Below are 230,686 nucleotides of genomic sequence, written 5' to 3'. Positions count from 1 at the left end.
TGAATTGATGGCCTGGCCCAGATCGCGCGACACCCTCGCTTACGTCCGCATAAAGCCCAGCCTGGCATCGCCGCGCGGCACCAAATTGAAGTGGCACGCCTGAACCCGGCGACTATATCGGAAATAAATCGAAGCCGTTGGCAGGGACGCACGGGCTATAGCGTCTGGCGCGAAAGCGGCCAAAAACCGCTGCCTTCTGATGTCTCAAAACAGAAAACGTGGGCACCCCTGCTGGGTGCCATCACGGGCAGAACCCATGCCACTGCTCTCAATGGCAAGCCCCGCAAGCATCTTAAGTAAAATTTTGGATTCGATAATTTTGCTTCATGAATTTTCATCAAATACCTGGCGGTCTGGATAATGGCGGCTTTTGCGGGTGCGTAAGGTATGCCCCGGGTGGGCACCAGCGCACTCCTCACCCTCTTTTCCTTTTGCTGATTCGCCTTCACAGAGACTGACCGCCATGCTGCTCTACACCCTCTATCTGATCGCCATTACCGCCGAGGCGATGTCGGGGGCCTTGGTCGGCATGCGCCGGGGTATGGACCGCTTCGGGCTATGCCTGGTTGGCACGGCCACCGCGCTGGGCGGCGGCACGGTGCGGGATGTGCTGCTGGGCAACTATCCGCTGACGTGGATCTCGCATTCGAATTACGTCTTTATTACAATTGGCGCCGCGTTGCTCGCGGCCACGCTTGCGCCGTGGCTGCGGCATTTACAGGGACTATTTGTCGCAGTCGATGCGCTTGGACTGATCGCTTTCACCATCATCGGCTGCAATGTCGGGCTCAAGCTGGGCGTCAGCACCCCGATTGTGGTGCTGGCTGGGGCGATTACCGGTGTCTGTGGTGGCATGCTGCGTGATCTGCTGTGCAATGAAATTCCGCTGGTATTGCGTCAGGATCTGTACGCCAGCATCGCGCTAGCCGCAGGCGGGCTGTATCTGCTGTTGCTGCATTGGGGCGTCACGGCCGACACCGCGTCAGTGGCCGTGCTGGTCAGCGGATTTGCGACGCGTATGCTGGCGGTGCGTTTTCACTGGCAGCTCAAGGTTTATTCCTCGGCCGATGCCGGTGGCGCGCATTGATTGAGATTGATTAGTCAGTTAGTCAAACAGCCGCAGCCTCGAAGTCAGGCTGGCCTCGCACACGCTACGCGGTACGCTGTGTGCCAGCCGCCACCTGGCGTTTTACCCATGCAGGACCCGTATTTCATTCCATGATCCAGAAAAAAAAGTCGCGTCAAGATGCTTACGCCCCTGTCGCCAGGAATCCAGTACTGGTCACCCGCTTGCCACTGTGGCGCTCCAAGCTGGTGATCTTTCTGATGTTTGCCGCGTTCGCTGCGCTGGTAGGCCGGGCCTTCTGGGTGCAGGTGGTCAATCAGGATTTCTACGTCACGCAAGGGCAAAAGCGTTACCAGCGCACGCTCGAGCTCGATTCCACCCGCGGCCGTATCGTCGACCGCCACGGGGCGCTGCTGGCGGTCAGTCTCGTCACCTATGAAATCTGGGCTACGCCCAAGTTGCTCGATCCGGCCACCTATCCGGCGCTCGCCAAACTGCTCAAGTTGCCGCTCGCTGAGCTGAAAAAACGCCTGGACGGCGATCGTTCGTTCGTGCTGCTCAAGCGCCAGGTGGATGCCGCGACGGCCGTTGAGATCGACAAGCTCGACCGGGCGGGCATCACCCGCATCGCCGATTCAAAACGGTTTTATCCCGAAGGCGAATCCGCCGCGCACGTGGTGGGCTTCACCGATATCGAGGACAAAGGCCAGGAAGGCGTTGAACTGGCCGCAAACCAGCAACTGAGCGGCACCGATGGGCAACGTGAGGTGATCCGTGACCGGCTTGGCCGAGTGGTGCTGGAAACCCGCCCGCTCGTGCCTGCGCTGAATGGCGAGACGGTGCATCTGAGCATCGACCGCCGGGTTCAGCAACTGGCGTATTCGCAGCTGAAAGCGGCAATCGCTAAGCACAGCGCGGAAGCGGGCAGCGTCGTCGTGCTGGACGCGCGCAATGGCGAAGTGCTCGCGCTCGCCAACTATCCGAGCTTTGATCCCAACGATCGCGGCCGCCTGACCGGCCGCCAGTTGCGCAACCGCGCGGTGGTCGACACCTTCGAGCCCGGTTCAACGATCAAGCCAGTGGTGATCGGCCTGGCGCTGGATACCGGCAAAGTCCGGCCGCAAAGCCTGATCGACACCGCCCCCGGCACCTACAAAATTGGGCCCGCCGTGATTCACGACACCTCCAACCACGGCCGCATCACGGTGGCCGAAGCGTTGCAAAAATCGAGCAATATCGCGCTCGCCAAGCTGGCGCTGAACCTGCCCGCCCAAACCATCTGGGACAAATATCAGGATTACGGCCTTGGCCGCGCGCCAGAACTGACCTTCCCGGGCGTGGCGTCAGGCCGCGTGCGGCCATGGAAAAGCTGGCGTCCGATCGAGCAGGCCACGATGTCCTACGGCTATGGCCTCTCGACTTCGCTGCTGCAAATCGCTCAGGCCTATACCGCCTACGCCGGTGACGGCACGATGCACCCCGCACGGCTGCTGCTCGACAGCGAGGCCGCCCCCACAGCGCTCCCTCCCGGGCCACGCGTGACCACGCCCGCCACGGCAGCCTCGCTGCGCGCGATGCTGGAATCCGCAGTCGGCCCCGGAGGCACGGGCCGCGCAGCGACGGTTGAAGGCTATCGGGTTGGAGGTAAAACCGGCACTGCCCGCAAGCAAATCGGCTCGACCTACGCCAAGAACCGTTACCGCGCGCTGTTTGTCGGCATGGCACCAATGAGCCAGCCGCAAATCGTGGTCGCCGTGATGATCGACGATCCGGCTGGCCGCGCGTTCTATGGCGGCACCGTCGCGGGCCCGGTATTTAGCGCGGTGACCGGCGGCACGCTGCAACTGCTCGGCGTGCCACCGGATGCCCGGCGTCCAGCGTCAGCCCCCGCCGCCGCCCCCGCCAGCCGTTGAACCACACGATTCATCTTGCATGATCGTGCGTCGATCTCCGGCGATTCACACACGATTACTGCGCAACAAACCGACTACCTGCAGCAAGCCTTGTTAGACTACCCCGCGCTTGAGCCTGAACCAGGCGAGCCAAACTAAGCCAAACGAGCCAGACGAACCCAGCCAGCAACATGCCGGGTTCGCCTGCCGCAATGATTTACTCCCCACCAAAAAAGGACAGCGATGACAAAACGCACCCTGACAACCGCTGCCGGCGCGCCGGTCGGTGACAACCAGAACAGCGAAACGGCCGGCCCGCGCGGCCCGGTCACCTTGCAAGACTTCTGGCTGATCGAAAAACTCGCCCACTTCGACCGCGAAGTCATCCCTGAGCGGCGCGTGCACGCCAAAGGCTCAGGTGCCTTTGGCACCTTGACCATCACGCACGATATTTCCCGCTATAGCCGGGCCAAACTCTTTGAAGTGGGCAAAGTCACGCCTGCTTTCGTGCGCTTTTCAACGGTCGCAGGTGAACGCGGTGCCGCAGACGCTGAGCGCGACGTACGCGGCTTTGCGATCAAGTTTTATACCGAGGAAGGCAACTGGGATCTGGTGGGCAACAACACACCGGTCTTCTTTATCCGTGACCCGCTGAAATTCCCTGATTTCATTCACACGCAAAAGCGCAATCCACAAACCAATCTGCGTGATGCCACAGCGGTTTGGGATTTCTGGTCACGTCATCCGGAATCGCTGCACCAGGTCACGATCCTGATGAGCGACCGGGGGTTGCCGAAAAATTATCGCCAGATGCACGGTTTTGGCTCGCATACGTATTCGTTTCTCAATGCGCAAAACGAACGGTGTTACGTCAAATTCCACTTCAAGTCGAAACAAGGCATTGAAAACTATACGAATGACGAAGCCAATGCCTTGATTGGCCAGGACCGCGAAAGCGCGCAACGCGACCTGTTCGAACAGATCGAAAAGAAAAACTTTCCGCAATGGCGTTTTTGCGTGCAGATCATGTCCGAAGCCGAGGCCAATTCACGCAAGGAAAATCCGTTCGACGTCACGAAAGTGTGGTCGCATAAAGATTTCCCGCTGATTGAAGTGGGCGTGCTGGAGCTGAACAAGAATCCGGAAAACTACTTTGCCGACGTCGAGCAGGCCGCTTTCACGCCAGCCAACATCGTCCCCGGCATTGGCTTCTCGCCAGACCGGATGCTGCAAGGGCGGCTGTTCTCGTATGGCGACACGCAGCGTTACCGGCTGGGCGTGAATCATCATCAGATTCCGGTGAATGCACCGCGTTGCCCGATGCAGAACTCGTTCCACCGGGACGGCATGACGCGTAGTGATGGCAATCAGGGCAGCACGGTGAATTACGAGCCGAACCGCGATGGTGCGTTCCCGCAAGACCCATCCGTAAACGAGCCGCCGCTGGCGACCAACGGCCCAGTCGAGCGCTACGATCACCGGGAAGACGGCGATTATTTCAGCCATCCGCGAGCGCTTTATGCGCTATTCGATACGGCTCAGCGCGAGCGCTTCTATAACAACATCGCCGCAGCGATGCGCGGCGTGCCGCAAGACGTTATCGAGCGGCAACTGGCGCTGTTCGACCAGGTTGATCCGAGCTATGGCAAAGGCGTGCGGCAAGCGCTGGGGCAGAAGTAAAGAGCCAGCCTGATGGAGAGCGAAGTGGCGCGGTTGGCCGCTTCGCTGTTTCGCCGTTTCCACGAACCTGTTGGTGCAGTTCACCGCATAAAGCTTGAGAGTGGCGCACAGGAGATTTGACGCGAACTGCCCGGGCACGAGCGCTACTTGATTACGCTGCGATCAAGTGCCGAGGGAACCTAATGACATGGCTGGTTACTTAGCAAAGACCCCCAATTGTTAAGGAATTAAGCTAATGAGTCTCACCGTCTCCCCAAACCTGTCACGCACCAATTCAAGCAGTAGCATTGCCCCTCCTGTTGCAAATACTAATTCCAGCACTGAAAAAACTATTTCAAGCTATTTAACTGATCTCGTTGGCGAGGCGGCGGAAAATAATAATATTTTAATCACCCGAGTCATCCGCGACAAAATTTTCGGCACCAATCCGGGTGAAGACTATGATAGAAATTTACTGGTAAAAAACGAAGGCGGCAGTCTGTATCATTTAACCGAAAAAGGAACCCAGGTATTTTTCGCTCTGGCGTTGCTTCATCACGATGGCTGCATTAATCCAGAAAATGGCGAAGTTGATATTAAATTCACAACCTCTATTATTCGCCATTTTTTAGCGCAAGATATTGTCTCAATCAACCAGAACGCCGCAAAAAACATCAAATACAACATTAACAATGATGGGAAAATTTATTTTAATGGCGTAACAGGCGACTCTTTTGATGTATCTGCAATCCGCCCGAATATCCAGCGCGCACGAGAAATTGCGAAGCTAGAAAAACCTGTTGAATTCGAAATCGACCTTGATACGCCAGATATTGCGTCATCAGAAAAGCTTGCTGACTGCCGTCAAATTGTAATAGGCGATGGACACGGTAATGCCTTGTTAATGGCAAAAAAAATTGGCGCAGCAGGCTATCTTGGCTCAGCAGCGGAAAGCATTGAGCAATTTAATCAAAGCATTAAAATTATTCATGATAAATTTGAAAAAATTAGCTATCGTGAAATCAACAATGTAAATCAAAAATTAAATACTGTTTCGGAGAAAATTATCGAAAAAAAAGATTTATTGAAAAAAGAAAGCGATTTGCCTTTCTACAAACGAAAATTTGGAAAAATAGACAGCTTAACTGCAGAAATGCAAACACTGGAACAAGAAAAAAAAGATTTTCTCGACGACAAGAAAACTACTCTCGACCAGATCATCACCGATTTAACTCAATATGACATCCATTTATCCCTCGCCTTCAGAAAAAACCTGGATCAAGCTACAAATGCCTCTCCAGCCAATCCAGACGCAAATATCGATGTAATATTTCTGGGCGACACGACCAACGATTGCGGCCCGAATGATCTAGCTACCATTTCTTTTTTCAAATTACTGAAAAATAACAACATCAATTATAAAATTATTTTCTCCAATCACGATCTTAATTTTCTCCGGTTTTTTCTGAAAATTGAACATATTCCAGATAACGAAAGCTACGCTGCCATCTTCAATAATCCGAATATGCTCGACATGCAGGGAAAATCTTTACAAATAGCAGCCGAAATTCTTGACCACGACGTCTCACTAAGACGTGATTTTAAAAATAAAGTCCGGCAATTTTACATGCCACATCTGCTGATGATGGCAATCAGTGAAAATGATGCAAAATTATTAACCCATGCCCCTGTTAATGAGTTAATTTTTACTCGCATTCTGGACGATGTAGCAGCGCGTTATTTCAACACCTCAGCACAAAAAACAGAGTTCAACACTTTGTCCTGGGAAGAAAAAATTCGCTATATCAATAAATTTTTACTTGAGGTGATTTTAGTCTCTTTCGAGTCACTAGGAACATATTTCCCAACCATAAATCGAGTTAATTCCAAATTACACTCAATGGGTGTAGATCAGAGCGAACCTATCAAAAATAATGAAGCGGATAACCTTCCGTCGTTTCACTGGCTCGCTGCGGTATGTGGCCAAGGATTTTCCACTCCCGGCGATATGAATTTTATCCATGAATTTACGGGAAATGCAGTACTGCCTTCCCCGAATCACGGGAATGTCCACGGACACACTGTGAAAGCGATGGATAACTGGCAAGTTCAGGATCATTTTAAAAAAGCATTTACCGATCTGGATGAAACCATGAAAAAATCAGATTTCTCTAGCCTGGCTGATTTTTCAAATTGTTCAATGAAAAAAAGTACGTGGAATTTAAGCGCACAATCGCTCCCGTATTTCCTGTTTTCCGCGACAAGACATCTGCCTGGGTTTGCTGCTTATTTAAGTAAAAATGAGAATTCGAGCTTAAAAATCGGCGCGGCATTTATTAATTTTGCCAAAGAAAAAGCCCCGGAAATTTCAGGAAAATTTGACGACTATTTTGTGGAAGATATTCAAACAATTGACCATGTTGCACCAAGCCAGATTGAGGCGAATTCGTTATATAACGCCGTATTAGATTCGCTCGACGCCGAGGCTAACAACAGAGCTCTCATTCCCGGCCATGAAAACGTTGCGTGCATTCATTCAATCGATAGCCCTCTGGGTAAAGGCAATGAAAATCGGAAGCAAAACGTCCTGGTTTATGCACCGGGGACTGGTTCCGCTGTGCATTAAACCGGTTTATCGAGGGAGCGTTCCGGTTTGAGATGCAATGCCGGTATGCCTCTCTGATGAACTCACTGCCAGTCAGCTTCGGCACGACAAAAAAACGCCCGATGAATTTCATCGGGCGTTTTGTTTGGCATTGCCGGATAACTCAGCGGATTACCTCCGGCATAAACGACAACCTGTGTCGCAAGACGAGCGGCTGAATCCTTGAAGAGCCACCCGCCAGCTTTAAACATCGTGCCGTTCGTTTGCCGTTACTTATGCCTCAGCGGCTGGCTTAGGCATCGCCTTGCGTGCCCCAGCCTTTTTTGCAGCGGCTTTTTTGGTGGGTGCTTTTTTAGCCACTGTTTTTTTAACGGTTGCTTTCTTCGCTGGCATCTTTTTAGCGGCGGCTTTTTTCACCGCAACAGCCTTTTTCACGCCTGCTTTCTTTGCCGCCATTTTCTTACCTGGCGCGACGGCAGAAACACGCTCCTCAGTTGCGCCATCAAGCAAAAAGACCGAGCGATCTTTCACATGCTTGATCCATTCTGGCGCACGGGCGTGACCGCTCCAGGTCGCGCCGGTTTTTGGATCACGATACTTCGGCGGCAGCTTGCCTTTGGCCTGGCCTGCTTTAACGCCCTTGGCCGCCCGGCCCACTTTCCCAGCCGCAGCCTTGCCAGGCTTGCGTTTGCCATGCGGGCCATGCCCATCGATATCCGCAGTCGTCAAACCATAACGATCCATCAACACGCGGATATCGCTAAGCACACTAGAGGCCTGTTTCGCAATCATGGCCTCTGCTTTTTGCTGCAGCTTCTTGATACGAATCTGAATTTTGTCGAGGGCACTCACCAGATACCTCCTAAAAAAATAAAAGAATTTTGACACTATGCCATGAATAACAATCATATAAATAGCTTTTATATGAAATCGGGTAATGAAAAATCCGTTCATTGACCACGAATTATTTCAGGGTAACCTGGGTGAGCGCGTAAAAGAGCGGCCGATGAAAAGAAACCTGCAGCTAATAACGGGTTGCTACGGCTAGTTGCCATAACCCGCTTCGCGGTAATGATTCAGCGCAAGCCGCTTATTTGTGCCAGCACACCCGGTGCAGCGCCACGCCCGCACGGGCTATGCCGTATTCAGGCTTTATCACACACTCAACCGATACCGAAACACCCTCATTTCAACCGCACGGTTTCAGAAAAATTTCAGGGAAAAGCAAAACAGGAAAGCCCAAAAACAAAACCCCGCAACATGTGCGGGGCAGCAAACAAACTGAACATCCTGACTGACTCTCTGGCTATCGGGCTTTACGCTTCGCATTCACCTGGCAACTCGTGCGCGATTTACCGCGCACGCGGCATCCTCAAACGTGATGACGCACCAGCCCAGCCTCAACCTCACGCCGGGAACCCAGCGCGAAATACAGCGTTACGCCGCCCAGCACCAAAAGCAATGCGAGTAAATGCAGACCGTTATCTATCCGCCCTGTGACCATCTTGACCCAGCCAATCAACGTTGGGCTAAAAAAACTGCCGAGCTGCCCGAGGCTGCTGATCAGTGCGATGCCGCCAGCCGCGCCGGTCCCTGACAAATAATCCTGGGGAATCGACCAAAACACCGGCAAGGCCGCGAACGTGAATACCACGGCCATGCTGAGCAGCACGAGCATCAACGGCAAGCTGGCTGGCAAAAAGCCCAGCGCCGACAATGTCACGCCACCCAGAATCGCGCACACCGCGTAGTGGCCGCGCCGCTCACGGTGGCGATCCGAATGACGCGAGACCAGCACGATCCCCAGTGCGCCAAAACCATATGGAATCGCGCTATACAGCCCAACTTGCAGCACACCGTTCACACCCGCGCTTTTAATCATCGCGGGCAGCCAGAAACTGATGGCCATCGTGCCGCAAGTCAGCGTGAAATACACCGCTGCCAGCAGATAGACCCGTGGGTTGCGCAGTGCGTCCGCAAACGAATGCGATGCCACGTGGCTGCGCGCGGCCTGATCTGCATCCAGATGAGCCTGAAGACGCGCTTTTTCGGCGGCCGATAACCAGCGCGCGCTAGACGGATGATCCTGCAGCAGCCACCAGGCCATCACCCCTAGCACCGCCGCAGGCAGGCCTTCGATGATGAACATCCATTGCCAGCCAGACAAACCCAGCATGCCGCCGGTGTACTCCATGATCGCGCCCGAGACGATGCCGCCCAGCACGCCCGCGATGGCCACCGCGACAAACAGCCAGGAAGTGACCGCTGCGCGCCGTGATGCTGGAAACCAGTAAGTTAGATACAAAATGATTCCCGGGAAAAATCCGGCTTCGAAAACGCCCAGCAAAAAGCGCATCAAATACAGCATCAACGGCGTGGTGACGAAGGCCATCCCTGCTGAGATCAGCCCCCAGCACACCATGATCCGGATAAAAGTGCGGCGCGCGCCAATCCGTTGCAATAACAAGTTGCTTGGCACCTCAAACAGAAAATAACCAAGAAAAAAGACCCCGGCACCCAGGCCATAAACCGCATCGCTAAAGCCCAGATCCCCCTTCATCTGAAGCTGGGCGAAACCGATATTGATGCGGTCGAGAAACGCGACGATGTACGAGATAAACAGAAATGGCACGATCCGCAGCGCGACTTTGCGGTACAGCGCACGGTCTTGCTGCTGGGCCGCTGGCTCGATGGCGGGCGGCTGGGACAACGCTGTCATGGGGAGTTCTCCTGATCCTGAGGCAAATAAACACCGGGCTTCTGCGAGCCCGTGATGATTCGATGGTTAATGACGGGACAAGCTAGGCACAGGAACGGCATCGCGGGCCGCGCTCAATGCCGCTTCGCAACGCGCGGCATCGCCAAGCGCTTCAAACAGCAACAGCACCAGCCGGGCCAGCAGCAGGCTTTCGCGCTCGCGCCCAACTTCGCTGATCGCCATACAGCAGGCGCTATACAGCGCGTCACGTTCTTCATCTTTAAGCATGGGCATGGTGGGCCTCCGAATGAGTCTGGGCTGAAAGGGCTCGCGTGCCCGCATGGCCGCAAGCGTGTTGCAGCGCCGCGCTGATCTCCGCGTCAGTGGGTTCATGCCAGCGGGCGCAGAGATGACCGTCCGGACGCACCAGCCAGACCTCGCCGTCACGTGTCCCATATGTGGCCGACAAGCCGGGATGAATCTCCGTGACCACGCGAGCCGCCCCGGCTCCGTTCTGCTGCGCAGCCTGATTGAGATTCGGCTGAGCCTCCGCTGCCAGATACACCTGCACTCGCTGCAACGGCGGCCAGCCCGGTGCACTCGCCACACGCGGGAACAAATGCGCGGCTTGCGCGCCGAAGCACATCAGCGTGAAATGCGGCCCGAGCATGTCAGACAAAAACGCTGTGCCATGGCTATTTGTGACAGGCACGTCCGGCATCACCTGACCAGGTGCCAGCCGCTGCCCACCCGGTGCAGCAGCTTTATCCTGCAGCGCTGACCAGTTCGACAGCGGCGAGCCGAGGTATTCGATCGCACTGGTCTGGCGCGGATTCACCAGCTTCGCAATCTCGCGGTGCTGCAGCGCCAGCGACAACGCTGCCTCGCGCATCAGCGCATAACCCCGTGATGGCGGTGCCATGAACTCAGTGCTGCGCATCGCGCTCGCCGCATTCACATGAAACGCCTGCACCCGTTCACTCGAATAGCTCTCCAGCAAGCTGTCAGCGCCCCAGCCCTGCACCACCCCAGCGAGCTTCCACGCCAGGTTGTCTGCATCGTCAAAGCCGGAATTCAGCCCGCGCACACCAAAGATCGGCAACGCGTGAGCCGCATTGCCCGCGAACAGGATGCGGCCATGGCGGTAACGCTCCAGCGTCATCGCCCCCGCCCGGTAAGCGCTGCTCCAGACCAGCTTCCAGGGACGGTGCGCGTGGCCAGTCAACGCAAGCTGACGTTCAACGTAAGGCGTCACCGCCGCTGGTGTTAATGCAGCTTCAAGGTCGGTGTCGTCTGGCACCTGGTAGTCGATGCGCCACAGGTTGTCTGGCTGGCAGTGCATCAGCATGGTCCAGCCGGGGTTGGAGGGCGGATCGAACCACGCACGGCGCTCCACTGGATCGGGCAGATCGGCTTCGATATCGACGATCACATATTTGCCTTCATAGCCCGTGCCGCTGAGCGTTAGCCCAAGCTGCCGGCGCACAAAGCTTTGACCGCCATCGCAGGCCACCACCCAGGCGGCGTCCAGCGTGTAGCAACTCGTCTCGTGCCCTGCTATATGCGACACCTGCAGCGTGGTGTGCTCGGGCAGGCGCGTCAGCCCGCTCACCGTGCTGCCCCAGCGGATCTCAACCAGGTCCGCATAACGCGCGCGGATTTCATCGACTAAAAACTGTTCGATGTAGTACTGCTGCAAATTGATCATCGGCGGCAGCTTCTGGCTGGCGTCGTGCGGCATGTCGAAGCGGAACACTTCGGTTTGCTGATAAAAACTGCGCCCGGAAGTCCATGCCAGCCCCTTGGCCAGCACCGTCTCCAGCACGCCAAGCCGCTCAAGAATTTGCAGGCTGCGGCGCGAAATACAGGCGGCCCGGCTGCCCATGCAAACCGTGTCGTCGGCTTCGAGCACCACCGAGGCCACCCCATGACGCGCCAGCCCAAGCGCCAGCGCCAGGCCAACCGGCCCGCCGCCCACGATGACCACCTGATGGCGCTGGCGCTCATGCCCAGCCTCAAGCGCAGGCAGCGGCGAAACATACCGTTCGTAGCGAAACGGCCCAATGGATTCGATCACAAGCGTCTCCTCGTCGCGTCAGGCTAGATGCCTGCCAAGCCAGTCGTGGAAAGCATCGGCGCTCAGGCGCACCAGCTCCGGCTGGCCGGATAAATAGTGATTGCCGCCTTTGACTTCGACTTCGCTCAGCCGTCCGGGCGCGGCCTCACGCCAGGCCTGGGCGGTGCTAGGGAAGGTCGAGCCATCGGCGGTATGGGTCATCAGCAGCACCGGGACGCTGGTCCGTGCGAGGTTCTTCGGGCCATCGGCTAGCGAACGCGAGGACCACTGCGACAGCCACGAGCGCAGCGTGTTGAAGCGCCCCATCGCATTCGCCGCGTAGTTCACCGTGCGCGGGTCGCCCCAGATCGAGCCTGGGGCGCGGTCGTTGGCATCGAGCGAAAGATCAAGAAAACGCGGGTCAGCATGCGTGCGATAGACCAAAAACGTTTGGTCTTGCGGCCCATCGGGCAACGCCCGCAACAGCCGCAGCCGTTGCAGCACCCATTGCTCGATGCGCTCACGGCGCGCCCGTTGCGCTGCGCGGAAGCTGTCGACAAACGTGGCAGAGAACGGCGTGGGCAGGCCACAGTACAGATCCCATTGCGGATCAGTCGCCAGCGGATCGTCTTCTTCGATAACCGAAGGATCAAGCCACTGTTCGATCAAACGCGCCCGGCCAGCATGCGCGGCGGAGAGAATCAGCGCGTCGGCCGGTGGCAGATCCTGCGGCACCAGATGCGTCGGCAAGCCATCGGCGTAATGCGTCGCGCTGAGGTGCTCCGCTTCGGCCTGATAAAAACTGCACAGCGCCGCGCCACCTGAATTGCCGATCAGCACCACTTTGCGGTAACCCTGCGCGCGCAGCCATTTAACCCCTGCGCCCAGATCCTGGATGACCTGCTCCATCAACAGCATCGCGTCATTGCCCGCATAGCGCGAGTTCAGCCCAAGGCAGGCGATGCCCCGTTCTGCTAGCGGCTGCAGCAGGTAGTGGCCCATGAAATTGCTGGTGGGATGCATCACGATGGCGGCGACTGCGTGGTTATCAGCGGCTGGGGTAGCGAGTGCACCGTAGATCCGGGGCCGCAGGTTCTGCAAGCCGGACTGGCTTTCCATCGTCGCGCCGGGGCGCACGTCAATCGCCACCAGTTGCAGCGCGGGTGCTGCTGACATCGAAGCGCTCATGCCACCTCCGCGCGCGCCGCCCGCTTTTCTGCGCTCCATGCGCGCAACTGGCTATGCGCTTCGTCGGCGTGCTGCTGCATGACGGCTGCGCTGACAGTGGGCGTGGTCAATTCCAGCCGGATGCCATTCGGGTCGAAAAAGTAGATGGATTCGATGATGTGGTGGTCGGTCACGCCCAACACTTCAATGCCGTTGATCTGCAAATGCGTTTTCATCTGCCGCAGTTGCTCGGAAGATTCGACCCGGAGCGCGAGGTGATTCACCCAGGCGGGGGTATTCGGTGATGGCTCAGCGGCGGTGTCGTCGCCCAGATCGAAGAAGGCGATATAGCCGCCATTAGCCATTTCGAAAAAAATGTGTACGTAAGGGCAGTACTCGCCGGTACTGGGCACATGATCGTTGCGGATCAGATGCACCAGCGGCAAGCCAAGGATGTCTTCATAGAAATGCCGGGTTTGTTCGGCATCGCGGCAGCGCCACGCGAAATGATGCAGACCCTGAACCACGCCTGAGAGAGAAACGGGAATCGACATGAACGTCTCCATAAACGCCGCGTCTGTGATGAATAAAACGCGGCTAGATGGAGAGCTAGTCTAGAAATGCCCGGTAAGACTGTCTGTCCCCACAGATGAGGACATTGGTCTGATTCGACCTCGGGACTTACCCTGGCGCAGCCGCGCCAAGCAGGGCCACGAGGGCGGCCAGTTCGCCTTGCCGCGTAATGCCCAGCTTGGCGAAGGCGCGTTTTTTATAGGTGATAACGCTGGAAGGTGCGAGTGCGAGCGCCGCTGCTGCGGCCTTGGCAGTCGCGCCACGCCCGAGCGCACAGGCAACGGCTTTTTCCCGCGCCGACAGCAGCGTTTGCCAGCGCCGCAGCAACTCTGGCTCAATCTCGGCCATGGCGGGAATCGTGGGAATCGTAGGGATCGCAGCGAGACGGCTGTGCAGCTGGGTCAAGGTGCCGAGAAAATCGCCCAGTGCGGCAATCGCCGCTTTCTCCCGAGGCTGGAACTGGCCCATCTCGGTCGATTTATAAAAATTTAGAAACAGCACGGCATCGGGGCTGGGCACGATCACGGAGAGCTTGTCGGCAATCGCCGGCTGCGTAAAAAACAGCTCTAGATAATCGCTATTGGCGAGGCTGCTGAGGGTGGTTGAGCGCACCGTGACACGGCTGCGCTGCGCATGAGGCAGCGCGCTATGTTCGCGCACCAGCGGGTCTTGCAGAAAATAGCCGCCGACGTAGGCCCGCGTCAGCCGCAATGCATCGGGCCGGGCGTCGCGGCTCGCCGCTGCCGCCATGCTCGCGTGCCGCCCTGCGACCTGCACCAGCGTGCAATGCGCCAGCTCACTAACGGGGCTCAACGCGGCTAGCAGGGAAGCGCAAAACATCTCGCTGCCTGCGGCCTGCAAACTGCCGGTAAAAAGTGCCGCGCTGGTGCCAGACAGCGGCGCGGCGGGAGAAACGGACAACGGAATCGGCATGGGTGGGGCCTGTACATCAAAGCATCAAAGCAGCGGATGGCGGCTATTGAAGCACACCCACGGGCTGGAACGGCACCAGGCAAAACCGCATGTAGCAGGTGTTTCTGGTGCGCTCAGCGCTTCCTGGGTGGCTGGCGTGAGCCCGGGCTACGGGCCCTTAAGCGTCGTGGCCAGTCAGTCGAGCCCCACGGCTGCGGCGCTGTCACAGCGCGCTCACTGCACGGCCGCCCTACCGGTGCAAAACAGCACAAATCCACTCATACCCGCTCACACACGCTCAAGCGCCAGCGCAATCCCCTGCCCTACGCCGATGCACATCGTGCACAGCGCGAAGCGGCCCTGGGTGCGCTGCAGTTGATACATCGCGGTGCCTACCAGACGCGCACCGCTCATCCCAAGCGGATGGCCCAGCGCGATGGCACCGCCATGAGGATTGACACGGGCATCGTCGTCAGCGACGCCTAACGCGCGCAATACTGCCAGGCCCTGAGCCGCGAAGGCCTCGTTCAGTTCGATCACGTCGAATTGATCCAGCGACATCCCGAGCCGGGCTAACAGCTTTTGCGTCGCGGGCGCGGGGCCCATGCCCATCACCCGTGGCGCAACCCCGGCGCTGGCCATCCCCAGCACTCGCGCCCGGGGCGTCAAGCCATGGCGCTGCGCGGCCGCAGCGCTCGCCAGCAATAACGCCGCCGCGCCATCGTTGACGCCCGACGCATTGCCCGCCGTCACGCTGCCTTCCGCGCGCACCACACCTTTGAGTTTGGCCAGCGCCTCCAGCGTGGTCGCACGCAAATGCTCATCGTGCTCTACCACCAGCGGCTCGCCCTTTTTCTGCGCCAGCGTGACCGGCACGATCTCTTGCGCAAAAATGCCGTCGCGCTGCGCCTGGGCCGCTTTTTGCTGACTACGCAGCGCAAACGCGTCCTGATCGGCCCGGCTGATGCCGTAATCGTCCGCGACGTTTTCAGCGGTTTCCGGCATCGAGTCCACGCCGTACATCTGCCGCATCAGCGGATTAACAAAGCGCCAGCCGATCGTCGTATCAAACAGCTCGGCCTGGCGCGCAAACGCGCTAGCCGCCTTGCCCATCACGAACGGCGCGCGGCTCATGCTCTCGACCCCGCCCGCCAGCATCAGGTCCGCCTCGCCCGAGCGGATCGCCCGCGCGGCGAGCGCTACCGCGTCCATGCCAGAGCCGCACAGGCGGTTCACCGTAGTGCCCGGCACGCTCAGCGGCAAGCCTGCCAGCAACGCCGCCATGCGCGCGACGTTGCGGTTATCCTCGCCTGCCTGGTTGGCGCAGCCGTAGATCACGTCGTCGATGGCGCTCCAGTCGAGGTTCGGGTGGCGCACCATCAAAGCTTTGAGCGGCAACGCGCCGAGATCGTCAGCGCGTAAGCCAGACAACGCGCCCGCGTAACGGCCAATCGGCGTGCGGATTGCATCGCACAGGAAAGCATCAGTCATCAAGGGTCTCCGGTTAAACAACGACGCCGCGAGGCTGGATGCCACCAGCCTGGGCGCGGCGCGTTCGAGGTAAAGGAAAAAGAATTTCTGGCGCAGGGGCTGCGCGCAAGACCCAGAAGATACCGGAATGTGCCAGCGGGTTCTTTAGCGTAACGAAGCGTCCGCTTCGTTCACCCTCGGAGGAGTTGCCAGAAAAAGGGCCATGCGTGTCAGCGCGTTGAAGCGATGACGCAAAGCGGGATGTGAGTACGGCAGGCCTTGAAATAGCGCCATCCGTATCCGGTATCCGATGCAGGGATAGCCCCCGGGATAGTCCCGGCAAGGTGGCATGCATGGCGTACGTGGCGTACGTGGCGTACGTGGCGTGGAGGAGATTCATGCCAGAAGCACCTGCGCTGCCGTGGAGCACCAACAGCAAAAATGGCGTGGCTCTTGCCAGGACGGCCCGATGCCACGCCATTCAATTCAAATCAACGCAATCCAGCTCAGCGCACGCTGATCCGCTCGTCTTCAAGATAGCTGCGAATCACGTCAGCGAAAGAAGCATCGCCCGTCAGCCCAAGCTGGCGCGCGCGCGTGGTGTCCCACTGCCCAGGCCAACTGCCAACGATCTTCTCCACCCGTGGGTCGGCTTGCCATTCGACGCGCGCCACCACCGCCTCGCCCGCCACTTCGCGCAGCGCGTCGAGCATTTCATCGACGCTCACCGACAGCCCAGGCAGATTCACCACGCGCTGCAACCCCAGCGCTGCCGCATCCAGCTCGCATCCAGCGATCAGGCATTCAATCGCCTTGCGCGGCGACAGCAGCCATAAGCGCGTGCTGCCTGCCACGGGGCAGACCGAAGTCTCGCCGTTCAGCGGCTCGCGGATAATGCCGCTGGCAAATGAGGACGCCGCCGCGTTGGGCTTGCCTGGGCGCACGCTGATCGTCGGCAGCCGCAACACCCGGCCATCGACAAAACCACGCCGGGCGTAATCATTCAGCAGCAGTTCAGCGACAGCCTTTTGCATCCCGTAGGACGATTGCGGATTGAGCGCCGTATCGTTTTGCACCACAGCGGGCAACGCGCCGCCATACACCGCCACCGAACTCGTGAACACCACGCGCGGCTTGTGCCCCAGCAAGCGGCAGGTTTCCAGCAGCTCGCGTGACGCGTCCAGGTTGATCCGCATCCCCAGTTCGAAATCCGCTTCGGCCTGACCGCTCACTACTGCGGCCAGATGGAAGATCGTCTGGGTCTGAGTGTCGATCACGCGCTCCAGCACGGCGCGATCTGCGATATCGCCAACTTCGGCCCGCACGCGCGCATCGCCGTCAAAACCCGTGGCACGCACCACGTCGAGCAGCACCAGCTCAGTGATGGTTTCAGGCTGGCCGTTCGGCCCTTTGATCTGGCCTCGGGCCAGCAGTTCTCGTGCAAGACGCTGGCCAAGAAAACCTGCGCCGCCGGTAATCAGTACTTTCATCGTGTGTGGTTCCTGCAAAAAATTAAATGTGCGTTGTCGAATCTGAGCCGGGGTTTAAACCGCGCTGGCCAGCCATGGCTTGAGCCATCCCAGTCCAGCCGAGGTCGCCCCGCGCGGGCGATATTCGCAACCGATCCAGCCGCTATACCCTAGCTCGTCAATCAGTTCGAACAACCAGGGATAGTTCAGCTCGCCGGTGTCCGGCTCATGCCGTTGCGGCACGCCCGCAATCTGGATATGGCCAATGCCCGCCATATCGCGCTTGAGCTTCACTGCAAGGTCGCCTTCGACGATCTGGCAGTGGTAGCAGTCGAACTGCACTTTCAGATTGGGGGCCGCCACTTCGGCGCAGATCGCCTGGGCATCATCCTGGCGGTTCAGAAAGAAGCCTGGAATATCGCGGGTATTGATCGGTTCGATCACAATCGTGACCCCTTCGCTCTGCGCCGCCTGGGCGGCATGCGCGAGATTGCCCAGATACACCTCGCGCTGCAGTTCACGCGACAAATCAGGCACGCTCAGGCCCGCCATCACATGCAAAGTGCGATTGCCCAGCACACGGGTGTAGGCCAGCGCGGTGTCGATGCTGCGTTTGAATTCGTCTTCGCGGCCAGGCAGCGAGGCGATGCCGCGTTCGCCCGCAGCCCAGTCGCCAGGGGGCGCGTTGAACAAAGCCTGCGTCAGCCCGTTTGCGTCAAGCTGGGCTTTGAGTTCAGCGGCTGGAAAATCGTAGGGAAACAGGAATTCAACCGCCTTGAAACCGTCAGCCGCCGCAGCGGCGAAGCGTTCGATAAACGCGTGTTCGGTGTACATCATGGTCAGGTTCGCGGCAAAGCGAGGCATGACAGAAACTCCTTTGATGGTTCATTCAGCATGAGGCCCAGCCTCGGCCGCCGTGGCGGCTTGCAGCTAAGCCACGATGGTTGCTCAGGGCACACGATGCAAAGTTTTGCCCCTGGTGGCAGTCCGTTGCCAATGCAGCGACAGCACGAGCGTGACTGCCACCAAGGGCGAATGCAGCGGCTAGCCACACCCGCCACCAAAGCCCTATGCAGAAAAAGACCGGGCTTGGGCACGGCATGCCATGACGTGGCGTGGCGTGGCGTGGCGTACCCCGGCTAGCGGTTCACCAGTTTCGCCGGGGTTAGCCAGACCGCCAGCGCGCCAATCACCAGCATTCCCGACAGCACATACATGCCTGATGCCGTGCTGTGCGTGAGGTCTTTCAGGTAGCCAATCATGTAAGGGCTGGCGAAGCCCGCCAGGTTGCCAATCGAATTGATGATCGCAATCCCGGCAGCAGCAGTTGCGCCTGACATGAACGCCGTCGGCAACGACCAGAACAGCGGCGCGCAAGTCAGCACGCCCGCTGCGGCCAGTGACAGAAACACGATCGACACCACGGTGTTATCCGCAAACGAAGCCGCCGCCGAAAAACCAATCGCGCCTAACAGCGATGGCACGATCAGATGCCAGCGCCGTTCACGCCGCTTGTCTGAGCTGTGGCCCATGAAGTTCATCACGATGATTGCGCAGATGAACGGAATCGCACTCAACAAGCCGATTTCGAACGCGCCGCTGACGCCAGTCGATTTCACCAGGGTCGGCATCCAGAAGGTCAGGCCGTACTGTCCGGTGACAAACGCGAAGTAGATCAGCGACATCCACCAGGTGCGCGGATCACGGAACACCGCCGCCACCGAATGGTTTTTGTTTTTCTCCAGCTTCTGCGCGTCGATCTCATCGGTCAGCAGCTTTTTCTCGCGCTCATTGAGCCACTTCGCGCTAGCGATGTTGTTGTCGAGATAAAGAATCGTCGCCACCCCGATCAGCACGGCTGGCACCGCTTCAATCACGAACATCCATTGCCAGCCCGCAAAGCCGTGGTCGCCATGGAACACTTCCATGATCCAGCCCGACAGCGGATTGCCAAAGATGCCGGACACCGGAATCGCTGACATGAACACCGCGATAATCTTCGCGCGCCGGTGCGATGGAAACCAATACGTCAAATACAAAATCACGCCGGGATAGAAACCCGCTTCGGCAACCCCGAGCAAAAAGCGCAGCGTATAAAACTGCATCGGCGTTTTCACGAAAACAAACATCGCCGACAAAATGCCCCACGTAATCATGATTCGCGCGATCCAGATCCGCGCGCCGATCTTGTGCATCAGGATGTTGCTAGGCAATTCGAATAAAAAATAGCCAATAAAAAACACGCCAGCGCCAAGACCAAACACCGTCTCGCTAAAGGCGAGGTCTTGCGACATCTGCAGCTTGGCAAAGCCGACGTTCACGCGGTCGAGGTAGGCGACCACGTAACACAGCATCAGGAATGGCACGATGCGCCAGAACACCTTGCGGTATGTGCTTTCGACCTCAGCGCTGCCGGGCTGGCCACCAGCGCTGGTCGTAGGACGGCGGGCTGCCGTCGGGTTGGAACTCATGGGGGTTTCTCCTTCACTTCACTTAAGGGATGCTGTCCAGCTTTCGGGCAAAGCGCCCTGAACCAGTCCAGTCTTGCCAGTGCCAGGCGGCGACACAGCGGCTGCCACCGGCAAATTTCTGCCGCACCAGGGCGGCGGGATGGGCACGCTTACCAGCGCGCGCCAAATACGTGACGTAATTCGTCGAGCGCGGCGGCATCCAGCGGCGCGGGACGCGGGTTCGACAGCAGCCACAAGCGCGCGGTCTCTTCCAGCTCTTCCAGCGCATACGCAGCATGTGACACCGAACGCTCCCAGAGCACCGGCCCGAGCCGCTCCAGCAGCACGCCACGCACCGTCTCAGCGAGCTCCGCGATCTGCTGTGCCACTTCAGGGTCGCCTGGGCGGCGGTAACGCAGCAGCGGAATGTGGCCGACCTTCATGACGTAGTACGGCGTAATGGGCGGCAGCACATCGGCCTCACTCCATACGCCTGCCAGCGTCAGTGCCACCAGGTGCGTCGAGTGGGTATGCACGATGCCTTGCACCGTGGCGTTGCGCGCGTAGACGCCGCGATGCAGCGCCAGGGTTTTCGACGGCTTGCCGCCTGACACCGTATTGCCCGCGAGATCGACTCGGGCAATGTCGGCTGGGTCCAGACGGCCCAAGCAGGCATCGGTTGGCGTAATCAACCAGCCATCTGCCAGCCGCGCGCTGATGTTGCCCGCGCTACCCACGGTGTAGCCACGCTGATAGAGGCTGGCACCCGTCACGCAGATTTCTTCGCGCAGCTTCGCTTCGTCACGGTTGAAAGTCATGTTCAAGCCACTCCATCAAGCTGGCGCAACGCCTTGGCAAAGAAATCCGTCGTGCCGAAGTTGCCGGATTTAAGTGCCAGCGCGAGCTGCTGTGTGCCGATGGTGGCAGTCGCGGGCACGCCCGGATCAATCTGCGTGCCGATCCGCAGCGTGTGAATCTCTAGTGCCTGCACTACCGCACCGGAGGTCTCGCCCCCCGCCACGACAAACTTGCGCACGCCCATGTCGCGCAAGCCACGGGCGATGGCTGCAAGCGTGGTTTCAACCAGGTGCCCAGCCGCGCTCACGCCCAGCTCACGCTGCACCGCCTTGACCTCATCAGGTGTGGCTGTGGCGTAAATCAACACGGGTTGTGGCGGCGTGGCATTCAGGTGCTCACGCGCGAAAGCCAGTGCCTGTTCGACCAGTGGCTCGCCGCGTGCCGCAGCCAGCGGATCAAGCCGGAAGGCAGGACGCGTGGCGCGCCATTGCGCCACTTGCGCCTGAGTGGCCTTTGACGCGCTGCCCGCCAGCACCGCTGAAGCGCCGGCGATATGCGGCAAGTCCGCCGCATCGGCACGGGCTGCGAGCAAACCAGCGCGCCGGAAATTTTCGGGCAGCCCAAGCGCCACGCCGGAGCCACCGGTTATCAGCGGCAGGCCCGCACAGGCTTCGCCAAGGGTGTACAGATCAGCATCGGACAGCGCATCGGCAATCGCCATGCGCACACCATCGCGGCGCAGCTCGGCGTAGCGCTCACGCACCGCAGACGCGCCACGCGCCACCACGTCATAGCGCACCAGGCCAACCTGCGAAGCCGTCTGCCGTTGCAGCACACGCACCAGGCTGGCATCGGTCATCGGCGTGAGCGGATGGTTTTCCATGCCGGATTCGTTGAGCAACGCATCGCCCACGAACAAATGGCCGCGATACAAAGTCCGGCCGTTTTCCGGGAAAGCCGGGCAGGCAATCGTGAAGTCGTTATCTAGTGCGTTTGCGTTTGCGTTTGCGTTTGAACCTGCGCCGGGTAGCGGTTCGCGCGCCAGCGCATCAAGTAACGCATCAGTGACCGGGCCGATGTTGCCCGCGTCGGTGGAGTCAAACGTCGAACAGTATTTGAAGAAGATCTGCTGGCAGCCTTGCGCGCGCAGCCATTCGAGGGCCGCAAGCGATTGCGCCACGGCTTCGGCAGCGGGCAGCGTGCGCGACTTCAGCGCGACCACCAGCGCATCGGCGTCAAGAGTGGCATCGGAGTCAGGCACGCCAATGGTTTGCACTGTGCGCATGCCGCCGCGCACCAGCATGTTGGCGAGATCAGTCGCGCCAGTGAAATCGTCTGCGATACAGCCGAGCAGCGGGCCTGGGAGCGTCCGGGTGATGGCATTAGTCATAAATTCGGGTTCCTGCAAATTAGTGCGTCACCGGCAAATCAACGCCGGGGAAAATTTTGATGACGGCCGAGTCATCCTCGCCGCCGTGCCCAGCGCTTGAAGCCATCATGAACATCTGATGTGCCGCCGCTGAAAGCGGCAGCGGAAACTTCGATGCGCGAGCGGTATCGAGCACCAGGCCGAGATCCTTGACGAAAATATCGACCGCCGACAGCGGCGTGTAATCACCCTTCAGAATGTGCGGCACGCGGTTTTCGAACATCCACGAATTGCCCGCGCTGTGGGTAATCACCTCATACAGCGCATCGGGGTCCACCCCTTCGCGCAGACCCAGCGCCATCGCTTCGGCTGCCGCTGCGATATGCACGCCCGCCAGCAACTGGTTGACGATCTTGACCTTCGAGCCGATCCCGTGCGCGGCACCAAGGCGGTAGACCTTGCCCGCCATTGCGGCCAGCACATCCTCGCAAGCGGCGTAAGCGGCAGCAGGGCCCGAGGTCATCATCGTCATCTCACCGCTCGCGGCCCGTGCCGCGCCACCGGATACCGGCGCATCAAGCATCTGCAAGCCCATGGCTTCAAGCCGGGCCCCCAGGCCCTGAGCGAATTCCGGCGAAACCGTGGCGCAGGCCAGCACCACGCCACCGCGCGGCATCGCAGTTGCCGCGCCTTGCGGGCCGAACAGCACGGTTTCGGTTTGCGCCGCGTTGACCACCAGCGTGATCACTACCTCGCACTGCGCGCCTAGCTCAGCAGGGCTGTCGCAGCCAATCCCGCCTTCGGCAACAAAACCTTGCAGCACCGCTTCACGCACATCGCAGGCATGCACCTGGAAGCCCGCGCGCAACAGCGAACGCGCCACACCCAAGCCCATTGCACCCAGGCCAATTACGCCAATTTTTCTTGCCATGCCTAACCTCTTCAATCCAGTTATCAATCCAGTAAGCGCGACGCCCGAACCAGGCAATCAAGCGACAAGACAATCAGCCAAGGCCCACATCCGCCAGGCGGCGTGCCGCGTTGTACAGATGCGTGCAGGCAGCATTGCGCGCCGCCATCGGGTCGCCCGCGCGAATCGCCGCGACGATCACCGCGTGCTCATCGCACACCTGACGCGACAGCTCCTCATGCTGTGCCTCATGACGCCGCGTGACCGTCATGCCTGCCTCCAGATACTGGTGCAGGAACGTGAGCGTTTTAAGGAAATACGGGTTGCCTGTGGCCGCAGCAATCGCGCGATGGAACGCGACGTCTTCAGCAACACCATCACGTCCTTGCCGCACTGCCTTGTCGATCGCGGCAAGGGCCGTTTCAATCTTTTTCAGGCCGGCACGGGTGCAGCGCAGCGCGGCTTCCGAAGCGGCTTCAGCTTCAATCGCCCGCCGCAACGCCAGCAAATGCAGCACGGAGCCCGCTTCTGCCGCTTCCGCTGAATCAATCCGCAACGGCCGCACCGAGCCTTGCGCCAGGACAAACACCCCACTGCCCTGACGCGGCTCAACCACGCCTTCGTTTTTCAGCCGGGAAATAGCTTCGCGGATCACCGTGCGGCTGACGCCAAACTGCTGCGCCAGCATCGCCTCGGTCGGCAATTTGCCGCCACTGGCAAACGTGCCTTTGTCGATTTGCTCAAGCAATTGCTGAGCGACGGTATCGCTCAATGCCCGGGCAGGAATTTTCTCGAACATGTGGCCTTGATTAGTCATGTGATCGGGTCATCATACAAATTACGCTTCAACGGCGGATATCAGGGCTAACCCTGGGATTTTGAGTCACGCTAAAAAGAATTTGTCAATGGCTTGTGCCCTGCCACGCGTGGCATGGGTTAGCTGCTTTTAACGAGAGAAAGGAGGGAAATAACGAGATTTTCGCCACGCAAAACATCGTGCAACAACGCGACGGTTTAGGCAGAAACAATCCGGCACAACCGGGTCAGCGGCAAGCTGGGCCGCGTGGGGTTCAGCAATGTGCAAGCACGCCTCACCCGCCAGGTCCTGACCTGGCCCTCATAGGCGCGCGATCCTAGCATGCATCGGGCCTGCCTGAACGGCCCTGAGGCCCACCAGGACTAGAGCCCATCCTCTTTTCAGATTTATCTCATTATTTCCATCACAGGTTTTTGAACTGGTAACCTTGGCCTCGCTGCCAGTCGAGGGAGACCATCACCACCACTCGCTGACAGCGTTTAAAACACACCCGCCCAGTCATTCTTCGCGCCGGGCAACGTTGACCACAACGACATCGCATGCGTGACGAAACACACCCCTCCAGGAGTAAAAACAGTGAAAAAACTGCTAGCAGCTTTGACGGTTGCCCTGCTCGCCACCGTCTCGATCGGCGCACATGCAAAAGACTGGTCCACCATTCGCTTTGGTGTGGATGCGAGCTATCCGCCGTTTGAATCGAAGGGCCCGGACGGCAAACTGGTCGGCTTCGACATTGATCTCGGCAACGAAATCTGCGCGCGGCTGAAAGCTAAATGCGTGTGGGTCGAGAACGATTTCGACGGCATGATCCCGGCGCTGAAGGCGAAGAAATTCGATGGCGTGCTGTCGTCGCTGACCATCACTCCTCAGCGAGCAGAGCAGATCGGCTTCTCGGCCAAGCTGTTCGACACACCAACCCGTCTCGTAGCGAAGAAGGGCTCGACTCTGCAGCCAACGCCTGAATCCATGGCTGGCAAATCAGTTGGCGTGGAGCAAGGCACGATCCAGGAAACCTACGCCAAGACCAACTGGCAGCCTAAGGGCGCGAAGGTCGTGCCGTATCAGAACCAGGACCAGGTGTATGCCGATCTGGTGTCGGGCCGTCTGGATGCCGCACTGCAAGACGAAGTGCAAGCTGACCTTGGCTTTCTGAAAACCTCACGTGGCACGGGCTTCCAGTTCGTCGGCAACGCGATCCCGAGCGGCGCTGCGGCAATCGGCCTGCGCAAGGAAGACACCGACCTGAAAGCGAAGATCGACGGCGCAATTGCGTCGATGCTCAAGGACGGTACCTACAAGAAGATCGAGAAGAAGTACTTCGACTTCGATGTTTATGGCGAGTAAGCGCCACTAAACGCAACAACCTGGCGTGGCACTTCACGCCAGGCTCTGCCGCACCGCAACGGGCTCCACTCAATTCATGAGGCGGAGCCCGTTGCGTTTGTGGGTGCGTTTGTGGGTGCGTTTGTGGGTGCGTTTGTGGGTGCGTTTGTAGTCGCACTTGTGGCCCGCTTGTAGCCGCATTTGTAGCCGCATTTGTGGCCGCATTTGTGGCCGCGTTTGTAGCCCCGTTTGTAGCCCCGTTTGTAGCCCTCAAGCCCGGGATGTCATAGCGCACACCTCGCACCACCCGCCGCTGGGCAGATCAGCTAAGATCCGGCGAGTCACACGTATGCGCACCTGTGACTTGTGCTTACCGCGCCATCTGGCGCCCAGGTGCCTCTTCCCGGACTGAACGCTCATCTTTCTAGCGCGGCGCCACCCAACCGTGCCGCCGCGCGCCCCAAAGCCCATGCAAACCCAGACCCATCCCCTCCTCTGCGCCACGCTCGGCACCGAGCGCCATCTGAGCAGTTTTCATTACGGCCCCCAAGGTGGGCAAAAAGTCTATATCCAAGCCTCACTGCATGCCGACGAACTGCCTGGCATGCTGGTCGCGTGGGCCTTGCGCCGCAAGCTCGCCGCGCTCGAAGCCGCAGGCCGGCTGCAAGGCGAGATCGTGCTGGTGCCGGTGGCCAACCCGGTTGGCCTGAACCAGCAGGTGCTCGGCCAGTTGCTGGGGCGCTTCGAAACCAATAGCGGCCAAAACTTCAATCGCAACTTTCATGATCTGGCGGCGCTCATTGAGCCAGGCATCGAAGCGCAACTCAACAGCGATCCTGCGCACAACCGCGAGGTGGTCCGCAACGCACTCGCCACCGCGCTAGCCGCCCAGATGCCGCAGACCGAACTGGCCTCGATGCGCCTCGCGCTGCAACGTCTCTCATACGACGCCGATATCGTGCTGGACCTGCATTGCGACTGGGACGCCGCGATGCATCTGTATACCAACCCCGGCCTGTGGCCTGCGGTTGAACCTCTCGCCCGCTACCTGGGCGCGAAAGCCTCATTGCTGGCGCTCAATTCAGTCGGCAATCCCTTCGACGAAATTCACAGCTTTTGCTGGTCCGATTTGCGCCAACGGTTCGGCAGCCGTTTTCCAGTGCCTGATGGCTCGATCTCCGTCACCATCGAGTTGCGCAGCCAGCGTGATGTGTCACATGAATTCGCCGAACACGACGCCCAGGCCATCATCGAGTACCTGACGCAACGCGAGGTCATCAGCGGCACGGCTGCGCCATTACCTGAGCTTGAATTTGCCGCGACGCCGCTCGCCGGGGTCGAACCGCTGATTGCACCGTGCAGCGGTGTGCTGGTGTTTCGCGCGCCGCTCGGCGTATGGCTCGAAGCCGGTGAGCCGATTGCCGATATCGTCGATCCACTGAGCGATCAAGTCGTGACGCTCAAGTCGAGTGTGGCCGGGGTGATGTATGCCCGGCATATCGCACGGCTGGCAACCACCGGCATGGAAGTAGCCCGGATCGCAGGCACCCAGGCGTTTCGCACAGGCTCGCTGCTGTCGGCTTGAGTGGGAAGGCCGGGGTGGAAAGCCCGAATGGGAAACCCAAGCGGAAAACAGCCAGCGCTCAACCACCAACGCACCGACGTTTCGCATAGGCTTCCTGCTGTCGGCTTGGGTGGAAAGTCTGGGTGAAAAGCCCAAGCGGGAAACCCAAGCGGAAAACAGCCAGCGCTCAACCACCAACGCCCCCCAAACATCAAACGACAAACAGCCCGGGCGCACAGCCGCGCCGGGCACTTGCTGAACTGTCATATCAGTTTCATTTCTCCTCGTTACATTAGCCATCGTCGTCGCTCAAGGCCGGGCACCTGCTGCGCCGCACGCGACGATCCCACTGCTTTTCAACGGAGAAATGTCTTGAAACAGAAAGTCCTGACCATGGCGCTGCTCGCAGGCGTCGCCAGCAGCGCGCACGCGCAAAGCAGTGTCACGCTGTATGGCCTGATCGATGCCGGTATCAGCTACGTCAATCACAGCAAATCGCCGGGTGGCAGCGACTCGCTCATCAAATACGACGATGGCGTCGCCCAGGGCAGCCGCTGGGGACTGCGCGGCACGGAAGACTTGGGCGGGGGCCTGAAAGCGCTCTTCGTGCTCGAAAACGGCTTTAACACGGGCAACGGCACGATGGGCCAGAACAACTCGCTGTTTGGCCGCCAGGCGTATGCCGGGCTGTCTAAAAACGGTCTCGGCTCATTAACCTTCGGCCGTCAGTACGCCTTCACCACCGATTACCTCGGCGCGAATTATTCAACTGGTGGTCAGACCGTCGCGGGCAATTACGCGTATCACGTCAACGATATCGACCAGCTCACTTCCAGCCGGATCAATAACGCGGTGAAGTTCAGCAGCGCGAATCTTGCGGGCTTCACCTTCGGCGCGATGTACGGCTTTTCGAATCAGGCGGGTGCATTCGCAGGCGCGCCCTCCACCGGCAGCGGCGCGAGCGCGGCGGCGGGTTCTTCGCGGGCCTATAGCTTTGGGGCAAATTACGCAGCGGGGCCTTTTAGCGTCGGCGCGGCCTTTACCGATATCCACTATCCCGGGCAAGCCACCCAGCCATTTACCACCTCGCTCTTCGGCGTAGCCACCGGCTCCAGTGGCAGCCAGATCCGCGACCTGCGGGCCTATGGTGTGGGCGGCCGCTACACGCTCGGGCAAGCAACGCTGTGGGCGCTGTGGACCAACACCCGTCTGGATCCAACAGCAGGCACGGCCACCACCTACAACGCGTATGAAATCGGCGGCAAATATGCGCTGACTTCCGCGCTGACTGGCGGCCTTGGCTACACCTACTCGCGCGCCACAGATTCATTCAACGCGCACTGGAACCAGATCGACGCCAGCGTCGATTACGCACTGAGCAAGCGCACCGATATCTATCTGTTAGGGATTTATCAAAAGGCTTCCGGGACGGTGAATGGCGTCGCGGTGCCCGCGCAGATCGGCTCAAGCACGAGCTACTTCAATACCTCGGGTACCTCAAGCAACCAGCTCGCGTTTCGCGCGGGCTTGCGGCACCGGTTCTAGGTTTGTAGGTTAAATGGCTTGAATATGCTGAGTCAGTTGTGATGGCTGCCGGGGCGTAGTGTGGCATGTGACATGTTGTGCTGGAACCTGCCAGGCTGGGCCCCGGATCTGCTAGCAGCATGCTCATGCGCCGTTATTGGGGTATTTGGGTTGATGCGGCTGGTTGGGTTTTATTCAGGCTGATTTGCCTCAATTTGCCCTGAGTTGTCCTGCCTGGCACTGGATTGGCACTGCCTGGACGGTTCAGCCGCACAGCCCGTCTCAGGTCACCTGATTTTTCCGTTTTCCCGTTCGTCGTTGCGCTAACCCTCACAGCTCTCTGCTGCTCCATAGCGTTCCATGGCGTTCCATGGCGTTCCATAGCGCTCCATAGCGCTCCATAGCGCGCCCTGAGCCCCGGCACGCAAGGCTTCTGGTACGCTGCGCGTTTTCTTCCGCTTGAGCTTCCAGACGATGGATATCCCCTTCAACGAACGCGGTGTCTCGATCACGCGCAATGCGCTGTCGGCGGCAGGTCAGGTGTTTCCGTTGCGTGACATTCAGCAAGTCCGGGTCGTTACCGTACCCAGACAAAAATTTCTCCCGCTCCTGCTCACCCTGGTGGGGATCGCCAGCGCGCTCGCTGGCGCGTTCTGGAGCTCACCCGCCGGGCTGGTATGCGGTGTGATGCTGGCAGTAGTCGGCTGGCTCGCATGGCGCACCCAGGATGTGATGCACTGCCTGCGGATCAAAACTCAGGGTGCCGAACGCGAGGCGCTTGCAAGCGTCGATCTGGACTTCGTCGAGCGTGTCGCGCACACCGTGCGGCATGCGCTCAGCACGCCTAGCAATACGCCTCCTGGCACCTGACGGCCACGACTGCCGCAGGAGCCTGTTAAAACCAGAGAAAGCCTCAGCACTCCCGCAACAACGCTTGCGCAACATTTGAGCATCTCCAAATGTTGACAAATATTTACAATCCCGCTCAATCGGGCGAGTAGAGTGCGCTGTTTTGTGACCCCGCGCTTCCTCACGCGGGCTTCGCCAAGCCCCCCGGTTTCACTGCCACATGTCTGCTGCCTGCCTGTCAGGTGACGCTGTGCTTGTCTGCCGAGTGGCTCACGAAGCCCCACCGTTTCAGGGAAGTGCTCTTCCGTGAAGCCCAGCCATGTTTCTTTCTTCCCTGCGCGGCCGCCTGGCCGCTGCTTCTGCCCCCGCCCTTGTCTGCGCCCTGCTGCTCGGCGGCTGTGCCATCAAGATTCAAACGCCGGTGGCACCGCCCACCAAAGCGACACTCATCAATGACGGTAAAGATGGCCTGCTGATTCCGCTGCATGTCGAACGCGCGGATCAAGACCATGCGCGTCTTGGCCTGCCCGTCCAGCTCGATGGCAAGCCGGTGTATCTGGCGCTTGATACCGGCACGCAAGGGGTGCGGGTACTGTCCTCGGCCCTGCCCAAAAGCAGCTATCCGGGCACCGGCCCCACCACCACGCTGAATATCGCCAATGGCGCGATGGTCTCGGGGCCCACCGCCACACTGCCGTTCAGCCTGTTTGACAATCAGCCAATCAATATCACCGCGCAAACCGTGAACCAGGTCCGCTGCCAGCCGACGGCCAAACGTTGCTTTGCCCAGGATGGCTTCACCGGCGAATTCGGCTGGGCGTTCTCAGGCTTGCTCGGCGTGGGTGCACAAGCGAGCGACGATGCCTGCTGCAGCGCTCCGCTGCCATCCTTGCCCGCGCAACTGGGCCAGCGCTATCTGGTGCATCCAAACTTCAGCCAGCCCTATCTGCTGTTGAGCCCATCAACTGAACTCAGCAACCGCTTCACCATGACGCCCTTTGTCCGCGCCACAAGCGGCGCAGCGCAATGGCCTGGAGGCTGTGTCCAGATCAGCGACAAGATGAATTTTTGCGCTCCCGTGGTCTTTGCCACTGGCGGCACCGAGATGATCCGCATCGAGACGGATATCACGCCCAACTGGGTCGATGACGATGAGGTAGGCAAGACGCTGACTCAGGGCAACTACGACGTCGCGCTTGGCGTCGGCACCTGGCGGCATCGCTTTAACGGCGCGCAGGTCACCGTGGTGAAGGTGCCCAAGGGTGGCAACCGGATCGTGATCGGGCTCGCCGCGCTGCAAAACATTGATCTGCTGTTCGACTTCAAAAACAATCAGCTCGGCCTGTGGGCAAAGAAAGATGTCGAAGACTTTGGTTTGTGATTTGGCCTGTGATTTTTATCTGTCACCTTGGCCCGTGATCAAGCTTTGATGGAACACAAGCGCTGGCAAACCCAGCGCTTGTTTTTTGCCCGGCTCACTCAGCGTGAAAAGTACGCTTTAACCGCGTCAACCACCGTGTCGATATCGGCCCGCGACACATCCCGATGCGTGACAAAACGCGACGCGTACAGCACTTGCGTCAGAATCCCGCGCGCCTTAAGCCAGGCTTCGAGCGCAGCGCAATCGGCGGCGGGAAACTGCGCGAACACCATGTTGGTCGCCTGCGACTGCAGCGTCACCTGGTCGATCTGTGCCAGCCCGCGCGCCAGATGAGCGGCGTTGTCGTGATCCTCGGCCAGCCGCGCGAAATTGTGCTCCAGCGCATACAGGCACGCCGCCGCCAGCACGCCTGACTGGCGCATACCGCCGCCCAGCACCTTGCGCCAGCGATGCGCCTGCTCCAGCAGCGCCTTGCTGCCCACCAGCACCGAACCCACCGGCGCACCCAGCCCCTTCGAAAAACAGATCGACACCGAATCAAACGGTGCACACAACGTGGCCAGCGCTTGCCCGGAAGCGACTGCGGCATTGCACACGCGTGCGCCATCGAGATGCGTGGCCAGCCCGCGCTGACGCGCCAGATCCAGCGCCTCGTTGACATAAGCAGCGGGCAGCACCTTGCCGCCGATGGTGTTTTCCAGTGCCAGCAAACGGGTACGGGCGAAGTGGTCATCAAGCGGTTTGATCGCTACGGTGATCTTGTCTAGCGGGATAGAACCGTCCGCCGCGTTTTCCAGCGGCTGCGGCTGAATGCTGCCTAGCACCGCTGCGCCACCGCCTTCGTATTTGTAGGTATGAGCGGCCTGGCCGACGAGATATTCATCACCCCGGCCGCAATGCGCCATCAGCGCGGCCAGATTGCTTTGCGTGCCGCTCGGGAAAAACAGGCCCGCTTCGTGGCCTGCGCGCTCGGCAACCACCGCCTGCAAACGGGTGACGCTTGGGTCGTCACCCCAGACATCGTCGCCCACCTCAGCGGTGACCATGGCGGCAAGCATCGCCGGAGAGGGGCGGGTAACGGTGTCGCTACGCAAATCAATCATCGCGGGGTTCCTGTGTTGTGGAGACGGAAAAGCCGCCAGTGTAGGCAATAGCGGCGACGGAAAAAAATTACCGGATTGCCTGGCGGAGTGCCTGGCGGAGTGCTGCGTCATGCCGCGCTACTTATCGTTGCGCACCATGTACGCACCATATAAAAACGCTGATCCCTGTTAAAGGATCAGCGTTTGCCTTACACATCAGCTCAGCTAGCAACTCAGCTAGCCGCTCAACCCGCGCGCCACCACGAGTTGCTACACCACACGCCGTCGCTCAAAGCCATTGCTTAATCGGCTTAATTGCCGAAGTAGGTCGTCGATGTGGGCGTCGCCCGCATTGGCGTAACCACACCCGCTTGCGAATGGCTACCCGTTGGTGCGCCATAACCACTGCTATCTGCCGCTGCGCCTTGTTCTGCGCTGACCCGGCGTTCGGCTGCCTGAATATTCACGGGATAGTCAAGGCGGTCTTCATTGGGCTTATAACCAGCCTGTTCGAGCTGGATCAGCTCACCGCGCACTTCTGCACGGGTCAACGGCTGGCTGTTTTGCGCAAAAGAAACCATCGGCACAGCGGCGAGCGTAGTAGCCAGTGCCAGAGCAGAAATAAGCGACTTCATGATGAATTACCTCCAGATAATGTTTTTTATCGCGGCCGAACCAAAAGGCCCGCAACAGTTACTCAAGTCTAGGCAACCCGAGCCCCCGCATAAACCGCGATATCAAAGACAATCCATATCTAAAAACGAAACAATCCTGATAAATACAGACAAATCGTTATTCATTGTTACGAAAAATATTTTCATCCATGGCTCCGCGTAGGTCTCGAGCTGCGCCATGCACCTATTGCTTCACTTCTCTCCCCTTTCGCCAGAGATCCCATGCAACAGCCGTCCACCCCGTTGCTTAAAACCATCGTCGCCATTGCCATCGGCAATGCGCTTGAATGGTTCGACAGCTCGATTTATGCGTTCTTCGCGGTCTATATCGCCGGCAATTTCTTCCCCAGCGCCAACGAAACCACCTCGCTCATCCTGACTTTCGGTGCGTTTTCCGCGTCGTTCGTGGTGCGCCCGTTGGGCGGCCTGGTCTTGGGCAGCTATGCCGACCGCCATGGCCGCCGCGCCGCACTGCTCGTGGCGGTCGCACTGATGACCGCGGGCACGGCAATCATCACCGTGCTGCCGAACTACCAAAGCATCGGCCTGGCCGCACCGGTAGGCCTGTTTCTGGCGCGGCTGATCCAGGGGTTCTCAGCGGGTGGCGAATTCGGCTCGTCCACCTCACTGTTATTCGAACACGCGACGCGCCATCGCGGCCTGCACGCCAGTTGGCAATTTTCGACGCAAGCCGCTGGATCGCTGTGCGCCGCGTTGTTTGGCTTTGCGCTGACCCGCTGGCTCTCGCCTGGCGCGCTCATGGCCTGGGGCTGGCGTCTGCCGTTTGCCTTTGGCTTGCTGCTCGGACCAGTTGGCTGGTATTTGCGTCATACCGTGCGCGATGCGCCGGATTATCTGCAAGCACGCCACACGGCAACCCCGGTACGTGAAGTGCTCAGCACGCACAAGCGCTTGCTGGTCATCGTAGCGGGCTTGCTGTGTGCCTCTAGCAGCGTCGCTTATCTATTGCAGTACATGCCCACATTTGCCCAGCGCACGCTTCATCTGCACGCGACAACCGGCTTCGCCGCGGCGATTCTCTCTGGTGCGATTGGGGTGTTTGTGACGCCGCTTGGCGGCTATCTGTCCGACCGTTTTGGCGTCGTGCGGCAAATGAGTGTGGTTGCAAGCCTTTGGCTGCTGAGCGCGTGGCCGCTGTTCGCCTATGTCACCGCACATCCCGGCACCACCACGCTGTTCGTGCTGGTGGGCTGGCTCGGGCTGCTCAAGGCGTTGTACTCAGGGGGCTCGCCACGGCTGATGTCGGAGATTTTTCCGGTGTCCGTGCGGGCCAGTGGTATTTCGCTGGGCTACAACCTCGGCGTCATGCTGTTTGGTGCTTCAGCCCCCGCGCTCGTGGTGTGGCTGGCGAGCGCCACCGGCCTGCCCAGCGCACCGGGACTGTATCTGATGCTCACCGCCACGCTCAGCCTGGGCGCGCTCGCCGGGCTGACCGTGATGCGCCGTCGTTCAGGCACCGGCACGCGTCCGCCTCAAAGCCTGCCGGTGACATGACACGCCCACACGCATCCACGCCCGCAAACTCATCAGGCGTGGGCGTGGATGCGGTGGGGCTTCAGGACCAGTTCGCGTGAAAGCTGCCGGGCTTGTCGCTGCGCTCGAAGGTATGCGCACCAAAAAAGTCCCGCTGCGCCTGGATCAGATTGGCGGGCACATGCGCCGAGCGATAGCCATCGAAATACGCCACCGCCGAGGCAAACGCGGGCACCGGCACACCTGCCCGCACCGCCGCAATCACCACCTCGCGCAATGACGTCTGATAGTTCGCCGCGATTTCGCTGAAATACGGATCGAGCAGCAGATTCGCCAGCGCCGGATCTTTGCTATACGCCTCGGTGATCTTCTGCAGAAAGCGCGCGCGGATAATGCATCCAGCGCGGAAGATTTTCGCTATCGTGCCGAACGCCAGATTCCAGCCGTATTCCTCAGAGGCTGCCCCCAGTTGCGCGAATCCCTGGGCATACGAAATAACCTTGCTGAAATACAGCGCGCGCCGCACCGCTTCAATCAGTGCCGCGCGATCTTTCGGCGCAGGGGCAGCGGGTGGTCCGCTCAAGACCTTGCTCGCTGCCACCCGCTGAGTTTTGAGCGAGGACAGCACGCGGGCAAAAACCGATTCGGTAATCAGTGGCAGCGGCACCCCCAGATCCAGCGCATTCTGGCTGGTCCATTTGCCGGTGCCTTTTTGCGCCGCGCGATCCAGAATCACATCGACCAGTGCCTTGCCGGTTTCGTCATCGCGTTTAGCGAAGATTTTCGCGGTGATCTCGATCAGATAGCTATCCAGCTCACCGGTGTTCCACTCGGTGTAGACCTCAGCCAGCTCCGTGTTCGACAAACCGGCCACCTGTTGCAGCACGGCGTAGCTTTCGGCGATCAGTTGCATGTCGCCGTATTCAATGCCGTTATGCACCATCTTCACGTAATGGCCTGCGCCATCCGGGCCCATGTAAGCCACGCACGGTTCGCCATCGGGAGCCTTTGCGGCAATTTCGGTGAGGATTGGCGCAACCAGGTCATACGCATCACGCTGGCCGCCAGGCATGATCGAGGGGCCATGCAGCGCGCCTTCCTCGCCACCTGACACCCCCGTGCCGATGAAATGCAGCCCTGCCTGCGCCAGTTCCTTGTTGCGCCGGATGGTGTCGGTGAAGTGGGTATTGCCGCCGTCAATCAGGATGTCGCCGGGGGCCAGCAGCGGCCGAAGCGCGGCAATCGTGGCATCGGTCGGTTCACCCGCCTTGACCATCAGCAAGATACGGCGTGGGCTTTCAAGCGAAGCGACGAAGTCTTCCAGGGTGTAAGCCGGCACGAGCTTGCGCTCGGGAAACTCCGCGACCAGTTCTTCGGTTTTCTCACGGCTGCGGTTGTACACGGATACCGCATAACCCCGGCTTTCAATGTTGAGCGCCAGATTGCGGCCCATCACCGCCAGCCCTACTACGCCGATTGCCTGCTTGCCCATGTGAATTCTCCAGTTGAAGGAAAACGTCAGGTGATGCCGCGTCTGCTAGCGGGCGCGGCGTGAGGCTGCAAGGATAAAAGAAATGGCGCGGATTAGCCGGTTGCCCGGCCGGGCGCGGTTTTTTTGAACTGACTTATAAGCATGTGTCACACCGTGATCATTGCGCAGGCATTTTTATCTCTCACCTGACATGAGTTCACTGCGGTTATAGACATGGTCAATCTGCGTCGATCGCTTCAGCCGCACTTTCCAGTCTTCTTTGCACCAGCCATTCAAGACGCTTGGCCTGAGTGTGCAGAACCCTTCTTAAACCCTTTTGAACCTTTCTTTCACTGATGACTTGAGCCAAGCGTGAAATGGTTTGAGTTCTTCTGGCGGTTGCAACAATCCCGCCACCTGCATTTATTAAGCATCAGGCGCATCCCACCCATTCCAGCGCTACGCCCCCTCCAGCACCAGCAGTTGCGCCCCTTCGCTCACCTGATCGCCCACCGCAAACCGCACTTCAACCACCGTGCCCGCCGTTGGTGCGGCAATCGTGTGTTCCATCTTCATCGCTTCCATCACCAGCAGCGGCGCGCCTTTCTCGACCACTGCGCCTGCGGCGACCAGCACCGCAACCACCTTGCCCGGCATCGGTGCTGTGAGCCGCCCTTCACCTGGCTCGTCATCACTGGCATGCGCCAGCAGGTTTTGCCATTCGAGCAAACAGGCGTTGCCGTCGTAGAACACATGGAATGCCTCGCCCTCATCCACCACCCGGCCCGTGATGCGCCGTTGGCCCAGCGTGACGCTGAACTGATGCGCTTGCGGGCCGCGCTGCCAGGCGCAGGCGTGCGTCTGCCCCGCGTAGTCCAGCGTTTGCACGGCACCGTCATGCGTCAGATCAACCTCATACACGTGAGCGCTGCCATGGTCATGCTCGCTGTCAGCAGCGCAGGCTCGCCATGCCAGCGTCTGAGTGAATGGGCCATTGAGACGCCAATGTGTCAGCGCTGCCCACGGCGATGCTAAAGCGCCAGCCGCTTCACGCTGACGCACAAGCAATGCCGCACATGCCAGCGCCAGCACCGCTAACGAAGGCTCGGCAGCCGGGGCAAACAGCGCCGCCTGATGACGCTCGATCAAACCGGTATCGAGATCAGCCGAAGCAAACGCTGTGCTAGCGACGATCCGTTGCAGGAACGCGAGATTGGTGTGCAAACCAACCACTTCGCACGCGCGCAACGCCTGTGTCATTCGGGCCAACGCCTCGGCGCGGGTTGCGCCATGCACGATCAGCTTGGCGATCATCGGGTCATAAAACGGCGTGATCGGATCACCTTCGCGCACGCCGCTATCCACTCGCACCGGAGCGCGTGTGCCATCGCTGGCGGCAACGGTGAACTCAACGTGCCCAGGCCAGCGCAAATGACGCAGCGTGCCCGTGGAGGGCAAAAAGCCACGTGCCGGGTTTTCTGCATAAAGCCGCGCCTCAAGCGCGTGGCCGCTTAGCGTGAGTTGCGCCTGGGTCAGCGGCAGCGGCTCGCCAGACGCTACGCGCAACTGCCACTCGACCAGATCAAGCCCGGTCACCATTTCGCTCACCGGATGCTCGACTTGCAGGCGGGTATTCATCTCCATGAAATAGAACGCGCCATCGCTGGTCATGATGAATTCCACCGTGCCCGCGCCGACGTAGTTCACGGCCCGCGCGGCACTCACTGCGGCTTCGCCCATCGCGCGGCGCAATGCACTCGACAACCCGGGTGCAGGGGCTTCTTCCAGCACTTTCTGATGGCGGCGCTGCACCGAGCAGTCGCGGTCGAACAGATACACCACGCCACCGTGCTGGTCGGCAAACACTTGCACTTCGACGTGCCGTGGACGTGTCAGATATTTTTCGATTAGCACCCGGTCGTTGCCAAAGCTGCTGGCTGCCTCGCGCTGGCATGAGCTAAGCGCCTGGGCAAACCCGGCGCTGTCCTCGACCACCCGCATGCCTTTGCCGCCACCGCCTGCACTGGCTTTCAGCAACACGGGGTAGCCCATCGCATCGGCTTCGCGCTGCAATCGTGCGGGATCCTGAGCATCACCGTGATAGCCCGGCACTAACGGCACCGCAGCGGCCCCCATCAATGCCTTGGCGGCGGCTTTCGAGCCCATCGCGGCAATCGCGGCCACCGGCGGGCCAATAAACACGAGGCCCGCCGCTGCGCAAGCGCGGGCGAAATCTTCGTTTTCGGAGAGAAAACCGTAGCCGGGATGCACCGCTTGCGCCCCGGTCGCCAGCGCGGCTTCGATAATCCGCTCGCCGCACAAATAGCTTTGGGTGGCGGCCGCTGCGCCGAGATGCACCGCTTCATCGCAAGCGCCCACATGCTTCGCCTCAGCATCTGCATCCGAATACACCGCAACGCTCTGGAGGCCCAGCCGTTTGCAGGTGGCGGCAATCCGGCAGGCAATCTCGCCCCGGTTCGCAATCAGGATCTTGTTGAACATTGGCTTTCTCGTGAGGAAGCGATTGAAAGAGGAACTTAAGCAGGCACGTGAAGCAGCGCTTGAGCACAGATCAAACGCGCCAGCGCGGCACGCGTTTGCCGAGAAAGGACGCCACGCCCTCACGCCCTTCAGCACTTGAGCGCACCTGCGCAATGCGCTCGACGGTGTCGGCCATCAGCGCGTCATCTAGCGGCTGGCCTGCGATGTCTTGCACCAGTTGCTTGCAGGCCCTCACCGCAGCGGGGCCGTTGGCACTGAGCGTGTCGCTGAGTTGCTGGACACAGGCATCGAGCTGCGTCACATCGGCCGCGATTTCGCTGACGAGGCCCAGACGCCAGGCCGTCGCGCAATCAAAGACTTCGGCGCTCAGAAAGTAACGGCGCGAAGCCTGCTCACCCAGCGCGCGAATCACATAGGGCGCAATGGTCGCGGGGATCAGCCCGAGACGCGCTTCCGACAGGCAAAAGCGCGCGTTATCAAGCGCGACGACGATATCGCAGGCCGCCACCAGGCCAACGCCACCGGCATACACATCGCCGCTTACGCGAGCAATGACTGGCTTGCGGCAGCGATAAATCGTGCTCAGCATCGCGGCCAGGCATGCGGCATCGGCACGATTTTCGGCGGCGGAAAATCCGGCCATGCGCTGCATCCAGTTCAGGTCTGCCCCCGCGCAAAACGCTTTGCCTTCAGCGGCTAGCACCACCACGCGCACCGTCTCGTGCTCACTCAGCGCGGCAAACACCGTGGTGAGTTCGGCGAGCATGATTTCGTTAAAGGCATTGCGCACCTCGGGACGCTTCAGCGTCACCGTCGCCTGGGTTCCCGCCATGCTCAGGTTGAGCGTCTCGTATGACATCGCTTTGGGATCCTTGAGAAATTCAGCCTCGCGGCTCACATTCTGAATACGCCGAAACGCGTGTCTTCCACCGGCGCATGCAACGCGGCCGACAAGCCAAGCCCCAGCACATCGCGGGTTTGCGCCGGATCAATCACGCCGTCGTCCCACAGCCGTGCACTGGCGTAATACGGGTGCCCCTGGTGCTCGTATTGCTCCAGCACCGGCTGTTTGAACGCTGCTTCCTGCTCCGCGCTCCACGTGCCGCCTTTCGCTTCGACGCCATCGCGTTTGACCGTCGCCAGCACCGATGCGGCCTGTTCACCGCCCATCACCGAGATCCGCGCGTTGGGCCACATCCACAGAAAACGCGGCGAGTACGCCCGGCCGCACATGCCGTAGTTCCCCGCGCCAAACGAGCCGCCGATGATGACCGTGAACTTCGGCACTTTCGCCGTGGCCACGGCCGTCACCATCTTCGCGCCGTTGCGCGCGATGCCCTCGTTTTCGTACTTGCGCCCGACCATGAAGCCGGTGATGTTCTGCAGAAAAATCAGCGGAATCTTGCGCTGGCAGCACAGTTCGATAAAGTGCGTGCCCTTCAGCGCGGACTCGGAAAAAAGAATGCCGTTATTGGCCACGATGCCCACCGGATGACCCCACACATGCGCAAAACCCGTGACGAGCGTCGTGCCGTAACGCGCCTTGAATTCATCAAAGGCGGAGTCATCGACGATCCGGGCAATCACTTCACGGATATCGAACGGCTTGCGGGTATCAGCCGGAATCACGCCGTACAGGGTTTCCGGCGCGTAACGCGGCGGCTTCGGCGGCTGCCGCTGCCAGGCATCGGCCAGCGGGCGATTGAGGCGAGCCACGATATCGCGTGCCAGCACCAGCGCATGCGCATCGTTTTGCGCCAGATGATCGACCACACCGGACAGACGCGTATGCACATCGCCACCGCCGAGGTCTTCCGCGCTGACCTCTTCGCCAGTGGCGGCTTTAACCAGTGGCGGGCCACCGAGAAAAATCGTGCCCTGATCGCGCACGATGATGGATTCATCGCTCATCGCCGGAACGTACGCGCCACCGGCAGTGCAAGAGCCCATCACCACTGCAATCTGCGCAATCCCCGCAGCGGACAGATTGGCCTGGTTATAGAAAATCCGGCCGAAGTGATCGCGGTCGGGAAACACTTCGTCCTGGTTCGGCAGGTTGGCACCGCCTGAATCCACCAGATAGATGCAGGGCAAACGATTTTCGGCGGCGATCTCCTGGGCGCGCACGTGTTTTTTCACGCTTAGCGGATAGTAGGTGCCGCCTTTGACGGTCGCGTCATTGCACACCACCACACAGGTTTGGCCCGCGATGCGGCCGATGCCGCAGATCAGCCCCGCACCAGGCGCTTCGTCGTTGTACATGCCGTAAGCCGCGAGTGGTGACAGCTCCAGAAATGGCGTGCCGGGATCGAGCAGTTGCGCGACCCGTTCACGCGGCAGCAGCTTGCCACGCGCGACGTGTTTGTCACGTGCCGCCTGCGAGCCGCCAATAGCGAGCCGCGCGGTTTTCTCGCGTAAGTCAGCGACCAGCGCTTCGAGCGCAGCGGCGTTGGCGCGGAATTCATCTGCACGCGAGTTCAGTTTGCTTTCGATCACCGGCATCGTGTGACGCTCCTGAAAATTTCTGAAAAGATTGGACGGGGTAGATAGAACGGCAAATCGGACTCAATGCATTCACATGCTCGCGTCCCCACGTCCTATCGTCCTCGCATCAGCAGGTTTCAGAAAAGAGTTCGCGGCCAATCAGCATGCGGCGAATCTCGCTCGTGCCCGCGCCAATCTCGTAGAGCTTGGCATCACGCCATAAACGCCCCACGGGATAGTCATTGATGTAGCCATTGCCGCCCAGAATCTGGATCGCTTCGCCGGCCATCCACGTGGCTTTTTCGGCGGTGTAGAGAATCACGCCCGCGCAGTCTTTACGCATGTGCCGCACATGCTCCGCGCCCAAGGTGTCGAGTTGCCGCCCTACTGCGTACAGGTACGCGCGGCTTGCCTGCAACGTGGTGTACAGATCGGCCACCTTGCCCTGGATCAGTTGAAACTCACCAATCGCCTGGCCAAACTGCTGGCGTTCATGAATGTAGGGCACCACGGCATCCATCACGGCCACCATGATCCCCGCTGGACCACCGGCGAGCACCGCGCGCTCGTAGTCCAGACCACTCATCAGCACCTTGACGCCACCGTTGAGTTCACCAAGCAGATTCTCAACCGGCACTTCGACGTTCTCGAACACCAGCTCGCCGGTATGTGAGCCTCGCATACCGAGCTTGTCGAGCTTTTGCGCCACCGAAAAACCCTTCATGCCTTTTTCGACGATGAACGCGCTCATGCCTCGCGCACCTGCCGCCACATCGGTTTTGGCGTAGACCACCAGGGTGTCGCAATCAGGACCGTTAGTGATCCACATTTTGGTGCCGTTCAGCATGTAGTGATCGCCCTTGCGCTCCGCGCGCAGCTTCATGCCGACCACATCCGACCCGGCGTTCGGCTCGCTCATCGCCAGCGCGCCGATATGCTCGCCGGACACTAGCTTGGGGAGATAGCGCTGCTTTTGCGCAGCGCTGCCATTACGCTGGATCTGGTTCACGCACAGGTTGGAATGCGCGCCATACGACAAGCCAACTGATGCCGAAGCGCGAGAGATCTCTTCCATCGCCACCATGTGCGCGGTGTAACCCATGTTGGCTCCGCCGTACTCTTCACCCACCGTCATACCGAGCACACCAAGTTCGCCGAACTTGCGCCATAGGTCCATCGGAAACTGGTCGGTGCGGTCGATCTCGCTGGCCCGTGGGGCGATTTCTTTAGCGGCAAAGCTGGCGACGCTATCGCGCAGCATCTCGATCTCTTCACCGAGCGGGAATTGCAAGCCGGGCAGACGGGTCATGAAGATCTCCTGAATTCGCTGACAGCAACGGGCCGTGCATACAGCCGAGGCTGCCGGTTGGGATGCCTGGGGCGACGCGCCAAGGCCGGTGCGTGACACCTCACGAAGCGCGAATTTCACGCTAGATTGCCGTATACGTCAATAGGTATTTTGAGTCATACTCAGATCTGATGAAATGGGTATTAAGCGTTTTTATAGCTCATAAAATCATTACCATGCTCATTGACCGTATTAAATCAATATGAAATCTGAATAGGACTCAGGTCATGGAAGAAACCCGGCCCGCCCCCTCCCAGGCTCGCTGGCAACCCGTTGGCCGCAAATCGCAGCAGCGCGTCCAGGAGATTCTTCAAGCCGGACGCGAGGTATTCAGCGAGAAAGGTTACGAGCGCGCCACCACGGCAGAAATCGCACAGCGCGTCGGCATTGCAGAAGCCACGGTGTTCAGCTACTTTCGCGGCAAGCGCGAGTTATGCGCGCGCGTGATTCACGACTGGTACGACGAGATCATCGCGGCAATTGAGGCAGGCCTGCCATCTGATGGCAGCGTGCGGCAGCAGTTCGCTTTCATCGTGCAAACGCATTTGCGGCTGATGCTGGTGCATGGCGCAGGTTTGTGCGCACTGGTGCTATCCGAGGGACGTGCGCAACATCACGCACTGAGTGAAACCCTGACCGAGCTGCAGCGACGCTATACCGCGCCCTTGATGGCGGTGCTGGCGCGCGGTCAGGACAACGGCCAGATCCGGCGCGATATCCCATTACGGCTGCTGCGTTCAATGGTGTTCGGGCCGATGGAGCATGTGCTGTGGGATGCGACGTTGACGCAGCGGCGTACCGGGATGGATCTTGAAGCGACCGCGGCGCAGTTGACCGAAGTGCTCTGGCAAGCGCTGCAACCGCCCGATGCACGGGTTGCAGCGCTGCAGCAGTTGCATCATGACGTGGCGGATGCGTTGCGGCGGGCTGAGGCGGGCTCGACGGCTCCGGTTAAGAGTAGCTGATGCGCTTTTGATATTTAGCAGGTTTGAACGATATCCGGGTTAGACGTGATGGAGCGGCTAGCCAATGGCAGGAATGGGTTAGCACCGGGAATGTGGTGAGCAGATCGCATTGCGTGCTAGAGGTTTTCAAAGATCGTCAAAGGTCTTCAGGCAGCGGCACCACCGCATGGCGGGCCGCTTCCAGTGCGGCTTGTGGCAACGGTGGCAACGGTGGCCGCGTATTACTGCGAGCGGTTTGCCGCGTGCCCGCCGGAGCCTTCCCGCCCGGTTCTATAAAAATCCGCTGCGGCAGCACGAAGCCCCTTAGCGCCAGCAGTTCAAGCGGGCCCTGACCTGCCTCAGTACGCATCTGGTAACGGACCGGATACGTCAGCACTTCCGGTGCAGCCGCGCGCGGGCCATGCGCGGTCAGGCTCTGTGGATCAGGTTCATTCGCCTGCTCCGCCTGCTCCGCCTGCTGTTGCGTTGCGCTGGTTTCAACACCAGACGATGCCAATTTGGTATCCCAGGTATCAGGCCGAGCCTGCCAGGTCAGTTGCGTGAGCGCGCCGTCGAGCGGCTCCACCTCCGCCTGCTCCAGCATCCTTATCAACCCCCAGCGTCCGCTGAACTCGAAGTGTTTGTTCGTGCCCGCCTGCGCTGTCTGCCATTGCAGCCGGGTGCCGGTAGCCTGCGGGTCGTTTGACGGCCACGCCATCGTCTGCCAGGTCTCGCGCTGGTTGTAGTAATGCAGCTTCTGGCCATCAAGCGTCAGCACGGTATCGGTAATGCCCGGCGTCGGCACCGGCTTGAGTTCGAAACGGTAATGCGCCTCGCCACTGGCCAGCAGCGGGCCCGCGAGGCGTTGCAGCGTGTTCACTGCGCGCAGGAACGCCGGGTCGAACGCCAGCGCCTGGCTGTCGCGCGCGACTGGCATCCAGCGGTCGCCCTGTAGTTCCAGCACACCTGCGAGCTGCGTGCCGAGGAACGCTGGAATCAGCCCGCCATCACGCCGCAGAAAGCGCGTGAGTTCGGCCACTGACGCATCATTCGGGGTGCCAGCGAATGGATAGCGCCCGGCGAACGCGCGCTGCCACGTGATGCCGATGGTTTGTTGCCACGCATCGTTCAGGCTGGCCTGCGCTGGTTGCAGCACGGTGCGCGTAGCCTGGGAAACCGGCCGCACGAACAGCGTGTCGCCCAGGCCCGCCCACTGCGCGCCGAGGCTCGCGGCCACGAGTTGCGCGTAGGCCTGGGTGTCGGCCAGCGTCGAGCCCTTGCCCTGAAACAGCGCCTGCGCCATCTGCCGGGCCTGGGTATCGGCGTCGGGGCTGTCGCTGATTTGCTGCAGTTTCAGGCGCAGCGTGGTCACGCGTTCCATGAAGCGCTGCAGGCTCAGGTCGCTTTGCATCGTTGTCGCGGGATCCGCGGCCACCAGTTGCCGCACCGGGCCAAAGGAGGCCGCGAGCGGGCCTGCCGCCATCGGCTTGAACGTATCCGGGGCGGCCGTTTTTTTAGCGAAGACGGTTTGCGCCTTGCTCACCAGTGTGTCGGAGAGCGAATCCTGCAATATCCCCGCCCGGCCCTGCCAGTCGAGCGATTTCATCAACGCGAGCACCGGCGACTGGCGGGCGTCGGCCATTTGCGTGAGCTGCTCGATGGCACTGGGCAGGGTCGGCGCGGGCGCCCATTGCAGCGTGTTCATGAAGCGCTGCCAGTGGCTGGCGTAGTCGCTGAAATAGCGCTGTGTCAGCGCGGTTTTAAGAGCATCGGCAGTGGGTGCGGAGGGTGCGTGGGTCTGCGGCGTAGTGCCCGTTAGCACCCAGTCGTGGGCGATGTCGTTGCGTTGCGCGGCTTCGTCAATGGCTGAGGATAACGATCCTTCGTAAGCCTGACGCGTGAACGCACCCGGCACACTCGCCGTGCTGCGCAGCAATCCACGGGTATCGGTGCCTGCGCTCAGCGAGGCCAGCGTCTGGTCCGGGTACTTGTTGCCGAGGCTCTGCAGCAAGCGCTGGTAGATCGTGTCTTCGCTGTTCTTCACACCAGTGACCGCGAGCAACGTTTGCCGCGCTGCGTTGACGATCTCGGGGCGCGGAGTAATGCGCCACGGTTCATGCGCAGGCAGACGTTGTGCGTAAAAGCGCAACAGGCGCTCGGACAGGTCGAATTTTTCGCCGGAGCTCAGGCTGGCCGAAGTGCTCCAGTGCTGAACCAGTTGCGGGGTGAGGAAGGCGGCGTCAGCACGTTGTGGTTCGGCCAGCATCAGGTAGGTTTTAAGCGTGGCGTGGCCGTTGAGGGCGAGGCGGTTCGCCGGCTCATCGACTTGCGTGTCGACTTGCGTGGCCGGCATCTGGCCGAGATCGGCCAGCGTGGCTTCAAGGTTCTGCTGCACTGGCTGCACGAGCAGACGCTGGCTGGCCTGCTGGTAACGCGGCCATAGCGCGGCGAGAATCTCGCGGTCGCGGTTCAGGCCGAAGCGACGCAACGGGGGCGTGTGCTGCTGCGTGCGGGCTTCGAGATCGCTGATCTGCTGTTGCAAGGTGAGCAACGCGCGAAGTTGTGCGGCGGTATCGGGGGCAGTGGCTAGCGTTTGCGCGGCCTGACTAGCCTGATGCAGCTCGCGCGCGTTCGACAGGCCGGAGACCAGCATGCCGGTGGTCCACAGGCTGATGACGCTGCATGCGGTGATGGCGCACACCGTCACCGGATGCCAGCCGGTGCGCTGGCCACGTGTACGGCGCGCGATATCGGCCAGGTGGGACCAGAGTGGGAGGTCGAGGCTGGTGGTTTCTGCCCCTGCTGTGGGGTACGGCGCGAAGAATGCACCGCCCGGGCGGGTGGTGCGGCGCTGATGCAGCGTGAGCGAGGTGAGCCATTGCGCCAGCGGGTGACTGCGGCTGTCGAGCTGCTTCGACAGCGTGGCTTGATAAAGGTCGCTGCGGTTAAGGCCGATCTGTTTGACGCTGCGGCTGCCGAGGCGGGTGCGCAGGTCGAGTAGTTGCGCTTCAATCGTGGCGGCATTGGCGTGGCGCGGGAAGGTGCAGCCAATCACCGGGGTGTGGCCATGGGCCGGTGCGTCGGTGTGCGCGACGTCGAGCAGGTAGACCGGGGCGGACCAGCGTAGCGTTTGCGCGATGCGGGCGAGGGTTAGGTGGTGTGGGTTTGGGTTGTATCTGTTGTGTGAGGTGGTGGGTAGTTCGGCTTCTCCGTTAATAGTTAGGATGACTGCGTCTATTGGGCGACGGCGGCGTAGCTTGTAGAGCTGCCTGAGCCAGGCTTCGTCGGGCTGACCGTTGGCGTGGCTGGGATGCCAGAGCAACACGGCGTCAGCGGTGATGAGCCAGTTTTGTGCGGCGAGATCGGGGAGCAGGCGGGTGATGGCTGTAACGTCGCCAGTGAGCAAAAGCCAGGGGCGACGGTAGCGCCAGAAGAAGCCGTGCTGGGTGTGCAAGGCGAGGCGGAGCGGCTCGAAGATTGGTGAAGTGGATTTCTCCTGATCCACTTTGGCCAGCAGGTTGGCCTGCGTCGTACCCGCCATTGCTGGCCGGCGCAACTGCAACCATTTACCTAACCGATGCACCGCATCTGACCAGCGGACCATGCGGTCAAACGAAACAATAAGCGCTAATACCAAGGCGCAAACGGCCACTAGCGATAGCCAGAAACTGCGTGCTTCAGGTGTCTTTATCCCGAGGTACTCACCCCAGATCAGAATGGCGCCCATCATGAGCAGTGCAAGTACCAGAATGGAAACAAGGTCTAGCTGAAGCTTCTTCATAGTTTGGAAAATTCCTTTCTTTGAGTACCTGGATATGCATAGAGGTACTCATACTGTTGCGTCGAAAGCGAAAAATCGTATTCCAGTTTTTCAAGCGGACACGCACGATGCGTGCTGAACTGGCGTCAGTGGCTGGCTCGAATAAGGCTGGCGAATGCACTGGACATCGTTCGACAGCTATCGAGTATTTAATGCTTGCGGGGTGATGGCTTCATGATCCGTGTGTTTCCAGACCGCACGGTAGAAGTGTTATTGCTTGCCGGAAAAAACGAATCCGCTATAACGCTTCGCCAGTCGCGCGATAAGGTTGCAGCACTTGAGCGGCAGCCTTATATCCGAAACCAGCGGGTGCAATATTCGCTGCTTGGCGCACTGAAAATGCAACAAGCAGAGAGGGAAATAAGCATGCTCAAAACGAATAGGGCTTTCATGAAATTTTTCATTTTTTTGTCTCCTGAAAAGTGACGGTTGATTAATCCTGTCTGGTGCATGGATGCGGCATGTGCGATGGAGGAGCCATCGGTATCGAAGCAGTTGGTGAATCGGACAACATCATCACGATCGCTTTTCGTACCCATTGGCGGCCATCACAACGCCCCCGGTCTCACGCGCAGGCTGTTAAGCAGCGTGTCCCATACCTCGAGGGCACCGGCTTCATCGACGGGGGAAGACACTTCATCGGGCTTTACACCACTGCTCTTGTCGGCATCCGTTAATGCATCTCCCAGCATCAACTGGATTTCAGTGTGTGGCTGTAGTGTTGAGTGATAGACACCCGGCATCAGCAGATAGAAGCGAAACAGTTGGATCGCTCCTTCCTTGATGGAAAACAAAACTTCTTCCACCTCCATGCCTGCAACCTGGCGCTTGCCTTCGCGCAAAATCTGCACGCTGCCATAACCTTGCTCACGCAAGGTTCGGCGCAATTCCGGCAAGCTCTTGAGCAGTGAGGCTTGCTGATCGATATCTAGTGCACTGCGTGTTTTGATCACGAAGGCAGAGGGTCGCCCCGGTTGCAGCACGATGGTTTGTTCGGCGAGTTCGCTGTTGCGCGAAGGGCCACCGATCAGGGCTCCGTCGATGCAGAAACCGCGTTCGGTCGGGATGCTCCAGTTGTCGCGGTGGGTGATGTACGGGTAGACATCCGTACTGAGCTGGATAGACCGCTGAATGTCGCTATGCCTGAGAAGATGCGTCATGACCAGCATGGTGCTGCCAGCCAGGACATAAACTTCCTGGGTGAGGAGGGCATCGGGCCTTCCACTATCCTCTTTAAAAATCAACAGGCGGGAAGTTTTTGTTGGTGACACGGCCTGTTCAAGCCAGGGTGTGTCCGTCTCGAAGATCATGGACTTTAGTCCCCTGGCCAGCATTGCCTTGTATGAGATAGAACCCGTCCTTTTTTTAGTGCGCAGCTCGTTCTCACGGGTGCTGACCATATGCTGAAAAGTTCCGACACTGACACCGTGGGTAATCTCGATCTTGTCACCCCAGTATTCGTACTTTTCATAGCTCAATTCGCCATGCACAGTCCGGTCGATCACAAGACGGCCAATGCACCATGGACGCGGGTCAGCAAGCAGCGGGTTATTTGTCATCACAGGCTCCAGAGGGCCTGCCCACACGCAGGCGGACAGGCTGCACATTAGAAAAAAAAGCGATGCACGCAGCACGCGCGAGGGGTTTGGATAGCGGCTCATGTTGTTTTCTTCCCGATGCTGTGCGCAATCTGGGCCATGCTGTACAGCGTCGCCCAGCGGGTCCATGGATGATCGAAGCAGTTGAGTCTGGTGTGTGGTCACTCATCGAACAGCTCGTAAGTTATCCATAATCAATGGGATTAGAGACGGCGTATGCGAAAACCCAGAATCGTTTCTCATGCCGCTTTCTTCCCGCTGCGGTAAATCATGGCGCGCCATCACAACGCCCCCGGTCTCACGCGCAGGCTGTTAAGCAGCGTGTCCCATACCTCAAGGGCACCGGCTTCATCGACGGAGGAAGATTTCTCTTCCGGCTTTACACCCCGACTCTTGTCGGCATCATTCAGCGTATTGCCCAGCCTTAATTCGATTTCGGTGTGTGGCTGTAGTGTTGAGTGATAGACACCCGGCATCAGCAGATAGAAGCGAAACAGTTGGATCGCTCCTTCCTTGATGGAAAACAAAACTTCTTCCACCTCCATGCCTGCAACCTGGCGCTTGCCTTCGCGCAAAATCTGCACGCTGCCATAACCTTGCTCACGCAAGGTTCGGCGCAATTCCGGCAAGCTCTTGAGCAGTGAGGCTTGCTGATCGATATCTAGTGCACTGCGTGTTTTGATCACGAAGGCAGAGGGTCGCCCCGGTTGCAGCACGATGGTTTGTTCGGCGAGTTCGCTGTTGCGCGAAGGGCCACCGATCAAGGCTCCGTCGATGCAGAAACCGCGTTCGGTCGGGATGCTCCAGTTGTCGCGGTGGGTGATGTACGGGTAGACATCCGTACTGAGCTGGATAGACCGCTGAATGTCGCTATGCCTGAGAAGATGCGTCATGACCAGCATGGTGCTGCCAGCCAGGACATAAACTTCCTGGGTGAGGAGGGCATCGGGCCTTCCACCATCCTCTTTAAAAATCAACAGGCGGGAAGTTTTTGTTGGTGACACGGCCTGTTCAAGCCAGGGTGTGTCCGTCTCGAAGATCATGGACTTTAGTCCCCTGGCCAGCATTGCCTTGTATGAGATAGAACCCGTCCTATTTTTAGTGCGCAGCTCGTTCTCACGGGTGCTGACCATATGCTGAAAAGTTCCGACACTGACACCGTGGGTAATCTCGATCTTGTCACCCCAGTATTCGTACTTCTCGGAATGCAGTTTGCTATGCGTGGGACGGTCGATCACAAGACGGCCAATGCACCATGGACGCGGGGCAGCAAGCAGCGGGTTATTTGTCATTACAGGCTCCAGAGGGCCTGCCCACACGCAGGCGGACAGGCTGCACATTAGAAAAAAAAGCGATGCACGCAGCACGCGCGAGGGGTTGGGATAGCGGCTCATGTTGTTTTCTTCCCGATGCTGTGCGCAATCTGGGCCATGCTGTACAGCGTCGCCCAGCGGGTCCATGGATGATCGAAGCAGAACTGGTGTTTGTAGCCTCCCTGCACGAACACCATCTGCACGCCGTTACCACGGCTTTGCGCTTCGGCTGACCAGGTGGGCACGGTGTTATCACCACCAATAATGTCTTCGCCGTCAGGCTCTTTGCCTATCTGCTTAACGCGAAGCTTGACTGTCTGGCCCCTTACCCTGAGCGTCAATGTTCCATGATGATCGTCATGAATTAATTGAGCGGCTTTCAACTCCGCTTCATCCGCTTTTTTATCTCCAAGCGAAGCTGGAAGGTCGCCTTGCCACACCACCCGTCCCCAGGTTAGCAAGTCCCTTTCCGGCAGGCTGACTTCTTGCCGGGGCTGGACCTGTGCATCACCGGAGGATTCAGATGCTTCGAGTGCACCGTCTCCATACAGTGCATAGGTGTTGGGGTGGTAGTTATTGAGCAGCATCCTGTGTCGCTTCACAACGAGCTCCATCCTCTGCTTAAAGTATTCATGCACGCTGAGAGGACTTTGCTGTTCTTCCAGCCTTTTCTTCACAATCCCCGCCGGATCCAGTAAAGAACTATCCGGCAGCAGGCCGTACCACGCATCCTTCGTATAAATCTCGTCTAGCGCACTTTCCTGCGGCAAACACAATCGCTCATTACCATCGTTATCCTTAACGATCCACCACGACTTGCCATCGTAGTAATCCGGCATCGGGGCCAGCTCCATTGGGCCTTCCGCGTTGCTGGCAATCGCCACAAACTCCGCGTCGTTCCGCCCAACCAGGCTCCCGGCAATGAAGTCTTCGCCACCCGTGCGAAACCTCCTGGCAAACAGCGGTGCGCCAGTTGCAGGCTGCGCACCGTGGATCACGCCGTGAATGTCACAAGCGCCGCCGCAAAACTGCGACGCCATCCGTGCGACCAAACCACCCATCGAGTGCGTAATGAGAATGGCCTTGCTGGTGTCATTCTCCCGGCAGATTTCCCGAATGCCCATGATGCGTGTGATCTGTTCGGTGTCAACATCTCTGAAATCCACCCCATCCAGCACCTGCTGTCCCGACACTTCATTCGATTGCAGAAAGTTGTAGCCGATGGCGTAGACCGGATAGCGATAACGCATCAGGGCTTTGAACACTTCCGAATCTTCGGTGATGGGTTCACCCGGGCCCTGACCGCCATAGCCAGATGGAGCGGTGCCCAGCACGGCCTTGAGGGCGGCCTCTTTCCCTTTGTTATCGCCATGCGCCCATTCGCCGTGCGGCTCGCCATTAAGCATGGGGTGGTTGAGCGTGTATTCCAGCCATGCCAGTGCCGGCTGGTAGCTCCAGCGGTGGACCGTGCTCCAGCCACGCCTCCGCGCTTCTTCTTCGCTTAAGCCGCTGTCTCCAGCATCAACCGGACCCCGGGGATCAACCACGGCAGGTATCGGATCAAAGCGTGTCGCGCGTTTAACCGCGCTGGCAAACCAGTCCGCGATGACAGAAAGCACTCCGGGGATGATTGACGTTATCCGGTCAATATTCGGCGGATGCCACACGGCTTCGCCGGTGTCCCTGTTCGCCAGCAGTGAACCCATCACGCCCGGCAAAAAAATAACCGGAATGGCGTAACGGTTATCCACCAGAATTTCCTTGCAACGCTGGTCACTGTCGTGTGTCAGCGTGGCGTGTGCGATCGGGGTGCCATCGGTATCGAGCCGGCTGGAAAGCCGGACAACTTCATCATGACCACGTTCCGTACCCATTGGCGCGGCATCTTCTTTGCCTGAGGTGACTAAATTTGAGTCTGGTGTGTGGTCACTCATCGAACAGCTCGTAAGTTATCCATAATCAATGGGATTAGAGACGGCGTATGCGAAAACCCAGAATCGTTTCTCATGCCGCTTTCTTCCCGCTGCGGTAAATCATGGCGCGCCATCACAACGCCCCCGGTCTCACGCGCAGGCTGTTAAGCAACGTGTCCCATACCTCGAGGGCACCGGCTTCATCGACGGGGGAAGACACTTCATCGGGCTTTACACCACTGCTCTTGTCGGCATCCGTTAATGCATCTCCCAGCATCAACTGGATTTCAGTGTGTGGCTGTAGTGTTGAGTGATAGACACCCGGCATCAGCAGATAGAAGCGAAACAGTTGGATCGCTCCTTCCTTGATGGAAAACAAAACTTCTTCCACCTCCATGCCTGCAACCTGGCGCTTGCCTTCGCGCAAAATCTGCACGCTGCCATAGCCTTGCTCACGCAAGGTTCGGCGCAATTCCGGCAAGCTCTTGAGCAGTGAGGCTTGCTGATCGATATCTAGTGCACTGCGTGTTTTGATCACGAAGGCAGAGGGTCGCCCCGGTTGCAGCACGATGGTTTGTTCGGCGAGTTCGCTGTTGCGCGAAGGGCCACCGATCAGGGCTCCGTCGATGCAGAAACCGCGTTCGGTCGGGATGCTCCAGTTGTCGCGGTGGGTGATGTACGGGTAGACATCCGTACTGAGCTGGATAGACCGCTGAATGTCGCTATGCCTGAGAAGATGCGTCATGACCAGCATGGTGCTGCCAGCCAGGACATAAACTTCCTGGGTGAGGAGAGCATCGGGCCTTCCACTATCCTCTTTAAAAATCAACAGGCGGGAATTGTGCGTTGGGGAAGTTGATTGTTCTAACCAGGGGACATCGGTTTCTACAATGCCATTGGGCAGACCTCGTTTTACCGACTCCTTGTATGAAATAAGGATGGTGCGTTTTTTAGTGCGCAGCTCGTTCTCACGCATGCTGACCTTGTGCTGGAAAGCTCCGGCACTAACACCGTGGGTAATCTCGATCTTGTCACCCCAGTATTCGTACTTTTCATAGCTCAATTCGCCATGCACAGTCCGGTCGATCACAAGACGGCCAATGCACCATGGACGCGGGTCAGCAAGCAGCGGGTTATTTGTCATCACAGGCTCCAGAGGGCCTGCCCACACGCAGGCGGACAGGCTGCACATTAGAAAAAAAAGCGATGCACGCAGCACGCGCGAGGGGTTTGGATAGCGGCTCATGTTGTTTTCTTCCCGATGCTGTGCGCGATCTGGGCCATGCTGTACAGCGTCGCCCAGCGGGTCCATGGATGATCGAAGCAGAACTGGTGTTTGTAGCCTCCCTGCACGAACACCATCTGTACGCCGTTACCGCGGCTTTGCGCTTCGGCTGACCAGGTGGGCACGGTGTTATCACCACCAATAATGTCTTCACCGTCGGGCTCTTTGCCTATTTTCTTGACACGTAGTTTGACCGTCTGGCCCCGTACCCTGAGCGTCAATGTTCCATGGTGATCGTCATGAATTAATTGAGCGGCTTTCAGCTCCGCTTCGTCCGCTTTTTTATCCCCGAGTGAGGCGGGAAGATCGCCTTGCCACACCACCCGTCCCCAGGTTAGCAAGTCTCTTTCCGGCAGGCTGACTTCTTGCCGGGGCTGGATTTGTGCATCACCGGAGGATTCAGATGCTTCGAGTGCACCGTCTCCATACAGTGCATAGGTGTTGGGGTGGTAGTTATTGAGCAGCATCCTGTGTCGCTTCACAACGAGGTCCATCCTCTGCTTAAAGTATTCATGCACGCTGAGAGGACTTTGCTGTTCTTCCAGCCTTTTCTTCACAATCCCCGCCGGATCCAGTAAAGAACTATCCGGCAGCAGGCCGTACCACGCATCCTTCGTATAAATCTCGTCTAGCGCACTTTCCTGCGGCAAACACAATCGCTCATTACCATCGTTATCCTTAACGATCCACCACGACTTGCCATCGTAGTAATCCGGCATCGGGGCCAGCTCCATTGGGCCTTCCGCGTTGCTGGCAATCGCCACAAACTCCGCGTCGTTCCGCCCAACCAGGCTCCCGGCAATGAAGTCTTCGCCACCCGTGCGAAACCTCCTGGCAAACAGCGGTGCGCCAGTTGCAGGCTGCGCACCGTGGATCACGCCGTGAATGTCACAAGCGCCGCCGCAAAACTGCGATGCCATCCGTGCGACCAAACCACCCATCGAGTGCGTAATGAGAATGGCCTTGCTGGTGTCATTCTCCCGGCAGATTTCCCGAATGCCCATGATGCGCATCGTCTTCCTGGTCTTGGGATGCCTAAAATCCACCCCATCCAGCACCTGCTGTCCCGACACTTCATTCGATTGCAGAAAGTTGTAGCCGATGGCGTAGACCGGATAGCGATAACGCGCCAGGGCTTTGAACACTTCCGAATCTTCGGTGATGGGTTCACCTGGACCCTGACCGCCATAGCCAGATGGAGCGGTGCCCAGCACGGCCTTGAGGGCGGCCTCTTTCCCTTTGTTATCGCCATGCGCCCATTCGCCATGCGGCTCGCCATTAAGCATGGGGTGGTTGAGCGTGTATTCCAGCCATGCCAGTGCCGGCTGGTAGCTCCAGCGGTGGACCGTGCTCCAGCCACGCCTCCGCGCTTCTTCTTCGCTTAAGCCGCTGTCTCCAGCATCAACCGGACCCCGGGGATCAACCACGGCAGGTATCGGATCAAAGCGTGTCGCGCGTTTAACCGCGCTGGCAAACCAGTCCGCGATGACAGAAAGCACTCCGGGGATGATTGACGTTATCCGGTCAATATTCGGCGGATGCCACACGGCTTCGCCGGTGTCCCTGTTCGCCAGCAGTGAACCCATCACGCCCGGCAAAAAAATAACCGGAATGGCGTGACGGTTATCCACCAGAATTTCCTTGCAACGCTGGTCACTGTCGTGTGTCAGCGTGGCGTGTGCGACCGGGGTGCCATCGGTATCGAACCGGCTGGAAAGCTGCACCTTGTCACTCCCGTTTTCTGTTTCGACGGCGGTGGCATGGGGCTCATCCTGCGTATGCGGTGTGTTGTCAGGTGTATAGCTGCTCATCAGTCTGCTCACAGATTAGAAGGCTTGATCGGGCCTGGGGACGTAGCGCTAGAACAAGCCGGGCGCAAACCGTCAGGCAGGCCGTCGGCGATGAGTGCCTCCGGCGCATGTTTTACGACTGCGCAATCGACGTGACTATGCTGGCCAGCCAGAATGATTTGGGCGGCGCTATCGGCATGCCGCGACGCGGCGGCACAAGCCACGGCCAGCCAGGGTGCAGCGATACCGGCATACCCCACCGTCTGGTCAAGAGCGGTGAGGTCTAAACCCTGCCCCAACTTTCCGGATGGCTCGTACAACGAAATGGTTTTGTTTGCTTTGAGGCTGGTTTGCCAGCCAGTGGCGATATGCCTAGCCGTTACGTCAGCCCATTGCAGCGCATGCGCCAGCGCTTCGCCCGGCTGGGCGAGTGAGCCACGTACCGGGCGATGCAGGGTGGTCCTATGAGGAATGCGGTGCTGACGGACCAGGATGTCTGGCACCAGCAGCAACGCCACGCCGGCTTCCGAGTGACCCGAAGGCGGTGTGCCTGCCAGCAGGGGATGCAGCTGGACGGCAATCATCAGCGTGGCATGGACGTTGACCTGCCCGGGGATCTGGTCCATCCATCGGTCGAGTGTGATGAGGTCTGCGGGTGGTTCTGCCATCGGGGCGAGCGTCATTTTCCGCAGCGACCGTGCATGCCAGCATGCCTGCCATAACGCTTCATTCTCCTGATGGGTCAAGCCGTTTGCGATGCACAGCTGGACGCTCAGATCCAGCCTGGCAGGCAGTGTCCGGATGGGCAGCAGAAGTTCATCAAGCAATTCATCGAACAGCCAGGTCGTGACGTGACGGCGACGGTGGCGCTCATCCTCATTGCTGCCAGATGTGGTGCGCATGCCTGGAACAATCAACCAGCGGGCTTTCACCGGTTCGCCGTTGGAGGCGATCGGGTCTTGTGTCTTTAGTACGACCTTGCCGGTTCTGATGCTCCCGGGTGTATTGATTGTGCGATCGGCAGAAAACCGGTGAGCGCTGCCCAGCAGCGCCAGCGGAATACTTGCTGCCTCGAACACGCGCGCGTTGTATCTCTGCGCGGCTTCATCATCCAGGATGGCATTTAGTTTGCGGCCCTCGTAAGCGCTGTAACGGCGCAGCACTAGCCACCCGGGGATGCCTGCCGGGAACAGAACTAAGCTGGTCCAGAATTGCCATGTATGGGTAGGCATGCCTTTCGGCCAGAAAAAAAGTACGCCAAGCACGCCAGCCAGGTACATCACGACAAATGTCACGCTCCAGACGATGCGTGAGGGCGCTGTGTCCTGGCGCGGCTCGACGGTCGGCAGCAATGAAAAATCAACGGCCATGATTCGCTTGCTTCAGGGCATTGCAGGTGTCGCTGCGATATGGCGTGCGATGCCTGGTTTGATCTGGCGGGTGAAGGGGCAGGCTGCTGTGTCTCATAGCGCATCCCTCTGATTTTTTAGTATGCGAATAACGATGTTTTCGATGTCGTGACTTTTCTGCACGCTGGTTCGGCCCATGTCATCGGTTATTCCTTTGATTCGCGTGCCGTCCTGACGCACGATTTCGTATGACTGGTGTTGCAGCGCTTCGCCGGTGATTTTGTTGCGGATGACATACGGATCGTTGAAGGCCGTTTTGGGCAGGCTATTCAGATGCTGGGCAAGCGAGGCCGGCCCCTGTTTTTCAAACGAAGCTGATTTGATCGCCCTGTCGCCACGCGTTCCATCTTCGATCCCTGTTGATGACATGCGTAGATAAGAGCCACCGCATTTGAGCAGCAGCTCTTCTTTGGCTTCGATAATGACGCGCCCCCTGGTGCTGGTGATCGTCATGTTTTGCTCTGCCATCAGGCGCATTTCATCGCTCTGCGCTTGAATCTCCACCTTGCCTTTCGCCGCAAACAGTTTCATCCCCAGCCGGTGCGCGAACAGCGACACGGCTTCGCCCGCCGCGACCGTAAAGCGTTTCACCACGCTGATATCCGCACTACTGCCAGCGGTGGCGATCAGGTTTTCTGCTGCGCTCAGTTGCAGGTGCTGGCCCGAGGTCAGCGCAATGCCCGCTGGGGCGCTGGCCAGTATTCCGGCTTGTTTGAGTGCGGTGAGCGTGTCATCAAACAACGCTTTTTGTTTGCCGTAATCGGCTGCAATCGCCTGCGCGGCTTGAGCGGCTTTGGCTAATGCTTCACTCTGCTGCAAGGCTTGCTGGAGCAGGCTGTGCGCTTCCTGCATATCCAGTTGCGGCCCCTGCGCCCTCACCTGCTCATCGGCTGAAATAAACAACCCTTTCCCCGCCCGAATCGCGCCATGCGCATCGGTACGCAGTTCAAACCCCTCACCGCGTTTCTCGCACCGTCCTTCTACCCGCTTGCCACTGACGATATGTCCGAGCGTGAGTTGACTCTTGCCCGAATGCTCCGTCGACAGCTTGACGTGCTCCTCGTCCTTCCAGTCTTCGAGCTGGATTTTGTTATCGCTGCGCGTGCGGATCACGTTGCGTGAGAACCAGCGCTCCTGGCTGGTCACCAAATCACCCTGAATACTGTTGTGATGAAACTGCGCGATGTACGGCTTGTTTGGATCACCGTCACGAAATGCCAGCACGGCTTCCGTGCCATCAATTACCGGGAAATGCATACCCGTCTGCAACGCACCTGCAAACGGTTTGGCCAGCCGCAGCGGCACGCTTTCGCCACCTGGGTTCCATGCATCGAAGTCGCAATCGAAGCGCACCACATAGCGCCCCTGCTGTGTCAGGTGCGCGTATTTGTATTCGTTGGGTGAGGTCACACGGCCGCTGAGCGTGCCGCTGATTTTTGGCCAGACGTCGTCCCTGATCTGCAGACGGAAACGCCGGTTAGAAGGAATCGCACGCCAGGTGTTGCGATAAGCGCGGTCGCGCGCGCCGCTATGCGTGACTTCGATGATGAGTTGTCCAGGCGGCGCAGGCCGCACCGGTTCTGGCTTGTTGCCATACACGTCAAACGGAGCTTCTGGCGTCTCGTCACGCAGCCACATCACCCGTCCAGGCCGCAGATCCAGCACGTTGCCTGCGCCCTCATAAAGCACCTGCCACGCTACCGCCGCTTCATGCCGCAGTTGCGCCTGCCACTTCGCACCAGGCTCGTCCAGGTGATGCGTGCCGTAGATATAGGGCTGGCCGTAAGTGGTGCTGTCGTCACGAGTCACGCTGGCTTCAGCGCTGAAACGTTCCCACGCGTTGTCAGGGTTGTAGTCCGCGACGCGAAACGATGACGGAACGGTTTGCGTGTGCGTCTGCAACGCATGCACCGCTTCGATGCCAGCTTCGAGCCCGGCTGTTTCGCGGTATGGCACTTCCAGCCGGGGCTGATACACGTAGTGGTCGATGTCATCGCCAAACACCACGACATCGCCAAACTCGCCAGGCAGGATGTAGCAATAGATGCCCTCCTGCTCCATCAGCAAATGGATATACGCCCAGTCAGCGGTTTGATACTGAAAGCGGAACAGATGCTGCGGATACTTGCGCCGCAGCCGGAACTGAAACTGATGTCCTTTAAAACCATGCCTGCGCAGGATCGCTTCGATGATCTGTGGCGCGCTTTGATGCTGATAGATGCGGCTAGTGCGGGTCAGCCGAAGCCGCGCGATATGTGCTTCGACGACGATGCGGTAGGTGTGAATATCAGCGCTGCTGCTGAGCGCGGAGAAGCGGGTAATGCAGCCGGAGAACACGCGCGGTGAGCTGCCATCCTGCGGCGTGATGGAGAAAATGGCATCACGTCCAAGGTAATCGCTAACCGTCAGTGCATCGGGATGCGTGACGTTAATGTCAATGCGATAAGGGTCACCGATACGCTCTATGGCGTCGAATGACACGATGGAAAGGCCAGTGCCATTTCGAGTATTGGCCGGCCCCTTCACCTCCAGAAAATACCGTTGCTGCCCCGTGCGCACACTGGCCAGTGGCACATCGCGGCTTTGCTGCCATCGTTCCATCGGGCATCTCCTCCCTGTCATACATGCAATATGCATGCATGACCGTCTCTGTCATAACATTCGGACAGCGAAGATAACCGATGAACATCAAAAAACGAAAGATTTTTTATTTAATCGTTAGCAAAACATAATTAAAACGAAAAATCCGATTTTTCTCATAGATTCTTATCTATACATGATGGTATTCAGCATAGCTAGGCAGATAAAAATTAACCGCTAAGAAAGCAATCGGCAGAAGACCATTCAACCCAGAAACTACAGGCACGGCCTAAACCCCGTCTGCAAACACCATCAACCCCCGTTAAAACCCCCAGCAAACCTGATCGCCAGGAGGACGCCCCAGGCATCTCCATCGAAACATCGTTTCGCCCCGAGCGTCCCACGCCCTATCGCAACCGCACCAGTGTCGATTTCAACTCCGTGTATTTCTCCAGCGCATGCAAGGACTTGTCGCGTCCATTGCCAGACTGGCGGTAGCCGCCAAACGGGAAGTTCATGTCGCCGCCTTCGTCGTAGCAGTTCACCCAAACCGTCCCCGCTCTCAAACGACGCGCCATCTCGTGCGCCTGGGTCAGGTCAGCGGTCCAGACCGCTGCGGCCAGACCATAGTCGCTATCGTTGGCCAGATGAATTGCCTCTTCAGCCGTATCGAACGTGAGCACCGACAGTACCGGTCCGAAAATTTCTTCGCGGGCAATCTTCGCGTTTGCGTGCGGCACATCAAAAACCGTCGGTTCGATATAAAAGCCACCACTGTCCTGCTGCACCGCCTCACCGCCTAACAGCAACTGGGCTTCGCTGCGCCCGGTTTCGATATATCCAAGCACGCGCTCGAACTGCACCTGGTCGATGATCGCGCCCATCGAGGTGGCCGGGTCAAGCGGATTGCCTGGCTTGTACCGCCGGGCCGCTGCGACCAGCTTGTCGAGCAACGCGGCCTTGATGTCGCGTTGAACCAGCAAGCGTGAGCCTGCGGTGCACATCTCGCCCATGTTGTAGAAAATCGCTCCGGCTGCAGCCTGTGCGGCGCGCCCGATATCAGCGCAATCTGCCAGCACGATGTTTGGCGACTTGCCGCCCAGTTCAAGCCAGATCCGTTTCAGATTGGATTGCCCTGCGTACTGCATGATCTGTTTTCCTACTGCTGTCGAGCCAGTAAATGCCAGGCAATCCACATCACTATGCAAGGCCAGCAGCTTGCCCACTTCGCCGCCCCCGGGCAACACACTGAACACCCCTGCCGGTATCCCCGCTTCATGAGCAAGCTGAGCTACGCGCAATACGCTCAGCGGTGATTTTTCCGAAGGCTTCAGCACCACACTATTGCCTGCCGCCAGCGCTGGCGCAAATTTCCATGCCGCCATCAGCAGCGGGAAATTCCATGGCACCACCGCCGCAACCACGCCAATCGGTTCACGCGTCACCAGCCCGAGCAAATGGTGGTCGCTGGGCACGACTTCGCCGCCGATCTTGTCGATGGCTTCGGCATACCACTCGATGCTATAAGCCGCGCCGGGCACATCAACCGTGGTCGTATCGCAGATCGGCTTGCCTGCATCAAGCGTTTCAAGCAGCGCCAGTTCCTCCTCATGCTGACGAATCAGTGCAGCCCAGCGCAACAGCACTGCTTTGCGCTCACGTGGATTCTGTCCAGCCCATACACCTGCGGCGAAACTGCGGCGTGCCGCCGCCACGGCCGTATTCACGTCGGCTGCGGCGCAATCGGCCACGGTGGTCAGCACCCGGCCATCAATTGGACTAATGCACTCAAAAGTGCGGCCGCTTTGCGCTGCGCGGAATTCGCCGTCGATCAGCGCGCGTCCTTCAAACGTCAGCGCGTCAGCCTTGCCTTGCCAGTACGCGAATGTCTTTTGTTCCATCTGAATGCCTCGTTGCAAACGGTAAAGAGTGGTGGGTAATCGAACGAAGTGCGAAGTGAGGTGAAGTGCGCAAGCAGAAACCAGGCGGCAAATTTTCCGCCTGAATCTGCCAGCCTGATGCGCGCCCGGAGCATCAAAGCGGTGTTACGGGCAGCCGTCAAGGATGAAAGATCCTAATTATTTCAAACGCCGTTACTTTAGGTGTAACGCCTGAATTTATCCAGAGTGGCATAACTTTTAGACGAAAATTTATTGCATAAAACGAAAACATCTGGAAAGCATAATGTTTTATCCCTGACCCGGGTAAATCCTAAGGCTAAATCAGGAAAAAGAAATTGACCTGATGCCCGACTGGTATATCCTGAGGACCGGAATCAAGTGAAATACAGAAACCCCGCTTTTATTTCTGCATTACTTCATTCCAGCATATTTTTCAAATATTTTTTATTCACTGAAACGCAATAATCCGTCACCTTTTGGTATGATTTTTACCTTAAATCGTATTGCGTTCCAGATGAAGCCGGATTCAATGCTTTTAACCCTCGCAATTTGAGTGCCATCGTGAAAGTCAAAGGCCCTTTGGTGAGATCGAACCGCCGTCAGCCCATGACCAGCCGCCGCACGGGTTCGCTCCTCACAGTTCTCTCGCGCCGCTCCGTGCGGCGTCATAACGCGGTATGCGCGCGCGCATTCATCGCCGTACGGACCGACGAAGTCGCGTCCCTCCTGCCCTAGCGCCTCTCTCCTGAGCACCCGGTTGCCACTCGTTGCATGTCCGCGTGAATTCGCGTGGCGTGTGCAGTTTCATCCGTGATTGCGTTATCACGCAGCACCAGGCTGCCGTACCGTATGCCGTTCTCACACACGCCTTGCGGCACAGCAGGCACGCGTGATGCTGCATGCGGCGAGAGCTTCACGCGATCACGGCCACCAACGTTCTTCCGCTAAAGCAGCTAAAGCGGCGAATGCGCTTTGCCATGAACCAGCCACTGCCTTCGTACCTGAACTGCTTGAACCATGACAGCCAAACCGCTCGTCGGTGTTAGTGCCGACCGAATCATCACCGGACTTCACCCAACGCACGCCGCCGGTGAAAAGTACCTCACCGCTGTGGTCGATGGCGCGCAAGCGCTGGCCCTGGTCGTACCGGCACTGGGCGAGCGTCAAGCGGCCACAGCGCTGCTCGCGGCACTCGATGGCTTGCTGTTTACCGGCAGCTATTCGAACGTCGAGCCGCAGCGTTATGGCGGCCACGCCAGCGCACCCGGCACGCTGCACGACGCCGCACGCGATGCCACCACGCTGCCGCTCATGCAGGCGGCGCTTCACGCTGGTGTGCCGGTGCTAGCCATCTGCCGCGGCTTTCAGGAAATGAATGTGGTGTTCGGCGGCACCTTGCATCAGCAGGTTCACGACGTGCCCGGGCTCGCCGATCACCGCGAGAACAAGAACGACTCGCTCGATCTGCAATACGGCCCAGCGCACGACCTTCGTCTGACGCCAGGCGGGCTGCTGGCCAGCCTCGCGGGCAGCACCAGGGCACGGGTGAATTCGCTGCACGGCCAAGGCATTGCTCAGCTTGGTGCGGGCCTCGTGGCCGAAGCACTCGCCCCAGACGGACTCATCGAAGCCATTAGCGTTGCCGCGCCGAACGCTTTCGCGCTAGGGGTGCAATGGCATCCCGAATGGCAGCACGGCAGCGACCCACTTTCCACCGCGATCTTCCGCGCGTTCGGTGCAGCATGCCGCGAGCGGATGCGCCTCAGGGCCAGCCGGGACGCGGCATCCGCCGCCCAGCCCGCGTAAGCCAGCCCCTTGCCTAACCAGGAAGACTCTCATGCACGACATCGACGAATTTCTGAAGAAACACCGCATCACCGAAATCGAAGCCATCATCCCCGACATGGCCGGTATTGCGCGCGGCAAGATCATTCCGCGCAACAAGTTCGAATCAGGGGAGTCGATGCGGCTGCCGCAGGCGGTGATGATCCAGACCGTCACCGGCGAATACCCGGAAGACGGCACTCTGACCGGTGTGACCGACCCCGATATGGTCTGCGTCCCTGACCCTTCGACCATTCGCCTGATCCCGTGGGCAGTCGATCCGACCGCCCAGGTGATCCACGACTGCGTGCACTTCGATGGCTCACCGGTGGCAATCTCGCCGCGCCGGGTATTGCGCCGGGTGCTGGAGCTGTACAAGGCTAAAGACTGGAAGCCGGTGATCGCGCCTGAGCTGGAGTTTTATCTGGTCGATATGAACAAGGATCCAGACTTGCCGCTGCAGCCGCCCATCGGCCGCACAGGCCGCCCGGAGACGGGCCGCCAGGCTTACTCGATTGAAGCCGTCAACGAGTTCGATCCTTTGTTCGAAGACATCTACGAGTACTGCGACATTCAGGAACTCGAAGTAGATACGCTGATTCATGAAGTAGGCGCAGCACAGATGGAAATTAACTTCATGCACGGCGACCCGCTGAATCTGGCAGACCGGGTGTTCCTGTTCAAACGCACGGTGCGCGAAGCGGCCTTGCGCCACCGTATGTACGCGACCTTCATGGCCAAGCCGATGGAAAACGAGCCAGGTTCGGCGATGCATATTCACCAGAGCCTCGTCGACGAAGAAACCGGGCTCAACCTGTTTACCGGCAGCGACGGCCAGCCAACCGATCTGTTCCATAGCTATATCGCCGGGCTGCAAAAATACACCCCCGCGCTGATGCCAATTTTCGCGCCCTATATCAATTCGTATCGCCGTCTGTCGCGCTTCATGGCCGCTCCGATCAACGTGCAATGGGGTTATGACAACCGCACGGTTGGCTTTCGCATCCCGCACTCGGGCCCTGCCGCACGACGCGTCGAAAACCGCATTCCAGGGGTGGACTGCAACCCATACCTGGCGATTGCGGGCACGCTCGCTGCGGGCTACCTCGGGATGACGCAACAACTCAGCGCCACCGAGCCGCTCACCACCGATGGCTATCAATTGCCTTATCAGTTGCCACGCAACCTGGAAGAAGGCCTGACGCTGATGGGCGCGTGCGAACCAATGGCGGGCATTCTGGGCGAATCGTTCGTCAAGGCTTACCTCGCGCTGAAAGAAACCGAATACGAAGCGTTTTTCCGCGTCATCAGTTCGTGGGAACGCAAGCATCTGTTGTTGCATGTCTAAGTCCGAATTCAAGGAGGCGATTACATGACCCGTTTTGAACCAGCCAGCGCCTATGTGCTTCCCGCACAAAGCGCGACCAGCGCCGCGCCGCAGCGCAGCACCGACGAATACCGCGCGCTCGATGCCGCGCATCACCTTCATCCGTTCTCCGATATGGGCGCGCTCAATCGCGCGGGCAGCCGTGTCATCGTCAAGGCCAAAGGTGTGTACCTCTGGGACTCCGATGGCACGAAGATGATTGATGGCATGGCCGGCCTGTGGTGCGTCAATGTCGGTTATGGCCGCAAGGAACTCGCTGAAGCGGCATACCGGCAAATGCAGGAACTGCCGTTCTACAACACCTTTTTCAAAACCACGCATCCGCCGGTGATCGAACTTTCAGCGCTGCTGGCTGAACTGACACCCGCGCCGTTCAAGCATTTTTTCTATTGCAACAGCGGCTCCGAAGGCAACGACACGGTGTTGCGCATCGTTCACCACTACTGGGCCACACAAGGCCAGCGCAAGAAAAAATACGTGATCTCGCGCAAGAACGGCTATCACGGGTCCACGATCGCAGGCGGCACGCTCGGCGGCATGGGTTACATGCACGAGCAAATGCTCTCGCAAGTGGAGCACATCGAGCACATCGACCAGCCGTATTACTTCGGTGAAGCCCAGCCTGACGAAACCCCAGAAGCCTTTGGTCTGGCCCGCGCCAGACAACTGGAAAACAAAATCCTGGAGCTGGGCGCGGAAAACGTCGCGGCCTTTATCGGTGAGCCGTTCCAGGGTGCAGGCGGCGTGATTTTCCCGCCCGCTACGTACTGGCCGGAAATCCAGCGTATCTGCCGCAAGTACGACATCTTGCTGGTCGCAGACGAAGTGATCGGTGGTTTTGGCCGCACGGGCGAATGGTTCGCACACCAGCACTTCGGTTTCGAGCCCGATCTCATCACCATGGCCAAAGGCCTGACCAGCGGTTATGTGCCGATGGGTGCAGTAGGGCTGCATGAGCGCATCGCTCACGCCATCATCGACAACGGCGAGTTCAACCACGGTCTGACTTACTCCGGGCATCCGGTAGCAGCAGCGGTGGCAGTGGCCAACCTCAAGCTGTTGCGTGACGAAAAAATCGTCGAGCGCGTCAAGCACGACACCGGTCCGTACTTCCAGCAGCAGTTGCGTGAAACCTTCGCGCAGCACCCGCTGGTAGGCGAAATTGCCGGTACGGGGCTAGTCGCAGGCCTGCAACTCGCCGAAGTGCCGCGCACGCGCAAACGCTTCGCCAATGGTGGTGAAGTTGGCACCGTCTGCCGTGACTTCTGCTTTAACAGCGGCCTCGTAATGCGCGCCACCGGTGATCGAATGCTGCTATCGCCACCGCTGGTAATTACCCGCAGCGAGATTGACGAGATCATTGCCAAAGCCAAAGGCGCACTAGACGCAACGGCTGAACAATTCGGCCTGGCTGCCCGGGCATAACAACCATCTGATGGCGGGCTCAGGCACCAGGCCTGAAGCCCGGCCTTCAAGGATAAAAATCATGAGAGTGCGTCACATACGGTTAGCGCTGGCGGGGGCCGCGCTAACTGCTGCCAGCTTCGTGGCATGGCTGGGCCATCCTGCCGCCATGGCCGCCGAAGCGCAACTGAACGTGTACAACTGGTCGGACTACATCGCGCACGACACGGTGTCGAATTTCGAACAGCAAACCGGCCTCACGGTGAAGTACGACAGCTACGACAGCGACGACACGTTGCAGGCCAAGCTGCTTTCAGGCAGCTCCGGCTACGACATCGTGGTGCCTACCTCCAGCTATATGGCACGGCAAATTCAGGCAGGGGTTTATCAAAAGATCGACCGGGCGCAGCTCCCCAACCTCGCGCATTTATCGCCCGTGTTGATGAAGCGGCTGGAAGAAGCCGACCCGGGCAACCAGTACGGCGTGCCCTGGGCTTACGGCACCGATGGCATCGGCTACAACGTCGAAGCGGTGCGCAAGGCACTCGGCAAAAGCGCGCCAGTCGATAGCTGGGCACTGGTGTTTGATCCAGCCAATATGGCGCGCCTCAAAAGCTGCGGGGTGTCTTTTCTCGACCAGCCCAGCGATGTTTTCGCCGCCGCGCTGCAGTACCTGCACAAAGACCCAAACAGCGCCAACCCGGCTGACTATCACGCAGCGTTCGACATGCTGCGCAAGGTTCGCCCGTACATCACGCAGTTCAATTCATCGGGCTATATCAACGATCTGGTGAATCACGATGTCTGCGTCAGCCTGGCGTGGTCGGGTGATGTCGGGATTGCACGGCGCAGGGCACAGGAAGCGCATCTGCCGTACGAGATCCGCTTTGCCAATGTGCGCGAAGGTGGGCTTCTGTGGTTCGACATGATGGTCATACCCAAAGATGCCCCACACCCCCAGGCTGCGATGAAGTGGATCAACTACATCCTGCAGCCGAAGGTCAGCGCCTCAATCACCAACGCGGTGTTCTATCCCGGTGCCAACCATGGCGCACGCGCGCTGATCGCACCCGCACTCGCGCAAGACCCCAGTCTCTATCCGGCAGATGAGGTGCTGTCCCGCATGAGCCTGATGCGTCCCGTGCCGCCCGAGGTCCATCGCCTGATGAACCGTTTATGGGCGCAACTCAAGACCGGGCACTAAACCCCGTCACCACTGAGCCATTCCCGCTTCAGCCGCAATCGCAGTCTGTCTCTCTCGTTCGCAGTGCCGCAACCTGGCGCGCCGTTTAGCGCCCTGGCCGGCGTGCGCCCTGCAGTCTGTCGCAAGGAGAACCGCTAGATCATGCAACCGATGTCGTCCTCTCTCCCCAGCGCCGTGCCCCGGCTACAGCCCTCAGCGCTTGCTCCAGCCGCCGCGCCCGCGTTCGTACGGCTCGAAAACGTGGTGAAACGCTTTGGCAGCAGCATCGCCGTCGATCACGTCAATCTGGATCTCGCCCGCAATGAACTGTTCGCTTTGCTAGGCAGTTCCGGTTGTGGCAAATCGACCCTGCTGCGCATGCTCGCCGGTCTCGAAAGCATCACCTCGGGGCGCATCCTGATTGATGGCGAAGACCTCGCCGCACTGCCGCCGTATCGCCGCCCGGTCAACATGATGTTTCAGTCGTATGCGTTATTCCCGCACATGACCGTGGCGGGCAATGTCGCGTTTGGCTTGCGCCAGGAAGGCACACCACGGCGTGAAATCAGCGAACGGGTTGAGCAAGCCTTGCAGCTCGTGCAGATGAACCGCTACGCGCAACGCAAACCTCATCAGCTTTCTGGTGGCCAGCAACAACGCGTGGCGCTGGCACGTGCATTGGTCAAGCGGCCCAAGCTGTTGTTGCTGGACGAACCGATGTCCGCGCTCGACAAGCAAATCCGGCAGAAAACCCAGCTCGAACTGGTCAGCATCATCGAGCAAGTGGATGTGACTTGCGTGATGGTCACGCACGATCAGGAAGAAGCCATGACGATGGCCAGCCGCCTGGCGGTGATGAGCGAAGGCCGCATCATTCAGACCGGCTCGCCACTAGAGGTTTACGAATATCCGAATAGCCGCTTTTCAGCGAACTTCATCGGCTCGACCAACCTGTTCGAAGGCGTCGTGGTGGAAGACGAACCGGATCATATTTTTGTTGCAAGCCCTGAGCTTGAAACCCGCCTGCACATTAATCACGGCATCACCGGGCCATTGGGCATGGCCGTCGGCATTTCCGTGCGGCCCGAACGCGTGAGCGTTTCGCGCGAGCGTCCTGCATCACCGCATAACTGCGCACGCGGTGTGGTGAGCAACGTCGCTTACATGGGTGGCTATTCGCTGTATCACGTGCGCCTCGAAAGTGGCAAAACCATCGTGGCAAATCTGTCCAGCACCTTGCTAATGAACGACGGGGCCCCGGTCTGGAACGACGAAGTGTTTGTCTTCTGGTCACCCCAAAGCGCTGTGGTGCTCACCCAATGAAACACACCACCTCCTCCCCTTCGCTGCCACTCAGCCCAGCCGCTGCCAGCCCCCGCGTCACGCCATCCTGGTTCAGGCAGCGTCTCGCGCGCCTACGGCCCTCGGGACGCAGTCTGGTCATTGGCCCGCCGTTTGTCTGGCTGACGGTGTTTTTTGCGCTGCCGTTCGTGCTGGTGCTGAAAATCAGCTTCGCTGAAATGCACTTGGGCATTCCTCCATACACCGGGCTAGCGACGCTGCGCGATGGTGCGCTGCATTTGTCGTTGCAGTTCAGCCACTACGCGTTCTTGCTGGAAGACAGCCTGTATGTGGCAACCTGGCTCAGCTCGGTGAAGATGGCCGGGGTGTCCACGGTGTGCTGCCTGCTGCTCGGTTTTCCCATGGCGTACTACATCGCACGCAGCGCGCCAGGCACACGCCATCTGCTGATGATGGCGGTCATGCTGCCGTTCTGGACTTCGTTCCTGATCCGCGTCTATGCATGGATCGGCATCCTTAAGGATGAAGGCCTGCTAAATCATCTGCTGCTCGCGCTCGGCCTGATTCATAGCCCGCTGCATCTGTACCGCACCGAGGCTGGGGTGTATCTCGGCATGGTGTATTCGTATTTGCCGTTCATGGTGATGCCGCTCTACGCGCATCTGGTGAAGATGGATCTGCGTTTGCTCGAAGCGGCCTACGATCTCGGGGCCAAACCCTGGACGGCCTTCACTCGCATCACCTTGCCGCTGTCGAAAAACGGCATCATCGCGGGCAGCTTGCTGGTGTTTATTCCAGCAGTCGGCGAATACGTGATTCCAGAGCTGCTGGGTGGGGCCGACACGCTGATGATCGGGCGCGTGATGTGGGATGAATTTTTCAACAACATGGACTGGCCGATGGCAGCCGCTGTCACGGTCACCATGGTGCTGCTGTTGCTAGTGCCGATGGCGCTGTTCCAGTACTACCAGGTAAAAGAATTCGAGGAGGCCCCATGACCCACCCTAACCGCTTGCTGTCATGCACAGCGCTCACGCTCGGTTTTTCGTTTCTCTATCTGCCGATCCTCAGCCTCGTCGTGTTTTCGTTTAACGAATCCAGGCTCGTCACCGTCTGGTCCGGCTTCTCGCTGAAGTGGTATGCCGCGCTGCTGGATGACCGGGAACTGCTGGCGGCGGCCTGGCTATCGCTGAAAATCGGCCTGATGACCGCCTGCGCCTCGGTCGTGATCGGCACGTGGGCGGGCTTCGTGCTGGCACGCTTTGGCCGTTTTCGCGGCTTCACCCTGTTCGCTGGAATGGTGAATGCGCCGCTGGTAATTCCCGAGGTAATCCAGGGCATTTCGCTGCTGTTGCTATTCGTCGCGCTCGAACAAATGCTGGGCTGGCCGCACGGCCGTGGCATCGCCACCATCTGGATCGGCCACGTGATGCTGTGCCTGTCGTATGTCGCCATCGTCGTGCAGTCACGCGTGAAAGAGCTCGACCGCTCACTCGAAGAAGCCGCGCTGAACCTGGGCGCGACGCCGTTCAAAGTGTTCTTTCTGATTACGCTACCGCTCATTGCGCAAGCGCTGGTATCGGGCTGGCTGCTATCGTTCACGCTTTCGATTGATGATCTGGTGCTCTCGGCCTTTCTCTCCGGCCCCGGCTCAACCACCCTGCCACTAATCGTGTTTTCGCGCGTGCGGCTGGGCTTGAATCCAGAGATGAATGCACTTGCCACGCTGTTTATCAGCAGCGTGACCATCGGCGTCATCGGCATCAACCACGGGCTGCTGAAACGCGAACGGCGCCGCACGCGTGACATGCAGCTAGCGTGCACCGCAAGCGCGGCAGATACCCAGACCGATGCCCCGCGTTATCCGGATGTGCCAGCCGCCACCCGAACCTAGGCGATGAACCCCAACCCATCGCCCACGGCCCACGGTCTCTTCAATGCTCTTACTGCGTGATTAACCCGACCCATGCTCCCCTTCTCGAACCAGCCGCATGCCGCGTCGTACTACGCGGCCACGGCCAACGACAGCACGCGGCATGCCCCGCTCGATACGGCGCTCAACGTTGATGTGTGTGTGATCGGCGCGGGCCTGACTGGCATCTCGACCGCACTCAATCTGGTGGAACGCGGACATTCAGTCGCGGTGCTCGAAGCGGCGAAAGTCGGCTGGGCCGCGAGCGGGCGCAATGGCGGGCAGATGATCGGCGGCTACGCCTGTGACATCGACACCTTCAGCCCATATCTATCCGCCGATGAACTCCGGCAAGTCTGGAGCATGGGGCAAGAAACGCTGGCGCAAATCCGCGCGCGCATCGAACGCCATCAGATCGACTGCGACCTGACACCCGGCTATCTGACCGTAGCGAACAAAACGCGCGATACCGTCGCGCTACGCCAGGCGCAAGACGCTGCGCAGCGCCGCTTCGGCCACGACCGCCTGCGCTATATCGAACGTGGCGAACTGGGGCGCTACGTGCAGTCGTCGCGTTATCTCGGCGGACTGTTTGATCCCGATAGCGGCCATCTGCATCCGCTCAACTACACCCTGGGTCTCGCACGGGCCGCAACGGCCGCTGGCGCGCGCATTTTCGAAGACAGCCGCGCGACGGCAATACGGCGTGAAGCAAGCGGCCATCATCGCATCGACACCGCGCGCGGCAGCGTGCGAGCGCAATTTGTCGTGCTGGCATGTAACGCGTATCTCGGCGCACTGGCACCGGACGTCGCGCGCAAGATCATGCCGGTCGGCACCTATGTGGTCACCACTGAAGCACTCGATCCCGCCCGCGCCAGCGCGCTGATGCCCGCTCATGCCGCGGTATGCGACAGCCGCTTCGTGCTCGACTATTTCCGCCCGCTGCCCGACCGGCGTTTGTTATGGGGCGGCAAGGTCAGCTATTCGACGCGCGAACCGCGACAGCTTGCTGAAGCGATGCGGCGCGACCTGCTGAAAACGTTTCCGCAGCTCGCTGACGTCAAGCTCGATTACACGTGGGGCGGCTTCGTTGATATCACGCGCAACCGCGCCCCACACTTTGGCCGCCTCTCCCCAAGCGTGTATTTCGCTCAGGGGTTTTCGGGCCATGGGGTGAACACCACCGGCCTCGCGGGCGAACTAATCGCCGCGGCCATTCATGGCCAGGCCGAGCGTTTCGACCTGTTCGCCCGAGTCCAACACCGGGATTTCCCCGGCGGGCCGTGGCTCAGAATGCCCGCACTAGTGCTAGCCATGGCGTGGTACCGGATGCGGGACTGGCTCTAACGTGATAAGCCGTGGATTTGTCATCAATCTCCGCTTCGGTTTTAGTTGAATCTGGCCGGATAACACCCACCGGAACATAATCCGACGGCACTTCAAAGCAAGTACCGGAGTTAAATTTCAGTACCCCGGAAAAAGAAAACAGCCATTCGTCATCGCTGATTTTCCGGGTTACTTGCAGGACTTCGGTGCCATTTTCCAGTTGACCGATCGCCAGATCACTAGATCGCCAGATGGCATCAATTTTCGTTTACCGATATTTTCCGTAGCAATACATAAATCCAATTCCCTAGCGCTTCACTGCAGCAGCTACTTCACATTGCAATTGAGCCGCCGCTTTTTTTATAAATTTCTCGGGGTGGCTATAGATAATCAGATTATTAAATGGCCCGCTCTTTATATATTTAAGATAAATATATGCAGCGGCGGCGCTCATGGACTGGGCTATCTGCATGATTTTCCGGTCAAAAATTGAATTAAGCGCATCGCACTCTGCGAACTGGGTATTAATCGCTTTTTTTAGTTCATCGGTAGAAAAATGAGGAATTATCATGTTATCGATAATTTTCTCAATTTCCTGACGAAGATCATTCATCTTGCCTAGCGTGTCATAGCCGTTTCCGCCATTTTTCCCATCCATAAATTGCCGCAATAGCTTTACGAAAACAGGATAACCAGCATAGGCAGCATTGCCACTGGCAAACAAACTTTTAAATGAAGCAGTAAGCGCCGGCCCAGGTATTTTCACTCTCCAATGGGAAATCGCACGATCCTCCTCCTGGCATGAGCCTCTGGTTTTTTTAATAATATCTTTAATATACGCCAATAGATCATGAAAATTTTCAAGATCAGGGGGTACGTTTTTCAGAAATGGAATGGCGTTCATTTTATCTTTAACAATTTTCCCCTGACGATCTGCATCGTTGACAAAATGGATAATGAATGCAAGAAACTCAGCCGTTTTCAAAACCAGCTGTCCATTTTTTCCGGCAGAATGAAAATTCTGCGCCATGCCATATATCTGCAGGCGAGGAATTTCTTCTTCATTAAAGAATTCGTAACAGAACGACTCACAAAATACACGCGCGAATTTTTCAAACCATGAATCAATATGAACATCCCAAGTGCCTGGCTTGCCTGTGTTTGCCAGTTCAATTTTTTCGACTATTCCGGCAATCGCCTGATTTGTAAGCGCCGGAAAATTTTCAATATATCTAGCAAAATCTATGGCGCATTCAGTGCCGTGACAGAAATCATCTTTCCGGGGCGGACTACCGCCAATTAACGGCCGTCCCTTTACTAGCTCAAACTGACTCAAGGGTGTATAACTTCTATTTAATGATTTTTCACCACAAAATATCTGAAAATAATCTCCTGCCTTACTGCTACTGGAGGCGTCAGAATTTAAGTCAATCGAATATCCACTATTATTTGATCTAACCTGATTTTTATTCGGACTCGAAACACCACCTGAAAAAATAATTTTTCCAGAAACTCCAGAAACATTACTCGCTTTCATTCAAACCCCCAAGCAATCAGCTAATTTTCTTGTTTACTGTTAAAACACAACAACTCTCTTTAACACTCTCATTCAGCGGCGCTACAAATAGCCCTGCCCTCAGCTTTACCGCCACACGCTTAATACTTTTCGTTAAGTAACCAGACTCCGGCAAACGTTCCACGCTCAAACTAAATAGCGCCAGCACATTCCATCGTCCTTATCGCTTGCATAGCTTCCCGCCGCTATATCCCGAAATTACCCTGTGATAAATTCGCGCCGCCACGCCGGGCCGCCACCGCGTGGCCAACAAGATTGCGCCGCCGCTCGCGCAGACGCGCGCAGAAACAGAACCGGAAATACAGGAGAGACGCCATGCTGGTGTTGATTGGGGTGCCGATTGTCGTGATCGGCTTTGCGCTGCGCTTTAACGCGCTGCTGGTGGTCACGGTGGCGGGCATCGCCACCGGGCTGGCGGGCGGGCTAGACCCGGTGGCAATCGTCAGCGCCTTTGGCCGCGCCTTCGCCGAAAACCGCTACATGGGATTGATCTGGCTCACGTTGCCCGTGATTGCGCTACTTGAGCGCAACGGCCTGAAAGAACAAGCGCGCCATCTGATCTCGCGGGTGCAGGCCGCCACGGCTGGCCGGGTGCTGATGCTCTATTTCGTGATTCGCCAGGCCACCGCCGCGCTGGGCCTGACTTCGCTAGGCGGGCATGCGCAAATGGTGCGTCCGTTGATTGCACCGATGGCCGAAGCCGCCGCCGTGAACCAGCATGGCGAATTGCCCGATGCAGTGCGCCAGCAAATCCGCGCGAACGCCGCCGCTGCCGACAACATCGGCGTGTTTTTTGGCGAAGACATCTTTATTGCCATCCAGTCGATCCTGCTTATCAAAGGCTTTCTTGAACAAAACGGCATCGTGGTCGAGCCACTGCATCTGTCGGTCTGGGCAATCCCGACGGCCATCGCGGCGCTCATCATTCACTGCGTGCGGCTGATGTTGTTCGATCGCAGCCTCTCATCCCAGTTGAGCCTTGCCGCCCGGAGTGCTGCACGATGATTACGCTCGAATGGCTTTATCTAATCGCGGGCCTGATGTTTGCCGCGTTCGCGTTGTTTAACCTGGCCGACCGTAGCCGCTCGCGGCGCGGTGCCAGCTTTCTGTTTTGGGGCATTTACGCGGCGACGTTTTTGTTCGGCGGGGTGTTGCCGCATTTCGTCACTGGCTGCATGGCGCTTGCGCTCGCGCTGATCGCGGGCTCGGGCCAGCTTAGCCGCAAGGCCCTGGCAAGCAACGCCGCGCCAGAGAGCGGCGAGCAGCAAGCCTGCGCGAACGCACGTCTGACACATCGTGAAAACCAGGCGCGCCGTTTCGGCAGCCGTCTGTTTATTCCAGCACTGCTGATTCCGCTGGTGACGCTGGCAGGCACCTTCACGCTGAAATACCTGCCGTTTATCCAGACTAAAAACGTCACGCTGATTTCACTGGTGCTTGGCACGCTGGTGGCTTTTGCTGTCGCGCTGGTCATGTTGCGCGACTCGCCCATTCAGGCGCTCAAGGAAGCTCGCCAGACCATGGATTCCGTTGGCTGGGCCGCGATCCTGCCGCAAATGCTGGCAGCGCTCGGCGCACTGTTCGCGGTGGCCGGAGTGGGTGGCGTGGTGTCGGATCTGGTGCAGGCATGGGTGCCGCTTAGTTCATCTTTTGCCGTGATCGCGGCTTATGGGCTGGGCATGGCGCTCTTCACCATGGTGATGGGCAACGCCTTCGCCGCATTCCCGGTGATGACCGCTGGCATTGGCTTGCCCCTAATCGTGCAGCAGTTCGGCGGCAATCCGGCCATCATGGGCGCGATTGGCATGCTGTGCGGTTTCTGCGGCACGTTGATGACGCCCATGGCAGCCAACTTCAACATCGTCCCGGCAGCGCTGCTGGAGTTGCGCGACAAGAACGGCGTAATCAAGGCGCAAGTGCCCACCGCGTTGCTGCTGCTGGCGGTCAATGTGCTGCTGATGTATTTCCTGGTATTCCGTTTCTAACGAGGCCCTGATGACCACTCAACTCACGGCGGACCTCGCCGCAAAATTCGCCACGCTGGCGCTCGCTCATCTGCCACGCGAGTATCCAAACAAACTCACGCACACCCTGGCTGGGCCGGAGGATGTCCAAGGCCCGCGCGCACTGCATCCGGTGTTTTACGGCAGCTACGACTGGCACTCCAGCGTGCATGGCTACTGGCTAGTGCTGCATTTGCTCGGACGTTTTCCTGATTTGCCGCAGGCCGCGCAGATCGTGACGCTCACCGGGCAGCATTTCACCGCCGCCAACTTCGCGCAGGAGCAGGCCTATCTGGATCTGCCGCACAACCAGGGGTTTGAGCGTCCTTACGGCTGGGCCTGGCTGCTGGCGCTGGCCGCCGAGCTCGACACGCTGGCGCTTGCGTTGCCGCAGGCGCGTGGTTGGGCCACAGCGCTCGCGCCGCTCACCAAGACCTTCGTTGCACGTTTCATGGAATTTTTGCCGAAGGCGACGTATCCGTTACGGGTCGGCACGCATTTCAACACCGCGTTCGCGCTGGCTTTAGCGCTGGATTTCGCCACTCGCACCGGGCATTCCGCGTTGACGCAGCTCATCACTGCAACCGCCCAGCGCTGGTATGGCAACGACGTCGCCTGCCAGGCGTGGGAGCCCTCGGGTGACGAGTTTTTATCGCCCGCGCTGATGGAGGCCGAATTGATGCGCAGGGTGCTTGCGCCAGAGGCGTTCATCACATGGTTGGGCCGCTTCCTGCCGGATCTGGCGGCGCGGCAGCCCGCCACGCTATTCACGCCAGCCACAGTCACAGATCGCAGCGATGGCAAGATTGCCCATCTCGATGGCCTGAACCTAAGCCGCGCGTGGTGTCAGCGGGCGCTGGCACGGGCTCTGCCTCCAGGTGATGCCCGCTCAGACGTGCTGCATGAAGCCGCCGAGCGGCATCTGGCCAGCGCGCTGCCGCACGTCGCGGGGGATTACATGGGTGAGCACTGGCTGGCAACCTTCGCCACGCTCGCGCTGGAAGCCTGAAGCAACAACCCGGCGGAACCGGCTCCGCCGTATGGCAAACACCGTTCTCGGCCAGCAATAAGAAGATGTCGCCGAGCAAGCGCCGCGTATAGTCCGGCGCACCTTTATCCGAACCCATCCCACACGCGATGAAACTCTTCTCCAGCACGCTTGCGCTCAGCGCTGCGCTACTTTCTGGCGGCGTCGCCGCGCAAAGCATCGAACAAGCGGCGACGTTTTACAACGCCTGCAGCCAACCCGCCAACCTCGACCTGTGCGCGATATTTCTCGCGGGCTACACCGGCGGCGTGAACGTGCAAAGCGTCGTGAGCCGCCAGCCTGCGCTGTACTGCATGCCACCCGGCACGACCCACAAGAAAAAACTTGAGACCGTGCTGAGCTATCTCAGCACGGTCCCGGCAGAGCAAACACAACCTACCGCCACGCTGGTCTACAAAGCCTTCGCCAAGGCATGGCCGTGCCGCTAAAGCACCAGAGCACTAAAACGCTAGAAGCGGTAACTCAGCGACACCCTAAGCGCCTGGCCTGACACATTGCCGGTATGCAGCAGCGTGTCGTAGCTCGCGCTCAAATCGAGAGCCTTGCGCAGTGGCAGCTTGACGCCGACTCCGGCACTCAGCATCCCTCGTGACGCCGTGGTGCCCGGCACCACAAAACCCGTCCCATCTGCCGCCGTCACCGCCACAGCGCGTGACGGATCAAGCGTTTCGTAGGCGTAACCGAGGCGCACTTCCACCAGGCCCGGCCGCTGGCCCATTGCGAGGAATGGGTAAGCGGCTGTTACGCCGAAATACGGCTGCAGGCTCTGCAGGTTTTGCCCCTCTACTGCCAGGTTCTGGTTCGTCGGGCCTGACTCGTCAAACGCGCTGCCATGAAAGTACTGATAGCGCACGCCCGCACGCGGTGTCACGACGAAGCGTCCGAGGTTCAGCGGCAAGCTGACCTGGGCTCCCAGATGCAGTTCGTCCCCCTGACTATTGCCATCCGCATTGCCGAAGCTGCCGAAATTGCGGCTTGAGGCCAGGAAGTCGTGCGCATAACCAAACGTCCCTGCAAGATTCACCGGCCCCAGCGCGCGGCCGCCGTAGCCCGCGATACGCAACGTATCAATCGTGCCGCTGCTGCCGGTCTGGTCTTCGGTGACATCGGCATGGCTATAGCCTCCGGCCACCCCTGCGGTCCATGCGTTGAATTGCCGCTCAACCCCCGCCAGAAAGCCATACCGGCGATCCGTGTAGCCCGGCGCGCCATGATTGCCGCCAACGCGCGCCACATCGCCCGTCGCCTGGACCCAGGCATAACGGCCCCGCGGCTGGCAGTTCACAGCGTCTGAGCTGGCTCCGCTCGGGCAAGCGCCCGCTAACCGGCTCAGACGCTCCAGCAGCACGTCATTCACCCGCTGGCCTTCACGCATCGCCGCTGAACCCAGCGCGCCAAACAGCGTCGCATTGGTCGGCGCAAGCACCACCGGGCCACCGGGGTTACCAGGAGTGCCGGGAGTGCCAGGATCAACCGGCGTGCTGGGGTTAGAAGGATCAACCGGCCCCACCGGATTGCTCAACGACAGCACCACGCCCGTCTGGCTGGTTAGCACCGACTGGATCAGGTTGTTCGGCTGGTTCGCATTGGTGCTCACCGTGCTGAAGCTGCCACTTAGGCCATTCGAGCTGACGATCTGATAGGTGGTCGCGCGATAGGTGCCTGGTGCGTACAGCAGCGACAGCGTGCCATTCAGACTGACTGCGCCGCCCACCTTGAGCAGCGATGCCTGGTTCGGATTCACGTCGATCTGCAAGGTGCCGCTAGCACTCTGGGTGTAGTTGCCTTGCAGCGACAACTGGCCCATCGTGCTGCCGCCAGGCCAGACCGTGCCCTGATTCAGCACGCTGCCACCGATGGTGCCGAAACCACGTAACAAGCCGGGCGTCGCCACCTGAACATCACCCGCCGTCGTCGCGCCTGAATTAAACGCGTCGCCAATCGTGAGCTGTCCCTGGTTGACCGAGGTGCCACCGGAATAGGAATTCATCCCGTTCAGCGTCAGGTTGCCCGTGCCGGACTTGTACAGCGCAGCGCTGCCACCGCCCGCGCCATTGCTCGCGTCATCGGTGATGGCACCGCTAATCGTGTCGTCCCGGTTTAACCCGCCGAGGGTGACGCTAGCGTGGCCCAGCTTGACCTGGCCAGCACCCGACAGCGAGCCGATGGCCATGCTGGCGCTGCTCAGCGCACCCAGATCAACCGTGCCGCCGAGGTTATTCAGCACCTTCGCGCCTGCGGCGTTCGACGCCCCAGCAAACGCGAGCGTGCCATTAGCCCCGGTGGAGATCGACAGATCGTCTGCGCGGCTATTGCCAATGAAGCGCAGCGTGGCATCCGGCGCGCCGCCTGCCGCTGCGACCGTCACGTTGCCGGTGCCAAGGCCGTGACCGCTGCTATTGACTTCGAGCGTGCCCGCGCCAACGGTAGTGCCACCGGTATAGAGATTCGCGCCCGTGATCTGCAAAGTGCCAGCGCCGGTTTTGGTGAGCCCGCCTGGGCCCGCAATCTGCCCGGCAAAAACCAGCGTGCCGCTATCGGCCTGCAACGTGCCACCGCCTGCGCTCACACCGGGCACGCCGCCCTGCAAGATCGTGGCGCGGTTGAGCGTCATCCCCTGCGTAGCTTCCAGCGTGCCGCCGCTGAACACTAGCGAGCCAGCAGCATCGCCCAGGTTAGCGTCCGCGCTAATCGCCACTGTGCCTTCGTGGAATTCCGAGCTGCCGGTGTAGTCATTAAGCCCTTCCAGGGTCAGCGTGCCCGCACCCAGCTTGCGTATTCCGCCGATGCCGGAAATCGTGTTCGTCAAGGTCAGGTTTTGCGTGTCAGGAACGGAGAAGCTGCCACCGCCCAGCGCGAGGTTGATCGAGCGGTCCGTGATAAAGCTCGAGCTCGTCGCCAGCGTGCCGCCATCGAAGAACAGGCGGGCACCGCTCTCACCCAGATTTTTATCCTGCGAGACAAGGACCGTGCCGCCCTTCAACACCGTGCCATTGCGATACGAATTGTCGCCATCGAGTACGAGCGTGCCGTCACCGGTCTTGGTCAGTCTGCCTTCGCCCTCAATGGTGTTGAGGACCGTCAGCGTCGTATTGGCATTGGTGTCAATCGTGCCACCAAGATCCGATAGGTTGAACGAGCGCTGCATCTCGAAGCTGGCGCTGGTATTGAGCGTGCCGCCATTGAAGCGCAGCGCCTGGCTGACGTCGCCGAGGCTGCCCTCCTCAGCGATCGACAAAGTGCCTTGTTTCAGCCGCCATGGCGTTAGCCCGGCATTGCTGCCGGTAAGGGTCCAGGTCCCGCTGCCGTTTTTTTGATACGACTGGAAGCCGACATAGTCGGTGCCAATCGCCCCGGCATTGAAGCTGGCCGTGCCCTCGCCACCCAGTACCAGCGTGCTGCTAATGCCCGCCGTGGCATCCACCTTGCCCAGCACGACGCCACCGGGATCCAGCTCGAACACGTTAGTGCCACCCGTAAACACCACCGCCGCGGCATAACTGCCATCCACCTCCCGGCCACCCGAGATCGTGCCCGCGTTGAGCACACGCAGATTGGCCCCGGTGATGCCCACGCCAGCGCTGCCGTTGGCACCGATACTCGGGTCAACCGGGTCAATGCCCGGGTTACCCCCCTGGCCCGCAGCACCACCCGTAATCGTCGCGCCCGCCGCATTCCAGAGGTTGACGTTCTCGCTGTTGCCGCTGATCTCGACTCCCGCGCCGCCATTGCCTCCCACGCCAAAACCTGACGTCACGCTCGCGCCAGCGCCACCGCTGATAGATCCACCGCTCTGGTTAGCCAGCACCCCGTCACTCATCGTGACGCCGTTCCCGCCCGAACCGCCGCTGCCATTGTCATCGCTGTTGAAAGCCATGCCATTGATGCCGCCCGCGCCACCGGTAATCGTGCCGGTGTTGGTCAGCGTAACCTCGCCACCGATGACATTCACCCCATCACCACCGCCACCGCCGCTACCTGCAATCGTCGTATTCGAGCCGCCTGCGCCACCTGCGCCACCCTTGATCGTGCCGGAATTATCAAGCGTCCCACTGTCCAGCGTGATGCCGCTGCCACCGCCACCACCACCGCCGGCAGGCGCAAAGAGAGCGCCACTACCACCCATGCCGCCTGCCCCGCCCTGAATGGTGAAACCCACTGCGTTCGTCACCGAATCATTGACCACAGAAGACCAGGCACCAGCGCCACCGCCGCCTCCACCCCCGCCGCTGCCGCTGGCGCCCAAGGCTGCCCCTCCCCATCCGCCTGCCTCGCCTGTCACCGAGCCCGCCGGACTCCCGCCGGTATCCATGCCCACCGCACCACCCTTGCCTCCATCCGACGGAATAAGCTCAACACCGCCATCGCCGCCCTCACCGCCAACACCGCCAACACCTACCGTACCTGGCATGGTTCTCGGCATGCCCCCCGTTCCGCCATGGCCGTTGCCCGCGCCACCCGGGGCAACACCCTCACTCATCGGATCGCCACCGCCCGGGCTATCCGCCTGAGCCGACTGCAACGGTGCCGCTAGTCCCAGCAGCAGCGTGCTGACCACGACGCCTGAGCGGCACGCAAAGACGGAGCACCGCTGTGTGAGCGCGAAGCTAGCGCCAGGAACCAGCGTGCCTTTCAACGCACTGGCCGGAGTCTGTGCCGGTTGCGGCACGAGGAGCGCGGCAGCCGCCACTTGAGCCCCGCGCACCCGCTTGGCTCCAGACGTGCCGCTACGCGAGCGAACCTGCTCGGAAGCGACCTGAAGCAAGCGCAAGGTGGAATTCCAGACGACGCTGTAAATATGGTTCATATAAAACCTCGACAGACGGCCGGACCTAATCTGAGCCACTGAGTGGCTCGCTCGGCCTCGTCACGCGTATGTGGCGTGACCGCTCTGCCCGCCGTGCTCATGCGGCACGGGCCCGGTGGGTTTGTGCTGAGAAGGATCTGGAGCGCACTTCCCGCTGGCTAGCAATGGCGGCAACGAGCTGCAGCCACGCTCACCGGCCAACCTGCTCAACGGGGCAGTTGGCCTGCATCCAGACGCAATCTGGCTTGCGCTTTAAGTAACCAGCACGCTGCACTTCGTTCCATTGGGGCGGAATCCTTTCGATGCGACATGCATGCGAGAAGCGAGCACCCGCGCGGAATTCACGCGCAAGCTCATCAAACACATGAGCATTCATCGAGGCTCGGTACCTCACCTCAACTGCGGGCAAAAAAAAGAAAAATATCGTCGCCGATCCATTTCTGACAAAAACCCAACAATCACTTCCGAAATTCGGGTTTTTCCTGGGAAATTTCGCGGCATTAAGCGGGAACTTTATGATGCAAGGTGCATTACTTTCAATTGACAATGATTCTCATTCCCCATAAAGTGGCGCGTCCGTCCGTACAACCCAGTTACTGACCGGCTCACCGCGCAAGTTCCGCGAATTCCTAGCCAGGTGCCGTTTTTCACCCAGCCAATAGTCATTGACAGATCTCTGAGATCGGGAGAATTAACGTGCATCACATCCATCTGGCGCGGCGTCCGCTGTCCATCATGCTGTTTGGCGCGCTTGGCATCTGGTCGTCCCAGGCCCATGCAGCAGGCGACAGCACCGCACCGGCCCAGCAGATCGCTGGCACCAGCGAAGTTCAGCAAGTCGCCGCGCGCAGCACCGCCAGTCAAGCCGCGCTACTGGAACCTGTCACCGTGACAGCCACCCGCACAGCCAGCGCCGTCAGCCGCACAGCGGCCAGCATCTCTGTGATTACCGAGCAGGACCTGGAAGAAACCCAGGCTGACACCGTGAAAGAAGCGTTGCGCTACGAGCCTGGTGTCACCGTGCGGCGCACGGCCTATCGCCCGACATCGGCCGCCCAGGGCGGTGGACGCGACGGCGATTCGAGCATCAATATTCGCGGGCTGGAAGGCAACCGCATCCTGATGATGGAAGACGGCATCCGCATGCCCAGTTCGTTTTCGTTTGGCCCGCTCGAAGCAGGCCGTGGCGATTACGCTGATCTCAGCACCTTGCAGCGCATCGAAATCCTGCGCGGCCCGGCTTCGGCGCTGTATGGCAGCGACGGCCTGACTGGCGCGGTCAACTTCATTACGAAAAACCCGCGCGATCTGCTCGAAATCTATGGCAAGCCCACGTATTTCTCCGCGCGGGCGGGCTACGACTCATCAGACCGCAGCGTGGGCGGCACGCTGACCGCCGCTGGCGGCAACGATCTGGTGCAAGGCATGTTGATCGTCGACGGACGCCTTGGCCACGAAACCGATAACAACGGTTCAAACAACAGCGCAGGCCCGCTGCGCACCACCGCCAATCCACAAAACACCTACTCCGAATCGCTGCTGGGCAAGATCGTCGTCACGCCAACGCCTTACGACACCTTCAAGTTCACCGTCGAAACCGTGCGCCAGCGCGTCGATACCAATGTGCTGTCAGCGATCAAGCCACCCACCACGCTCGCGCTTGAAGCGCACGACCGGATGGAGCGCAACCGCTACAGCGTTGATTACGACTTCAAGAACGAAGCCGCGCGTTACTTCCAGACCGCGCACGTGCAGTTCTTTTACCAGGACGCATCGCAAGACCAAAGCTCATTCGAAGTCCGCGGCAATGCGCCATCACGCAGCCGTCTTGGCACCTACAGCGAGCGCATGATCGGCGGCTCGGCCTTTGCTGAAAGCGGCTTTACCTCCGGCATCCTGAAACACAAGCTGCTGTACGGCGCGGATGGCAGCGTCGATCACATCTCGGCGTTGCGCAATGGCGCGGTGCCAGGCGTCGGTGAGCAGCCGTTCCCGAACAAGCCGTTCCCGGACACCGATTACACGCTGATGGGCGCCTTCGTCCAGGACCAGATCAGCTATGGCGCGCTGAGCGTCACCCCGGGCCTGCGCTTCGATACCTACAAGCTGAGCGCGAAGAGCGGCGACCTGCAATATGCGGGCACACCGGTTTCATCGAGCGACAACGCGCTGTCGCCACGCATCGCTGTGCTCTACGAGGTGTCATCCGCGCTGATTCCCTACGCGCAATACGCCCACGGCTTTCGCGCCCCCTCGCCCGACCAGGTGAATAACGCGTTCGCCAATCCGGTCTATGGCTACACCTCGATCGGCAATCCCAACCTCAAGCCGGAAACCAGCGACACCATCGAAATCGGTCTGCGCGGCAAGCTGGGCACTGGCTTCGGTCCGCTGCGCTACAGCGCGGCAGCCTTCACCGGGCGCTACAACGACTTCATCGCGCAGCAAACCATCGGTGGCACCGGCACCGCAACCGACCCGCTGGTGTTCCAGTACGTGAACTTCTCCAAGGCGTATATCCATGGCCTCGAAGGCCGCGCCGAATGGTTTCTGCCGCACGGCTTCTCGGTAAAAACCGCGATGGCCTTCACCAAGGGCAGCGTCGACAGCTCCAACGTCGCCAGCCAGCCGCTCGATTCGATCAACCCGTTTTCGGCCGTGTTCGGCATTCGCTACGAACCGAGCGAGCGCTGGTTTGCCCAAGCCGACTTGCTATATCAAGCTTCGAAAAAATCCAGCGACATCGGCACCAAGTCATGCACGCCTGGGCCCTGCTTCGCGCCCCCGTCGTCATTCGTCGTCGATCTGCGCGCGGGATACCGCTTCAACAAGCACGTGATCGCTTATTTCGGCGTGCTCAACCTGTTCGACCGCCAGTACTGGAACTGGTCTGACGTGCGCGGCATCGCTGAGACATCACCAATCAAGGATGCCTACACCGCGCCGGGCCGTAGCTTCTCCGTCAGCATGAAAATCGACTTCTGATGCTGACTGTTTTATCTGCTTGCCCACTTACTTTTATCTAGTCCCAAGGAACCTGACATGCTGACTTCCACCCTTACCGAGGCACCAGCCCTGCAGCAATTGCAGCAAGAATTCCTGAAGCTGAAAGAAACCCAAAAGCTGCGCAACCGTGAAGCCGCGCATGCGATGGGTATCAGCGAAGGCGAAGCGCTGGCCGCGTTTGTTGGCCATGAAGTCGTGCGGCTGAAGCCGAGCTTCATCGAAATCATGGAAGAGGTGCCACAACTGGGCCGTGTGATGGCGCTCACGCGCAACGAAGCGGCAGTGCACGAGAAAGACGGCCCCTACGAAAAGATGAGCCATGACGGCACCGTCGGGCTGGCACTGGGTGAACTGATTGATCTGCGAATTTTCTATCACAGCTGGGCCTCGGGTTTTGCCGTGGTCGAAGACACCCCGCGCGGCCCACAAAAAAGCCTGCAGTTTTTCGACGCGCAAGGCCATGCCGTGCACAAGATCTATCTGCGCGAGCATAGCGACCACGCAGCATTCGATGCGCTGGTCGAGCGCTGGAGCATGGATGAGCAAGTTGGCGGCCTGAACGTTGCGCCCGCCCCGGCTGCTCCTGCGGTCAAACCTGATAGCGAAATCGATGTCGCGGGCTTTCACGCCGCCTGGGACGCGATGACGGACACGCACCAGTTCTTCGGCATGCTGCGCAAGTTTGGTCTGGCACGCACTCAGGCCCTGCGCCTGGCCCCGCGCAGCTATGCCCAGCCGGTTGCCAACGATGAACTGCAAGGCGTCCTCGAAAGCGCTGCGCAAATCGACTTGCCGATCATGGTGTTCGTCGGCAATCGCGGCATGATCCAGATCCACAGCGGCCCGGTGAAAGACATCCGCGTGATGGGACCGTGGCTCAACGTGCTGGACCCAGGTTTCAACCTGCATCTGCGCGCCGATCTGATCGCCAGCGCCTGGGTGGTGCGCAAGCCCACGAGCGATGGCATCGTCACCTCGCTTGAGCTGTTCGACGCCAACGGTGAAAACATCGCCATGCTGTTCGGCGCGCGCAAGCCTGGCACACCGGAGCTCGAAGGCTGGCGTGACCTGATTGCGGGTCTGGCACCACTGCGCGACAAGGCGCTCGCATGAGCACGGCCGGCCTCAATCGCCACCGCCGCCTGCTGATGCTCGGCGGCGGGGCGTTATTGCTGGGGACGCTGGGCCGCCAGGCCCAGGCGGCACCGGCCCAGCCGCGCGTGATCGTGCTGGGCGGTGCGCTGGCTGAAGTGGTGTATGCGCTCGGCGCACAAGGCGGAGCGCACGGCACGCTGGTCGGTGCCGATACCACCTGCACCTATCCAGCCGCGGCCAATGCCCTGCCCAAGGTCGGCTATCAACGCGCCCTGTCTGCCGAAGGGCTGCTGTCGCTGCGGCCAGATCTGATCCTGGCGTCCGCCGAAGCCGGGCCGCCGAACGTGCTGGCACAGGTCAAGCAGGCAGGCGTCAAGGTGATTGCCTTTCCTGAGCATCACAACATCGAATCTGTGCTGGAAAAAATCACCGGCATCGCGCAAGCGCTTGACGTCAACGCAGCAGGTAAGACCCTGCGCGCCAAGGTCGAAAGTGACTGGAAACAATCACTGGCTGAGGTCGCCGCATCCCCGCTGACACACCGGAACAAACCGCTGAACGTGCTGTTCGTGCTGAATCAAAGCGGCAACCAGCCGATGGTCGCGGGGCAGCGCACCGCCGCCGATGCGATGCTGAGCTACGCAGGCGTACGCAACGCGATGCAGGGTTTCAATGGCTACCGGCCGCTGTCGGCTGAAGCGCTGGTCAGCGCTGCACCCGATGTCGTGCTGACCACCGACGAAGGCCTAAAAGCCTCGGGCGGCATAGACAAGCTGCTAGCCAGCCCTGGTTTTAGCGCCACGCCCGCAGGCCGCGACAAGCGGGTGGTGGCACTCGACACGCTGTTTCTGCTGGGCTTCGGGCCGCGTCTGCCGCAGGCGCTCAGCACCCTGAACCAGCGTTTGCAGCAAACCCGGGCCTAATGGCACTTCCTGCGCACTTCCCGCCGCCATTGCCACCTCACCGCCGCAGCGGCACGCTTTGCCGCTGCGGCGGTGAGGTGTGACCGTGGCAGCCGTGGCAGCCGTGGCAATGGCCGTCGCAAATGCACGGGTGCACACTGCACCCGTCACTACCCGGCAATGCCTTTTCCTTACCCCGTCCCGGACTTTGCCCCGGACCCTGTCCTTAAGCCGCCCTCCCCGATGAGCTCCGACACCGTTTCTTCCGCACAACCGCCCGCGCCGCGTCCGGCCCTCGCGGCGGTTGCTGCCAGCGCTGGCAACCTCGCCGAACGACGACGCCGCGCCGCGCTCCTGCTGTTTGCTGGCCTTGGCACCGCGCTGGTGCTCACCACGCTGGCAGCAATCTGCATCGGCGCGTACCCGTTGAGCCCAGCCCAGGTCTGGGCCGCGCTCTTCGCCAGCCAGGCCGATGGGCTCGCTAACCCAGCGCTGCAACAAGCCCAGGCCGTACTGTTCAATATCCGTTTGCCGCGCGTCGTACTGGCGCTGCTGGTCGGAGCCGGCTTTGGCGCGGCAGGCAGCGCGTTGCAGGCGCTATTTCGCAATCCGCTGGCCGACCCTGGGCTGATTGGCATTTCGAGTGGCGCAGCGCTGGGAGCCTCCACCCTGATCGTGCTCGGGCCGCTGCTTGGTGCCGCCGCGCTCGGGCTGCTGCCGCTCGCGGCATTCGCGGGTGCGTTGCTGGTGTCCGCGCTGGTGTACCGGCTCGCAGCAGCACGTGGCCGCCTTGCGCTGCCGCTATTGCTGCTGGCGGGGATCGCCATCAATGCGCTGGTGGGGGCCGCGATTGGCTTGCTGACGTATATCGCCGACGACGCACAACTCCGCTCGTTGACGTTCTGGAGCCTCGGCAGCCTGGGCGGCGCGGCGTGGCCGATGATCGTCACGATCCTGCCGTTCGTGCTGCTTGGTGTGGCGCTAATCGCGCGTCACAGCTATGCGCTAAATGCGATGCAGTTAGGTGAAACCGAAGCACAGCACCTCGGTGTGCCGACGCAAAAGGTCAAGCGCACGGTGCTGGTGGCCTCGGCGCTCAGCGTTGGCGCGCTGGTGTCATGCACCGGCATCATCGGCTTTATCGGTCTCGTCGCCCCGCATTGTGTGCGGCTGGCCTGCGGCCCCGACCAGCGAGTCGTCATGCCTGGCGCGATGCTGCTCGGCGCGACCCTGACCGTGCTGGCCGACCTCGCCGCGCGCACCATTGCCACACCAGCAGAAGTCCCGCTGGGCATTCTGACCGCACTGCTTGGCGCTCCGTTCTTCCTCGTGTTGCTGTGGCGCAGCCGCAGTCAGCTTGGCCTGTAACTACGCTGCACTCCGCCCTCTGAACTCTGATGCTGAAAACCCTGAACCTGAACGTCACACGCGGCACCAAGCCCGTGCTGCGCGATCTTTCCCTCGACATCAAACCCGGCGAGCTCACCGCGCTGCTGGGGCGCAATGGCGTGGGTAAAAGCACATTGCTGAAAGTCCTGGCAGGCGAGCTGAATCCCTCCCCGGCAAGCGGCAAAGCCGCGCGCACAGGAAAAGCCGCAGCGGGGCTCTCAGGAGCCACCACGCTCAACGGCGAGACCTTGAGCACGATTGCGCCCCAGCGCCTGGCACGCCTGCGCGCGGTATTACCGCAAGCCTCGCAGCCGGTGTTTCCATTTAGTGTTGAAGAGATCGTGTTGCTCGGCCGCTATCCGCATATGACAGGCGGCACGCCTGCCCGGCGCGACAGGGAAATCGTCGGCGCAGCACTTGAACTAGCCGGGGCTGAAACGCTGGCTGGACGCGAGATCACCACGCTGTCAGGCGGCGAACTCGCGCGGGTCCAGTTCGCCCGGGTGCTCGCGCAGCTCTGGCCGGACACCAGCATCACGCCTGCCACAGCGTCCGCCACGCCGCGCTACCTGCTACTCGATGAGCCAACCGCCGCGCTCGATCTGGCGCACCAGCACCGCTTGCTCGCCACCGTGCGCACGCTCACCCGCGACTGGGGGATTGGCGCGCTCACCATCGTGCATGACCCCAATCTGGCCGCACGCCACGCCGACAGGCTCGCATTGCTCGCGGACGGCACGATCCTCGCCAGCGGCACACCACGCGAGATGATGCAGCCCGAACTGGTCAGCCAGTGCTTTGGTTTTGCCGTGCGGATGATTGATACCGGGCACGCCAGCGCACCCGTCGCGGTGCCTGCCTGAGATGAAGAGAACCAGCGGCGGCGACGGCAGCCGCATGCTGAATCAAACCCAAACCGTTCCGCAGCTCATTTCGCTCTCCGCTCTCACAGGTTGCAAACCCGGGCGAAATGAGTAGCCAGGCGTAGAGCCGTAGCTCTGATAACAGCGGGTCAAGATCAAACAACGGCCGCCTCGCTCACCGCCAGCGCGTCCTGTTCACTGTTCACTGTTCACTGTTCACTGTTCACCGCCGTCCCGGCACAGCACGGCTACAAACCAGCAGCACGCTTCATCCCCTGCGGCGTCATCCCCTGCGTCAACACGAAAAATGGCCGCTTGATCGCGGATGCCCGCGCAAGTACCATCCCGCACCAACCCGGCGCAACCTCCTCCCTCTGCAGTATTTGACCGCGCTCCGCCGTCTATGCGTCCGTACTTCGTTCGCACGGCGTTCTGCGTTCTGCGTTCTGTTTTCCGCGTTCTGTTATGGAGTTTGGCTCATGCAATCCGACCTGCGCGCGACCAGCACAACCGGCACCCCCGAGCTTTCACGCTGGACCATCGCGCTATGGCTAGCCGCCGCCATCGCGGCACTGGCGTATGGCAGCACGCTGGGCCTTGCACTCTGGCCCGCTCAAGCAACCACTCAAGCAGCCGCCAAAGCGGCGCTATGCACGCTGCTAATCGCTGCGACGCTAAGCGCCACACACCGGCCACGCCGCGAGCGAATCTGGCTCGGCGCTGCGTTGTTCACGGCATTAGTAGGGGATGTGTTGCTGGCACTACCGCAACTCGGATGGTCATTCATCGGTGGGCTGGGTGCTTTTTTGCTCACGCATCTGGCGTACTGCGTGACACTAGCCCCTTGGCGCGCCCGGCCTGGCCGCTGGCAAGTCGCCGTGCTGGTGCTGATATGGCTCAGCGCACCCGCGCTATACAGCGTGTTCTGGCCACAACTGCATGAGCTCGCGCTGCCTGTCGCGCTGTATATGCTGGCACTGTGCGTGATGGCCAGCTTCGCGCTATGCGCGCGCCACGCTCGCGTCTGGCTTGGCGTAGGCGGGCTGCTGTTCGTCGCGTCAGACGCGATGATCGGAATCGAGCGCTTTGTCACGCCATTTAAGGGCAGCGCGCCAGCAATCTGGTTGACCTACGCTATCGCCCAGTTATGCCTTACCGCTGCGCTCCTCGGGAAGCGCTTTTAGCGGCACGCTCAGGCCCAGGCTCATTTACAAAAACAAAAAATCTGCATACCGAACCAGGTAAGCAGCAGCACCCAACGCAGTAACCCGGCCAGATTCCAGATTCAGCGTGAGACGTTAACGCGTCTCATCACGCGCCCTCAGTCGTGCGTATCAACCGTACCCAGCCGCTCCAGCGCTTCCCGTTTGCCATAACGCGCCCACACTTTTTCAAGGATGGCCGCACCATCCGCCTGAGCGGCCATCGTCACGATCTCCGCGCGCTCATGGCCATGCGCGCTCAGCCCGGAATGCAATAGCTTCACTTTGCCCAGCGCCACCGCCCCGCCCTGCGCCGCCATCGTCACGATCTCCGCGCGGGTATAGCCCAACGCGCTCAAACCGGCATGCAGCACCCAGACGCGCTCCAGCGCCAGTGCTCCTGCCAGGGCGATCCGCAGCACCCCGGCTCGGGTATAGCCCAGCGCCACCAGCGCGTCGTGCATCGTCACCAGTTGCTCCAGCACGGCCGCCGCGCCTGCACATCGGGCGACCCTGACCATATCGGCCAGCGAATATCCCAGCAGCACCAGCCTGGCGTGCAAGATCCAGACCTTCTCCAGCGCCGCCGCACCGCCCACATTGCCCGCCACGCTCACGATCTGCACCCGGCTGTAACCCAGTGCCATCAGCCCAGCATGCAAGGTCCGCACTTTGCCCAAGGCCAGCGCCCCGCCTGCATTACCGGCGAGCTTCACGATCTGGGTATTGCTATAGCCTTGCTGCCGCAACCCGGCATGCGCTGTCCGGACCTTCTCCAGCGCCAGCACGCCGCCATCGTTACCCGCGATACGCAAAAGCTGCGCTTTCGTCAAACCGTAGGGCGCATGGGTCAGCGCCTGGCCATGCCGGCTCAGCCAGTTCAACGCCATGCGGCCGCCAAAAATTGCATGAATCGGTTCGCGCTCAGCCAGGCTCAAGGTGAAGCCCGGTGCTGCATGCGCCGCGTTGACCGTTGCCGCCTGCACCGCTTGCACCTCTGGTAAGCCACTGGTTAGGGCTGCGGCATCGGCCAGCGCGCTCAGCCCCAATTCCCCCCCGGGCGAGCGCATGCCAACCCCCACCTTGCGCAACGTCCGGCGCGCTTTGCCCGCCTGCACCTGGGCTGGGCTGTGCAATTGCGCCGCGCTCACTGGCCGCGGGCTAGCCGTCAGCGGGCTGCGTGGCGCAGACGGCACCGCGACGGACTCACCCCACTGCTCAGCGCAAGCGGGACAAAACGAGGAATAGGCGTGAGGCAGGACACTGCTGCCGTGAAGATCGGCATTGTTTTGCTGGGACATGCAAGGACTTCGCTATAAAACACAAGTTGGCATGCGCTGCGCTGGCCCCCGGCTTCGGCCCGATCCGGCCCACGGCAGCGCCGCGCAGAATCTGACGCTGAAACAAGGCCCTTCAACGCAGTACAAGGGAGTCTGGATAAACCGGTATGCGCCATTCATCCATGAAAGCCGTAAAGCATCGCGCGCGACCTCAGCGGATGTTTTCGGTACTGCTAGGTAACAAAACAGGCGGGAAGGGTTCCATCAATCGGCCAGCAAAGCGCATTTGATTGCACCGGCCCGCTGCTTTCGCGTGTTTCCGTTTTGGTTACCACGCGGACGTAACCGCCATAACCCCGAGCCAGCACCCAGGGCGAAACCCCAGGCCCTCAGCCTGGAACCTTCACGCTCAATCCGTTACCTAGCTTGTGACTTGAAGCAAACCGGATGGTGTGCCCTGGCTGTGCGCCCTGGCTGTGCGCCCTGGCTGTGCGCCCTGGCTGTGCGCCCTGGCTGTGTGCCCTGGCTGTGTGCCCTGGCTGTGTGCCCTGGCTTGATGCATTGCCAGCCACCAGCCATACGAGGGCAAACACCAGCGCGTTACCACGCCCGTCCTTGCACAAAAGTTCATCACCCGATCAAGAATCTAGCGCGACGACACAAGCAACACCCGCAGCACAAATCTGAGCTACCCGGCACGGTGTCACCTCAGCCTGGTGAGCTCACTACTGCCAGCGCTCCAGAAGCCCAGCGCCTCGCCACTAGCACGGCGGCGCTGGATCAGCCCCCCGGCCATGATTCTTACCGGCACCGCCAGGCCCTATTCATGAACAGGCTCCTTGGTCCCCCGCCCTGCGCACGCATCTCATGTGTGATCTGCGCCTTTAACGAAGAGGCTGGCATTGGTGCAGTGCTGGAGATCGTGTCGCGCCACCCACTGCTCAACGAAGTCATCGTGGTCGACGATGGCTCAAGCGACGACACCGCCGAAATCGTGCGGCGCTATCCGTCCGTGCAACTGCTGTCGCAACCGCTCAACCAGGGCAAAAGCGCCGCCATGGCCACCGGCATCGCCGCGTCTCGCGCCGAATGGCTGATGCTGCTCGATGCCAACCTGACAGGCCTCACCGCAGCGCACATCACCGCGCTGACGGAACCTGTGCGCTCGGGACGCGCTGAAATCAGCCTGAGCCTGCGGCAAAACAGCTTGCGGCTCTACCGCGCACTTGGTATCGACTTCGTCTCAGGCGAGCGCGTGCTGCGGCGCGCGCTAGTCGAGCCCGAACTCACAGCCCTTTACGGCTTGCCACGCTTTGGCGTCGAAGTCTTCATCAATGACCAGATCGTTGCCGCTCACCTGAAGATCGCCGTGATCGACTGGCACGGCGTCGAGCAAACCCGCAAGAAAAGCTATTGGAAAAATATGCAGACCACGTGGCGCATGCTTACTGAGCTGCTAGAAGTTGTCGCGCCACTAACACTGCTCTGCCAAATCTGGCACATGCGTTCACTGCGAGTGCGAAGCGAGTGACGACTGTTGTTCTGCACTCGCTCTGCGCTCGTTCTGTACGCACCGCGCTGATCGTGTGAGAAAAAGCGCTACTGCAACGCATACGGATATGCGGCAACGCTTTACGCCATCTGTGTCAGTTAACGCCGCCGGCCGTGTAGTGCCGCATCGCCCCCGCTGCGCCCCACCACACCACGAAAAACGCTTAACCCACACACATCTCAAGGCCCACTGAAGCGCAGCGCGTCCGGGCCCCATACCCCCTCAATCAACCAGCCGCACACTGCACACCGCACGCACACGCGCACAAACAGCGCAACCACCTCACAAAGAAAACCGCCTCGCCTTGCGCGTGCTTGCTGGCGTAGTGGCACCCCGCAGAGCGGTCCAGTACACCAGCTTGAGTTCGCCATCTAAAGTTTCCACCAACGCCGACAGGCTCTCGACCCAGTCACCATCGTTGCAATACAGCACGCCGTCGATATCGCGGATCTCCGGCTGATGAATATGGCCGCACACGATGCCATCGCAGCCACGCTGACGCGTGCCATCAGCCACCGCTTGCTCGAATGAGGTGCTGAAGTGGGTAACGTTCTTGACTTGGCGCTTCAGGTATTGCGACAGCGGCCAGTACGGCAAACCTAGCCAGCGGCGGCCAAGATTGCAGCAGCGCTCCAGCATCAAGCTGGCGGAATAAAGCCGCGCGCCCAGACAAGCGAGCCAGCGGGCATGCTGCATCACGCTATCGAACAGATCGCCATGCACGATCCACAGACGCTTGCCCGCCAGCGTCAGATGAAACGCCTCCTCAAGCACCTGTACCTCACCGAACACATAGCCACAAAACGGCCGGATGGATTCATCGCGGTTGCCAGGGATATATGCGACCGCCGTTCCCGTCCGGGCTTTATGCAAAACCGCCTGCACCACATCGCCATGCGAACGCGGCCAGTAGAGATCTTTTTTCAAGCGCCAGCCGTCGATGATGTCGCCAACCAGATACAGGTATTGCGATTCGGTGTGCTGTAAAAAGTCGAGCAGATAGTTCACCTGACAGCCACTACTACCGAGATGCATATCGGACAACCAGATCGTGCGATAGCGTTCAATCTGCGGCACAGGCCAGCGCGCGCTGACGGCATCCGCCGCACCGCCTGCCAGGCCATGCGCCATGCCGCTGGAATCGGCTGTTTGCCACATGCTCATTTCCTGCAATGAAAAAACGCGAGATTCAACCGGATAGTCAGCGACCAGACGCCGCCATCATGGCGGCGCGTGCAAGGCAGAGGTACGGTGTGCGCGGTACGTTCGCAGGCACGCTGGCGAACGCAGGCTGGCACGGCAAATCAGACATTGATTGAGTGGACCGGTGGTCCGATGGACCCGGTATCGCGGCATTAGTAACCGGTCCGATAAACCCGTTCCATCGCCGTCCTGTTTTTGCAGCAGCGCTAACGGTGTTGTCGCAGCAAAGAGAATGAAGCGCGCCTCATCACGGCCTGAACGTTCCGGGAATGCGGGCATGACACCTCACCGCAAACCCTGAATAGCCGCCGATATAATGCGGCCTCGTTTCTGCATAGCACGCCGAACTGGCTAGCCTACTAACTCATCTGGAGAAGATATGAATCGACTTGCTGTCACGCTTGTGACGCTTTGCCTGCCACTGCTCCTGAATGGCTGCGCGTGGCTTCAGAAAAACCCCGATTCAGGCGAGCCAATGGCCGACATCACTACTCAACGAGCGGTAGACGAAGTGCTTGCCTGTCTGACAGAAGAAGCCGGAAAACATCACGCGAGCTTCAAGACCACCGCGATTCCACAGGGCTCGATGCTTGATTTCGGTGATTCGAATGTGGTGAAAGTGCGCCGCGACAACGACGTGACGACGTATCGTTTTTACGCAGGCAAGCGCCATGTCGGTAATTTATGGCTGGAAAATGCCAGCAAAACCTGCGCACCGGCATCGACTTGATGCGTGCTGGGTAACGTAAACGCCCGTAACTCATTGAGGGCCCCGGTAGTAACGGGGCCGGAAGAAGGCGCGCGTATGATGCCCAAATTGCCGCCTGGGCCACACGGCCAGCACCTCTGCATTCAGGCCGCAAACCGCGTGATTTATTTCGCCCTGATTCCGCCTTGACCGACCAGAGGCCTGCACGATGAAAACGTCAAACCGCTTGCCTCCCGCTTTACCCCCTGCCCCCTCTCCATCCAGCAAAAACCAGCGGCCTACGATCTTGCGCCGTCTGCTCAGCCATCACGAACTGGCCACGCTTTTGCTACTGCTGCATGCGCCGATCGACGCGAGTGCCAAGCCTGAAATTCCGCTATTGCAGGAAGCCGGCCTGGTTGAAGCCGCCGATGGCGAAGCGGGTCAAGCAAGAATCCGTCTGACGTCTGAAGGAAATGCCGTATTACGCGGCCTGGGCGCATTACCTGCTACCCCTTCGGGCAGCAAGCCCGGTAACGAAAACCCGGGCTAGGGCAGCCCGGTGGTGCGGGATCGGTATGGAATCAAGCGGCTACAAGCTCATCGTCCATCTCCTCGATATCCTGACCGAGGTCACTCAAACGCAGCATGCGATAACCGCTCTTGTATACCGACTGCAGACGAAAGCCGTTTTTCGGTTCGATCTCGAGCACCAGACGCAAGCGCGACACATGGCTGTCGATCGTCCGGGTCGCTTCACGAAACTCGCGGCCCCACACCATGGCAAAAATATGATCGCGCGACAGAATCCGGCCGAGATTCGAGAAGAACAGCGAGGCCAGCCTGTATTGAGTGCCTGACAGCGGCAATAGCTCACCATGCAGCCTGATCCGCTGACGCACCGCATCAAACTGATACGGGCCCACGATAAAACCAGCTGCATCGCAGCGCTCAGGATAGGAGCGCCGCAATAACGCGCTGACACGTTCACGGAATTCAGCGGGACGTATCACCGGCAAGGTGACGTAGTCATCCGCGCCAAGCGACAGCGCCTGCACCATGCTCTCTTCCGACGCGTCGCCCGACGCGAAGATCACCGGAAGCCGGTCGCCACCCACTGCGCGAACCGTTTTAAGCACTTCGATGCCGGACATACGCACACCCTTCCAGTCGAGTACCAGTAAATCGACCGTCGAACGGGCACGTGCCTTGGATAACGTCAGACCATCATCAAAGACCACACAGCTGTGGCCTGCATTGACCAGAATTTTTTTAATAGCCGCGCTCTGGCTGGCGTCGTTTTGAAGAATAGCAATACGCATGCGGTAACCCCCGACCCATAACTTGTGATTTCTCCGGCGATTCTCAAAGGGGGACCAGTCAAGGCACATAGGAACAGTCTGAAATTATTCGCAGGTTCGCCTAATCAACCCATGCTCTGAATTTTCTCCTACGATAAAACCTCTTTTTTCCTACACAAATTGATGCATTTAGCATCGCACTCAGATATTTCCGACGATGCTTCAAGCCATCGCATCGAACCTCCACGCACCCCCTGATTCAGCCCGCCACCGAGCATACGGCGCGGCTCCTGTAAAATCGCGCGCTGGCTTTTCGTCAGCGCGCAGTGTTCTCTGAAGATCTTTTCGGGATTGCGCGGGATGGCGTTTTACGTCGCACTCGTCTGGTTTGATGCAACGTCGTGGACGACAACCCACGCCCTTCGCCCGGACAATTTGCCGCACCCGGTGACACAAGCCATGACGGCCCTATCCCACGCCATCAGCGTGACTCTCGTGATTTCCTGATAACGGCATTGCAATGCAAGCAACTGAACTGCGTGACTCCTCCGCCACGCTCCCCGCCGCGCCCCGCGCCCTCGGCCGCCGCGATTACAAAACCCTTGGTCTGGCCGCACTCGGTGGCGCGCTGGAGTTTTACGACTTCATCATCTTCGTGTTCTTCGCCACGACGATTGGGCAATTGTTCTTCCCGCCCACCATTCCAGACTGGCTACGCCAGTTGCAAACCTTCGGCATCTTCGCTGCGGGCTATCTGGCGCGGCCGCTCGGCGGCATCATCATGGCGCACTTCGGCGACCTGCTCGGGCGCAAGCGGATGTTCACGCTGAGCGTGCTGCTGATGTCCGTGCCGACGTTATTGATGGGCCTGCTGCCCACCTACGCCAGCATCGGCATCCTGGCACCCGTGCTGCTGCTGGTGTTTCGCGTGATGCAAGGCGCGGCCGTGGGCGGTGAAGTGCCTGGCGCGTGGGTTTTCGTCTCCGAGCATGTGCCACCACGTCATATCGGTTATGCCTGCGGCACGCTCACTGCGGGTCTGACGGCGGGTATTCTGCTGGGCTCGCTGGTGGCTTCGGCCGTCAACCGCCATTTCACGCCGGAACAAATCCTCGATTACGGCTGGCGTGTGCCCTTTCTGCTAGGCGGTGTCTTTGGACTTTTTTCCGTGTATTTGCGCCGCTGGCTGCATGAAACACCGGTATTCGCTGAAATGCAGCAGCGCAAATCGCTGGCCGCTGAAATTCCACTGAAAGCCGTGCTACGCGACCATGGACGCGCCGTGATCGTGTCGATGCTACTGACCTGGATGTTGTCGGCCGCCATCGTGGTCGTGATCCTGATGACCCCCACGCTGTTGCAAAAACAGTTTCATGTCGCACCTGCAACCGCGTTGCTGGCAAATACGCTTGCCACACTCAGCCTGACCTTCGGCTGCATTGCCGCGGGTACGATTGCGGGGCGCTTCGGGGCGCGCAGGACAGTCTTCATCGGTGCGCTGTTGCTGGCGTCGTCGTACTACCTGATGTTTCAGCAAGTAATGGCCGATGCCTCGATGCTGCTGCCGCTCTACTCGCTTACAGGCTTTCTGGTGGGCGTGATTGGCGCACTGCCGTTTGTGATGGTTAAAGCCTTTCCAGCTGTGGTGCGGTTTTCAGGGATTTCGTTTTCATACAACATCGCATACGCGGTATTTGGCGGATTGACGCCTGTCGTCGTTTCGCTGCTCATGAAATCAAACCCGATGGCACCACCGCTGTATGTCGGTGTGGTGTGTGTGATTGGCGCGCTGACAACGTTCTTTTTCCGTGATGCGGCGGCCGATCCGGCCCATCACTGACACTACTGGCACTCGTATCGCTGGTATTTGCCTGGTATTTGCCTGGTAAGCGCCAGGTACGACTCGCCAAGCAAGCAGTAGCGCTGACACCGCCCCCTCGCTGATACGCTGACAAATAGCGAAGGGGCGATATCAGCCCCTTGCGCTACAGCGCCGCTTCCTGAATCACACCGGTATCCAGCGCGCGCTCGATCAAACCTTCCGCCTGCACCTTGCGAATCGCATCCGCGATCAGTTTCGCCGGTTCTTCGAACTCCACCTTGAGCGCACCCAGCAAGCCGGACGCATCGAGTATCACCAGGGTCTGCGCTGAGCCCGCCTCGCTCACCAGCACGCGATGGGGAGTTGCACCTTCTCCAAGACTGGCGCAGAACTGCATCTGCTTGCCACCAATGGTCTGCTCAAAACCTTGAATCATCATCTGCTCCTTACTGGCGGCTTCATCCGTCGATAAAGGTCACATGGCGTTGTCCCGCATGCGCTGGATCAACCGGATGAAGCCTGGTGAATGAAACTCAAACATCTTGCATCCCGCATCAGGAATCACGTCATGCAGCCGTGGCCTCGTGGGCTTATGGGGCTTCTGCGTACCCGGCGGCAACCCGCAGCATACCGCCCAGCGTCCGCCGCCATAAGCTGTGCGCCTCCGCGCGCAGAAACTCTGCCCAAGCGGCGCAACGTGCTTACGCCGCCTTTTTCTACATGGTTCGCCTGCCACGTAGATGTAAACGCTGTGGCTTCTGGCGTTTCGGGTTTCGGGTTTCGGGTTTCGGGTTTCGGGTTTCGGGTTTCGGGTTTCGGGTTTCGGGTTTCGGGTTTCGGGTTTCGGCACTTCGGCACTTCGGCACTTCGGCACTTCGGCACTTCGGCACTTCGGCACTTCGGCTCTTCGGCACTTCGGCACTTCGGCTCTTCGGCTCTTCGGCTCTTCGGCTCTTCAGCTCTTCGGCTCTTCGGGCTCTTCGGCTCTTCGGGCTCTTCGGCTCTTCGGCTCTTCGGCTCTTCGGGCTCTTCAAGAGCCTCGGCGGCCTTCCAAGCCTCAATACTTCAAACAGGCCCATCAGGGGCCAGCAGCACCCCCTTGCGAAACACAAAGCAGCCATAGCCGCGCAGCTCACCCGTCACGATCAGCGCATACGCACGGCCGGCCCGCTCGTAAAAAGCGAAACGCTCCAGCCCGGCAAACTGTAATGCGCGCCCTTCCGCGGCCTGCAGTTCCGCTTGCGCCTCACGCTGCACGTGCGGCAGCGTCTGTGGCTCGCCCACCACTTCCATCCGCCACGCAGGATGCTCCACAAATGTATCCAGCGGCAGCACGGACAAGACCGCTCGCACCGCCTCGGCGGTACCCGCGCCATCCAGCCGCAGCGGCCGCCCCAGCACCGTCGAGCGCGCCACCGAAGCAGCTGGGAAATTGGCGTCGCACAGCACCAGATCGTCACCGTGTCCCATCGCCCGCAGGGCGTGCAGCACATCAGCATGCAGCAGCGGATTCAGATTTTTCAGCATAGGTAATCTCAAAAAAAACGGCGTGAACCAATGGGCATAGAACCCGGCACAGCAAAAATGATGCGAATCGGGGGAAGCCGTCCCAAGCATCGCCAGCATGCAGTTGTAACAGGACAACAACATTTATTACAACCGCTGACTCAGGCAGCCCATCCCCAGAAAATTGAAATTTTTACCTGCTTATTCGGATGGCATTTCCATTCCTGGCTCGCCCACCGTACAAATCCTGTTCCAGTCTGGCCCACCAGGGTTCACCCTTATTTCTGCGAAACGCAATCAGGCTCAAGGTCACCGGCTATTTTTAAGATAATTCTGAACGTCGGCTAGGTATTTTCAGAGGCCCATAGAGTACGCTGAAATAATTACCTTAATTTGACAGCGATTTTCTTAATTTTTTTGAGAAAACAATTGATTTCCCATAAATCGCTTCATACAATCGGCCAGCGTTGTTACTAAATGTAACGCACCCTTACAGTGTCCTTTTCTGCCGAAAGGGAGATCCGCCTGGGTAGCAGCACCGCCCGGCGAAGCAAAAAGCATGACGGCAGATCATGCTAGCCAGATGTTCAGGTTTCGGAAGCTGAAAAAAATGGACCGTAGCAGCGAAACACTCGATTCAATCCGCGAAATCAACCTGTCTTATGTGATGCTCGCGCAACGCATGTTGCGGGAAGACAAGGCGGTAGGGATGTTCCGCCTGGGGCTGTCGGGCGAACTGGCCGACCTGCTCGCAGGGCTGACACTCGCACAGTGCGTGAAGCTGGCCTCATCCGGCCAGCTTCTGTGCTTTTTCCGCTTTACCGACCACACCATGCTCGCAGCGCTCACGCAAGCAACCCGGCATGCCGAAGTGACGCCAACACATGCGGCGATTTTGCTGGCTGGCCAGCATGCTGAGCAGTTCGCGTAATGAAGGGGTCTGGAATGTCCAAGCGAAGCCTGGCTGAAGATGCTCAGGAAGTTTTCCGCGCCATCGCGCTGATTGAACTGGGCGCGCGCATGCAGGTGCTGGAAAGCGAGCTGACGCTTTCGCGTGACCGGATGATCCGTCTTTACCGTGAGGTCAAAGGTGTGTCGCCACCCAAAGGGATGCTGCCGTTTTCCGCTGACTGGTACATGACGTGGCTGGCCAACATCCATGCTTCGCTGTTTTACAACATCTACCTTTTTCTGAAAAACGAAGCGCAGTGCTCGCATCTCGATGCGCTAACCAAGAGCTACCGGCTCTATCTTGAGCATTGCCGCAATAGCGCCACCGATGCTGTGCTTGATCTGACTCGCGCCTGGACCCTGGTCCGGTTTTTCGATGCCGACATCCTGCAACTGACGCCCTGCTGCCGCTGCACCGGCAAATTCATCGCGCACCGTCATGATTTGCAGCACAACGTGGTCTGTGGCGCATGCCAGCCGCCTTCGCGCGCGGGCAAAACGAAAAAAGCCGCCGCCGCGGCAAAGCAACAGGAGCTCAACGCCAGCGTGAATCGGGCTAAGGCTGAAACAGAAGCCGCACTGGCCTTGCCGTCCTGAACCTCCTCACTGCAGCACCGCACAGACACCCGGGCCCGGTGAAGATGACGAGATCGTTTGTCATCTTCACCGGGCCCGGGTGTTTTGTTTTACGCCCCACGCTTAAAAAGCTGTTGCGAGATTAGTTAAACCAATGACCTCCCCCCGAAAAACCGTAGCGGCGAGAAGTAGAGATTTCTGGCAAATTTGAAGCCCTGACGGGCGGGAGGTTTGCATGAAGAAATCCAGGTACACGGAAGAACAGATCGCGTTCGCGCTGAAGCAGGCCGAACTGGGTACCCCGGTGGCAGAAGTGTGTCGGAAGATGGGTATTTCCGAAGCCACGTTCTACAACTGGAAGAAGAAGTACGGCGGCCTCGGCGTTTCGGAGTTGCGGCGCCTAAAGCAACTCGAAGAGGAGAACGCCCGACTCAAGCGCATGGTGGCCGACCTAAGCCTCGACAAGCAAATGCTTCAGGAGGTGGTGCAAAAAAAGCTGTGAAGCCAGCCCGTAAGCGCGAGCTGGCTGATTTTTTGATTCAAGCGTATCGGGTGAGCATCCGGCGTGCGACAGCACTATTGCAGCTACGCCAGGCCACGTACTTCTATGTGCCGAGCCCACGTGATGACCGTGCCGAGCGCCGGCGCATCCGGGAGATTGCCGAAACTCGGATACGTTACGGCGTAGAGCGCATTCACGTTCTGCTGCGCCGCGAAGGCTGGTTGATCAATCACAAGAAAACCTACCGAATCTACTGTGAAGAGGGGCTGAACCTGAGGCGTAAGCGGCCTCGCCGTCGTGTCGCTGCCGCACACCGTATGGAGCGCCCCGAAATCTCTACGGTGAATGCGTGCTGGAGCATGGATTTCGTGGCCGATCAGTTGTTCAACGGGCAGAAAATCCGGGCCTTAACTGTGGTCGATAACTTTAGCCGGGAGAGCTTGGCGATTACCGTCGATTACGCCTTGAAGGCTGCCGATGTGGTGGCAACGATGGGACATCTAAAAGCGCTGCGAGGTGCCCCGAAACGGATACAGGTCGATAACGGGAGCGAATTTATTTCTCATGCGCTGGATCACTGGGCGTATGAAAATGGCGTAACGTTGGACTTCTCCCGTCCTGGCAAACCCACGGACAATCCGTTCATCGAGTCATTTAACGGCAGTTTTCGGGATGAATGCCTGAACGTGCATTGGTTTCTGTCACTGGACGATGCCCGAGAAAAGATCGAAGGCTGGCGACAGGATTACAACGACTTCAGACCGCATAGTTCGCTAGGCGATTTGACTCCGGGTGAGTTCCGACTTGCCCACCTTGAAGCCGGAACTCTCTAGGCCAAAGTGCTCGGTTATCCGGGGGGAGGTCACGGGCGTTCTATTCGTGACAAAGACCGGAACCATCACTGGGGGAAAGCAAATTGGTGTGCCATTAGGAAACGCAACTGGGTTGAATCAATCGATTGATCCGTTATTCGATCCGTCTGTAAATCCTTGGTGGGGAATTGAAAATGCCGCCAATCAATACAAAGGTGCAAAAAAATGAAGATGGAGATTGGTGTAATAGCGATAGCCATTATCGTTTTGCTGGTTACTTTTTTTGTCTTTGGGCGAAATGTGAAGAATACGTTTGAGGCAGAATTTTTTTACTGGTTAAAATCAACCTTGGTGATGGCACCGCTTTTATTTGGATGGATTGTTTATAACGAGCCTGCCATTCTTAACTTAACCGGAATATTGATTAGCGTTGGACTTGCAGCTGCTTTCACTTTGGGACGCTCATACCTTATTGCGATGTTATAAAAAGATTGGACCGGTTTAACCGGCAACTTCATGAAGACAGGAAGGCGAAAGAGCAGACGCTGGCAAGAAAGCTGGCGGAAGGGAGCGGAGGTAAATACAGCGCGCAGGACATCGAAAACCAGATGGCGCGGATGAACCTGACGGTGGATGGTCAGACTGAAGCGGGAGGTGTTCGGGTGGCGACGGAAGTGCAGCCGCAGGATGGAACCGAGTGGCAGTCTTATGGGGTGAACAAGGCTGGTCAGCCGGTCTGGGCGCAGAATCTGGGGCCGGGCGATCCGGATTTGCAGGGGTATATCGCTAAAGGCGCACAGGGTAGCGGGCTGTCGTACCAGGCGACGACGACAGGTTCTAACCCGGGGCTGGTGAGGGCACCGGACTTTGTGAACTTCCAGATTGATTACTTTGTGGGGAGCGCGTGGGGGACGTTCACGCGTGATGGGAATGCGTTCTTTGGTGGAGGTCTGAACCTTAACGTTCCCAATGCTGTTAATGCGAGCATAGGAATATCGGCTGGCTGGCTTAATAGCTCAGGGGTAAGGCCGGGGCAGGTTAATAATTTTGCTGGTGAATATGCCGGTGGAATGAGTGGTGCATATGATTTTGTTGGTGGCGGGTTAATGTATTCACCGGGTAATGGTTCAGCAACCGTATTGGGTGTTGGTGCTGGCCTGAACTTGGGGAATACCAGAAACATTGGAGCCGTTAGCGGTGGTTTCTCCGTAGATCAGGGTAAAACCGGTATTAAATGGTGATGACATGTCTAGCTTCCATTTCTCTTCGTCCACGAAAACTCGACTCAGCCGCATTGTGGCCATCATCATCTTCACAGCCATCATGAGTTTTATCGTGTATGTGGTTATAAAGAACGTTTTTTTTAGTTAAAGCGAGCAACCCAGCGGAGGCTGGGTTTCTCGTTTATGGACTATTCATTTGCGTTTAGAGCGTCTCTCAAGCATGGCGGTGATTTCAGGTTCGGTGATGTAGCAGCCCGCGATGCGGTAGTTGTAATCGGACCTGGTGGTGATGGCAGGCCATGACCTTGCGGTTCACGGTGCGAGCATCGCTGCAGGCGGCAATGCGCAGATCACAGCGGGCCACGACATCACGGTGGATACCGTGCAGTCGGACACATCACAGTCGGTGACAAAGAATGCCGACCATCACTGGGAAGCCTCCAGCACGATGCACCAGACCAGCGCCCTCACTTCAGGCGGCAACCTCGCATTACAGAGCGGCAACGGCACGACACTCAGCGGCGCGACGCTCAACGCAGGTGGCGATATCGCGGTAGCCGCAGGCGGCAACCTGACAGCGGCCAGCGTCCTCAACACCACGACCTATAGCAACATCGCCACCGACGACAAAACCCGTCAGCAAACCGACCGCCGCTACGACGAACAGACCATCGGGACGAACATCCGCGCAGGCGGCAACGCAACACTCGCGGCCCTGGGCACCGCCCCCGGCAAAGGCAACATCACGCTCACCGGTTCTTCACTGGCAGCCGGCAGCGGCGCAGCAACCCTCGCCGCCACGGGCGACGTCCACATCAGCGAAAGCCGCGAGGAACACGATGCGTACTCCGCGAGCGAATCAAAGCGCGGCAGTTTCGTGCACGGCTCGACCACCCAAACGATGCAGGACACGCAGGCGAACCTCGGCGTGGGCAGGTCACAGCCAGTTCGATCTAACCTGGCCACCAGACGTTAACGCTGCGCTACGGCCGGCGCTTGCGGCAACACGGGCAGCGCCGTAGTGGCCACAAACTCAGCCTCTGCCACAGACTGCGCCTCCCAACCGCCGCCCAGCGCACGAATCAGGTTGACTGTCGCCACCGCCTGAGTGCCCGTCAGATGGCTCGTCTGAAGCTGCGACAGCAGCACCTGACGCTCGCTGTCGATCACATCCAGATAGCTCACCTGCCCCTCCTGGTATTGCGTGCGAGACAGGTGCGCAGCACGCTGCGATGCGCTGAGCGCGAAGTTTTGCTCACGCATCTGCTGCTCCAGCAAGCGCAGATCGGCCAGGTTGTCTTCGACTTCGCGGAATGCCACCAGCACTTGCTGACGGTACTGCGCCACGTCTTCGTCGTATTTCGCCCGCGCCTGGTCGAGTCCGGCCTGGCGCCGGCCACCATCAAAGATCGGCAAGGTCAGCGCGCTGCCAACCAGCGGCCCAAGCAGAAAAGCGCGGCTCGACCACATGAACAAGTCACCGAGCGTCGCCGATTCAAAACCAAATGCGCCAGTGATTTCGAGCTTCGGAAAGAACGCTGCCTTGGCAAGGCCAATGCGTGCATTGGCAGCGGCCATCGCGCGCTCCGCTGCGGCGATATCCGGGCGGCGTTCCAGCAGCGCCGAGGGCAATCCTGCTGGCACGCGCACGGTAACGGGCTGCAGTGGTGTGGGTGGAAACGAAAAATCAGCGGGTGCCCGGCCCAGCAAAATCGCCAGACGATGTTCCGCGATTGCACGCTGGCGTTCGACGCCAATCGCATCAGCGCGTGCGGTGGCCAGTTCATTGCGCGCGCGCGATACATCAAGCTCGCTGATGTCGCCTTCGTTGAAGCGCCGTTCCACCAGTTTCAGCGTGCTTTCACGCAAGCTCACCGTGCGCTGGTAGAGCGCCTGATCGGTGTCGAGTTCGCGTAACTGGAAGTAGTTCTGCGCCACGTCGGCCTGCAACGCTAACTGAACCGAGCGGAACAGCGCTTCACTTTGTTGCGCATCTGCCCGCGCAGCGTTGACGTTGGCTCCGACACGGCCAAACAGGTCAACCTCCCAGGACGCGCCTGCCTGGGCACGCCACAGTGTCGACGCGGGCAGACTGGCGTTGGCGGGCAGATTCTGCGATGCGGTGGAAAGCTGCTGACGGGTCGGGCCAAAGCCCGCATCGAGCGAAGGCAGCCAGCCAGCCCGGGCAGCGTTTTGTAATGCCCGCGCCTGCTGCACGCGAGCCGCCGCCGCTTTCAGATCCTGGTTAGCGGCCGCTGCCTGCTGCTCAAGCTCATTTAACGCAGCATCCTCGAACACACTCCACCAAGGCCCGCGATGCGCGCCGTCGGCAGGCTGCGCGGGCTTCCATGCGGCGGGATTCTGGCCCATGGTTGCGTTGGTTGCGTTGGTTGCGTTGGTTGCGTTGGTTGCGTTGGTTGCGTTGGTTGCGTTAGCCGCATTAGCTGCATTAGCTGCATTAGCTGCATTAGCTGCGTTAGCCGCATTAGCTGCGTTAGCTGCGTTAGCTGCGTTAGCTGCGTTAGCTGCGTTAGCCACATTAGCTGCATTAGCTGCATTAGCCGCATTAGCTGCATTAGCTGCGTTAGCCACATTAGCTGCGTTAGCCACATTAGCCGCACCCCCCCCACCCAAAGTCCGCAAAGGCGCTTCTTTAAATGCCAGCGGCAGCGGCGCATCAGGCCGGTGATAAACCGGCTCAACCGAGCATGCTGCTAGCAACAGCAGCAGCAAACCACTCGCTGCCGCGCGAGGCACACCACGCCATGATTCAAAACGTTTCATGTTTCTTCTCCGTCAAGCGTCAGCCGCTGGCAGCACACGATGATGTGGCGCATCTTTTTGCGCGACATGAATCGTGCCGCCTGCCAGGGTGCGCAGCACAACATAAAACACCGGCGTCAGCATCAGCCCGAACAGCGTCACACCAAGCATGCCGAAGAACACCGCAATCCCCATCGCATGCCGCATCTCCGAGCCCGCGCCGCTCGACAGCACCAGCGGCACCACACCCATGATGAAAGCAATCGAGGTCATCAAGATCGGCCGCAAACGCATCCGGCTGGCCTCAATCGCTGCCGATAGTGGTGTATGTCCATCGTGTTCCAGCTCACGGGCGAACTCCACAATCAGGATCGCGTTCTTCGAGGCCAGCCCCACCAGCACCATCAAACCGATCTGGGTAAAGATGTTGTTGTCGCCCTGCGTCAGCCAGACGCCCGTCAGCGCAGACAGCACACTCATCGGCACGATCAGGATCACCGCCAGCGGCAGCGTCAGGCTTTCATACAGCGCAGCCAGCACCAGAAACACCAGCAGCACACTCACCGGAAACACCCAGATCCCCGCATTGCCCGCCAGGATCTGCTGGTACGTCAAATCGGTCCATTCGAACTTCACGCCGCGTGGCAAGGTTTGCGCGGCAATGCGCTCGACCGCTGCCTGGGCTTCGCCCGAAGAAAACCCTGGGGCTGGGCCGCCGTTGATATCCGCTGCGGTGTAGCCGTTGTAACGCACCACCATTTCCGGCCCATACGTCGGGCTCACCGCTACCAGCGCCGAGAGCGGCACCATTTCGCCAGCGGCATTGCGCGTCTTCAGTTGAAGGATGTCGTCAGCACGCTGCCGGAACGGCGCATCCGCTTGCACCCGAACCTGGTACACCCGGCCAAAGCGGTTGAAGTCATTCACATAGAGCGAACCCAGATAGATCTGCATCGTGTTGAACACATCCGTCACCGGCACGCCCAGTTGTCTGGCTTTGACGCGGTCCAGTTCGACGTTGAGTTGCGGCACGTTGATCTGGTAGCTGGAAAACATCGGCCCCAGCTCAGGTGCGCTTGCGGCTCGCTTGATAAAGGCTTCGGTCGCCTGGTTCAGCGCCTCATAGCCCAGCGCGCCGTGATCTTCAAGCTGCAGTTTGAAGCCGCCCAGGGTTCCCAGGCCCAGCACCGGTGGCGGCGGAAACACCGCGACAAACGAATCTTTAAGCATGCCGTATTGCTGGTTCAGCGCCGCTGCGATCGCGCCTGCGGAGAGTGTCTTGCTGCCGCGCTCATGGAACGGTTTGAGCGTCACGAACACAATCCCCGCGCTTGAGCTGTTGGTGAAGCCATTCACCGACAGTCCGGGAAACGCCACCGCGCTTTCCACCCCAGGTTGTTTGAGCGCCAGCGCGCTCATGTCACGGATCACTTTTTCCGTGCGGTCGAGTGAAGCGCCATTCGGCAGTTGCGCGAAGGCGATCAAATACTCCTTGTCCTGTGCGGGCACAAAGCCACCAGGCACGATATGCGTGACAAACGCCGTTGCCGCCAGCAACACCGCATACACCGCAAGCATCGCGCCCTTGCGCTGCAGCACGCCAGTCACGCCACGGCCATACGCGTTCGAGCCACGCAGAAAAACCTTGTTAAACCCCCGGAAAAAAGGCCCAAGCACGCGGTTCATCACGCGCGTCAGCGCATCTTCCTTCGCACCATGACCGCGCAGCAGCAAGGCCGACAACGCCGGTGACAGCGTCAGCGAATTAAATGCGGAGATCACCGTTGAGATCGCAATGGTCATGGCGAACTGCTTGTAGAACTGACCGGTCAGGCCGCTCATAAACGCCAGCGGCACGAACACCGCAACCAGCGTCAGCGCAATCGCAATGATCGGCCCGCTCACTTCCTGCATTGCCTTGTAGGTCGCATCCCGCGCGCTCAAGCCGCTTTCAATGTTGCGTTCAACGTTTTCGACCACCACGATCGCGTCATCTACCACGATCCCAATCGCCAGCACCATGCCAAACAGCGATAACGCATTGATCGAAAAACCAAACGCCAGCAGCAGTGAGAACGTGCCAATGATCGACACCGGCACCGCGATCAGCGGAATAATCGACGCGCGCCAGGTCTGCAAGAACACGATCACCACGATCACCACCAGCGCAATCGCTTCCAGCAGCGTGTGAATCACGGCTTCGATGCTGGAGCGCACGAACTGTGTCGGGTCATACACGATGCGGTATTCGACGCCAGCCGGAAAATCCTGGGCGATCTCTTTCATCTGGGAGCGCACCGCGTCGGAGATCGCCAGCGAGTTCGCGCCCGGGGCCTGGTTGATCGCCAGCGCGACCGCAGGCTTGTTGTCGAGCAGCGCGCGCAGACCATATTCGGAGGCCGCCAGCTCAATCCGGGCGATATCGCGCAGGTAAGTCACGCCGCCATCCGGCGATGATTTGACGATCACCTCGCCAAATTCGGCTTCGGTTTTCAGACGGCCGCGCGCATTCACCGAGAGTTGCAGCGGTGTGCCTGGCACCGAAGGCGAAGCGCCAATCACGCCCGCTGCCACCTGAATGTTCTGCTCGCGGATCGCATTCACCACGTCGGTAGCACTCAGGCCGCGCTGTGCCACTTTCTGCGGATCAAGCCAGACCCGCATCGCGTAATCGCCCGCGCCCCACAACTGCACCTGGCCCACGCCCTGGATGCGCGCCAGCCGGTCCTTGACGTTCAGCAGCGCGTAGTTGCGCAGATAGGTCATGTCGTAGCGGTCATTCGGCGAGATCAGGTGGACCACCATGGTTAGCGTCGGTGAACTTTTGATGGTGGTCACGCCAAGGCGCTGCACATCTTCCGGCAGACGTGGCAGCGCCTGGTTCACGCGGTTTTGCACCAGTTGTGCCGCCAGATCGGGATTCGTGCCGAGACGAAACGTCACCGTCAGCGTCAGATTGCCGTCGCTATTGGCCTGGGACTGCATGTACAGCATGTTTTCGACGCCGTTGATCTGCTCTTCCAGCGGCGCGGCCACGGCTTCAGCAATCACCTTCGGATTCGCGCCTGGATACTGCGCATGCACGATCACGGAGGGCGGCACGACTTCGGGATATTCCGAAACCGGCAACTGGAAAAGCGCGATCACGCCTGCCAGCAAAATCACGACCGATAGCACGCCCGCGAAGATCGGCCGGTCGATAAAGAACCTGGATATGTTCATGGGAAGCTCTTGAAGTTGACGCGTGATGGGCGCTGATGCGCTACCTGAAAACGTCGTGCGGAATGGCTCACGAGTGGTTTTTCACTGGAGCCTGGGGTTTGGTCTGCGCTTGTGTCTGCGCTTGTGTCTGCGCTTGTGTCTGGGTTTTAGCTGACGTCTTTTCTGCCGCAACAGAACTCGTTGCAGCCACCACCGCAGTACCAGTGCCTGCCATCGGCACCGTATGGGCCTGCACCGCATCACCCGGACGCACACGCTGAATCCCGTTCACGACGATACGATCCCCGCCCGACAAGCCGTGCCGCACCACCCGCAAATCGCCTTGCATGTCGCCCAGCGTCACTTCACGGTAAGCAACACGCCCATCACGCCCCACCACCAGCACGAATTTCTTGTCCTGATCTGTGCCCACCGCTGCGTCATCAATCAGCAGCGCGGGGTACGGCGCACTGCCGCCCACCTTGATGCGGGCATACAAGCCGGGCAACAGCACGCCATCGTCATTGGCAAAACGGGCCCGCACCCGGATGGTTCCCGACGAGCTATCCAGCCGGTTATCCACCGATTCGACCCACCCCGTACGCGAATAACCGCTCTCATTGGCCAGCCCCAGTTGCACTGGCACCTGGCCGCCATCTCTCGCATGGCTGATGTATTGCAGATAGGTTTGTTCATCGGCATCGAACGAGGCGTAAATCGGTGACACCGACACCAGCGTGGTCAACACCGCCGCGTTAGGCCCGGCCGACACCACGTTGCCCACCGTGATCTCCGCGCGGGACACCCGGCCCGGCACCGGCGCGACCACCTTCGTGTAGCCGAGGTTGATTCGCGCCACTTCCAGCGCGGCTTGTGCCGCCTTGAGATTGGCGCTCGCTTCACGCGCGGCGTTATGTTTTTCTTCGTAATCGCGCTTGGCAATAGCGTTATCCGCGAGCAAACGCTGAGCTCGCTCCCAGTCGCTCTGGGTGTAACCGGTGCGAGCCTGGGCTGCGGCCAGCTGCGCGGCGGCGCGATCCACGTCGGCAGCGTAGGGGCGCGGATCAATCACAAACAGCGTGTCGCCCTTCTTCACCAGCGCGCCATCCTTGAAATTCACCGATACCAGCGTGCCGGATACCTGCGGCCGCACCTCAACTTTCTCGATGGCTTCAAGACGTCCTGAATAAGCTTGCCAATCGGTGATGGTGCGCTCAATCACGGTGGCAACGTTGACCTCCGGCACGATGGTCGGTGCCGCATTAGCGTCTGCGCGGGCATCGACGCGAATCGCACCTAACGTGCCAAGGCTAGCAATCACGACAACGGCCAGAACAGCGACGATCAGCCTGGGGCGGGACAGTGGAAAAAATGACATGACAAGCTCCAGATCAGTGAAATAACGAGGATTCAGCATTCAGCGCAGGGGCACGGGCATCCACGCAGGGGCCTCAAGACGAGCATCAAAGCGGCCCCGAAGAAAACGCACCGTCTCTTGCAGCGCGGCCGGATGCGCTGCAAGCGCGGCATGCGATACCCCGGGGTAACGCACCACCTGGATCAGCACCCCCGCTTCAATCAAACGGCTGGCGTAGTGCTCGGCTTCGCGGTGCAGCACATCGTTTTGCGCGGTCAGGATCAAGGTGGCGGGCAAGCCCGCCAGGCGCATGGATTCGAGCGGTGCGGCATACGGATGCATGCGCTGCGAGGCATCCGGCAAGTACGCGCGGTAGCAGGCAGCGCACTCGCGCGCGGTGATATCGGAGCGCAGTTTCTCGGCGTCGCCCAGGCGCGTCAGGCTCGGATCGAGCATCGGCCCAAACAGCGCCTGGGCGGCAAAACGCACATCACCGCGATCACGGGCGATAAAAGCCAGGCTATTCGCCAGTTGCCCGCCTGCGTCGTAACCGGCCAGCGCGAAATGCTTCGGATTGCCACCCAATGCGCGCGCATGACGCTGCACCCAGAGCGCCGCCCGATGCGCATCTTCCGGCGCAGCCGGAAACGGAAACTGCGGTGCCAGCGAATACCCCACCGACACCACCAGCGCAGGCAAATGCCGAGCCAGATAGCGGGCGCTGCCATCGGCTTCATCAAGCGAGCCGCGCATAAACCCACCACCGTGGAAATACAGCAGCACCGGCAAGCCCTGCGCCTCAGCGGGGCGATACAGCCGCAATGTCACCGCCTGCGCGTGGCCTTCAATCACCATGTCGCTGACCACCAGCGGCACCGCTGCACCACGCGCCGCGCGCTCAGCAGCGGCAGCAGCAGACGCGGTGGGAAAAACCAGAGGGGCTTGCATAAAGAACCGCACTAGGGCGTTAAACGCTTGAATGAGGCGAATTGTGAGCGCTACCTATTTCGAGATAAATGCCTATAATCCGGCAACACAATTCGGCGCTTCTGAACAATCGGCTGACGTATTTGCTTAAGCTTTTTCTGGCTAAAGCGGCGAAGCCCAGAAGCGCTGGCTCTTTCGGAGTACCGCGATGGACCGTCTACAGGCCATGCAAGTCTTCACCCGGGTGGTCGATACCAACAGCTTCACGCGGGCAGCGGAAACCCTCGACCTGCCCCGCGCGTCGGTCACAACCATCATTCAGAATCTCGAAGCGTTTCTCGGCACCCGCCTGATGCATCGCACGACGCGCCGCCTGTCGCTGACGCCCGACGGGGCGGCGTATTACGAGCGTTGCGTGCGCATCCTCGCCGACGTCGAAGAAACCGAGAGCAGCTTTCAAAGCGGCAACAAGAAGCCGCACGGCAAGCTACGCATCGACATGCCGGGCTCAATCGGCCGTTTGCTGGTGATTCCCCAGTTATGTGAATTCCACCTCCGTTACCCGGATATCGACTTGCAACTGGGCCTGACTGACCGTCCGGTCGATCTGCTGCAAGAAGGGGTGGATTGCGTGGTGCGGGTGGGTGAACTGCAGGATTCGTCGCTAGTGGCACGCCGGATCGGACTGTTTCAAGGCGTCTCGTGCGCCTCGCCTGATTATTTGCGGCGCTATGGCATTCCACGCACGCTGGCTGATCTGGCGCAGCACAAGGCGGTGAATTATTTTTCCAGCCGCACCAGCCGCGTGATGGACTGGACCTTTCTGGTGGAGGGCAAGGAAGTCTCGGTGAAGATCAAGGGCATCGTCGCCGTCAACGACGCCGATGCTTATGTGACCTGCGGCATGGAGGGTTTTGGACTGATCCAGCCCGCGCGTTACATGGTGCTGCCGCAGCTGCAGTCGGGTGAGCTGGTGGAGGTACTGCCAGATATCAAGCCGCTGCCGATGCCGATCTCGGTGGTGTATCCGCATAGCCGGCACTTGTCGCCGAAAGTGCGGGTGTTTGTGGACTGGATCGCTGAGCGCTTTGACCGGTGCGAGCTATTAAGCGGACGCGCCAGCCTCGGCAACGCGTGCACCAAGCGCACCTTTGCCGAACTGGAAGAAGCCGGTTCGCCGCTGGCCACGCCTGTGCTGCCGGAGTGGGTGGCTTGAAGCCTGGCAGCGCAAGCGCTCTGCGGGATGGCCACCTGAATGGCGTGATTTTGCTGGAGACGCTGAAAGCGCAAGCGATCATCGGGATGCCGTATCGAGATGAAACCCCGGGATAAGACGCAATGAAAGCCGCCCTCACCCGGTGCTTGAAAAACTAGCAGCAGCTGAATTGGGCCTGTCAGCCCAGCGCCATTAGGCTTTCTTGAGCGCCTGAGACGAGATTTGTATCTCGCTATCGGTTTTGTTCCGCTCAGCCCGTAAATCTTGCGTCGAAAACCCCTCCGGACCATGCGTTGAACGGTTTATTTGAAATACTCTGGCGCAGCCATTCGATGATGTTTTATTACCCCGGAGGGCTTCAAACAGCCTTAAATTTCCAGCCATTGTTTAAATAAATTAATTAAAAGAAAAATCAAAAATTATTCAATAGAAAAAGCAGTTTTTAAAACATCGAACTTTAACCAGCCGGAAATTTCACTCCATGAATTGATCCGGATTTTGCCCGCTTGCCAGGTAACAAAATGTCTCGCCCAGGTTCCATCACGGGCGAGATCCCCCACTTCCCGTTCCGCCACGACCACTTTTTCGAGATAATGCGAGGCACGCGGGGCAGCGGCGAGAGCGTTCTGCTAGCTAGCTCTGGATTTTTCCAGGGACATGGCACAGGTGACAAAAACGACGGCCGCGTCCCGGCCCTCAGCCGAAAACCAGCAGCGCCACACGCACGACGATGCAGCGCACCGTTACTTTCCGCGCAGGCTCAACAAGCTTCAACACTCAGGGCACAACTGAAATGAAACAGGGGATGTCCGCTGCCGACTCGTTAGGTGCGGCGCTAGACCGGGCACGCCGGACCGAGGCGAACCGGCGCGTGGTGGTGGCATTAATCGCAAGTGCCAGTACCCGGTGGTGGGGCGGCAACATTGACGCGTGGCAGCCCGACGAAACACTGCTGTCATCGATCGCCTCGCTGGAGGCCTATCGCAAGCTCGTCAATGAATTCAGAGCTGGCCGGACGCCAATAGCGCACGCCGTGATGGTTTACAAAAACAGAACGTTCGCATCCGTCATGCTCGGCGTAAAAACCGCAGCCGAAGCGGACGAGTTCTTGAAAGAAGCCATGAGCATCGTCCGTGTCCGAAGCACGCATGCCTGGATCAAAGCGTGAGTGAGTGAGCCGGATGGCCTCCAGTAAAACGGGCAAACCCACGCCCTAACGCCGGACCTCCGGCTCAAAAAAGACCCACCGCACCTGCGGAAAACTCAGTTGCAGATCGGCTTCGATCACATTGATCGCGTCAATCAGTGCGCGGCCGCTGGGGTAATCCACCATCTCCGCCTGCACCGCCACCACCACGTGGCGGCCCCACTGCAACGTAATCAGATTGATGATGCCGGTCACCTCCGGGCGGGCCCGCAAATGCGCTTCAATCGCGCGTCGCACCGCTGGGCTGGCGGATTCGCCCAGCAGCATCGACTTCACTTCACGCGCCACCGCCCAGGCAATCACCATCAGCAACACCCCCACGCCAATCGAACCCAGCGCGTCGTACAACGGATTGCCCGTCAGCATCGTCAGCAGCACGGCGGCAAACGCCATCACCAGCCCAGCGAGAGCTGCGACGTCCTCACCCGCGACCACCAGCAATTCGGATTCACGCGTCTCGCGGAACCAGCGCCACAGCGACTGTCCGGGGTTATGGCGGCGAATCTCGCGCAACGCGCCCGCCAGCGAGAGCGCTTCCAGCACCACGGAAACCCCCAGCACCGCTAACGCGACATACGCATGCGACAGCGGCTCCGGCACCAGCAACCGGTGTACCCCCTCGTAAACCGAGAACGCGCCACCCGCAAAAAACAGCAGCAACGCGACGATCAGCGCATAGAAATAAATTTCGCGGCCCGCGCCTAGCGGATGCAATTCGCTCGCAGGCTTACGCGCCGCACGCAGGCCGAACAGCAACAACAACTGGTTGCCGCAATCGGCGCTCGAATGAATCGCTTCAGCAAACATCGAGCCCGAGCCCGTCAACGCAGCGGCAACAAACTTGCACACCGCGATGCCGGAATTCGCGGCCAGCGCGTAAAAAATCGCCTTGGGTGATTCTTCTTTCATTGTCAGAAAAGCCAGAAAACGGAGGATTGGAAACGCCTCGCACGACGCGAGCGATGACGGTCAGGCACGGCATAACCTGCCGCTGCCACACAGCGGCTAGCCCGTGATGTGAGAGGGAAGACGTGAGAGCGTGAAAGCGTGAAAAACCAGTGCCGCAACAGCGTGAAAAGTGTGACAAGCCTGACGCGATGGCGTGATGCGTGATGGCACGGCCACCGTCACACCATCACGCCAGACACGCACCAGGCACGAAAACTCAGGTGACCACCACGCGCGCGGCCCCCGCGCGCATCTCACCGATCACCGAGGCGGCCGCGAAGCCTTCCTCGCGAAATACCGCCAGCACCTCGGGCACGGTTTCGGCGGCACACGCCACCAGCAAGCCGCCAGACGTCTGCGGATCCGTCAGCAAGGTTTGCGCCATCACGGGCAGCGCTTCATCCAGCGTCACCTCCGCGCCATACGCCGCCCAGTTGCGGCCAGATGCGCCGGTGAACACCCCGGCGCGGGCCAAACCTTCGACGCCCGGCAGCCAGGGCAGCGCTGCGTAGTCCAGATGAGCAGTGAGTTGTGCGCCGCGGGCCAGCTCCAGCGTATGGCCCAGCAGGCCAAAACCCGTTACATCGGTCAACGCATGCACTCCCGGCAGCATGGCCAGCGTGATCCCGGGGCGATTGAGCTGGGTTGTGGTGGCGATCATCGCGGCATAGCCGCTGGCGTCGAGCTGGTCTTTTTTCAGCGCTGCTGACAGCACACCGACACCCAGCGCCTTGCCCAGCACCAGCACATCGCCCGCTTGCGCCGTGGCATTGCGCTTGACGTACTGCGGATGCACCAGGCCCAGCGCGGCCAAGCCGTAAATCGGTTCGACGGAATCAATCGAATGCCCGCCTGCGACCGGGATGCCCGCCTCAGCGCACACATCCTCGCCACCGCGCAGCACCGCTGCGATCACGCCGTGCGGCAACACGCTGATGGGCATCCCAACCAGCGCCAGCGCCAGAATCGGCCGGCCGCCCATCGCATACACATCCGAGAGCGCGTTGGTTGCCGCGATACGGCCAAAGTCATACGGATCGTCAACGATCGGCATAAAGAAATCGGTGGTGGCAATCAGCGCCTGTTCGTCGTTCAGGCGATACACCGCGGCGTCATCAGCGGTATCGGGGCCCACGATCAAATGCGGGAAAGCAGGCAGTGGCACATGGCGCTCAAGTAGCTCGGCCAGCACCCCAGGGGCGATCTTGCAACCGCAGCCACCGCCATGTGACAGGCTGGTCAGACGAGGGGCGGGCACGGCAAGCGAGGAAGAAGCATCAGCAGGAGGGGAAACCGGAGCGGCAAGCACAGAAGAAGCAACAGACTCAGTCATAGCGGCATTCCGTCAGGGAGCGGGGGCACCATTATGGCGAATCCGTGTCGATGGCTGGCTTGCGGCGTGCATTTTCAGGCGGCGTCTCGCTATGCACCAACGCTATGCGCAAACACCAACACCAACGCGATTGATGCCCGCCATTCACCGTATCCCTTTCAGCGTCACATCCAGCGCATCGGCCAGCACGCTGAACGCCGGCGCGATCTCTTCATCCGGCACACAGGCATAACCCATCAGCAGGCCCGGCGCGGCGCGTGACGCCTCGGCGTAATAGCCCGACAACGCCCGCACGACGATATTGCGTTCCAGCGCCGCCATGGCCACCGCCCGGTCATCGACGCCAGGCGGCAGTTGCAAGACCAGATGCAAGCCCGCATCGCCCCCCAGCGTCGGCAGCGCGGTGCCGTAGCGCTGCGCCACGGCTTCGAGCAGCGCACCGCGCCGCTGGCCATAGAGCGCTCGCATCTTGCGGATATGCGAGGTGAAATGCCCTTCGGCGATAAATTCCGCCAGCATCGCCTGTTGCAGCAATTGCCCTTCCCGGTACAACTCCGCGCTAGCCGTCGCAAAACGTTCGGCCAGCCCTTCGGGGGCCACCAGGTAACCCATGCGCAAGCCCGGAAACAGCGTCTTGCCAAAGCTGCCGACGTAGATCACCTGCCCCGCCGTATCCAGCCCCTGCAACGACGCTAGCGGACGGCTGCCATAGCGGTACTCGCTGTCGTAGTCGTCCTCGATGATCCAGCACTGTTGTTGGCGCGCGTATTCCAGCAGCATCCTGCGCCGCGCGAGGCTCATCACCATCCCCAGCGGGTACTGGTGCGACGGCGTCACCAGCATCATCCTCGGCGGATGCTGCAAATCATCGGGAGAAGGGTTAATGCCTTCGTCATCGACCGCAATCGGCCGCGTCTCCAGGCCCGAGACATGCAGCACACTGCGCACGCCCCAGTAGCACGGATCTTCGGTCCAGATCAGATCTCCTGGGTCAGTCAGCAAGCGCACGGCCAGATCGACTGACTGATGAATCCCGGTCGTGATGATGATCTGCTCCGGGGCGCAACGGACCGAGCGCGAAGTGCGCAGATAGTCGGCCAGCACATGACGCAGCAGCGCCAGCCCGCCGCCTGGCGCGTAAGTCAGCAGATCGGGGCGCAGCCTGCGCCAGTACTTGTTATGCAGACGGGCCCACACGCGCGCCGGAAACCGCGTCACATCCGGCACGCCTGGCATGAACGCGCCGCCTTGCCGTTTCGACACGCCCGCGCCCGCCACCAGCCGGGTGCCGCGCTGCGACAGCGTCTGTGTTACCGCAGGCGGCAGCGGTGCCAATGGTGTTAGTGGTGCTAGCGGTGCCAGCGCCGCTGGACTAAGCGCGGACAACACCAGTGGCGTGTGCTCCACGCCCGACGCGCCGACGATTTCATCCGGCGCGCTATCAGCCACAAACGTGCCGCGCCCGCTCGCCGAGTGCACATAGCCCTCCAGCACGAGTTGTTCGTACACCTGCGTCACGGTATTGCGCGCGATGCCCAGCTCAGCTGCCAGCAGCCGCGACGAAGGCACTTTGCTGCCCGCAGGCAGCTCGCGCGACAAAATCGCCTGCTGCAGCAAATGGTGCAACTGGCGATACAACGGCTGGCCGCCGCCCCGCTCAAGACGCTGCGCCAGCCAGTCGGAAAGCACGCTGGTCCGCATAAGTGGCTCCTGAATATTTATCGAAATGGCTCTAATTTTGAGAGCCAAACCTGATTATAGTCACGGCACGAGCCGCGTTCCGCGCGCATCCGACAACCCAAGTGTGAAGGAGCCAATCATGAAAAATGCTGATCTGCAAAACCGCAAGAACGCCGCCACGCCGCGCGGCGTGGGCGTGATGTGTGATTTTTACGCAGCGCGGGCAGAGAATTCCGAGCTGTGGGACGTCGAAGGACGCCGTTTTATCGACTTCGCAGCAGGCATCGCCGTGTGCAATACCGGCCACCGCCATCCGAAGATCGTCGCCGCCATCCGTGAGCAGCTCGACCTATTCACCCACACTGCTTACCAGATCGTGCCGTATGCGTCGTATGTCGAACTGGCTGAAGCCATCAACCAGCGCGCCCCCGGCAAATTCCCCAAGAAAACCGCCTTCTTCACCACCGGCGCTGAAGCCGTCGAAAACGCCATCAAGATCGCCCGCGCCGCCACTGGCCGCCCGGGCGTGATCGCATTCAGCGGCGGCTTCCATGGCCGCACGATGATGGGCATGGCCCTCACCGGCAAGGTCGCCCCATACAAAATCGGCTTTGGTCCGTTCCCGTCCGACGTGTTCCATGCTCCGTTCCCGAACCCGCTGCACGGCGTAACCACCGCTGATTCGATCAAGGCCATCGAACTGCTGTTCAAGGCTGACGTCGACCCCAAACGCGTCGCCGCCATCATCTTCGAACCGGTGCAAGGCGAAGGCGGTTTTTATGCCGCGCCAGCTGATTTCGTCCGCGCGCTGCGCCAGCTGTGCGATGAACACGGCATCTTGCTGATTGCCGACGAAGTGCAAACCGGCTTTGCCCGCACCGGCAAGCTCTTTGCGATGGAACACTACGATGTCGTGCCCGACCTGATGACGATGGCCAAGAGCCTCGCGGGCGGCATGCCGCTGTCAGGCGTAGTCGGCCGCGCGGAAATCATGGATTCCGCCGCACCTGGCGGGCTAGGTGGCACCTATGCGGGCAACCCGCTGTCCATCGCGGCGGCACACGCAGTGTTGAGCATCATCGACGAAGAAAAACTGTGCGAGCGCGCCACGACGTTGGGCGACCAGCTGAAAAACAAGTTGATCGCATTGCAAGCCAGCGTGCCGCAAATCAGCGATGTGCGCGGCCCCGGCGCGATGATCGCCGTCGAGTTCTGCAAGGCAGGCACGAATGAGCCGGATACGGCCTTCACCAAGCTGGTACAGACCAAAGCACTGGAACGCGGCCTGCTGTTGCTGGTCTGCGGTGTACATGGCAATGTGGTGCGCTTCCTGTTCCCGCTCACCATCCAGCAAGCGGTTTTCGACGAAGCCATCGGCATCCTCGAAGACGTGCTGAAAGCAAGCGCCAAAGGCTAAGCAGCTCCGGTTGATACGGCGAGTAACATCACGCGGGCGGGCTAGCCGCCCACCCGTCTGCCGCATTAGCCAGCGGTACCGCGTTGCCTGCACCACGCGGCCGCTGGCTTTAATGTTTGCGCTGTTTGCATCGCCGTTTGCCGCTATTGGCCACCGTTGGCGTTTGTATTTGCGTTTGTATTTGCGTTTGTATTTGCTGCATTTGCATGTGCCGCACCGTGATCGCCGTTCCGGCGGCGATGTTCCCTTCACGCTCCTCCTCATTCCTCCCACCATGAACCCGTCAATCGCTCTGCTCGCATTGAAAGATCCCACCCTGCTAAAAAACCAGGCGTATCTGGCCGGTCAATGGCAGGCTGCGGACGACAACACCACACTCGATGTCGTCAATCCCGCTACGGGCGCACCCGTCGGCACCATCCCACGCATGGGTGCGGCCGAAACCCGCCGCGCCATCGAAGCCGCCAACGAAGCCTGGCCCGCGTGGCGCGCGCTCACTGGCAAGCAGCGCGGCGCGATCCTGCGCCAATGGCACGATCTGATGCTGCAGCACGCGGACGATCTCGCACTGATCCTGACCACCGAGCAAGGCAAGCCGCTCGCGGAAGCCAAAGGCGAAATCCAGTACGCCGCCTCATTTCTCGAATGGTTCGCTGAAGAAGCCAAACGCATCAATGGCGACACACTGCCGACCGTCGCCGCCGACCGCCGCCTGATTGTCACCAAAGAGCCGATCGGTGTCTGCGCAGCCATCACGCCGTGGAATTTCCCCGCCGCGATGATTACCCGCAAGGTCGGCCCAGCGCTTGCGGCAGGCTGCCCGATCATCGTCAAACCCGCCGAAGCCACACCGTTCTCCGCACTAGCGCTGGCCGTGCTAGCCGAACGCGCGGGTGTGCCAGCGGGCATTTTCAGCGTGATTACCGGCGAGCCCAAAGCGATTGGCGGCGAGATGACCAGCAACCCGGTCGTGCGCAAGCTGTCGTTCACCGGCTCAACCGCGATTGGCCGCCTGCTGATGGCGCAATGCGCGCCGACCGTGAAAAAAGTCTCGCTGGAACTGGGCGGCAACGCGCCATTCATCGTGTTCGAAGATGCGGATCTGGACGCAGCGGTCGCGGGTGCGATTGCATCGAAGTACCGCAATAGCGGCCAGACATGTGTGTGTACCAACCGCTTTTATATCCACGAGCGGATTTACGACGCGTTCGCCACGAAACTGAGCGCCGCGGTCGGTCAGCTGAAGGTCGGTCTCGGCACCGAAGCCGGTGTCACGCAAGGCCCGCTCATCAACGAAGCTGCGGTACTAAAAGTCGAAGCGCATATCGAAGACGCCCTCGCCAAAGGGGCCCATGTCATGGCGGGCGGCAAGCGTCATGCACTGGGCCATGGCTTCTTTGAGCCGACCGTGCTGACTGGCGTCACCTCCGACATGAAAGTCGCCCGCGATGAAACCTTCGGGCCGCTTGCCCCGCTGTTCCGTTTCTCGTCGGACGAAGAAGTAATCAGGATGGCAAACGACACCGAATCAGGCCTCGCGTCGTATTTCTACAGCCGCGATATTGGCCGCGTGTGGCGCGTGGCTGAAGCGCTGGAATACGGCATGGTGGGGATCAACACCGGCCTGATTTCGAATGAAGTCGCACCGTTTGGCGGGGTCAAGCAATCGGGCCTAGGTCGTGAAGGCTCGCACTACGGCGTCGACGATTACGTCGTCATCAAGTATCTGTGCATGGGCGGGTTGTAGGAGTGGGTTGTAGTAAGTAGTAAAGGCAAGCTGTAGGGCACCCCAGGCTGGCATCGCGCAAGCGCGCATGCCAGCCTTTTTCGTGCCAGATTTTTCACGTATTACCCGTCCCGCGAGCACCATGCCAGCGCCCTATTTGCCTGCGGCGTGACCACGCCAGCCAAACGCGCCATTCTCGTGCCTGGCACGTAAAACCCTGTAATCTCTCGCTTTTCTTTCTGTTCAAAACGCTGATGATGCGAGCGCCGGCCCACCTCAGCAGCCTGTCCATCCAAGCCACCAGAACCACCGGTAAGGCGTCACGTACAGCGCAGCACTCGCGCACCATGCTCATGGCGCGCGTCATCTTCATTGCCCTCATCGCGTGCGGCACCTGGTTCACCCCACGCGCCCACGCGGCAGAAACCGCCTGCAGTGCCACGGCCGGCAAGTCTGGCCGCCCAGCAGTCGGCCTCGTGCTCTCGGGCGGCGGTGCGCGCGGCTACGCTCATATCGGCGTGCTGAAAGTACTCGAAGACAACCGCATTCCTGTCGATTGCATCGCCGCCACCAGCATGGGCGCGGTGGTCGGCGGGCTATACGCCACCGGTATGGATGCGCATGACATGGAGCAGCGTCTGTCTGGCGTCAATCTGGCGGACATCGCGTTCGACGTCACCGAGCGCCCCGCACTGCCGCAAGCGCAACGCGAAGACGAGCGGCTCTATGTCAGCAGTCTTTCTTTCGGTTATGGCGCGAAGGGCTTCAAGCTGCCCGCTGGCCTGGTCCAGGGCAATCGTCTGCAAGCGCTGCTGCAAGACTGGACCAGCAGCGCTGCCAGCAACCGTTCGTTCAACCAGTTGCCGATTCCATTCCGGGCGATTGCCACCGATCTCCAGACCGGGCAAGAGGTCGTACTCGAACAAGGCGCATTACCCCAGGCGATCCGGGCCAGCATGGCCATGCCGGGTTTATTCGCGCCCGCCGAAGTCGATGGCCGTACCCTTGTCGATGGCGGGCTGGTCAGCAATCTACCGGTCGAAACCGCGCGCCAGATGGGTGCCGGCGTGGTGATCGCGGTCGATATTGGCTCGCCGCTGCGCGCGCTAGATGCCCTCGCTTCCCCGGCCGATGTCATGCAGCAGATGATCGGCATCCTGATCCGGCAAAACGTGACGCGTCAGCGCGCATTACTCAACCCGCAGGACACGCTCATCACCCCTGACCTGGGCACGCTGAGCTTCACCAGTTTTTCCCGCGCGAACGAAGCCATTGCCGCTGGCGAGGCCGCCGCCCGTGCCGCGTTACCGCAGCTCCAGCATCTGGCACTGACACCCGGGCAATACGCCCAATATCGCGCCGCACATGCACCACTAGCCGCGAAACCCGTGCGCCTCACCAGCATCGAAATCACCTCGCACGGCTCAGTGCCAGAAGAATATGTACGCAATGCGCTTCATGTGAAACCCGGCGATCTGTACGACGCCCAGGCAATCAATCGGGATCTGCTGACCCTCACCACCGCAGGCAACCTCGAAAGCGTCCGTCAGCAGCTCATCAGCGATGGCGGCACGCACCGCCTGGTGCTCGATGCTCAGGATAAATACTGGGGTCCTAACTTCCTGCTATTCGGCCTGGGCTTGTCGAGCAGTTCAACCGACGAAGGCGGCTTCCGCCTCCATCTGGGCTACCGCCGTCCATGGCTCACCAGCGCAGGGCTGGAAGGCCGGATAGACAGCACGCTCGGCAGCGACTTGCAGAACGTGCATGCCGAATTGCGTCAGCCGCTGTCAGACAAGGTGGGTTACTACATCGCGCCGTACCTGGAGTTTCAACGCCGTTACGCCAATCTCTACGACCCCGGCAGCGGCCAGAAAGTCACGCAGTACTACCTCCAGACCGAACGGGCCGGGCTGGATTTCGGCCTGCCGCTGGCCCGCCTGGGCGACTTCCGGATTGGCGTGGCCTACGCGCACGGCTCGGCCAGCCCGGAGTATCAGTTGCCCTCTGCATTGTTTGGCATCGTCCACAAGTTTCCGAATTACTACGGCCGCCAGTTAAGCCTGCGGGCACGCCTCGTGATTGACCAGTTGGACGATCCGCTCTTTGCCCGCAAAGGCTACTTCGCCGAAGTCCGCGCCGAGCAGTCGCTCTTTGCCCCCAGCGAGCGCTATACCGAGGTGTACGCCAAAGGCATCGTCGCGGCGAGCATCGGGCGTCATAGCGTGAATGCCAGCCTCGAAGCGGGCAACGATTTCGGCGGGCCCAATCCTGTCAATCCGCTGGGCTTCACCCTGGGCGGCTTCCAGCATTTATCGGCTTATGCGGCTGACCAGTTGTCGGGCAACTCGGTGCTGTATGCCCAGGTGACTTACATGAACCAACTGGCGACATTTAACGCGTCGCCCATCCGGGCGTTGTTTGCAGGCGTGAGTCTGGAAGCGGGCAATGTGTGGGAGCGCGCCACAGAGATTGGCAGCTCGCCACTCAAGCGCAGCGCCACGTTGTTCACCGCCGCCACCAGCGCATTTGGGCCGCTGTATGTCGGCATCGCCTTCGCCCCGGGCGGGCGCTACAACTTCTACTTTCAGCTAGGGCATACGTACTAGAACGAGACGGCGCTCCGTGCGCCGCCAAGCTGGGAGGCCACGCCCGCCATGCCGCCTGGCCAGCTCAACTCGAAGCGCGCCCCCGGCAAGCGCAGCGGCGCAGTCACACGAATGCGCCCTCGATGCGCATGCAGCACCTGACGCGTCACCGCCAGCCCGAGGCCATATCCGGCGGTATGACGGTCAAGCCGCACAAACGCGTTAAAAATCCGCTCCCACTCGCTCTCTGGCACCCCAGCGCCATCATCTTCGACAAAGATTTCAACTTGGCCATGCCGCACTTCCAGCCCGACCAGAATGGTCGAGCGCGCGTATTTGCTGGCATTGCGCAACAGGTTGCGCAATGCACAGGACATCAAACGCCGGTCCATCTCCACGCACAAACTGTGATCGACCTCGATGCGCCAGACAATCTCGCGCTCGGAATAAAGCAGCATGGCGTCATCAAGCTGGCTATCGAACCAGGCCGCCAGCAAGGTGGGCTCCAGATTCGCCTGGAGTGAGCTGTATTCAAGCCGGGCGTAGGTCAGGCTCATGTCGATCAGTTCATCCAGTTCGGTCATGTCCTGATCAATGCTGGCCAGGGCACTGCTGTATTCAGCCGCCGAAGCCGGTTCACGCAAAATCTCCAGCGCAAAGCGCACACGCGCCAGCGGTGTGCGCAATTCATGTGAAATGCCGTTGGTCAGTTCACGTTGCGCCTCGATCAGCCGCTCCATGCGCTCGGCCACCCGGTTCAGCGTGCGGGCTAGCGGGTCGCTGATAGCGCTGTTCGACACGCCGGCCCGGGTATGAAAGCGGCCACCGGAAAAATCAATGCTGTGCTCACGCACCATCACCAGATCGAGCCATATCGGACGTATCCAGCGATACGCGGCCACAGCGGGGGCGAGCAGCACCACCGCCAGCAATACCAGCACCGCGCCAGCGAGATGCGTGGCGTGCCATATGTGCCATATCTCGCCCGAGACATGCTCAAGCCACAGCATCATCACCACAGGCAGCGTGGCCACCACCGTCACCAGCCCCAGCAAACGGCAATACGCCTGCACATAAAACCGTAGCCAGCATGGAATGCGATCCGAGCGCGTCTTGGCCCAGGAGCTATTGGCCCAGCCGCGGCGGAAGCTCAGCCAGCGCCATTTGCAATAGCGCAGGAAACGAGGTTTTGGCACGTTTGACACGCTCAGAGTCATGAGAGCAACGCTTTGGCAACACACACCGGCGGGAATGAACGGTGTAAATCAACGCCACCCAGCGTGGCATAGGCCCTTGCCACATAGCCCGGACAAGCATGGTTTGGCCCGCAGGTGCTTCTGCTCATTCCCAGGCGAGCTTGCTGAATTGATAACCCTTGCCGCGCACGGTTTTGATCCGTTGAGGGTTTGCTGCGTCGTCATGCAGCTTGCGCCGCAGCTTTGAAATTCCGCCGTCGATAGTGCGGTCTAGTCCATCGAATTCAACGCCGCGCAACTGGCGCATCAGATCATCCCGGCTCACCACTTCGCCCGCGCTGCGCGCCAAAGCCCAAAGCAGATCGAACTCAGCGGTGGTCAGATCAGGCACGCTGCCATCGGGCAAGGTCACGGTCCGGCTCATACGGCAGATCACGAACTTGCCGAAGGTATAACGTTCGGGCTGGGCACTCAGCCCCTCGCCCACCCAGGCCGGGTCTTGGCGCAACGCAGATTCAGCGGGACGAGCGCTGCCAACCCGGCGCAACAAGGCCTTGACCCGAGCCAGCAAAATCCGTGGCTCGACCGGCTTGTGCACATAATCATCCGCACCGAGTTCAAATCCGAGCACTTCATCAAACGGCTCATCACGCGCCGTCACGATCACGATCACCCCATTGAATTGCTGACGCGCTTCGCGGCAAATCTGAAAGCCATCTTTGCCTGGCAAATTGACATCGAGAATTACCAGATCGGGACGACGACGCACGATAGTTGACACGGCATCTTTGCCATTCAGCACGACATCCACCTCATAGCCGTGTTTGCGCAAATAACCGGCGACCAGTGCTGAAAGCCGCTGGTCATCCTCCACAAGCAAAATCAGAAAAGACATAAACGCAATGCTCGATACCGAAAAAAGTGACGCCTGTTATATGACACACCTCAAATAGCCTGCGATGCATACAGCGCAAAGGTTCGCGCAAGAAAGAGGCTAAACGGCAGGAATGAGCGCGAATTCCAGAAATAATAATGATGTAAGCAATAAATCACTGCATATACAGGTAGTTCGACCGCTTGTTCAGGCGCTAAAAATCAGCGCGAATTCAGCATTCGGTGATATGCCAGCCGCATGAACTGCGGCTGCGCGAGAGAATAGCCGATGTAGCTGCACCAGACACAATTTCAAGACAAAAATCGACAATTAAGCAAAGAAGGGATTAAAGCCCTATAACGCCGCTATTCGCTCAAACCTTATGCGCATAAACTTTATTTTTATTTTTACTAATTTATAAAATTCACTGCTAATGGCGCTCAATCGGATCAGCTGCAGGTTCAATGCTTGCGCCACGAGGCAAGCGCCCCTGCCACGCTGCCGCTAAAATGCCCCAGCTGTTTTCAGGCGCGCTGGTTTATGCCAATGATGTTTGCTGCAAGCGCAACCCCAGTACGTCCTCATCCGCTCCCGTCCTTTTTGCGCGCCCCATGCCCCGTCCATCGCTGATTTTCCGTGTTATCTGCATCGGTATTCTTTTGCATCTTTACGTTGGCTTACGGCTGGTGCCCTATTTGCCGGTCGGGCCGGTGGGCCATGGGCTCGCCGTGGCATGGCTGGCGCTTTCATGCGCCCTGATTCCGGTCGGCATGCTGGCTCGCTCCATTGAGCAATACCGGCTGGGCGAGACCTTCGCGTGGATTGGCTTGCTGGCGATGGGTTTTTTTTCGTCGCTGCTGATCCTGACTGCCGTGCGTGACTTGTTCCTGTTAGGCCTCAAATTGACCGGGATCATCTGGCCTCATGCGCTGGACTGGTCACGCTGGAACGCTACTTCAGCGGCATTCACGCTGATCCTGGCCCTGCTCGTGACGGCGCTGGGCCTGTTCAATGCCCGCCGGCGCGCCCGCGTGGTGAACGTCGAGGTGCCGCTTGAACATCTGCCGCCTGAGCTCGATGGCTTCACCATCGTGCAGATCAGCGATATCCACGTTGGCCCGACGATCAAGCATGGCTACGTCGACGCGATCGTCAATGCCGTGAATCAGCTAGAGCCGGACCTGATTGCGATTACCGGCGATGTGATCGACGGCAGCGTGCCCCGGCTCGCACGCCACACTCAGCCACTGGCGGGTTTGAAAGCGCGTCACGGGGTGTTTCTGGTGACCGGCAACCACGAGTACTACTCTGGTGCCGACGCATGGGTCACCGAATTCCGGCGTCTGGGCTTGACGGTGCTACTTAACCAGCACGTGGTTATCACCCACCGGGGCGCACAAGCTGTCATTGCAGGCGTGACTGATTATTCAGCCGGCCGCTTCGATCCCAGCCAGCGCAGCGATCCGTTCGCAGCGCTCGCCGGGGCACCAGGCCAGATCAGCACCAAAATCCTGCTCGCCCATCAGCCACGCAGCGCCAAGGCAGCCGCCGAAGCGGGCTTTACGCTACAGCTCTCCGGCCACACGCATGGTGGCCAGTTTTTTCCGTGGAATTTTTTCGTGCGGCTGCAACAGCCATTTACGGCGGGGCTCGCTCGCTGGGATGCGCTCTGGGTATATACCAGCCGTGGCACTGGCTATTGGGGGCCACCGAAGCGGCTGGGCGCACCGTCTGAAATCACCCGGATACGGCTGGTGCCTGCCTAGCTAGCTGAGCCATTCTTCCAGCCGGGGGGAATGAAGCTGGGGGGAATAAAAACAGAACTGCCGGTTAAAACCATGCGCCGCACGTTGAGTGCGACGGGCTTTAACCGGCAGGCTGATGCGCAGCAAATACGCCGCACATCAGGGTCAAACATTGGGCTATAGCGGCTGCTTAATAGCTACTTAATGCGCGGGGGCGATCGAGATGAAAACCTGCGCTGCCATCACCACCATGATTTGCTGGCCAGCTGCGACACCGGCCATTTTCAGCGGCTCGCGGCCCTTGATGCGGAACACCGAACCATCCGCTTTTTTCAGGCTGATCACGCCCGTGCTGTGATCGACGCTCTGAACCACGGCGAGGATGCTTTCGCTGTTGCCTGGTACGGTGATTCGGGTTTGGCCAGTAGCGCCGGTTGGATGACCCAGGATTGCTTCACGCGACATCGACACATTGACGGTCTTGCCACGCTTGATCTCGGCCAGATTGCCACCTGACGGATCAATATTGAAAGTGACTTCGCTGCCGTGCTCTGGATCGCTCAGGGTCACCGCACGGGTGGCCATATTGACCGATTTCACGACACCAGGTGCCTGCAGGGTTGAGATGCCAACGAACGGCTCGAATAATTCGATCCCGGCAACCGGTGCGACTTGTGAGATCTCGGGCTGCACTGCAGGCGCGGCGACAGCCAGGCCCGACGTAGCGGAAATCAACGCACCTGCCAGCAGACCTACGACTTTTTTGCTCATGTGAACCTCAGTGGTATGGATATAAAAAATAATAAATAACCGTGATAGCTCACGCGCAACATGCCGCAAGCCGCCTTTATAAAAATGGCAATGACGCAATCAGGACAACAGGTCGGGAAGAGGGTAAAAACGTAACCGCCAGAAACAAATTCAGAGCAGGTCAGATTGGCAAACAGGCCGACATTTTTGCCAGAGACGATTTGAAATTACTCGCATGGACCGGTGGTTCACGCTTGCGTCACTCAACCAGATTTAATGCACCGGCTAGTGTGTTTTTCAGGATGCCCCTTGTCAAGCACCGAAAAACTATTTATATCGAGATAATCAGCCAAACCCCGTCATATCTAATTTTTTGATTTCATTTATATTTCGCGCTGCATATTAGAGCCCTATTTTTTCTCCGGCCCTTCTCGCTAATACCTCACCCTCATTCACCCTCTCATCCACCCTCGTCTGGAAGCGCTTACGGGTTGACGCCGCCTTAAGCCGCCGCCTAAAATCTGCCACTTCATTTTTGGGATAACTGACCTTGGACTGCTGTAGTCACCCACCCTCGTTTGACCCCTTTGCCTGAACGGCAAGACCTTCCCGCCAGATTCCTCCTCTGCCGCCGTCTTGCCTCCACGGCAAAACGTGCGCGTCGCCTAAGTGCTGCCTCCCATGCGCGTTGTCACCCGTGATTCGCCCAGTTGTGCCTGCCCCTGTCAGGTGCGGCCTGAAGCGTAACCGGGCATGACCCGCCTGCGCAGCCATGAGCCCGTGCTTCCTTCACCCATTTCACTGGAGGCAGCTTTTTCATGACTGTCGAATTCATCTTGCGGCTGCTGGCCGCCTTCGCCTGCGGCGTCGCCATTGGCGTCGAGCGCCAGATCCGCCAGCGCATGGCGGGACTCCGCACCATTACGCTGGTTTCCAGCGGTGCCTGCCTGTTCGTCACATTAGGCGTGCTCACAGGCAATGGCACAGCAGGCGTGACGCAAATCGCCGCCTATGTCGTGTCTGGCGTGGGCTTTCTCGGTGGCGGCGTCATCATGCGCGACAAAGGTTCCGTGCAAGGCATCAACACAGCCGCGACCTTGTGGTGTTCGGCTGCGGTGGGCGTGCTCTGCGGCGCGGGACATTACGGCCCGGCCATCGCGGGCACGGTGACCGTCTTGCTGACGAATACCGTGCTGCGCGAAATCAGCCGGTTGATTAATGCCAGTTCGGTGACCAACGCCGACCTCGTCTGCGTATACGTGCTGACCGTGGTGTGCCGCGAGGAAGATGAAATTCATATCCGCACGGCATTGTCGAATTCGATGTATGCGATGCCGTTGTCATTTCAGAGCTTGAGCAGCGAGGACATGCCGCAGCAGCCACAACAACCAGCGCGCCTGCGCGTGAGCGCGCATTTCAAGCTCCACCCTAAAGACCAGCCGAAGCTCGAACGGATGGCGAGCCGTCTCAGCATGGAAAAAGGCGTGTCGAGTGTTAGTTGGGTGGCGCAGGAAGCTGAACCAGCGCCGGAGTGAGGGGATGTTTCAGCTTGCGGCAACACGTGACGGGGCTGCCAGGGCTCCGTCATACGCTGCAGGAAACACTTGCGGCGGCTCGTCACGCACCACCCTTCACGCACCTCGCCAAGCGTTCAGCAAACCGCTGCTGCGTTCGCTGCATTCACGGTCAGGTGCGTTAGCTATGCAACGGCAGCATCGAACCGGTTTCATTGCAGCGGATATGCCAGCTCAAAGCTTGTTCCAGGCAATGAGGGGTTTGTCCGCCACGGCGCAATGCCTGCTGGTAATAATCGCGCAGCAGATCGCGGTACAGCGGATGAGCGCAGGTTTCGATAATCAGCGTCGCGCGCTCCCGTGGCGCGAGGCCCCGCAGATCCGCCAGCCCCTGCTCGGTCACCACCACATCGACATCGTGTTCGTTGTGATCGCAATGCGGCACCATCGGCACGATGCTCGAAATACGTCCACCCTTGGCGATCGACTTCGTGGCGAAAATCGCGCACGAAGCATTGCGCGAAAAATCACCCGAGCCACCGATGCCATTCATCATGTGCGTGCCACCCACATGGGTCGAATTCACATTGCCGTAGATGTCGAATTCGAGCGCGGTATTCAGCGCAATCAGCCCAAGCCGGCGAATCACCTCGGGATGGTTGCTAACCTCCTGCGGCCGCAGCACCAGCCGCTCCCGGTAGCGTTCAAGCTCGCTGAACACCTGCTGCTGACGCGTGGCCGACAGGGTGATCGACGCGCCCGAGGCAAAGGTCACCTTGCCCGCATCCAGCAGATCAAAGGTTGAGTCTTGCAGCACTTCTGAATAAATTTCGAACGGCTCGAACGGCGCTGCGGCAAACCCCGCCAGCACCGCATTGGCAATCGTGCCAATGCCCGCCTGCAATGGCGGCAACGGCGACGGCATCCGCCCATGAGCCATCTCACGCTGCAAAAAATTAATCAAATGCCCAGCGATCAACGCGGTTTCCTCATCGGCGGGCAGCACCGTCGACGGGCTATCCGGCATGTTCGTGATGACAATCGCGGCGATTTTTTCAGGGGGGATTTCGACGGCAACGGTGCCAACCCGGTCGCGTACAGCAACAATCGGCAGCGGCTCACGATGTGGCCGCCGCCCGGGAATCCAGATGTCATGCAGCCCCTCAAGCGCGAGCGGCTGTGCCAGGTTGATTTCAACAATCACCTTGTCAGCAAGAATCGCAAAACTCGCCGAATTGCCCACTGAGGTCGTCAGGATCAGCCCCCCGCTTTCGGTGATGGCAGCGGCTTCGATAATCGCCACATCGAGCTTGCCAAGCTGGTTGGCGCGCAGCATTTCGACGGTCTCGGACAAATGCTGATCGACAAACATCACCTCGCCGCGATTGATCGCCTGGCGCAAGGTCGTATCCACCTGAAACGGCATGCGGCGGGCCAGCACACCGGCTTCGGTCAGCGTCCGGTCAACGTCGTGCCCCAACGAAGCACCGGTAATCAGCGTGATGCGCAGCGGGCCCGCTTCGGTGCGCGCCCGTTCAGCCAGCGCAAGTGGCACCGCCTTGGCATCCCCTGCGCGGGTAAAGCCGCTGGCACCGACACACATGCCATCCTGAATCAACAACGCCGCCTCGGCAGCGGACGTGATTTTGTTACGTACAGCGGCACAGCGAATCCGGTCTTCATACATGACGCTCTGCTCCTTTGCGACGAAATGGACAACGCATGAGCCGGGACATCACCCAATGGCTGGGCAGCGGCGAAGGGCCGATTATCCTCCCGCCACGTGTGCGCTGAAGCGCGCAACGTCTCAGCGCGCTGTTTAGCAAGCTGTTGAAAAACTGTTTTGACGGGCGTCTGCAACCCACATTTGGGGGTGCTGCATCCCTTACCCGAATTGCGCGAGCGGCAGATAGGCCATTTTGAGAGGTCGATATTTTCAGCGCTACCCCTCCTGGAACGTTTTTCAACAGCCTGCTAGTGCATAGAAAACCCACAGAGCCACGCTGCACAGACAGGCCAACAAGTGCAGCACTAGCCGGGGCCATAAAAACGCCTCGCTAAACGTGAACTGCACCTCAAAGGCTGACGCAATGTCCAGCTTTTGAGGTGCAGTTCAACGGAAGGCCGTGCTGGCCAGAAATCAGCGGTGCGTGTGCTGTCATCCAGCTAGCACGCGCATTCAGCAGGCTATTAAGCAGGCCACTAGTCAAATCACCAGCCAGCCGCACAGCCTGCGCGCGCCCATGCGTTAGTGGGCCGCTTGCCCCATGGTGGCCGGCGACTTGACCGCGCAACTCACGCTAACGCTGGAGTTGTCATCGAATGTCATCGTCAGGGGCAGCGTCGAACCAACCTTCAAAGGCTCCGCTGGACGCTCCAGCATCACGTGATAACCCTTCGGCGCAAAGCTCACCGCGCCGTTGGCAGGCACCGGCACAGAGGCTACGTGAACCATCGTCGAGGTGCTGCCATTGGTTTGCGTCTGATGCATCATCACCATGCCAAAAGCGGCGGTTTTGACGCCTGTCAGTGTGCGGGTAGCCGCGCTGTCGTTATGCAGTTCGAAATAGGCCGCTGATGGCGTCGTTCCTGGCATCGCGCGAATCCAGCATTGATCGACGCGCACATCCGCCGCTTGAGCATTCAACGCCACGCTTGCAACGGCCAGCGCCGCGCCCAGTTGAATCAGAGTTGCTTTCATTTTCAATCTCTCCGTTAAAAATGCATTCACTACATAGGCTGGCGCAGCATCAGCGATGCCCGCCGGAATGGTGTTGCGTACTGGCTGCCGCCGCGCTTTGGTACGTCTGCTTGAGTCTGCTTGCGTCTGCTTGCCAGGCGCAGATCACGCAGATCAATCTCCGCCGCATATCAAGCACGCAGCAGCGGCAGCAATCAAGCGAGAACAGGTGGCGCGCGGGGTTGCGCAGCGATGAGAGGGTTCAGGTAATGGAGGCTGGCTGTGGCACCGGCCAAGGCCTTTGAGAACGCTGGGAGCAGCGGCACGGCAAACAATGTTGCAGCACCTGGCACCACCGGCACATCGGCCAGCAAACCGCAATAAGCACACGCTTGCCAATGAAACGCCAGTGGCGCCGAGGGATGGCTAGCCGCGTCATCGGCGAAGCTAGCTGGCGTTGTGCAATAACGCGTGAGCGCGTCCTTCAGTGCATCTGGTGCGGCCAGCGCCTGTGACATAGCCGGTGCTAGCGTCGCCATCAGAATGGCCAGCACGCCCAGCAAACTCACGGTTTTTTGTCGCAGGCAACGCTTCATGCAAGGAACAAAACGGGTGGAGAAAAACGCCCGGATTATGCCATGCACACCTCGCCGCACGGCACAGCATCACACCGCATCACGCAGGGAGCAGCAAGGCTCACGCTAACGAAGATTTGCCTCATGACTGGCAAAGCAAAACCATGCGGCTCGTCATGGGCGTGATGCCGTACCGGAATCATCACGCGCAATGTAAAAAACCCGCTACGCGATGCACGCGCAGCGGGTTTTAGACCAGCCGAGAAAGCCAATAAAGCCAATGAGAGCGAAACCCGGCCACGATTGCCGGGGAGCCGCCGTACCCGTGTCAGAACTTGCCAGCGCTCGAATGCAACGCGGTATAACCCGGCTTAATCAGCAACGCGGCCAGTTGCCGGCGCAGGAGGTTCGCTTCACGGTTGAATGCGATCAGCTGCTCACCCGCCAGCGGTGGTGCTGCAAACCGGCCCGTGAGCCGCAACGGGCTGGTTGGCTGATTGTTTAGCCTTACTTCGAAATGCAGATGCGGGCCAGTAGCGGCACCGGTTCGACCAACCAGGCCCAGCCGCTGCCCCTGGCCAACCCGGTCGCCTTCCTGCAAACCCTCCGCAAATGCCGACAAGTGCGCGTAATACGTCGTGTAACCCGACGCATGACGCACAACAACATAGCTGCCATACCCGCCTGGCTCCTCGCCGACGAATTCAACCACCCCTGGTGCAGCCGCCACCACCGGCGTTCCCACCGGCGCAGCCAGATCAACCCCGGTATGAAGGTGGCGCGAACCTGTGATGGGGTGTACCCGCACGCCAAAACGCGAACTGATGCGCTGATACTGGACTGGCATCGCAAACGGCGTCGAAGCCGCTGCGGGCACACCATCCAGCGTGTAATAGTCGCCCCGGCTCTGACCCGGTGGCACAAACCACAGCGCGCGATAAGTCTTGCCGCCCGAATGCACCTCAAGCGCCGTTACCCGCAACTTCTGCTGCTGTGCCCCCGCTTCATCCACCTGGTCGTAGACGATGCGGTAGCTGTCACCACGGCGTGCCTTTGCTCTCAGATTGAAATGGCCCGCCAGCATATGCAGCGCTTGAGCGCGCACTTCAGCGGGCAAGCGCACACGTGTCAGGGTTTCGTGCAGCGTATGGGTGATTTCACCGGCATGAGTGCCGGCCGGCGAAGGCTGAAACGCAAATGCCTGAGCGCCAGCGAGCGATGTCGAAGCCGCTTTCGCCTCTGCGCGCACCACGCCCGGCGCTGCCTTGCTGGCCTTGCTAACCAGGCTGGCCGCTGTGACACGGCCGCTCCACTCGCGCGCCGAAGCAGGGACATCAAGAGGGGTGCAAATAGAAGGTTGAATCTGGCACATCGAAGCCAGCGCGGACTCGCCCTTGGTAAGAGCCAGCCGTGGCGCAGCGCGCCCGCTTTCCATCAACGCAGGCTTGATGCTGGCCACACGTGGTGCAAGCAAGCTGGCCAGCATCTGCAACGAAACCCGCTCGGCACTGGAAGCACTGGAAGCACTGGAAGCACCAAAGACACCAAAGACATTAGGCATTGCGCCCGCCTGAACTGACGCGGCAGAAACCGCCGAGACCGCAGACGGCGTACCCAGACGGGATAGTGCTGCGGCGAAATCCAGCATTGCCGCTGGTTCGGACGGGTTCAAGCCGGGCTGAATGGCATCCGGCAGCGGCGTTCCAACGTTGACTGCCGCCTGAGCAGACGGCACGGCCAGCATTACAGCACCAGAGAGCACTGCGGAACTCATCACTGCGCCAATGGGGGCTTTACGTTTGAACGGAACAGAAAATGCTGAATTGACGGGGAGCATCTTGCTCACCGGGAAATGGCACGGGTAAGGCCGCATAGAAAGGGGTCTCGCAGTCTGGAACAAAAGGCTGCCAGTGGTTATCGCCATGTCCGGAAAAACACAGCAGCGGCGCGGATTGAATGCGGTGGAATGCAGAGGCCATCCATATCAAGCGAATGCCCTTTTGCGCCGTGTAGTCTGACAACAAGAGGCGTCGAGTCTAACGAAACGACCCCATCTCAAAAATAAGAATAGTCCCAGTGTTTTAAGACAATCTTTTAAGACAATCGCCCTACCCCACGTGTATATCCCAGGGCGCGCCAATCAAGCCACCCCGATAAACTGAACCATTGCCGCACAGGGCTGTACAGGCCTGAACAAAACAGTCTGAACAAAGGTGAATCTCCGGGCACATGCCATTACCCTCGGAAATAAACGTCGAAAAATAAGCCCATTCGACATCTCTTTCAGAAAAATCCCATTCCCGCTTAAATTTGAGCCACGCAGAATGCGCCCTTGCCTCACGTCGCATTTCGACATGTCTCCCGCGCGCCTCATGCGCCAGACGCACTGCCCAGGACCCATAGACGTGAAATCCCCCCTGCTTCTCCGCTGCGGCACGCTGTGTTTCGTGTTGCTGTTATCTGCGTGTTCGTGGCCCGGCTTCCTGCGTCATCCGGAGATCGCATCAGCCCCCGTTGACTGTGCGCTCAGCGTGGCACCTTCAGCGAGCTTCATTTATGGGCCCACGCAAGGCGGCCGCCTCTCCGCCAACCGCGTCGCCAATACCGCAATGACCAGCATCATCCTGAAACAAAGCGTCAGCGCGGCGGTACGCGATGCCGTCAAGGCCAGCCTGGTGGTGGCGCAAGTAGGGGTGAACAATCCACACAAAGTTCTCAGCGGCCGGATCGAGCAGTTTTCCGTGGATGACCTGCGTGCGCCCGCTAACTGGAGCTTGAAAATACGCTATGTCCTCACGGACAGCAGCACGCATAAAACCCTCTATCAATCCACCCAGACCGTGAAGCAGCGCGCCGCCAAATTCACCAGCAACGAAGGCGCGCTGAGCGACACCGTCAATCTCAGCGTGAAAGCGCTGGTCAGCGACCCCGCGTTTATCAGCGCAATGCGCGCAGGCTCGCCAGCATGCACGGGCTCGAGCCATGGCGTGGTTCGCCGGACCGGCTAAACACAACACCACATTGACTTGCCAGGCGGCTAGCAGCGTTCATCACAGCCGCGGGCAATCTAGCCGGGCTCAGGCCACCTGAATCCCACCGTGCTAACCCCGCGCCTGAACCTCGTGCGTTTAAGCCCATTGCAGGCTCTTTGAACCGCCTGACTCGCCTGGCCCACCTGACTTGCGCAGAACAACGTAATGAGCGCTTCACCCTCAGGAAAAGCCAGCGCGCCTAACCGGTTAAATAGCGCTACTCGCCTTCATGCTGGTGCACCTTTGAGCGTCACCAGAAGAATTGCGCCATTGCGCTACGGCACACAAAGCAGTAACCACACAGCACACAACAAACCTAGGCTGGCCCGCCAGCGCCAATGCCCCCATAAGGGGGCATTGGCCGTCACAGACACCCGAACTACCCAGCACGCAGGCTGGGCGACGGGTTATAGCGGGCTAGCGTCAGTTAAAAGCGCCACAGCAAGTTGCCTTCGACCGCGTTATCGCGGTAGCCGCTACCGTACTGGCCGGTGTACGACACCCCAACGGTCACGTGCTTGCCGAGGCCCAGATCAATCCCGACTTCCACTACCCCGCTATCGCGGGCCAGCGGCACCCCGCTAATCGTGAAGGTGCCTGAGCCACCCGCAAACGCCATATCCGAAGTTGGAATCACCGAGCCAAACGCATGGCGCCAGCCGAGCATCACACGTGGCGTCAACACCTTGGCCCCGCTCAGTTCAAAGTTCGTCGCGGCCCGGACCCCAAGGGTCGAATACGTCAGGTTTTGCGAGTCGCTAGCGCTGTGCAGTGCAGCTGGGCCACCACTTTCAGTGAAATCACTGGTGTGCAGATTCACGTAAGCCAGCCCGACGAAGGGTTCAAACGCGTAGCGCCCAAGTGGCAGCGCATACCCGACTTCGCCAAATACCTGGGTCGTGCCCGCGTTGTAGCTCGATGAACTAGCCGCTGAGAATCCAGGGAAGTTCGCACTGCGATCAGCGTGTACCCGGTTCCATGTGTATGCAGTGCCCAAACGCACGCCCAGCGAGCCAAACTGCGCTCCACCGTAAAGCGCCAGGTGATAGCTGTCGATCGAGTCCGAAGCGTTGCTATTACTGTTATCGAACGCCGCATGGCCCACCCCGCCCGCTATACCAACGCGCCACGTATCGTTCAGCGTGCCGTCCGCACCCAGCACGAAGCCCGTGGCGCTGCGGTCCACACTCGCGGCGTTGCCATCGGTGCCAATCCGCCCTCTTGAGCCATACATCTGGCCCCAGACCGCAGGTGCGCGCCGCGCATTCGCCGCACATTCGCCACGGTTCATCGCACCCGCACTGGCGTCATCCGCGTCGCCAGCCGCAGGCTGACCTGAGTCGCATGCCACCGCGCCAGCCGCTCCAGCAGCCAGTGCCGCCAGCGGCCCCGCAGCGGGTGCCAGCGCCTGCCGCGTGCGGGACGTCACAGCGTCGCGCAGATACCGGCTGTCATCCAGCATCACGCCTTTGGCACTGGCATGAATCTCACCCGAGAGATCAGCGAATGCCGAGCGCGCATTAGCCCCGTCCAGCTGCACCACCGCGTTATAGAGCGGGTTATCGTTCCCCAGCGGCTCAAGCGCCCCGGCAACCGCTTTTTCATCCGTGGTCACGGCAATGTCCGGGAAGCTACGGTCATTGCGAAGCAAGCCGAGATACACGTGCTTGGCGTCATAGCGCAGGTTGGGTGTCAGAAACGCGAGGTTGGAAGTGGCACCGGCAAATACGCCATTCACGCCGCCATCGGCCGTGAGAATCGTGTAGGTATTGCTCGGTGCGTACTGGCCTGGCACGGGCAGAACCTGAACCGTGCCGCCGCTCAGCGTAGCTGTGCCGCCAGCATTGATCTGGTCAGCCTGCAACTGCGGATTGACCTTGACCCGATACAGCGAGCCTGGCGCAAAACTAACGTCGCCACCGACGCCCAGCGTGCCAATCAACGGCCCCATTGCCGCCGTGCCGCCAGTGTTGACCACCAGGCCAGCGGTGCGGCCAGTGCCACTGAAGGTTGCGCCCGTATTTACCGTGACCTTCGACGCCGCAATCGAGCCATTGTTGAGCGCCAGCGTGCCGCCATTCACGATCGTCGGGCCGGAGTAGCTGCTGGCACCGTTCAGCGTCAGTTGCCCGCCGCCGTTCTTGACCACGCTCCCTGTGCCACTGATGCTGCCGCCATAGGCAATATCGTTGCTCCGGTTGTACGCCAGCGTGCCGTTGTTCACCACGTTGCCCGTGATGCTGCCGCTGGTGCCGCCGTTACCCAGTTGCAGCGTGCCGCCATTGATGGTGGTGACGCCGTTATAGGTGTTGTCGCCAGTCAGCGTCAGCGTGCCGCTACCGCTCTTGGCCAGCGTGCCCTCGCCGGTTATCGAACCGGCGTAGTTGCCGTCATTGGTAATCGACAGTGCACCGGTGCCCAGATCTATCCGCACTGCCGGGTTGGTGCTGTTGAGCCCGCCTTGTTCGAGATTGAAGTTGTGCAGGTTGAGCCGGCCGTCATTCAGCGTGATCGGGCCCGTGCCCAGTGCGTGGTCCGTGCCGACGTTTAGTACCCCGGCGTTGAGCACCGTGCCGCCGCTATACGTATTGGATGCAGTCACCGTGAGATTCGCGGCACCGTTCTTGACCAGGCCACCTGCGCCCGATATCACACCGTTCAGCGTCAGGTCATTCAAGCCACCGATGGTTATCTGCGCGCCAGGGTTCAACGCGACGGCGTTGCCGAGATTGATGGCCTGGGTGCTATCCAGCGCACCCGCCCCATTGACGCTCAAGGTGCCCGTGCCAAGCGCATCGGCATTGCCCACGATCAAGCCGCCAGCGTTCAGCGCAGTGCCACCCGTGAAGCTGTTCGCGTTCGTCAGCGTGACGGTGCCGCTGCCCTCCTTGACGATCCCGCCACTGCCGTTCACCACACCGCTAAAGGTTTGATTAGCCTCGTTACCGAAGGTCAGCGTGTTGCCGCCCAGCGCCACCTTAGTGCCATCGACGCCGCTTAAGCTGCCAATCGTCTGGTTGCCACCCTTGGTGATATCGAAGCCTGCACCGTGGTCCGCCAGATTCACCGCGCCAGTAGCCGCCAGCGAGCCGCCTGCGCCGATAGCCAGCGTGCCAGCCTTGACCGTCGTGCCGCCTGTGAAGGTGTTCGTGCCAGTCATGGTTTCGGTGCCACCCCCTTGTTTGACCAGACCACCCGTGCCATTCACCGCGCCGTCAAAGATTTGATTGCTCGCATTGCCGAAGGTCAGCGTGTTGCCGCCCAGCGCCACCTTGCTGCCCGCATCTCCGCCCAGGCTGCCAATCGTCTGGTTGCCGGCCTGAATGATGTCGAAGGTTGCGCCCGAGCCTGCCAGGTTCACAGCTCCAGTAGCCGCCAGTGAACCGCCTGCGCCGAGGGCCAGCGTGCCCTCATTAATCGTCGCGCCACCCGTAAAGGTGTTCGCGCCACTCAAGGTTTCAGTGCCGCTGCCTTGTTTAACCAAGCCACCCGTGCCGTTCATCGCACCATTAAAGATGTGATTGTGTTCATCGCCTAAGGTCAGCACGTGGCCGCCCAGTGCCACCGTGCTGCCAGCCACGCCGCTTAAGCCGCTAATCGTCTGGTTGCCCGCTTGCGTCAGATTGAGGCTCGTACCGTTGCCAGTCAGATTCACTTCGCCTGTCGCCGCCAATGCGCCGCCGGCACCGATTTCGAGCGTGCCTGCCTTGATGGTCGTGCCGCCTGTGAAGGTGTTTTTACCGGTCAGTTTCTCCGTGCCACTGCCGTCCTTGACGATGCCGCCCGTGCCATTCAGCACACCGCCAAAGGTTTGATTGCCTGCGTCGCCGAAAGTCAGCTTGTTGCCACCCAGTTCGACCGTGCTGCCACTCGCCCCGCTCAAGCCGCCAATCGTCTGGTCAGCTTTCCCCCCTGAAATATCGAAGCTCGCGCCGCTAGCCAGATCCACCGCGCCCGTTGCGGCCAGCGCTCCGCCCTCACCGAGAGCCAGCTTGCCTGCGCTGATCGTCGTACCGCCGGTGAAGGCGCTTTTGCCGGTAAAGGTTTCGGTGCCGCTGCCTACCTTGACGAGGCTGCCGGTGCCATTCACCACGCCGCCAAAGGTTTGATTGCCCTCGCTACCGAAGGTCAGCTTGTTGCCGCCCAGCTCGACCATGGTGTCAGCTATGCCGCTTAAGCCGCCAATCGTCTGGTTGCCGCCCTGGGTGATATCGAAGATGGCCCCGGTACCATCCAGATGCACCGTGCCACTCGCTGCCAGCGAGCCGCCTGCGCCAATGGCCAGCTTGCCCGCGTTGACCGTCACGCCTCCGATGAAAGTGTTTTTTCCGGTGAGGGTTTCGGTGCCGATGCCACCCTTGACCAGACCACCCGTGCCGCTCACTACGCCGTCAAAGCTGTGACTGACTTCGTCGCCGAAGAACAGCGTGTTACCGCCCAGCGTCACCGTGCTGCCACTCACACCGCTCAAGCCACCAATCGTCTGCTTAACTTTCGCCCCGGAGAGATCAAGGTCAGTGCCGCTTTTCGCCAGGTGCACCGCACCCGTTGCCGCCAGCGAGCCGTCTGCGCTGATAGCCAGCTTGCCTGCGTTGATCGTCGTGCCGCCAGTAAAGGTGTTCGTGCCAGTCAAAGTCTCCGTGCCGTTACCTTGCTTGACGATGCCACCTGTGCCGCTTATCGCACCAACGAAGGTTTGATCGCTGCTATCGCCGAAGGTCAGCGTGTTGCCGCCCAGCACGACCTCGCTGTCTCTCGCGCCACTCAACGAACCAATCGTCTGATTGCCGCCAGCGGCAATATCAAAGACCGTTCTCTCGCCCACCAGGTGGCCCGCCAGATTCACTGCGCTGGTCGCCACCAGCGAGCCACCTGCACCGATGGCCAGCGTGCCCTCATGAATCACCACGTCTCCAGTGAAGGTGTTCGCGCCAGTTAACGTCTCGGTGCCAACACCTTCCTTGGCAATGCCGCCCGTGCCGCTCACTACGCCACCGAAGGTTTGATTGCCCTTGCCGCCGAAGGTCAGCGTGTTGTCGCCCAGCGTGACGGTGCTGCCACTCAAGCCGCTCAGGCCGCCAATCGTCTGGTTGCCGCCGCCGCTGATATCGAAGCTCGCCCCGCTAGCGTTCAGATTCACCGTGCCCGTGGCCGCCAGCGAACCGCCTTTGCCCATGGCCAGCGTGCCCGCATTGACTGTCGCCTCGCCCGTGAAGGTGTTTTTGCCGGTTAAGGTTTCCGTGCCGCTGCCTTCCTTGACGATGCCGCCCGTGCCATTCAACGCGCCGCCAAAGGTTTGATTGCCTGCGTCGCCGAAGGTCAGCGTGTTGTCGTCCAGTTCGATCTTGCTGCCACTCGCTCCGCTCAAGCCGCCAATCGTCTGGTCAGCTTTCCCCTTTGAGATATCGAAGCTCGCACCGCTAGCCAGATTCACCGCGCCAGTGGCCGCCAACGCACCGCCCTCACCGAGGGCCAGCGTGCCTGTGCTAATCGTCGTGCCGCCGGTGAAGGTGCTTTTGCCAGTGAAGGTTTCCGTGCCGCTGCCTACCTTGATGAGGCTGCCGGTGCCATTCACCGCGCCGCCAAAGGTTTGATTGCCCTCGCTACCGAAGGTCAGCGTGTTGCCGCCCAGCTCGACCTTGCTGCCACTCGCCCCGCTTAAACCGCCAATCGTCTGCTTGCCGCCATTGCTGATATCAAAGATGGCCTTGGCACCATCCAGATGCACTGTGCCATTCGCTGCCATCGAGCCGCCTGCGCCAATAGCCAGCGTGCCCTCATTGACCGTCACGCCACCGGTGAAGGTGTTCGTGCCAGTGAGGGTTGCGATGCCGCTGCCGCCCTTGACCAACCCTCCCTCGCCACTCACTACGCCGTCAAAGCTGCGATCAACTCCGTCGCCGAAGAACAGCGTGTAGCCGCCCAGCGTCACCGTGCTGTCACTCACGCCGCTCAAGCCACCAATCGTCTGGTGAGCTTTCGCCCCGGAGATATCGAAGCCTGCTTTTTTATCCGCGAGGTTCACCGCACCCGTTGCGGCCAACGCACCGCCTTCGCCGATAGCCAGCGTGCCCGCGTTGATCGTCGTGCCGCCGGTGAAGGTGTTTTTGCCGGTTAAGGTTTCTGTGCCGCCGCCTTCTTTGACGATGCCACCCGTGCCATTCAGCGCGCCACCAAAAGTTTGATTGCCTGCGTCACCGAAGGTCAGCTTGTTGCCACCCAGTTCGACCTTGGTGTCAGCTATGCCGCTTAAGCCGCCAATCGTCTGGTTGCCGCCATTGCTGATATCGAAGGTGGCCTTGGAACCCTCCAGATGCACCGAGCCACTCGCCGCCAGCGAGCCACCTGTGCCGATGGCCAGCGTGCCCTCATTTACCGTCACGCCTCCGGTGAAAGTGTTCGTGCCCGTGAGCGTTTCAGTACCGCTGCCTTTCTTGATCAAACCGCCCGTGCCGCTCACTGCGCCACCGAAAGTTTGACTGTCCTCGTCACGGCCGAAGCTCAGCGTGCTGTTGCCCAGCGTGACCTTGGTGTCAGCTATGCCGCTCAGGCCGCCAATCGTCTGGTTGCCACCGTCGCTGATATCAAAGGTCGCGCCGCTGCCGTTCAGATTCACCGTGCCCGTAGCCACCAGCGAACCGCCTTCGCCGATAGCCAGCGTGCCCGCGTTGATCGTCGTGCCGCCGGTGAAGGTGTTTTTGCCGGTTAAGGTTTCTGTGCCGCCGCCTTCCTTGACGATGCCACCCGTGCCATTCAGCGCGCCGCCAAAAGTTTGATTGCCTGCGTCACCGAAGGTCAGCTTGTTGCCACCCAGTTCGACCGTGCTACCACTCGCCCCGCTCAAGCCGCCAATCGTCTGGTTGCCACCGTCGCTGATATCAAAGGTCGCGCCGCTAGCCAGATCCACCGCGCCAGTGGCCGCCAGCGAGCCGCCCACACCAATAGCCAGCTTGCCTGCGCTGATCGTCGTGCCACCCGTGAAAGTGTTTGTGCCGGTAAAGGTTTCGGTGCCACTGCCTTGCTTGACAATGCCGCCCGTGCCGCTCACTGCGCCGCCAAAGGTCTTATCGGTCTTATCGACCTTATCGCCGAAGCTCAGCGTGCTGTTGCCCAGTGTGACCACGCTGCCCGCCACACCGCTTAAGCTGCCGATCGTTTGATTGCCACCCGGATCAATATCGAAGATCGCTTTAGCGCCCGCGAGATCCACCGCTCCAGTAGCAGCGAGCTTGCCGCCCACGCCCAGTTGCAGCGTGCCATCAAGGATTTTGGTGCCACCCGTGAACTCGTTGGCCCCCGTGAAGGTATCGATACCGCTGCCCTGCTTGACGATGCCGCCCGTCCCTGACGCCACACCCGCAAAGGTGTGCTTGTTCGTATCACCGAAAGTCAGCGTGTGCTCGCCCAAATCCACCTTGCTGCCACCGACACCCGACAGCGAGCCAATTGTCTGGTCATCGCTAGCCGACATATCGAACGTCGCGGTCCCGCCCGAGAGATTCAGCCCGCCCGCAACCGACAAGCTGCCGTCCGCCCCAAGCGCGAGCGTGCCGCTGTTGATCTCGGTGCCACCGGTGAAAGTGTTGGAACCATTGAGTGTCAGCGTCGCAGCGCCCTTTTTGATGATCCCGCCACTGCCCGCGATCACGCCGTTCAGACTGAGATCATGCGAGCCCGCGAGCGTCAGATCGTTATCGCCAGTCAAGTTAATCGCGTTAGTCAGCGTCACGTTGCCAAGGCTGTCGAGGGTCCCCGCACCCCCCACGGTCAGCGCATTCAGCGTGCCTTTACCCAGCGAATCAGCACTGCCCACCACCAGCGTGCCGCCATTCAGCGTGGTGCCTCCGGTGTACTGGTTCGCCTCACTCAGCGTCAGTTGGCCATCATCGTTTTTGATCAGGCTGCCCGAGCCCGACAGAACTCCGTCAAGCGTGGACGCTTTATTGCCCTGAACCGTCAAGCCGCTTTTCAGATTGACGTCGTTATTCAGTTTCAGGCCGTCTACGCCAGCCTGTAGCGCACCGCCTGCCGCCGTCAGCACACCCGTGCCGAAAACCGAGTTATTGCCCGCCACCACCACACCACCGCTCAGCGTCGCATCCTGCATACCGGTTAGCGCATCGTTGAGCGTCCACGTGCCGCTATTCACGCCAAGATGCTGGAAGTTGGTATAGGTGCCGCTGGAGATCGTGCCCACACCTGAATTTCCGGTACCAGAGCCCGACGCCGAGTTTTGCAACCGCAGCGTGTTATTGCCGCCCGCACCGCCGTCCACCGTGCCCGTTGCGGCAAAGCCCAGCTTGATACCGATTACGTCGAGCACATTCAATCCGAGGCTGCTGCCTGCCGCGACGGTTGAACCCGTTACCGCCGTGAAAGTATTGGTGCCATTAGCACCCATCGAGACGCTGCCAGAGATGCTGCCGCCATTGATGAAGGTATTGCCCACGCCGGCCTTGCCTGCGGTCTCGAACGCGACACGTCCAGTGATATTGCCGGTGTTGACCATATTCACCTGAGCGCCACCGCTAAGCGCCACCACCGGCGCATCCGACGGGAACAACGTCACGCCCAGCAATGGCGACGACCCGATGGTGCCGGAGTTCGTGACGTTGGTCACACCGCCCACGCCGTTGTCGACCGCTAGCGCCATTCCGTCCAGATTATTCAGACTCAATCCCAGCAGTTGGCTGGTGCCCTTTATCGCACCGCTATTCGTCACGTTCATGGTGCTGGCTTCGCCGTTGCCCATCGACACGCCTTGTGACAGCACAGAAAGCAGCCCCAAGATAGACGGGTCAATCACGCCAGCATTGCTGAGCGTCAAATTCTTGCCGCCCAGCGTCATCGCCGTGCCAATACTCAAGACACCTGCTCCAACCGTCGCACTCTTTTCGACGGTGACGTTCAGGTTATCGGCATTGTTCATATACGAGGGGTTCAGAATCGGGGCCGGGCCTTTACAGTTGACCGTCGTACCGGTAGCCGTACACGTGGCGAATACCGTTGCTGATGCCAGCAGCAAACCGCCCGCCGGGAGCACCAACGTCAGCATCTGCAACACCGGCCGGAGCGGTCTTTTTACCGAACCTGACCGAGCCACCCGCATGCCTGACAGCACCGACGGGAACACACGCACCGTGCCGACGGTGTCACTCCGTCCGGCACTGCCTTTGGTAGCGCTTTTAGCCAGCTCAGAGGCGACGGTCCATGCACCCTTCGCTTTATTCCAGACCACGCGATAAACCTTGCTCATGTTTTCCTCTACTAGATTAATCAGGTCGATTTTTTATTCGGCCCGGCTTTGGCCGGCACTAAAGCCAGATCACCAAAACTTCAATGCCAATAAATTTTCAAATAGCCTGATAAAGACATAAATTATTCAAAAAATCAGGCCGAGTTATGCCAGAACGCATAATCGCGCCCGATTCACACAAATTTGAAATAGTTACCTAAGCCATACCAACAAAGGCTCTGACGTTAATTTCAGGGCGAACAGCAACCCCGCGCCAGATAAAGCGCAGTTAAATCGTTTGACATATCAGGAATGCCCTCTCGCTTAATTTTGTTTGCAATGCGATATATATTTACACAAACCAGGATGGTCCGCACAAGTAATTTCGATAAAATTTACCCGGATATTCTTAATTACTCTTATAAAAATCCTGGTCAATCTGTACTCATTCCATATCTCGAATTGATTGAATAAGATTAATCAAAAATTAATGCGTAATGGATTTGGGACGGGGGGAGGGAGAGTGACCTGTCCGGCGATTTTCAGACCAGTTGCAACAGGTGATGCGGCAATTACAGGTCAAGCTGCTCCGTGAGCTCACGCTCCAGTACATCAGCTCATGTCCCGAGACCAGCAGCCCAAACTAAAAACACTGTTTGCCGATCACACCACCGCGGCGCGCTAAACGGCGACGCACACTGGCGCCCCGTGGGCGGGTAGCTTTCGCGGCGCGAACCCGGAATGGCGGGATGGCGGGCACGCACAGCGTCGCAGCCGAAGCACGCCGGCACGAAAGCCCCAAAGGCTGGGACAGCTGCATTTTTTGAGCACCGCGATACCCCGGACAGTTGCTCACGTCTGAGGCTGGCACACTAGCGTGCGCGACGGTGGCCGGATCCCGCCACCGTGCACCAACTGAGCCACCCCAGTCTGTGGAGATGTGTTCACGCTGCGAGCGCTGCAGGAGATCGTCAAGGTCGCGGGGCTCAGGCATCCGGGGATTTACGCGCGCATCACATCGTGCTGCGGGTCTCATCGTATGAGGTGCGGCAGATGTCGGAGTTGCTGAAGTATCTGGAGCCGGGGGATTTGCTGAGCGGGAATTATCGCTATTCGCTGTATGAAACCGGGTAACCACGGGTGCGGAGTGATTCGTTTGCGGCACTGCGGATGATAAGACCGTAGCGGCGCAGTGAGGCAAATGCATTAACGAGCCCCGGCATCCGCTCTGGTAGCGGGGACTCTTTTGGCAATGGTTAAATATGCGTTATTTAAATTAATCGCCGAAGCCAGATTTTGCTAATTTTATTAAAATAATGATCTCTGTGATTTTTTCCTATGAAGTGAAGCCCCAATTATCAACCTTTAACTTTTCATGCCCTGGACTTTTGAAATACTCTTCGGTTATCCCCGTCCCACTAAAATCAATCACCACTTCCTTATCAGGAAACACGACTACAAACTCTGTGAGATTAGAGCAACCCTCAAGAAAAATTCCTCTTAGATTGATGCATTTGGAAAAATCGGCATTAAATCTGACAATATTCGTATCCCCCATATATAGCATCTCCAGACTTTCAGGAGAGTCAACCAAACAGGTCTTGAGTGGATTAAGAGAAATATCTAGATTTCTTAAATTCTTGATATTTTTTATTTCAAACACCTCAATCTTATTTCTCGACAAAGTCAAATTAATCAATTTCTCCGGATATCTATCAAGCCCCCTGACAATTCCGCAGTCAATCCCCGATATGCGCTCGACACTATTGGGCAAGTTATCTGGAAGATGGCCAACCGGATTTCGATCAAAAATCAACTCCTTCAAACCACGAGGCCAGATTGACGGCCACTTTTTAATTGCATTGCCGCTAACCGAAAGGTAAGTTATATTTGATTCATATAAATCATCAGGCAATGACAAAAGAGAATTATTGTTCGCAATAATCGTAGTAACGTGTTTCGGCAAAGGTGTCGGGATCGCTGAAATACAACCATCTGAAAGGTTTATCACAGTGCTTCCGCTTTCCATCTGTTTCGTTACGTAAACTATATTATGCCTTGTATGCAATGAGCACCAGTCGTTGTCGGGTATATATCCCCCTCCCGTCAAGAAGGCATAGATTTTCCTACGTTTGAGGAAATATCCCCAGAATTTGGCGTACCAACCCGGAAATCCCCCGCACTAACCTGATTCGTCTGAAACGGTATATTTTTATTCCGAGAAAACTGGATGTCTAGTGGAATTTCTCCATTATTTGCCGCACGTGAATTCTGGTCGATTGAGTTATTCACACGAACAGATTCATTATCTTAATTGACAAAACTATAATTAACCCCAATCTTTAGAAAATTAACTTTGCCACTCCCCGACATATTGCACACTCCACAAAAAATCCATCTGTTAAAAAGAGAAATTAATTTTCACCCGCTTATTTCCCATGCCTAACCTAAGTGACACTTCCAAACCAAACGTTCCAGGCCGCACGCGCCACCAGAAAAATCGCTGCCTACCGCAACAGTTATAAAAAACGTGGCCTCAAAACCAGGGTCTGCGCTTTTCGCTACAACACAACATCATCAAGCCACTGAACCGCGCCGGGTTTGTGCAGATGTGCTGGCTCAAGTTGTTGATAGGGGGTGGGATTTCCGCCCAGCGTGAGCGCCCCACTTCATCCGCTCGCAAGGCGAGGTATAAGGCGTTCACCCTGAAGCGCTTCATCGCCTTGTACAAGCCATCGCGCGTCATCCCGAGCTCACCGGCCATGCAGTAAGCCAGAAGCACATGGAACGATTTCCAGAACAAAGTTACATAGACGATATTGCGATATAACTTTATTTCTAAATGCCAAAAAAAATCCAGAAAACTCTCGACATACACTTAAAAACTTTTTCGAAAAATGACACGCCGCTGAAAAAAAATAAATTCAGCATTAGCGAAAATGAAGCTGTTCAGCGAAATATAGAAAAAAACTTTTCCACAAAGAGATTATCGCCAGAGAGGAATCCCCGGCGATCGCAAATAAAACTCCTCCAGCGCTAACCTTACGCATTAACCTTCTCGAGCTCATTAAGCAAGACATCAATCCAGAAAAAAATATCAATTTCCTCGCCAAAATAAATAGCCAAACAAAACTCCCGAGCATCACGTTTCTACCTTTAATTAAAGCCATACTCGATGACGAATGCAAGTTACCGCGCACGCCAAAAGAATACGCCCTTCTGTCAACCATCTGCAAGGCGACTAAAAATATTTTCGCCACGAAGCTAGCAGAGCAAAAAAATGAAATAATTGAAAATATTGCAAATCATATTCTTGAAATAACGAGAAAAATTAAATACCCGGCCACCTCATTTTTTAAATCTGAATATAATCATCTACTCAAATTTTACGTTCAAAAAAGTGCGTCAATTATAAACAAACTCGACCCAAAATAAATTAATTTTAAATTAACCCAGGCCCCCGAGGATAAAATGGCGGCAATCAGCCTGCTTTTAATCGCTTTTGACACAAGCTCGATTGACGCTTATTGCTCGGCACAAACCAAAAAACGCCCAATTAAACTTGAGTTTGCCGGAAAATCCAGAGAAGAAATGGTCAGGCTGGCCTATGTATTGAACCATGTAAAATTCCGATCCAATCTTGTCGAACTGAATTTATCAGGCTGTATTTTTGACCGGAGCACTTTTTTCGAAATTATGGCTCACCTGAAAAAATATCCGTCACTAACATTATTCAATTTATCCAATGCCAAGATATGTAGAGACCTCGGCTTAACTGAGTACGCACAAGAACTTCAAAAACTAAATAAATTAATGCCAAATTTAAAAATAATTGTAGACTCCCCCCAAACCTGAGATCGTGCATGAAGGTCACTAATATCAAAATCGGTTGTTTTCTGATCGATGTTGTGATTGATCGGGGCGTTGTCGAGCACCACTATCGTCGTCAGACCGGGGGTGCTTCCCAGCGCGATCTGCTCAAGGAATTGCACGACATCGGGGGAGACATCGACGTCGCTGCCCTCAACTTGTGCCGCTGAATGAACTAACCCCAAGAAATTGGACGGTAAAAATCTAGCGGGCTACCAAGGCCTGAGTCCTGTACTAAACGGGACTCAGGCCTTTCAGTTTCTGCTTGATGCGTTCGTGGTTGTAGTAGTGAATGTATCGATCGAATACGCCCCACAACGGCTCAACGCAAGTAAAGCGTTCGAGCCTGAAGCAGGCTGACTTGAACCTGCCAAAGAAGCTTTCCATGGCGGCGTTATCGAGGCAGTTACCTTTGCGAGAGATGCTCTGCGTCAGCTTTTTGTCGGCCAGCAAACGGCGATAGACAAGCATGCGATATTGCCAGCCTTGATCGGAATGTAGCAGTGGCCGCTCCTTGCATTTGAGTGCCCCAAACGCCTTCTTCAGCATGCTGTTCAATAGTGCGAAGCTGGGTCGCCGGTCCAGCTGACAGGCGATGATCTCGCCGTTATACAGATTCATCACGGGTGGCAGATACAGTTTTTACCCGTCCACATTGAATTCCTTCACGTCCGTCACCCATTTCTGATTGGGGCGTTCGGCTTCAAATTGGCGCTTCAGCAGATTCGGGGCGGCCTGACCGACTTCGCCGTGCCAGGAGCAATATTTCTTCGGGCGCACCGCGAATTCCAACTGAAGCTGCTGCATCAGTCGTTGAATCTTCTTTCTGTTGATCAATGGTCCTGTCTGGCGGATCGTGCCGGTGATGCGCCGATAGCCATAGCAGCCCCGGTGATGATCGTAGATGCGTCGAATCTCCGCTTTCAGACCCGCGTGCCGGCTCCCTCAGCAAGTACCTTGAGCTGATAGTAGAACGTGCTACGTGCCATTCCGGCTACCTTGAGCAAAAGAGGCAACGGGTGTGTCTCTCTGAACGCCTGAACTATTTGCGCTTTTTCTTTGACGCTGCTTGCCGTTTCGTCTGCAGCAGCGCATCGAGTTTTTTTAGGTACACCAGCTCCGCGCGCAGATACTCAATTTCGTTAAGCAGTTGTTCGCGGCTACGGGTATCCAGCTCGGATTCCGTCGGTGTGGCTTGGGCTGGCAATGAATTCGACATCTCGGGATGGGCGCCCTTCGAACGGGGCAATAGCGCAAGGAAGCCGCCCTCATGTACTAACGTTTCCAACGGGCGATGGCACCAGGATCACGGATACCCAGTATCGATCTCATCTCCGTGGCCGACCGCGTCTCTCGCTGCATGCGCTCCAGCACTTTCAGCTTGAACTCAACGCTGTACTCAGTGTGGCCCTTACGTCGTAGTCCTGCCTCGCCATGTAACCGGTACTCGGCTACCCACTGCCGCGCAAGCGCCCAGCCCACGCTATTCGCTTTGGCAACGGCGCGAAGGCCTGCGCTTCCCTCTAAATATTGCTTGACTACCTTGAGCTGCAATCGCTCATCGTGTCTCGTCATGAAAAACACCCCATAGGTTGAATCAATGTCCAACTCATGGAGTTTAAATTAAGTAATTCTTATCGATATTTCGCATGTCTCTCACCAGCAGCTAGCATATCTTCGGAACGATCTGGATTTCCTTGTTACTTAGTCAGCACTTGGTAGGCAATGCCGCAGCAATCTTCCGCGGTCCGGGTTTTTATAAAAACCCAATCCGGCCAGCCTGCCAACACCCTCGTTCCCAGTTTTTAAGACTTCAACAAATATGCCTAAAACTCCGCCGAAGTTGAACCGATTCGAAGGTACGAAGCGCTACGAGCCTTACCCCTCCTCGCAACCGGACCATGGTATGCAGCAAAGTACAACCTTGTCTGCGGGATCTACCGGAACACATCAGGAGCGAGCCGGGACCCAGCCAAGGCTTAACGCCCACTCTGGAACGTCGTTATCAACTCGCTCCAGCGAAGCGCCGCCGTCCAATGGTCCAAGAAGTGGGACACACGAAGTGTCTATGAACGTTCAGGAGGCTACGCCCGCGACAGGCAATTGCGTGAAAGACCAGGAAACACTGCTGACGACAGCCCCCTATTTATTTACTCCAGATGAATGTGATCAGATAAAAGATGGAGGCCGGACTGCGGCGAATAGAGTCATCCAACGCCACGCTACGCTGAAGGCGCTCGGTTTCGAGAATGCCAGCATTGCAAACATGGTGAGGCGAAAAAATGGCCCCACTATCCTGAACGCTGTGATCCAACAGTTTCCGCAGCTTCGCTATCTGGGCTACACGCTCGCCGACATTAAAAAGATCGCAACAGGCCAAGATGGCGACAGTACGCTGGCGAATGTCGTAAAGCACCACACCAGGCTCGCGTATCTGGGATACACGCACACTGATATTGTTGGCAAGGCGACAGGGGAAAATCCACGCAAACAACTGGAGACGACCACCGAAAACCCGGAAGCAACTGCTGGTGCTGTCGACTGCAAGGGGAACCCACTTCTCAGCCTGACGGATGGCGAAATTGACAAGCTTCTGACAATCTCCGGAGGCAAATTCGCGCTTGACGCCATCTATAGGCGTGGCTATGACCTCACCCAGCCGCCCCTGTCATTCACGTCCGCCCAGATTTTCAGGATCGCTTCAAAGCGGGGAGGAGGTCATACACTGGAGACGCTCTGGAATCGGCGACAGTCCCTTGTCGACAAAGGATATTCAGCAAACCATATTTATTCCATTTTGAAGAATATACCCTCTGGTGGTTCCGTCTTACTATATCGCCTTGATACTTTGCATAGCGAATTTTTAGCGCTGGGTTATTCGATTGGTCTCCTCGTCAGAATAGCCAAACGGCATTCCCAGTCGACCATGCTTCAATACATTCGGTCTAATCAGATCAATGCGGGTAGCGCCATTGGACAGCGCCTGATCAAGGAAAACCCAACGGTGCTGGAGCTTACAGCGCTGGAGGCCATCCTGGCGCTGGCGACGCAGGCTCCAGCACACAGGCAGGAACAGGCCACGAGACTCGTGTCGCTGCCAGTACAGGTCCCCAGCGAACAGTCAGGGGCCTTGGCTCATTCAGCAAATCTGGGGCTGCCAAACGCCAATTCGACGTTTCCCCGCACGCTATCAAGCAACACCTGAAACAAACAGCTAAAAAGAAGTGCCGCAAAAGAGGAATAATTCGCACTACGTAGCGCCTGCGCTGGCCCACAACACGCTTTCCGCCGGGATACTGTCGGCCAGTCTGGCCGCTCTCCCGAACCATAAGGTTCTGGAACCAGCCCCGCTGAGGACGCCCTATCAGCAAGAACAAAAGCTATTTGATGTGGCTTCCAGTTTATCTGGCAAAACACAGCACGCGAAAAATTCGTAGCTAGCTAAAATTTCTTCATATGACCACCTCCCCTATTAATCCCGATTCTCCCCGCTCTTCATTAAGCAGGTCCAATGACCAGCCAAAGATCCATTCGAGAAATGAGCTAACCGGCGCACTCGGGGAGCAATCCGCAAGCCTGGAATTCACGCAAACGCTGAAGCCTCGTGCGACCACTACCGTTTCCGGCGTAGTTAGCCTCGGGACACAACACACATCGCCGCAACAAGTGTCTACCGGAGAACCCCGGGCCTCAACGGACACCCCCATTCAGGACGCGTTACACAGCTTCCCCAGCCAGTCGCAATCCGATGCAAACGAGGCTCCGCAAGGCGGCCACGAATCGCAACAACGACATCCTCTCGCACCCCAGGCGGGAAATGCTGTAGATCCGGCGGTTGTCCGACCTCCCAACATCTTTGTTGAAGAACTACAGCAACGCCAGCCAATCTCATCCGGTCCTAACCATCCCGCTCACACGTTCAGCCCGTCACCGGGCAACACGTCAAACGCGATCGAAGCGGAGAGACAGCAGCTGCGAGATCAGCAAATGCAGTGGATACAGCAAACACTGGAGAGGCTAGATCAGCAAATGCAGTGGATACAGCAAACACTGGAGAGACGAGATCAGCAAATGCAGCAGATGCAGCAGATGCAGCAGATGCAGCAGATGCTGGAGAGGCTAGATCAGCAAATGCAGTGGATACAGCACACACTGGAGATACGAGATCAGCAAATGCAGTGGATGCAGCAGATGCAGCAGATGCAGCAGGAGCAGCAGGTGGTACTGCAGGAGGTACAGCAGGTGGTACTGCAGGTGGTACTGCAGACGATACAGCAGGTGGGACAAGGGACGATACAGCTGCGGGAGCAGATGCAGCAGTTATTGCAGCACGAAGGCCGCGAATCCATGGAACCCGGCATAAGCCCAAACACACTCAACCCGTCCACGTCCGGCTCTCTGTCGCAAGCCGTGATTCGCTGGTTCCCTAATCTGTCTGCAGAAGATCAAACTCAGCTCAGCACGACATGGTCTGAATTAACCCAGCCCCCCGCCGCGACAATTGAAGAAGCCCGTGCATTCACCCGGTTTCTTGACCGTTTGAGCAAGACCCTCAACGCCACAGAAAACTCCTGCTTCGAGCACGTAGTGCGCGAGTGGCTCAAGGATCTCGCCAGACCCGAAAACGCAGCCCTCCGAAAAACGGTCTTTGCGCTCGCGGTGGATGCGACCTCAAGCTGTGAAGATCGCGTGATGCTTAGCTTTGTTTCGATGCGTGAAGCTCAAGTGGTGTTCGACGTCGGCCATGGTCGGTACGACACAGTGCTCCCCGAGTTGATCGAGCGGCTTCGCGGAATGTTCCGGATCGAGCAGCTAACCCAGATTGCGAAGGACACAACTCTCAAGCTAAAACAACAACTCAAAGAAGCACAGCAGAACGGGCGCGATCTCCGCAAGACAATCGATGAAATCGAGGTGCATCTGGACTATCTGGTGAATCTGTGTGAGCCGCTGAATCTTCCACTGGGTTTCAGCCGCGCACGATACATCAAGCTTTCGGGCGTTACCCAGAATGACCGGGACGCCGCTCTCACAGCAGTCAGGGCCCGGGAAGAGAATGATTTCCCAGTCTGGTTCCAGATCTCCGAGCCGTGGCTGGCCATGCTGAAGCGCTTTAACCCTGAGGCCGTTGAACGCGCTCAGGAGCAGGTGCTTAAACAGCATCCTGATGAGCTAGCCAAACAACTGGAGACGCTCGGACTAACGGACCATAAGGACGCGGCCTATGTGGATGCCGCACGGCAACTCGGCCCGAAGGTGATGCGGCAATTGCAGGCCAAGCTGCTCCGTGAGCCCGCGCTCCAGTACATCAGCTCCTGCTCGAAGGACCAGCAACTCGAGCTAAAAGCGCTGTTTGCTGGTCACGCTGCGGCGACGCGCTAAACGGCACTGCACACTGGCGCACCGTGGGCGGGGGCTTCCACGGCGCGACGCCGTGCACTCACCATACGAACAGGAGACTGCGAGCACGCGCAGCGTCGCAGCCGAATCGCGCCAGCACGAAAACGCCAAAGGCTGGAACGGCGTGCATTTATTTGAGCACGGCTGATACCCCGGAGGATTTTTTCTGCTCAACCTACGGCCGAAGCGCTGAAAGACCGGACCGAAAAGCGTGACATCGCGCCGCAATTTATCCAGCCCGGGAAGCCACAACAAAATGCCGCCCAAACCCCATCAACCCATGGCGGAAGGCAGCAGGAATCGAACCTGCCAGGGAATGTCTGACACCCCCTACTGGGTTTGAAGACCGATACCACTGTACGAACAATCAGTTGACAGGCTTGACACCCCTTATTTCATAAGGGCGTCACCTTCTGACGACGCTGTAAATGCGTACAGTAGTACGCCATTTTACGGCAGAAAAACCCACACTTTTTTCCCGCGCTCGAAAAAGTTCGGGGCATTTTTTTCATCTGCGGAGCGCAATTCGCACCCCACCGGTTTCGCCAGCGCATCCGAATCCGCGAATTCAGGCAGCTCACCTAGCTCCAGCGCGACTTTTCCCGACCGGGCGCCTAAATGCAAACGATCCTGCCAGCTGACCCGTGCTCCGTTGCCATTCGCCCAGATGTTCAGCCACTCCACAAGATGGCCAGTGCGCAGCCACTCGCCTGTCCGCGCCCGCGCAACCAGCTGCCCCGCCACCAGGCAACACAGCCGTTCGGCGCGGGCTTCGTCGTCAAGGTTATTCAAACGGGTCATCTATCGTTCGCTACGTGGATGAATGAACAGCACGCGAAATTCTGATTCTACGTGCGCCAGGCACGACCTGACGGGCCATCCTTATCGATATTCTGCGTGTCTCTCGCCAGCGGCTGGCAAACTTCCGGAACGATCTAGATTGCCGGGTTACTCAGCCGTCACTTGCGAAGCAATGCTGCCGCGATTTTTCGCGGTCCGGGTTTTTATAAAAACCACATCCAGCCTACAAATACCCCCATTTCCAGTTTTTAAGACTTCAACAAATATGACTAAAAATTCGCCGAGCTCGAGCCGCCAACCATACGGTAGGGACCGCTACGGGCCTTATACCTCCCCCCAGCAGGCGAACACCGGAGCGACGAACACCGGAGCACCACTTCAGCAGCGAGCCGGGACCCCGCCAGGGTTTGACGCCCTCTCTGGAAAGCCGTTATCAACTTGCTCCAGCGAAGCGCGGCCGTCCAATGTCCGAAGAAGTGAGACACGCGAAGTGTCTACGAACGTCGGGGAGGCTACGCCCGCGACAGGCCATAGTGTGAATGACCCAAAAAAACTGATGGCGTCCCCCTATTCGTTTACTCCAGTTGAATATCTCCTGATAGAAAGCGCAGGCTTGCGTGTGACGAATAGCCTCATGAACCGCCGCCACGCTGAGCTGATGAAGCTCGGCTTCACGAATGCCAGTATTGCGAAGATGGTGAGGCAAAAAAGGGCCTGCACTATCCTGAACGCCGTGATCCGGATGTTTCCGCACCTTCGCTATCTGGGCTACACGCTCGCCGACATTGAAAAGATCGCCGACATTGAAAAGATCGCCGACATTGAAAAGACCGCCGACATTGAAAAGATCGAAACAGGCCAATATCGCAACACTATACTGGCGAATGTCGTAAAGCACCACGCTAGGCTCGCGTATCTGGGATACACGCACACTGATATTTTTAGCAAGGCGACAGGGGAAAATCCACGCAAACAACTGGAGACGACCACCGAAAACCCGGAAGCAACTGCTGGTGCTGTCGACCGCAATGGGAACCCACTTCCCAGCCTGACGGATGACGAAATTGACAAGCTTCTGACAATCTCCGGAGGCAAATTCGCGCTTGATGTCATCTATATGCGTGGCTATGACCTCACCCAGCCGCCCCTGTCATTCACGTCCGCCCAGATTCTCAGGATCGCTTCAAATCCCGGAGGAAGTCATACATTGGAGATGCTCTGGAATCGGCGACAGTCCCTTGTCGACAAGGGATATTCTTCATGCCTGATTTATTCTATTTTGAAGAGGGTGCCCCATGGTGGTTCCGGCTTACTAGATCGCCTTGATACTCGGCACAGCGAATTTTTAGCGCTGGGTTATTCGATTGATCACCTCGTCACAATAACCAAACGGAAGAACCACCCAACCACGCTTCAATCCATTCTGTCTAATAAGATCAATGCGGGTAGCGCCATTGGACAGCGCCTGATCAACGAAAACCCAACTGTGCTGGAGCTTAAAGCAGCGCTGGTCGCCCCCCCGGAGCAGGCAAAAAAGCTGCTTACACAACAGCAAGAGGCGGCCACGCAACTCCCGCGGCCTGCGCTGCAGGTACAGGTCACGGGCGAGCGACCCATGAACTTCGGCCATTCAGCGGATCTTGAATCAAACGGCAATTTGACGTCGCCTGCAGACTATTCAGTACACCCTGCAAACAGGCACAAAGAAGCGCCGCACATCCCGGATAACCCCGATCAAGACGCGTTCCTGCCGACTCAAACCACGCCCCCTGTGCCCCCTGTCGAGAACCAGCAAACCCGCCAGGGGGCGCTGAATGATGCATCCACATGGCCGAACTTGTCCGGGCAGCCTGCGCAAAAATATGATTGCTTGAAGCAGTCATGGCTGACACCTGTTCTGCAGCCCCATAAACTGGCCACCCACCCGTTCTTACTAATGCCCAATATGCCAGAACGGGTGCTGTTTAACCTTAATCCAGTTTTGTCTGGCTTGACCAGTACAGACTATCAGCAAAGCAGCGCAGCACTGGTTCAAACAGATACGTTCAATGGCATGGTCACGCCACCCGGGGATATAACCGATCGTGCCTCACATTCACCAGACGCGCCCCTGATCGGGTTCACGAATTCTGACTGGCAGCCCATCGATGACTGGGAGCAGTTCATTGGCAAAACGGAATAGGGCTTTCGTTCACGAGTCGCTGACACACCCTGAAAGTTGAACGGCGCACGCCCTATCCTGGTGGCGGAACCTTGATAAAGTTCATCAACCACCTTTCGCCCACCTATTGCCCGCCGCACACTCGCTGCGCTTCCCGCGCATAGGCCTGCAGCGCCGCTACTTTGCGCGCAGCCCGGTCTCCGTCTGCCGCGACGCCAAGAAGCGCGCCAGCACTCGCTGCGTCAAGTTCGGCGTTTCCGTCTCCATCAGCTCCGGCGGAGGCGCTGCCAGCACCGGGCACGCCACCGCCACCGGTTGAATCACAGCGTGCGGCGACGCGCAGCCGCACAGCACCAGCACGCACGTCGGCGCGCAACGCATCCATTGTCTTTTTCGCATCGCTATTTTCCCTCCGGTACTGGCTCTCGAGTGCTCCAATCTCCGCGGTTGCGCGCGCCGTTTCCCGCTGCGCAGCACCCGCTGCTGACACAGCCTCATCGGATATCGTCTTCATCACCGCGGCATGCCGGGTGCGAATCGCCGCGAGCTGCGCACCCAGTCTCCATTGCTGGCCAACGCCCGCCACGATGCCGCCCACCACCGCCGCTGCGGCAAGTGCCATCATTGTTTTACCGGGCATCCGGCACCCCGCCCTTCTTGCCGGGCAACCTGCCGACGAACTTCTGCACCGCCGCCTCCAGCACAGACTGGCCCAGAATCCCGAGTGCGGAGGCCACCCCGGTCAGCGCGACTGGCGTCAGGTCATGAAACATCACGAGCGCCGCGCCAGCGCTGGTCGAAAGCGCAGCGCCAATGATCATTCGCCCCATCACGATGCGTGCTGACATGCGCTCGCCTCCCACCAGAAGCTTGCCGAGCGCAATCACGGCGCCAATGATGAACAGCGTCAGCAACTCCTTTTCGTTTTCGTTCAGCTGCATCTCACGTGCTCCCGTTTTTCATCATCGTGGCCAGGCGCTGCGCCCGTGCGCCTACCTGCACTGCCCACTTCGACGCCAGCATGCCGTCTGCCGCACGCCTGTATTCACCGTGCTGTGTCGCGGCAAGCGTGCTGGTAAATGTCAGCAGGCCCGCGCCCAGGTTGAATGCCATGTTCAGCAGCACACGCTGGCGCACCGCGTCGAGCTGGCGCCACCACGCCAGATTGCGGTCGAGCCATTCAGCCGTCCGGTCAACGTCAAGCTGCAGCATCGCATCACACTCAGCGTCCGAAATGCCGACGTCGGTCAGGTTTCGCCCAACGCCAATCGTCGTTTTGCCAACCGTGTCGAGATACGGCTTCAGTCGCCGACCTTCGTCGCGGTCTAGTTCCGCCAGCAGCATCGGCAAGTCAAATTTTTCAGGCATATCAGTCTCCAGATGTCATGTCGTAAATGAAAGAACCCGGCGCAGTGGCCGGGTTCGGTGGGGCAAGTCGAGATCATTTCATCGATTCGGGGCGTTCGCCTCCCTGCAGCTCAATCACAAAACTGCAAGTCGTAAAAAATCCACCCGGGCGGGTTGTTAAAATACGGCATTGCCGTATAATTTCGCTATGTTATTGACGATCATCGAGACCCAGACATTCCAGCACTATGCCGCTGGCATATGGCGCGAAAATGAGCGCCATGAGTTCATCAAATGGATTGCAGGCAATCCGCTAGCCGGAGATGTGATTCCGGGAACCGGCGGCTTGCGCAAGGTTCGCTGGGGGCGCGCCGGAATGGGAAAGCGTGGCGGTGCCCGCGTTATTTATTACAACCTGCTGGACGACGGAAAAATCTGGTTGCTCATTGTTTATACGAAGTCAAAATTTGACAACCTGCCAGCCGTTTTCCTGAATCAACTTCGCGAGGAAATTAACCATGGCGGATAAAGAACTGGAGCAGTTCAAAACCGATTTACTGCAATCGGTTCGGGATATGAAGGCAGGTCGCGCTGCTCACACCACTGTAGTTGAGCCGACTGTCGCTGCCCTTGCCCGTGCAAAAGCAGGTCTGTCGCAAAGCGCATTCGCGGCATTGCTCGGCGTCTCGGCGCGCACCCTGCAAGACTGGGAGCAGGGACGCCGCAACCCGACCGGAGCGGCTCAGACTCTTCTGCGTGTAGCGGTGAAACACCCAGAAGCGCTGCGCGACCTGATGCCCGTCTGATCACGAAAAAGACCTGCAAATAGAACTTGCACCGCTGCGCACCGACCTCACGCGTTTAAAGCGAATGCCCGGCGTCATCACGGCAGGCATCGCCGCGCTCGTTCTCAAAGCATTTTTCTGAATTTCAGGTGCCCAAAAAATGACCCCGGTCGCGCTCGCGTACCGGGGTTGCTTGCTGCGGCTCCGTGCCTGGCTATTTTGTAGCGGCAGGCTTCGGCGCTATTGCGTTGGCTATCGACTGAATCTGCTCGTTGAGCAGATAGGCATCGGGCGTTCTCAAGTCCGCACCCAGGTGCTCGAAATCAATACCGGGCGTCACTTTCCCGTCCCTGTCAACGTCGCACAGCGGACTACCAATTCCGCCAACGATACCGAGACTGGAATTGTTCGCCGCCATCGTCAGCGCGGCGATAAGCGCATTGGCAGCCGTGAATCCAGTCGGCGCGTCGCAAGTCATCATGGGCATCACAGCCGACACCCGCTTTCCAGCCACGGCAGCTCGCTGGACAAACACCGCCAGATCCCGGGCGAACTGTTCTGCCGCCTCGCCCTGTCCTGGAGAATCAGCCCGGCTAACCATATCGTCGAGCTGGAAATTAACAATCATCCACTCACTCGGGTCCGTTTTGAACTGGTCCGGCGTCGGCGGCAGTCCATTGTTTTCGCCCATTACGATCTGATGAAGTGTCGTGCCATCCATCACGCGCGGCGTAACCGTGACCGGCAGCCCATTGGCTTCAATCGCCCGTTTTAGCGCCTGCGCAGTCGCCTCCGCATCGGCCATGCTCTGGCTACCCTGCACGCCCTAGGCACGCGCGACAGCGCCGCTTGATGCGGAAATAATCGGCGCGCCATACATCGAAAGCGCCAGAGGTTTCGTGGCCGGGGTACCTGAATCGCCCCCACCGCCGCAGGCAGACAGCACGAGGGATGCAAGGATGGCCGAAACCGTTGTGGCTGGAAGTATTCTTTTCACGACTTTTCTCTCAGTGAATTTGTAGTTTTATGCAGCGCAAAAATCTATCACACCGCGGTCCTGGCGTGCGCGAACAATGCATGCGATTGACACCCACTCTATGCACACCGAATCAGTTAACAATGCCCGTCGCATTGAGAACCATAAACCGGTAGCGGGTGGACTCCCTGAATCCGGTAAAAAACCCCTGCTGTGAGTAATAGCGGTGAAATTCCCATGCAATATCACCACCAGAAATCGAAACTGCCGACATCACACAGCTATCCATCGCGCTATTGCCATTGCCCGCGCCGTTCATGTGATGTGCTGACCACATCCCCGCGATGAGAACCGGGAACTCATACTGCTTAGACTGCCGGTTTTCACTGGGAAATGTCGTGCCGCCCGTTCCATCCCAGCCTTCGCCGCCAATATAGGCACCCTCAATCACGTCGACCACCTGCGCAAACGGTGTACACGCATCAAACAGCAGGTTTGTCCCATCCTCGGTAAAAAGCTGTGCGCCAAAGCCGCTGTCCGTGGGGTTCGACCGATACCACTGTACGAACAATCAGTTGACAGGCTTGACACCCCTTATTTCATAAGGGCGTCACCTTCTGACGACGCTGTAAATGCGTACAGTAGTACGCCATTTTACGGCAGAAAAACCCACACTTTTTTCCCGCGCTCGAAAAAGTTCGGGGCATTTTTTTCATCTGCGGAGCGCAATTCGCACCCCACCGGTTTCGCCAGCGCATCCGAATCCGCGAATTCAGGCAGCTCACCTAGCTCCAGCGCGACTTTTCCCGACCGGGCGCCTAAATGCAAACGATCCTGCCAGCTGACCCGTGCTCCGTTGCCATTCGCCCAGATGTTCAGCCACTCCACAAGATGGCCAGTGCGCAGCCACTCGCCTGTCCGCGCCCGCGCAACCAGCTGCCCCGCCACCAGGCAACACAGCCGTTCGGCGCGGGCTTCGTCGTCAAGGTTATTCAAACGGGTCATCTATCGTTCGCTACGTGGATGAATGAACAGCACGCGAAATTCTGATTCTACGTGCGCCAGGCACGACCTGACGGGCCATCCTTATCGATATTCTGCGTGTCTCTCGCCAGCGGCTGGCAAACTTCCGGAACGATCTAGATTGCCGGGTTACTCAGCCGTCACTTGCGAAGCAATGCTGCCGCGATTTTTCGCGGTCCGGGTTTTTATAAAAACCACATCCAGCCTACAAATACCCCCATTTCCAGTTTTTAAGACTTCAACAAATATGACTAAAAATTCGCCGAGCTCGAGCCGCCAACCATACGGTAGGGACCGCTACGGGCCTTATACCTCCCCCCAGCAGGCGAACACCGGAGCGACGAACACCGGAGCACCACTTCAGCAGCGAGCCGGGACCCCGCCAGGGTTTGACGCCCTCTCTGGAAAGCCGTTATCAACTTGCTCCAGCGAAGCGCGGCCGTCCAATGTCCGAAGAAGTGAGACACGCGAAGTGTCTACGAACGTCGGGGAGGCTACGCCCGCGACAGGCCATAGTGTGAATGACCAGGAAACACTGCTGACGAGAGCCCCCTATTTTTTGACTCCAGAAGAATATGCTCTGATAAAAGGTGGAGGCCTAACTGTGGCGAAGAGCGTCATCCAACACCACGTTACGCTGAAGGCGCTCGGTTTCGGGAATGCCAGCATTGCAAACATGGTGGGGCGAAAAAATGGCTCCGCTATCCTGAGGGCCGTGATCGATAACTATCAGGGGCTTAGCAGCCTGGGCTACACGCTCGCCGACATTGAAAAGATCGTAGCAAGAAAAAATGACGGCAGCACGCCGGCGAATGTCGTAAAGCACCACACCAGGCTCGCGTATCTGAAATACACGTTCGCTGATATTTTTGACAAGGCGACAGGGGAAAATCCACTCCAACAACTGGAGACGACCACCGAAAATCCGGAAGCAACCGCTAACGCTGTCGCTGTCGACGGCAAGGGGAAGCCACTTCCCAGCCTGACGGATGACGAGATTGACAAGCTTCTGACAATCTCCGGAGGCAAATTCGCGCTTGATGTCATCTATATGCGTGGCTATGACCTCACCCAGCCGCCTCTGTCATTCACTTCCGCCCAGATTCTCAGGATCGCTTCAAATCCCGGAGGAAGTCATACATTGGAGATGCTCTGGAATCGGCGACAGTCCCTTGTCGACAAGGGATATTCTTCATGCCTGATTTATTCTATTTTGAAGAGGGTGCCCCATGGTGGTTCCGGCTTACTAGATCGCCTTGATACTCGGCACAGCGAATTTTTAGCGCTGGGTTATTCGATTGATCACCTCGTCACAATAACCAAACGGAAGAACCCCCCAACCACGCTTCAATCCATTCTGTCTAATAAGATCAATGCGGGTAGCGCCATTGGACAGCGCCTGATCAACGAAAACCTAACTGTGCTGGAACTTAAAGCGCTGGTCGCCCCCCCGGAGCAGGCAAAAAAGCTGCTTACACAACAGCAAGAGGCGGCCACGCAACTCCCGCGGCCTGCGCTGCAGGTACAGGTCACGGGCGAGCGACCCATGAACTTCGTCCCTTCAGCGGATCTTGAATCAAACGGCAATTTGACGTCGCCTGCAGACTATTCAGTACACCCTGCAAACAGGCACAAAGAAGCGCCGCACATCCCGGATAACCCCTATCAAGACGCGTTCCTGCCGACTCAAACCACGCCGCCTGTTGAGAACCAGCAAACCCGCCAGGGGGCGCTGAATGATGCATCCACATGGCCGAACTTGTCCGGGCAGCCTGCGCAAGAATATGATTGCTTGACGCAGTCATGGCTGACACCTGTTCTGCAGCCCCATGAACTGGCCACCCACCCGTTCTTACTAATGCCCAATATGCCAGAACAGGTGCTGTTTAACCTTAATCCAGTTTTGTCTGGCTTGACCAGTACAGACTATCAGCAAAGCAGCGCAGCACTGGTTCAAACAGATACGTTCAATGGCATGGTCACGCCACCCGGGGATATAACCGATCGTGCCTCACATTCACTAGACACGCCCCTGATCGGGTTCACGAATTCTGGCTCAGGAGACTGGCAGCCCATCGATGACTGGGAGCAGTTCATTGGCAAAACGGAATAGGGCTTTCGTTCACGAGTCGCTGACACACCCTGAAAGTTGAACGGCGCACGCCCTATCCTGGTGGCGGAACCTTGATAAAGTTCATCAACCACCTTTCGCCCACCTATTGCCCGCCGCACACTCGCTGCGCTTCCCGCGCATAGGCCTGCAGCGCCGCTACTTTGCGCGCAGCCCGGTCTCCGTCTGCCGCGACGCCAAGAAGCGCGCCAGCACTCGCTGCGTCAAGTTCGGCGTTTCCGTCTCCATCAGCTCCGGCGGAGGCGCTGCCAGCACCGGGCACGCCACCGCCACCGGTTGAATCACAGCGTGCGGCGACGCGCAGCCGCACAGCACCAGCACGCACGTCGGCGCGCAACGCATCCATTGTCTTTTTCGCATCGCTATTTTCCCTCCGGTACTGGCTCTCGAGTGCTCCAATCTCCGCGGTTGCGCGCGCCGTTTCCCGCTGCGCAGCACCCGCTGCTGACACAGCCTCGCTCGCGTACCGGGGTTGCTTGCTGCGGCTCCGTGCCTGGCTATTTTGTAGCGGCAGGCTTCGGCGCTATTGCGTTGGCTATCGACTGAATCTGCTCGTTGAGCAGATAGGCATCGGGCGTTCTCAAGTCCGCACCCAGGTGCTCGAAATCAATACCGGGCGTCACTTTCCCGTCCCTGTCAACGTCGCACAGCGGACTACCAATTCCGCCAACGATACCGAGACTGGAATTGTTCGCCGCCATCGTCAGCGCGGCGATAAGCGCATTGGCAGCCGTGAATCCAGTCGGCGCGTCGCAAGTCATCATGGGCATCACAGCCGACACCCGCTTTCCAGCCACGGCAGCTCGCTGGACAAACACCGCCAGATCCCGGGCGAACTGTTCTGCCGCCTCGCCCTGTCCTGGAGAATCAGCCCGGCTAACCATATCGTCGAGCTGGAAATTAACAATCATCCACTCACTCGGGTCCGTTTTGAACTGGTCCGGCGTCGGCGGCAGTCCATTGTTTTCGCCCATTACGATCTGATGAAGTGTCGTGCCATCCATCACGCGCGGCGTAACCGTGACCGGCAGCCCATTGGCTTCAATCGCCCGTTTTAGCGCCTGCGCAGTCGCCTCCGCATCGGCCATGCTCTGGCTACCCTGCACGCCCTGGGCACGCGCGACAGCGCCGCTTGATGCGGAAATAATCGGCGCGCCATACATCGAAAGCGCCAGAGGTTTCGTGGCCGGGGTACCTGAATCGCCCCCACCGCCGCAGGCAGACAGCACGAGGGATGCAAGGATGGCCGAAACCGTTGTGGCTGGAAGTATTCTTTTCACGACTTTTCTCTCAGTGAATTTGTAGTTTTATGCAGCGCAAAAATCTATCACACCGCGGTCCTGGCGTGCGCGAACAATGCATGCGATTGACACCCACTCTATGCACACCGAATCAGTTAACAATGCCCGTCGCATTGAGAACCATAAACCGGTAGCGGGTGGACTCCCTGAATCCGGTAAAAAACCCCTGCTGTGAGTAATAGCGGTGAAATTCCCATGCAATATCACCACCAGAAATCGAAACTGCCGACATCACACAGCTATCCATCGCGCTATTGCCATTGCCCGCGCCGTTCATGTGATGTGCTGGCCACATCCCCGCGATGAGAACCGGGAACTCATACTGCTTAGACTGCCGGTTTTCACTGGGAAATGTCGTGCCGCCCGTTCCATCCCAGCCTTCGCCGCCAATATAGGCACCCTCAATCACGTCGACCACCTGCGCAAACGGTGTACACGCATCAAACAGCAGGTTTGTCCCATCCTCGGTAAAAAGCTGTGCGCCAAAGCCGCTGTCCGTGGGGTTCGCCCGGTCAAACACAAAAAAGTGGATCGTCGTTGGTGCCGCAGAAATAAACTCGGCGGTAAATATTTTTCCGTCCCCGCTCCGGTTAAATTTCCACGGCGTCACCATCACCCCGTTATCGGCCGTGAAGGCGAATAGCGGATTTTCAGCGGTGAATGTGAATTTGCACCAGAAGAATTTCCCATAAAACTGCGCCCCCTGATTGTTATAGACAGTCGCCAGACTCGTCACGCCTGTTGCCGCGCTTTGCCGGTTCACCAGTTGAAGCAGCACGCTTTCATTGTCGATCTGGAAAGACCCGTCATCGTGAATCACTTCTATGCCAGCAGGCATCAGAACACTCCTGCAAGTAGCCAGCCCGTGACTGGATTTGACGGGCCAGATGCTACATCGCTATAGCGCCACGTCACGCCCTGCTCATCCAGGGTGATGATCGGAATGGGTGTCACGTGGTTGATGTGCCTGAACATAAAATCGGGCTGGAATGACCAGAACGGCTTGCCTGCGGATTTCGCCAGATCAAGCGGCTCCCGCCCAGGCGTCCCATTGAGGTGAATCATTTTCCTGATCCGCCCGGCACGGGTTGTCGTATCAAAAAGCACGTTACCGCGCTCGTCCCAGATCTGCATCCCGCATATCCACTCCTCACTCACGACCCTTTCCTCCAGATGCCAATGCGCATGCGCCGGGCCCCGCTGCCACTGAATACCTGCATGAGCGAGCTGTCGAGCGTGATATACCCATCTCCACTGCCCGCGCCATTTAACAGAAATCCACCGTTTTTATCGAGCCGCCATCGCGGCAGGCCGTTGGTACCCGTCGTTGCGGACTCAATCACGTCGCCGATCATCGCGTTCTGAATCCAGCCATGGCCGATAAACGCCTGGTTAATAAACGTCTGTCCGTTCTGGATCACGAAGGGTGCCGTGACTGCGCCGCTGTTCGGGTCAATCACCGCGAAGCGACTGGCGGACACCAGCACCTGTGACTCCACCACGCCGCTGTCGTTATTCACCCCGACGCCAACCCCCGCGATATACGTCCTGCCACTCGCCGACACCTGGGTTTTGATCTGGTACGACGCCGACACGCGCCCGTTCAGGTCCGCGTAGCTTTGCGCAACGGTCTGGACGGCCGCCCGGTTCTCGTTGACGACCGCCTGGATCGACGTGATCTGCGACGCCTGGGCCCGGTCCGCCTCGACGCGCGCCCGGGTTTCAGTCTGAATCGTCGCGTCCAGCTTCGCCGCAGCCGATGCCATCGACGCCGTCGTGACATCAACCCGGCGAGCCAGCGCCAGATCAGCCTCAGCTCGCGTGGACTGCTCTGACCACACCCCGACATACACCTCGTTCGAGCCCGCGTACTCACCCTCGTCACCCGCCATCGATGGCGACAGCGATGCCTCAATGCCGTCCACGCGCGAACCGACACCCGCCACTGCCATTCTGATATCGGGGATGGCTTCGATGGGCCCGAGCAGGTCCTGTCCAAGTTCAGTTTTTGTGATTTGCCCTTTGATGAATTCCAGAACCGGCGTCGCGTCGCTGCTGCTCTGCCCGTTCACCCCCACGCCATCCGGGTACCACGGCCCGACGTTGCCCGAGCGGTCCACCAGCCGCGCCCAGAAGAACAGCGACGCGCCCGCGCGCAGGTCCAGCAGCGAATACCGGTGCTGCGGATACGCAAACTCGCCCAGCTTCGTTGCCACCTCGCGCTGGGGTGTCCTGCTGTACCAGAGCTCGGTGCGCTGTGTATCGGGCGCGTCCTCCGGCAAGCCCCACTCCACCTCAATGCCGAACACCAGCGAGTGCGTGCGAAGCCACGTGACCGCGGGAGGCGGCGTCGTCTTCCCCTGCAGCGCCGTCAGCGCACTGAACGCCGGTAGCGACGGCACATTCATCGCGTTGATCGCTGTCACCCGCGCGATGTACTGGCCCGCGTAAATGCCTGACACCTCGATATTCACGGAGCCGGTTTTCCCGGCCAGCACCCACTCACCATTGTCTTTGCGCCACGACACCTCGTACTGCACCGCGCACGGCGCGGCCGTCCAGCTTATGTTCATCACCGTGACCGCGATGCCCTGGTCAATCCGCGAGAACGTGCTCAGCACCACATTACCCGGCACCGGCTGAACCGATGGCGGGATAACCGTGACGGGCCGGGGCTCGATTTTCGTGCCAAAGTCGACGTGATCGAACTTGCCCGGCTCGTGCTGAACCGCCGTGATCTCGAACGCGAACGATTCGTCACCGGGCTTCTCTGTGACCGACACGACCCGGTACGCCGGAATCGCCAGGTCGTCACTTTCGATGGCCCAGACCGCTTCCGCGCGCGGAGCCGTTGTCCAGTCCATCGCCACCGTGATGTTTCGCCCGTCAACTGCCGCGATGCTGCGCACTTCGCTGGAGCCCGTCGGCAGATTCACGATCAGCCAGTCTCCGGCGCGGGCCACGGGATCGCGGTCCACAGTGACCGTGCGGGCGCTCACCGCCGCGACCCGCCCACCGATGGGCCGGCCCGCCAGGTCCGGGTCCGCAATCCGGATCACCTGGCCGGGCAGCGCAATCGCCCCCTCAAGACCTACACCGAACGACACTTCCTGCGTTTCCATTCGCGCAGTCAGCAGCAGCCATTTTCCGACGCGCTGCGCTTGCCCCTGCGACGTGCAGCCGAACGCGGTGAGCTCAGTCTGCCGCAGCCCGTAGCGCATCTTGCCGTCCCGGTCTTCGACGCACTCGACAGCCTGCCGGAAACGATTCGCTGGATCGCTCCACGACACCAACGCGCTCGTGTAGCGCACTTTTCTGTCTGTACCCCGCAGCACGAATTTCCCGCCGATCACGTTCCCAGCGGTGTACGTGTAGACCGGGTCCACGGGCATGTCGGCAACCGCTTCGATATTGCCCGACGCCCAGTACGACACGCCCCGGAACACACTCGCCAGATCCTGCAGCACGCGGCTCGCGTCAGCGCGCCGCTGGAGATACACGTTGCAGGTGAAGCGCGGCTCCATGCCGCCTTTTCCGTCCGGAACGAGCTCGTCGCAGTACTGCCCGATCTGGTACAGCGCGTAGCGGTTGAGCTGGTCCGCCCGGATGCGGTGGCCCATGCCGTAGCGCGGGTGCAGCGCGAGATCGTAGTAAATCCACGCCGGGTTGTCGGTCCACGCAATCCTGAAGGTGCCGTCCCACACGCCCGCGTACGCCCTCCGCTGGGGATCATAGTTCGACGGCACGCGGATGCGACGGCCGCGGACACGGTACGAGCGCGTGGGCACCCCCTGGAACTGCGAGGCGTCAACCTGGACCCCGGCCAGCGCAGTGTTCGGATAGCGCAGTTTTGCATCAATGATCTCGGTGATGGATTCAACCGCCATCCTGTCACTGACCGTCGAGCTCGAAGCGTTTTGAGTAAGCCGCCGGATACGCAGCATCCAGCCGTGCTCCGCCGGTGGCAGGTTGACCCGGTGACTGCGCTCATATTTGCCGCTGACCTTGAAGTCGAACGCCGCACTGAGCGCTACCTGATACGCGCCCCCATCGGTTGCCAGCTCGATTACGTACTCCACCCGGCAGCCCGTCACGTCCCCCGTCTTCGGGTTGACCTGCTGGAACTGCGGCGTTGCCAGCCGCACCCGGAGCGCGGAGAGCTCAGGGTTGGTCACGGCCCGCGCATACGGGACATCCGCTCGCAGCTCAACGGACACACCGGTTTCGCTCTCCACTGCCGGAAACCCGGGAATGTAGTCCTGGTCCTGCGACCCCGCCCTGAAATCCAGCGTCGTGCCCGGGAAATTGATCGAGCCATCCGCGTTTTGCAACGGCGTGCCGTTCAGATAGACCGACTGCAGTCCATTTGAAAGCCCCTCAATTTCGCCTTCCGACAGGATGTCGAGCACGCGCGCACAGGACATGGAGCGCGCCGAGTCGTGTGATTCTGCTGGCCCATGCGCGCTACCGCCACCGCTTTTAAAGCCCATCACCACGCTCATAGCTGGTCCTGCGCGTAAATGCCGGCTGACGCGACTGCCGAGCCGATTTCCATCTCGCCATAAAGCACCGGCACGCAGCCTCCCTGCGCCTCGGTGTTGACCGGACCGTTAAACACGTAGCTCGCCTCGTTCTGTGCGCTGTCTTTGACGGAGAGGCCCAGCCGGTGCGGCGACAGCAGCTGCTGGATGCCACCGGCCATCATTGCGACGCCGATGTTGCCGACCATAGCACCCACCCCCGTCCAGCCGAAGTAGTAGCCAACCGCCGCCATCGCTGCGCCCAGAATCGTCTGGAACAGCCCCGCCTGTTTCGAGCCCTGGAGGAGGGGCGCGATGCGGATGTCGGCGCTGCCACCGGGGTACTTCATCTGTTCAGCGCGCACGTTTTGCCGGCCCGTGAAGACCGCATAGGTCAACCCCCGCTCGCGGCTTTGCATAAGCGCACGCTCAAAGCCCGGAACCAGAATGCACAGCGCGCGCACCGCCTGCGCCGGGCTATTCACCACCAGCCGGTGCACGCGCCCGAACTGCGTGCCCAGCGTGCCGTAAAGGCGAATCGTGCGAACCGCTTCGGTCATGGTTCGAACCTCAAAACGACGCGGGTGTGCTCCAGCCAGTACCCGCCGTACACGTCGCGGCTCGAGAGCCGCCCGTACAGGTGGTGGAGCATTAATCCATCACCCAGATAAACCGCTGCGTGGTTCACGACCGGTGCGCGAACCTGCATCAGGATTACGTCGCCTGGCGCGATTTCCTCGCCCTCGCGCAATGCGCGAAACCCGGCGCGGGCGTAGTTCTCCACGTACAGGTCCTCGCCCGCGTTCCACCAGTTACCAGTCCGCTGGAAATTCGGCAACGTGACGCCCCGCTCGATGCGATACCAGTCACGGACCAGCGTGTAGCAGTCGAGCACCCCGTGTGCGAAGCTGCGGCCCACCAGCGGCGCGGCGTAGCCCGAGGGCTCAATCATGGTCATCCGCGTCACCACCCGCTCGCCACTGTCATTGCAGCGTACTTCGGCGATATGCCACGGCAGCCCGGACGCTTCGCATGCGACCCGGTCCGCCTCCGACGGCTCGCCCGATGCGTCCGGGTGCGAGTGAACGATTGCGGTGATCGCGCCCGACTCTTCAGCCGCGGCGTATTCGTCAGCGGGCAGAATGAAGCTGTCGGTGCCGCTCGCCGTGTTGCGGCACTCGATATACCGCTCGCGCCCCAGCACGATCACGACGAGCCCGCAGCACTCGCGCGGATACACGCGAATCGCGTGATCGCGAATCGCGTCCAGCGTTGTCTGTTTCATGCTCAGGTTCTAATGAGCCCCGCCGCGGGAAATCCGCCGAACGGGAGAGGGTTGTTTGCACCGAAACGCAGGCGGCAGCCTGTCAGCGCGTTACTGCACCGGTCCTTTGCCGCGTCACCGGTCGGCTGGTTGTTCACATCAGCCACCGGGCCACCGGTGTAGCCGCACTCCGCGCTGCGGTACTGGAAGCTGCAAAGGTTCGGCACGATCTGGCGACGCGGCAGTTGTTCGCCATCAAAGTCCAGCGGTGACGCGAGTTCAAACTCCACCACCTCGCTGTCTGAACGGGATTTCCTCTCGATGCGCCACGCTTCAGGCCGCAGCTCTTCAGCAGGGTCTGCTGACGGATTGCCCTGCGGGAAATTCACCGCATCGAGATACTTCGCCAGCGTCTCGCGGCGGACAAGCTTCGCGCCCACCAGGTCGCCGAGCGCGAGGCACAGCGACGAGATCGAGCCGTCGACGTTGCCCACGCGCAGCGTCGGTGACGGCTGCGTGCCCGCACTGGTGCGCTGGAAACCCTCGGCGTCTACTGGCCACGGGGAATACACGAGGCCCTGCCACGTGATCGGCCCGGCTGTGCGATGCGCGTGAAAGCGCGCGATCTGGCCGCCAATGCCGCTCGCATCGAGCTCGTACAGGCGCACCTTCGCGCCCGGCTCAAGCGCCTGAACATCGGCCTGAATACCCGTCTTAACTGGCATGGTTCGTCTCCGGCCGCGCTTCGAGTGCGGCGATCCTCTCAAGCGCAGCACTCAGCGCAGCATCGGTTTCCAGCAGCCCCTGAAGCAGCGGCGCGACCATGTTCTGATAGCGCACCCCGAGCAGCGGCGTGCCATCCTCTCCGCTCATACCCAGCTCGTGCACCAGTTCGGGCAACGTTTTTTTAATCTCCTGCGCGATCACCCCAACCTGCCGGGCTGAGTCGGGCCCGGTCGCGGGCTCGTAGTACACCCCGCGCAGCGGGCGAAGCAGATCCATCGCACCCGTGATCGTCTCAATATTTTTCTTGAGCCGCGCGTCTGAGGCCTGGGTCACCGACGCACAGATAATGGGCACGTACGACGCCGCCCGCCAGTCGACAAACGACAGCACCGACGAGGACTGCAGCTGCAGCTGCACCGCGGCCGACCGGTTAAAGCCGCTGATTCCGATATACCCGGCCCCATCCGCACCATCGGCCCAGACATTGGCACCATCATAAGCACTGCTTGCATGACCTGTGACCCGTAGCTGCCGTGCACCGAGCACCGCTGGCGTGATGATGTCGCCACCAAAGTCCGTTGCCTGCCCTGACTGGCTGATGCGCACACGGCCACTCTTCAGGTTCCAGGAAAACGGCCGGTAATCGTTGTAGCCCCCGTCGACGTCTCCTTCCGCGCTCTGCAGCAGATAAAAGTCGCTCCCGTCGTTGCGCAGCATCGTGCTGAATTTCCCGCATGTCAGCCTATAGCTGGTCGACGACTGCGAAATGACGCCACCCGCAACCTCAAGCGCGCCGGCAACCCGGGCCGCACCGCCCACCCGCACATCACCGTCAGCCCGCACCTCGCCTCCGGCATGCACATCGCCCCCCACCGAGAGCGTGCCGGTGACGCGCTCGTCTGCCACGCGTGGACGGCTGCGCATCAGTACATTCCACGCCCCGCCGAACCCGTCGAGCAGCGCCGTTTCGTACGCACCGAGCTGCTCGAGCCCCACCCCGTCGGCCGTACCCTGAGCCGCCGCCAGCGTCACCGGCGTCGAGCCAAGGTTGCGCAGCCAGACCACCGCGTCAGGGTCCGGAATATCGCGAATCGCAGGCAGCCGCAGTGTGCCCGGCACCGCAAGGCTGATATTCACCCGACGCCCGACATGCTCGACGCCCAGCGCCCCATCACCCGTCAGCACCGCAGTCGAGCCCAGCGCCGCCTGCGTGCGCAAAATGTCGGTATTGAGATTTGTCTTGATTGACGCAACGCGGTTCGGGTCACCGTCCCGGCCATCAAGCGTGCGGCCAATATTGATAGTCTGGAGCTCACTCATCGTGCCCCCGGGTTAAACGTCTGCTCAAACGTCGCACTCAGCGCGAACGTACCGGCCGTATGCGCAACCGGGCTGTACCTGCTGCAGACAAATAGCGCGCCGCTGCCCAGCGGCGGGGTCCAGAAAAAAGCGCTCGCTCCAGCGTGCCGGTCAAGGAACGCCTTGATGCCTTCGATTTTTTCTCTCGACCCGGTAAATGTCACAGGCCACGAGTCAGACCGGCTGTTGATGCCATCAGGCACGCGTTGCGCGTAACCGTCGCCAAACTGGGCCCGGCGCACGGCAAATGTGGTCTCACCCTGCGGCCCCGGCGCGGGCGACCAGCCAAACGTTTCTGTCATTGCGATGTCCCAGTAAAAAAGCCCGCACGCGGCGGGCTTTACAGGTTCGACTTCCAACTCATTTCCACTCACTTCAACCCGGTTACGCCCGCCACAGCAGCCCGTTTGGCCGCTTCTGGATGACCAGCTCTTTCAGCACAGCCTGGCGCAGCGCTTCCGCCAGATGGCGGCCGACGAAGGGTGTCCCGTCCGGCGAATCACGGCCAGGGCTGCTGGTGCTGCCAGTGCTGCTGGCCACGCTGACTGAAATCGGCACCGAGATGGACGGGACGCTCGCCGCAGACGCGCCCGGCGACGCGGCACCCACCAGTCCGCCCGTCGCGTAACGGGCCATGCTGTGAACCACCTCACCGCTATTCATTGCCATCAAATTTGATGCGCCAAGCCGTCTGACCGCCGCCGCGTTCATCACAAACTCGCCATTCGACAGCCGCGCCGGAATACTGTCGCTCGTGCCGCTTCCCGGGCCAGTAATCAGCCCACCCGTAGCAGCCGTCACGGCAGGAGCGAACATCGACACGGAACCGCCCGACGCGTAGCCGAACATGCTGAGCGCCGCGCGCGCAATCAGCGCCTGCGCCTGCACTTTGATCAGGCTCGCGATGACCGATTTTGCAAACGCCCCGAAACTCATCTTGCCCGTTGTAGCAAAGCTGGCGATTGCGTCACCCAGGCCGTTGATGGCGTTTTGAGCAGCACCACTGGCTGCCGCGGACAGGTCATTCGTTTTGTCGATGATGTCCTGCAGCCCGCTTTTGGCACCGCTCATCCAGTCGCCCCGCGCCAGGTCACGGCTGGCGTTAAAGCTTCGCTGCTCGTCGCGGCGTGCATCAAACCGGCGGTTGATCGCCGCACGCTCATCACCATCTGCGCCTGAGCCATCCAGCTTCAGTTCAACCGCCTTCTTTTGCCAGCCCAGCAGCTCCTTTTGCCGGTCCGTCTCGATCCTCAGGAGCTCAATCTGGCGTTCACGCTCCTGCGTGCCAAGCCCCAGCGTGGAAAGCTCAATGCGGTGACGCTCTGCAAGCGCGTCGCTCTGCGCCAGAATCTTCGCGTTCGTTTCATACGCATCTGAGTTCATTTTTTCACTGCGCCCACGCTGTTCCAGCTGCTGCTCGAGTGACGCGTTCTGTGCGTACTGGGTCAGCAGCGCCTCCTTGCTTGCGAGCACCGATTGCTGGGTTCTGGTTAATGTCTTGCCCGCATACCCGTCGATCTCCGCGCGCAGCTCAACCTCTCTGGCCGCCCACCCGGTAAGCTTCTCCTGCCCAGACAGCGACTGCTCCAGCACCGCCTGAGCCTGCTTCGCCTGCTCAAGAAGCGACGCGCTGCGGCCTGGATGATGATCCTTGCCGCCCCCCGCTGCGCCCTTCAAAAAATTAATATGTCCCACCGCCACCCCTGCGTGCGGAGCCGCCGGCACGGCGTTGCCCCACAGCTTCGCCATAAAGTCCGCGTAGCCCTGGCCCTGCGCCCTAAAATTCGCGTAACCGGCTTGCGCGGCGGCCGATGCCAGCCTGAACTGACGAGTCATCGCGTAACCCGCCACCACCGCCGTCGTCGCCATCGCCTCACTCACCTGCTGGAACCCCACCACCAGCAGCGAAACGGCGCTCGCCGCCGCTTTCACGATGACGCCAATGCCGGTATAAAAATCATTCATCAGCGGCTGCAACGCCACGTTATCCGCCAGCGCGTCCGTCAGACTGATGATCGCCGGCAGCAGGCGTGTCCTGGCCGACAGCGTCATGGCGTCCATTTTTGCGTGCGACAACGCCAGCTGCTCCTGAAGCGCCGCGAGCTGCGCAATCGTGTTCGCCGACAGGACCGCACCAACCCGTCCAGCCGTCTCAGCGAGCGCATCCAGATGCGCTGAGCCCTGATCCAGCAGCGGGATCAGATCCTTTCCCGATGTGCCGAACAGCTCATTGGCCACCGCGGCCTTTCCGGCACCGGCCGCGCTCTTCGAGAATGCATCGGCGATTCGGCCTAGCAGCTGCTCCGGTGACGATTTCCTGACATCGGACAGCGAGATGCCTACCGCGTTAAATGCCGCCGCCGCATCCCTGTTGCCGTGCTGCGCCCCGTTTTGCGCTTTCCCCAGTTCGCCCAGCGCCGCGGCGGCGTCCCGGGTTTCAACGCCTGCCGTTTTTGCCGCAAACCCAAAGCGCTGCACCCCGTCAGTCGAGATGCCAGTTTGCCGCGAGACTGTTTCAACGGTCTCGCCATAGCTGGCCAGCGCTTCCCTTGCGGCAAACGTCGCGTGAGCCGCCATGGCAAGCACCCCGGCAAACGCGCCAGCCGCCAGCACCGCCGGGTTGAGAAGGCTCGCAAACGCACCCGTGCGCTCAGCCATCACCAGCATCGAGCCCGCGAACTGTTTGACGTTACCCTGCGACAGCTCGTGGCCCAGCACCAGCAGCTCGCGCTTCGCACCCGCAGACGCCAGGCTGAAGCCGTGCGTGTGCGCCGACGCTTTTGCGATCTGCTCGATGTACGGCTTGACCGAGTCGGCCAGGCCAAGATTCGCCGCGCGCATCTGCAAGATCTCGGCGCGGGTTTTTCCCGCCGTCGCCGCGTTTTTAAGGAGCGCGTCCGTAAAGCTTTTGACCGCCCGGGCACTAGCATTTGAACCATTCTCGGCCGCCTCCGCCATCGCGCCCTGTGCCACGCGCGTGCGCCGGGCAAGCTCCGACTGGTCAGCAATGAACGCCTTCGCCGATCTCCGGGCCTTCTCGATCCCGGTCGTGTACCCGCTGGAATCCGCGCCGATCCGAACCACGGTTTCATTGGCCACGCGCGGCCTCCCTGGCCAGTTTTTCGATCACGTCCATCATCGCCCTCGCCGCCTCACCTTTCTTCGCTTCGTAACCGGGCCGCAGAAACGGCTGGGCGGCCATTTTCGATGTACCGAACTCGACAAACCGGCCATAGAACGCCTCTTTTGACCAGGTCACCAGGTACATCGCCAGATGCCCGTCAACCGACGCCTCCCTGTCATACGCAATGAGCATCGCGTCGCGCAACGTCCCCGCCGCGTGCGCCTGGCCTTTGCGCGCAGATGACGTGCCGGCAGGCGCGCGCAGCTTCACTTCATTAAAGATCACGCGCGCGCCAGCAACGGCCGCCTGGCGTAACGCCGACTCGCCACCCACCGTCTCCAGCCGGTCCAGATAATCCGTCAGCGCCGCCGGATTGGCGATTTCGAACGCACTAGCCATGTCCGCCCCGTTTGAGCGTGAATGTCTTGCCCCGCCCACGCGTTTTAGTGATGTCCACGCCAAACACCGCAAGCGCGACAAACACTGCCTGGTCGCGCCGGTCCGCAAACACCAGGGGCTGAACCGGTTCAGCCGCCCAGGGGATAAAGTCAGCAGGCCTGAGGGGTGCGCTTTGTGGGTCCCGGTACACGTTTGCCATCGTTGACGCCATAACGCCCATGCGCACGTCCGCAATACGCTCGCCCCACGGCTCAATGCTGTAGTACGCCATCCAGTCGGCAAACTCGACGCTGTCGATCTCCCGCTTCGCACGGGCCACGCTCATGCCGAGACCGAGTGCGAGCCGGTGCCAGAAGAGCTGCTCGGGATGGCACCGGAGTTTTTTTCCGCGTCCTGCACAGACTCCCCGCCCAGCGCGTTGACCTTGCTGCATGCGAGACCAATCGCACGAATGACATCGGCGCTGCGCGTGCGAAGCTCATCAAGATCGCTTTCCGCAAACATCGGATCATCGTTCCCGTCTACCACGCTAGCGATAATCACCGCCGAGAAATAGACGCTGTCACTCGTGCCCTGCGTCTGTAACGTTTTTTGCAATCTGTCCCGGGCAATGCCATCCATCACCCTGATGCGCAGCTCACCAACACCAGGCACCGTGACGCACTCCGCTGTGGTTGCCGCTGCGGCCAGCAGCTGTTCTTTCGATAGCATCTCTCTTCCTTATTCTGCCGGAGTGACCGTGATGTCGCCCGTCACCCGGATTTGAATGCTGCCCTTGTACACGGCGTCCACCGCCATGCTGATCGGGAAATTTTTAACGTAGCCCTGAAACCCGATCTTCGTGCCCTCGCTCAGCGTCGCGGTGAACTCCCTGATCGCGCCGGACTTCTTCGCCGCGAGCAAGGCCACATGACTGGGCTCCTTCATGTTGATGTTGACGCCCATCGTGACGGTGTTCCAGTCCTGCAGACCCGCGCGATACTCCTTTGCCTGGCTCGCAAGATCGGTCACGTCAATGTCCGACGCCGCACCATCAAAGCCACTGAACTCGTAGACGTTTTTAATCGGCATGTCCACGGGCACCTCCTTCGTGCCGGTGTTCATCGAAACCGCTGTGCCCTGCGCGCTGATTGCCGTGCTCGTCATAACGTCCTCACAAATGAAAAACCCGGCGCGAGGCCGGGTCTGTTGAGTTGAAACTGAATCTGCCGGTCGCGCATCTGCAATGCGGCTGGCGAACCCCGTCATCGGGGTAACCGGCTCAGGCCAGGCTTATGGCGCGAACCAGATGCTCACGTCGACCCGGCTGCCATAAAGCCTTGTTTCGTCTTCGTACACGCTCACCGGGGCACCAGCTGGCACCCCACGCACAGGCGTATCAGTCAGCGCCCGAAGCATTTGCTGCATGAGGGTTGCCGCCTCCGCGCGCGACAGCGCCCAGACCGCGACCTGCATCCGGCTGTTTTGCTGCTGGTTAAGGCCGTCGAACGTCGTCTCATCGACGCCGCCCACCGACTGATACACGACGTAAGGCTTTACCGCAGACGCGGGTGCGACGTCGGGATAGACCCGGCCGCCAGCGAGCGTCTTCAGCGCCGCATAGGTGATCGCTTCCGCGCTAGCCATGGTTTGATCCTGTGCTGCAGGCCAGATCCGTGTACGTGCGCGAAGCGACGCCGGGAAGCGACTGCAGGATGTTAAAAATCACGCCGTCAACAATCGCACGCATGCCGTTCGTGATGTCCGTGCGGTACCGGATGCGAATGCTCGCCGTCGCGCGGCCAACATCAGCATCAGCTACGAGCACTTCCTTGCCGGCCAGCATCTTGACGTTGCCCCAGACGGTCGCAACGTCAGTCCACCCCTCAACAGGCTGACCGAGATCGTCAAAGCCGCCACCGGTCTTCTGGATGGCGACGCGCCGGTTCAGATCACCCGCGCGCATCAGACGCCAAGCCCCACGCGATACGGAAACAGCAACTGCGTCGATCCGCACGGCAGCACCATCACGCTCGACGACGTGCCCGCCACGACCTCCTCGCGAAACGCATACAGCTTGCCGAGAATGAGCAGGATCGCCGCGCGCACCGCATCGTTGCCCACGAGCGGATCATCGCCCGCCGTCCCCGCGACGACTGCGGCGGCCATATCATCAGCGTTCGCGTAAATCTTGCGCCCGAGATAGTCCGATGCGGACTGCACCGCCGCGTTCACGTACAAGGCGATCAGCTCATCGGCAACACCCGCGTCTTCGCGCAGATGCGCGAGCGCCTGCGCGGTCGGGATCACTGGCGTCGGGCTGGTCATTGGAGCCGCCACTGGAACGGCCATTTATTTCCTGCTCCTGTTTTCCGGCTCAGGGGCTTTCCTGTTGCCCGGCACCAGAGCGGCTTTTTTGGCGCGATCCTCTACGCAATCCTTTCCAACCAGCCCAGCCTTCTCAAGGTCGCTAATCACTTCGGGTGTCCCGTACACCGTGTCACCTTTCCGGTAGTACCTGCCGTGCATGAAACCCGTCTTTGCTGTCGCGGTGATCCTGTTCATTTCCTTCTCCAGCAAGACGGATTGCGTTACTTCACCAGACCAAAGTCGCCCTTGATGAACGCAGCCGGGCGATAGACCGCGAGGCCCAGCCGCTCTTCCGCACGGATCGTGACCATGTTGGTCGTGAAGTTGCTCCCGTCCTCGGTCGAGACCTGAACGCTGGCGTCCTCACGGTCGAACACCTGCGCGCCCAGCCTGAACGCACCAACAAGGAACGCATCCACGTCCATCGCCTGTGTGTTGACCACCGGGCGGCCCCACAGCGTCGGGCCCGCAATCGACTGCGGGTTCGCAAACAGGTACGCGCCGTCCGCAGTCTTCGTCAGCTCGATGCGGGTCCAGTCAGACGGATTCAGCACGATGCCCGTCGCCGGCAATTCAGCCAGCTCCGACTGCAGCAGCGCGAGACGCAGCATGTCGATGCTGGTCGCGCCCGCGAGCGCGAACGGGGCCTGGTACGCGCTCGCCTGCGTATAGATGCCGTTCAGGTTCCCGCCCGTGCCGGAACCCTTCAGCAGCTGAAGCTCCTCGACATACGCAAGCCCGTACCGCAGCCGGCCATCGATGTACGACGCGAGCATCGCCGCATCATCGAGAATCTGCTTTGACGCCTTCACGAAGTGCGCAATCGTCGCAACCGTCGTCGTTTGCAGATCAAACTTCATCGTCGATTCGGCCTTCGCCGCACCTTCCGCCACCTGAATCGCCGCGTTGTTCGTGAAGCCCGTCTCGCGCATGTACTCAATCGCGTTCGAGTTCGTGCTCCCCGGTGTCAGAAGGTCGCGCACCGTCATGCGGCGATCCGACGGCACCACGATGCCCTGCACGCGCTGTGCCTGAACCAGCGCTCCGGCCGAGCCGTCCGCGCCACTGGTCACGCTGGTGATAGCCTTCAGGCCCATGCGCGCCCGGCCTTCACGCGCAGCCATCATGGCCTTGATGCCTTCGTGCTCGACAACCTGCTGGCCGACCGACTTGCAGACGGGCAGCTCATCGTTGCCGCGGCGCGCCAGCTTCTGCTCGGCGTCGTTCAGCCGTGCCTGCAGTTCGCCCTGTTTCACGAGCATCCCGTCGACAGCTTTTTTCGTGTCCACGCTCAGCGCTCCGGCATTTTTCGCTTCAAGCAGCGCCTTTTCGCCAGCCGATTTCACTTCATCTCCGATACGCCTGAGCTCGGCCGTGACCTGCTCCATTACCTGTTCAGAATGGCCACTGTCAGCCTGGCTGCCAGCGTCTTTGCGTCCGGATTCGCTAACTTTTACGGTGTTCATGAATGACCCTGTTAAAAAGAAATTGATTTGAGGCGCTCCACCAGCCGGTGTGCCTCGCCCGTCTCGCTGCCAGAGTCACTCTGGAGCACGTCCCGGTAGCCCCGGCTGGCAATTCGCGTGGCCACATTTTTAGAAAACCCGACGTCGCGCAGGATCTTCTCGAATTCTGAAATTGAAGGCATGCCGCCGTGCGCGATAACAGACTTCACCGCCTCCACGCGCGCGTCGCCATTGGCCGGGTTCGTCACGATGCTGATCTCGACCAGGTCGAGCTCGCTGAGCGTTCGCACACCGGTTTTTTCGTTATAACTGGCGTCAAGCACGTAGTACCCAATCGACAGCCCCGTAATCGCGCGCGCTTTCATCCCGCGATACGCGATCTTCGCGTTCGGTGCGTCCTCAAGCCACAAATCGCCCTCGCCAAACAGCCCCCGGCCATCCTCTTTCAGACCCGACCACGAGCCGATGGGCGTGTAGCTGTCGTGCTGCCACAGGATCGGCAGCGCGCGCCCGCTCGCGGCAAGGTCCTCGAGACTTTTTGCGAAGGCCCCCGACGTCACAACTTCACCGTAGCTGTCGACATTGCCAAATACCGAGCCGTAGCCAGAAAACTGGCCCGCGTCGCCGACGCTCTTCACCTCGAGATCAAACGCGCGGACCCTGTACGCACTCCTGCCGCTCTTGCGATTCATGTCTGCTCCTGATTCAGCCAGTTCTTGAGCGCATCCTGCGCACTCGCGGCCGCCGTCTGCCCGCCCAGCCGGTCAATCGGCAGCAGCGCCGACTGCACCGTCAGAACACCCGCATTGCCGCCCATCGGCGGCAGGTTTTCCTTCGCGCGGCACTCGTCGCGCGTCATGATTCCGTTTTGCGTCATCGTCGAATAAAACGACGCGCGGCCCGCACTGTCCGCCCGCAGCAAGCCCTCAACCGAGAACTCCGCGTAGTAGCCAAGCCGCTCAACAGGAGTCAAAAGCGACCGTTTTACAGACTGTTCAATGCGAGTCAGCCACGGGCGCAGCGAGAAGCTCAGGAAGCCGAGCGTCTGCTGCTCAATGCCGGTTCCCCACGAGGTGCTTTTCTCGGAGTGACCAACCATGAACGGCGGGACGCGGAACCACCGGCATATTTCTTCGATGTTGAAAGCGCGCGTCTGAAGCAACTGCACGTCCTCCGGGTTCATCGTGATCGCCTGGTACTTCATGCCTGCTTCGAGCACCATCGTCTTGCCCGACGCCATCGCACCGCCAAACTGCTCGGCGAGATCTGTTCGAATTTCAGTACGCCTGTCTTTCGTCAGGATCTGGTCGGTTGAAAGCGCGCCAGACGGACGAAGACCGTTCCTGAAAACCGCGCCGCTCGCTTTATTGGCTGCAGTCGAATTGCCAATGACTTCGCGCGCATAGCGAATCGGCGTCAATCCCATCAGCCCATCGAGACTGAAGCCGCGAATGTGCAGAACATCGTCCTCTGACAACGTGCTGGATGTTCCGTCGAGCTCGTTGTATGTGTACTGAAGTTGGCCGTTTTGCAGCCGTTTCGGCGTGTTCATGCGCTGTGGCAGCAGCAGTTCGAGACCGATAATCTGCGTCGAGCTGCGCAACTTGCGCGCATAGCCATTCCCACGAAGCAACATGCTCGCAACCATGACTTCCCAGAACTCAACAGCCGTGTTTTCAACGTTCGGCTGCGTGTGCAGCACGTGATAGAGCGTGTGCTTCTTCGCCACTACGCGCGTGCCGTCCGCCTGCATCTGGTACAGGTTGAGCGGCAGCGTCGCAATGGTTTCCGCAATCAGGCGAACGCACGCCCAGGCCGCCGACAGTTGCAACGCCGATTCGACGCTCACGGACTCTCCGCTCGACGATTCGGCACCCGACCATGCAGACCAGAACGCGCCATCAGTCAGCGAAATGGGCACGCCCAGCCACTTCAGCACGCTCGCCTTGATGCGCCCAGGCGACTTTTGCCGGCTCTCTTTCATACGATGATCGGACTCGCAAGAAATTCACTCAGGGAGCCGGCCTGCCCTTCAAGCATCGCCCGGCTTATTGCCATAATCAGCGCGACCGCGCCATCAATCTTGTTGTCATTGCCCTGCTTGATCGGACGCACAACGTCGTCATTGCCTGGCAGATTCTTGCCGACCACGTTGCTCACGCACCAGGTCATGACTGGGTTACCGTCGTGATGCATCCGCCCCGACGTGATCGCCGCTTCCAGCTCCTTCATCGGGTCGGACAGGTTCGTGTAGTTCTGGATAATCGTGACCGGCGTCAGCCCCTCGTCTTCGAGCTGGTGTGCCAGGTTCGTCGCGCCGTGTGGGTCCATCGGCACGCACAGCACCGGGCAGATACGATTTGCCTCAGTGGCTTCGTGCTGGATGTCGCGGTAGTCGATCTCAGCGCCCGCCGTCTCCAGCAGGTGGCCCGTGTTGACCCACTTCTGGTAACGCTCGGCCATCCGCCTGTTTTCGGTGTTCCTGACCGTGTCTTCCGGCACCCAGAAACGTGGTGCCACGCTGTAGTAGTGACGACGCCCGTCAATGTCACGCCAGAAAAGCCGCGCCATGCTGTTCAGGTCGAGCTTGCGCGCCAGGTCCAGCGCCAGCATGCAGTCCTGCCCCTCAAACTGCTCAAGCGTGAGCGATACATCCTCACAGGATTTCCAGTCCTCAACGTTGAAAAACCCCGCTTTCGCCGACGTCCAGACGTTCAGATGCTTCGTCTTGAACGTGTTCGTGAAGCGTGCTGAGTTGATCGCGCGCTTTTGCTGACTCTCCAAATAATCCTGATAGACCGACACGCCGATATTCGGGTTAGCCTTCGCGAGCACGCGAGGGTCTGTCCACTCGTCATCCTCATCAATGGTCCAGATCCAGCCGAACAACTCGTCGTCGGGCACCGTACCTTCGAGCATTTCGATGACCTGACGCCGCTTGTCATAGCACGGCCCTTCGATGTTCGCGCCCGCGGTCGTGATGATGAACATCAGCGGCTGGCGCCTCGCGCCCATGCCCGTTAGCATCGTCTCGTACAGCGCCGAGCTGTCGTGCTCGTGATATTCGTCGACGATCGCACACGACGGCGAAGAACCGTCACCGGGGTTGCCGATCAGCGGCTCGAAGCGGCTACCGTCAGCCGGCTTATTCAGATTCGAGGCGTTCACCTCGATGCCCGCCGCTTCGATAAGCATCGGCGAGCGCTTCACCATTAACCGCGCGGGTCGAAAGACCTCCCACGCCTGCTTTTCAGTCGTCGCGCCGGCATAAACTTCGGCGCCGAACTCGTCATCGAGCACGAACATGCCGATGCCCACGCCCGCCGCGATGACCGATTTCCCGTTCTTCCGCGGCACTTCCCAGTAGCTTTCGCGAAAGCGGCGCTTGCTCGTGCGCTTGTTCAGCCAGCCGAACGTGCACATGAGGCCGAATTTCTGCCACGGCTCGAGCGTGACAAGCTGGCGCTTGAATGCCCACTCGCCTTTCGTGTGTGGCATCAGCTCGATCAACTGCAGCTTCCGCTCTGCGGTCGCCGGATCAAACTTCCACTTGAACTCTTTCTTGCGGCTCGCGGCCAGGTCGTCAAGGTGGCGCTGGCACGCGAGCACGACGAGCCTGCCAGCCGGGCGCTTGCCGCGCACGATGTCCCGCGCGAACTGGAGTCCAGACTCCACGCGCGGATAGTTCGTCGCCATGCGAGTCAGCCGCCGAGCAGCGCGCCGAATGGGTTGTCGGCCTTCTTGTTGCCGCCGCCGACAATGTTTTGTCGGCTCGACGGGTCCAAGCCGAGCAGCGCGCCGAACGTCGCCATCTGCCGCGAGGCCTCATTGAGAATGGTCGCAGCCGGATTTTTCATTGGCGCGCCTTGTGCACTGGATACGACGAGCCCGTTCGCGCGCAGATCCTGCTCAGCGAGCCGAACGCGGTCGTATGCCATGCAGAAAATCTCAAGGTTGTGGAGATCGGTGACCTGCATCACGCGCGCCTTGCATAGCGACGGCGCGACGCGCTCCCACATCTCTTTGCCGTGCCCCATGACCCACTCGGGGCACTCGATATTCGTGACCAGACCGTAATCTGGCTCGTCTTTATTCAGCGCCCGCTTGCCCGGGTTGCCGGCCAGTTCCTTTTTGGCCGTGGGCTTGGCGCGGCGCCCGGAGCGGCCTTTCACACCGGCCATTTTCTTCTCCGTTTGCAACCATTTTCGGCATTCTGCCGTTGTAACTTTTACTCGCCGCTGACCGCGTGGCGCGAAAACCGATTTTTATATTTCGCGGTCGTAAAAATTTGACGGAATGGTCGGTCCCGCCTTGAACAGCGCCAGACTTTTGACCCACCCCCGCCGCACCGAACCTCACCCTCAGCGCCGCTCGCTTCCGGTCTTCGTCTGGTGGCACGCGCGGCAGATCGTCTGCAGGTTGTCGTCTTCATCGCTGCCGCCCTGCGACTTTGGCACCACGTGATCAACCTCGGTGCCCGGGGTGACCCGCCCGGCGCGGCGGCAGACCTGGCACAGCCCGCAGTCACGGCAGAGGATGCGCACGCGCCGCCGGATCCACACACTGCCGTAGCCGCGGGCGTGGCGGTTGCCGCGCTGTGCATCAGGCTTCCACTTCACCTGCTCATGCGCGTGCTGCACGCAGTGCGTCCTGCCACCACTGGCGAGCGCGGCGCACCCACGATGCCGGCATGGACGCAGCGGACGGACAGGCATCGCAAATACACCCGGCAGCAAGTGTTTCAGCCAGTAAAAAACCCGCATTGCTTGCGCTTTGCGGGCTACGGAGGCAGTGAGACAGCCTTTCAGAAAGAGTACGGAAAACAGCCCAGAGTGTATAGCGCTATTTTGTAGACAGATTGGTCTACAGGGTTAGCCATTGCTCAGTGAGGCTAAACAAAAATTGCCAGCACAGGCCTCGATGAAAGGCCGGATAACCGCTCGGTTACCCGGCCTTTCTGCAGACGTCCTTAAACCAACGGGGGGCAACCCTCTAAACTCTCTGGGCCGAGCTGTTACTCAGTCAGCACTTGTCGGGCACGCAGCACCCACCTGAAAAAGCGTTTAGTCGCCGCTTTGTCGCAGCGCTTTTGCAGCAGCACGCCCAGCTCTGTTCCCTGTTCGTCAACCGCACGCCACAGCACGTACGGCTCGCCCTGAAATTTCAGGAATACTTCGTCGAGATCCCAGGTCGAGCCCGGCTTGCCGCGCACGGCTTTCACGCAACGCGCAAACTGCGTACCAAACCGGTCGCGCCAGTTGCGTACTTACTCATGGCTGACATTCACGCCACGTTCAAGCAACAACTCCTTCACGTCTCGCAGGCTCAGGTTAAAACGATGGTACCAGCGCACCACGCAACTGATGGCCGCTGCCGAAAAGCGAAAACCGTGAAAAGACGATTTGATCTTCTTCATCTCGCCATCTTACTCGGGCATGCAGTCGACTTGACATTGCCACCGCAATGCTTTTCCGGTTCACTGCGGCGGCAGTCATATCAGAAGTCCACTGCGTCGCGAATGATCGGGCACGTCATGCAATGGCCGCCCCCGCGTCCGCGCCCAAGCTCGGCACCGACGATGGTCACGACCTCGATGCCGGCCTTGCGCAGCAACGTATTCGTATAGGTATTGCGGTCATACGCGAAGACCACGCCCGGCGACGAGCAGACAAGGTTCGCGCCGCTGTCCCACTGGGTGCGCTCACGCTGGTAGTCGCTGCCGCCGGTTTCCACAACCCGCAGCTTCTTGAGCCCGAGCGCATCAGCGACAACGTCGACGAACGGCTTGCGCTCGGCGTGCAACTCCACGCCCGCAGGCCCGTCGCTCGGTCGATACGAGAACGTACGCGTTTGCAACATGAAGTCCGGCGCGACCAGCACGCAGTCGCGATCAGCGAAGGTGAACACGGTATCCAGGTGCATGGCCGCGCGAATCTTCGGCATTACCGCGACGATCACGCGCTCGGCCGCGCCGCGCTTGAACAGCTCGTTGGCCAACTGGCTTATCGCCTGCCGCGAGGTGCGCTCGCTCATGCCGATCAGCACGGTCTTGTTGCCGATCGGCATGACGTCGCCGCCTTCCAGCGTCGCCAAACCATGATCCTGCGTCGGATCGCCCCACCAGACGTTGACTTTGCCGGCAAAGTCCGGATGGAACCGGTAAATCGCGGTCGTAAGGATGGTTTCCTCATGACGGGCCGGCCAGTACAGCGGGTTGAGCGTGACGCCGCCATAGATCCAGCAAGTGGTATCGCGCGTGTACAACGTGTTGGGCAATGGCGGTAACAGATACTCAGTGGCACCGGCCGCTTCGCGCACGACCTTCAGCGCCGCGCCGCCATGGGTTTCGGGAAAGTCGTGAATGGACAACCCGCCGAGCAGCGTCTCGGCCAGCTTGCGGTTGTCGAGGCCTTCCAGATAGCTGCGCAGCTCGTCGATGAAACCAAGGCCGACCTGATTCGGCACGACCTGATTGTCGATAATCCATTTCTTGCCCTCGGGAACCGCGACGGTTTCCGCCAGCAAATTGTGCATTTCCAAGACTTCCACGCCTTTGTCGCGCAATTTGGTCATGAAGTCGAAATGGTCGCGCTTGGCGTTTTCGAGCCACAGCACGTCGTCGAACAGCAGCTCGTCGCAATTGCTCGGCGTCAGCCGCGAGTGCGCCAGGCCCGGCGCGCACACCATCACTTTGCGCAGCTGTCCCACCTCGGAATAGACGCCAAAAGGACTGTCTTTCACCGAAGTGCCTGCACCTGAACCTTGGGTCGTGGTCATGCCTATCTCCGTATTGGTCTCACTCAGTCAATAAATGGCGAAGCGCGACAGCATGGACACGGCGCTTCGCGAGGGCACTATATTCGGTCAAGCAGTGATAAAACCTGTGGCAAGGCCGACCACGCCGGCAACGGCGGCGATGACGGTCACGGCGAAGATACCGGTTTCGACCGGCCCCTGGAACACCGGCAAGCCACGCTCGCGCCGGGCCCAGACATACAGCGCAGTGCCCGGCGCGTAAAGCACGGCCGACAGCAGCACGTACGACAACCCGCCGGCAATGATCATGAAAACGGTGTAGATGACGGCGACCGCAGCGAAGGCCAGATCCCGCTTCCGCTCTTCAGGACGCACCTCGTAGCTCTTGCCACGCCGCGCCAGAATGACCCCATACGCGGCGACAAACAGATACGGGATCAACGCCATCGAGCTGGTCAGGTTTAGCATCAGCGTGAAAGCATCGCGGGAAAAATACGTGCTCGCTACCAGCAGCTGCACGATAATGTTTGTAATCCACAGCGCGTTGGCCGGCACCTCGTTGGCGTTTTCCTTGGCGAACAACGCCGGCATGTCCTTGTTCTTCGCGGCGGCAAACATCACTTCCGCGCAGATCAGCGACCACGCCAGGTACGCGCCCAGCACTGAAATCAACAGCCCGATACTGACGAACAGGCCGCCCCATGGGCCCACAACCTGCTCGAGCACTGCCGCCATCGACGGCTGACGCATGCCGGCCACATCGGTGCGCGCCAGCACGGCAAACGGCAGCATCGACACGAGCACCATCAGCCCAATGACGACGCAGAAACCGGTAATCGTGGCGAAACCCACGTCCTCACGTTTCTTCGCGTAGCGGGAGTAAACGCTGGCACCTTCGATACCGATGAACACGAAGACCGTCACGAGCATGGTGGCGCGCACCTGCTGAACGATGCTGCCCTCTTGTGCAGCCGACTGGATGTTCAGGGTGAACATATCGGCCTTGTAAGCCAAAATCATGATCACGACGAAGACGATGATCGGGATAACCTTCGCGAACGTCACTACCGTGTTGATGAACGCGGCCTGCTTGACGCCGCGCAGGATCAGAAAGTGGAACAGCCAGATGCCGACGGAAGCCACGAGAATGGCGACCACCGTATTGCCGTCGCCAAACACGGGAAAGAACGCGCCCAGCGTGGACTTGATCAGCACCCAGTACGAGACGTTGCCGATACAGCTGCCGATCCAGTAGCCGAACGCCGAAAGGAACCCCGGGTAGTCGCCGAAGGCTTCCTTGGCGTACATAAACACACCAGCGTCGAGGTCGGGCTTGCGCTGGGCCAGATGCTGGAACACCCGGGCAAGCGTGTACATGCCGATGCCGGCAATCACCCACGCGATCGCGGCACCCACAGGCCCGGTCGCATTGGCAAACGTGCGGGGCAGTGAAAAAATCCCCGCGCCCACCATACCCCCCACCACCATGGCGGTGAGCTGGATACGACTCATCTTCGCTGTCGAATTGGACATTCGTGGCCTCGTAGAGTTGAAGCATGAACCATGCTGGAAGTGCAAAACGTGGCGTCGAACAGTGCCTGGAACGAACACAGTGGCCCGCAGGCCGTTACTACAGAGACGTTTGTGCCGTGGCGAGACGACACGTTTCGGTGACGCCAAGGGCAACCGGTGGCGATTGCGAACCTTGGTGTTTGTGGGACAACCCGGGCATCAGGGACTTGTCGCGAGGGACAATGGAACGGCGTGGGACAGGATGAAGCGATACCACTGCAGCATTACGCAATCCATTCTCCTGAGAAAAAGAAGCCGCGCATCTTGCCGATCCAATCGGCCTCCGCGCAATCTGCCACCTGCCCATCAAGATCGGAAATAATAAACATTACCCAATCCGAAGCGGATTAAAAATTACACTAGACTTAAAATATCAATCTTGCCTCGATGGCAAGGATTCTATCGCTATAAGGGAATCCAGAAAAAACGAGGCATTATAAACAGAATAACTTGCGTAGCTAGAAAATAAAATTGTTCGGCAACTGAGCGCTTCGGTACAGCGCCATTGATCATCTGGCCTTTCATGATTATGTGCATGACCTCGATTCCACCCAGCAAGATCCGGGCGCAGCGAAATGTCTTGAATCCCAGCATGAGCCGAGTGCGACGCTTGATCGCACGACGGTCTTGCTCCACGATATTGTTGAGATACTTGAGTTGGCGGATCTTGATGGGCGTTTCACGCGCCGCGTAGAAAGTAAAGAGAAGCCCGAACGGCATCGCTGGGTGGTCGAGCGCACGAATGCGCAGTTTGCCGAAACCGGCGAACTAGGCGTGCGCGCAGTGCCACTAAAAAACGTCGGGACGTCGACGGAACTTTTGATACGTGTGCGTTACTTAAGCAACGTCGTTTTTCATAAACCCAACACCAACAATTTCTACAAACATTCCAAATTATGTCCAACAATACAATAACGCATCGTGGCACTACCCAGCCCCAGCCAGTAAATATTAATAATACCAATCAAAGAAATCCGGCAAGCTCTTCTACGATTCGCAATGCCAATCAAATACGGGCCACAGAATTACGGGCGGCTAAATTCGAGAACATGAAATTCAATCTAACTATAGCTGTTCTGGCCATAGCTACTGGATGTGTGAATAACCCCGATGTTTTTCCGATAGTTGGTCCCTTGGGAGAATTTGTAACCGAAACTGTTCCGGCTGCGGGGTATGTTCTGAGGATTGTTTCTTACGCAGCATTTGCGATCGCAGCGTGTAAATTAAATCAAGTGCGCCAAGAATATGCCGAATTGTCCAATATGGAATGAACTCAATTCGGAAAACATAAACCCGAGTGCTTTGAGTCGCGGCACGTTTTCGGACTTTGATGCTGGCTGAATTCGCTCTATTACACATGTAAATCTGACGCTTAACCTCGCGCATACACCTGGCGCTAGCAACGAAGTCCATTATTCGCTGCATGCCTAGCCAGATGGTTTTGACACGCGGCTCGCCGTCGCCTAGCCTCAGGGCATGGCGACGGCGAGCCGTACCACCTCTTTAACCCACGCAACCCTGTTCCCGCCCAGTGTGAGCGCCTCGCTTCATTCGCTCGCAGGCGGTATAGGCGTTCACCCTGAAGCGCTTCATCGCCTTGTAAAAGCCATCGCGCGTCATCCCGAGCTCACCGGCCATCCGTTTTGCTGGCCGGTCACGCCAGAGATAAAACGCGTGGAACGCCGCCTTGGCCGTGTCGTCAGGCTGCGCGCTCACCGCCGCATTGAACAGCATCATGTCCCGGTCAGCCAGCGCATCCGGTTCGGCCCCTCCTCCCGCAGTGTGCAGCCGGGCCAGCACGTTGCGCGGCGGGGGTGGCGCGTAAAACTTCCTCGTCCGGTGCCACTCGGCCCACTGCACACAAAGCAGGTTCAGCCCTACGTTATCCATGTCAGCGTCACTCACCGCTCGCTCCCTGTCTGGTTTGCGCTGCCGTACCGGTCGCATACGTCCGATGCGTCCGGTGCGTTCCCTACGTCCGATCCATTCGCTGTGCAATCCATCATCTGCCGCCCGGCCGCCGCCTCAGCCACCCGCAGCAGGCAGACCGCCACGAGCGGCGACGCATCCCGCTCAATGCCGTAAAACACGGTGCTCGCCTGCGCCTCCGCAATCCAGACGCCATCCGGCACCAGTGGATAAAGCGTGTAGCGCTGTCTTGCCAGCACCGGTCCCACCAGGTGCCACGAGCCGCTCGGCTGGTAGACCTGCGGCCCGCTGCCATAGACGTCGATCACGCAAACGCACACCCCACCTATGGCCTGCACCCACGCGTCATAGCCTTCGGCCCGCGCCACCCGGTAGTCCAGCCAGGCAAGGTCCAGATTCACTGGGGGATCCCGCTTCGCTGTGCTGCCTGCAGTACCTGCCGCTGTGCTGGCGTCTCTCATGCCGCCTCCGGGATATCCCATTGCGCGTCGCCACTGCCGAGAAACGGCGCGAGCGTCCGCTCATTGCCCCTGATCGCGGCCCGCGTTCGATACACCCCGGGCTCAACCCATCGCGGGTCCGTGGCGCGGATGCTGGCCCGATAGCGCTCAGGAATCCACGCATCGACCTCCACCCACTCCGGCGAGCCGGTGCGCCGGACGCGCCGCACCGTCGTACACAGCAGCCGGGTTTTCTCAAAGTCGGCAAACTCGCCCCGACCGCGATACCGCCGGTAATACGCCATGCCATCCGGGATGCGCACCGTCAGGATCATGCGTCGCCCTCCCCGCCCGCATTCACAACCGCGGCACCGGCACCATCACGCGCCGCCACCCAGCGTAAAAACGCCGCATCCCACAGCGCGCGGCGTTCGGCGCGCAGCAGCCGCCGCCCCTGGTCATATTCAGCATGGCATTCACCGCACGCGGGCACCGTCAGGCGATCTGGCGTCTTGAGCCCCATCCCCTTGCCCTCGTTGCGGTGCGCCGGCACGCTCGATGCGCCACCACCCGTACACACCCCGGCAATACGCAGGTAGCACGGCTGGTCGCGGCACGCGTGGCGCATACGCCTGTCGTCACCCGGCTTTGGCTTGCGGGCGCACCGCCTGAACGGCTGCATGAGCGGTGCCCTGAGCGCCGAACGGTGCAGCGCGGCTTTCCGGGGCACCAGCCGTGAGCACGGCGTGGCTCGCCTGCAGCGAAGTGCGGTGCGCGCCACGAGCGCAGTGCGCTTCATCGCGTCCGCTCCACCTCAATCCGGGCGATCTCGTCCTTCAGGTACTCACACGCCTTTTGCAGGTCCGTGAGCGCATCGCCCTTGAGTCCCGCCCGCCAGATGTACTTGATCGCGTTGCCCCGGTTGAAATTCATGTGCCGCACAATCTCGATGCACTCCACCCCGCTCGGATGCTGGTTGTAATGCGCTACGCGCGATACCGCCTCATTCATCGCCTGCTCCTCCGCGTCAGTTCAGTCACCCGATACTCGCGCAGCTCCCGCGCGACAACAATTGACCACTCGCCGCTGGACACCCGGGACACCCGAAACCCCCGGAGCCTGATCACGCTCCCCACCGCCTGCGCGTGACACACGCGCCATCGCATGCATGGCCGCGGCGATACCGGCCAGCCGCACACTGCGCGCCGCCCCCCGTGCCAGCGCTTTTGCCCGGGCGACCCGCCGTCTCGCATACACCGCGTTCAGCCGGTACGTTGCTGACGGCGCAAACGGCCTCCCACTCACCCTGAAGCGCAGCGGCCGGCGCGATTCCCCCGTCACCAGGTAGCCCCGCGCGACCAGCACCTGTGTCGCACACTTCACCCCGCTGCGGCTCAGCCCGCTCGCGCCAAGCAGCCCGGCACGGGTCACGCCCGGATGCACCGCCACCCATTCACAGATCCGCCTGTGCCCCAGACTCATTGTTTGCACCTTCGCCATGTCAGACAACCTCCCTGATGGAAATCCGGTGAAGCCACAGCATCAGCTTCCGCTTGATGCCGTAGGCCGGGTTTTTTTGCGTAATCTTTGACTTGACGTCCTCCACGACCAGCCCGCCCGCCGCGTTCCGGTACGTGAAGTCCGCGATGTACCCGGTCTGGCGCTCTGCTGTGCCGTCCGCGTGCGTCTGCTTCGGAATCAACACGAATGGCACCTGGCACTGCAGCTCCGAGATCTCGCCTTTGGCCTGCATCACAACCAGCTCGTTGAAACGCTTGAGCTCGCGCCGGCTGTCGAACTTCTGCCCGTCCTGCTCGCACTTCGTGTTCCGGTACTTCGGCGGCTTCTTCGGCTTTGCTGGCTTTGGCAGCACAGTCGGCGGAGAGTTATCCACCCCTGCCGCAATGTCATCGAACTCGCTCGCCGGCTGAGCACCGAGGCGACGCGCCAGCTCCCGCTCCGCGAAGCTGCGGCCAATCGTGCGGTCCTCACTGATTCGCGCAGTGCCAATGTGCTTCGTCCCCTCCGGCACGCTGAGCGGCCATCCCGTGCGCCGGCTCATGCCACCTCCGCCTGGAGCTGTTCCCGCGGGACCTCGTTGAAGTACGAGTAAAGCGCGTCATACGTGCCGTCCTTGAATCGCGCCTGTTCGCGCAACATGTCCTCCATCCACTCGCCCGGGCCCGCAGCCTTCACCACTCGTGCCTTGAATCGCATGAACGCCTCGCCATCCTTCTGCTGAACGCCAAGCTGCGTGGCACGCGACTCAATGCCGGATGTCGTTTTCCACCAGCCCGGGGCGGGTGCTTGCGACACGCCACCACCTGATGCCCCGGCCCTGGGCGGAAAGAGCCCCGTCCATCCGCGCAGCACCGCTTCTTCGATGCAGGCCGCCGCGTCGTGCCCCAGATCGCGCAGCTTCCCCAGCCGCCGGATCGAGACCGTTGCCGCCGCCTGCGTCCACGGCGCGTCTTTGCTTTTTGCTTCACGGTGCTCGCACCACATCGACCACGCATCACCCGGCAGCCAGTCGGGAGTTTCGCTTTGCCGAATTTTCGAATGCAACGACACTCGCGGCGACTGCCGCGCGGGTTGATGATTCAATGACGGTTCTTTTGATGGTTCTTTACGGTTAGACGGCATCTGGTGCGGGGGTCCCCCGCATATGCTGCGGGGGGGTGGTGCATCTCCTGCGGGGGTCCCCCGCATTTCCTGCGGGGGTGCATCCGGTGCCGGGGTGCACGTGGTGCGGGGGTGCATTTCCTGCGGGGGTGCATAAGATGCCGGGGTTATCTCGTAGCTCGTGTGACGCCCGTTTGCCCTGTTTGCCGTGACGATTCCAGCCGCCTCAAGCCATTTGATGGCGTTCTGCACCGCGCGCCCGGATGTGCAGCAGCGCTTGCCTATCGTGGCGATGGATGGCCAGCACACACCGCTATCGTTTGCGTTATCCGCAAGCGAAATCAGCACGACCTTCTGGACCGGCGACATGCCCTGAAGCGGCCAGCAAGCCGCTGAGATCATCGTGCTCACGCTGCCACCTTTGCGCTGTACCTGCGCTGCAACCAGACCTGTCCGGTGCCTGTGATGAGGGTTTTGAATGTCGGGTGTGGTTCGCCCGCAGCGTCGAACCACACAGTTTCGATCACGCGGAAATACCCGCGGTCAATGCAGGTCTGGTACGGGCGGTTACCGTCCATCAGGATCCGGTCATCACGCAGGCGCTGGAAGAACCGGTTCTGGCCGATGCCCAGCACGCGTGCCATGTCACCAACGGAGATCGCGTCCCGGGTCTGGCTGACCGCGCGGGCAAACGCGACGGCCGGAGCCTGCTGCGCCACCGCCTGCTCGAGTTCGATGACCCGCTCCGTGTACTGCAGCAGCGCCGTGCGCAGGGCCCGGGGGTCCGCGAGGCTGACGGACGAGGGCGCAGCCTGCGCCTCCAGCGCCTGCCAGCGGTCCACCAGGCGGGCGGTGAATTCCGGCGACAGCTGCGCGACCACGATGAAGCTGTCGCGCTTGCCGATCCGGTAGCGCTGCGTCAGGCGAAGGCGGCCAAGGGCGTCGGTTTCGGGTTCGTCCTCCACTGGAGGTTGAACAATCACGCCGCGCCCAGCCAGCCGTTCAATGGCCCGCTTGACGTTGTCGTGACGCGAATTGACCAGCTCCGCGATCTCGCGGCTGGACATCGTGAGCAGAGTTGGGATCAGGTTCATTGCATGTCCCTCAGTGTCCGCACGGCAGCGCGCCGCCCGGCTCGGGTTCCGCACCGCACGACAGGCAGACGCGGCGGGAGGGGGCCGGTGTGACGGGTTGTCCGGCCGCCACCAACGTAGCCACGGGGAGCCGGTCCGGGAGCGGGTTCTGGAGCAGATTCGGGGGTGTGCCGGACTCCGTGTGTGATGCGCGCAAGCAGCGCCCTCCCGCGCCGCCACGCCTGAATCGCACGGCCTGCAGCTGCACGGCACGGATACCAGAACAAACGCGGGCATATCTCATGTCCCCTCTCCCCGCCGCATCGCCGACTCCACCGCAAGCGCAATCGCCTGGCTCGCCCGGATCGACTCCATCAACCCCGCATGCAGGCGCGGCAGCTCACCCGGATCAACCCCGTCAAGCAGCGCCGTCGCATCCAACTCGGTGCGGTGATTCGACGCGAGAATGGCCCGGACAATCTCCGCCGGGTTGATCTCTGTCGCGCTGTCCGTGTGCAGCACCCGCGCGGCAAACCCTGCGGGCCCAAGAATTTCGTTGAGCAGCTGCGCCGCCAGGTCAGACGGAAGTGCCGCCAGAATCGACGGCAGCATGTTCACCGCCAGCAGGTTCCGGTCACTCTCTTCATCGTTCATCCAGCGGTAGACACGGTCCGCGTTCGTTTTTTGTCGCGTCGCCACGTCGTGGTGATGGCTGAAATGGATGCCGGTCCGCTGCGGGCCGCCTATGCGGGTATGAGCCGCGACCACCATTTCAGTGACCGTCTCACGCGACCAGCCGTGAAGCCGGCGCCATTCTGAAATAACCGCCTTGATCGCGGCAATCGGGCTTCTGTGCGACACACTGCGCATGATCCTTGTCTTCCCGTAGGTTAAATTTGAGACACTAAACAGGACTACTAATTCGATACCATGTGAAGCTGGCAATGTTGATCGCTGGGTGCCAGTTCCACCGTCAGCCAGATGAACTCATGGCGCTCGCGCCATTTTTTACACGCCAGTATTTCCCACTTGGTAATGCTGGCCGGGACCGCCCCCCGGAAACAGGGATGAGCATTTCTAGTCCCCCTCATCCTCCTTAAGTACCGGCGGTGAATCATGAGGAACAGGACATCGCTCGGCGTGCAGCGCGAGAAGCCTATCTCCAATGTCTTTCGAAATTCGCTTTCCGCGCGTACCCAGACAAAATGCAGAGATCGTTGGCTGCGCGCACCCAATCGTTCTGGCAACTGTTGCCTGGGTAAGCCCACTCTGAAGAATTTCGAGGACTATCAGTTGCGTGTTCATGCACACAATTTATCACAATCGTGTTTATCAATCAACACCTTGGTGTTTGTTATTTATATTACATTTGTGATATGAAATCACTAAAAACGTTAGCAGAACGCCTTGTCTGGGCTCGGACCAGAGCGAACCTTTCTCAGCAAAAACTGGCGAACCTTGCTGGGGTAAGCCAAAGTGCTATTGGAAATCTTGAGTCTGGCAGCCGGTTCGGTAGCACAAAAATGGCTGCGATTGCGTCAGCTTTGGGCGTGGGCGCGCTTTGGTTAGCGGATGGAACAGGTTCACCAACGAACGACTTAAGAACCGAGCACGTATCGACAGAACCAGGCCGAGTGATAAGCCCCAGCGGTGCAACGATGCGTCTTCTGCAAATGCTTGACGGCCGCAGTGAGTCCGAGATCACGGAGATCGTCGAGGCACTTGATGCGCTACTCCGAGCGGGAAAGCATTCGCCCCGGACACGACAACGACGAAGTAGCGACGAGCTTGACGAATCCAGGCGAGCCGCTGTCGGCGACGAGCATGCTCTAACGTTTTCAGTTGGACAAGCCAGAGCACACACCCGCATCAAAAACACATAACGCTCAATTCCATTTAAATAGAAAGGCTCGCCGCTCATATGACAACTCGCCTGCTCGTAGCAAAGGTCGGCGATAGCGGATGTGTACACGCCGTATATGGGCGCGTCCCGACTCAGTTCATGTACATCGCTTAATTTTGAGCCGCGTTATTTATGCTTGATAGATAAATCAGAAAAACTATTTACTCTGTCGTCAAGATTTTTTACGCCCACCTCTTTCACCCGTTTATTTCGAGTGAATAACGTCCATTTTCGTTGAGAAATAAACTTCCACGGCAGGACAAAATACCTCTCCAAAATAATGAGAGAGGCTGATTTGGACCAGAACTATAAAAATATCCGTGCAACGTACGGTGATAGTAAAAAACCTGCTGACGGCCGAAAATCAGCCCATGCTGGTAGCGCAGGTCAGTCTGCTGCAATCATTGATTTCGTGGCGCATCTTGATAGCCGCTCTCGCTCCTCCAACAAGATTGCGCACAAACCACGGCCGGATATCCCCAAAGACTGCGTGATTGTTGCACCCAAAACTGACGGAACGTACCAAGTCTGGCTTCTTGGAACTTGCCGTACCAATCTGTTATGCACAATAGGTGCACTTGGAGAGACGATCATCAGGCTATCAAGCCGTGAGTTCGATCAGCAATAAAAATCACATTTGTGTTGACTTAAATTAAACACTAACGTGATAATTCATCCATCAACTCACCGATGGATGACTCATGACTTTCGACCACGGAATTTTGAATCCCCAGCGTGCCAGCCGCAGTAACTCGTCCAACTTCGGGCGAGCCATGAAGTCGATATTCCCCCTGCTCCGTCAAGTCGTCACGCTGATGTGCCTCGATGCAGCCATCGATGTTTTAGCGAAGTTTCTAATAATCGCCCTCCTCGGCGGATCTGCCGGAACCATTTTTTGGATCGCACTCGCGGTTGGCGTTGGGCACCTCGATTAACAGCGCCTCACCGCAAAAACTCAGCATTTCGCGTCACCCCCGTTTAATGATCAACGCAGCAATTCACTCCTTTTTAATGCCATCATTTACGAATAGGAATACTTATGTCTGTAAGGCCGATTACCGACACCCTCCGGCAGATCGCTGGGGGCATGTTGCTCGACCACGCGAGTGAGCAGTTCGCCGAGCTCGTCCGCGCCATTGATGAGAACGGCGGCACTGGAAAAATCCTGCTCGAAGTTAGTGTGAAGAAAGCCTCGCGGGGCGGTGCCATGCTCGTGACCGGCAAATCGACGCTGAAGAAACCCGCTGACGAGCCCATGGAGGCGATGCTCTTTGCGACCCCTGAGGGCAACCTCATTGCTGACGATCCCCGACAGCAGAAACTCGATCTGAAGCGCGTTGAAAGCCCATCAGACACGCCGCCGGCGATGCTCAAAACGGTTTAATCCTCCCCACCCGTGCAACAGGAAACGAACATCATGGAATTAAATGAATCACCCAACTTCGCCGAGACGCTGGCGCGCGAGATCAAACAGCCACTTGAGATCGGCTCGAACACTAGCGCCGCGATTCGTCGCATCGGCGTGCCACCCGGCTGGAATCTGCGCGAATACGACGATTCGAAGCACCTCGCCACACCTCAGCGCAAGACGGCCTTGGTGCGCCTGCGGACTGCCGATGACTTTATCGGTTACGTGAAGCGCCACGGCTCGCTCACCGACTCGACAATCTGGTGCGAGGCCAACTATCCAAAGGGCGAAGTCGCCTTTACGTCCATCCTTAACGACAACGGTGAAAATCCCGAAGCCGCTGCGTGGCGAGACCACCGCGCCTATTTCCAGCCGGAATTCAGTGAGGAATGGCGGCGCTGGATCAGCGGCCACAAAAAAGCGATGACCCAGATCGAATTTGCAGCGTTCCTTGAAGAAAACCTGAAGGACGTCGCGGGCCCGTCCAGTGACGAAAATCTGCCGACTGGCGCACAGATGCTTGAAATGGCGCTGGCATTCGAGGCCACCCAGGACTTCCGTTTCAAAAGTGCAGTCCGCCTGTCAAACGGTGGCGTCAATCTCTCGTTCGTTCAGGACGACGATGACGCGACGCTGCAACGCATGCAAATGTTTGAGAAATTTGCGATTGGTATTCCGGTATTTCGTAACGGCGATGCATACCACGTCGATGCGCGGCTGCGCTACCGGGTGCGTGACAGCAAGCTCACGTTCAATTACGAGCTTGTCCGCTTCGACAAAGTGCTCGAAGCCGCGGCAAACGGCGTCATTGCGACGATCCGCGAAAAAACTGGCAATCCATTCTTTTTTGGCGATCCGTTTTCCTCGTAATTCCTCGCTGCCGCGCATCAAGCGCGGTGCTTTAACGGGCGGCTTGCATAGCGCCCGCTTTTTCCGGAGAAATTTAAATAAAAATAATTTTTGATCGAGCGGGGAATCGCCGTTGGCAGCGCTCAGCGCGGCAGCCCGCGTGGTCTGATTCGGGCCGACTGCGTCATCGGAAAATGGCGCAATTTGAGCGACGCTGACCGAGGCAGTCCTGATGGAACGATGACTGGTGACATGCGACTCGGGTCGGTCGCAATTATGCTTCAAGATGACGAATCGGATTATTCCATCGTCGATCACATCAACGATGCTCATAACGAATTCCCTGGGGCTTAAATGAACCTGAAAGCCACATATAAACATTGGGGTGCGGCATGGACATAGCAAGAGGAAAACGAATAAGCGCAACCGAGGCCGCACAAATACTGGGTGTGCCGCGGTACGCGATCAGCCGGGTCGACGGTGCCTGCAAGATCATCAAGCGATACAAAATCGGGCACAAAACGCACGTCTACGAACTCGAATCACTCTATAAATTCCTCGCATCATGCCAACCGAAACCATCACAAAAAATGGACGCAAACGTTTCCGCTGGACGTTCGAGCGCGTCATTGACGGTACACGAATCCGCAAAACAAAACTCATCCCTGCAGGACTTTCTGCGCGCGAAGCTGATGAACTAGGCAGAACGTGGGACGCAGCAGCTTACGCCGTCGCTACAGGCACGCGAAAACCAATTTTCACTATCGGGGATTGCGTTCGAGTGCACGTTGCAGACAAAAGCGCAGGCTGGAAAGATAGAAAGATACGGCTTCAAGTTCTAGCAAAATACGCACCGGAATATGAAAATCAGGACGCGCAGGATTTGTACGCCTGGTCAGTTAAATTTTCTGGCTTCATGCGATCAAGCGTCAGTCATCAAGGATTCCGGAAAAAACCCAGTGCAGACGGGACGATTCACAATGTGCTCGGGTATCTTCGAGCTGCGATCAAATATGCACACAAAATCGGTAAGATCGAATACGACCAAACTGCAAAAATGGTTATCCCGAAGCAGAGCGACGAGCGACACGTATACAAAGAGCGCCGCGAAATGCTGGAAATCGCAAAAGCATGTACCCACAAACAAGTGAGAGCGGCTATTCGAGTTGCGTTCTACTCGGGAATGAGAATGAGCGAAATTTTGCGTGCCGTCCCGACAAAGAGCGGATTTTCATTAGAACGCACAAAGAACGGGCAACCCAGACTGATTCCGATTCACCCGCGAATCGCCGTTATCGCGCGCCGAGTGAAATTTACGGTGTTACCGTGGAAAGTTAAATCAGAGTGGGTAAAAGCGCGAAAAAAATCAGGACATCCCGACGTTAGATTTCACGATTTGCGACACAGCGCAGCATCGGAAATGATTAATGCCGGAATAGATCTTTACACAGTAGCAGGCGTGCTGGGGCATAAAACAACGGCATCTACGAGAAGATATGCACATCTCGCAACCAGCAGCCTCGCCGCCGCCGTAAAAAAAATAGGTCAATCATAACGGGCAGAAAAACCCACACTATCACGCAATGCAGCGACGTCCGGCAGACCGCCGAAAACCCGCAAACCTCCATGGCGGAAGGCAGCAGGAATCGAACCTGCCAGGGAATGTCTGACACCCCCTACTGGGTTTGAAGCCCAGCCACACCACCAGATGTGCATGCCTTCCTGCGAAACTCGAAAAAACGTCAAACAGCGTTGTACAGCCAGCTATCCGTGCGCAACAGGTGAACTTCGCGCAGGAAGCGAGTATAGCCAACGCGGTCAAAAAACTCCAAAAGCTGGATCGCCCGTTTGCGTCCTAACCCCGTTGCATCGCGGAACGCTGCAGCGCTGATCCCTGCGCCGTCATGCTGTGCCACCCAGTACGCAATCAGTTGTGCCAGTTCGTGCACCGCTTCGGCGGAATAAAACAAATCGCGCACCACCTGATGTACCTGCGCTTGACGGGCCAGTTTGCGCAGCAGCGCTCGCATCGTGTCTTCCGGTACTTGCGTCACGCGCGCCAGATCTCGTACCCACGGCGGCTCGAAACGCCCTTGGGTCAGCATGGGCAGCACCGTCTGCGCCAGCGCTTGTTCGGCGGCGCTCAGCGCGGCGGTATGGCCTGGCAGATGGAGCCAGGGTCCGCTTCTGTGCACGCGCTGGGCGGCAATCTGCGCGTCCAGCACGGCGCGCCATAACGCGTCGGGCACCAGCGGGGCGGCCATCCGGCGCAAGCGCGCTGCATCTGCGCCTGGTTCGTCAGGCAAGCGTTGGTGAAACTGCTGCAAAGCGGCGACGAGGCGCTCGCCAAGCGCTTCCCATGAGTGACTGAGGATGACTAGCGCATCAGCGGCGGCCTTGCCGTGCAGCGGAATTTCACGGGCTTCGACGGGCAGCTTGAGCGCTGCTGCAGGCAAACCGCTCAGTTGCATCAGACGTGAGCGCAGCATGCCGTGTGGCGCGTGTTCCAGCAAATGTTCCAGACGGCCATCTTCCAGCCAGCGCTGTAACGCCTCAAGCCAGGCGAGGCGCGCAGGCGTGCGGCGTTTGCGCGCTAGGCCAAACGGGTCCAGCACCCGGCCACCACCGACGGTGCGGCTGGCCTGCGCGTTGCGCACGATAAAGCGCTCGCCAGGTAGCGCGCACACCGGCTTGTCGAACACTAACTGCACTCGCGCCGTATTGCCTGCGTCCAGCGTTTCGCCATCCAGCAGTGCCACCTGTGCGACCTGATGCAGGGTGCCGAGATGGACATGCAAGGGGACCCAGTGCCGTAACGTCAGCCCGCTCTCCGGCAACAGTGTGAGTTCGACGTCTAGCCGGTGCGAGGCTTCGCCGAGTGGTGACGCGACGATCCAGTCGCCGCGTGTCAGCTCATCACGTTCGATGCCGGTGAGATTCAGTGCGCAACGCTGGCCCGCCTGGCCGCTGTCGCTGGCGCGATTTTGCGCATGAATGCTGCGCACGCGCACGCGTTTGCCCGCCGGGGCGAGTTGCAGTGTCGCGCCTGTCGTCACTCGTCCGGCGAACACTGTTCCGGTCACGATCGTGCCTTGGCCAGGCAGCGTGAAGACGCGATCTACCGCGAGCCGGAACAAGCCGTCGTCGCGGCGCGCACGCCATGTCAGCGCGGCATGCTGGAGTGCCTCACGTAACTGCGCGACACCTGGATCATCGGACTGGGTCGCGCAGGTGTCGAAGAGCGCTGCCTGCGCCAGTGCGGTGCCCGCGAGCCATGTGCGAATCTCGGTGCGCACCTGATGTAGCCGCGCGTCATCCACCCGGTCCACCTTGGTTAGCGCGACAGCGCCATGGGTGACCCCGAGCAGTTGCAGGATCGCCAGATGCTCGGTTGTCTGGGGCATCACGCCATCGTCTGCGGCAATCACCAGCAGGGCGAAATCCATGCCGCAGGCACCTGCCGCCATCGTATGCACTAGCTTTTCGTGCCCTGGCACGTCGATGATGCCCAGCACCTCGCCGTTCTCCAGCGGGGTGTAGGCGTAACCCAATTCGATTGAAATCCCTCGGGCTTTTTCTTCCTTGAGGCGGTCGGTATCCACGCCTGTGAGGGCTCGCACCAGGGTGGTCTTGCCGTGGTCGATATGGCCTGCGGTGCCGACAATCATCGCGTCATGGCCTCGCATTGCGCGATCAGGTCAGCTTCATCGGCGGCTTCGAGGCAACGTAAATCGAGCCACAGCGTGTCGTCCTTGATCCGTCCCAGCACCGGACGTGGCCAGCCGCGCAAGGTCGCCTCGGCTTGCAGCAGCATCCGGCCGCCGCGCCGTGCGGCCGCGTGACGTACCGCCAGGCCGTAGCTCGGGAGTTGCTCGACGGGTAACGCACCGCTGCCAATCTGGCTCAGCATCGGCTCAACACTGAGCGCGTAACGCTCGCCCAGCGCGCGCTGCAACACGGGCAGCACGCGTTGGGCGGCGGCTTGCATCTCTGCGGCTGGGCGCGTCAGCAGACGCAACGTGGTGAGCCGTTCGCGCAGTTGCTCTGGTGCGCGATACAGCTGCAAAACCGGTTCGAGCGCGGCGAGCGTGAGCTTGCCGACGCGCAACGCGCGCTTGAGCGGATGCCGCCGGATCTGGCGAATCCATGCTTCGCGTCCGACGATGAGCCCGGCTTGCGGCCCGCCTAGTAGTTTGTCGCCGCTGAAGGTCACGATGTCAGCGCCCGCTTCCAGCGTGGCGCGCACCGTCGGTTCGGCGGGCAAACCCCATTGCGTCAGGTCAGTCAGTGTGCCGCTGCCCAGATCGACCACCACCGGCAAACCATGCTGCCGCGCCAGCGGTGCGAGTTCATCAAGTTCGACGCTTTTCGTGAAGCCGCTCATCGCGTAGTTGCTGCAATGGACCTTCATCAACATTGCGCTGCGTGCCGTGATCGCCTCGGCGTAATCCTTCAGATGGGTGCGGTTAGTCGTGCCAACTTCACGCAGCTTCGCGCCCGCGCGGCTCATGATGTCCGGAATGCGGAACGCGCCGCCGATTTCCACCAGTTCGCCGCGCGAGACGATCACTTCTTTACGGCTGGCCAGCGCGGCGAGTGTCAGCAGCACAGCAGCGGCGTTGTTGTTCACCACGGTCGCAGCTTCCGCGCCCGTGAGCTCACAAATCAGCGGCTCGATCAAATCGTCACGTTCGCCGCGGCGGCCGGTGTCGAGGTCGAATTCGAGGTTCATCGGCCGCACAAGTGCTTCGAGCACGGCGCGCACAGCGTCATCGGGCAACAGCGCGCGGCCCAGATTGGTATGCAGCACGGTGCCGCTCAGATTGAACACGCTGCGCAAACGGGGCTGGGCGCGCGCTGCGAGGTGCTGTCCGGCCTGCTGCAGCACCTCGCTGGCAGCGTAGGTTTCCGGGGCGAGCACCTCACCAGCCAGCACCTCGCGCCGCAGTGTGTCGAGCACGGCGCGCACGGCATCGAGCACTTGTGTGCGGCCATGCGCGCTAATCGCCGCAGCGGCTTCGGAGAGCGACATCACGCGCTCAACAGCGGGCAAACGGGCTAGCTGTGCGTTCAGATCAGGGACTGTATGACTCATGCTGAATGCCTTCGACCAGAAATGGCCGGGGTAACGTCCAGGCCAGTGAAGATGCAGGGCGTGCGTTGCTGGCTACTGACTGTTGTTGCCGGATGCATTGGCCGCACCGGATGCACCGGCAGCGCCCGTAGCACCAGTAACATCGTCCGCGTCGGCAGGAATTTCCGGCCATAACAGCGGGTTGGGCCCTGCACGTTGAAAACCCGCATCGTTCATCAGCAAATCGAGCGTGAGGCTGGCGAGATCATCTGCGAGCGGCTCGAAGTCGTAGTCCTTCTCCTGATAGCCGATCTTGCGATAGGTATGGCACTCGTCGCACGATTCGGCCTTGAGCGCGGCGCTGCCGCCGTCGATGCCGTGATACGCGATGCCTTTGGTCGAGGCGCAGTTCGAGCATGTGGCGCGAACCATATGCCATTCACTCGTACACAGGCCGCATTGCAGATAGCGATAGCCGTCGTACTGGCCGCCGACGCGCACCATGCTCGCCACCGGCATGCCGCCGCACACTGGGCACACGCCAGGAGTGTCGAGGTACGGCACTGCGCGAGGCTCAAGCTGGCTCGCCAGATCGGTCCAGACCACTTGCAACGCGGCCATGATGAACGGCGCGGTGGCCGGATCAATTTCGCTGTAACGCTGGGCCAGCAATGCATCGGCATGAGCATCAAGTTCGGCCGCGCTCAGCGCCCGCAGGCCGTCCAGCACCTTGGCGAGTGCCGGCGTCACCGCGCCTGCGGCTTCGACGCGATCCAGCAGACGGGGCAGCACAGCGTGCCAGGTGTCAGCGCGTTCGGGCGCGAGCGCGGGGATCAACGGCATCGAGTGCTGTTGCGCCTCGGCCAGCGCTGCAGCGCTCGGGAGTGGCGCGCTGACGTGTGCCAGCGCTTGCTGTTGCGCGTCGGCTAGCGCGGCCATCAGGCGCACGTAACCGCCGATGGGATTGCTGTCAGCTAGTTGCCGCAGACGCGCCGCGCGGGCTGAAAAAACCGTGGCGCGTTCGGGCAAGCGAATGCGGGGAATCGCGGAATGATCGAGTGCTTCGATCTGGCCGGGTTCGAGGATGCGTTGCACCATGACTGAAACTGCTCCTTCGTTGAAATTGAGCGGGCGGCACCAGCCCGTTTTGCGCCAGGCCGTGCCGTGGGTAAGTGGTGCTTCAAGCCCTACGCTGCACACCGGCCTGACGCAGATGCCTGCGCTGATTGCTGCAACTGCCTGTCAGCCTGCCAGCGTCCTGGTAAGACAAAAACTAGCGCCAGGCGCTCCCGACCTGAACATAAAACGCGTTCTGCCCAGGGCCATGGGCCACATCGACGCCAACGGCTAGCCCCAGCTTTTTGGCAATCAGATAGCGAAAGCCTGTGCCCACACCAAAAGCGGTCTGCGCCTCGCCAAAGTCATGCAACCGCCCATAGGCTTTGCCGGCGCCGCCAAAGCCCAGCACTGACCAGCGCGGCGTCACGTTCCAGCGCAATTCAAGCTCGGTGGTGATCTGGTTACGGTCCTGGAACTTCGCTTGCGAGACGCCACGCAGCGTCACATACGGCTGGGCGAAAAATGGAATGTCACCGCCTGAAAATCCGGTATCGAGCCGCATCCCGAGCACCCATGCAGGCGCTAACGGCAGCCACTTGTAGCCCTTGGCGGTAAGCATGCTGAAGCTCGATGAACTGCCCAGCGCGCCGCGCGCCAGGCTGGCTTCAACTTCGCCATAGGTGCCGTAGTTCGGAAAGAACAGATTGTCGCGGGTGTCGTAATCGACGATTAGCCCGGCTTTGCCGACGCGCTGCTCGCTGGAAATGCCTTGCAGGCTATTTGGCAAGACTGGGCCAAAACGCGTGCGCGCATCGAAGTAGGTATAGCTCGGGCCGACATACCACGGGCTGTCACCGAGACGGAACAGCACGCGCTGCGACAGCGCAAGGCCATCGAGCTGGTACGCGTGGCTATGGTTCGACGCGTCGTAGTAATTCAGATGCAAACCGACCTTGCCCACTGCACCGAAGTAGCGAATGCGATCGTCATCCCAAGTGTGGAAATGCATCAGCCCATAGCCATACGAATGAGTGCCGGTCGCAAAGCCGCCAATGCCGGTGATATTCGGCGGGGCACTGGCTTTCGGCGCAGCGTCGCTGGCGTTGGCGCTGGCGCTGGCATCAACGTTAGCGTTTTTAGCAGCCGATTCAGGCGAGGAAAAAAACAACAGGGCCAAACCCAGGCCGTAGCCTACGGCGGGCTCGGTAATCACCGTGGGAACCGGCAATGCGGCGTGGTGCGCGAGGCTATTGCCAAGGTCGAGCGCCCCTGATTCTTCGCTGCTCAAGGTGCTTTGCGCCTGTGCCTGAATAGCGCTGAATCCCAGCCACAATGCGGCAAACGTCATACCGCGCCGCGCTGCGAGCACATGGCGGTTACAACCTGGTAAGCGAGTTGATCGGTGCAATGCCTATCTCCGGTGGCGTTATGTTTCTTTTTCTCAAACGAGATTAAGCACGCACCAAGCGCACCAATCAGGCGCGATTGTAGGGGCTCGCGCCGCTTCGTCCCGCGCTTATCCGCCCCCTGGCGAGAAAAAGCCGCCCAGCGGCGGCTTTCATCCAGCGTCACGCGCGCTACTTCACTTTCTCGCGGAACCATCGCGCGTGATGTTTGCGCGCCCACCCCAGCGTCACGGTGCCGCGCACCATCGCGCCAATCGAGCCTTTGACCCACAGCGCGGCATACACATGCACGATGATCCCGACGATCAGCACCAACGCCGCCGCCGCATGCACGCCTGACGCCAGCCGCACCACGTTCACCGGAAAGTAAAACGCGAAGTACTGACGCCAGATCACCAGACCGCTGGCCAGCAGCAGCACGAGGCACGCCACCATCACGAAGAACAGCAGTTTTTGCCCGGCGTTATAGCGCCCTACTTCAGGCAGCTTGTCTTCGCGGTTGGCCAGCACGTCGTCCAGCTGTTTGAGCCATTGCACGTCGCTGCGGTCGAGATAGTTGTGATGCCAGAAGCGCAGCACAAGTATCAGAAACGACGCGAACATCACCAGGCCGACGAACGGATGCAGGATGCGCGTCCATTGCCCGCCGCCAAACAGTGTGCTCAGCCAGAACAGCGACGGATGAAACAGCGCCAGCCCGGAGAGCGCCAGCAAGACAAACGTGATTGCGGTGATCCAGTGATTCGTGCGCTCGTTTGGGGTGTAACGCACGATCAGGTTCGGGTCGTCAGGTTTCATCTGCGTGCTCCTCGGGTTGGCGCGCGCCGCGTGAGCGGATCCGGGCGGCTTCGTCGCGGGCGGCCTGTTCATCGGCTTCGCTCACTTCGTTGGGGCCGACCCGGATGTAATGGAACAAGCCGCCAAGCGCCGCTAGTGCAATGCCCGCCACAGCCAGTGGCTTCGACAAGCCCTTCCACAAGCGCACCATCGGGCTGATTTTCGGGTTGGCTGGCAAGCCGTGATAGAGCGTCGGTTGATCCGCGTGATGCAGCACATACATCACATGCGTGCCACCCACGCCCGCTGGGTCGTATAGCCCCGCATGCGCGAAACCGCGCTCTTTCAGGTCTTCGATGCGTTCGCTCGCGTGCTGCTTCATATCCTCCTTGGTGCCGAACACAATCGCGCCGGTTGGACAGGTCTTCACGCAGGCGGGCTCCTGGCCCACCGCCACGCGGTCGGAGCACAGCGTGCATTTGTACGCCCGGTGATCTTTCTGCGAAATACGCGGCACGTCGAACGGACAGCCCGTGATGCAATAGCCGCAGCCGATGCAGTTTTCCTCGTGAAAATCGACGATGCCGTTGGTGTATTGCACGATCGCGCCCGGTGCGGGACAGGCCTTCAGGCAGCCCGGATCTTCGCAATGCATGCAGCCGTCCTTGCGGATCAGCCACTCCAGATCGCCAGCGGGATTTTCGTACTCGGAAAAACGCATGACCGTCCACGAGTGTTCGCTCAAGTCGCTCGGGTTGTCGTACACGCCAACGTTGTCGCCAACCTCATCGCGCAGATCGTTCCACTCCATGCAAGCGGTCTGGCAAGCCTTGCAACCGATGCATTTCGTCACGTCGATGAGTTTCGCCACGCTACCCGTGACCGGTTCGCGCACCGACGGCGGCGTCACCGTCGTCGCCGACAGGCGTTTGATATCTAGTGATTGCAGTGCCATTTCGCCCCCTTAAGCCTTTTCAACCTTGACGAGGAACGACTTGAATTCCGGTGTCTGGGAATTGCCGTCGCCCACCACAGGCGTGAGTGTGTTGGCGAGATAGCCAGGCTTGGTCAAACCAGTAAAGCCCCAGTGGAGCGGAATCCCCACCGTCTGCACTTTCTTGCCGTCGATCATCAAAGGCTTGATGCGTTTGGTCACCACCGCCACGGCGATGAGGTGCCCGCGGTTAGACGACACCTTGACGCGCTCGCCCGCCTTGACCCCGATCTCCTGGGCGAGGTCTTCACTGATCTCGACAAACTGCTGCGGCTGAATGATCGCGTTCAGCCGGGCGTGTTTGGTCCAGAAGTGGAAATGCTCTGTCAGACGGTAGGTAGTCGCGGCATGCGGGAATTCAGCGGCCGTGCCGAACGCTGCGCGGTCATCCGGGAACACGCGTGCCGCCGGGTTGCTGGTGGCCTGGGCGTTCTTTGGATGCAGCGGGTTGTAGCCCAGCGGGTTTTCGAACGGTTCGTAATGCTCGGGGAACGGCCCTTCATTCATCTGGTCACGGGCAAAGAAACGCGCCACACCTTCCGGATTCATGATGAACGGGCCCATGCCGTTTTCAGGCGGCTCGTCGGCCTTGAAGTCAGGCACATCCGCCCCGCTCCAGCTCTTGCCGTTCCAGCCGATCAGCTTGCGGGTCGCATCGAACGGCTTGCCCGCGACATCGCACGAAGCGCGGTTGTACAAGATGCGCCGGTTGGCCGGCCAGGCCCACGCCCAGTTCAGCGTCTGGCCAATTCCGGTGGGATCGGCGTTGTCGCGCCGCCCCATCTGGTTGCCCGCCTGAGTCCACGCGCCACAGAAAATCCAGCAGCCGCTGGCCGTGGTGCCGTCGTCCTTGAGCTGAGCGAAGCCGGATAACTGCTCGCCGCGCTTGACCAGAACCTTGGTGGGATCTTTCGCATCGGTCAGGTCGGCCAGCGCGCGGCCGTTGTATTCCATCGCCAGTTCTTCAGGCGTGGGGCTGGCCGGGTTCGCATACGGCCAGCTCAGCTTGAGGATCGGCTCGGGATACTTGCCGCCTTGCTCCTGATACGCCCGGCGCATGCGCAGGAACAGCCCCGCCATGATGTCGAGATCGCTCTTCGCCTGGCCCGGTGGTTCCGCGCCTTGCCAGTGCCATTGCAGCACGCGGCTGGAACTCACCAGCGAGCCGCGTTCTTCTGCGAAGCAACTGGTGGGCAGGCGGAACACCTCCGTTTGAATCGCGGACGGATCAACGTCGTTGTACTCACCGTGGTTTTTCCAGAACTCGGAGGTTTCGGTGGCGAGCGGGTCCATGATGACGAGCCATTTGAGCCGGGCAAGGCTAGCGGTGGTTTTGGCCTTGTTTGGTGCCGACGCGAGCGGGTTGAAACCCTGCGCGATATAGCCGTTCATCTTCCCCTGGCTCATCAGCTCCAGCACTTGCAGCAAGTCATACGGGCGGTCGAGCTTGGGCAGATAGTCGTAGCCCCAGTTGTTATCCGCCGTCGCGGCATCACCCCACCATGACTTCATGAAGCTGACGAAGAACGCCTTGTAGTTCTTCCAGTAGCTCAACTGGTTAGGCCGCAACGGCTGTGGTGCGCGCTTGCCGATGTAGCCATCGAAGTCCTGTTCGCCTTCGTTGGGCAGCGTCATGTAGCCCGGCAGCAGGTTCGACATCAAGCCCAGATCCGTCAGCCCCTGGATGTTCGAATGCCCGCGCAGCGCGTTCATGCCACCACCAGCGATGCCGATATTGCCCAGTAGCAGTTGCACCATCGCGCCAGTGCGGATCATCTGCGCGCCAACCGAGTGATGCGTCCAGCCCAGCGCGTACAGAATCGTTCCGGCGCGGCCTGGCACCGCCGTGCTGGCCAGCATCTCGCACACTTTGAGGAATTTGTCCTTCGGCGTGCCGCAGGTTTTTTCGACCATCTCCGGCGTGTAGCGCGCGTAGTGCTGCTTGAGCAGCGTGTAGACGCAACGCGGATGCTGCAACGTCGGGTCGAGCTTCACATAGCCGTCTTCACCGCGTTCGTAATCCCACGTGGATTTGTCCGGATAGGCGTGTTTCTCGGCGTTGTAGCCGGAATACAGGCCATCTTCGAACGCGTAATCCGCGCGCACGATGAACGGGAAATCAGTGAAATTTTTGACGTACTCGTGCTGGATTTTGTCGTTTTCCAGCAGATAGCGAATCACGCCACCGAGAAACACGATGTCGGTGCCCGTTCGGATCGGTGCGTAAAAATCCGCCACGGAGGCAGTCCGGGTGAAGCGCGGATCGACCACGATCAGCCGCGCCTTGCGGTGCGCCTTCGCTTCGGTCACCCACTTGAAGCCGCACGGATGCGCTTCAGCGGCGTTGCCGCCCATCACGAGAATCACATCGGCGTTCTTGATGTCGACCCAATGGTTCGTCATCGCTCCACGGCCAAACGTCGGGGCAAGACCTGCCACCGTCGGACCGTGTCAGACACGCGCCTGGTTGTCGAACGCCAGCATCCCCATGCTGCGCACGGTTTTATGCGTCAGATAGCCCACTTCGTTACTACCGGCCGAAGCCGCCAGCATGCCGGTGGTCAGCCAGCGATTAACGCGCTTGCCGTCGGCGGTGGTTTCGATGAAGTTCGCATCGCGGTCTTCTTTCATCAGCTGGGCGATGCGATCGAGCGCATCACCCCAGGCAATCGGCTGCCATTTGTCCGAGCCGGGCGCGCGATATTCGGGCTGGGTCAGGCGGCTTGGGCTGTGAATGAAGTCGATCAGGCTCGCGCCTTTCGGGCACAGGGTGCCGCGATTGACCGGATGGTCGGCGTCGCCTTCGATATGAATGATGCTGGACACGGCATTTTTAGCGCCGTCACCCAGACCGTAGAGGAGGATGCCGCACCCGACTGAACAGTACGGGCAGGTATTGCGGGTTTCCGTGGTACGCGCCAGTTTGTATTGCCTGACTTCGGCGAGCGCCGGTTCCGGAGAAAAGCCCAGCATGGCGAGGCTCGATCCGGCTAGCGTACTTGCCGTGACTTTCAGGAACTGGCGCCGGGACAGTTGCAGCATGGTGCCCTCGGCTAAGTTGTTGTGGGGTGGGCGTAAGTATAAATGTTTTAAAACTGTGTCAACGGCGAGCTGGACACAAGCAGGTGGCATCGGGGTGCTGGGGTTTGCTGGGCAGGTGAATATCTAGCGCCCCCAGCCTGGCCCGCTCAACATACCGGGCGTGAAACGGCCAGGAAGCGACAAGCAGCGGCACAGCACACCGTTGAAAAAACATCTGGCGACGGTCTTGCTGCGCCGTTTTTGCCATTAGAATCTCCGGCCCCACGCCATGCGCCATGCGTCTCAACCACCCGCCGTAGCAGATTTCACGATCTGGAAATAACGAAACAACACCGAAGATGTCAAAGCTATTCCGCGCATGCGCCGTGCTCCTGTTGCTCCTGTTTGCAGGCTTATCCTCAATAGCCCAGGCGCAAACATACTGGGGTAAGCCATTGCCCAACCAGCCGGACAACTTCATTTTCGGCTATGGCTCCCTCATCAATAGCGCATCACGAAACGCCACAGCCAGCAAACCTATAGCGGCTATTCCAGTCCGCGTTTCCACGGCGTTTGGCTATATCCGCAGTTGGAATGACCGCTCCCCGTCGGGCTTCACTGCGCTTGGATTGCGCCGCCCTCTGCCGGGTGAACAGGCGATGACGATCAATGGCGTGCTCTATCCGGTCGAAGGCAATGACATGGCAGCTTTCGATGCGCGAGAGAAGGGCTATGTCCGGGTAGAGGTGCCGCGCCACGACATCGAGGCGATATCGTGGCAGCGCTTGCCCGAGCGAGGCCGGATCTGGGTCTACATCCCCGATATGGCGGGACAGGAGCCTGGCACGGGCCTACCGTCTGCTGACGCCAGATATCCCTTGCTGGAATCGTATGTTGATGTCGTAGTCGAAGGAGGCCTGGAATTTGGGGAAGCCTATGCCCGCGAACTCATCGAGACAACTCAGGGCTGGAGCGCCTTTTGGCTAAATGATCGTCTACGTGCACGGCGGCCATGGGTAGCCGACAAGGACTATCAGGCGGTCGACACCTTGCTGGCCGAGCATGTTCCCACCTTCGCCAAGCGGATGTTTTCCGAAGATTACGCAGCGAAGAATCTGCTGCCAATAGAAGAGCGCAACGGTCTGCGGTAACGAACACGAATTTCTCAATGCCTGATGGCCTTGCGGCACAGGCCTTTGCCGCAACCACTTCGCGCTGTGCGCTGAACCAGCAGGCACAGGCTGGGCGAATCACGCAGCGCGCCCACGCACAAAGGATGCATACGTCACGTTCAATGTCGCTGCTGGTTTAATGAGCGCTTAATGGCTGGCTTAACGACCGTTTAATGACCACTTAATGACCGGCTTAACGGCCACTTAATGGCCGCTTAATGGCCGCTTAATGATCAGTTTAATGACCGTTTAATGACCGTCTTAACGGTCACTTAACAGTCGGCTTAATGGTTGTTTAATCGCCAGCTTAACGCCCAGCGAACACCCCCGCCCAGGCTCTCCAGCTTGCTCATCGCGGACGCTCAACGGCTCAGGCCGCTACCCGGCCCGAGCCGTTGAGCGTTCTTTGCCTTACCGCCCGCCCCGTTGCCGTGATCCGGCCTGGCGCACCATCTGGCCTTGCTATAGTGGCGGCCAATTCTGGCGGCGCGGCCTTGCAGGACACACCCGAGACGCTTGCAGCAGCGGCAGAGCGCACCCGCATCCCAGCCCGCTAGCCAGACCATCGCCGCCCATCGCGCGCTGTTTCGCCTATGCCTACGCGTCCCAGCGCACCCGATCATCACGCTTGCGCACAAGGACAACATGGACCTGGACGCCCTTTCCCCCAGCAAACTTCAAACCGCAGCTCGCCAGCATGCGTCATGGGCCATCGGCGCACTCAAACAGTTTTCCGACAACCGTTGCGCCGCAATGGCTGCGGGCATCGCGTTTTACGCCGCGTTTTCGCTCGCGCCAATGCTGGTGATGGTGATCGCGGTGGCGGGCTGGTTTTTTGGTGCCGAAGCCGCTCGCGGCGAGGTCTTCAATCAGGTTCATGGCCTGCTAGGCAACGAAGCAGCCAGCGGCGTGCAAACCATCGTCGAGAACGCGCACCGGAGCGGCAACGCGGGCGGCATCGCGGCGTTGATCTCACTGGCGATGCTGGCGGTGGGCGCGTCGGCGACCTTTTCATCGCTCAACAGCGCACTCAATATCGTCTGGCCCAACACCCGGCCGCGCACCTCCAGCGTGCTTGCGCTGGTGCGCGTGCGCTTGATCTCATTTGGCCTGGTGCTGGGCGTGGCGTTTTTGCTGATCGTGTCACTGGTGCTCGATGCCACGCTGACGTTTGTCGGCCGGTGGCTGTGGGGCAATTCGCCGTATGTGGTGATCGGCAATTTATTGCAGTTGCTAATTGGCGTGCTGGTGCTGGCCGTCGCCTTCGCCGGGCTGCTCAAATTCCTGCCCGATGCCAGCGTGCGCTGGCGTGATGCGTTCGTGGGCGGAGGCATCGCCGCGCTGCTGTTTTCGGCGGGGAAAAAACTCTTTGCGCTGTATCTGGCTCATGCGGGTATGGCCAATTCATTTGGTGCGGCCGGGTCGCTCGCAGTGCTGCTGATGTGGCTGTATTTTTCGGCGGCAGTTTTGCTGCTTGGCGCGGAATTCTCGGCGGCACGTGGCCGGTTATACGATCCGCGCGGTGCGTGGGCGCAAATGGATAGCGCGCCACCACCTGGCAGCCGGGCCACGCTAGCGTCGGTGATCGCAGCGTCAACTGCGCTGCCGCAAAACGCTGACGCAGTTACGGCAGATTCAGCGCCGGCCGGGAATCACTCGGCGGCCAATGCAGCGCTAGTTGCCGCTGCCTCCTTAACCGCTGACGCAGCACCAACCAGCAGCGCCAACGCGGACACCAGCCCGCCCGGGCGCGCCAATCATCTGGAAGAAGTCGCGCGTGAGGTTGGCCAGCGGCTGGCTGACGCCGAAGCTCAGGCGGTGCGCGCAACCGCCTCGATGGTGGTGCAGGCGGGCCGTCATGCCGCCGATGCCAATCAACAAATCAAACGTCACCCGTGGGGGCCCATTGTGCTCACGGCAGGGCTCGCCTTTGCGCTCGCGGCCCGGGTCATGCGCCGCCGCTGATGCCTTTAGGGGCATAGCCGCTCAGGTGCGGGTAAGCCTGCGTCTGAGCTCCTGCGTCTACCCCCCTGCGTCTACCCCCTTAATCACACAAAAAACGCGCGTTTCAAACCTGCTTCAGCGCCATCCGGCGCTGGGTTTTTGATGCGCCTAGCATATTTTTTGGCCTTTGCAGCAGGGCCATGAGCAAGAAATTTTGCAAGCAGCGTCTGCATCGTTTAAAACACCATCCCAAAATGTCATGTGCCGCAAAAGTTGCGTCAAAAAGAACAACAATGCCCGCAATATGACGTCATTTGACATCCCCGACAGAAACAATTTCAGCCCTACCCTCCCTTCCCCGACAAACAGCTGTCACTTTTTTGAGACACTATTTTTTTAGTCTACTTGCATCTTCGGGCGCTGCGTTATTCTCCAGTCCGCAATAACGAAACCAATCATCTGCGTGGAGAAATGGATGAAACGAATCGCATTAACTAGCCTCTCGCTGGCCCTGCTGGGTCTTGCAGGTGTCGCGCACGCTCAAAGCAGCGTCACTCTGTACGGTGTGATCGACGAGTCGATCCAATACGTGCACAACGCCAACACTGCTGGCGACAGCCAGTGGGGCATGTACCAAGGCAACCTGTCAGGTAGCCGTTGGGGCATGAAAGGCTCAGAAGATCTGGGCGGCGGTCTGAAGGCCATTTTCCAGTTGGAAAACGGCTTCGATCCAAATAACGGCAAGCTGGGCCAAGGCAACCGGATGTTCGGTCGTCAAGCCTACGTTGGCCTGACACATGATGCATGGGGCACATTCACCGTGGGCCGTCAGTACGACCCGCTGGTTGACATGGTTCAAGGCATCACAGCTGACAACTACTTTGGCAGCGCTTTTGCAACAGTTGGCGACGTTGACAACAACGACAACAGCTCACGCACCAGCAACGCGCTGAAGTACGTTTCGCCGGTTTTCGCTGGCTTCCAGGTTGAAGGTATGTACGCTCTGGGCGGCATCGCTGGCCAGACAGGTGCAGGCCAGACATGGTCGGCAGCTGCGTCGTACAACAACGGCCCGTTCTCGGTCGCTGGTGGCTACTTCGCTGCATCGAACCCGGCTGGCAACGTGGTGACACGTGCAGGCTGGTCAACATCGGCCACGTCGGATGGCACGTTTGACGGCAGCAACGTCAACGCCGCTTACGCGTCAGCCAAGTCGATCAACATCGCTCGCGTGGCAGCCCAGTATGTTGCTGGTCCGTTCACGTTCGGCCTCGGCTACAGCAACGCGCAATACAAGACTGACGCTCAGTCAGGCTTTGCCAGCTCAGAGAAATTCAACACTGGACAAGGCTTCCTGAACTATCAGGCAACGCCGGCTCTGTTGGTGGGCGCAGGCTACAGCTACACGAAGTCGTCGGGTGACACGAGCGCGACGTACCACCAGGTTTCGCTGGGTGCGGACTACTCGCTGTCGAAGCGTACTGACATCTATCTGGTTGGCGCATGGCAGCATGCAAGCGGCTCGACACGTGACGGCACGACCGGCCTGGTCGTTGACGCTCAAACGTCGATCGGTTCGTATGGTTACGGTGGCAAGAGCTCGCAAGAGCTGGTCAACCTGGGCCTGCGTCACCGCTTCTAAGCAACGGCTGATACTGGGCTGAAGTTTGGTCCAGTTAGCTGTCGCATAGCGTAGTAGTAAAAAACCAGCCAGAGGCGTTAAGCCGATGGCTGGTTTTTTTATGGGTATTCGGGTTTGAGAATTGGGCGGGGGTTGAAGAATCGCTAACGCTGGGGTGATGGACTCATGCCTTCGCTACGCTGGTGGCTACCTTTGGTGGCTAGGCGCTAGCTGCGGATGCTGGCCTCGGCGTGCTGGATCTGCGCGTACCAAGCGCTTTGCTCAGACTGGCAATGCCTCAGAGAGAACCTGTTGGTGGCAGGCATCGAGTAAGGCTCGAGTGCCAGCACATCGGCCGGCATGCCCCGCAGGAGTTGCCATTCCACCTGAATCGCGGGCACGTCCATCAGCATCGTCTACGGCGTTGGATCAATGAGAGTGTCGCGGTCGCTACTGCCCGTATCCTGGCCATGCAAAACCGAGCCAAGCACCCGGACATTGCTCGCGCGATGAGACTCAACCACCTGCCGGATCGCGGCACGGTTCGCGGCTAAGGCTTCCGAGAGCTGCATGTTTTTTTCTCCCGCAACACAATCCAGTTTCACGTCAGGATGGCGCGGGCAGTCTAGCGCACAGCCACGCGCTTCAATCCTTTGCTGCACGCTTTATCTCCACCCTGCTTTATCTCCACCCTTTAGCGCGCGTGAAAAGTATTCACCCTCCTTCGGCCGCTTACTTGAGCACCTCATCCAGTACCACCTCAACCGTCTTGCTATCTCGCGCCTGCGGCTCGCTATAGCCGAGCAGATCGCCCTTCTGGCGCTGCGCCACGCCACTCGCCGATACATGCGCTTCAACCCTCACCCGCTCAAATGCCGACAGCCGTAGCTCGGGTGTCATGGCCAGCGCATCATCCAGCCGCACCACCGCCGGTAAATCCGCGACGCGCAGACGCTGCACCGCCAACGGCATGCGGGGCCCATCTACGGCCCGCGCCAGCACGAACACCGTGTCGGACGGATGCACGCGCGCCGCCATTTGCGGACTCAGGCGCACATGGACTTCAAGCACTCGCGGGCTCGTGGCCACGCGTGGCGTGGCGTCGGTTGCCGGCGCGCTTTGCGCTGGTTGTTGCGCTGGTTGTTGCGCTGGTTGTTGCGCTGGTTGTTGCGCTGGTTGTTGCGCTGGTTGTTGCGCTGGTTGTTGCGCTGGTTGTTGCTCTGGTTGTTGCTCTGGTTGTTGCTCTGGTTGTTGCTCTGGTTGTTGCTCTGGTTGTTGCTCTGGTTGTTGCTCTGGTTGTTGCTCTGGTTGTTGCTCTGGTTGTTGCTCTGGTTGTTGCTCTGGTTGTTGCTCTGGTTGTTGCTCTGGTTGTTGTGCAAGCCGTTGTGCTGGCTGTTGTGCAAGCCGTTGCGCATTAGCGATCTGCTGGCGGGCCTGAGCCGCGATATCTGGCGTCACGCCAGGCGCATGCTCCAGCCGCTGCCAGAAAGCCTCCGCCTGGGGATAGTCGCGCTGGTCCAGTGCCATAGATCCAGCAAGGGCCAGCGCCTTTAAATTGCCGGGATCAAGCGCTAGTGCGGCGTGTATCTGCTGAGCTGCGGCGGCATCGAAAACCCCGCCATTCGCACTCGCCAGCGCATCGGCATAATCCGCCAGCAGTAACGAATCGTTCGGTGTCAACGCCAGTGCGCGTTGATAAGCCAGCACCGCATCGCCAGCACGGCCCAGCACGGTGTACGAGCGTGCCAGCATCGACCAGCCTTGAGCATCATCGGGCTGGCGCGCGAGACGCGCGGCGAGGCGGGCAATCATCGCGTCGAGCGATGCTGGGGAATCCGCGTGGCGTTCAGCCTCGCTTGTATCCGTGCCGCTTTGCGCCAGCGCGGCGGCAGGATTGCCCAGCTTCAGATACAGCAGCAACGCGGCCGACGGCAGCAAGGCCAGCAGCAACGCCGCCAAACCCGCGCGGTGCAGCACGCTCATGCTCACGCTAGTCACATTAGCCCGTGTGCCTGGCATGCGGGCCGCGGCCGTAGCACCGTGCGCCATCTCTGCCGCCTGCGCGTCATCCAGCAGACGTCGTTCAAGTTCTTGCTGAACCTCGGCATACTGCTGCGCCAGCAACTGCCCATTAGCGAACTCACGTTCCGCTTCGGCCAGGTCTGCGCGATACAGCGCCACCGCCATCTCGGGCCGTGCCAAGTCTTGCTCCGTCTCCTGCGTGGCGTACCCGCCCGGGCGCAGCAATGATGGCAGCACACATAACAATGCAAGCAGCAGCATCGCGCCAAATATCAGCCATAAAATCATCACCGGTTGGAGTCCTGATCGAAAGTCTCAAGAAGGCGCTCTGCATGCTGGCGTTCCGCCACATCCAGCGTCTGTGGCACCTGGCGTGCACGCCGCCTGACGAGGCCACGCCAGAACAACACAGCAGCCAGCACCAGCGCGACAAACGGTCCAAACCAAAGCACCCACGTCACCGGCTTAAGTGGTGGCTGATACAAAACAAAATCGCCGTAGCGCTGCACCATGTAGGCCTCGATCTGCGCATCAGTCGCACCTTGCTGAACCTGCTGGCGGATCTTGTCGCGCAGGTCAGCGGCCAGATCCGCGTTCGAATCAGCCAGGGTCTGGTTCTGGCAGACAAGGCATCGCAAACGCGCGGCGAGTTGCCGCACCCGGGCATCCACGGCGGGCGATGGCAGGCCTGCATTCACGAGGCTGGTTTGAGCGGATGAGGATGCCGGTACCCATGCCCAGGCAGGCGTTGCGCTGAGCCCTAGCAATCCGGCCAGCGCCACCAGCGCCGCCAGCCAGCATCTGCGCTCACTGCGCTGAAGGAACAACAGCATCGGCCGCCTCCTGCTTAAGCTGCTGCACCAGCGGCAAGATCGTGGCATCGAGCATCGTTTGGCTCAACGGCCCGGCGTGGCGATAGCGCACGCGGCCAGCACGGTCGATCACGAAGGTCTCCGGCACGCCATAGACGCCGTAATCAATCCCGGTTTGACCATGGCGATCCACCAGCGACGCCGTATACGGATTGCCCGCACTGGCCAGCCAGCGCAAAGCGGGAGCGCTTTCGTCCTTGTAGTTCAGGCCGTATAGCGGCACCACCTGACGCGCGGCGAGATCGAGCAGCAACGGATGTTCTTCGCGGCACGATTCACACCACGAGGCCCAGACATTGAGCAGCCACACCTGGCCGCGCAGATCCTGCGACGCGAGACGCACATCTGGCGTTTGCAGCAGTGGCAGATCAAATGCGGGGGCGGGCTTGCCCAGCAACGCCGAAGGCAGCTTGCGCGGATCCTGCTTCAACCCCGCCGCCAGCAATCCCAGCAGTAGCGCCAACGCCAGCAGTGGCAACACAAAGCGCTTCTTCATAGCGCCGCACCATCTGGCCCGGTTAGCGGGCGCTTTCGCTCTGCCGCCGCTACGGCCACTGCTACTGTCGCAGCGGCCCGCTTGCGCCGCCCTGGCAACACGCGATAGCGCCGGTCACTCGCGGCCAGCAAGCCACCCGCGGCCATCAGCAAACACCCAGCCCAGATCCAGCGCACAAACGGTTTGAGATGAATCCGCACGGTCCAGCCACCGGTGCCAACCGGCTCGCCCAACGCCACATAGAGATCTCGCAGCACACCGTGATCTATCGCAGCTTCGGTCATAGGCATCTTCTGCACGAGGAAAATCCTCTTCTCTGGATGCAGTGTGGCAATCGTCCGCCCAGCCTGGGTCACCGTGATACTGCCGCGTTGCGCTTCGTAGTTCGGCCCGCTGACACGCTGCACCCCATCCAGACGAAACTGATAACGGCCGAGCGCCACGCTCTCGCCAGGTTTCAGGCTCACATCACGTTCACTCTCGTAACCTTTGACCAAAGTCACGCCGACGATAAACATCCCAATGCCCGCATGCGCCAGATACATCCCATAGCTCGCTCGCGGAATGCGCCGCAGCCGCGCCCACAGTGAACCACCGCCCTGGCGCAAACGTTCGCGCAGGCTGACGCCAATCGTCGTGAAGGTCCACAGCGCCAGCAGTAAGCCAAGGCTGACCAGCGCATGCCACTCGCCCATCACCCATGGCAGCAGCAGTGCCGTCAACACACTGACGAATGCCGCCCAGCGCAAACGCACCGCCAGCTCAGGCAGACGCGCGGACTTCCAGCGCGCCAGCGGTGCAATGCCCATCAGAAAGATCGCCGGGGCCATGAGTGGCACGAACACGCTGTCGAAATACGGCGGCCCCACCGAGATCTTGTCGAGCCCCAGTGCATCGAGCAGCATCGGATACAGCGTGCCAAGCAGCACCGCACCCAGCGCGACGATCAGCAACACGTTGTTCGACAGCAGCAGCGCTTCTTTCGACACGGGCTCAAAGCTCGCGCCTAGACCGATTTGCGGCGCACGCCAGGCAAACAGCAGCAACGCGCCACCCATCACCAGCCCTAAAAACGCAAGGATGAACACACCACGCGCCGGGTCGCTGGCAAACGCATGCACCGACGTCACCACGCCCGAGCGCACCAGAAAAGTACCGAGCAAACTCAGCGAGAACGTGCCCAGCGCCAGTAACGCCGTCCATGCGCGAAAGCTGCCGCGCTTGTCGGTGACCGCCAGCGAATGAATCAACGCAGTGCCCGCAAGCCATGGCATGAACGAGGCGTTCTCAACTGGGTCCCAAAACCACCAGCCGCCCCAGCCCAGCTCGTAGTAAGCCCAGCCGCTGCCCAGCATGATGCCGAGCGTGAGAAAGACCCACGCGGCAGTGGTCCAGGGGCGCGACCAGCGCGCCCAGGCCGCATTCAGTTCACCAGAGAGCAGCGCCGCCACCGCGAACGCAAACGCCACCGAAAAGCCGACGTAACCCATGTACAGCATCGGCGGATGAATCACCATGCCGGGGTCTTGCAGCAGCGGATTCAGATCGCGCCCTTCCAGCGCCGGGGGCAACAACCGCGTAAACGGATTTGACGTGAAGAGTAAAAAAAGCAGGAAACCTGAACTAATCCAGCTCATCACCGCCAGCACCCGAGCCACGAGTGCGGCTGGCAACTGGCGGCTAAAGCAACTGACGGCCACCATCCATAGCGCCAGCAAGGTCACCCACAGCAGCAGCGAGCCTTCGTGTCCGCCCCAGACTGCGGTGAAGCGATAGATTGCGGGCAACGCCGAACTTGAATTGCTGGCCACATACAGCAGCGAAAAATCATTCATCAGGAACGACCAGGCAAGGCAGCCGAAGGCCAGCGCGATAAAGCCAAACTGACCGCGCGAGGCGGGCCATGCCAGCCGCATCCAGCCCGCCATGCCGTAGTGCGCGCCAAGCAGCGGCACGACCGCCGTGGTCAGCGCGAGCATCAACGCAACGATCAGCGCGAAATGGCCTATTTCTGGAATCATGGGCGGCGCTCTCCAGCACTCAGGGATGACGCTCGCCGCACGGCTTCCGCCGCCTCAGGAGGCATGTATTTTTCATCGTGTTTCGCCAGCACTTCATCGGCGCGAAAGCTACCGTCTGGCTCCAGGCGGCCTTGCGCCACCACCCCAGCGCCTTCGCGGAACAGATCCGGCAGCACACCGTGATAAGTCACGGCAATCGCTTTCGCGGTATCGGTCACGCTGAAGCTCACCGTTAGCCCATCTGCGCTGCGCTTGAGCGAGCCGCGCTGCACCATGCCGCCCAGGCGAAAGCGCTGGTTCTGCGCTAGCTCACCCGCAGCAATCTGGCTTGGACTGACAAAGAACGTCACGTTGGCGCGAAAGGCATTAAGCACCAGCGCACAAACCAGCCCAAGCGTCAGCAGGCCACCTGCGATCCAGGCCAGACGCCGATGCCTAGCGCGCATCGTCAGGCCCCTGTCTACTCGCAGTCATCACCCGTTGCTGAGCAGACCACACTAACCAGGCCTCCAGCGCCAGCAACGCAAACGTGCCGCACAACGCGGCGCACAGATAAGGGCTTTGCGTCAGCATCATGCGCACTTCAAACCAGCTATTCATGCGCCACGCTCCTCAAGCAAGGCTTCCCATGGCGCGGCCTGAGCGCGCTGATGCAGCAGCGTACGCAAACGTGTGAGCGTCACCGCCAGGGCATACGACCAGAAACCCAGCGTCATCACTACGAGACCCCAGGCCATCGCTGCACTCATGGCCACCCCGCTACCAAACGACAGTGATGGCCCCTGATGCAGCGTGTACCACCATTGCACCGAAAAATAGATCACCGGGAGATTCACCACGCCAATCAGCGCCAGCACACCACAGGCGCGATCTGCACGCCGTGGATCATCGAGCGACGCATGCAGCGCAAGAAAGCCGAGATAGAGAAACAGCAGGATCAGCTCGGAGGTCAGGCGTGCATCCCAGACCCACCATGCCCCCCATGTTGGTTTGCCCCATAACGCGCCACTGACCAGCGCGAGCAGTGTGAACAGCGCGCCGGTTGGGGCCAGCGCACGCGCCAGCATGGCGGCGAGGCGCGCATTGAAAATCAGGCCGACCGCACTCCAGCCCGCCATCACGAGATAGATCAGCATCGACATCCACGCGGCCGGGACATGCACAAACATGATGCGGTACACCTCGCCCTGACGCGCATCGACCGGGGCGACCAGCAAACCTAGCGCCAGTCCGGCCAGCATCAGCAGCAGCGCGGCGAGCGTGAAGTACGGCACAAGCCGTGCCGCGAGCGGCTCGAAGGTGCGCGGTGAGGCGTAATAAAACCAGTTCACACGTGACATTGTTTCTATTCCATAGCAATTCTGAGCGCGGCAGCCGTAGCCCACGGACACAGCCAGATAGCTGCGCACAGTGCCGCGCCAAGCAGCGAAAAATTGGCTTGCGACCAGGCCGCGTTGCGCACGGGATCAGCGGCTGCCGCACCGAAAATCAGCACCGGCACATACAGCGGCAAGAGCAGCAGCCCAAGCATCGCGCCACCGCTGCGCACGCCTAATGTCAGCGCAGCACCCATCGCACCAATCAGGCTGAGCAGCGGTGTGCCCAGCAACAGCGATGCCATCAGGAGACCCGTGCTATGCCAGTCAAGGCCGTATTGCAGCGCCACCAGCGGTGTCAGTACGACCAGCGCGAAACCACTGCTCAACCAGTGCGCCAGAATTTTGCCGAACACGATCAGCGGCAACGAATGAGGCGACAGCAGCATCTGCTCAAGCGCCCCACTCGAAAAATCCTGCATGAACAAATGACCTGCGGCGAGCATCGCAGCAAAGAGCGCGCTCATCCACAGCACGCCAGGCGCGATCGTGCGCAGCAAGAGGGGATCAGGTCCAAGTGCGAGCGGAAAGAGACTGGTGGCGATGCAGAAAAACAGCAGACAACCCAGCGTGACGCTGCGCTTGCGCCAGCTCAACGCCAGTTCCCGGCGCACCACCAGCGCGATGAGCGCGCCCACGGTGCTCATTGGGCGGTCCGCTCAAGTGTGAAGCACTGCGTCTGGCTGGTGGGTGTCGAGAGCGGTTGATGCGTGCTTGCCACCACGATCCCGCCCGTCTGCAGATGCGTGGCGAGCATCTCGTGCAGCCATGCCGAGGCCGTGTGATCGAGCGCCGCCGCGGGTTCGTCAAGCAGCCAAAGTGGCTTGCGCTCCAGCACCAGGCGCGCGAGTGCGACGCGCCGACGCTGGCCCTGCGAGAGCTGCCCGGCCCGCATGTGACGTTGCCGTTCAAGGCCAACGCCCTCGAGCGCCGCTGTCAGCGCCACCGCAGCCCCCCGTAGGGCCACGCCGCTGAGCGCCGCGGCAAAATTCAAATGCTCCTGCACCGTGAGGTCATCGCTGACCCCATTCGCATGCGCGACATAGCTCAGCGTGCTGCGCCAGCGCGCCGGGGCAGCACGCGTATCCGCGCCATCCCAGCGAATCACTCCGGTGCTCGGTGCCAGCAGTCCAGCCAGCAGACGCAGCAAAGTGGTCTTGCCGCTGCCGTTAGGCCCGTGAATCTGTAAAGCCCAGCCAGGCTGCACAACAAATTCAATCTGACGCAATACCATCCGGCCGCCACGCCCCAACCCAAGTTGCTCAACCGCCAGCATCATTCATGGCTCATGGTTTATGGCTCGGTTGCACTTTGGCTTGCCGCGCGAGTGCATCGGCCTGCGCTTGCGTCATGTCTGGCAGATGGTGCGCAATGCCCTTGTGGCAATCAATGCAGGTTTTCTCGCCGGTACCGAGATAGCGCTGGTGTGCTTCTTGTGCACGCGGGCTCTGACGCGTGAAATCCATATAGTCAAACGAGTGGCAATTGCGGCATTCGAGCGAATCATTGGCCTTGAAACGGCTCCATTCATGCTCGGCCAGTTCGAGCCGTTTTGCCTCGAATTTCTCGCGGGTATTCACCACGCCAAACACCTTCGCCCAGACTTCCTTCGAAGCCTGCATCTTGCGTGCGATCTTGTCGGTCCAGTTATGCGGCACATGGCAGTCGGAACACTTGGCGTGGACGCCACTGCGGTTGCTGAAGTGAATCGTGCTCTTCAACTCGGCATAGGTGTTGTCGCGCATTTCGTGACAGCTAATACAAAACGCTTCGGTATTGGTCAGCTCCATCGCTGTATTAAATGCGCCCCAGAACACCACGCCAGCGATAAAGCCTCCTAGCGTCAGAAAAGCCAGGCTGAAATACGCGCTGGGCCGGTTGATGGTCCGCCAATAGCGCTTGATCAAATCACGCATGTCCACCTCACCCCTAGAGCTATTTTTTCTTCTGTGACTGAGCACTGGCCGGCAGACGGATATCAGCGACATCAGTGAAGGTATTGCCCACCAGCGGCTTGATATCGGCCTGTGGCACGTGACACTGGGTGCAGAAATAACGCCGTGGTGCGAGATGCCCTAGCGTCTGGCCCTCGCGGTCGGTGTAATGCGAGATCGCCAGTGGCACTGCGCCGCTTTCCGCTGCGCGGCTGCGGGCGTGACACGCCAGACAGCGGTTCGCATTGCGATCCAGCTGATAGCCGTCGATCTTGTGTGGAATCGTTGGCGGCTGTTGCGCATACGCCCGGCCGCGAATCACGTCGCGGTTTTCGGTCGGAGCGATCAACGGTGGCTTCGCCTCCTCATTAAGTGGCGTCGTGCCACGCAAGGTGTCGTGGAATGGCACAGGCGGAATGACCGGCTGTGCCTGCACAGTAGGTAGCAGCAACGCAATAGCAACGAGGACAATCCAGACCCGCATGACGTACCCCTAAACTTTGACGATTTTGACGGCGCACTTTTTGAAGTCGGTCTGCAACGAGATCGGGTCTGTCGCATCCAGTGTCACCTTGTTGATTAACTGGCTCGAATCGAACCACGGCACGAACACGAGCCCACGCGGCGGCTTGTCGCGTCCACGGGTTTCAACCCGGGTACGGATATAGCCACGCCGTGACACCACCTTGACCTCAACGCCACGGCGCAGCCCCAGCGCTTTCGCATCGTCGGGATGCATGAAGCACACCGCGTTAGGAAAGGCCCGGTACAACTCGGGCACGCGGCGGGTCATGGAGCCTGAATGCCAGTGCTCAAGCACCCGGCCGGTTGAGAGCCAGAATGGAAATTCCTTGTCGGGTGACTCTGCTGGCGGCTCATACGGCAGCGCGTAAATCACTGCACGGCCATCGGCATTGCCATAGAACTGCCAGCCTGTACCCGCCTTGACGTAGGGGTCCGAGCCTTCGCGGTAGCGCCAGCGGGTTTCCTTGCCATTCACGACCGGCCAGCGTAAGCCGCGCGCCTTGTGATAGGCATCGAACGGTGCCAGATCGTGGCCATGACCCCGGCCAAAGGTGGCGTACTCTTCGAACAGCCCTTTCTGCACGTAGTAGCCAAACGCTTTAGCTTCATCGTTGCTATAGCGGGCATCCACGTCCTTCAGCGGAAACTTGTCAACCTGACCGTTGCGATACAGCACGTCGTACAGCGTCTTGCCTTTGTATTCGGGCTTTTTAGCTAATAACTCGGCGGGCCACACTTCCTCAACCTTGAAACGCTTCGAAAACTCCATCAATTGCCACAGGTCAGAACGGGCTTCGCCTGGTGCCTTCACCAGTTGATGCCAGAACTGCGTACGCCGCTCAGCATTGCCATACGCCCCTTCTTTCTCCACCCACATCGTGCTGGGCAGGATCAGATCGGCCGCTACGGCAGTGACCGTGGGATATACATCGGATACCACAATAAAGTTGTCGGGATTACGGTAGCCAGGCAAGCCCTCTTCATTGATGTTCGCGCCAGCCTGTATGTTGTTGTTGACCTGCACCCAGTACGCATTCAGCTTGCCGTCGCGCAGCATGCGGTTTTGCAGCACGGCGTGGTAGCCCGGCTTGTCGGGGATCGTGCCTGCTGGCAGCTTCCAGATGCGCTCCGCTTCGGCTCGGTGCTTCGGGTTGGTCACGACCATGTCGGCGGGCAGGCGGTGCGAGAACGTGCCAACCTCGCGCGCGGTGCCACAGGCGGACGGCTGCCCGGTGAGCGAAAACGGGCTATTGCCAGGCGTGGCGATCTTGCCTGTCAGCAGATGCAGGTTGTAGACCATGTTGTTGGCCCAGGTGCCACGCGTGTGCTGGTTAAAGCCCATGGTCCAGAACGACATCACCTTGACCTTCGGGTCGGCGTAAAGCTCAGCGAGCTGGTCGAGTTTGACTTTTGGAATGCCGGACAGTTTGCTCACATACGCCGCGTCGTACTTCGAGACGAACTTGACGAATGCGTCATACGTCATGGGCTTCGAGCCGTTCGGGTCATCTGCGTTTTTCGCGGCTTTCTGCAATGGGTTATCTGGCCGCAAGCCATAACCGATATCCGTGTTGCCTTCCTTGAACACCGTGTGCTGGTTGACGAAATCGCGGTTAACCCGGCCGCTCTTGATGATGTAGTTAGCGATGTAGTTAAGGATCGCCAGATCAGACTGGGGCGTAAACACCAGCGTCTGGTCGGCTAGATCAAAGCTGCGATGTTCGAAGGTCGAGAGCACCACCACTCTGGTTTTAGGAGCGCTCAAACGGCGTGCGGTCACGCGCGTCCACAGCACCGGGTGCATCTCCGCCATGTTGGAGCCCCACAGCACGAACGCATCGGCTTGTTCGATATCGTCATAGCAGCCCATCGGCTCGTCCATGCCAAACGTGCGCATGAAGCCCGTCACCGCGGAAGCCATGCAATGCCGCGCATTCGGGTCGATATTGTTGCTGCGAAAACCCGCCTTCATCAGCTTGACGGCGGCATAGCCTTCCCACACCGTCCATTGCCCTGAGCCAAACATGCCCACAGCGGTCGGGCCTTTGGCCTTTAATACGCGCTTGAACTGGCTTGCCATTTCGTCGAAGGCGCGGTCCCATGACACCGGGGCAAACTCACCGTTCTTGTCGTACTTGCCGTTGGTCATGCGCATCAGCGGCGTGGTCAAGCGGTCCTGGCCATACATCACTTTCGACAGAAAGTAGCCTTTGACACAGTTCAAGCCGCGATTCACCTCTGCCTGCGGATCGCCCTGGGTTGCCACCACCCTGCCGTCTTTCACGCCGACACTGACACCGCAGCCTGTGCCGCAAAACCGGCAAGGGGCTTTCGACCAGGTGATGTCGCCCGGCCCGGCTAGCGCCGACGCACCCGGCAAGCTAATCCCAGCGGCGGAAGCGGCCGTGGCGGCCGCAGTCTGCTTAATAAACGCGCGACGGGTGAGCGTCATCGGCTAGCTCCTTGTTCAACGATTCGAGATCTTCATGGTGCTGATAAACCAGCGCGGCCGAATACACGCCCGGCAACACATGGATCGCCCCAATCTGCTGTGTGACATCAAATGCGCTACGCCCTTCAAGCGTGACCACCAGCTTGCCCAGCTCACTCACGGCGTGAACTTCGGCACCCGGCAGCAAGCCAATCGCCTGGCGTATGGCATCAAGCCGCGTTTGCTGCGCATGCACCACAATGCCCGCGATATGTAATTCGCCATGCGCTTCTTCTTTATATGACTGGCGTGGCTTAACAGTAATGGGACGAATTAATGCTTCAGACATGGAAGTCCCTCGGGTAAATACCCGTTTTATTGATCGAAGCAGGAGGTTTTATTTATGCGTAATCAGCCAGGCGGACCGCCTATCAAAATCTGGTAGAACCACACGGCAAAGCCATAGCCAGCAATGACCAGCACGGTCAAAACCGGCACCATTACGGCGGTGAGGAACAGAAAACTGCGTAGCTCTTCCGCTTTGCGCACATCATTGGCCATACGGAAACTCCACGAGAATGCGGGGACGAATTTTTTAATAATTACGAAATATTCTGAATGCTTTGAATTACATTCGTCAAGAAAAACTTTGCACTTGACTCAAGCAAAATTTACCAATTCCATGCGTATTACATCATTATTAATAGTTAATGAAAATGTAATTAAATTCATAAAAAAACCTCCTGCGCCTATTCAGACACAGGAGGTTTTTCAGGCATACCAGGCAAACTGCGAGGCAGACCTCAGATGGCCCAAGCGGAATTAAATTGCCGCGTCTTTCAGCTTCTTCAGCGGACGTGCCTTGATGCGCACGCTAGCTGGTTTGGCCGGGAACCAGCGCTCTTCACCCGAGAACGGGTCTTTGCCAAAACGCTTTTTCTTGGCTGGCACGGTTTGCACGATGATCTTCAGCAAACCGGAGAGCGTGAATTCACCTGCGCCCTTCTTGTGTACCGAACCCAGAATGGTTTCTTCAAGTGCGGCCAGCACAGACTTGACTGCCTTCAGTTCAACCTCGGCACGCTCAGCGACGTGAGCCGCCAGTGAAGCCTTGGTGAACGTTTCCTTGATCGGCGCAAGCGTACCGGCTGCCTTCACGGCGACTTTCTTTACAGCAACTTTTTTCGCGGCGACTTTTTTCGCTGGTACTTTCTTCGCGGCTACTTTTTTGGCGGGTGCGGCGGCAGCCTTCTTGGCCACCTTTTTTGCGGAAGTCGGCATGTTTCTCCTACCAGTTGTGTGATCAGTGGATGCACGAAACGCCTGCGGTATGCAGGCGTTTCAACCCCGGATTCTACAAGTGCCGCAACGATTCACGCGAATTCTTTATGCATATCCGCTGCCGTTTGTTGCGTGCTGCTGACTGTCGCGCATGGTTTTAGCGCAAGCGGCTATGCCAATGCGGGTAAACGCAACCTCGAAGGTCATTTCACCGCTGTTGGCGCAACCACGGCCACAGTCATTTCACTGGCTGCATATGAGGCGGCCAGGTGTGCCTGCGACAAGCGCCGCATCAATGGCAGCAGCAGCACTGCCACCACCGAACCCGCCGCCGCCAGCCAGCCAAGGCCGGTAAACAAGCGCGTATATAGCGGTAGCGACTGCAACGCGTCCATTTCGCCCGAAGGCAGTTCCGCCAAATTCGCCACCACGCTGCCCAGATACTGCGATACCCCAGTTGCCACAAAATACGCGCCCATCATGAAGCCGCTCATCCGCACCGGCACGTACCGCGCAATCATCGCCAGCCCAAGCCCGCTCACCAGCAACTCACCCAGCGAACACAAGCCGTAGCCTCCCACCATGAACCACGACGGCACCCGGCCATCCACGGCATAGCGGCCGCTCAACGCATACAAAAAGAACCCTGCCGCCACGCTGGCAAAGCCAATCGCGTACTTCACCGCAACCGGCACGTCCTTGTCGGATCGCGCCAGCCTCGCATACAGCACGGCGAGCAGCGGGCTCAACACCATGATCCAGATCGGGTTCAATGCCTGAAACTGCGCGGGCCGCCATGCGAAGAGCGGCACGCCAAACAGCGAGAATTCAGGGTTCACGTTACGCAACGCGAAAAGCGTCAGTGACGTGGAGGTCTGCTGATAAAACACGAAAAACAAAATCACCTGCAGCGTCAGGATCAGCGCGGCCAGTAATCCGGCACGCTCAGTTCGCTCGCATTTCAGCAGCATGTAGCCGAAGATTCCCAGAATCGCAACGCCCGCTGCATACACACAGGCCACGGCAATTTCTTTGTGCTGCAACACGTAAATCGTGACACTGCCTAGCACCACAGCCCCTGCCACAACCGCACCCAGATGCTTCCAGCGCACCGGCACGTCATCCGGCGGCGAACCAATGTGAGCGATATAGCGCAGCATGACGAAGTAATTCAGCACAGCCAGCAGCATGCCCGCACAGCACACCGCGAATGCCGCATGCCAGCCCCAGTGTTCTTTGATCCATGGCGTGACCAGCATCGACACCGTCGAGCCGATATTCACGGCCATGTAGTAAATGGTGAACGCGCTATCAAGACGCTTGTCGTCACCTTCATAAATACGCCGCACCAGATTGGCCGCATTCGCCTTGAACAAACCATTGCCGACCACGATCACGCCGAGCGACATATACATGTGATGCAGATGATCGTTCGGCAGCGCCAGCAATAGATAACCCACCGCCAGCACACAGGCACCGAGAACCATCGTGCGCCGGGTGCCGAGAATCTGGTCACCAATCCAGCCGCCAATGGACGGTGCGGCATACACCAGCGCGGCAAAAGCGCCCCATGTGAGATTGGCCTGGCTGTCGCTAAAGTCGAACCGGTCGATCATGAACAGGACCAGCAACGCGGCCATCCCGTAGTAACCGAAACGCTCCCACATCTCGATCAGAAAGACCGTCGAAAACGACCGGGTTTTAGATGCAGGTAAAGATGAACTCATTTGGAACCTCGTATACATCTGTGCATGCAAGCATGTGTTGCGCGTACGGCGCAAACGCCAGCGCGCAACACACGAAAAATGAAAGATACGAACGACGGGCAGCAGCTGAAACGGCGCTCATCATATAGCATTTCGCAGGCTTTCAAAATTCTTGCTGCATGCGCAAAGCGTTTTGTAGCGGGCCATTAAAGCTTTCATACAAATAATTAAAACGATCGTTTAAAAAACATCACAAAACTCGATAAAGAAAGCTAATTAAAATCTTGCAGTAAATCTTCAACCTGTCCCCGCAGGAATCTGCCAAAAACCAGTCAAGTCTTGCATACAACACTTGGTTCAAGCATCCCGCATACCGTTTTCAATATGCCAGAAACGAAATAAAAGTTACCTCCTTTATATCAATTCTTATTCAACTCACTCCTCCTGCACATTTAAACAAAGAGGCTTTGACGGGACAATTAAGTCCTGTTATGTTCTGCAAAATTTTAATCGGCCCGGGTCAAATTCCGAGCGCTGACACGAGAGAGACGATGTGTAATTTCAGCAGGGAAAAAACAGTTGCCTGGCGAAGGATTCCGATATCGCCACAGGCCATTAAAAACAAGCACGACAGGCCCCCCTGCATGCCAGACGAATAACCCCGGCCAATCCAGGCATGGGGTCTCCGGCAATGCTCCGCTACACCCAGGCCCGTTTTAGCTCCCTTCACTGTTCTAGCGATTTCAAACCATGAAAACTACGTTCGTCCGTGCGACGGTGCTGAGTGCGCTCGCCCTTTTGTTTCAGCCCACGGCTGATGCCGTCATGGTGCCTTCCGGCGTCACGCTATCCGCCAGTCAGGACATAACGCGCCAGGTGCCAGGAGAAGTCGAATCGCTCGACCCAGCCCATATCGAAAGCGCGACGGGCAACACGATCGGGCTGGATCTGTTTGAAGGACTCACGCGCATTGACGCCGCTGGGCAAGTGGTGCCGGGTGTCGCACTGTCATGGAGCCGCACCACTCCCGAGACATGGGTCTTTAAGCTACGGCACGACGCGCGCTGGAGCAACGGTCAGCCCGTGACTGCGGCCGACTTCGTTTATGCATGGCAGCGCGTGGTCGACCCCGCCACCAGCTCGAAGTACACCGTGCTGGTCGAATTCGTGAAAAACGCCAAGAGCATCATCGCGGGCAAAGCCAGCCCCACTACGCTCGCGGTGCGGGCCATCGATCCGTACACACTGGAAGTCACGACAGCGGTGCCGGCTGCATTCTTTCCTCAGCTCACCGCGATGGCCACGATGGCACCGGTGCACCACGCAAGCGTGACGAAATTCGGCAGCGCGTGGACCCGTCCGGGCAATTTCGTCAGCAACGGTGCTTACGTCCTTAGTGACTGGCAGCCCAACAACCGGCTGGTCGCGGTGAAAAACGACAAATACTGGAACGCCAGCAAGGTGGTGATTACGAAAGTCACCTATCTGCCGATTGAAAACGATGAAACCGCAATGCGCATGTACCAGGCGGGCCAGTTCGATTACACCTACACCATCCCTTCTGGCATCTACATCCAGACGCAAAAAACCTTCGGCAGCGAACTCAAAACCGGCCAGCAGATCGCCAC

General features: G+C 59.5%; 193 protein-coding genes, 1 tRNA gene and 7 pseudogenes (1 of these 201 running past the window's edge). 69 read left to right on the top strand and 132 right to left on the bottom strand.

The window, feature by feature from the left end; genetic code table 11:
• Positions 1-463: 463 nt before the first annotated feature.
• From GH656_RS15635 to GH656_RS15620, 4 genes are all read left to right on the top strand, one after another.
• Entirely contained in the window at positions 464-1,087 is a 624-nt protein-coding gene (locus tag GH656_RS15635) for a trimeric intracellular cation channel family protein (protein WP_153076974.1), read from the top strand.
• Positions 1,088-1,218: 131 nt separating this feature from the next.
• Positions 1,219-2,979: a peptidoglycan D,D-transpeptidase FtsI family protein gene (locus GH656_RS15630; protein WP_153076973.1), complete on the top strand. Its 1,761-nt coding sequence runs from the start codon at positions 1,219-1,221 to the stop codon at positions 2,977-2,979.
• Positions 2,980-3,201: 222 nt separating this feature from the next.
• Positions 3,202-4,638 (top strand): catalase, encoded by a 1,437-nt coding sequence (locus tag GH656_RS15625; protein ID WP_153076972.1) that lies wholly within the window; start codon positions 3,202-3,204, stop codon positions 4,636-4,638.
• Positions 4,639-4,873: 235 nt separating this feature from the next.
• Positions 4,874-7,243, top strand: coding sequence for a hypothetical protein (locus GH656_RS15620; protein WP_153076971.1), 2,370 nt, complete (start codon positions 4,874-4,876; stop codon positions 7,241-7,243).
• A 252-nt stretch (positions 7,244-7,495) separates the two neighbouring features.
• On the opposite strand, the gene GH656_RS15615 is transcribed toward GH656_RS15620, so the two are convergent.
• From GH656_RS15615 to GH656_RS15545, 15 genes are all read right to left on the bottom strand, one after another.
• The gene (locus GH656_RS15615; protein ID WP_246184338.1) at positions 7,496-8,176 is read right to left on the bottom strand and encodes an H-NS histone family protein; all 681 of its coding nucleotides are present in this window, start codon (positions 8,174-8,176) and stop codon (positions 7,496-7,498) included.
• 418 nt (positions 8,177-8,594) lie between these two features.
• The gene (locus tag GH656_RS15610) at positions 8,595-9,941 is read right to left on the bottom strand and encodes an MFS transporter (RefSeq protein WP_153076970.1); all 1,347 of its coding nucleotides are present in this window, start codon (positions 9,939-9,941) and stop codon (positions 8,595-8,597) included.
• A 66-nt stretch (positions 9,942-10,007) separates the two neighbouring features.
• On the bottom strand, positions 10,008-10,214 hold the full coding sequence (locus GH656_RS15605) for a DUF2783 domain-containing protein (RefSeq protein WP_153076969.1): 207 nt from the start codon (positions 10,212-10,214) through the stop codon (positions 10,008-10,010).
• Complete coding sequence (locus GH656_RS15600) at positions 10,201-11,997, bottom strand: FAD-dependent monooxygenase (protein ID WP_153076968.1); 1,797 nt, start codon at positions 11,995-11,997, stop codon at positions 10,201-10,203. Before GH656_RS15600 ends, GH656_RS15605 begins: the two co-directional genes overlap by 14 nt.
• Before the next feature lie 18 nt (positions 11,998-12,015).
• On the bottom strand, positions 12,016-13,164 hold the full coding sequence (locus GH656_RS15595) for an alpha/beta hydrolase (RefSeq protein WP_246184337.1): 1,149 nt from the start codon (positions 13,162-13,164) through the stop codon (positions 12,016-12,018).
• Positions 13,161-13,697, bottom strand: a complete 537-nt coding sequence (locus GH656_RS15590; RefSeq protein WP_153076967.1) for a VOC family protein — start codon at positions 13,695-13,697, stop codon at positions 13,161-13,163. The genes GH656_RS15595 and GH656_RS15590 overlap by 4 nt, the downstream gene beginning before the upstream one ends.
• Before the next feature lie 127 nt (positions 13,698-13,824).
• Entirely contained in the window at positions 13,825-14,649 is an 825-nt protein-coding gene (locus tag GH656_RS15585; RefSeq protein WP_246184336.1) for a LuxR C-terminal-related transcriptional regulator, read from the bottom strand.
• 267 nt (positions 14,650-14,916) lie between these two features.
• On the bottom strand, positions 14,917-16,119 hold the full coding sequence (gene pcaF / locus GH656_RS15580) for a 3-oxoadipyl-CoA thiolase (RefSeq protein ID WP_153076966.1): 1,203 nt from the start codon (positions 16,117-16,119) through the stop codon (positions 14,917-14,919).
• Positions 16,120-16,604: 485 nt separating this feature from the next.
• Positions 16,605-17,588: a D-erythronate dehydrogenase gene (gene denD / locus GH656_RS15575; RefSeq protein ID WP_153076965.1), complete on the bottom strand. Its 984-nt coding sequence runs from the start codon at positions 17,586-17,588 to the stop codon at positions 16,605-16,607.
• Between the two features lie 54 nt (positions 17,589-17,642).
• Complete coding sequence (gene otnI / locus GH656_RS15570; protein ID WP_153076964.1) at positions 17,643-18,431, bottom strand: 2-oxo-tetronate isomerase; 789 nt, start codon at positions 18,429-18,431, stop codon at positions 17,643-17,645.
• Between the two features lie 275 nt (positions 18,432-18,706).
• Positions 18,707-20,038 carry an MFS transporter gene (locus tag GH656_RS15565; RefSeq protein WP_153076963.1) on the bottom strand — a complete coding sequence of 444 codons (1,332 nt, stop codon included), beginning with the start codon at positions 20,036-20,038 and terminating at the stop codon, positions 18,707-18,709.
• 149 nt (positions 20,039-20,187) lie between these two features.
• Complete coding sequence (gene otnC, locus GH656_RS15560) at positions 20,188-20,835, bottom strand: 3-oxo-tetronate 4-phosphate decarboxylase (RefSeq protein WP_153076962.1); 648 nt, start codon at positions 20,833-20,835, stop codon at positions 20,188-20,190.
• A 2-nt stretch (positions 20,836-20,837) separates the two neighbouring features.
• The gene (gene otnK, locus GH656_RS15555) at positions 20,838-22,205 is read right to left on the bottom strand and encodes a 3-oxo-tetronate kinase (protein WP_153076961.1); all 1,368 of its coding nucleotides are present in this window, start codon (positions 22,203-22,205) and stop codon (positions 20,838-20,840) included.
• 19 nt (positions 22,206-22,224) lie between these two features.
• The gene (gene ltnD, locus GH656_RS15550) at positions 22,225-23,115 is read right to left on the bottom strand and encodes an L-threonate dehydrogenase (protein ID WP_153076960.1); all 891 of its coding nucleotides are present in this window, start codon (positions 23,113-23,115) and stop codon (positions 22,225-22,227) included.
• Between the two features lie 73 nt (positions 23,116-23,188).
• Positions 23,189-23,893: a FadR/GntR family transcriptional regulator gene (locus GH656_RS15545; protein WP_153077359.1), complete on the bottom strand. Its 705-nt coding sequence runs from the start codon at positions 23,891-23,893 to the stop codon at positions 23,189-23,191.
• A gap of 594 nt (positions 23,894-24,487) precedes the next feature.
• Here GH656_RS15545 and GH656_RS15540 point away from each other — a divergent pair.
• The 5 genes from GH656_RS15540 (at position 24,488) to GH656_RS15520 (ending at position 30,552) form a co-directional block, all read left to right on the top strand.
• Positions 24,488-25,255 (top strand): ABC transporter substrate-binding protein, encoded by a 768-nt coding sequence (locus GH656_RS15540; protein WP_153076959.1) that lies wholly within the window; start codon positions 24,488-24,490, stop codon positions 25,253-25,255.
• A gap of 448 nt (positions 25,256-25,703) precedes the next feature.
• The gene (locus GH656_RS15535; protein WP_153076958.1) at positions 25,704-26,819 is read left to right on the top strand and encodes a succinylglutamate desuccinylase/aspartoacylase family protein; all 1,116 of its coding nucleotides are present in this window, start codon (positions 25,704-25,706) and stop codon (positions 26,817-26,819) included.
• Positions 26,820-27,170: 351 nt separating this feature from the next.
• Positions 27,171-28,343 (top strand): porin, encoded by a 1,173-nt coding sequence (locus GH656_RS15530; protein WP_153076957.1) that lies wholly within the window; start codon positions 27,171-27,173, stop codon positions 28,341-28,343.
• Between the two features lie 453 nt (positions 28,344-28,796).
• Entirely contained in the window at positions 28,797-29,192 is a 396-nt protein-coding gene (locus GH656_RS15525) for a DUF6232 family protein (protein ID WP_153076956.1), read from the top strand.
• 298 nt (positions 29,193-29,490) lie between these two features.
• Entirely contained in the window at positions 29,491-30,552 is a 1,062-nt protein-coding gene (locus GH656_RS15520; protein WP_246184335.1) for a hypothetical protein, read from the top strand.
• A gap of 98 nt (positions 30,553-30,650) precedes the next feature.
• Here the strand turns inward: GH656_RS15520 and ltaE are convergent, their stop codons facing one another.
• On the bottom strand, positions 30,651-31,655 hold the full coding sequence (gene ltaE, locus GH656_RS15515) for a low-specificity L-threonine aldolase (RefSeq protein ID WP_153076955.1): 1,005 nt from the start codon (positions 31,653-31,655) through the stop codon (positions 30,651-30,653).
• Positions 31,656-31,945: 290 nt separating this feature from the next.
• Positions 31,946-32,269 carry a DUF4148 domain-containing protein gene (locus GH656_RS15510; protein ID WP_153076954.1) on the bottom strand — a complete coding sequence of 108 codons (324 nt, stop codon included), beginning with the start codon at positions 32,267-32,269 and terminating at the stop codon, positions 31,946-31,948.
• 261 nt (positions 32,270-32,530) lie between these two features.
• On the opposite strand from GH656_RS15510, the gene GH656_RS15505 reads away from it, so the two are divergent.
• Positions 32,531-33,823 carry an MFS transporter gene (locus GH656_RS15505; RefSeq protein WP_153076953.1) on the top strand — a complete coding sequence of 431 codons (1,293 nt, stop codon included), beginning with the start codon at positions 32,531-32,533 and terminating at the stop codon, positions 33,821-33,823.
• 61 nt (positions 33,824-33,884) lie between these two features.
• Here GH656_RS15505 and gndA read toward each other — a convergent pair whose 3' ends face one another.
• The 5 genes from gndA to GH656_RS15480 all read right to left on the bottom strand — a co-directional run bounded on the left by gndA (position 33,885) and on the right by GH656_RS15480 (position 41,568).
• A complete protein-coding gene (gene gndA / locus GH656_RS15500) occupies positions 33,885-35,294 on the bottom strand; it encodes an NADP-dependent phosphogluconate dehydrogenase (protein ID WP_153076952.1) in 1,410 nt (469 codons plus the stop codon).
• Between the two features lie 438 nt (positions 35,295-35,732).
• Positions 35,733-37,775, bottom strand: a complete 2,043-nt coding sequence (locus tag GH656_RS15495; RefSeq protein WP_153076951.1) for an acetyl/propionyl/methylcrotonyl-CoA carboxylase subunit alpha — start codon at positions 37,773-37,775, stop codon at positions 35,733-35,735.
• A 70-nt stretch (positions 37,776-37,845) separates the two neighbouring features.
• On the bottom strand, positions 37,846-38,634 hold the full coding sequence (locus tag GH656_RS15490; protein WP_153076950.1) for an enoyl-CoA hydratase/isomerase family protein: 789 nt from the start codon (positions 38,632-38,634) through the stop codon (positions 37,846-37,848).
• A 35-nt stretch (positions 38,635-38,669) separates the two neighbouring features.
• Positions 38,670-40,277: a carboxyl transferase domain-containing protein gene (locus tag GH656_RS15485; RefSeq protein WP_153076949.1), complete on the bottom strand. Its 1,608-nt coding sequence runs from the start codon at positions 40,275-40,277 to the stop codon at positions 38,670-38,672.
• A gap of 109 nt (positions 40,278-40,386) precedes the next feature.
• Entirely contained in the window at positions 40,387-41,568 is a 1,182-nt protein-coding gene (locus tag GH656_RS15480; protein WP_153076948.1) for an isovaleryl-CoA dehydrogenase, read from the bottom strand.
• 266 nt (positions 41,569-41,834) lie between these two features.
• On the opposite strand from GH656_RS15480, the gene GH656_RS15475 reads away from it, so the two are divergent.
• Positions 41,835-42,572, top strand: a complete 738-nt coding sequence (locus tag GH656_RS15475) for a TetR/AcrR family transcriptional regulator (protein WP_153076947.1) — start codon at positions 41,835-41,837, stop codon at positions 42,570-42,572.
• A 136-nt stretch (positions 42,573-42,708) separates the two neighbouring features.
• On the opposite strand, the gene GH656_RS15470 is transcribed toward GH656_RS15475, so the two are convergent.
• Positions 42,709-46,332 carry an ImcF-related family protein gene (locus GH656_RS15470; protein WP_153076946.1) on the bottom strand — a complete coding sequence of 1,208 codons (3,624 nt, stop codon included), beginning with the start codon at positions 46,330-46,332 and terminating at the stop codon, positions 42,709-42,711.
• A 213-nt stretch (positions 46,333-46,545) separates the two neighbouring features.
• Between GH656_RS15470 and GH656_RS15465 the strand changes: the two genes are divergently transcribed.
• Positions 46,546-46,797 (top strand): hypothetical protein, encoded by a 252-nt coding sequence (locus GH656_RS15465; RefSeq protein ID WP_153076945.1) that lies wholly within the window; start codon positions 46,546-46,548, stop codon positions 46,795-46,797.
• A 122-nt stretch (positions 46,798-46,919) separates the two neighbouring features.
• Here the strand turns inward: GH656_RS15465 and GH656_RS17825 are convergent, their stop codons facing one another.
• From GH656_RS17825 to GH656_RS15425, 8 genes are all read right to left on the bottom strand, one after another.
• On the bottom strand, positions 46,920-48,098 hold the full coding sequence (locus tag GH656_RS17825; RefSeq protein WP_246184334.1) for a T6SS immunity protein Tli4 family protein: 1,179 nt from the start codon (positions 48,096-48,098) through the stop codon (positions 46,920-46,922).
• A gap of 152 nt (positions 48,099-48,250) precedes the next feature.
• Entirely contained in the window at positions 48,251-49,363 is a 1,113-nt protein-coding gene (locus GH656_RS17820) for a T6SS immunity protein Tli4 family protein (protein WP_246184333.1), read from the bottom strand.
• The gene (locus tag GH656_RS15450; RefSeq protein WP_246184332.1) at positions 49,360-51,216 is read right to left on the bottom strand and encodes an esterase/lipase family protein; all 1,857 of its coding nucleotides are present in this window, start codon (positions 51,214-51,216) and stop codon (positions 49,360-49,362) included. Before GH656_RS15450 ends, GH656_RS17820 begins: the two co-directional genes overlap by 4 nt.
• Positions 51,217-51,328: 112 nt before the next feature.
• On the bottom strand, positions 51,329-52,441 hold the full coding sequence (locus GH656_RS17925; RefSeq protein WP_217352301.1) for a T6SS immunity protein Tli4 family protein: 1,113 nt from the start codon (positions 52,439-52,441) through the stop codon (positions 51,329-51,331).
• Positions 52,438-54,291 carry an esterase/lipase family protein gene (locus tag GH656_RS15440; RefSeq protein WP_246184331.1) on the bottom strand — a complete coding sequence of 618 codons (1,854 nt, stop codon included), beginning with the start codon at positions 54,289-54,291 and terminating at the stop codon, positions 52,438-52,440. The genes GH656_RS17925 and GH656_RS15440 overlap by 4 nt, the downstream gene beginning before the upstream one ends.
• 8 nt (positions 54,292-54,299) lie before the next feature.
• Positions 54,300-55,640 carry a hypothetical protein gene (locus GH656_RS15435; protein ID WP_153076944.1) on the bottom strand — a complete coding sequence of 447 codons (1,341 nt, stop codon included), beginning with the start codon at positions 55,638-55,640 and terminating at the stop codon, positions 54,300-54,302.
• A 93-nt stretch (positions 55,641-55,733) separates the two neighbouring features.
• Positions 55,734-58,280 (bottom strand): type VI secretion system Vgr family protein, encoded by a 2,547-nt coding sequence (locus GH656_RS15430; protein ID WP_153076943.1) that lies wholly within the window; start codon positions 58,278-58,280, stop codon positions 55,734-55,736.
• A gap of 386 nt (positions 58,281-58,666) precedes the next feature.
• Entirely contained in the window at positions 58,667-60,160 is a 1,494-nt protein-coding gene (locus GH656_RS15425; RefSeq protein ID WP_153076942.1) for an aldehyde dehydrogenase, read from the bottom strand.
• Between the two features lie 1,017 nt (positions 60,161-61,177).
• On the opposite strand from GH656_RS15425, the gene GH656_RS15420 reads away from it, so the two are divergent.
• The 8 genes from GH656_RS15420 to GH656_RS15385 all read left to right on the top strand — a co-directional run bounded on the left by GH656_RS15420 (position 61,178) and on the right by GH656_RS15385 (position 70,522).
• A complete protein-coding gene (locus GH656_RS15420) occupies positions 61,178-61,966 on the top strand; it encodes a gamma-glutamyl-gamma-aminobutyrate hydrolase family protein (RefSeq protein WP_153076941.1) in 789 nt (262 codons plus the stop codon).
• 31 nt (positions 61,967-61,997) lie between these two features.
• Positions 61,998-63,332 (top strand): glutamine synthetase family protein, encoded by a 1,335-nt coding sequence (locus tag GH656_RS15415; RefSeq protein ID WP_153076940.1) that lies wholly within the window; start codon positions 61,998-62,000, stop codon positions 63,330-63,332.
• A gap of 24 nt (positions 63,333-63,356) precedes the next feature.
• Positions 63,357-64,796 carry an aspartate aminotransferase family protein gene (locus tag GH656_RS15410; RefSeq protein ID WP_153076939.1) on the top strand — a complete coding sequence of 480 codons (1,440 nt, stop codon included), beginning with the start codon at positions 63,357-63,359 and terminating at the stop codon, positions 64,794-64,796.
• 61 nt (positions 64,797-64,857) lie between these two features.
• Positions 64,858-65,979, top strand: coding sequence for a polyamine ABC transporter substrate-binding protein (locus GH656_RS15405; RefSeq protein ID WP_153076938.1), 1,122 nt, complete (start codon positions 64,858-64,860; stop codon positions 65,977-65,979).
• Positions 65,980-66,120: 141 nt separating this feature from the next.
• On the top strand, positions 66,121-67,281 hold the full coding sequence (locus tag GH656_RS15400; RefSeq protein WP_153076937.1) for an ABC transporter ATP-binding protein: 1,161 nt from the start codon (positions 66,121-66,123) through the stop codon (positions 67,279-67,281).
• Complete coding sequence (locus GH656_RS15395) at positions 67,278-68,258, top strand: ABC transporter permease subunit (RefSeq protein WP_153076936.1); 981 nt, start codon at positions 67,278-67,280, stop codon at positions 68,256-68,258. The genes GH656_RS15400 and GH656_RS15395 overlap by 4 nt, the downstream gene beginning before the upstream one ends.
• Positions 68,255-69,154 (top strand): ABC transporter permease subunit, encoded by a 900-nt coding sequence (locus tag GH656_RS15390; protein WP_153076935.1) that lies wholly within the window; start codon positions 68,255-68,257, stop codon positions 69,152-69,154. The genes GH656_RS15395 and GH656_RS15390 overlap by 4 nt, the downstream gene beginning before the upstream one ends.
• A 72-nt stretch (positions 69,155-69,226) precedes the next feature.
• Complete coding sequence (locus tag GH656_RS15385) at positions 69,227-70,522, top strand: NAD(P)/FAD-dependent oxidoreductase (RefSeq protein WP_153076934.1); 1,296 nt, start codon at positions 69,227-69,229, stop codon at positions 70,520-70,522.
• A gap of 286 nt (positions 70,523-70,808) precedes the next feature.
• Here GH656_RS15385 and GH656_RS15380 read toward each other — a convergent pair whose 3' ends face one another.
• Positions 70,809-72,038 (bottom strand): amidohydrolase family protein, encoded by a 1,230-nt coding sequence (locus GH656_RS15380; protein ID WP_153076933.1) that lies wholly within the window; start codon positions 72,036-72,038, stop codon positions 70,809-70,811.
• Between the two features lie 354 nt (positions 72,039-72,392).
• Here GH656_RS15380 and GH656_RS15375 point away from each other — a divergent pair, with 354 nt between their 5' ends.
• From GH656_RS15375 to GH656_RS15360, 4 genes are all read left to right on the top strand, one after another.
• Entirely contained in the window at positions 72,393-73,082 is a 690-nt protein-coding gene (locus GH656_RS15375) for a DUF969 domain-containing protein (protein ID WP_153076932.1), read from the top strand.
• Complete coding sequence (locus tag GH656_RS15370; protein ID WP_153076931.1) at positions 73,079-74,062, top strand: DUF979 domain-containing protein; 984 nt, start codon at positions 73,079-73,081, stop codon at positions 74,060-74,062. Before GH656_RS15375 ends, GH656_RS15370 begins: the two co-directional genes overlap by 4 nt.
• A gap of 10 nt (positions 74,063-74,072) precedes the next feature.
• Positions 74,073-75,089 carry a DUF2891 domain-containing protein gene (locus tag GH656_RS15365; protein ID WP_153076930.1) on the top strand — a complete coding sequence of 339 codons (1,017 nt, stop codon included), beginning with the start codon at positions 74,073-74,075 and terminating at the stop codon, positions 75,087-75,089.
• Between the two features lie 128 nt (positions 75,090-75,217).
• The gene (locus GH656_RS15360) at positions 75,218-75,556 is read left to right on the top strand and encodes a Rap1a/Tai family immunity protein (RefSeq protein ID WP_153076929.1); all 339 of its coding nucleotides are present in this window, start codon (positions 75,218-75,220) and stop codon (positions 75,554-75,556) included.
• Positions 75,557-75,576: 20 nt separating this feature from the next.
• On the opposite strand, the gene GH656_RS15355 is transcribed toward GH656_RS15360, so the two are convergent.
• Both GH656_RS15355 and GH656_RS15350 read right to left on the bottom strand, forming a co-directional pair.
• A complete protein-coding gene (locus GH656_RS15355) occupies positions 75,577-79,935 on the bottom strand; it encodes an autotransporter domain-containing protein (protein WP_153076928.1) in 4,359 nt (1,452 codons plus the stop codon).
• A 190-nt stretch (positions 79,936-80,125) separates the two neighbouring features.
• A complete protein-coding gene (locus GH656_RS15350) occupies positions 80,126-80,482 on the bottom strand; it encodes a hypothetical protein (protein WP_153076927.1) in 357 nt (118 codons plus the stop codon).
• Between the two features lie 164 nt (positions 80,483-80,646).
• Here GH656_RS15350 and GH656_RS15345 point away from each other — a divergent pair, with 164 nt between their 5' ends.
• From GH656_RS15345 to GH656_RS15320, 6 genes are all read left to right on the top strand, one after another.
• Positions 80,647-82,920: a TonB-dependent hemoglobin/transferrin/lactoferrin family receptor gene (locus tag GH656_RS15345; RefSeq protein WP_153077353.1), complete on the top strand. Its 2,274-nt coding sequence runs from the start codon at positions 80,647-80,649 to the stop codon at positions 82,918-82,920.
• Between the two features lie 57 nt (positions 82,921-82,977).
• Complete coding sequence (locus GH656_RS15340; RefSeq protein ID WP_153076926.1) at positions 82,978-84,054, top strand: hemin-degrading factor; 1,077 nt, start codon at positions 82,978-82,980, stop codon at positions 84,052-84,054.
• Complete coding sequence (locus GH656_RS15335; RefSeq protein WP_153076925.1) at positions 84,051-84,959, top strand: heme/hemin ABC transporter substrate-binding protein; 909 nt, start codon at positions 84,051-84,053, stop codon at positions 84,957-84,959. Before GH656_RS15340 ends, GH656_RS15335 begins: the two co-directional genes overlap by 4 nt.
• A gap of 222 nt (positions 84,960-85,181) precedes the next feature.
• Positions 85,182-86,306, top strand: a complete 1,125-nt coding sequence (locus tag GH656_RS15330) for a FecCD family ABC transporter permease (RefSeq protein WP_153076924.1) — start codon at positions 85,182-85,184, stop codon at positions 86,304-86,306.
• 29 nt (positions 86,307-86,335) lie between these two features.
• Positions 86,336-87,190 (top strand): heme ABC transporter ATP-binding protein, encoded by an 855-nt coding sequence (locus GH656_RS15325; RefSeq protein ID WP_153076923.1) that lies wholly within the window; start codon positions 86,336-86,338, stop codon positions 87,188-87,190.
• 479 nt (positions 87,191-87,669) lie between these two features.
• Positions 87,670-88,374 (top strand): lysoplasmalogenase, encoded by a 705-nt coding sequence (locus tag GH656_RS15320; protein WP_153076922.1) that lies wholly within the window; start codon positions 87,670-87,672, stop codon positions 88,372-88,374.
• 137 nt (positions 88,375-88,511) lie between these two features.
• On the opposite strand, the gene GH656_RS15315 is transcribed toward GH656_RS15320, so the two are convergent.
• Positions 88,512-89,693 (bottom strand): TAL effector repeat-containing protein, encoded by a 1,182-nt coding sequence (locus tag GH656_RS15315; protein WP_153076921.1) that lies wholly within the window; start codon positions 89,691-89,693, stop codon positions 88,512-88,514.
• A gap of 805 nt (positions 89,694-90,498) precedes the next feature.
• On the opposite strand from GH656_RS15315, the gene GH656_RS15310 reads away from it, so the two are divergent.
• Positions 90,499-91,203: a glycosyltransferase family 2 protein gene (locus GH656_RS15310; protein ID WP_217352299.1), complete on the top strand. Its 705-nt coding sequence runs from the start codon at positions 90,499-90,501 to the stop codon at positions 91,201-91,203.
• 303 nt (positions 91,204-91,506) lie between these two features.
• Here GH656_RS15310 and GH656_RS15305 read toward each other — a convergent pair whose 3' ends face one another.
• A complete protein-coding gene (locus GH656_RS15305; protein ID WP_425495889.1) occupies positions 91,507-92,355 on the bottom strand; it encodes a UDP-2,3-diacylglucosamine diphosphatase in 849 nt (282 codons plus the stop codon).
• A gap of 451 nt (positions 92,356-92,806) precedes the next feature.
• Here GH656_RS15305 and GH656_RS15300 point away from each other — a divergent pair, with 451 nt between their 5' ends.
• The gene (locus tag GH656_RS15300; RefSeq protein ID WP_153076918.1) at positions 92,807-93,157 is read left to right on the top strand and encodes a hypothetical protein; all 351 of its coding nucleotides are present in this window, start codon (positions 92,807-92,809) and stop codon (positions 93,155-93,157) included.
• Positions 93,158-93,344: 187 nt separating this feature from the next.
• On the top strand, positions 93,345-93,668 hold the full coding sequence (locus GH656_RS15295; protein WP_174769800.1) for a hypothetical protein: 324 nt from the start codon (positions 93,345-93,347) through the stop codon (positions 93,666-93,668).
• A gap of 31 nt (positions 93,669-93,699) precedes the next feature.
• On the opposite strand, the gene GH656_RS15290 is transcribed toward GH656_RS15295, so the two are convergent.
• The gene (locus GH656_RS15290; RefSeq protein WP_153076917.1) at positions 93,700-94,437 is read right to left on the bottom strand and encodes a response regulator transcription factor; all 738 of its coding nucleotides are present in this window, start codon (positions 94,435-94,437) and stop codon (positions 93,700-93,702) included.
• A gap of 499 nt (positions 94,438-94,936) precedes the next feature.
• Here GH656_RS15290 and GH656_RS15285 point away from each other — a divergent pair, with 499 nt between their 5' ends.
• Positions 94,937-96,256: an MFS transporter gene (locus GH656_RS15285; protein ID WP_153076916.1), complete on the top strand. Its 1,320-nt coding sequence runs from the start codon at positions 94,937-94,939 to the stop codon at positions 96,254-96,256.
• Positions 96,257-96,401: 145 nt separating this feature from the next.
• Here the strand turns inward: GH656_RS15285 and GH656_RS15280 are convergent, their stop codons facing one another.
• Together GH656_RS15280 and GH656_RS15275 are read right to left on the bottom strand one after the other, a co-directional pair.
• The gene (locus tag GH656_RS15280) at positions 96,402-96,674 is read right to left on the bottom strand and encodes a hypothetical protein (RefSeq protein WP_153077351.1); all 273 of its coding nucleotides are present in this window, start codon (positions 96,672-96,674) and stop codon (positions 96,402-96,404) included.
• A gap of 629 nt (positions 96,675-97,303) precedes the next feature.
• Complete coding sequence (locus GH656_RS15275; protein WP_153076915.1) at positions 97,304-97,765, bottom strand: RbsD/FucU family protein; 462 nt, start codon at positions 97,763-97,765, stop codon at positions 97,304-97,306.
• Between the two features lie 589 nt (positions 97,766-98,354).
• Here GH656_RS15275 and flhD point away from each other — a divergent pair.
• The 7 genes from flhD to GH656_RS15240 all read left to right on the top strand — a co-directional run bounded on the left by flhD (position 98,355) and on the right by GH656_RS15240 (position 102,784).
• On the top strand, positions 98,355-98,675 hold the full coding sequence (flhD, locus tag GH656_RS15270) for a flagellar transcriptional regulator FlhD (protein ID WP_153077350.1): 321 nt from the start codon (positions 98,355-98,357) through the stop codon (positions 98,673-98,675).
• Between the two features lie 14 nt (positions 98,676-98,689).
• Positions 98,690-99,292, top strand: a complete 603-nt coding sequence (flhC, locus tag GH656_RS15265; RefSeq protein ID WP_153076914.1) for a flagellar transcriptional regulator FlhC — start codon at positions 98,690-98,692, stop codon at positions 99,290-99,292.
• Between the two features lie 214 nt (positions 99,293-99,506).
• Positions 99,507-100,606 (top strand): IS3 family transposase gene (locus GH656_RS15260; protein WP_425495843.1). Its coding sequence is split into 2 segments (ribosomal slippage): positions 99,507-99,768 and positions 99,768-100,606, totalling 1,101 coding nucleotides; the frame shifts between segments, so codons are not numbered across the junction.
• A 46-nt stretch (positions 100,607-100,652) separates the two neighbouring features.
• Positions 100,653-100,814 (top strand): hypothetical protein, encoded by a 162-nt coding sequence (locus GH656_RS15255; protein WP_153076913.1) that lies wholly within the window; start codon positions 100,653-100,655, stop codon positions 100,812-100,814.
• Positions 100,811-101,071 (top strand): hypothetical protein, encoded by a 261-nt coding sequence (locus GH656_RS15250; protein ID WP_153076912.1) that lies wholly within the window; start codon positions 100,811-100,813, stop codon positions 101,069-101,071. Before GH656_RS15255 ends, GH656_RS15250 begins: the two co-directional genes overlap by 4 nt.
• 5 nt (positions 101,072-101,076) lie before the next feature.
• Entirely contained in the window at positions 101,077-101,826 is a 750-nt protein-coding gene (locus GH656_RS15245; RefSeq protein WP_153076911.1) for a hypothetical protein, read from the top strand.
• 271 nt (positions 101,827-102,097) lie between these two features.
• A complete protein-coding gene (locus tag GH656_RS15240; protein WP_153076910.1) occupies positions 102,098-102,784 on the top strand; it encodes a hemagglutinin repeat-containing protein in 687 nt (228 codons plus the stop codon).
• Here GH656_RS15240 and GH656_RS15235 read toward each other — a convergent pair.
• From GH656_RS15235 to GH656_RS15220, 4 genes are all read right to left on the bottom strand, one after another.
• Complete coding sequence (locus GH656_RS15235) at positions 102,781-104,592, bottom strand: efflux transporter outer membrane subunit (protein WP_246184330.1); 1,812 nt, start codon at positions 104,590-104,592, stop codon at positions 102,781-102,783. The genes GH656_RS15240 and GH656_RS15235 overlap by 4 nt on opposite strands.
• Positions 104,593-104,604: 12 nt before the next feature.
• Positions 104,605-107,793 carry an efflux RND transporter permease subunit gene (locus tag GH656_RS15230; RefSeq protein ID WP_153076909.1) on the bottom strand — a complete coding sequence of 1,063 codons (3,189 nt, stop codon included), beginning with the start codon at positions 107,791-107,793 and terminating at the stop codon, positions 104,605-104,607.
• A 67-nt stretch (positions 107,794-107,860) separates the two neighbouring features.
• Positions 107,861-109,150 (bottom strand): efflux RND transporter periplasmic adaptor subunit, encoded by a 1,290-nt coding sequence (locus tag GH656_RS15225; protein WP_153076908.1) that lies wholly within the window; start codon positions 109,148-109,150, stop codon positions 107,861-107,863.
• Positions 109,151-109,189: 39 nt separating this feature from the next.
• On the bottom strand, positions 109,190-110,077 hold the full coding sequence (locus GH656_RS15220; RefSeq protein ID WP_153076907.1) for an alpha/beta hydrolase: 888 nt from the start codon (positions 110,075-110,077) through the stop codon (positions 109,190-109,192).
• A gap of 187 nt (positions 110,078-110,264) precedes the next feature.
• Between GH656_RS15220 and GH656_RS15215 the strand changes: the two genes are divergently transcribed.
• Positions 110,265-111,272, top strand: coding sequence for a LysR family transcriptional regulator (locus tag GH656_RS15215; protein WP_153076906.1), 1,008 nt, complete (start codon positions 110,265-110,267; stop codon positions 111,270-111,272).
• A gap of 730 nt (positions 111,273-112,002) precedes the next feature.
• Entirely contained in the window at positions 112,003-112,440 is a 438-nt protein-coding gene (locus GH656_RS15210; RefSeq protein WP_153076905.1) for a hypothetical protein, read from the top strand.
• Positions 112,441-112,485: 45 nt separating this feature from the next.
• Here the strand turns inward: GH656_RS15210 and GH656_RS15205 are convergent, their stop codons facing one another.
• From GH656_RS15205 to pdxR, 3 genes are all read right to left on the bottom strand, one after another.
• Positions 112,486-113,388 (bottom strand): cation diffusion facilitator family transporter, encoded by a 903-nt coding sequence (locus GH656_RS15205; RefSeq protein ID WP_153076904.1) that lies wholly within the window; start codon positions 113,386-113,388, stop codon positions 112,486-112,488.
• Between the two features lie 256 nt (positions 113,389-113,644).
• The gene (selD, locus tag GH656_RS15200; protein WP_153076903.1) at positions 113,645-114,760 is read right to left on the bottom strand and encodes a selenide, water dikinase SelD; all 1,116 of its coding nucleotides are present in this window, start codon (positions 114,758-114,760) and stop codon (positions 113,645-113,647) included.
• Between the two features lie 144 nt (positions 114,761-114,904).
• Positions 114,905-116,461, bottom strand: coding sequence for a MocR-like pyridoxine biosynthesis transcription factor PdxR (pdxR, locus tag GH656_RS15195; RefSeq protein ID WP_153076902.1), 1,557 nt, complete (start codon positions 116,459-116,461; stop codon positions 114,905-114,907).
• A gap of 118 nt (positions 116,462-116,579) precedes the next feature.
• On the opposite strand from pdxR, the gene GH656_RS15190 reads away from it, so the two are divergent.
• The 3 genes from GH656_RS15190 (at position 116,580) to GH656_RS15180 (ending at position 122,192) form a co-directional block, all read left to right on the top strand.
• Complete coding sequence (locus GH656_RS15190; RefSeq protein ID WP_153076901.1) at positions 116,580-117,857, top strand: 4-aminobutyrate--2-oxoglutarate transaminase; 1,278 nt, start codon at positions 116,580-116,582, stop codon at positions 117,855-117,857.
• A 274-nt stretch (positions 117,858-118,131) separates the two neighbouring features.
• Positions 118,132-119,604, top strand: coding sequence for an NAD-dependent succinate-semialdehyde dehydrogenase (locus tag GH656_RS15185; protein ID WP_153077348.1), 1,473 nt, complete (start codon positions 118,132-118,134; stop codon positions 119,602-119,604).
• Positions 119,605-119,840: 236 nt separating this feature from the next.
• A complete protein-coding gene (locus tag GH656_RS15180; RefSeq protein ID WP_153077347.1) occupies positions 119,841-122,192 on the top strand; it encodes a patatin-like phospholipase family protein in 2,352 nt (783 codons plus the stop codon).
• Here GH656_RS15180 and GH656_RS15175 read toward each other — a convergent pair.
• Entirely contained in the window at positions 122,189-123,388 is a 1,200-nt protein-coding gene (locus GH656_RS15175; RefSeq protein WP_153076900.1) for an ATP-binding protein, read from the bottom strand. The genes GH656_RS15180 and GH656_RS15175 overlap by 4 nt on opposite strands.
• A gap of 124 nt (positions 123,389-123,512) precedes the next feature.
• The gene (locus GH656_RS15170) at positions 123,513-124,262 is read right to left on the bottom strand and encodes a response regulator (RefSeq protein WP_153076899.1); all 750 of its coding nucleotides are present in this window, start codon (positions 124,260-124,262) and stop codon (positions 123,513-123,515) included.
• A 590-nt stretch (positions 124,263-124,852) separates the two neighbouring features.
• Here GH656_RS15170 and GH656_RS15165 point away from each other — a divergent pair.
• Positions 124,853-126,007, top strand: a complete 1,155-nt coding sequence (locus tag GH656_RS15165; RefSeq protein ID WP_153076898.1) for a metallophosphoesterase — start codon at positions 124,853-124,855, stop codon at positions 126,005-126,007.
• A gap of 180 nt (positions 126,008-126,187) precedes the next feature.
• On the opposite strand, the gene GH656_RS15160 is transcribed toward GH656_RS15165, so the two are convergent.
• A complete protein-coding gene (locus GH656_RS15160; protein WP_153076897.1) occupies positions 126,188-126,757 on the bottom strand; it encodes a hypothetical protein in 570 nt (189 codons plus the stop codon).
• A 797-nt stretch (positions 126,758-127,554) separates the two neighbouring features.
• Here GH656_RS15160 and GH656_RS15155 point away from each other — a divergent pair.
• Positions 127,555-128,271: an MgtC/SapB family protein gene (locus GH656_RS15155; protein ID WP_153076896.1), complete on the top strand. Its 717-nt coding sequence runs from the start codon at positions 127,555-127,557 to the stop codon at positions 128,269-128,271.
• Between the two features lie 160 nt (positions 128,272-128,431).
• Here the strand turns inward: GH656_RS15155 and scpC are convergent, their stop codons facing one another.
• The 4 genes from scpC to GH656_RS15135 all read right to left on the bottom strand — a co-directional run bounded on the left by scpC (position 128,432) and on the right by GH656_RS15135 (position 133,279).
• Positions 128,432-129,937, bottom strand: coding sequence for a succinyl-CoA:acetate CoA-transferase ScpC (gene scpC / locus GH656_RS15150; RefSeq protein ID WP_153076895.1), 1,506 nt, complete (start codon positions 129,935-129,937; stop codon positions 128,432-128,434).
• A 561-nt stretch (positions 129,938-130,498) separates the two neighbouring features.
• Positions 130,499-130,951 (bottom strand): copper chaperone PCu(A)C, encoded by a 453-nt coding sequence (locus GH656_RS15145; protein WP_153076894.1) that lies wholly within the window; start codon positions 130,949-130,951, stop codon positions 130,499-130,501.
• A gap of 194 nt (positions 130,952-131,145) precedes the next feature.
• Positions 131,146-131,526, bottom strand: a complete 381-nt coding sequence (locus tag GH656_RS15140; RefSeq protein WP_153076893.1) for a DUF2946 domain-containing protein — start codon at positions 131,524-131,526, stop codon at positions 131,146-131,148.
• A gap of 307 nt (positions 131,527-131,833) precedes the next feature.
• Complete coding sequence (locus GH656_RS15135) at positions 131,834-133,279, bottom strand: M23 family metallopeptidase (RefSeq protein ID WP_174769799.1); 1,446 nt, start codon at positions 133,277-133,279, stop codon at positions 131,834-131,836.
• Positions 133,280-133,910: 631 nt separating this feature from the next.
• Between GH656_RS15135 and GH656_RS15130 the strand changes: the two genes are divergently transcribed.
• Positions 133,911-134,513: a hypothetical protein gene (locus tag GH656_RS15130; protein ID WP_153076891.1), complete on the top strand. Its 603-nt coding sequence runs from the start codon at positions 133,911-133,913 to the stop codon at positions 134,511-134,513.
• Between the two features lie 451 nt (positions 134,514-134,964).
• On the opposite strand, the gene GH656_RS15125 is transcribed toward GH656_RS15130, so the two are convergent.
• On the bottom strand, positions 134,965-143,793 hold the full coding sequence (locus tag GH656_RS15125; protein ID WP_153076890.1) for an autotransporter-associated beta strand repeat-containing protein: 8,829 nt from the start codon (positions 143,791-143,793) through the stop codon (positions 134,965-134,967).
• A 925-nt stretch (positions 143,794-144,718) separates the two neighbouring features.
• Here GH656_RS15125 and GH656_RS15120 point away from each other — a divergent pair.
• A pseudogene (locus GH656_RS15120) lies at positions 144,719-144,906 on the top strand (FMN-binding glutamate synthase family protein); the annotation flags it as partial.
• 202 nt (positions 144,907-145,108) lie between these two features.
• Here GH656_RS15120 and GH656_RS15115 read toward each other — a convergent pair.
• A complete protein-coding gene (locus tag GH656_RS15115) occupies positions 145,109-145,801 on the bottom strand; it encodes a hypothetical protein (protein ID WP_153076889.1) in 693 nt (230 codons plus the stop codon).
• A 507-nt stretch (positions 145,802-146,308) separates the two neighbouring features.
• Positions 146,309-146,650 carry a hypothetical protein gene (locus GH656_RS15110; RefSeq protein ID WP_153076888.1) on the bottom strand — a complete coding sequence of 114 codons (342 nt, stop codon included), beginning with the start codon at positions 146,648-146,650 and terminating at the stop codon, positions 146,309-146,311.
• A 593-nt stretch (positions 146,651-147,243) separates the two neighbouring features.
• Between GH656_RS15110 and GH656_RS15105 the strand changes: the two genes are divergently transcribed.
• Both GH656_RS15105 and GH656_RS15100 read left to right on the top strand, forming a co-directional pair.
• Positions 147,244-147,627: a hypothetical protein gene (locus GH656_RS15105; RefSeq protein WP_153076887.1), complete on the top strand. Its 384-nt coding sequence runs from the start codon at positions 147,244-147,246 to the stop codon at positions 147,625-147,627.
• 8 nt (positions 147,628-147,635) lie between these two features.
• Positions 147,636-147,812 carry a hypothetical protein gene (locus tag GH656_RS15100; protein WP_153076886.1) on the top strand — a complete coding sequence of 59 codons (177 nt, stop codon included), beginning with the start codon at positions 147,636-147,638 and terminating at the stop codon, positions 147,810-147,812.
• Between the two features lie 64 nt (positions 147,813-147,876).
• On the opposite strand, the pseudogene GH656_RS15095 reads toward GH656_RS15100, so the two are convergent.
• Positions 147,877-149,217, bottom strand: a pseudogene (locus tag GH656_RS15095) (IS3 family transposase).
• Positions 149,218-149,749: 532 nt separating this feature from the next.
• On the opposite strand from GH656_RS15095, the gene GH656_RS15090 reads away from it, so the two are divergent.
• Both GH656_RS15090 and GH656_RS15085 read left to right on the top strand, forming a co-directional pair.
• Positions 149,750-150,847 carry a hypothetical protein gene (locus GH656_RS15090; protein WP_153076885.1) on the top strand — a complete coding sequence of 366 codons (1,098 nt, stop codon included), beginning with the start codon at positions 149,750-149,752 and terminating at the stop codon, positions 150,845-150,847.
• 251 nt (positions 150,848-151,098) lie between these two features.
• Positions 151,099-153,024, top strand: coding sequence for an NEL-type E3 ubiquitin ligase domain-containing protein (locus tag GH656_RS15085; protein WP_153076884.1), 1,926 nt, complete (start codon positions 151,099-151,101; stop codon positions 153,022-153,024).
• A gap of 468 nt (positions 153,025-153,492) precedes the next feature.
• Here GH656_RS15085 and GH656_RS15080 read toward each other — a convergent pair whose 3' ends face one another.
• Positions 153,493-153,726 (bottom strand): hypothetical protein, encoded by a 234-nt coding sequence (locus tag GH656_RS15080; protein WP_153076875.1) that lies wholly within the window; start codon positions 153,724-153,726, stop codon positions 153,493-153,495.
• A gap of 652 nt (positions 153,727-154,378) precedes the next feature.
• Between GH656_RS15080 and GH656_RS15075 the strand changes: the two genes are divergently transcribed.
• A complete protein-coding gene (locus GH656_RS15075) occupies positions 154,379-156,025 on the top strand; it encodes a hypothetical protein (protein ID WP_153076883.1) in 1,647 nt (548 codons plus the stop codon).
• A 103-nt stretch (positions 156,026-156,128) separates the two neighbouring features.
• On the opposite strand, the gene GH656_RS15070 is transcribed toward GH656_RS15075, so the two are convergent.
• From GH656_RS15070 to GH656_RS15060, 3 genes are read right to left on the bottom strand one after another with little or no spacing between them, the layout of a single operon-like run.
• A complete protein-coding gene (locus GH656_RS15070; RefSeq protein WP_153076882.1) occupies positions 156,129-156,644 on the bottom strand; it encodes a lysis system i-spanin subunit Rz in 516 nt (171 codons plus the stop codon).
• Positions 156,634-156,945, bottom strand: a complete 312-nt coding sequence (locus GH656_RS15065) for a phage holin family protein (protein ID WP_153076881.1) — start codon at positions 156,943-156,945, stop codon at positions 156,634-156,636. Before GH656_RS15065 ends, GH656_RS15070 begins: the two co-directional genes overlap by 11 nt.
• A 1-nt stretch (position 156,946) precedes the next feature.
• Positions 156,947-157,372, bottom strand: coding sequence for a glycoside hydrolase family protein (locus GH656_RS15060; RefSeq protein ID WP_153076880.1), 426 nt, complete (start codon positions 157,370-157,372; stop codon positions 156,947-156,949).
• A gap of 187 nt (positions 157,373-157,559) precedes the next feature.
• Between GH656_RS15060 and GH656_RS15055 the strand changes: the two genes are divergently transcribed.
• Together GH656_RS15055 and GH656_RS15050 are read left to right on the top strand one after the other, a co-directional pair.
• Positions 157,560-157,880 (top strand): transcriptional regulator, encoded by a 321-nt coding sequence (locus tag GH656_RS15055; protein ID WP_153076879.1) that lies wholly within the window; start codon positions 157,560-157,562, stop codon positions 157,878-157,880.
• Positions 157,870-158,157 carry a helix-turn-helix domain-containing protein gene (locus GH656_RS15050; RefSeq protein WP_153076878.1) on the top strand — a complete coding sequence of 96 codons (288 nt, stop codon included), beginning with the start codon at positions 157,870-157,872 and terminating at the stop codon, positions 158,155-158,157. Before GH656_RS15055 ends, GH656_RS15050 begins: the two co-directional genes overlap by 11 nt.
• A gap of 193 nt (positions 158,158-158,350) precedes the next feature.
• Here the strand turns inward: GH656_RS15050 and GH656_RS15045 are convergent, their stop codons facing one another.
• The 3 genes from GH656_RS15045 to GH656_RS15035 all read right to left on the bottom strand — a co-directional run bounded on the left by GH656_RS15045 (position 158,351) and on the right by GH656_RS15035 (position 160,000).
• Entirely contained in the window at positions 158,351-158,941 is a 591-nt protein-coding gene (locus tag GH656_RS15045) for a hypothetical protein (RefSeq protein ID WP_153076877.1), read from the bottom strand.
• Positions 158,942-159,245: 304 nt separating this feature from the next.
• The gene (locus GH656_RS15040; protein ID WP_153076876.1) at positions 159,246-159,683 is read right to left on the bottom strand and encodes a hypothetical protein; all 438 of its coding nucleotides are present in this window, start codon (positions 159,681-159,683) and stop codon (positions 159,246-159,248) included.
• A gap of 83 nt (positions 159,684-159,766) precedes the next feature.
• A complete protein-coding gene (locus tag GH656_RS15035; RefSeq protein WP_153076875.1) occupies positions 159,767-160,000 on the bottom strand; it encodes a hypothetical protein in 234 nt (77 codons plus the stop codon).
• Between the two features lie 652 nt (positions 160,001-160,652).
• On the opposite strand from GH656_RS15035, the gene GH656_RS15030 reads away from it, so the two are divergent.
• Entirely contained in the window at positions 160,653-162,248 is a 1,596-nt protein-coding gene (locus GH656_RS15030; RefSeq protein WP_153076874.1) for a hypothetical protein, read from the top strand.
• 103 nt (positions 162,249-162,351) lie between these two features.
• Here GH656_RS15030 and GH656_RS15025 read toward each other — a convergent pair whose 3' ends face one another.
• The 29 genes and pseudogenes from GH656_RS15025 to GH656_RS14885 form a co-directional block, all read right to left on the bottom strand.
• A complete protein-coding gene (locus GH656_RS15025; RefSeq protein ID WP_174769798.1) occupies positions 162,352-162,717 on the bottom strand; it encodes a lysis system i-spanin subunit Rz in 366 nt (121 codons plus the stop codon).
• 46 nt (positions 162,718-162,763) lie between these two features.
• Entirely contained in the window at positions 162,764-163,546 is a 783-nt protein-coding gene (locus tag GH656_RS15020) for a hypothetical protein (RefSeq protein WP_153076872.1), read from the bottom strand.
• Positions 163,547-163,658: 112 nt separating this feature from the next.
• Positions 163,659-164,387, bottom strand: coding sequence for a hypothetical protein (locus GH656_RS15015; RefSeq protein WP_153076871.1), 729 nt, complete (start codon positions 164,385-164,387; stop codon positions 163,659-163,661).
• 17 nt (positions 164,388-164,404) lie between these two features.
• On the bottom strand, positions 164,405-164,701 hold the full coding sequence (locus tag GH656_RS15010) for a hypothetical protein (protein WP_246184327.1): 297 nt from the start codon (positions 164,699-164,701) through the stop codon (positions 164,405-164,407).
• Between the two features lie 20 nt (positions 164,702-164,721).
• Positions 164,722-167,991, bottom strand: coding sequence for a TipJ family phage tail tip protein (locus GH656_RS15005; protein ID WP_425495885.1), 3,270 nt, complete (start codon positions 167,989-167,991; stop codon positions 164,722-164,724).
• A gap of 74 nt (positions 167,992-168,065) precedes the next feature.
• Positions 168,066-168,647 (bottom strand): tail assembly protein, encoded by a 582-nt coding sequence (locus GH656_RS15000; RefSeq protein WP_153076868.1) that lies wholly within the window; start codon positions 168,645-168,647, stop codon positions 168,066-168,068.
• Positions 168,644-169,372 (bottom strand): C40 family peptidase, encoded by a 729-nt coding sequence (locus tag GH656_RS14995; protein WP_153076867.1) that lies wholly within the window; start codon positions 169,370-169,372, stop codon positions 168,644-168,646. The genes GH656_RS15000 and GH656_RS14995 overlap by 4 nt, the downstream gene beginning before the upstream one ends.
• A 2-nt stretch (positions 169,373-169,374) precedes the next feature.
• Positions 169,375-170,076, bottom strand: a complete 702-nt coding sequence (locus tag GH656_RS14990) for a phage minor tail protein L (protein ID WP_153076866.1) — start codon at positions 170,074-170,076, stop codon at positions 169,375-169,377.
• Complete coding sequence (locus GH656_RS14985; protein ID WP_153076865.1) at positions 170,066-171,397, bottom strand: tail fiber domain-containing protein; 1,332 nt, start codon at positions 171,395-171,397, stop codon at positions 170,066-170,068. Before GH656_RS14985 ends, GH656_RS14990 begins: the two co-directional genes overlap by 11 nt.
• Complete coding sequence (locus tag GH656_RS14980) at positions 171,394-171,738, bottom strand: phage tail protein (RefSeq protein WP_153076864.1); 345 nt, start codon at positions 171,736-171,738, stop codon at positions 171,394-171,396. The genes GH656_RS14985 and GH656_RS14980 overlap by 4 nt, the downstream gene beginning before the upstream one ends.
• Before the next feature lie 82 nt (positions 171,739-171,820).
• Positions 171,821-174,535, bottom strand: a complete 2,715-nt coding sequence (locus GH656_RS14975; RefSeq protein ID WP_153076863.1) for a phage tail tape measure protein — start codon at positions 174,533-174,535, stop codon at positions 171,821-171,823.
• Positions 174,525-174,959 carry an HK97-gp10 family putative phage morphogenesis protein gene (locus tag GH656_RS14970; protein WP_153076862.1) on the bottom strand — a complete coding sequence of 145 codons (435 nt, stop codon included), beginning with the start codon at positions 174,957-174,959 and terminating at the stop codon, positions 174,525-174,527. Before GH656_RS14970 ends, GH656_RS14975 begins: the two co-directional genes overlap by 11 nt.
• Positions 174,952-175,284, bottom strand: a complete 333-nt coding sequence (locus GH656_RS14965) for a phage tail assembly protein T (protein WP_153076861.1) — start codon at positions 175,282-175,284, stop codon at positions 174,952-174,954. Before GH656_RS14965 ends, GH656_RS14970 begins: the two co-directional genes overlap by 8 nt.
• Positions 175,281-175,670, bottom strand: a complete 390-nt coding sequence (locus GH656_RS14960) for a hypothetical protein (RefSeq protein WP_153076860.1) — start codon at positions 175,668-175,670, stop codon at positions 175,281-175,283. The genes GH656_RS14965 and GH656_RS14960 overlap by 4 nt, the downstream gene beginning before the upstream one ends.
• A gap of 9 nt (positions 175,671-175,679) precedes the next feature.
• Positions 175,680-176,105, bottom strand: coding sequence for a phage tail tube protein (locus GH656_RS14955; protein ID WP_174769797.1), 426 nt, complete (start codon positions 176,103-176,105; stop codon positions 175,680-175,682).
• 126 nt (positions 176,106-176,231) lie between these two features.
• Positions 176,232-176,585 (bottom strand): DUF3168 domain-containing protein, encoded by a 354-nt coding sequence (locus GH656_RS14950; protein WP_153076859.1) that lies wholly within the window; start codon positions 176,583-176,585, stop codon positions 176,232-176,234.
• The gene (locus tag GH656_RS14945) at positions 176,578-176,904 is read right to left on the bottom strand and encodes a phage head closure protein (protein WP_153077345.1); all 327 of its coding nucleotides are present in this window, start codon (positions 176,902-176,904) and stop codon (positions 176,578-176,580) included. The genes GH656_RS14950 and GH656_RS14945 overlap by 8 nt, the downstream gene beginning before the upstream one ends.
• Positions 176,904-177,266 carry a head-tail connector protein gene (locus GH656_RS14940; protein ID WP_153076858.1) on the bottom strand — a complete coding sequence of 121 codons (363 nt, stop codon included), beginning with the start codon at positions 177,264-177,266 and terminating at the stop codon, positions 176,904-176,906. Before GH656_RS14940 ends, GH656_RS14945 begins: the two co-directional genes overlap by 1 nt.
• Positions 177,267-177,290: 24 nt before the next feature.
• On the bottom strand, positions 177,291-177,503 hold the full coding sequence (locus GH656_RS14935) for a hypothetical protein (protein WP_153076857.1): 213 nt from the start codon (positions 177,501-177,503) through the stop codon (positions 177,291-177,293).
• A 26-nt stretch (positions 177,504-177,529) separates the two neighbouring features.
• Positions 177,530-178,774 carry a phage major capsid protein gene (locus GH656_RS14930; protein WP_153076856.1) on the bottom strand — a complete coding sequence of 415 codons (1,245 nt, stop codon included), beginning with the start codon at positions 178,772-178,774 and terminating at the stop codon, positions 177,530-177,532.
• An 11-nt stretch (positions 178,775-178,785) separates the two neighbouring features.
• Complete coding sequence (locus GH656_RS14925) at positions 178,786-179,466, bottom strand: HK97 family phage prohead protease (protein ID WP_153076855.1); 681 nt, start codon at positions 179,464-179,466, stop codon at positions 178,786-178,788.
• Positions 179,463-180,758 carry a phage portal protein gene (locus GH656_RS14920; protein ID WP_153076854.1) on the bottom strand — a complete coding sequence of 432 codons (1,296 nt, stop codon included), beginning with the start codon at positions 180,756-180,758 and terminating at the stop codon, positions 179,463-179,465. Before GH656_RS14920 ends, GH656_RS14925 begins: the two co-directional genes overlap by 4 nt.
• Positions 180,755-182,470, bottom strand: coding sequence for a terminase large subunit (locus GH656_RS14915; RefSeq protein ID WP_153076853.1), 1,716 nt, complete (start codon positions 182,468-182,470; stop codon positions 180,755-180,757). Before GH656_RS14915 ends, GH656_RS14920 begins: the two co-directional genes overlap by 4 nt.
• A 5-nt stretch (positions 182,471-182,475) precedes the next feature.
• Positions 182,476-182,955 carry a phage terminase small subunit P27 family gene (locus tag GH656_RS14910; RefSeq protein ID WP_153076852.1) on the bottom strand — a complete coding sequence of 160 codons (480 nt, stop codon included), beginning with the start codon at positions 182,953-182,955 and terminating at the stop codon, positions 182,476-182,478.
• 180 nt (positions 182,956-183,135) lie between these two features.
• Complete coding sequence (locus GH656_RS14905) at positions 183,136-183,414, bottom strand: HNH endonuclease (protein ID WP_343039019.1); 279 nt, start codon at positions 183,412-183,414, stop codon at positions 183,136-183,138.
• Between the two features lie 386 nt (positions 183,415-183,800).
• Positions 183,801-184,190, bottom strand: a pseudogene (locus tag GH656_RS14900) (IS6 family transposase); the annotation flags it as partial.
• Between the two features lie 80 nt (positions 184,191-184,270).
• Positions 184,271-185,551: an arginine deiminase gene (gene arcA, locus GH656_RS14895; protein ID WP_153076851.1), complete on the bottom strand. Its 1,281-nt coding sequence runs from the start codon at positions 185,549-185,551 to the stop codon at positions 184,271-184,273.
• Between the two features lie 87 nt (positions 185,552-185,638).
• Positions 185,639-187,063: a basic amino acid/polyamine antiporter gene (locus GH656_RS14890; RefSeq protein ID WP_153076850.1), complete on the bottom strand. Its 1,425-nt coding sequence runs from the start codon at positions 187,061-187,063 to the stop codon at positions 185,639-185,641.
• A gap of 444 nt (positions 187,064-187,507) precedes the next feature.
• Positions 187,508-187,792 (bottom strand): annotated as a pseudogene (locus GH656_RS14885) (DDE-type integrase/transposase/recombinase); the annotation flags it as partial.
• 206 nt (positions 187,793-187,998) lie between these two features.
• On the opposite strand from GH656_RS14885, the gene GH656_RS14880 reads away from it, so the two are divergent.
• Positions 187,999-188,373, top strand: a complete 375-nt coding sequence (locus tag GH656_RS14880; protein ID WP_153076849.1) for a hypothetical protein — start codon at positions 187,999-188,001, stop codon at positions 188,371-188,373.
• 106 nt (positions 188,374-188,479) lie between these two features.
• Here the strand turns inward: GH656_RS14880 and GH656_RS18330 are convergent.
• The 12 genes and pseudogenes from GH656_RS18330 to GH656_RS14825 form a co-directional block, all read right to left on the bottom strand.
• A pseudogene (locus tag GH656_RS18330) lies at positions 188,480-188,572 on the bottom strand (IS4 family transposase); the annotation flags it as partial.
• Between the two features lie 33 nt (positions 188,573-188,605).
• Entirely contained in the window at positions 188,606-189,007 is a 402-nt protein-coding gene (locus GH656_RS14875) for a hypothetical protein (protein WP_153076848.1), read from the bottom strand.
• Positions 189,004-189,492, bottom strand: coding sequence for a phage protein NinX family protein (locus GH656_RS14870; RefSeq protein WP_174769796.1), 489 nt, complete (start codon positions 189,490-189,492; stop codon positions 189,004-189,006). The genes GH656_RS14875 and GH656_RS14870 overlap by 4 nt, the downstream gene beginning before the upstream one ends.
• Positions 189,489-189,806 (bottom strand): hypothetical protein, encoded by a 318-nt coding sequence (locus GH656_RS14865; protein ID WP_153076846.1) that lies wholly within the window; start codon positions 189,804-189,806, stop codon positions 189,489-189,491. Before GH656_RS14865 ends, GH656_RS14870 begins: the two co-directional genes overlap by 4 nt.
• Positions 189,803-190,099, bottom strand: a complete 297-nt coding sequence (locus tag GH656_RS14860; protein WP_246184326.1) for a nuclease domain-containing protein — start codon at positions 190,097-190,099, stop codon at positions 189,803-189,805. The genes GH656_RS14865 and GH656_RS14860 overlap by 4 nt, the downstream gene beginning before the upstream one ends.
• Before the next feature lie 167 nt (positions 190,100-190,266).
• The gene (locus tag GH656_RS14855) at positions 190,267-190,482 is read right to left on the bottom strand and encodes a DUF3310 domain-containing protein (protein WP_153076844.1); all 216 of its coding nucleotides are present in this window, start codon (positions 190,480-190,482) and stop codon (positions 190,267-190,269) included.
• Positions 190,483-190,503: 21 nt separating this feature from the next.
• Positions 190,504-190,953 (bottom strand): hypothetical protein, encoded by a 450-nt coding sequence (locus GH656_RS14850; RefSeq protein WP_153076843.1) that lies wholly within the window; start codon positions 190,951-190,953, stop codon positions 190,504-190,506.
• Positions 190,954-190,972: 19 nt separating this feature from the next.
• Positions 190,973-191,533 carry a DUF1064 domain-containing protein gene (locus GH656_RS14845; RefSeq protein WP_153076842.1) on the bottom strand — a complete coding sequence of 187 codons (561 nt, stop codon included), beginning with the start codon at positions 191,531-191,533 and terminating at the stop codon, positions 190,973-190,975.
• Entirely contained in the window at positions 191,530-192,075 is a 546-nt protein-coding gene (locus tag GH656_RS18125; RefSeq protein WP_246184325.1) for a hypothetical protein, read from the bottom strand. Before GH656_RS18125 ends, GH656_RS14845 begins: the two co-directional genes overlap by 4 nt.
• Before the next feature lie 288 nt (positions 192,076-192,363).
• Positions 192,364-192,462, bottom strand: a pseudogene (locus GH656_RS18325) (helix-turn-helix domain-containing protein); the annotation flags it as partial.
• Positions 192,463-192,500: 38 nt separating this feature from the next.
• Complete coding sequence (locus GH656_RS14830; protein WP_153076841.1) at positions 192,501-193,187, bottom strand: phage antirepressor KilAC domain-containing protein; 687 nt, start codon at positions 193,185-193,187, stop codon at positions 192,501-192,503.
• 279 nt (positions 193,188-193,466) lie between these two features.
• Complete coding sequence (locus tag GH656_RS14825; protein WP_425495884.1) at positions 193,467-194,036, bottom strand: hypothetical protein; 570 nt, start codon at positions 194,034-194,036, stop codon at positions 193,467-193,469.
• A 506-nt stretch (positions 194,037-194,542) separates the two neighbouring features.
• Between GH656_RS14825 and GH656_RS18320 the strand changes: the two are divergent.
• The 6 genes and pseudogenes from GH656_RS18320 to GH656_RS14795 all read left to right on the top strand — a co-directional run.
• A pseudogene (locus GH656_RS18320) lies at positions 194,543-194,740 on the top strand (helix-turn-helix domain-containing protein); the annotation flags it as partial.
• A 624-nt stretch (positions 194,741-195,364) separates the two neighbouring features.
• Positions 195,365-195,697 carry a hypothetical protein gene (locus GH656_RS14815; RefSeq protein WP_153076838.1) on the top strand — a complete coding sequence of 111 codons (333 nt, stop codon included), beginning with the start codon at positions 195,365-195,367 and terminating at the stop codon, positions 195,695-195,697.
• 73 nt (positions 195,698-195,770) lie between these two features.
• On the top strand, positions 195,771-196,004 hold the full coding sequence (locus GH656_RS14810; RefSeq protein WP_153076837.1) for a hypothetical protein: 234 nt from the start codon (positions 195,771-195,773) through the stop codon (positions 196,002-196,004).
• A 152-nt stretch (positions 196,005-196,156) separates the two neighbouring features.
• Complete coding sequence (locus GH656_RS14805; RefSeq protein WP_246184323.1) at positions 196,157-196,453, top strand: hypothetical protein; 297 nt, start codon at positions 196,157-196,159, stop codon at positions 196,451-196,453.
• 33 nt (positions 196,454-196,486) lie between these two features.
• On the top strand, positions 196,487-197,347 hold the full coding sequence (locus GH656_RS14800) for a DUF2303 family protein (RefSeq protein WP_153076835.1): 861 nt from the start codon (positions 196,487-196,489) through the stop codon (positions 197,345-197,347).
• 544 nt (positions 197,348-197,891) lie between these two features.
• Positions 197,892-198,881, top strand: coding sequence for a tyrosine-type recombinase/integrase (locus tag GH656_RS14795; RefSeq protein WP_153076834.1), 990 nt, complete (start codon positions 197,892-197,894; stop codon positions 198,879-198,881).
• A 72-nt stretch (positions 198,882-198,953) separates the two neighbouring features.
• On the opposite strand, the gene GH656_RS14790 is transcribed toward GH656_RS14795, so the two are convergent.
• The 8 genes from GH656_RS14790 to fdnG form a co-directional block, all read right to left on the bottom strand.
• Positions 198,954-199,049: transfer RNA gene (locus GH656_RS14790), tRNA-Sec, on the bottom strand.
• Between the two features lie 19 nt (positions 199,050-199,068).
• Complete coding sequence (gene selB, locus GH656_RS14785) at positions 199,069-200,994, bottom strand: selenocysteine-specific translation elongation factor (protein ID WP_153077342.1); 1,926 nt, start codon at positions 200,992-200,994, stop codon at positions 199,069-199,071.
• Positions 200,991-202,421 carry an L-seryl-tRNA(Sec) selenium transferase gene (selA, locus tag GH656_RS14780; protein WP_153076833.1) on the bottom strand — a complete coding sequence of 477 codons (1,431 nt, stop codon included), beginning with the start codon at positions 202,419-202,421 and terminating at the stop codon, positions 200,991-200,993. The genes selB and selA overlap by 4 nt, the downstream gene beginning before the upstream one ends.
• Before the next feature lie 72 nt (positions 202,422-202,493).
• A complete protein-coding gene (fdhE, locus tag GH656_RS14775; RefSeq protein ID WP_153076832.1) occupies positions 202,494-203,498 on the bottom strand; it encodes a formate dehydrogenase accessory protein FdhE in 1,005 nt (334 codons plus the stop codon).
• 175 nt (positions 203,499-203,673) lie between these two features.
• A complete protein-coding gene (locus tag GH656_RS14770; protein ID WP_153076831.1) occupies positions 203,674-204,807 on the bottom strand; it encodes a BamA/TamA family outer membrane protein in 1,134 nt (377 codons plus the stop codon).
• A 229-nt stretch (positions 204,808-205,036) separates the two neighbouring features.
• Complete coding sequence (locus tag GH656_RS14765; RefSeq protein WP_153076830.1) at positions 205,037-205,663, bottom strand: formate dehydrogenase subunit gamma; 627 nt, start codon at positions 205,661-205,663, stop codon at positions 205,037-205,039.
• A complete protein-coding gene (gene fdxH / locus GH656_RS14760) occupies positions 205,653-206,597 on the bottom strand; it encodes a formate dehydrogenase subunit beta (RefSeq protein ID WP_153076829.1) in 945 nt (314 codons plus the stop codon). Before fdxH ends, GH656_RS14765 begins: the two co-directional genes overlap by 11 nt.
• Positions 206,598-206,606: 9 nt before the next feature.
• The gene (fdnG, locus tag GH656_RS14755) at positions 206,607-209,678 is read right to left on the bottom strand and encodes a formate dehydrogenase-N subunit alpha (RefSeq protein ID WP_153076828.1); all 3,072 of its coding nucleotides are present in this window, start codon (positions 209,676-209,678) and stop codon (positions 206,607-206,609) included.
• Positions 209,679-210,043: 365 nt separating this feature from the next.
• Between fdnG and GH656_RS14750 the strand changes: the two genes are divergently transcribed.
• Positions 210,044-210,808, top strand: coding sequence for a gamma-glutamylcyclotransferase family protein (locus GH656_RS14750; RefSeq protein WP_343039018.1), 765 nt, complete (start codon positions 210,044-210,046; stop codon positions 210,806-210,808).
• 666 nt (positions 210,809-211,474) lie between these two features.
• Complete coding sequence (locus tag GH656_RS14745; RefSeq protein ID WP_153077341.1) at positions 211,475-212,794, top strand: YihY/virulence factor BrkB family protein; 1,320 nt, start codon at positions 211,475-211,477, stop codon at positions 212,792-212,794.
• Positions 212,795-212,877: 83 nt separating this feature from the next.
• On the opposite strand, the gene GH656_RS18190 is transcribed toward GH656_RS14745, so the two are convergent.
• A complete protein-coding gene (locus tag GH656_RS18190) occupies positions 212,878-213,006 on the bottom strand; it encodes a hypothetical protein (protein ID WP_281349669.1) in 129 nt (42 codons plus the stop codon).
• A gap of 242 nt (positions 213,007-213,248) precedes the next feature.
• On the opposite strand from GH656_RS18190, the gene GH656_RS14740 reads away from it, so the two are divergent.
• Positions 213,249-214,415, top strand: coding sequence for a porin (locus GH656_RS14740; protein WP_153076826.1), 1,167 nt, complete (start codon positions 213,249-213,251; stop codon positions 214,413-214,415).
• Between the two features lie 206 nt (positions 214,416-214,621).
• Here GH656_RS14740 and GH656_RS18115 read toward each other — a convergent pair whose 3' ends face one another.
• The 18 genes from GH656_RS18115 to GH656_RS14660 form a co-directional block, all read right to left on the bottom strand.
• A complete protein-coding gene (locus GH656_RS18115) occupies positions 214,622-214,807 on the bottom strand; it encodes a hypothetical protein (RefSeq protein ID WP_246184322.1) in 186 nt (61 codons plus the stop codon).
• A 3-nt stretch (positions 214,808-214,810) separates the two neighbouring features.
• Entirely contained in the window at positions 214,811-214,966 is a 156-nt protein-coding gene (locus GH656_RS18110) for a hypothetical protein (protein ID WP_246184321.1), read from the bottom strand.
• 160 nt (positions 214,967-215,126) lie between these two features.
• The gene (ccmI, locus tag GH656_RS14730; RefSeq protein ID WP_153076825.1) at positions 215,127-216,704 is read right to left on the bottom strand and encodes a c-type cytochrome biogenesis protein CcmI; all 1,578 of its coding nucleotides are present in this window, start codon (positions 216,702-216,704) and stop codon (positions 215,127-215,129) included.
• Positions 216,704-217,249, bottom strand: a complete 546-nt coding sequence (locus GH656_RS14725) for a cytochrome c-type biogenesis protein (protein ID WP_153076824.1) — start codon at positions 217,247-217,249, stop codon at positions 216,704-216,706. The genes ccmI and GH656_RS14725 overlap by 1 nt, the downstream gene beginning before the upstream one ends.
• Positions 217,224-217,784, bottom strand: a complete 561-nt coding sequence (locus tag GH656_RS14720) for a DsbE family thiol:disulfide interchange protein (RefSeq protein ID WP_153076823.1) — start codon at positions 217,782-217,784, stop codon at positions 217,224-217,226. Before GH656_RS14720 ends, GH656_RS14725 begins: the two co-directional genes overlap by 26 nt.
• Complete coding sequence (locus tag GH656_RS14715) at positions 217,781-219,805, bottom strand: heme lyase CcmF/NrfE family subunit (RefSeq protein ID WP_153076822.1); 2,025 nt, start codon at positions 219,803-219,805, stop codon at positions 217,781-217,783. Before GH656_RS14715 ends, GH656_RS14720 begins: the two co-directional genes overlap by 4 nt.
• Positions 219,802-220,251 carry a cytochrome c maturation protein CcmE gene (ccmE, locus tag GH656_RS14710; RefSeq protein ID WP_153076821.1) on the bottom strand — a complete coding sequence of 150 codons (450 nt, stop codon included), beginning with the start codon at positions 220,249-220,251 and terminating at the stop codon, positions 219,802-219,804. Before ccmE ends, GH656_RS14715 begins: the two co-directional genes overlap by 4 nt.
• Entirely contained in the window at positions 220,241-220,405 is a 165-nt protein-coding gene (locus tag GH656_RS17815) for a hypothetical protein (RefSeq protein WP_174769795.1), read from the bottom strand. The genes ccmE and GH656_RS17815 overlap by 11 nt, the downstream gene beginning before the upstream one ends.
• A complete protein-coding gene (gene ccmC, locus GH656_RS14705) occupies positions 220,402-221,145 on the bottom strand; it encodes a heme ABC transporter permease CcmC (RefSeq protein WP_153076820.1) in 744 nt (247 codons plus the stop codon). The genes GH656_RS17815 and ccmC overlap by 4 nt, the downstream gene beginning before the upstream one ends.
• A gap of 5 nt (positions 221,146-221,150) precedes the next feature.
• Positions 221,151-221,828 (bottom strand): heme exporter protein CcmB, encoded by a 678-nt coding sequence (gene ccmB, locus GH656_RS14700; RefSeq protein WP_153076819.1) that lies wholly within the window; start codon positions 221,826-221,828, stop codon positions 221,151-221,153.
• Entirely contained in the window at positions 221,825-222,460 is a 636-nt protein-coding gene (gene ccmA / locus GH656_RS14695) for a cytochrome c biogenesis heme-transporting ATPase CcmA (RefSeq protein WP_246184320.1), read from the bottom strand. The genes ccmB and ccmA overlap by 4 nt, the downstream gene beginning before the upstream one ends.
• A 7-nt stretch (positions 222,461-222,467) precedes the next feature.
• Positions 222,468-223,097 carry a NapC/NirT family cytochrome c gene (locus GH656_RS14690; RefSeq protein WP_153076818.1) on the bottom strand — a complete coding sequence of 210 codons (630 nt, stop codon included), beginning with the start codon at positions 223,095-223,097 and terminating at the stop codon, positions 222,468-222,470.
• A 19-nt stretch (positions 223,098-223,116) separates the two neighbouring features.
• Complete coding sequence (locus GH656_RS14685; protein WP_153076817.1) at positions 223,117-223,599, bottom strand: nitrate reductase cytochrome c-type subunit; 483 nt, start codon at positions 223,597-223,599, stop codon at positions 223,117-223,119.
• Between the two features lie 9 nt (positions 223,600-223,608).
• A complete protein-coding gene (gene napA, locus GH656_RS14680; protein ID WP_153076816.1) occupies positions 223,609-226,092 on the bottom strand; it encodes a periplasmic nitrate reductase subunit alpha in 2,484 nt (827 codons plus the stop codon).
• The gene (locus GH656_RS14675; RefSeq protein ID WP_153076815.1) at positions 226,064-226,420 is read right to left on the bottom strand and encodes a chaperone NapD; all 357 of its coding nucleotides are present in this window, start codon (positions 226,418-226,420) and stop codon (positions 226,064-226,066) included. Before GH656_RS14675 ends, napA begins: the two co-directional genes overlap by 29 nt.
• A gap of 62 nt (positions 226,421-226,482) precedes the next feature.
• Positions 226,483-226,632 (bottom strand): periplasmic nitrate reductase, NapE protein, encoded by a 150-nt coding sequence (gene napE / locus GH656_RS14670; RefSeq protein ID WP_153076814.1) that lies wholly within the window; start codon positions 226,630-226,632, stop codon positions 226,483-226,485.
• Positions 226,633-226,893: 261 nt separating this feature from the next.
• On the bottom strand, positions 226,894-227,352 hold the full coding sequence (locus GH656_RS14665) for an HU family DNA-binding protein (RefSeq protein WP_153076813.1): 459 nt from the start codon (positions 227,350-227,352) through the stop codon (positions 226,894-226,896).
• A 203-nt stretch (positions 227,353-227,555) separates the two neighbouring features.
• Positions 227,556-229,079: a peptide MFS transporter gene (locus GH656_RS14660; protein ID WP_153076812.1), complete on the bottom strand. Its 1,524-nt coding sequence runs from the start codon at positions 229,077-229,079 to the stop codon at positions 227,556-227,558.
• 729 nt (positions 229,080-229,808) lie between these two features.
• On the opposite strand from GH656_RS14660, the gene GH656_RS14655 reads away from it, so the two are divergent.
• Positions 229,809-230,686, top strand: the 5' portion of a protein-coding gene (locus tag GH656_RS14655; protein WP_153076811.1) for a peptide ABC transporter substrate-binding protein. It continues 739 nt past the right edge of the window; the window shows 878 of its 1,617 coding nt (coding positions 1-878); the start codon lies at positions 229,809-229,811; its stop codon lies off the right edge, out of view.

Origin of the sequence: Paraburkholderia bonniea, from assembly GCF_009455625.1 — a bacterium.
Lineage (GTDB): Bacteria > Pseudomonadota > Gammaproteobacteria > Burkholderiales > Burkholderiaceae > Paraburkholderia > Paraburkholderia bonniea.
Note: the sequence above shows the minus strand (reverse complement) of the source record. Positions and strands in the feature narration are given on the sequence as shown.

Excerpts from the sequence above, each read along its gene's own strand:
- GH656_RS15450 (WP_246184332.1), bottom strand. The coding sequence starts at position 51,216 with ATGAGTGACCACACACCAGACTCAAATTTAGTCACCTCAGGCAAAGAA.
- GH656_RS14945 (WP_153077345.1), bottom strand. The coding sequence starts at position 176,904 with ATGCGCGCGGGTGATCTGAACCGGCGCGTCGCCATCCAGAAGACCGGT.
- GH656_RS15395 (WP_153076936.1), top strand. The coding sequence starts at position 67,278 with ATGAAACACACCACCTCCTCCCCTTCGCTGCCACTCAGCCCAGCCGCT.
- GH656_RS15510 (WP_153076954.1), bottom strand. The coding sequence starts at position 32,269 with ATGAAGTCGCTTATTTCTGCTCTGGCACTGGCTACTACGCTCGCCGCT.
- GH656_RS15160 (WP_153076897.1), bottom strand. The coding sequence starts at position 126,757 with ATGAGCAAAAAAGTCGTAGGTCTGCTGGCAGGTGCGTTGATTTCCGCT.
- GH656_RS15585 (WP_246184336.1), bottom strand. The coding sequence starts at position 14,649 with ATGCCGATTCCGTTGTCCGTTTCTCCCGCCGCGCCGCTGTCTGGCACC.
- napE (WP_153076814.1), bottom strand. The coding sequence starts at position 226,632 with ATGGCCAATGATGTGCGCAAAGCGGAAGAGCTACGCAGTTTTCTGTTC.
- GH656_RS14995 (WP_153076867.1), bottom strand. The coding sequence starts at position 169,372 with ATGAAACAGACAACGCTGGACGCGATTCGCGATCACGCGATTCGCGTG.
- GH656_RS15595 (WP_246184337.1), bottom strand. The coding sequence starts at position 13,164 with ATGAGCGCTTCGATGTCAGCAGCACCCGCGCTGCAACTGGTGGCGATT.
- GH656_RS14740 (WP_153076826.1), top strand. The coding sequence starts at position 213,249 with ATGAAACGAATCGCATTAACTAGCCTCTCGCTGGCCCTGCTGGGTCTT.
- GH656_RS15235 (WP_246184330.1), bottom strand. The coding sequence starts at position 104,592 with ATGAAACGTTTTGAATCATGGCGTGGTGTGCCTCGCGCGGCAGCGAGT.
- GH656_RS15525 (WP_153076956.1), top strand. The coding sequence starts at position 28,797 with ATGGATATCCCCTTCAACGAACGCGGTGTCTCGATCACGCGCAATGCG.
- GH656_RS15335 (WP_153076925.1), top strand. The coding sequence starts at position 84,051 with ATGAGCACGGCCGGCCTCAATCGCCACCGCCGCCTGCTGATGCTCGGC.
- GH656_RS14970 (WP_153076862.1), bottom strand. The coding sequence starts at position 174,959 with ATGGCTAGTGCGTTCGAAATCGCCAATCCGGCGGCGCTGACGGATTAT.
- GH656_RS15465 (WP_153076945.1), top strand. The coding sequence starts at position 46,546 with ATGATCCGTGTGTTTCCAGACCGCACGGTAGAAGTGTTATTGCTTGCC.
- GH656_RS14920 (WP_153076854.1), bottom strand. The coding sequence starts at position 180,758 with ATGAAAGAGAGCCGGCAAAAGTCGCCTGGGCGCATCAAGGCGAGCGTG.
- GH656_RS15125 (WP_153076890.1), bottom strand. The coding sequence starts at position 143,793 with ATGAGCAAGGTTTATCGCGTGGTCTGGAATAAAGCGAAGGGTGCATGG.
- GH656_RS15140 (WP_153076893.1), bottom strand. The coding sequence starts at position 131,526 with ATGAAGCGTTGCCTGCGACAAAAAACCGTGAGTTTGCTGGGCGTGCTG.
- GH656_RS15190 (WP_153076901.1), top strand. The coding sequence starts at position 116,580 with ATGAAAAATGCTGATCTGCAAAACCGCAAGAACGCCGCCACGCCGCGC.
- GH656_RS15615 (WP_246184338.1), bottom strand. The coding sequence starts at position 8,176 with ATGAACGGATTTTTCATTACCCGATTTCATATAAAAGCTATTTATATG.
- GH656_RS15480 (WP_153076948.1), bottom strand. The coding sequence starts at position 41,568 with ATGACCCGTCTGCCCGGCTTGCAATTCCCGCTCGGTGAAGAGATCGAG.
- GH656_RS15230 (WP_153076909.1), bottom strand. The coding sequence starts at position 107,793 with ATGAACATATCCAGGTTCTTTATCGACCGGCCGATCTTCGCGGGCGTG.
- GH656_RS14950 (WP_153076859.1), bottom strand. The coding sequence starts at position 176,585 with ATGGCTAGCGCGGAAGCGATCACCTATGCGGCGCTGAAGACGCTCGCT.
- ccmE (WP_153076821.1), bottom strand. The coding sequence starts at position 220,251 with ATGCGCGCTAGGCATCGGCGTCTGGCCTGGATCGCAGGTGGCCTGCTG.
- GH656_RS15280 (WP_153077351.1), bottom strand. The coding sequence starts at position 96,674 with ATGATTCAAGGTTTTGAGCAGACCATTGGTGGCAAGCAGATGCAGTTC.
- ltnD (WP_153076960.1), bottom strand. The coding sequence starts at position 23,115 with ATGGCAAGAAAAATTGGCGTAATTGGCCTGGGTGCAATGGGCTTGGGT.
- GH656_RS14805 (WP_246184323.1), top strand. The coding sequence starts at position 196,157 with ATGTTGCTCGACCACGCGAGTGAGCAGTTCGCCGAGCTCGTCCGCGCC.
- GH656_RS15420 (WP_153076941.1), top strand. The coding sequence starts at position 61,178 with ATGACAGCCAAACCGCTCGTCGGTGTTAGTGCCGACCGAATCATCACC.
- fdhE (WP_153076832.1), bottom strand. The coding sequence starts at position 203,498 with ATGGTGCAACGCATCCTCGAACCCGGCCAGATCGAAGCACTCGATCAT.
- GH656_RS15415 (WP_153076940.1), top strand. The coding sequence starts at position 61,998 with ATGCACGACATCGACGAATTTCTGAAGAAACACCGCATCACCGAAATC.
- GH656_RS15105 (WP_153076887.1), top strand. The coding sequence starts at position 147,244 with ATGGCGGCAATCAGCCTGCTTTTAATCGCTTTTGACACAAGCTCGATT.
- GH656_RS14890 (WP_153076850.1), bottom strand. The coding sequence starts at position 187,063 with ATGTCCAATTCGACAGCGAAGATGAGTCGTATCCAGCTCACCGCCATG.
- arcA (WP_153076851.1), bottom strand. The coding sequence starts at position 185,551 with ATGACCACGACCCAAGGTTCAGGTGCAGGCACTTCGGTGAAAGACAGT.
- GH656_RS15210 (WP_153076905.1), top strand. The coding sequence starts at position 112,003 with ATGCAGCGCACCGTTACTTTCCGCGCAGGCTCAACAAGCTTCAACACT.
- GH656_RS15400 (WP_153076937.1), top strand. The coding sequence starts at position 66,121 with ATGCAACCGATGTCGTCCTCTCTCCCCAGCGCCGTGCCCCGGCTACAG.
- GH656_RS15070 (WP_153076882.1), bottom strand. The coding sequence starts at position 156,644 with ATGCCCGGTAAAACAATGATGGCACTTGCCGCAGCGGCGGTGGTGGGC.
- GH656_RS18115 (WP_246184322.1), bottom strand. The coding sequence starts at position 214,807 with ATGCTGATGGACGTGCCCGCGATTCAGGTGGAATGGCAACTCCTGCGG.
- napA (WP_153076816.1), bottom strand. The coding sequence starts at position 226,092 with ATGACGCTCACCCGTCGCGCGTTTATTAAGCAGACTGCGGCCGCCACG.
- ltaE (WP_153076955.1), bottom strand. The coding sequence starts at position 31,655 with ATGATTGATTTGCGTAGCGACACCGTTACCCGCCCCTCTCCGGCGATG.
- ccmC (WP_153076820.1), bottom strand. The coding sequence starts at position 221,145 with ATGTCACGTGTGAACTGGTTTTATTACGCCTCACCGCGCACCTTCGAG.
- GH656_RS15115 (WP_153076889.1), bottom strand. The coding sequence starts at position 145,801 with ATGGAAAGCGGAAGCACTGTGATAAACCTTTCAGATGGTTGTATTTCA.
- GH656_RS15175 (WP_153076900.1), bottom strand. The coding sequence starts at position 123,388 with ATGACTCTGAGCGTGTCAAACGTGCCAAAACCTCGTTTCCTGCGCTAT.
- GH656_RS14925 (WP_153076855.1), bottom strand. The coding sequence starts at position 179,466 with ATGAATCGCAAGAGCGGCAGGAGTGCGTACAGGGTCCGCGCGTTTGAT.
- GH656_RS15385 (WP_153076934.1), top strand. The coding sequence starts at position 69,227 with ATGCTCCCCTTCTCGAACCAGCCGCATGCCGCGTCGTACTACGCGGCC.
- GH656_RS17820 (WP_246184333.1), bottom strand. The coding sequence starts at position 49,363 with ATGAGCCGCTATCCCAACCCCTCGCGCGTGCTGCGTGCATCGCTTTTT.
- GH656_RS15435 (WP_153076944.1), bottom strand. The coding sequence starts at position 55,640 with ATGGCCGTTGATTTTTCATTGCTGCCGACCGTCGAGCCGCGCCAGGAC.
- GH656_RS14770 (WP_153076831.1), bottom strand. The coding sequence starts at position 204,807 with ATGACGTTTGCCGCATTGTGGCTGGGATTCAGCGCTATTCAGGCACAG.
- GH656_RS15380 (WP_153076933.1), bottom strand. The coding sequence starts at position 72,038 with ATGAAAGCGAGTAATGTTTCTGGAGTTTCTGGAAAAATTATTTTTTCA.
- GH656_RS15605 (WP_153076969.1), bottom strand. The coding sequence starts at position 10,214 with ATGCCCATGCTTAAAGATGAAGAACGTGACGCGCTGTATAGCGCCTGC.
- GH656_RS14880 (WP_153076849.1), top strand. The coding sequence starts at position 187,999 with ATGTCCAACAATACAATAACGCATCGTGGCACTACCCAGCCCCAGCCA.
- GH656_RS15060 (WP_153076880.1), bottom strand. The coding sequence starts at position 157,372 with ATGCCTGAAAAATTTGACTTGCCGATGCTGCTGGCGGAACTAGACCGC.
- GH656_RS15250 (WP_153076912.1), top strand. The coding sequence starts at position 100,811 with ATGAAGATGGAGATTGGTGTAATAGCGATAGCCATTATCGTTTTGCTG.
- GH656_RS15155 (WP_153076896.1), top strand. The coding sequence starts at position 127,555 with ATGACTGTCGAATTCATCTTGCGGCTGCTGGCCGCCTTCGCCTGCGGC.
- GH656_RS14985 (WP_153076865.1), bottom strand. The coding sequence starts at position 171,397 with ATGAGTGAGCTCCAGACTATCAATATTGGCCGCACGCTTGATGGCCGG.
- GH656_RS14910 (WP_153076852.1), bottom strand. The coding sequence starts at position 182,955 with ATGGCCGGTGTGAAAGGCCGCTCCGGGCGCCGCGCCAAGCCCACGGCC.
- GH656_RS15135 (WP_174769799.1), bottom strand. The coding sequence starts at position 133,279 with ATGAGTTCCGCAGTGCTCTCTGGTGCTGTAATGCTGGCCGTGCCGTCT.
- GH656_RS15100 (WP_153076886.1), top strand. The coding sequence starts at position 147,636 with ATGAAGGTCACTAATATCAAAATCGGTTGTTTTCTGATCGATGTTGTG.
- GH656_RS15330 (WP_153076924.1), top strand. The coding sequence starts at position 85,182 with ATGAGCTCCGACACCGTTTCTTCCGCACAACCGCCCGCGCCGCGTCCG.
- GH656_RS15165 (WP_153076898.1), top strand. The coding sequence starts at position 124,853 with ATGCCCCGTCCATCGCTGATTTTCCGTGTTATCTGCATCGGTATTCTT.
- GH656_RS15215 (WP_153076906.1), top strand. The coding sequence starts at position 110,265 with ATGGACCGTCTACAGGCCATGCAAGTCTTCACCCGGGTGGTCGATACC.
- GH656_RS14685 (WP_153076817.1), bottom strand. The coding sequence starts at position 223,599 with ATGCGGGTCTGGATTGTCCTCGTTGCTATTGCGTTGCTGCTACCTACT.
- GH656_RS15535 (WP_153076958.1), top strand. The coding sequence starts at position 25,704 with ATGCAAACCCAGACCCATCCCCTCCTCTGCGCCACGCTCGGCACCGAG.
- GH656_RS15495 (WP_153076951.1), bottom strand. The coding sequence starts at position 37,775 with ATGTTCAACAAGATCCTGATTGCGAACCGGGGCGAGATTGCCTGCCGG.
- GH656_RS15630 (WP_153076973.1), top strand. The coding sequence starts at position 1,219 with ATGATCCAGAAAAAAAAGTCGCGTCAAGATGCTTACGCCCCTGTCGCC.
- GH656_RS15590 (WP_153076967.1), bottom strand. The coding sequence starts at position 13,697 with ATGTCGATTCCCGTTTCTCTCTCAGGCGTGGTTCAGGGTCTGCATCAT.
- GH656_RS15310 (WP_217352299.1), top strand. The coding sequence starts at position 90,499 with ATGAACAGGCTCCTTGGTCCCCCGCCCTGCGCACGCATCTCATGTGTG.
- GH656_RS14965 (WP_153076861.1), bottom strand. The coding sequence starts at position 175,284 with ATGAGCGTGGCCCGTGCGAAGCGGGAGATCGACAGCGTCGAGTTTGCC.
- GH656_RS15505 (WP_153076953.1), top strand. The coding sequence starts at position 32,531 with ATGCAACAGCCGTCCACCCCGTTGCTTAAAACCATCGTCGCCATTGCC.
- GH656_RS14810 (WP_153076837.1), top strand. The coding sequence starts at position 195,771 with ATGACTTTCGACCACGGAATTTTGAATCCCCAGCGTGCCAGCCGCAGT.
- GH656_RS15565 (WP_153076963.1), bottom strand. The coding sequence starts at position 20,038 with ATGAGTTCCAACCCGACGGCAGCCCGCCGTCCTACGACCAGCGCTGGT.
- GH656_RS15170 (WP_153076899.1), bottom strand. The coding sequence starts at position 124,262 with ATGTCTTTTCTGATTTTGCTTGTGGAGGATGACCAGCGGCTTTCAGCA.
- GH656_RS15470 (WP_153076946.1), bottom strand. The coding sequence starts at position 46,332 with ATGAAGAAGCTTCAGCTAGACCTTGTTTCCATTCTGGTACTTGCACTG.
- ccmB (WP_153076819.1), bottom strand. The coding sequence starts at position 221,828 with ATGAGCACCGTGGGCGCGCTCATCGCGCTGGTGGTGCGCCGGGAACTG.
- GH656_RS15185 (WP_153077348.1), top strand. The coding sequence starts at position 118,132 with ATGAACCCGTCAATCGCTCTGCTCGCATTGAAAGATCCCACCCTGCTA.
- GH656_RS15625 (WP_153076972.1), top strand. The coding sequence starts at position 3,202 with ATGACAAAACGCACCCTGACAACCGCTGCCGGCGCGCCGGTCGGTGAC.
- GH656_RS15325 (WP_153076923.1), top strand. The coding sequence starts at position 86,336 with ATGCTGAAAACCCTGAACCTGAACGTCACACGCGGCACCAAGCCCGTG.
- GH656_RS17825 (WP_246184334.1), bottom strand. The coding sequence starts at position 48,098 with ATGGACCCGCTGGGCGACGCTGTACAGCATGGCCCAGATTGCGCACAG.
- GH656_RS15405 (WP_153076938.1), top strand. The coding sequence starts at position 64,858 with ATGAGAGTGCGTCACATACGGTTAGCGCTGGCGGGGGCCGCGCTAACT.
- denD (WP_153076965.1), bottom strand. The coding sequence starts at position 17,588 with ATGAAAGTACTGATTACCGGCGGCGCAGGTTTTCTTGGCCAGCGTCTT.
- GH656_RS15045 (WP_153076877.1), bottom strand. The coding sequence starts at position 158,941 with ATGGCCGATGCGGAGGCGACTGCGCAGGCGCTAAAACGGGCGATTGAA.
- GH656_RS14870 (WP_174769796.1), bottom strand. The coding sequence starts at position 189,492 with ATGAGAGACGCCAGCACAGCGGCAGGTACTGCAGGCAGCACAGCGAAG.
- GH656_RS15360 (WP_153076929.1), top strand. The coding sequence starts at position 75,218 with ATGAAACTCTTCTCCAGCACGCTTGCGCTCAGCGCTGCGCTACTTTCT.
- GH656_RS14850 (WP_153076843.1), bottom strand. The coding sequence starts at position 190,953 with ATGAGTCTGGGGCACAGGCGGATCTGTGAATGGGTGGCGGTGCATCCG.
- GH656_RS14930 (WP_153076856.1), bottom strand. The coding sequence starts at position 178,774 with ATGAACACCGTAAAAGTTAGCGAATCCGGACGCAAAGACGCTGGCAGC.
- GH656_RS15305 (WP_425495889.1), bottom strand. The coding sequence starts at position 92,355 with ATGGCGCATGGCCTGGCAGGCGGTGCGGCGGATGCCGTCAGCGCGCGC.
- flhD (WP_153077350.1), top strand. The coding sequence starts at position 98,355 with ATGGACCGTAGCAGCGAAACACTCGATTCAATCCGCGAAATCAACCTG.
- GH656_RS14855 (WP_153076844.1), bottom strand. The coding sequence starts at position 190,482 with ATGAATGAGGCGGTATCGCGCGTAGCGCATTACAACCAGCATCCGAGC.
- GH656_RS15375 (WP_153076932.1), top strand. The coding sequence starts at position 72,393 with ATGCTGGTGTTGATTGGGGTGCCGATTGTCGTGATCGGCTTTGCGCTG.
- gndA (WP_153076952.1), bottom strand. The coding sequence starts at position 35,294 with ATGGGCAAGCAGGCAATCGGCGTAGTAGGGCTGGCGGTGATGGGCCGC.
- GH656_RS14665 (WP_153076813.1), bottom strand. The coding sequence starts at position 227,352 with ATGCCGACTTCCGCAAAAAAGGTGGCCAAGAAGGCTGCCGCCGCACCC.
- selB (WP_153077342.1), bottom strand. The coding sequence starts at position 200,994 with ATGATTGTCGGCACCGCAGGCCATATCGACCACGGCAAGACCACCCTG.
- GH656_RS14725 (WP_153076824.1), bottom strand. The coding sequence starts at position 217,249 with ATGCTGTTGTTCCTTCAGCGCAGTGAGCGCAGATGCTGGCTGGCGGCG.
- ccmI (WP_153076825.1), bottom strand. The coding sequence starts at position 216,704 with ATGATTTTATGGCTGATATTTGGCGCGATGCTGCTGCTTGCATTGTTA.
- otnC (WP_153076962.1), bottom strand. The coding sequence starts at position 20,835 with ATGACTTTCAACCGTGACGAAGCGAAGCTGCGCGAAGAAATCTGCGTG.
- GH656_RS14865 (WP_153076846.1), bottom strand. The coding sequence starts at position 189,806 with ATGATCCTGACGGTGCGCATCCCGGATGGCATGGCGTATTACCGGCGG.
- selD (WP_153076903.1), bottom strand. The coding sequence starts at position 114,760 with ATGACTGAGTCTGTTGCTTCTTCTGTGCTTGCCGCTCCGGTTTCCCCT.
- GH656_RS15180 (WP_153077347.1), top strand. The coding sequence starts at position 119,841 with ATGCGAGCGCCGGCCCACCTCAGCAGCCTGTCCATCCAAGCCACCAGA.
- GH656_RS15005 (WP_425495885.1), bottom strand. The coding sequence starts at position 167,991 with ATGTCCTGTGCGCGCGTGCTCGACATCCTGTCGGAAGGCGAAATTGAG.
- GH656_RS15315 (WP_153076921.1), bottom strand. The coding sequence starts at position 89,693 with ATGTCCCAGCAAAACAATGCCGATCTTCACGGCAGCAGTGTCCTGCCT.
- GH656_RS14660 (WP_153076812.1), bottom strand. The coding sequence starts at position 229,079 with ATGAGTTCATCTTTACCTGCATCTAAAACCCGGTCGTTTTCGACGGTC.
- GH656_RS17815 (WP_174769795.1), bottom strand. The coding sequence starts at position 220,405 with ATGAATAGCTGGTTTGAAGTGCGCATGATGCTGACGCAAAGCCCTTAT.
- pcaF (WP_153076966.1), bottom strand. The coding sequence starts at position 16,119 with ATGACTGATGCTTTCCTGTGCGATGCAATCCGCACGCCGATTGGCCGT.
- GH656_RS14990 (WP_153076866.1), bottom strand. The coding sequence starts at position 170,076 with ATGCCAGTTAAGACGGGTATTCAGGCCGATGTTCAGGCGCTTGAGCCG.
- GH656_RS15520 (WP_246184335.1), top strand. The coding sequence starts at position 29,491 with ATGTTTCTTTCTTCCCTGCGCGGCCGCCTGGCCGCTGCTTCTGCCCCC.
- GH656_RS15355 (WP_153076928.1), bottom strand. The coding sequence starts at position 79,935 with ATGAACCATATTTACAGCGTCGTCTGGAATTCCACCTTGCGCTTGCTT.
- GH656_RS18190 (WP_281349669.1), bottom strand. The coding sequence starts at position 213,006 with ATGCAGACGCTGCTTGCAAAATTTCTTGCTCATGGCCCTGCTGCAAAG.
- GH656_RS15620 (WP_153076971.1), top strand. The coding sequence starts at position 4,874 with ATGAGTCTCACCGTCTCCCCAAACCTGTCACGCACCAATTCAAGCAGT.
- GH656_RS14720 (WP_153076823.1), bottom strand. The coding sequence starts at position 217,784 with ATGAAGAAGCGCTTTGTGTTGCCACTGCTGGCGTTGGCGCTACTGCTG.
- GH656_RS14845 (WP_153076842.1), bottom strand. The coding sequence starts at position 191,533 with ATGAGCCGGCGCACGGGATGGCCGCTCAGCGTGCCGGAGGGGACGAAG.
- GH656_RS15635 (WP_153076974.1), top strand. The coding sequence starts at position 464 with ATGCTGCTCTACACCCTCTATCTGATCGCCATTACCGCCGAGGCGATG.
- GH656_RS15085 (WP_153076884.1), top strand. The coding sequence starts at position 151,099 with ATGACCACCTCCCCTATTAATCCCGATTCTCCCCGCTCTTCATTAAGC.
- flhC (WP_153076914.1), top strand. The coding sequence starts at position 98,690 with ATGTCCAAGCGAAGCCTGGCTGAAGATGCTCAGGAAGTTTTCCGCGCC.
- GH656_RS15295 (WP_174769800.1), top strand. The coding sequence starts at position 93,345 with ATGAAAACGTCAAACCGCTTGCCTCCCGCTTTACCCCCTGCCCCCTCT.
- GH656_RS15545 (WP_153077359.1), bottom strand. The coding sequence starts at position 23,893 with ATGTTCGAGAAAATTCCTGCCCGGGCATTGAGCGATACCGTCGCTCAG.
- GH656_RS14745 (WP_153077341.1), top strand. The coding sequence starts at position 211,475 with ATGGACCTGGACGCCCTTTCCCCCAGCAAACTTCAAACCGCAGCTCGC.
- GH656_RS15490 (WP_153076950.1), bottom strand. The coding sequence starts at position 38,634 with ATGTCATACGAGACGCTCAACCTGAGCATGGCGGGAACCCAGGCGACG.
- selA (WP_153076833.1), bottom strand. The coding sequence starts at position 202,421 with ATGAGTCATACAGTCCCTGATCTGAACGCACAGCTAGCCCGTTTGCCC.
- GH656_RS15340 (WP_153076926.1), top strand. The coding sequence starts at position 82,978 with ATGCTGACTTCCACCCTTACCGAGGCACCAGCCCTGCAGCAATTGCAG.
- GH656_RS15485 (WP_153076949.1), bottom strand. The coding sequence starts at position 40,277 with ATGCCGGTGATCGAAAGCAAACTGAACTCGCGTGCAGATGAATTCCGC.
- GH656_RS14690 (WP_153076818.1), bottom strand. The coding sequence starts at position 223,097 with ATGCGTGATTTGATCAAGCGCTATTGGCGGACCATCAACCGGCCCAGC.
- GH656_RS15390 (WP_153076935.1), top strand. The coding sequence starts at position 68,255 with ATGACCCACCCTAACCGCTTGCTGTCATGCACAGCGCTCACGCTCGGT.
- GH656_RS14800 (WP_153076835.1), top strand. The coding sequence starts at position 196,487 with ATGGAATTAAATGAATCACCCAACTTCGCCGAGACGCTGGCGCGCGAG.
- GH656_RS15290 (WP_153076917.1), bottom strand. The coding sequence starts at position 94,437 with ATGCGTATTGCTATTCTTCAAAACGACGCCAGCCAGAGCGCGGCTATT.
- GH656_RS14935 (WP_153076857.1), bottom strand. The coding sequence starts at position 177,503 with ATGAACAGGATCACCGCGACAGCAAAGACGGGTTTCATGCACGGCAGG.
- pdxR (WP_153076902.1), bottom strand. The coding sequence starts at position 116,461 with ATGCGGACCAGCGTGCTTTCCGACTGGCTGGCGCAGCGTCTTGAGCGG.
- GH656_RS14860 (WP_246184326.1), bottom strand. The coding sequence starts at position 190,099 with ATGCGCCACGCGTGCCGCGACCAGCCGTGCTACCTGCGTATTGCCGGG.
- GH656_RS15425 (WP_153076942.1), bottom strand. The coding sequence starts at position 60,160 with ATGGAACAAAAGACATTCGCGTACTGGCAAGGCAAGGCTGACGCGCTG.
- GH656_RS14960 (WP_153076860.1), bottom strand. The coding sequence starts at position 175,670 with ATGCTATCGAAAGAACAGCTGCTGGCCGCAGCGGCAACCACAGCGGAG.
- GH656_RS15000 (WP_153076868.1), bottom strand. The coding sequence starts at position 168,647 with ATGACCGAAGCGGTTCGCACGATTCGCCTTTACGGCACGCTGGGCACG.
- otnK (WP_153076961.1), bottom strand. The coding sequence starts at position 22,205 with ATGACTAATGCCATCACCCGGACGCTCCCAGGCCCGCTGCTCGGCTGT.
- GH656_RS14915 (WP_153076853.1), bottom strand. The coding sequence starts at position 182,470 with ATGGCGACGAACTATCCGCGCGTGGAGTCTGGACTCCAGTTCGCGCGG.
- scpC (WP_153076895.1), bottom strand. The coding sequence starts at position 129,937 with ATGTATGAAGACCGGATTCGCTGTGCCGCTGTACGTAACAAAATCACG.
- GH656_RS14675 (WP_153076815.1), bottom strand. The coding sequence starts at position 226,420 with ATGTCTGAAGCATTAATTCGTCCCATTACTGTTAAGCCACGCCAGTCA.
- GH656_RS15050 (WP_153076878.1), top strand. The coding sequence starts at position 157,870 with ATGGCGGATAAAGAACTGGAGCAGTTCAAAACCGATTTACTGCAATCG.
- GH656_RS17925 (WP_217352301.1), bottom strand. The coding sequence starts at position 52,441 with ATGAGCCGCTATCCAAACCCCTCGCGCGTGCTGCGTGCATCGCTTTTT.
- GH656_RS15430 (WP_153076943.1), bottom strand. The coding sequence starts at position 58,280 with ATGGAACGATGGCAGCAAAGCCGCGATGTGCCACTGGCCAGTGTGCGC.
- fdxH (WP_153076829.1), bottom strand. The coding sequence starts at position 206,597 with ATGGCACTGCAATCACTAGATATCAAACGCCTGTCGGCGACGACGGTG.
- GH656_RS15010 (WP_246184327.1), bottom strand. The coding sequence starts at position 164,701 with ATGCAGATCTGGGACGAGCGCGGTAACGTGCTTTTTGATACGACAACC.
- otnI (WP_153076964.1), bottom strand. The coding sequence starts at position 18,431 with ATGCCTCGCTTTGCCGCGAACCTGACCATGATGTACACCGAACACGCG.
- GH656_RS15300 (WP_153076918.1), top strand. The coding sequence starts at position 92,807 with ATGAATCGACTTGCTGTCACGCTTGTGACGCTTTGCCTGCCACTGCTC.
- GH656_RS15205 (WP_153076904.1), bottom strand. The coding sequence starts at position 113,388 with ATGAAAGAAGAATCACCCAAGGCGATTTTTTACGCGCTGGCCGCGAAT.
- GH656_RS15220 (WP_153076907.1), bottom strand. The coding sequence starts at position 110,077 with ATGCAAGCCCCTCTGGTTTTTCCCACCGCGTCTGCTGCTGCCGCTGCT.
- GH656_RS15610 (WP_153076970.1), bottom strand. The coding sequence starts at position 9,941 with ATGACAGCGTTGTCCCAGCCGCCCGCCATCGAGCCAGCGGCCCAGCAG.
- GH656_RS15475 (WP_153076947.1), top strand. The coding sequence starts at position 41,835 with ATGGAAGAAACCCGGCCCGCCCCCTCCCAGGCTCGCTGGCAACCCGTT.
- GH656_RS15240 (WP_153076910.1), top strand. The coding sequence starts at position 102,098 with ATGGCAGGCCATGACCTTGCGGTTCACGGTGCGAGCATCGCTGCAGGC.
- GH656_RS15370 (WP_153076931.1), top strand. The coding sequence starts at position 73,079 with ATGATTACGCTCGAATGGCTTTATCTAATCGCGGGCCTGATGTTTGCC.
- GH656_RS14980 (WP_153076864.1), bottom strand. The coding sequence starts at position 171,738 with ATGACAGAAACGTTTGGCTGGTCGCCCGCGCCGGGGCCGCAGGGTGAG.
- GH656_RS15410 (WP_153076939.1), top strand. The coding sequence starts at position 63,357 with ATGACCCGTTTTGAACCAGCCAGCGCCTATGTGCTTCCCGCACAAAGC.
- GH656_RS14825 (WP_425495884.1), bottom strand. The coding sequence starts at position 194,036 with ATGCGCAGTGTGTCGCACAGAAGCCCGATTGCCGCGATCAAGGCGGTT.
- GH656_RS15440 (WP_246184331.1), bottom strand. The coding sequence starts at position 54,291 with ATGAGCAGCTATACACCTGACAACACACCGCATACGCAGGATGAGCCC.
- GH656_RS14795 (WP_153076834.1), top strand. The coding sequence starts at position 197,892 with ATGCCAACCGAAACCATCACAAAAAATGGACGCAAACGTTTCCGCTGG.
- GH656_RS15145 (WP_153076894.1), bottom strand. The coding sequence starts at position 130,951 with ATGAAAGCAACTCTGATTCAACTGGGCGCGGCGCTGGCCGTTGCAAGC.
- ccmA (WP_246184320.1), bottom strand. The coding sequence starts at position 222,460 with ATGATGCTGGCGGTTGAGCAACTTGGGTTGGGGCGTGGCGGCCGGATG.
- GH656_RS14955 (WP_174769797.1), bottom strand. The coding sequence starts at position 176,105 with ATGACGAGCACGGCAATCAGCGCGCAGGGCACAGCGGTTTCGATGAAC.
- GH656_RS15320 (WP_153076922.1), top strand. The coding sequence starts at position 87,670 with ATGCAATCCGACCTGCGCGCGACCAGCACAACCGGCACCCCCGAGCTT.
- GH656_RS14940 (WP_153076858.1), bottom strand. The coding sequence starts at position 177,266 with ATGACCAGCCCGACGCCAGTGATCCCGACCGCGCAGGCGCTCGCGCAT.
- GH656_RS15065 (WP_153076881.1), bottom strand. The coding sequence starts at position 156,945 with ATGCAGCTGAACGAAAACGAAAAGGAGTTGCTGACGCTGTTCATCATT.
- GH656_RS15275 (WP_153076915.1), bottom strand. The coding sequence starts at position 97,765 with ATGCTGAAAAATCTGAATCCGCTGCTGCATGCTGATGTGCTGCACGCC.
- GH656_RS15365 (WP_153076930.1), top strand. The coding sequence starts at position 74,073 with ATGACCACTCAACTCACGGCGGACCTCGCCGCAAAATTCGCCACGCTG.
- GH656_RS14830 (WP_153076841.1), bottom strand. The coding sequence starts at position 193,187 with ATGAACCTGATCCCAACTCTGCTCACGATGTCCAGCCGCGAGATCGCG.
- GH656_RS14765 (WP_153076830.1), bottom strand. The coding sequence starts at position 205,663 with ATGAAACCTGACGACCCGAACCTGATCGTGCGTTACACCCCAAACGAG.
- GH656_RS15225 (WP_153076908.1), bottom strand. The coding sequence starts at position 109,150 with ATGTCATTTTTTCCACTGTCCCGCCCCAGGCTGATCGTCGCTGTTCTG.
- GH656_RS18110 (WP_246184321.1), bottom strand. The coding sequence starts at position 214,966 with ATGCAGCTCTCGGAAGCCTTAGCCGCGAACCGTGCCGCGATCCGGCAG.
- GH656_RS15055 (WP_153076879.1), top strand. The coding sequence starts at position 157,560 with ATGTTATTGACGATCATCGAGACCCAGACATTCCAGCACTATGCCGCT.
- GH656_RS14715 (WP_153076822.1), bottom strand. The coding sequence starts at position 219,805 with ATGATTCCAGAAATAGGCCATTTCGCGCTGATCGTTGCGTTGATGCTC.
- GH656_RS15285 (WP_153076916.1), top strand. The coding sequence starts at position 94,937 with ATGCAAGCAACTGAACTGCGTGACTCCTCCGCCACGCTCCCCGCCGCG.